219 protein-coding genes, 6 pseudogenes, 3 riboswitches and 2 other annotated features (2 of these 230 running past the window's edge) are annotated in these 230,686 nt (G+C 46.1%); of the genes and pseudogenes, 156 read left to right on the top strand and 69 right to left on the bottom strand.

Going from position 1 to position 230,686, the window contains the following annotated elements; all coding sequences use genetic code 11:
- A pseudogene (locus VP98_RS19405) lies at nt 1–10 on the bottom strand (hypothetical protein); its annotated part reaches 44 nt to the left of the window's first position; the annotation flags it as partial.
- On the opposite strand from VP98_RS19405, the pseudogene VP98_RS01355 reads away from it, so the two are divergent.
- The 4 genes and pseudogenes from VP98_RS01355 to VP98_RS01340 all read left to right on the top strand — a co-directional run.
- Nucleotides 1–403: pseudogene (locus tag VP98_RS01355) on the top strand (GyrI-like domain-containing protein) (its annotated part extends 10 nt beyond the left edge of the window); the annotation flags it as partial. The pseudogenes VP98_RS19405 and VP98_RS01355 sit on opposite strands and share 20 nt — an antisense overlap.
- A 134-nt stretch (nt 404–537) precedes the next feature.
- Nucleotides 538–2,295 carry an S-layer homology domain-containing protein gene (locus tag VP98_RS01350; protein WP_046173514.1) on the top strand — a complete coding sequence of 586 codons (1,758 nt, stop codon included), beginning with the start codon at nt 538–540 and terminating at the stop codon, nt 2,293–2,295.
- Complete coding sequence (locus tag VP98_RS01345; RefSeq protein WP_156151282.1) at nt 2,292–2,546, top strand: DUF3006 family protein; 255 nt, start codon at nt 2,292–2,294, stop codon at nt 2,544–2,546. The genes VP98_RS01350 and VP98_RS01345 overlap by 4 nt, the downstream gene beginning before the upstream one ends.
- 376 nt (nt 2,547–2,922) lie before the next feature.
- Nucleotides 2,923–3,010, top strand: a riboswitch (cyclic di-GMP riboswitch).
- Between the two features lie 179 nt (nt 3,011–3,189).
- A complete protein-coding gene (locus tag VP98_RS01340; RefSeq protein WP_052712084.1) occupies nt 3,190–5,283 on the top strand; it encodes a sensor domain-containing protein in 2,094 nt (697 codons plus the stop codon).
- A 270-nt stretch (nt 5,284–5,553) separates the two neighbouring features.
- Here VP98_RS01340 and xylE read toward each other — a convergent pair whose 3' ends face one another.
- On the bottom strand, nt 5,554–6,960 hold the full coding sequence (gene xylE, locus VP98_RS01330; RefSeq protein WP_046174090.1) for a D-xylose transporter XylE: 1,407 nt from the start codon (nt 6,958–6,960) through the stop codon (nt 5,554–5,556).
- 421 nt (nt 6,961–7,381) lie between these two features.
- On the opposite strand from xylE, the gene VP98_RS01325 reads away from it, so the two are divergent.
- Entirely contained in the window at nt 7,382–9,256 is a 1,875-nt protein-coding gene (locus tag VP98_RS01325; protein ID WP_052712083.1) for a putative bifunctional diguanylate cyclase/phosphodiesterase, read from the top strand.
- Nucleotides 9,257–9,381: 125 nt separating this feature from the next.
- On the opposite strand, the gene VP98_RS01320 is transcribed toward VP98_RS01325, so the two are convergent.
- Complete coding sequence (locus VP98_RS01320) at nt 9,382–9,861, bottom strand: hypothetical protein (RefSeq protein WP_156151281.1); 480 nt, start codon at nt 9,859–9,861, stop codon at nt 9,382–9,384.
- Nucleotides 9,862–10,010: 149 nt separating this feature from the next.
- Here VP98_RS01320 and trpB (VP98_RS01315) point away from each other — a divergent pair, with 149 nt between their 5' ends.
- A complete protein-coding gene (trpB, locus tag VP98_RS01315) occupies nt 10,011–11,162 on the top strand; it encodes a tryptophan synthase subunit beta (protein ID WP_156151280.1) in 1,152 nt (383 codons plus the stop codon).
- Between the two features lie 62 nt (nt 11,163–11,224).
- On the opposite strand, the gene VP98_RS01310 is transcribed toward trpB (VP98_RS01315), so the two are convergent.
- Nucleotides 11,225–11,704 carry a hypothetical protein gene (locus VP98_RS01310; RefSeq protein WP_052712082.1) on the bottom strand — a complete coding sequence of 160 codons (480 nt, stop codon included), beginning with the start codon at nt 11,702–11,704 and terminating at the stop codon, nt 11,225–11,227.
- Nucleotides 11,705–11,855: 151 nt separating this feature from the next.
- Between VP98_RS01310 and VP98_RS18715 the strand changes: the two genes are divergently transcribed.
- Nucleotides 11,856–11,993 (top strand): hypothetical protein, encoded by a 138-nt coding sequence (locus tag VP98_RS18715; RefSeq protein WP_156151279.1) that lies wholly within the window; start codon nt 11,856–11,858, stop codon nt 11,991–11,993.
- A 315-nt stretch (nt 11,994–12,308) separates the two neighbouring features.
- On the opposite strand, the gene VP98_RS01305 is transcribed toward VP98_RS18715, so the two are convergent.
- The gene (locus VP98_RS01305) at nt 12,309–12,875 is read right to left on the bottom strand and encodes a DUF4256 domain-containing protein (protein WP_046173509.1); all 567 of its coding nucleotides are present in this window, start codon (nt 12,873–12,875) and stop codon (nt 12,309–12,311) included.
- A gap of 203 nt (nt 12,876–13,078) precedes the next feature.
- On the bottom strand, nt 13,079–15,241 hold the full coding sequence (locus VP98_RS01300) for a bifunctional diguanylate cyclase/phosphodiesterase (protein WP_052712081.1): 2,163 nt from the start codon (nt 15,239–15,241) through the stop codon (nt 13,079–13,081).
- Between the two features lie 221 nt (nt 15,242–15,462).
- Between VP98_RS01300 and VP98_RS01295 the strand changes: the two genes are divergently transcribed.
- The 5 genes from VP98_RS01295 to VP98_RS01275 all read left to right on the top strand — a co-directional run bounded on the left by VP98_RS01295 (nt 15,463) and on the right by VP98_RS01275 (nt 20,415).
- Nucleotides 15,463–15,861 carry a hypothetical protein gene (locus VP98_RS01295; RefSeq protein ID WP_046173508.1) on the top strand — a complete coding sequence of 133 codons (399 nt, stop codon included), beginning with the start codon at nt 15,463–15,465 and terminating at the stop codon, nt 15,859–15,861.
- 620 nt (nt 15,862–16,481) lie between these two features.
- Nucleotides 16,482–17,234 (top strand): MerR family transcriptional regulator, encoded by a 753-nt coding sequence (locus VP98_RS01290; protein ID WP_046173507.1) that lies wholly within the window; start codon nt 16,482–16,484, stop codon nt 17,232–17,234.
- Nucleotides 17,227–17,832 carry a GNAT family N-acetyltransferase gene (locus VP98_RS18180; RefSeq protein ID WP_052712080.1) on the top strand — a complete coding sequence of 202 codons (606 nt, stop codon included), beginning with the start codon at nt 17,227–17,229 and terminating at the stop codon, nt 17,830–17,832. Before VP98_RS01290 ends, VP98_RS18180 begins: the two co-directional genes overlap by 8 nt.
- Entirely contained in the window at nt 17,816–18,823 is a 1,008-nt protein-coding gene (locus VP98_RS01280) for an alpha/beta hydrolase family protein (RefSeq protein WP_046173506.1), read from the top strand. Before VP98_RS18180 ends, VP98_RS01280 begins: the two co-directional genes overlap by 17 nt.
- 182 nt (nt 18,824–19,005) lie before the next feature.
- Nucleotides 19,006–20,415, top strand: coding sequence for an S-layer homology domain-containing protein (locus tag VP98_RS01275; protein ID WP_082087787.1), 1,410 nt, complete (start codon nt 19,006–19,008; stop codon nt 20,413–20,415).
- Nucleotides 20,416–20,642: 227 nt separating this feature from the next.
- Here the strand turns inward: VP98_RS01275 and VP98_RS01270 are convergent, their stop codons facing one another.
- Nucleotides 20,643–21,212, bottom strand: a complete 570-nt coding sequence (locus VP98_RS01270) for a GNAT family N-acetyltransferase (RefSeq protein ID WP_046173505.1) — start codon at nt 21,210–21,212, stop codon at nt 20,643–20,645.
- 351 nt (nt 21,213–21,563) lie between these two features.
- On the opposite strand from VP98_RS01270, the gene VP98_RS01260 reads away from it, so the two are divergent.
- Both VP98_RS01260 and VP98_RS01255 read left to right on the top strand, forming a co-directional pair.
- On the top strand, nt 21,564–22,292 hold the full coding sequence (locus VP98_RS01260) for a ZIP family metal transporter (RefSeq protein ID WP_046173503.1): 729 nt from the start codon (nt 21,564–21,566) through the stop codon (nt 22,290–22,292).
- Nucleotides 22,293–22,478: 186 nt separating this feature from the next.
- On the top strand, nt 22,479–23,057 hold the full coding sequence (locus VP98_RS01255) for a TVP38/TMEM64 family protein (RefSeq protein ID WP_046173502.1): 579 nt from the start codon (nt 22,479–22,481) through the stop codon (nt 23,055–23,057).
- 204 nt (nt 23,058–23,261) lie between these two features.
- On the opposite strand, the gene VP98_RS01250 is transcribed toward VP98_RS01255, so the two are convergent.
- Nucleotides 23,262–23,645 carry a VOC family protein gene (locus tag VP98_RS01250; protein ID WP_046174084.1) on the bottom strand — a complete coding sequence of 128 codons (384 nt, stop codon included), beginning with the start codon at nt 23,643–23,645 and terminating at the stop codon, nt 23,262–23,264.
- 97 nt (nt 23,646–23,742) lie between these two features.
- Between VP98_RS01250 and VP98_RS01245 the strand changes: the two genes are divergently transcribed.
- The 3 genes from VP98_RS01245 to VP98_RS01235 all read left to right on the top strand — a co-directional run bounded on the left by VP98_RS01245 (nt 23,743) and on the right by VP98_RS01235 (nt 26,755).
- Entirely contained in the window at nt 23,743–24,621 is an 879-nt protein-coding gene (locus VP98_RS01245) for an SDR family oxidoreductase (RefSeq protein ID WP_197076533.1), read from the top strand.
- A gap of 129 nt (nt 24,622–24,750) precedes the next feature.
- Nucleotides 24,751–26,226, top strand: a complete 1,476-nt coding sequence (locus VP98_RS01240) for an alanine/glycine:cation symporter family protein (RefSeq protein WP_046173501.1) — start codon at nt 24,751–24,753, stop codon at nt 26,224–26,226.
- Between the two features lie 82 nt (nt 26,227–26,308).
- Nucleotides 26,309–26,755 (top strand): DUF4362 domain-containing protein, encoded by a 447-nt coding sequence (locus VP98_RS01235; protein WP_231584107.1) that lies wholly within the window; start codon nt 26,309–26,311, stop codon nt 26,753–26,755.
- Between the two features lie 50 nt (nt 26,756–26,805).
- Here VP98_RS01235 and VP98_RS01230 read toward each other — a convergent pair whose 3' ends face one another.
- Together VP98_RS01230 and VP98_RS01225 are read right to left on the bottom strand one after the other, a co-directional pair.
- Nucleotides 26,806–28,155, bottom strand: coding sequence for an MATE family efflux transporter (locus tag VP98_RS01230; protein ID WP_046173500.1), 1,350 nt, complete (start codon nt 28,153–28,155; stop codon nt 26,806–26,808).
- A gap of 90 nt (nt 28,156–28,245) precedes the next feature.
- Nucleotides 28,246–28,800, bottom strand: a complete 555-nt coding sequence (locus VP98_RS01225) for a TetR/AcrR family transcriptional regulator (protein ID WP_046173499.1) — start codon at nt 28,798–28,800, stop codon at nt 28,246–28,248.
- 161 nt (nt 28,801–28,961) lie between these two features.
- On the opposite strand from VP98_RS01225, the gene VP98_RS01220 reads away from it, so the two are divergent.
- The 5 genes from VP98_RS01220 (at nt 28,962) to VP98_RS01200 (ending at nt 32,442) form a co-directional block, all read left to right on the top strand.
- Nucleotides 28,962–30,155: an MFS transporter gene (locus VP98_RS01220; RefSeq protein WP_046173498.1), complete on the top strand. Its 1,194-nt coding sequence runs from the start codon at nt 28,962–28,964 to the stop codon at nt 30,153–30,155.
- Between the two features lie 142 nt (nt 30,156–30,297).
- Nucleotides 30,298–30,726, top strand: a complete 429-nt coding sequence (locus VP98_RS01215) for an Rrf2 family transcriptional regulator (RefSeq protein WP_046173497.1) — start codon at nt 30,298–30,300, stop codon at nt 30,724–30,726.
- 21 nt (nt 30,727–30,747) lie between these two features.
- The gene (locus VP98_RS01210; RefSeq protein WP_046173496.1) at nt 30,748–31,065 is read left to right on the top strand and encodes a hypothetical protein; all 318 of its coding nucleotides are present in this window, start codon (nt 30,748–30,750) and stop codon (nt 31,063–31,065) included.
- Between the two features lie 60 nt (nt 31,066–31,125).
- Nucleotides 31,126–32,229 (top strand): NADH-dependent flavin oxidoreductase, encoded by a 1,104-nt coding sequence (locus VP98_RS01205; protein ID WP_046173495.1) that lies wholly within the window; start codon nt 31,126–31,128, stop codon nt 32,227–32,229.
- Between the two features lie 18 nt (nt 32,230–32,247).
- The gene (locus VP98_RS01200; RefSeq protein WP_046173494.1) at nt 32,248–32,442 is read left to right on the top strand and encodes a 2-hydroxymuconate tautomerase; all 195 of its coding nucleotides are present in this window, start codon (nt 32,248–32,250) and stop codon (nt 32,440–32,442) included.
- 84 nt (nt 32,443–32,526) lie between these two features.
- Here the strand turns inward: VP98_RS01200 and VP98_RS18405 are convergent, their stop codons facing one another.
- Complete coding sequence (locus VP98_RS18405) at nt 32,527–32,697, bottom strand: small, acid-soluble spore protein, alpha/beta type (RefSeq protein ID WP_082087786.1); 171 nt, start codon at nt 32,695–32,697, stop codon at nt 32,527–32,529.
- A 194-nt stretch (nt 32,698–32,891) separates the two neighbouring features.
- Between VP98_RS18405 and VP98_RS01195 the strand changes: the two genes are divergently transcribed.
- From VP98_RS01195 to VP98_RS01180, 4 genes are all read left to right on the top strand, one after another.
- On the top strand, nt 32,892–33,404 hold the full coding sequence (locus tag VP98_RS01195) for an SRPBCC domain-containing protein (protein WP_046173493.1): 513 nt from the start codon (nt 32,892–32,894) through the stop codon (nt 33,402–33,404).
- Nucleotides 33,405–33,748: 344 nt separating this feature from the next.
- The gene (locus VP98_RS01190; RefSeq protein WP_046173492.1) at nt 33,749–35,188 is read left to right on the top strand and encodes a DEAD/DEAH box helicase; all 1,440 of its coding nucleotides are present in this window, start codon (nt 33,749–33,751) and stop codon (nt 35,186–35,188) included.
- A gap of 530 nt (nt 35,189–35,718) precedes the next feature.
- Complete coding sequence (locus VP98_RS01185; protein WP_046174081.1) at nt 35,719–36,195, top strand: hypothetical protein; 477 nt, start codon at nt 35,719–35,721, stop codon at nt 36,193–36,195.
- A 172-nt stretch (nt 36,196–36,367) separates the two neighbouring features.
- Nucleotides 36,368–37,981, top strand: a complete 1,614-nt coding sequence (locus tag VP98_RS01180; RefSeq protein WP_046173491.1) for a methyl-accepting chemotaxis protein — start codon at nt 36,368–36,370, stop codon at nt 37,979–37,981.
- A 169-nt stretch (nt 37,982–38,150) separates the two neighbouring features.
- On the opposite strand, the gene VP98_RS01175 is transcribed toward VP98_RS01180, so the two are convergent.
- The 3 genes from VP98_RS01175 to VP98_RS01165 form a co-directional block, all read right to left on the bottom strand.
- Complete coding sequence (locus VP98_RS01175; protein ID WP_046173490.1) at nt 38,151–39,143, bottom strand: HAAS signaling domain-containing protein; 993 nt, start codon at nt 39,141–39,143, stop codon at nt 38,151–38,153.
- A complete protein-coding gene (locus VP98_RS01170) occupies nt 39,140–39,478 on the bottom strand; it encodes a PadR family transcriptional regulator (RefSeq protein ID WP_046173489.1) in 339 nt (112 codons plus the stop codon). The genes VP98_RS01175 and VP98_RS01170 overlap by 4 nt, the downstream gene beginning before the upstream one ends.
- A 415-nt stretch (nt 39,479–39,893) precedes the next feature.
- Complete coding sequence (locus VP98_RS01165) at nt 39,894–41,849, bottom strand: methyl-accepting chemotaxis protein (RefSeq protein ID WP_046173488.1); 1,956 nt, start codon at nt 41,847–41,849, stop codon at nt 39,894–39,896.
- A gap of 154 nt (nt 41,850–42,003) precedes the next feature.
- Here VP98_RS01165 and VP98_RS01160 point away from each other — a divergent pair, with 154 nt between their 5' ends.
- The gene (locus VP98_RS01160; RefSeq protein WP_046173487.1) at nt 42,004–42,516 is read left to right on the top strand and encodes a GNAT family N-acetyltransferase; all 513 of its coding nucleotides are present in this window, start codon (nt 42,004–42,006) and stop codon (nt 42,514–42,516) included.
- Between the two features lie 38 nt (nt 42,517–42,554).
- Here VP98_RS01160 and VP98_RS01155 read toward each other — a convergent pair whose 3' ends face one another.
- The 3 genes from VP98_RS01155 to VP98_RS19170 form a co-directional block, all read right to left on the bottom strand.
- On the bottom strand, nt 42,555–43,133 hold the full coding sequence (locus tag VP98_RS01155) for an HAD hydrolase-like protein (protein WP_046173486.1): 579 nt from the start codon (nt 43,131–43,133) through the stop codon (nt 42,555–42,557).
- On the bottom strand, nt 43,134–44,993 hold the full coding sequence (locus VP98_RS01150) for a diguanylate cyclase domain-containing protein (protein WP_052712078.1): 1,860 nt from the start codon (nt 44,991–44,993) through the stop codon (nt 43,134–43,136).
- A gap of 80 nt (nt 44,994–45,073) precedes the next feature.
- Nucleotides 45,074–46,372: a globin-coupled sensor protein gene (locus tag VP98_RS19170; RefSeq protein ID WP_046173485.1), complete on the bottom strand. Its 1,299-nt coding sequence runs from the start codon at nt 46,370–46,372 to the stop codon at nt 45,074–45,076.
- 276 nt (nt 46,373–46,648) lie between these two features.
- On the opposite strand from VP98_RS19170, the gene VP98_RS01140 reads away from it, so the two are divergent.
- From VP98_RS01140 to VP98_RS01110, 7 genes are all read left to right on the top strand, one after another.
- Nucleotides 46,649–47,842 (top strand): acetate kinase, encoded by a 1,194-nt coding sequence (locus tag VP98_RS01140; RefSeq protein WP_046173484.1) that lies wholly within the window; start codon nt 46,649–46,651, stop codon nt 47,840–47,842.
- Nucleotides 47,843–48,199: 357 nt separating this feature from the next.
- Nucleotides 48,200–49,033, top strand: coding sequence for an exonuclease domain-containing protein (locus VP98_RS01135; RefSeq protein WP_046173483.1), 834 nt, complete (start codon nt 48,200–48,202; stop codon nt 49,031–49,033).
- Nucleotides 49,034–49,422: 389 nt separating this feature from the next.
- Nucleotides 49,423–49,599, top strand: coding sequence for a hypothetical protein (locus VP98_RS18710; protein WP_156151276.1), 177 nt, complete (start codon nt 49,423–49,425; stop codon nt 49,597–49,599).
- A gap of 419 nt (nt 49,600–50,018) precedes the next feature.
- Nucleotides 50,019–50,738 carry an SH3 domain-containing protein gene (locus tag VP98_RS01125; RefSeq protein WP_046173481.1) on the top strand — a complete coding sequence of 240 codons (720 nt, stop codon included), beginning with the start codon at nt 50,019–50,021 and terminating at the stop codon, nt 50,736–50,738.
- Between the two features lie 449 nt (nt 50,739–51,187).
- The gene (locus VP98_RS19030) at nt 51,188–51,382 is read left to right on the top strand and encodes an RsiV family protein (protein WP_197076531.1); all 195 of its coding nucleotides are present in this window, start codon (nt 51,188–51,190) and stop codon (nt 51,380–51,382) included.
- Nucleotides 51,383–51,533: 151 nt separating this feature from the next.
- Nucleotides 51,534–52,895 (top strand): cytochrome ubiquinol oxidase subunit I, encoded by a 1,362-nt coding sequence (locus VP98_RS01115; protein WP_046174079.1) that lies wholly within the window; start codon nt 51,534–51,536, stop codon nt 52,893–52,895.
- A gap of 12 nt (nt 52,896–52,907) precedes the next feature.
- On the top strand, nt 52,908–53,942 hold the full coding sequence (locus VP98_RS01110; protein ID WP_046173479.1) for a cytochrome d ubiquinol oxidase subunit II: 1,035 nt from the start codon (nt 52,908–52,910) through the stop codon (nt 53,940–53,942).
- 489 nt (nt 53,943–54,431) lie between these two features.
- Here VP98_RS01110 and VP98_RS01105 read toward each other — a convergent pair whose 3' ends face one another.
- Nucleotides 54,432–54,869, bottom strand: a complete 438-nt coding sequence (locus VP98_RS01105) for a cell wall hydrolase (RefSeq protein WP_046174078.1) — start codon at nt 54,867–54,869, stop codon at nt 54,432–54,434.
- A 361-nt stretch (nt 54,870–55,230) separates the two neighbouring features.
- Between VP98_RS01105 and VP98_RS01100 the strand changes: the two genes are divergently transcribed.
- Both VP98_RS01100 and VP98_RS18705 read left to right on the top strand, forming a co-directional pair.
- A complete protein-coding gene (locus VP98_RS01100; RefSeq protein WP_046173478.1) occupies nt 55,231–55,581 on the top strand; it encodes a hypothetical protein in 351 nt (116 codons plus the stop codon).
- A gap of 78 nt (nt 55,582–55,659) precedes the next feature.
- Nucleotides 55,660–55,830: a hypothetical protein gene (locus tag VP98_RS18705; RefSeq protein WP_156151275.1), complete on the top strand. Its 171-nt coding sequence runs from the start codon at nt 55,660–55,662 to the stop codon at nt 55,828–55,830.
- Nucleotides 55,831–55,892: 62 nt separating this feature from the next.
- Here the strand turns inward: VP98_RS18705 and VP98_RS01095 are convergent, their stop codons facing one another.
- Nucleotides 55,893–57,074 carry a macrolide family glycosyltransferase gene (locus VP98_RS01095; RefSeq protein ID WP_046173477.1) on the bottom strand — a complete coding sequence of 394 codons (1,182 nt, stop codon included), beginning with the start codon at nt 57,072–57,074 and terminating at the stop codon, nt 55,893–55,895.
- On the bottom strand, nt 57,071–57,511 hold the full coding sequence (locus tag VP98_RS01090) for a helix-turn-helix domain-containing protein (RefSeq protein WP_046173476.1): 441 nt from the start codon (nt 57,509–57,511) through the stop codon (nt 57,071–57,073). Before VP98_RS01090 ends, VP98_RS01095 begins: the two co-directional genes overlap by 4 nt.
- 203 nt (nt 57,512–57,714) lie before the next feature.
- Between VP98_RS01090 and VP98_RS01085 the strand changes: the two are divergent.
- The 4 genes and pseudogenes from VP98_RS01085 (at nt 57,715) to gerD (ending at nt 61,173) form a co-directional block, all read left to right on the top strand.
- A pseudogene (locus VP98_RS01085) lies at nt 57,715–58,743 on the top strand (alpha/beta fold hydrolase).
- A gap of 232 nt (nt 58,744–58,975) precedes the next feature.
- Entirely contained in the window at nt 58,976–60,031 is a 1,056-nt protein-coding gene (locus VP98_RS01080; protein ID WP_046173475.1) for an SH3 domain-containing protein, read from the top strand.
- A 99-nt stretch (nt 60,032–60,130) separates the two neighbouring features.
- Nucleotides 60,131–60,487, top strand: coding sequence for a hypothetical protein (locus VP98_RS01075; protein WP_046173474.1), 357 nt, complete (start codon nt 60,131–60,133; stop codon nt 60,485–60,487).
- A gap of 98 nt (nt 60,488–60,585) precedes the next feature.
- The gene (gene gerD, locus VP98_RS01070; protein ID WP_046173473.1) at nt 60,586–61,173 is read left to right on the top strand and encodes a spore germination lipoprotein GerD; all 588 of its coding nucleotides are present in this window, start codon (nt 60,586–60,588) and stop codon (nt 61,171–61,173) included.
- Nucleotides 61,174–61,279: 106 nt separating this feature from the next.
- Here gerD and VP98_RS19025 read toward each other — a convergent pair whose 3' ends face one another.
- Nucleotides 61,280–61,675, bottom strand: a complete 396-nt coding sequence (locus VP98_RS19025; protein ID WP_197076530.1) for a VOC family protein — start codon at nt 61,673–61,675, stop codon at nt 61,280–61,282.
- Between the two features lie 259 nt (nt 61,676–61,934).
- Here VP98_RS19025 and VP98_RS19305 point away from each other — a divergent pair.
- The 11 genes and pseudogenes from VP98_RS19305 to sstT all read left to right on the top strand — a co-directional run.
- A pseudogene (locus tag VP98_RS19305) lies at nt 61,935–62,933 on the top strand (PAS domain-containing protein); the annotation flags it as partial.
- Nucleotides 62,934–62,957: 24 nt separating this feature from the next.
- Nucleotides 62,958–63,446, top strand: coding sequence for a methyl-accepting chemotaxis protein (locus VP98_RS19500; protein WP_456236253.1), 489 nt, complete (start codon nt 62,958–62,960; stop codon nt 63,444–63,446).
- Nucleotides 63,447–63,693: 247 nt separating this feature from the next.
- A complete protein-coding gene (locus VP98_RS01055) occupies nt 63,694–65,196 on the top strand; it encodes a sugar porter family MFS transporter (RefSeq protein WP_269431491.1) in 1,503 nt (500 codons plus the stop codon).
- A gap of 159 nt (nt 65,197–65,355) precedes the next feature.
- The gene (locus tag VP98_RS18170; protein WP_052712077.1) at nt 65,356–66,327 is read left to right on the top strand and encodes a DUF4352 domain-containing protein; all 972 of its coding nucleotides are present in this window, start codon (nt 65,356–65,358) and stop codon (nt 66,325–66,327) included.
- Between the two features lie 135 nt (nt 66,328–66,462).
- Nucleotides 66,463–66,972: a hypothetical protein gene (locus tag VP98_RS01045; RefSeq protein WP_197076549.1), complete on the top strand. Its 510-nt coding sequence runs from the start codon at nt 66,463–66,465 to the stop codon at nt 66,970–66,972.
- Between the two features lie 14 nt (nt 66,973–66,986).
- Complete coding sequence (locus tag VP98_RS01040; RefSeq protein WP_046173469.1) at nt 66,987–67,379, top strand: hypothetical protein; 393 nt, start codon at nt 66,987–66,989, stop codon at nt 67,377–67,379.
- A gap of 20 nt (nt 67,380–67,399) precedes the next feature.
- On the top strand, nt 67,400–67,894 hold the full coding sequence (locus VP98_RS01035; protein ID WP_046173468.1) for a hypothetical protein: 495 nt from the start codon (nt 67,400–67,402) through the stop codon (nt 67,892–67,894).
- 25 nt (nt 67,895–67,919) lie between these two features.
- Complete coding sequence (locus tag VP98_RS01030; protein WP_046173467.1) at nt 67,920–68,501, top strand: hypothetical protein; 582 nt, start codon at nt 67,920–67,922, stop codon at nt 68,499–68,501.
- Nucleotides 68,498–68,860 carry a DUF3221 domain-containing protein gene (locus VP98_RS01025; RefSeq protein WP_046173466.1) on the top strand — a complete coding sequence of 121 codons (363 nt, stop codon included), beginning with the start codon at nt 68,498–68,500 and terminating at the stop codon, nt 68,858–68,860. The genes VP98_RS01030 and VP98_RS01025 overlap by 4 nt, the downstream gene beginning before the upstream one ends.
- Nucleotides 68,861–68,906: 46 nt before the next feature.
- On the top strand, nt 68,907–69,224 hold the full coding sequence (locus VP98_RS01020; protein WP_046173465.1) for a DUF3784 domain-containing protein: 318 nt from the start codon (nt 68,907–68,909) through the stop codon (nt 69,222–69,224).
- A 494-nt stretch (nt 69,225–69,718) separates the two neighbouring features.
- The gene (gene sstT / locus VP98_RS01015) at nt 69,719–70,957 is read left to right on the top strand and encodes a serine/threonine transporter SstT (protein WP_046173464.1); all 1,239 of its coding nucleotides are present in this window, start codon (nt 69,719–69,721) and stop codon (nt 70,955–70,957) included.
- A gap of 96 nt (nt 70,958–71,053) precedes the next feature.
- Here the strand turns inward: sstT and VP98_RS19300 are convergent, their stop codons facing one another.
- Complete coding sequence (locus VP98_RS19300; RefSeq protein ID WP_269431490.1) at nt 71,054–71,185, bottom strand: hypothetical protein; 132 nt, start codon at nt 71,183–71,185, stop codon at nt 71,054–71,056.
- A gap of 35 nt (nt 71,186–71,220) precedes the next feature.
- Nucleotides 71,221–71,622: a hypothetical protein gene (locus VP98_RS19020; RefSeq protein ID WP_052712076.1), complete on the bottom strand. Its 402-nt coding sequence runs from the start codon at nt 71,620–71,622 to the stop codon at nt 71,221–71,223.
- A gap of 387 nt (nt 71,623–72,009) precedes the next feature.
- Between VP98_RS19020 and VP98_RS18400 the strand changes: the two genes are divergently transcribed.
- From VP98_RS18400 to VP98_RS00985, 5 genes are all read left to right on the top strand, one after another.
- The gene (locus tag VP98_RS18400; RefSeq protein WP_082087782.1) at nt 72,010–72,132 is read left to right on the top strand and encodes a YjcZ family sporulation protein; all 123 of its coding nucleotides are present in this window, start codon (nt 72,010–72,012) and stop codon (nt 72,130–72,132) included.
- Nucleotides 72,133–72,358: 226 nt separating this feature from the next.
- Nucleotides 72,359–72,820 carry a hypothetical protein gene (locus VP98_RS01005; RefSeq protein WP_046173462.1) on the top strand — a complete coding sequence of 154 codons (462 nt, stop codon included), beginning with the start codon at nt 72,359–72,361 and terminating at the stop codon, nt 72,818–72,820.
- A 482-nt stretch (nt 72,821–73,302) separates the two neighbouring features.
- Nucleotides 73,303–73,743, top strand: coding sequence for an Hsp20/alpha crystallin family protein (locus tag VP98_RS01000; RefSeq protein ID WP_052712075.1), 441 nt, complete (start codon nt 73,303–73,305; stop codon nt 73,741–73,743).
- A 1,007-nt stretch (nt 73,744–74,750) separates the two neighbouring features.
- Complete coding sequence (locus VP98_RS00990; protein WP_046173460.1) at nt 74,751–75,092, top strand: PadR family transcriptional regulator; 342 nt, start codon at nt 74,751–74,753, stop codon at nt 75,090–75,092.
- The gene (locus tag VP98_RS00985; protein WP_046173459.1) at nt 75,092–75,433 is read left to right on the top strand and encodes a DUF1048 domain-containing protein; all 342 of its coding nucleotides are present in this window, start codon (nt 75,092–75,094) and stop codon (nt 75,431–75,433) included. Before VP98_RS00990 ends, VP98_RS00985 begins: the two co-directional genes overlap by 1 nt.
- Before the next feature lie 274 nt (nt 75,434–75,707).
- Here VP98_RS00985 and VP98_RS18695 read toward each other — a convergent pair whose 3' ends face one another.
- Both VP98_RS18695 and VP98_RS00980 read right to left on the bottom strand, forming a co-directional pair.
- A complete protein-coding gene (locus VP98_RS18695; RefSeq protein WP_156151274.1) occupies nt 75,708–75,881 on the bottom strand; it encodes a hypothetical protein in 174 nt (57 codons plus the stop codon).
- Between the two features lie 178 nt (nt 75,882–76,059).
- Nucleotides 76,060–76,755, bottom strand: coding sequence for a Na-translocating system protein MpsC family protein (locus VP98_RS00980; protein WP_046173458.1), 696 nt, complete (start codon nt 76,753–76,755; stop codon nt 76,060–76,062).
- Nucleotides 76,756–77,072: 317 nt separating this feature from the next.
- On the opposite strand from VP98_RS00980, the gene VP98_RS00975 reads away from it, so the two are divergent.
- From VP98_RS00975 to VP98_RS00945, 7 genes are all read left to right on the top strand, one after another.
- Nucleotides 77,073–77,771 carry a Na-translocating system protein MpsC family protein gene (locus VP98_RS00975; protein ID WP_046173457.1) on the top strand — a complete coding sequence of 233 codons (699 nt, stop codon included), beginning with the start codon at nt 77,073–77,075 and terminating at the stop codon, nt 77,769–77,771.
- A gap of 151 nt (nt 77,772–77,922) precedes the next feature.
- Nucleotides 77,923–78,327 carry an anti-sigma regulatory factor gene (locus tag VP98_RS00970; RefSeq protein ID WP_046173456.1) on the top strand — a complete coding sequence of 135 codons (405 nt, stop codon included), beginning with the start codon at nt 77,923–77,925 and terminating at the stop codon, nt 78,325–78,327.
- 478 nt (nt 78,328–78,805) lie between these two features.
- Nucleotides 78,806–82,561: an alpha-L-arabinofuranosidase C-terminal domain-containing protein gene (locus VP98_RS00965; RefSeq protein ID WP_046173455.1), complete on the top strand. Its 3,756-nt coding sequence runs from the start codon at nt 78,806–78,808 to the stop codon at nt 82,559–82,561.
- Nucleotides 82,562–82,940: 379 nt separating this feature from the next.
- Nucleotides 82,941–83,927, top strand: coding sequence for an autoinducer 2 ABC transporter substrate-binding protein (locus tag VP98_RS00960; RefSeq protein ID WP_231584091.1), 987 nt, complete (start codon nt 82,941–82,943; stop codon nt 83,925–83,927).
- Nucleotides 83,917–85,758: a cache domain-containing sensor histidine kinase gene (locus VP98_RS00955; RefSeq protein ID WP_046173453.1), complete on the top strand. Its 1,842-nt coding sequence runs from the start codon at nt 83,917–83,919 to the stop codon at nt 85,756–85,758. Before VP98_RS00960 ends, VP98_RS00955 begins: the two co-directional genes overlap by 11 nt.
- Complete coding sequence (locus VP98_RS00950; protein WP_046173452.1) at nt 85,755–87,398, top strand: response regulator transcription factor; 1,644 nt, start codon at nt 85,755–85,757, stop codon at nt 87,396–87,398. The genes VP98_RS00955 and VP98_RS00950 overlap by 4 nt, the downstream gene beginning before the upstream one ends.
- Before the next feature lie 316 nt (nt 87,399–87,714).
- Nucleotides 87,715–89,022 (top strand): MFS transporter, encoded by a 1,308-nt coding sequence (locus tag VP98_RS00945; protein ID WP_046173451.1) that lies wholly within the window; start codon nt 87,715–87,717, stop codon nt 89,020–89,022.
- A 165-nt stretch (nt 89,023–89,187) separates the two neighbouring features.
- On the opposite strand, the pseudogene VP98_RS00940 reads toward VP98_RS00945, so the two are convergent.
- The 3 genes and pseudogenes from VP98_RS00940 to VP98_RS00930 form a co-directional block, all read right to left on the bottom strand.
- Nucleotides 89,188–89,478: pseudogene (locus VP98_RS00940) on the bottom strand (VOC family protein); the annotation flags it as partial.
- A gap of 93 nt (nt 89,479–89,571) precedes the next feature.
- Nucleotides 89,572–90,486 carry a class I SAM-dependent methyltransferase gene (locus tag VP98_RS00935; RefSeq protein ID WP_046173450.1) on the bottom strand — a complete coding sequence of 305 codons (915 nt, stop codon included), beginning with the start codon at nt 90,484–90,486 and terminating at the stop codon, nt 89,572–89,574.
- A gap of 366 nt (nt 90,487–90,852) precedes the next feature.
- Nucleotides 90,853–91,032 (bottom strand): hypothetical protein, encoded by a 180-nt coding sequence (locus tag VP98_RS00930; protein WP_046173449.1) that lies wholly within the window; start codon nt 91,030–91,032, stop codon nt 90,853–90,855.
- 179 nt (nt 91,033–91,211) lie between these two features.
- Here VP98_RS00930 and VP98_RS00925 point away from each other — a divergent pair, with 179 nt between their 5' ends.
- From VP98_RS00925 to VP98_RS00895, 7 genes are all read left to right on the top strand, one after another.
- Nucleotides 91,212–92,027, top strand: a complete 816-nt coding sequence (locus VP98_RS00925) for a protein-glutamine gamma-glutamyltransferase (RefSeq protein ID WP_046173448.1) — start codon at nt 91,212–91,214, stop codon at nt 92,025–92,027.
- Nucleotides 92,028–92,429: 402 nt separating this feature from the next.
- Nucleotides 92,430–92,642: riboswitch (cobalamin riboswitch) on the top strand.
- 181 nt (nt 92,643–92,823) lie between these two features.
- Nucleotides 92,824–94,371, top strand: a complete 1,548-nt coding sequence (locus VP98_RS00920) for an ABC transporter substrate-binding protein (protein ID WP_046174073.1) — start codon at nt 92,824–92,826, stop codon at nt 94,369–94,371.
- A gap of 8 nt (nt 94,372–94,379) precedes the next feature.
- Nucleotides 94,380–95,309: a nickel ABC transporter permease gene (gene nikB / locus VP98_RS00915; RefSeq protein WP_046173447.1), complete on the top strand. Its 930-nt coding sequence runs from the start codon at nt 94,380–94,382 to the stop codon at nt 95,307–95,309.
- Between the two features lie 12 nt (nt 95,310–95,321).
- A complete protein-coding gene (locus VP98_RS00910; protein ID WP_046173446.1) occupies nt 95,322–96,149 on the top strand; it encodes an ABC transporter permease in 828 nt (275 codons plus the stop codon).
- Between the two features lies 1 nt (nt 96,150).
- The gene (locus VP98_RS00905; protein ID WP_046173445.1) at nt 96,151–96,870 is read left to right on the top strand and encodes an ATP-binding cassette domain-containing protein; all 720 of its coding nucleotides are present in this window, start codon (nt 96,151–96,153) and stop codon (nt 96,868–96,870) included.
- Nucleotides 96,870–97,655: an ABC transporter ATP-binding protein gene (locus tag VP98_RS00900; protein WP_046173444.1), complete on the top strand. Its 786-nt coding sequence runs from the start codon at nt 96,870–96,872 to the stop codon at nt 97,653–97,655. The genes VP98_RS00905 and VP98_RS00900 overlap by 1 nt, the downstream gene beginning before the upstream one ends.
- Before the next feature lie 49 nt (nt 97,656–97,704).
- Nucleotides 97,705–98,556, top strand: coding sequence for a class I SAM-dependent methyltransferase (locus tag VP98_RS00895; protein WP_046173443.1), 852 nt, complete (start codon nt 97,705–97,707; stop codon nt 98,554–98,556).
- Between the two features lie 205 nt (nt 98,557–98,761).
- On the opposite strand, the gene mntR is transcribed toward VP98_RS00895, so the two are convergent.
- Genes mntR through VP98_RS00870 form a run of 5 tightly spaced genes read right to left on the bottom strand, consistent with a single transcriptional unit; the run spans nt 98,762 to nt 103,053 of the window.
- A complete protein-coding gene (mntR, locus tag VP98_RS00890) occupies nt 98,762–99,157 on the bottom strand; it encodes a transcriptional regulator MntR (protein ID WP_046173442.1) in 396 nt (131 codons plus the stop codon).
- A gap of 16 nt (nt 99,158–99,173) precedes the next feature.
- On the bottom strand, nt 99,174–100,058 hold the full coding sequence (locus VP98_RS00885; protein ID WP_046173441.1) for a metal ABC transporter permease: 885 nt from the start codon (nt 100,056–100,058) through the stop codon (nt 99,174–99,176).
- Nucleotides 100,055–101,338, bottom strand: a complete 1,284-nt coding sequence (locus VP98_RS00880) for a metal ABC transporter permease (RefSeq protein ID WP_046173440.1) — start codon at nt 101,336–101,338, stop codon at nt 100,055–100,057. The genes VP98_RS00885 and VP98_RS00880 overlap by 4 nt, the downstream gene beginning before the upstream one ends.
- 13 nt (nt 101,339–101,351) lie before the next feature.
- A complete protein-coding gene (locus VP98_RS00875) occupies nt 101,352–102,098 on the bottom strand; it encodes a metal ABC transporter ATP-binding protein (protein WP_046173439.1) in 747 nt (248 codons plus the stop codon).
- A gap of 13 nt (nt 102,099–102,111) precedes the next feature.
- On the bottom strand, nt 102,112–103,053 hold the full coding sequence (locus VP98_RS00870; RefSeq protein WP_046173438.1) for a metal ABC transporter solute-binding protein, Zn/Mn family: 942 nt from the start codon (nt 103,051–103,053) through the stop codon (nt 102,112–102,114).
- Between the two features lie 343 nt (nt 103,054–103,396).
- Between VP98_RS00870 and VP98_RS00865 the strand changes: the two genes are divergently transcribed.
- The 3 genes from VP98_RS00865 to VP98_RS00855 all read left to right on the top strand — a co-directional run bounded on the left by VP98_RS00865 (nt 103,397) and on the right by VP98_RS00855 (nt 105,537).
- On the top strand, nt 103,397–103,783 hold the full coding sequence (locus tag VP98_RS00865) for a hypothetical protein (protein WP_052712074.1): 387 nt from the start codon (nt 103,397–103,399) through the stop codon (nt 103,781–103,783).
- Between the two features lie 285 nt (nt 103,784–104,068).
- Nucleotides 104,069–105,076 (top strand): L,D-transpeptidase, encoded by a 1,008-nt coding sequence (locus tag VP98_RS00860; RefSeq protein WP_046173437.1) that lies wholly within the window; start codon nt 104,069–104,071, stop codon nt 105,074–105,076.
- 137 nt (nt 105,077–105,213) lie between these two features.
- Nucleotides 105,214–105,537: a 2Fe-2S iron-sulfur cluster-binding protein gene (locus VP98_RS00855; protein ID WP_046173436.1), complete on the top strand. Its 324-nt coding sequence runs from the start codon at nt 105,214–105,216 to the stop codon at nt 105,535–105,537.
- A gap of 86 nt (nt 105,538–105,623) precedes the next feature.
- Here the strand turns inward: VP98_RS00855 and VP98_RS00850 are convergent, their stop codons facing one another.
- The gene (locus VP98_RS00850; RefSeq protein WP_197076529.1) at nt 105,624–106,172 is read right to left on the bottom strand and encodes an MEDS domain-containing protein; all 549 of its coding nucleotides are present in this window, start codon (nt 106,170–106,172) and stop codon (nt 105,624–105,626) included.
- Nucleotides 106,173–106,430: 258 nt separating this feature from the next.
- Here VP98_RS00850 and VP98_RS00845 point away from each other — a divergent pair, with 258 nt between their 5' ends.
- From VP98_RS00845 to VP98_RS00805, 8 genes are all read left to right on the top strand, one after another.
- Nucleotides 106,431–107,333 carry an SDR family NAD(P)-dependent oxidoreductase gene (locus tag VP98_RS00845; protein ID WP_046173435.1) on the top strand — a complete coding sequence of 301 codons (903 nt, stop codon included), beginning with the start codon at nt 106,431–106,433 and terminating at the stop codon, nt 107,331–107,333.
- 213 nt (nt 107,334–107,546) lie between these two features.
- Nucleotides 107,547–108,383 (top strand): rhamnogalacturonan acetylesterase, encoded by an 837-nt coding sequence (locus VP98_RS00840; protein ID WP_269431489.1) that lies wholly within the window; start codon nt 107,547–107,549, stop codon nt 108,381–108,383.
- A gap of 457 nt (nt 108,384–108,840) precedes the next feature.
- Nucleotides 108,841–109,344: a DinB family protein gene (locus VP98_RS00830; protein ID WP_046173432.1), complete on the top strand. Its 504-nt coding sequence runs from the start codon at nt 108,841–108,843 to the stop codon at nt 109,342–109,344.
- Nucleotides 109,345–109,499: 155 nt separating this feature from the next.
- Complete coding sequence (locus tag VP98_RS00825; RefSeq protein ID WP_046173431.1) at nt 109,500–109,703, top strand: hypothetical protein; 204 nt, start codon at nt 109,500–109,502, stop codon at nt 109,701–109,703.
- A gap of 154 nt (nt 109,704–109,857) precedes the next feature.
- On the top strand, nt 109,858–110,409 hold the full coding sequence (locus tag VP98_RS00820; protein ID WP_052712072.1) for an SMI1/KNR4 family protein: 552 nt from the start codon (nt 109,858–109,860) through the stop codon (nt 110,407–110,409).
- 184 nt (nt 110,410–110,593) lie between these two features.
- Nucleotides 110,594–110,851 carry an HPr family phosphocarrier protein gene (locus tag VP98_RS00815; RefSeq protein ID WP_046173430.1) on the top strand — a complete coding sequence of 86 codons (258 nt, stop codon included), beginning with the start codon at nt 110,594–110,596 and terminating at the stop codon, nt 110,849–110,851.
- Between the two features lie 325 nt (nt 110,852–111,176).
- Nucleotides 111,177–112,649 (top strand): protein adenylyltransferase SelO, encoded by a 1,473-nt coding sequence (locus VP98_RS00810; RefSeq protein ID WP_046173429.1) that lies wholly within the window; start codon nt 111,177–111,179, stop codon nt 112,647–112,649.
- A 165-nt stretch (nt 112,650–112,814) separates the two neighbouring features.
- A complete protein-coding gene (locus tag VP98_RS00805) occupies nt 112,815–113,510 on the top strand; it encodes a class I SAM-dependent methyltransferase (RefSeq protein WP_052712071.1) in 696 nt (231 codons plus the stop codon).
- Nucleotides 113,511–113,594: 84 nt separating this feature from the next.
- On the opposite strand, the gene VP98_RS00800 is transcribed toward VP98_RS00805, so the two are convergent.
- The 3 genes from VP98_RS00800 to VP98_RS00790 all read right to left on the bottom strand — a co-directional run bounded on the left by VP98_RS00800 (nt 113,595) and on the right by VP98_RS00790 (nt 116,063).
- Entirely contained in the window at nt 113,595–113,984 is a 390-nt protein-coding gene (locus VP98_RS00800; protein WP_046173428.1) for a DoxX family membrane protein, read from the bottom strand.
- 164 nt (nt 113,985–114,148) lie between these two features.
- Complete coding sequence (locus tag VP98_RS00795; protein WP_046173427.1) at nt 114,149–115,150, bottom strand: LLM class flavin-dependent oxidoreductase; 1,002 nt, start codon at nt 115,148–115,150, stop codon at nt 114,149–114,151.
- A 142-nt stretch (nt 115,151–115,292) separates the two neighbouring features.
- The gene (locus tag VP98_RS00790; RefSeq protein WP_046173426.1) at nt 115,293–116,063 is read right to left on the bottom strand and encodes a hypothetical protein; all 771 of its coding nucleotides are present in this window, start codon (nt 116,061–116,063) and stop codon (nt 115,293–115,295) included.
- Nucleotides 116,064–116,244: 181 nt separating this feature from the next.
- Here VP98_RS00790 and VP98_RS19015 point away from each other — a divergent pair, with 181 nt between their 5' ends.
- The 4 genes from VP98_RS19015 to VP98_RS00775 all read left to right on the top strand — a co-directional run bounded on the left by VP98_RS19015 (nt 116,245) and on the right by VP98_RS00775 (nt 118,173).
- Nucleotides 116,245–116,409, top strand: coding sequence for a hypothetical protein (locus tag VP98_RS19015; RefSeq protein WP_197076528.1), 165 nt, complete (start codon nt 116,245–116,247; stop codon nt 116,407–116,409).
- 24 nt (nt 116,410–116,433) lie between these two features.
- The gene (locus VP98_RS00785) at nt 116,434–116,613 is read left to right on the top strand and encodes a YjzC family protein (protein ID WP_046173425.1); all 180 of its coding nucleotides are present in this window, start codon (nt 116,434–116,436) and stop codon (nt 116,611–116,613) included.
- 167 nt (nt 116,614–116,780) lie between these two features.
- Nucleotides 116,781–117,020: a hypothetical protein gene (locus VP98_RS00780; RefSeq protein ID WP_046173424.1), complete on the top strand. Its 240-nt coding sequence runs from the start codon at nt 116,781–116,783 to the stop codon at nt 117,018–117,020.
- Nucleotides 117,021–117,168: 148 nt separating this feature from the next.
- Nucleotides 117,169–118,173 (top strand): Gfo/Idh/MocA family protein, encoded by a 1,005-nt coding sequence (locus tag VP98_RS00775; protein WP_046173423.1) that lies wholly within the window; start codon nt 117,169–117,171, stop codon nt 118,171–118,173.
- A gap of 206 nt (nt 118,174–118,379) precedes the next feature.
- On the opposite strand, the gene VP98_RS00770 is transcribed toward VP98_RS00775, so the two are convergent.
- Nucleotides 118,380–119,180 carry an NAD kinase gene (locus tag VP98_RS00770; RefSeq protein WP_046173422.1) on the bottom strand — a complete coding sequence of 267 codons (801 nt, stop codon included), beginning with the start codon at nt 119,178–119,180 and terminating at the stop codon, nt 118,380–118,382.
- A 77-nt stretch (nt 119,181–119,257) separates the two neighbouring features.
- Between VP98_RS00770 and VP98_RS18690 the strand changes: the two genes are divergently transcribed.
- The 4 genes from VP98_RS18690 to VP98_RS00755 all read left to right on the top strand — a co-directional run bounded on the left by VP98_RS18690 (nt 119,258) and on the right by VP98_RS00755 (nt 122,608).
- Entirely contained in the window at nt 119,258–119,413 is a 156-nt protein-coding gene (locus VP98_RS18690; protein ID WP_156151273.1) for a hypothetical protein, read from the top strand.
- A gap of 41 nt (nt 119,414–119,454) precedes the next feature.
- Entirely contained in the window at nt 119,455–119,874 is a 420-nt protein-coding gene (locus tag VP98_RS00765) for a MarR family winged helix-turn-helix transcriptional regulator (RefSeq protein ID WP_046173421.1), read from the top strand.
- Between the two features lie 150 nt (nt 119,875–120,024).
- Entirely contained in the window at nt 120,025–120,843 is an 819-nt protein-coding gene (locus VP98_RS00760; RefSeq protein WP_046173420.1) for a DUF4097 family beta strand repeat-containing protein, read from the top strand.
- A gap of 85 nt (nt 120,844–120,928) precedes the next feature.
- Nucleotides 120,929–122,608, top strand: a complete 1,680-nt coding sequence (locus VP98_RS00755; RefSeq protein ID WP_046173419.1) for an alpha-glucosidase — start codon at nt 120,929–120,931, stop codon at nt 122,606–122,608.
- A gap of 136 nt (nt 122,609–122,744) precedes the next feature.
- On the opposite strand, the gene VP98_RS00750 is transcribed toward VP98_RS00755, so the two are convergent.
- Nucleotides 122,745–123,296, bottom strand: coding sequence for a GNAT family N-acetyltransferase (locus VP98_RS00750; RefSeq protein WP_046173418.1), 552 nt, complete (start codon nt 123,294–123,296; stop codon nt 122,745–122,747).
- Between the two features lie 664 nt (nt 123,297–123,960).
- Nucleotides 123,961–124,098: riboswitch (FMN riboswitch) on the top strand.
- A 132-nt stretch (nt 124,099–124,230) separates the two neighbouring features.
- On the opposite strand from VP98_RS00750, the gene ribD reads away from it, so the two are divergent.
- The 11 genes from ribD to VP98_RS00690 all read left to right on the top strand — a co-directional run bounded on the left by ribD (nt 124,231) and on the right by VP98_RS00690 (nt 135,720).
- Nucleotides 124,231–125,307 (top strand): bifunctional diaminohydroxyphosphoribosylaminopyrimidine deaminase/5-amino-6-(5-phosphoribosylamino)uracil reductase RibD, encoded by a 1,077-nt coding sequence (ribD, locus tag VP98_RS00745; protein ID WP_046173417.1) that lies wholly within the window; start codon nt 124,231–124,233, stop codon nt 125,305–125,307.
- A gap of 4 nt (nt 125,308–125,311) precedes the next feature.
- Entirely contained in the window at nt 125,312–125,956 is a 645-nt protein-coding gene (gene ribE / locus VP98_RS00740; protein ID WP_046173416.1) for a riboflavin synthase, read from the top strand.
- A 12-nt stretch (nt 125,957–125,968) separates the two neighbouring features.
- The gene (locus VP98_RS00735; RefSeq protein ID WP_046173415.1) at nt 125,969–127,177 is read left to right on the top strand and encodes a bifunctional 3,4-dihydroxy-2-butanone-4-phosphate synthase/GTP cyclohydrolase II; all 1,209 of its coding nucleotides are present in this window, start codon (nt 125,969–125,971) and stop codon (nt 127,175–127,177) included.
- Nucleotides 127,177–127,647 carry a 6,7-dimethyl-8-ribityllumazine synthase gene (gene ribH / locus VP98_RS00730; protein WP_046173414.1) on the top strand — a complete coding sequence of 157 codons (471 nt, stop codon included), beginning with the start codon at nt 127,177–127,179 and terminating at the stop codon, nt 127,645–127,647. Before VP98_RS00735 ends, ribH begins: the two co-directional genes overlap by 1 nt.
- Before the next feature lie 137 nt (nt 127,648–127,784).
- Nucleotides 127,785–129,002 (top strand): NCS2 family permease, encoded by a 1,218-nt coding sequence (locus VP98_RS00725; RefSeq protein ID WP_046173413.1) that lies wholly within the window; start codon nt 127,785–127,787, stop codon nt 129,000–129,002.
- A gap of 662 nt (nt 129,003–129,664) precedes the next feature.
- Nucleotides 129,665–130,216, top strand: a complete 552-nt coding sequence (locus VP98_RS00715; protein WP_046173411.1) for a dihydrofolate reductase family protein — start codon at nt 129,665–129,667, stop codon at nt 130,214–130,216.
- A gap of 508 nt (nt 130,217–130,724) precedes the next feature.
- Nucleotides 130,725–131,711 carry a diaminopimelate epimerase gene (gene dapF / locus VP98_RS00710; RefSeq protein ID WP_046173410.1) on the top strand — a complete coding sequence of 329 codons (987 nt, stop codon included), beginning with the start codon at nt 130,725–130,727 and terminating at the stop codon, nt 131,709–131,711.
- 77 nt (nt 131,712–131,788) lie between these two features.
- Nucleotides 131,789–132,457: a phosphatase PAP2 family protein gene (locus VP98_RS00705; RefSeq protein ID WP_231584090.1), complete on the top strand. Its 669-nt coding sequence runs from the start codon at nt 131,789–131,791 to the stop codon at nt 132,455–132,457.
- Between the two features lie 222 nt (nt 132,458–132,679).
- A complete protein-coding gene (adhP, locus tag VP98_RS00700; RefSeq protein WP_046174067.1) occupies nt 132,680–133,690 on the top strand; it encodes an alcohol dehydrogenase AdhP in 1,011 nt (336 codons plus the stop codon).
- 96 nt (nt 133,691–133,786) lie between these two features.
- Nucleotides 133,787–135,304: an aldehyde dehydrogenase gene (adh, locus tag VP98_RS00695; RefSeq protein ID WP_046173409.1), complete on the top strand. Its 1,518-nt coding sequence runs from the start codon at nt 133,787–133,789 to the stop codon at nt 135,302–135,304.
- Between the two features lie 59 nt (nt 135,305–135,363).
- A complete protein-coding gene (locus VP98_RS00690) occupies nt 135,364–135,720 on the top strand; it encodes a DUF779 domain-containing protein (RefSeq protein WP_046173408.1) in 357 nt (118 codons plus the stop codon).
- A gap of 32 nt (nt 135,721–135,752) precedes the next feature.
- Here VP98_RS00690 and VP98_RS00685 read toward each other — a convergent pair whose 3' ends face one another.
- The 3 genes from VP98_RS00685 to VP98_RS00675 are packed head-to-tail and all read right to left on the bottom strand — an operon-like array spanning nt 135,753 to nt 139,904.
- The gene (locus tag VP98_RS00685) at nt 135,753–137,162 is read right to left on the bottom strand and encodes a sigma-54-dependent transcriptional regulator (RefSeq protein ID WP_046173407.1); all 1,410 of its coding nucleotides are present in this window, start codon (nt 137,160–137,162) and stop codon (nt 135,753–135,755) included.
- A 4-nt stretch (nt 137,163–137,166) separates the two neighbouring features.
- Nucleotides 137,167–138,762 carry a GAF domain-containing sensor histidine kinase gene (locus tag VP98_RS00680; RefSeq protein ID WP_046173406.1) on the bottom strand — a complete coding sequence of 532 codons (1,596 nt, stop codon included), beginning with the start codon at nt 138,760–138,762 and terminating at the stop codon, nt 137,167–137,169.
- Nucleotides 138,759–139,904 (bottom strand): iron-containing alcohol dehydrogenase, encoded by a 1,146-nt coding sequence (locus VP98_RS00675; protein WP_082087818.1) that lies wholly within the window; start codon nt 139,902–139,904, stop codon nt 138,759–138,761. Before VP98_RS00675 ends, VP98_RS00680 begins: the two co-directional genes overlap by 4 nt.
- An 85-nt stretch (nt 139,905–139,989) precedes the next feature.
- Between VP98_RS00675 and VP98_RS00670 the strand changes: the two genes are divergently transcribed.
- The 7 genes from VP98_RS00670 to VP98_RS00640 all read left to right on the top strand — a co-directional run bounded on the left by VP98_RS00670 (nt 139,990) and on the right by VP98_RS00640 (nt 147,558).
- A complete protein-coding gene (locus tag VP98_RS00670) occupies nt 139,990–140,739 on the top strand; it encodes an NRDE family protein (protein ID WP_046173404.1) in 750 nt (249 codons plus the stop codon).
- Between the two features lie 36 nt (nt 140,740–140,775).
- A complete protein-coding gene (locus VP98_RS00665; RefSeq protein ID WP_046173403.1) occupies nt 140,776–142,266 on the top strand; it encodes a glycosyl hydrolase family 28-related protein in 1,491 nt (496 codons plus the stop codon).
- A gap of 178 nt (nt 142,267–142,444) precedes the next feature.
- Nucleotides 142,445–143,743: a homoserine dehydrogenase gene (locus tag VP98_RS00660; protein ID WP_046173402.1), complete on the top strand. Its 1,299-nt coding sequence runs from the start codon at nt 142,445–142,447 to the stop codon at nt 143,741–143,743.
- Nucleotides 143,744–143,745: 2 nt separating this feature from the next.
- Nucleotides 143,746–144,810, top strand: coding sequence for a threonine synthase (thrC, locus tag VP98_RS00655; RefSeq protein ID WP_046173401.1), 1,065 nt, complete (start codon nt 143,746–143,748; stop codon nt 144,808–144,810).
- Nucleotides 144,807–145,697 (top strand): homoserine kinase, encoded by an 891-nt coding sequence (thrB, locus tag VP98_RS00650; protein WP_082087779.1) that lies wholly within the window; start codon nt 144,807–144,809, stop codon nt 145,695–145,697. Before thrC ends, thrB begins: the two co-directional genes overlap by 4 nt.
- A 320-nt stretch (nt 145,698–146,017) precedes the next feature.
- Nucleotides 146,018–146,887, top strand: a complete 870-nt coding sequence (locus VP98_RS00645; protein WP_046173400.1) for a carbon-nitrogen hydrolase family protein — start codon at nt 146,018–146,020, stop codon at nt 146,885–146,887.
- Nucleotides 146,884–147,558 carry a GNAT family N-acetyltransferase gene (locus VP98_RS00640; RefSeq protein ID WP_046173399.1) on the top strand — a complete coding sequence of 225 codons (675 nt, stop codon included), beginning with the start codon at nt 146,884–146,886 and terminating at the stop codon, nt 147,556–147,558. Before VP98_RS00645 ends, VP98_RS00640 begins: the two co-directional genes overlap by 4 nt.
- 499 nt (nt 147,559–148,057) lie before the next feature.
- Here VP98_RS00640 and VP98_RS00635 read toward each other — a convergent pair whose 3' ends face one another.
- Nucleotides 148,058–148,639: a YhcN/YlaJ family sporulation lipoprotein gene (locus tag VP98_RS00635; RefSeq protein ID WP_052712070.1), complete on the bottom strand. Its 582-nt coding sequence runs from the start codon at nt 148,637–148,639 to the stop codon at nt 148,058–148,060.
- Between the two features lie 254 nt (nt 148,640–148,893).
- Nucleotides 148,894–149,126, top strand: a binding site (T-box leader).
- 26 nt (nt 149,127–149,152) lie between these two features.
- Nucleotides 149,153–149,357: a binding site (T-box leader), on the top strand.
- Between the two features lie 50 nt (nt 149,358–149,407).
- Between VP98_RS00635 and trpE the strand changes: the two genes are divergently transcribed.
- Genes trpE through trpA form a run of 6 tightly spaced genes read left to right on the top strand, consistent with a single transcriptional unit; the run spans nt 149,408 to nt 155,769 of the window.
- Nucleotides 149,408–150,802: an anthranilate synthase component I gene (gene trpE / locus VP98_RS00630; RefSeq protein WP_046174064.1), complete on the top strand. Its 1,395-nt coding sequence runs from the start codon at nt 149,408–149,410 to the stop codon at nt 150,800–150,802.
- A complete protein-coding gene (locus VP98_RS18395) occupies nt 150,802–152,418 on the top strand; it encodes a bifunctional anthranilate synthase component II/anthranilate phosphoribosyltransferase (protein ID WP_046173398.1) in 1,617 nt (538 codons plus the stop codon). The genes trpE and VP98_RS18395 overlap by 1 nt, the downstream gene beginning before the upstream one ends.
- A complete protein-coding gene (trpC, locus tag VP98_RS19155) occupies nt 152,415–153,185 on the top strand; it encodes an indole-3-glycerol phosphate synthase TrpC (RefSeq protein ID WP_046173397.1) in 771 nt (256 codons plus the stop codon). The genes VP98_RS18395 and trpC overlap by 4 nt, the downstream gene beginning before the upstream one ends.
- Nucleotides 153,186–153,800, top strand: coding sequence for a phosphoribosylanthranilate isomerase (locus tag VP98_RS19150; protein WP_046173396.1), 615 nt, complete (start codon nt 153,186–153,188; stop codon nt 153,798–153,800). It begins immediately after the preceding gene.
- The gene (gene trpB / locus VP98_RS00610; protein ID WP_046173395.1) at nt 153,797–155,008 is read left to right on the top strand and encodes a tryptophan synthase subunit beta; all 1,212 of its coding nucleotides are present in this window, start codon (nt 153,797–153,799) and stop codon (nt 155,006–155,008) included. Before VP98_RS19150 ends, trpB (VP98_RS00610) begins: the two co-directional genes overlap by 4 nt.
- Nucleotides 155,005–155,769 carry a tryptophan synthase subunit alpha gene (gene trpA / locus VP98_RS00605; protein ID WP_046173394.1) on the top strand — a complete coding sequence of 255 codons (765 nt, stop codon included), beginning with the start codon at nt 155,005–155,007 and terminating at the stop codon, nt 155,767–155,769. The genes trpB (VP98_RS00610) and trpA overlap by 4 nt, the downstream gene beginning before the upstream one ends.
- 206 nt (nt 155,770–155,975) lie before the next feature.
- Here the strand turns inward: trpA and VP98_RS00595 are convergent, their stop codons facing one another.
- Nucleotides 155,976–156,764 carry an ABC transporter ATP-binding protein gene (locus tag VP98_RS00595; protein WP_046173392.1) on the bottom strand — a complete coding sequence of 263 codons (789 nt, stop codon included), beginning with the start codon at nt 156,762–156,764 and terminating at the stop codon, nt 155,976–155,978.
- A 539-nt stretch (nt 156,765–157,303) separates the two neighbouring features.
- Between VP98_RS00595 and VP98_RS00590 the strand changes: the two genes are divergently transcribed.
- Both VP98_RS00590 and odhB read left to right on the top strand, forming a co-directional pair.
- The gene (locus tag VP98_RS00590; RefSeq protein ID WP_046173391.1) at nt 157,304–160,123 is read left to right on the top strand and encodes a 2-oxoglutarate dehydrogenase E1 component; all 2,820 of its coding nucleotides are present in this window, start codon (nt 157,304–157,306) and stop codon (nt 160,121–160,123) included.
- A gap of 84 nt (nt 160,124–160,207) precedes the next feature.
- Nucleotides 160,208–161,458: a 2-oxoglutarate dehydrogenase complex dihydrolipoyllysine-residue succinyltransferase gene (gene odhB / locus VP98_RS00585; protein WP_046173390.1), complete on the top strand. Its 1,251-nt coding sequence runs from the start codon at nt 160,208–160,210 to the stop codon at nt 161,456–161,458.
- Between the two features lie 598 nt (nt 161,459–162,056).
- On the opposite strand, the gene sda is transcribed toward odhB, so the two are convergent.
- On the bottom strand, nt 162,057–162,194 hold the full coding sequence (gene sda / locus VP98_RS00580; RefSeq protein WP_046173389.1) for a sporulation histidine kinase inhibitor Sda: 138 nt from the start codon (nt 162,192–162,194) through the stop codon (nt 162,057–162,059).
- Between the two features lie 187 nt (nt 162,195–162,381).
- Between sda and VP98_RS00575 the strand changes: the two genes are divergently transcribed.
- The 6 genes from VP98_RS00575 to brnQ all read left to right on the top strand — a co-directional run bounded on the left by VP98_RS00575 (nt 162,382) and on the right by brnQ (nt 168,635).
- Entirely contained in the window at nt 162,382–163,827 is a 1,446-nt protein-coding gene (locus VP98_RS00575) for a bifunctional ADP-dependent NAD(P)H-hydrate dehydratase/NAD(P)H-hydrate epimerase (RefSeq protein ID WP_046173388.1), read from the top strand.
- Nucleotides 163,824–164,033 (top strand): DUF6501 family protein, encoded by a 210-nt coding sequence (locus tag VP98_RS00570; protein ID WP_046173387.1) that lies wholly within the window; start codon nt 163,824–163,826, stop codon nt 164,031–164,033. Before VP98_RS00575 ends, VP98_RS00570 begins: the two co-directional genes overlap by 4 nt.
- Nucleotides 164,034–164,480 (top strand): Rok-like winged helix domain-containing protein, encoded by a 447-nt coding sequence (locus VP98_RS00565; RefSeq protein WP_197076527.1) that lies wholly within the window; start codon nt 164,034–164,036, stop codon nt 164,478–164,480. It begins immediately after the preceding gene.
- Nucleotides 164,481–164,608: 128 nt separating this feature from the next.
- Nucleotides 164,609–165,448 (top strand): ATP-binding protein, encoded by an 840-nt coding sequence (locus VP98_RS00560; protein ID WP_046174062.1) that lies wholly within the window; start codon nt 164,609–164,611, stop codon nt 165,446–165,448.
- Between the two features lies 1 nt (nt 165,449).
- Nucleotides 165,450–167,336, top strand: coding sequence for a vWA domain-containing protein (locus tag VP98_RS00555; RefSeq protein ID WP_046173386.1), 1,887 nt, complete (start codon nt 165,450–165,452; stop codon nt 167,334–167,336).
- Between the two features lie 15 nt (nt 167,337–167,351).
- Nucleotides 167,352–168,635 carry a branched-chain amino acid transport system II carrier protein gene (gene brnQ / locus VP98_RS00550; RefSeq protein ID WP_046173385.1) on the top strand — a complete coding sequence of 428 codons (1,284 nt, stop codon included), beginning with the start codon at nt 167,352–167,354 and terminating at the stop codon, nt 168,633–168,635.
- 37 nt (nt 168,636–168,672) lie between these two features.
- Here the strand turns inward: brnQ and VP98_RS00545 are convergent, their stop codons facing one another.
- The 3 genes from VP98_RS00545 to yidC all read right to left on the bottom strand — a co-directional run bounded on the left by VP98_RS00545 (nt 168,673) and on the right by yidC (nt 171,409).
- On the bottom strand, nt 168,673–169,854 hold the full coding sequence (locus VP98_RS00545) for a toxic anion resistance protein (RefSeq protein WP_046173384.1): 1,182 nt from the start codon (nt 169,852–169,854) through the stop codon (nt 168,673–168,675).
- Nucleotides 169,802–170,497, bottom strand: a complete 696-nt coding sequence (locus VP98_RS00540; RefSeq protein WP_052712068.1) for a 5-bromo-4-chloroindolyl phosphate hydrolysis family protein — start codon at nt 170,495–170,497, stop codon at nt 169,802–169,804. The genes VP98_RS00545 and VP98_RS00540 overlap by 53 nt, the downstream gene beginning before the upstream one ends.
- A gap of 147 nt (nt 170,498–170,644) precedes the next feature.
- The gene (gene yidC / locus VP98_RS00535; protein ID WP_046173383.1) at nt 170,645–171,409 is read right to left on the bottom strand and encodes a membrane protein insertase YidC; all 765 of its coding nucleotides are present in this window, start codon (nt 171,407–171,409) and stop codon (nt 170,645–170,647) included.
- A 170-nt stretch (nt 171,410–171,579) separates the two neighbouring features.
- Here yidC and bioB point away from each other — a divergent pair, with 170 nt between their 5' ends.
- The 6 genes from bioB to VP98_RS00505 all read left to right on the top strand — a co-directional run bounded on the left by bioB (nt 171,580) and on the right by VP98_RS00505 (nt 175,441).
- Entirely contained in the window at nt 171,580–172,575 is a 996-nt protein-coding gene (gene bioB / locus VP98_RS00530; protein WP_046173382.1) for a biotin synthase BioB, read from the top strand.
- Between the two features lie 70 nt (nt 172,576–172,645).
- Nucleotides 172,646–173,041 (top strand): FAS1-like dehydratase domain-containing protein, encoded by a 396-nt coding sequence (locus VP98_RS00525; protein WP_052712067.1) that lies wholly within the window; start codon nt 172,646–172,648, stop codon nt 173,039–173,041.
- Nucleotides 173,034–173,396, top strand: a complete 363-nt coding sequence (locus VP98_RS00520) for a MaoC family dehydratase (protein ID WP_046173381.1) — start codon at nt 173,034–173,036, stop codon at nt 173,394–173,396. Before VP98_RS00525 ends, VP98_RS00520 begins: the two co-directional genes overlap by 8 nt.
- Nucleotides 173,393–173,761, top strand: a complete 369-nt coding sequence (locus tag VP98_RS00515) for a CidA/LrgA family protein (protein ID WP_046173380.1) — start codon at nt 173,393–173,395, stop codon at nt 173,759–173,761. Before VP98_RS00520 ends, VP98_RS00515 begins: the two co-directional genes overlap by 4 nt.
- The gene (locus VP98_RS00510) at nt 173,758–174,429 is read left to right on the top strand and encodes an LrgB family protein (protein ID WP_046173379.1); all 672 of its coding nucleotides are present in this window, start codon (nt 173,758–173,760) and stop codon (nt 174,427–174,429) included. The genes VP98_RS00515 and VP98_RS00510 overlap by 4 nt, the downstream gene beginning before the upstream one ends.
- A gap of 172 nt (nt 174,430–174,601) precedes the next feature.
- Nucleotides 174,602–175,441 carry a formate/nitrite transporter family protein gene (locus tag VP98_RS00505; protein WP_046173378.1) on the top strand — a complete coding sequence of 280 codons (840 nt, stop codon included), beginning with the start codon at nt 174,602–174,604 and terminating at the stop codon, nt 175,439–175,441.
- A 12-nt stretch (nt 175,442–175,453) separates the two neighbouring features.
- On the opposite strand, the gene VP98_RS00500 is transcribed toward VP98_RS00505, so the two are convergent.
- Together VP98_RS00500 and VP98_RS00495 are read right to left on the bottom strand one after the other, a co-directional pair.
- Nucleotides 175,454–176,812 carry a TrkH family potassium uptake protein gene (locus tag VP98_RS00500; RefSeq protein ID WP_197076526.1) on the bottom strand — a complete coding sequence of 453 codons (1,359 nt, stop codon included), beginning with the start codon at nt 176,810–176,812 and terminating at the stop codon, nt 175,454–175,456.
- A 22-nt stretch (nt 176,813–176,834) separates the two neighbouring features.
- Nucleotides 176,835–177,998: an aminotransferase class I/II-fold pyridoxal phosphate-dependent enzyme gene (locus VP98_RS00495; RefSeq protein WP_046174058.1), complete on the bottom strand. Its 1,164-nt coding sequence runs from the start codon at nt 177,996–177,998 to the stop codon at nt 176,835–176,837.
- Nucleotides 177,999–178,158: 160 nt separating this feature from the next.
- Between VP98_RS00495 and VP98_RS00490 the strand changes: the two genes are divergently transcribed.
- The 5 genes from VP98_RS00490 (at nt 178,159) to VP98_RS00470 (ending at nt 183,181) form a co-directional block, all read left to right on the top strand.
- On the top strand, nt 178,159–178,713 hold the full coding sequence (locus VP98_RS00490) for a biotin transporter BioY (RefSeq protein ID WP_046173377.1): 555 nt from the start codon (nt 178,159–178,161) through the stop codon (nt 178,711–178,713).
- A gap of 31 nt (nt 178,714–178,744) precedes the next feature.
- Complete coding sequence (locus VP98_RS00485) at nt 178,745–180,148, top strand: AMP-binding protein (RefSeq protein WP_052712066.1); 1,404 nt, start codon at nt 178,745–178,747, stop codon at nt 180,146–180,148.
- Nucleotides 180,145–181,209, top strand: coding sequence for an acetyl-CoA C-acyltransferase (locus VP98_RS00480; protein WP_046173376.1), 1,065 nt, complete (start codon nt 180,145–180,147; stop codon nt 181,207–181,209). Before VP98_RS00485 ends, VP98_RS00480 begins: the two co-directional genes overlap by 4 nt.
- A 69-nt stretch (nt 181,210–181,278) precedes the next feature.
- On the top strand, nt 181,279–182,718 hold the full coding sequence (locus VP98_RS00475) for a phospholipase D family protein (protein WP_046173375.1): 1,440 nt from the start codon (nt 181,279–181,281) through the stop codon (nt 182,716–182,718).
- 103 nt (nt 182,719–182,821) lie between these two features.
- Nucleotides 182,822–183,181, top strand: coding sequence for a helix-turn-helix transcriptional regulator (locus VP98_RS00470; protein WP_046173374.1), 360 nt, complete (start codon nt 182,822–182,824; stop codon nt 183,179–183,181).
- A gap of 83 nt (nt 183,182–183,264) precedes the next feature.
- On the opposite strand, the gene VP98_RS00465 is transcribed toward VP98_RS00470, so the two are convergent.
- Nucleotides 183,265–183,537, bottom strand: a complete 273-nt coding sequence (locus VP98_RS00465; protein ID WP_046173373.1) for a hypothetical protein — start codon at nt 183,535–183,537, stop codon at nt 183,265–183,267.
- Between the two features lie 271 nt (nt 183,538–183,808).
- Here VP98_RS00465 and VP98_RS00460 point away from each other — a divergent pair, with 271 nt between their 5' ends.
- From VP98_RS00460 to VP98_RS00445, 4 genes are all read left to right on the top strand, one after another.
- Nucleotides 183,809–185,134 (top strand): CitMHS family transporter, encoded by a 1,326-nt coding sequence (locus VP98_RS00460; RefSeq protein WP_046174056.1) that lies wholly within the window; start codon nt 183,809–183,811, stop codon nt 185,132–185,134.
- A gap of 98 nt (nt 185,135–185,232) precedes the next feature.
- The gene (locus VP98_RS00455) at nt 185,233–186,498 is read left to right on the top strand and encodes a sensor histidine kinase (RefSeq protein WP_197076525.1); all 1,266 of its coding nucleotides are present in this window, start codon (nt 185,233–185,235) and stop codon (nt 186,496–186,498) included.
- Between the two features lie 15 nt (nt 186,499–186,513).
- Entirely contained in the window at nt 186,514–187,197 is a 684-nt protein-coding gene (locus VP98_RS00450) for a response regulator (RefSeq protein WP_046173371.1), read from the top strand.
- Nucleotides 187,194–188,144 (top strand): tripartite tricarboxylate transporter substrate-binding protein, encoded by a 951-nt coding sequence (locus VP98_RS00445; protein WP_046173370.1) that lies wholly within the window; start codon nt 187,194–187,196, stop codon nt 188,142–188,144. The genes VP98_RS00450 and VP98_RS00445 overlap by 4 nt, the downstream gene beginning before the upstream one ends.
- 62 nt (nt 188,145–188,206) lie before the next feature.
- Here VP98_RS00445 and trhA read toward each other — a convergent pair whose 3' ends face one another.
- Nucleotides 188,207–188,899: a PAQR family membrane homeostasis protein TrhA gene (gene trhA, locus VP98_RS00440; RefSeq protein ID WP_046173369.1), complete on the bottom strand. Its 693-nt coding sequence runs from the start codon at nt 188,897–188,899 to the stop codon at nt 188,207–188,209.
- Nucleotides 188,900–188,915: 16 nt separating this feature from the next.
- Here trhA and VP98_RS00435 point away from each other — a divergent pair, with 16 nt between their 5' ends.
- The 3 genes from VP98_RS00435 to VP98_RS00425 are packed head-to-tail and all read left to right on the top strand — an operon-like array spanning nt 188,916 to nt 191,048.
- Nucleotides 188,916–189,293: a GNAT family N-acetyltransferase gene (locus VP98_RS00435; protein WP_082087777.1), complete on the top strand. Its 378-nt coding sequence runs from the start codon at nt 188,916–188,918 to the stop codon at nt 189,291–189,293.
- Nucleotides 189,290–190,612: an FAD-dependent oxidoreductase gene (locus VP98_RS00430; protein ID WP_046173367.1), complete on the top strand. Its 1,323-nt coding sequence runs from the start codon at nt 189,290–189,292 to the stop codon at nt 190,610–190,612. The genes VP98_RS00435 and VP98_RS00430 overlap by 4 nt, the downstream gene beginning before the upstream one ends.
- A gap of 16 nt (nt 190,613–190,628) precedes the next feature.
- The gene (locus VP98_RS00425) at nt 190,629–191,048 is read left to right on the top strand and encodes a universal stress protein (protein WP_046173366.1); all 420 of its coding nucleotides are present in this window, start codon (nt 190,629–190,631) and stop codon (nt 191,046–191,048) included.
- 37 nt (nt 191,049–191,085) lie between these two features.
- Here VP98_RS00425 and VP98_RS00420 read toward each other — a convergent pair whose 3' ends face one another.
- Complete coding sequence (locus tag VP98_RS00420) at nt 191,086–192,708, bottom strand: ABC-F family ATP-binding cassette domain-containing protein (protein ID WP_046173365.1); 1,623 nt, start codon at nt 192,706–192,708, stop codon at nt 191,086–191,088.
- Between the two features lie 193 nt (nt 192,709–192,901).
- On the opposite strand from VP98_RS00420, the gene VP98_RS00415 reads away from it, so the two are divergent.
- The 9 genes from VP98_RS00415 to VP98_RS00375 all read left to right on the top strand — a co-directional run bounded on the left by VP98_RS00415 (nt 192,902) and on the right by VP98_RS00375 (nt 200,584).
- Nucleotides 192,902–193,621 (top strand): phosphoadenylyl-sulfate reductase, encoded by a 720-nt coding sequence (locus tag VP98_RS00415; RefSeq protein WP_046173364.1) that lies wholly within the window; start codon nt 192,902–192,904, stop codon nt 193,619–193,621.
- 64 nt (nt 193,622–193,685) lie between these two features.
- Nucleotides 193,686–194,825, top strand: a complete 1,140-nt coding sequence (gene sat, locus VP98_RS00410) for a sulfate adenylyltransferase (RefSeq protein WP_046173363.1) — start codon at nt 193,686–193,688, stop codon at nt 194,823–194,825.
- A gap of 16 nt (nt 194,826–194,841) precedes the next feature.
- The gene (gene cysC, locus VP98_RS00405) at nt 194,842–195,441 is read left to right on the top strand and encodes an adenylyl-sulfate kinase (protein ID WP_046173362.1); all 600 of its coding nucleotides are present in this window, start codon (nt 194,842–194,844) and stop codon (nt 195,439–195,441) included.
- 31 nt (nt 195,442–195,472) lie between these two features.
- The gene (gene cobA / locus VP98_RS00400; protein ID WP_046173361.1) at nt 195,473–196,246 is read left to right on the top strand and encodes a uroporphyrinogen-III C-methyltransferase; all 774 of its coding nucleotides are present in this window, start codon (nt 195,473–195,475) and stop codon (nt 196,244–196,246) included.
- Complete coding sequence (locus VP98_RS00395; protein ID WP_046173360.1) at nt 196,243–196,992, top strand: sirohydrochlorin chelatase; 750 nt, start codon at nt 196,243–196,245, stop codon at nt 196,990–196,992. The genes cobA and VP98_RS00395 overlap by 4 nt, the downstream gene beginning before the upstream one ends.
- On the top strand, nt 196,977–197,597 hold the full coding sequence (locus VP98_RS00390; protein WP_046173359.1) for a precorrin-2 dehydrogenase/sirohydrochlorin ferrochelatase family protein: 621 nt from the start codon (nt 196,977–196,979) through the stop codon (nt 197,595–197,597). The genes VP98_RS00395 and VP98_RS00390 overlap by 16 nt, the downstream gene beginning before the upstream one ends.
- 18 nt (nt 197,598–197,615) lie before the next feature.
- On the top strand, nt 197,616–198,521 hold the full coding sequence (locus VP98_RS00385; RefSeq protein WP_046173358.1) for a sulfite exporter TauE/SafE family protein: 906 nt from the start codon (nt 197,616–197,618) through the stop codon (nt 198,519–198,521).
- A 99-nt stretch (nt 198,522–198,620) separates the two neighbouring features.
- On the top strand, nt 198,621–198,854 hold the full coding sequence (locus VP98_RS00380) for a hypothetical protein (RefSeq protein WP_046173357.1): 234 nt from the start codon (nt 198,621–198,623) through the stop codon (nt 198,852–198,854).
- Between the two features lie 827 nt (nt 198,855–199,681).
- Nucleotides 199,682–200,584, top strand: coding sequence for a tyrosine-type recombinase/integrase (locus VP98_RS00375; protein WP_046173356.1), 903 nt, complete (start codon nt 199,682–199,684; stop codon nt 200,582–200,584).
- A 79-nt stretch (nt 200,585–200,663) separates the two neighbouring features.
- On the opposite strand, the gene VP98_RS00370 is transcribed toward VP98_RS00375, so the two are convergent.
- On the bottom strand, nt 200,664–202,493 hold the full coding sequence (locus VP98_RS00370) for a DUF927 domain-containing protein (protein ID WP_046173355.1): 1,830 nt from the start codon (nt 202,491–202,493) through the stop codon (nt 200,664–200,666).
- Between the two features lie 29 nt (nt 202,494–202,522).
- Nucleotides 202,523–203,764, bottom strand: a complete 1,242-nt coding sequence (locus VP98_RS00365) for a tyrosine-type recombinase/integrase (RefSeq protein ID WP_046173354.1) — start codon at nt 203,762–203,764, stop codon at nt 202,523–202,525.
- Between the two features lie 342 nt (nt 203,765–204,106).
- Between VP98_RS00365 and VP98_RS00360 the strand changes: the two genes are divergently transcribed.
- Nucleotides 204,107–204,832, top strand: a complete 726-nt coding sequence (locus tag VP98_RS00360) for a M48 family metallopeptidase (RefSeq protein ID WP_046173353.1) — start codon at nt 204,107–204,109, stop codon at nt 204,830–204,832.
- A gap of 46 nt (nt 204,833–204,878) precedes the next feature.
- On the opposite strand, the gene VP98_RS00355 is transcribed toward VP98_RS00360, so the two are convergent.
- The 7 genes from VP98_RS00355 to VP98_RS00325 form a co-directional block, all read right to left on the bottom strand.
- On the bottom strand, nt 204,879–207,815 hold the full coding sequence (locus VP98_RS00355) for a type I restriction endonuclease subunit R (protein WP_231584088.1): 2,937 nt from the start codon (nt 207,813–207,815) through the stop codon (nt 204,879–204,881).
- Nucleotides 207,816–207,853: 38 nt separating this feature from the next.
- The gene (locus VP98_RS19010) at nt 207,854–209,098 is read right to left on the bottom strand and encodes a restriction endonuclease subunit S (protein WP_052712065.1); all 1,245 of its coding nucleotides are present in this window, start codon (nt 209,096–209,098) and stop codon (nt 207,854–207,856) included.
- Nucleotides 209,098–210,591, bottom strand: a complete 1,494-nt coding sequence (locus VP98_RS00345; protein ID WP_046173352.1) for a type I restriction-modification system subunit M — start codon at nt 210,589–210,591, stop codon at nt 209,098–209,100. Before VP98_RS00345 ends, VP98_RS19010 begins: the two co-directional genes overlap by 1 nt.
- A gap of 159 nt (nt 210,592–210,750) precedes the next feature.
- Complete coding sequence (locus VP98_RS00340) at nt 210,751–211,779, bottom strand: site-specific integrase (RefSeq protein ID WP_046173351.1); 1,029 nt, start codon at nt 211,777–211,779, stop codon at nt 210,751–210,753.
- Nucleotides 211,780–211,969: 190 nt separating this feature from the next.
- Nucleotides 211,970–213,895: an N-6 DNA methylase gene (locus VP98_RS00335; protein WP_046173350.1), complete on the bottom strand. Its 1,926-nt coding sequence runs from the start codon at nt 213,893–213,895 to the stop codon at nt 211,970–211,972.
- Nucleotides 213,896–213,916: 21 nt separating this feature from the next.
- On the bottom strand, nt 213,917–214,264 hold the full coding sequence (locus VP98_RS00330; protein WP_046173349.1) for a DUF2325 domain-containing protein: 348 nt from the start codon (nt 214,262–214,264) through the stop codon (nt 213,917–213,919).
- Between the two features lie 160 nt (nt 214,265–214,424).
- The gene (locus VP98_RS00325) at nt 214,425–215,222 is read right to left on the bottom strand and encodes a hypothetical protein (protein ID WP_046173348.1); all 798 of its coding nucleotides are present in this window, start codon (nt 215,220–215,222) and stop codon (nt 214,425–214,427) included.
- Nucleotides 215,223–217,294: 2,072 nt separating this feature from the next.
- On the opposite strand from VP98_RS00325, the gene VP98_RS00320 reads away from it, so the two are divergent.
- Together VP98_RS00320 and VP98_RS00315 are read left to right on the top strand one after the other, a co-directional pair.
- Nucleotides 217,295–218,602: a hypothetical protein gene (locus VP98_RS00320; protein ID WP_156151272.1), complete on the top strand. Its 1,308-nt coding sequence runs from the start codon at nt 217,295–217,297 to the stop codon at nt 218,600–218,602.
- A gap of 155 nt (nt 218,603–218,757) precedes the next feature.
- Nucleotides 218,758–219,078 (top strand): hypothetical protein, encoded by a 321-nt coding sequence (locus VP98_RS00315; protein WP_046173346.1) that lies wholly within the window; start codon nt 218,758–218,760, stop codon nt 219,076–219,078.
- A gap of 178 nt (nt 219,079–219,256) precedes the next feature.
- Here VP98_RS00315 and VP98_RS00310 read toward each other — a convergent pair whose 3' ends face one another.
- Complete coding sequence (locus VP98_RS00310; protein ID WP_046173345.1) at nt 219,257–220,432, bottom strand: endonuclease NucS domain-containing protein; 1,176 nt, start codon at nt 220,430–220,432, stop codon at nt 219,257–219,259.
- A 110-nt stretch (nt 220,433–220,542) separates the two neighbouring features.
- The gene (locus VP98_RS00305; RefSeq protein WP_046173344.1) at nt 220,543–220,725 is read right to left on the bottom strand and encodes a hypothetical protein; all 183 of its coding nucleotides are present in this window, start codon (nt 220,723–220,725) and stop codon (nt 220,543–220,545) included.
- Between the two features lie 377 nt (nt 220,726–221,102).
- Here VP98_RS00305 and VP98_RS00300 point away from each other — a divergent pair, with 377 nt between their 5' ends.
- From VP98_RS00300 to VP98_RS19400, 5 genes and pseudogenes are all read left to right on the top strand, one after another.
- Nucleotides 221,103–221,972, top strand: coding sequence for a hypothetical protein (locus VP98_RS00300; RefSeq protein WP_046173343.1), 870 nt, complete (start codon nt 221,103–221,105; stop codon nt 221,970–221,972).
- A 9-nt stretch (nt 221,973–221,981) separates the two neighbouring features.
- Nucleotides 221,982–223,163 (top strand): hypothetical protein, encoded by a 1,182-nt coding sequence (locus tag VP98_RS00295; RefSeq protein WP_046173342.1) that lies wholly within the window; start codon nt 221,982–221,984, stop codon nt 223,161–223,163.
- Nucleotides 223,164–223,477: 314 nt separating this feature from the next.
- Nucleotides 223,478–224,245, top strand: a complete 768-nt coding sequence (locus VP98_RS00290) for a hypothetical protein (protein WP_046173341.1) — start codon at nt 223,478–223,480, stop codon at nt 224,243–224,245.
- Nucleotides 224,246–224,440: 195 nt separating this feature from the next.
- Nucleotides 224,441–224,932, top strand: coding sequence for an IS3 family transposase (locus VP98_RS00285; RefSeq protein ID WP_331427826.1), 492 nt, complete (start codon nt 224,441–224,443; stop codon nt 224,930–224,932).
- A gap of 18 nt (nt 224,933–224,950) precedes the next feature.
- Nucleotides 224,951–225,070, top strand: a pseudogene (locus VP98_RS19400) (IS3 family transposase); the annotation flags it as partial.
- A gap of 69 nt (nt 225,071–225,139) precedes the next feature.
- Here the strand turns inward: VP98_RS19400 and VP98_RS00280 are convergent.
- The 5 genes from VP98_RS00280 to VP98_RS00265 form a co-directional block, all read right to left on the bottom strand.
- The gene (locus VP98_RS00280; RefSeq protein WP_046173340.1) at nt 225,140–225,547 is read right to left on the bottom strand and encodes a hypothetical protein; all 408 of its coding nucleotides are present in this window, start codon (nt 225,545–225,547) and stop codon (nt 225,140–225,142) included.
- 48 nt (nt 225,548–225,595) lie between these two features.
- Nucleotides 225,596–225,742: a DUF6241 domain-containing protein gene (locus VP98_RS19005; protein ID WP_197076524.1), complete on the bottom strand. Its 147-nt coding sequence runs from the start codon at nt 225,740–225,742 to the stop codon at nt 225,596–225,598.
- Between the two features lie 102 nt (nt 225,743–225,844).
- On the bottom strand, nt 225,845–226,801 hold the full coding sequence (locus tag VP98_RS00275) for a hypothetical protein (RefSeq protein WP_046173339.1): 957 nt from the start codon (nt 226,799–226,801) through the stop codon (nt 225,845–225,847).
- 93 nt (nt 226,802–226,894) lie between these two features.
- Entirely contained in the window at nt 226,895–228,664 is a 1,770-nt protein-coding gene (locus VP98_RS00270; RefSeq protein WP_046173338.1) for a DUF262 domain-containing protein, read from the bottom strand.
- 485 nt (nt 228,665–229,149) lie between these two features.
- Nucleotides 229,150–230,259: a WG repeat-containing protein gene (locus VP98_RS00265; RefSeq protein ID WP_046173337.1), complete on the bottom strand. Its 1,110-nt coding sequence runs from the start codon at nt 230,257–230,259 to the stop codon at nt 229,150–229,152.
- Nucleotides 230,260–230,686: the final 427 nt, after the last annotated feature.

Here is a 230,686-nt window from a genome sequence, read left to right as displayed (position 1 = left end):
CTTCCCAGCCGTTTACTGCTGTCCAGCCAGAATCTCCTTCCTCTGTGGGAATGAAGAAAAGAATCCCAATTCAATTTAACGGTGTCCATCCTGAAATCGAGGCGATGTGGAAACGGCTGGACGCAGACATGATTCAAACGCTAAAAGCCCTTTCCAATGAAGAGGCGTACGGGCTTATCAGCGCATCCATGAACTTTTCAGCAGGACGGATGGAGGAAAAAGGAGAACTCGATCATTATATTGGCGCGGAGACGACAAAAACGAGTCCGGGCGGCTTTATGCAGAGTGGTTCGAGGTGCGGGAAGGGCCGGAATTGTTGTGGAATGAAGGGAAAGATGTGACTCTGCCTCTTTTCCGAAGTGAAATATGGATACCTGTTTTAAAAAAGACGAAACAGGAGTAAAAAGAAAACGGCAGCCGCTGTTTTCTTTTTTGGTCTGTAATGGAAAAATATTGATTTTTATATTTTTTATAAAATTCCCTTTAAAATCCGTTCTGGTAAAAGTTATAATAAAATAACAATAAGGAGGGGGATTTATGAAAAAACCATTTGCTTTTCTGGCCGGTGCGGCGCTTGCGCTGGGTGTGGCCGCACCTTTTGCACAGGCCGCTTCATTTGACGATGTGCCGGATACATACGGTTTCTACCGGGAAATTCAATACTTATCCAACCAGGGCTCTATTTCCGGCTACGCGGACGGAACGTTTCATCCAGATGAGCGGGTGACGCGGGCAGCGGCGGCCGCCATTATCGGCCGGGCTCTTGAGCTCGATGGAACGAAAACAACCACGGTCTTTAGCGATGTCGGAAAATCCAGCTTTGCGTCCGGCTACATCCAGTCGGCGGTAAAAGCGGGCGTTATCTCGGGCTATTCGGACGGCACCTTCAAGCCGGATGAAACGGTTACGCGCGGCCAGCTGGCAATCTTTCTGGCCCGGGCTTTTAAACTGACCGAGTCCGCGCCGGTGGCGTTTAAAGATGTATCGCCGTCCTCGGCTGCGTACCCGTTTATCGGCAAAATTCTCTCCGCCCGGATTACGTCCGGCTACGGAGACGATACATACCGTCCGGACCAGGCGGTTACGCGTGCCCAGTTTGCGGCGTTTATGTCGCGGGCGCTGCATCCGTCTTTTGCGACCGGAAAGAAACTGCCGGCGTTTGACTTGGACTTTCTGGATGTCGGGCAGGGAGATGCCATTTTATTGAGCTTTCCAAACGGCAAAAACATGCTTGTCGATGCGTCCAGAAGCGACACGGAAGTAAAAGAAGCGCTTGCGGGCCTTGAGGCGGCGTCGATTGATACGTTTGTCGCCACGCATCCGGATGCGGACCATATTGGCGGCGCGGATTACGTAATTAAAAACTATCATGTAAAAACGGTGATCGACTCCGGCCAGGATCACACCACCCAGACTTATCTGGACTATTTAACGGCTGTTCAAACGGAAGGAGCTGTGTTTAAAGAAGCACAGGAAGGACAGAATATTTCGCCTGATCCGTCAGTGACGGTCCGCGTGCTTCATGCCGGTTCGGATGCGGCGGATTTAAACGACGGCTCAATCGTTCTTTTCGTGAGCTATGGCGAAGCGGATTATCTGCTGACGGGGGATGCGGGAGAAGAGGTCGAAGCGGAACTGGCAGCGAAATACGACCTTGACGCGGAAGTGCTCAAAGTGTCGCACCACGGCTCGGACACCGGCTCCTCCCAGGCTTTTATTGATGAAGTGTCGCCGGCGTACGGCATGCTTTCCTACGGGGAAGGAAATCCGTACGGGCACCCGTCCGCCTCCGTGGCCAGCCGCCTGCAAAAAGCCGGCGCTGAAATGTATGCAACGCCGGACGGAACGATTGAAACCTGGAGCGACGGCATCTTTGTTTACGTGAAGCAGGGAGAAGACCCGGTGCCGGCACCAGCTCCAGCTCCAGCACCAGCGCCGAAGCCTGCCCCGGCCCCGGCTCCGGCCCCGGCTCCGTCCGTGCCGGCGGATAACGGCAAAGTGGCGCTTTCAAGCAAGAACCTGCAAACAGAAGTGATCGGCATTAAAAACAGCGGATCGACCAGCGTAAACATGGGCGGCTGGAAGCTTGTCAGCGTGGAAGGAAACCAAAAGTACACATTCCCGGCCGGCTTTATTTTGGGAGCCGGCAGGACGGTTTATGTGACTTCCGGACCGAACGCGAAGGAGCAGCGCCCGACATACTTAAAATGGACGAACGCCAATATCTGGCTGAACAGCGGGGATGCGGCGAAGCTGTATAACTCGGCCGGCCAGCATGTGAGCGGGTTAAAATGATGAAGCAGGGCATCTATACCATCGATTCCCTTGAAAACGGCACAGCGAAGCTTCTGTGGCGGGATGATGAATCGGTTGAAGAGCTGATTGAAGCTGACGCGCTCGGATACCCGGCCAAAGCGGGGGATCTGGTTGAGGCCATCCTGAAAAACGGTGAATGGACCTTCCGTTTCCAGGAGAACCGGACGGAAAGCATCCGCAGCCAGGCCCGCAAACTAAGGGAAGAATTATTGAAGCGGAACAAGTCATAAACGATAGAAGCCCGTACCGGTAAAAGGCCGGTGCGGGTTTTTTGTTTGGAAAAAGGGGATCTTTTTCTGTGAATAAACAAATAGGACAGGAACTGTGCCCGGCTATTTTATCAATAAAATCCACTGAAATCCGCTTTACTTCGATGCAGACAGGCCTTATTATCATGCCGGCTCATTTTTGAAAAAACGGCCAAAAAAGTCCGGGCTGAAATTCAGCGCTAAATTCTGGATCGATTTGGATAATAAATCCAAAGAAGATAAAATCCTCTTTGAATTTCTATTTTCGTCACAAGTCGACTTTTTTTGAAATTTATCTTGTTCCTTCCGTAAAAAGTGGATATAATTAGGTCATATGATCTATAAAAAGAAATCAAATTCATGAAAATAGCAAACTTATTGAAAAATAAGGACGCAAAGCTACGGGTCTAATGTTCAAAAAAAGCGATGATCGCCGGGCTGCCAAAAGAAACAGATGAAACATACGTTTTTCTGCGCTTTTCTTTAAAGGCCGCCCGCTATTTCTTTTGGCGGGTTTTTTCTGTTTTCGAAACGGGAATAGTAAAAAAGCAGTGGGAAGATTTTGGAAAGTAAAACCATACATAGTAGAAACACAATAAAGCAGGTTACTGCCGGGGGTGACAGCATGAGCAGGGAAAAAAACGAAGAACATGCATTTCAAAACGGGAAGCAGGAGTGTTTTGTTCCGCTTCCACAGGTAGGTGATGCCATTTTACTCACTGATCCAGCAGGAAACGTGATTCAGGTGAATCAGGGCTTTACGGACTTGTTTGGCTGGAAGGAAGAAGAGGTTCTGGGACGGTCCATACATAGCTTACCTTTTATTCCTTCTGAGCTGCGGGAGGAATTTGCGCAGGATATCAAACGCCTGTCTGCCGGCGACTGGCTTCTGCCGAAACAAACGAAACGGGAGAGAAAAGACGGGCAGCTGACCGATGTTCTGCTCGGCTTAATGCCGGTGCGGGACGCCCATGAGGAAATTAAAGCGCTTGCTTCTGTTTTTGTTGAAGTGGACGGGCATCTTCAGACGAAAAAGCGGCTGAAAGAAAGCGAGCAGCGCTATAAATCGCTGTTTGATTACAATCCGCATGCCGTGTTTACCTTTGATTTAGAAGGGAAATTCACAAGCATCAACCAGGCCTGCGCCCGGCTGATCGGCTATACGACTGAAGAAATGATGCAGCGCCATTTTTCTTTTTTAATCGTTCCAAAAGACCGAAACAGGGTGATCAGGCATTTTTATATGGCTTTAAAAGGAACGGCCCAGGAATATGAAGCGGATATTATCGACCGCTCCGGGCAGCGGAAAAACCTGCATATCGTAAATTCCCCCATTGTGGTGGGCAAGGAAATTGTCGGGGTATACGGCATTGCCACCGATATTACCAAGCGGAAAAAAGATGAAGTAAAGCTGGAGCGGCTGGCGTTTTATGATCAAACAACCGGAACGGCGAACCGTCATTTGTTCAAGAGGGACATAAGAAAAATCCTGGCTGAAGCCGAAAAAAAGAGGGCGGGCTTTGCTCTTCTTCATTTGAATGGAGACCGGTTTAAGTATATAAATGATGCGCTCGGCATGGAAGCGGGAGATCTGGTGCTGAAAAGCATGGCAGAACGGATCTGCCCGCTTATTTCGGGGCGCGGCAGGCTGTACCGGCTTGACGGGGATGATTTTTATTTGATCCTGCAGCCGCTGTCCGGGCCTGCAGAAGCCGAAGTGCTGGCAGGAAGCATTGTAAAGGCGTTCCGGCGGCCGTGGCAGGTAAACAGCCACGAATTAACTGTTACCGCAAGCATCGGCATCGCTCTTTATCCCGAACACGGCGAAACGGAAAAGCTGCTGATCAAGCGGAGCGGCCAGGCGCTCGATTATGCGAAGCGCGAAGGGAAAAACATGTACCGGTTTTTTGACCCGGCGATCGGATGCAGCGCCGATACAATGGTAGAGCTTGAAATGGATATCGTCCACGCGATTGAGCGAAAGGAATTTCAATTGTTTTATCAGCCGAAAATGGATATCGAGACCAGCCGGGTGATTGGAGCCGAGGCGCTAATCCGGTGGAATCATCCCGAAAAAGGACTAATCAGCCCGGACCGCTTTATTCCGCTCGCGGAGCAGAACGGGCTAATTTACGAACTGACCAGATGGGTGTTGCACGAAGCGTGCCGCCAGAGCAGGGAATGGACAGACCAGAACCGGCCGGGATATGTATCGGTAAATATTTCTCCTCATCATCTGTACCGGAAGGATCTCACCAGCACAATCTTAGAGGCCATTCAGCAGTCGGGCATCCAGCCGGACCAGCTTGAACTGGAAATTACCGAAAGCGGAATTGTTCAGGACGTGGAAATGGCGATTCAAACAATCAAGCAGCTGAAAAGCATCGGGGTGCGTATTTCCATTGACGATTTTGGGACCGGTTTTTCCTCGCTGTCCCATTTAAAGGAGCTGCCGGTCGATATCCTGAAAATCGACCGTTCATTTATCCAGGACCTGCCGGAAAGCGAAAAAGACCAGATGATCGTCCGCTCAATTATCCAGCTCGCTTCTGCCATGGGGCTTCATGTGGTGGCGGAAGGTGTCGAGGAAGAAAAGCATCTGACGATTTTAAAGGAAATGGGCTGTCAGACTGCCCAGGGCTATTACATCAGCCGCCCCGTGCCAAACGAAGCATACATAAACTGGCTCGCTCATCCCCCCCTGCTGTTTAAAAGCTGAGACCGCCAAAAAAACCCCCCTCGCTTTTCATAGAAAGCGGGGGGTTTGCATTATGGAAAAATAAAGCCGGCAGGAAGATATTCTGTTTTCGGGGTGAAACGGCCTTTTTGAAAGAACGGTTTTCTTCTAAAAGCAGTGTCAGGGACTGCGGCCTGCCGGTTCCGCTTTCCTTTGGGGCGAATGCTAAACCAGCCATCGCAAGAGACAAGCATCTCTCATTCAACAGAATGAACAACCCCGCTTTTCGTAGAAAGCGGGGTTCTCTCCTTTTTAAGCAGGCTTCTTTTTTCGTTTCAGCCAGACGTTTTCCATTTGTTCGAGTGTTTTGCCCTTTGTTTCCGGAACGTATTTCCAGACAAAGAGGGCGGAAAGAACGCTCATCAGGCCGTAGAAGCCGTAGGTTAAGCCGCCGCTGAACTCCATCATCATCGGATAAGTGGCAGAGATAAAGTAGTTGGCGGCCCATTGGGCGGCAACGGCAATCGCAACGGCCTGGCCGCGGATTTTGTTCGGGAAAATTTCCGAAATCAATACCCAGCAGATCGGCCCCCACGACATCATAAAGGAAGCCGTGTAAATAATGATAAACACGAGTGTGCTGATGCCGATCACACCTGCAAAAGCAAGACCCGCGACGCCGAACATGCCCACTGCCATGCCGATCGAGCCGACAATCAGCAGCGGCTTGCGTCCCCATTTATCAACGGTGAAAATGGCGATAAGGGTAAAGGCAACATTCACAAGCCCCATCACAATTGTCTGCAGCATAGAAGCGTCCTTGGCAGCGCCCATGCTTTCAAAAATCCGCGGCGCATAATACAGGGCCACGTTAATGCCGACAAACTGCTGGAAAACCGACAGCATAATGCCGACTGTAATCACAAGCTTTCCGTAGGCAAACAGCTTTTCCGAAGCGGCACGAGCCGTCAGCGTTTGTTTAATATCGGCCATAATGGCATTGGCTTCTTTGGAGCCATTGATTTTCGTTAACACTGCAAGCGCTTTTTCATCCTCGTTTTTCAAAGCGAGATAGCGAGGTGTTTCCGGCACCAGGAACAGCAAGATACCAAACAGCAGGGCAGGGACCGCTTCAGAGGCAAACATATACCGCCAGCCGATGTCGTTGATCCATTCAACGGTCTGACCGCTGGCAATGCCCCAGTTAATAAAATAAACGACCAGCATACCGAAAATAATCATAAACTGGTTAAAGGAAACAAGCCGGCCGCGGATATCCGCAGGGACAATTTCCCCGATGTACATCGGCACAACCGCCGAAGCGAGGCCGACCCCGATTCCGCCGATAATCCGGTACACATTAAACATCATTAATAAAGCAAAAGACGGTTCTCCTTTTGTAAAAAACAAAAACTCTGGATAAGCAGAGCCGAGCGCGGAAATCAAAAACAGCACAGCGGCGATAATCAGTGAATATTTGCGGCCGAACTTGGATGCAAAGTAGCCGGAAATGAGACCTCCGATGATGCAGCCGATCAGGGCGCTTGAAATCGTCGCGCCGTGGGCGAGAGAGCCAAGGCCGAGCGGCTTCACCAGATACGCTTCAATCGACTTATCCGCCCCTGAAATAACAGCGGTATCATAGCCGAACAGCAGGCCGCCAATAGCCGCGACGAGCGTTAAGGAGAAAATATAAAATAAGTTGCGTTTTTGTTCCATTTTGGATAAAGACAAATTCAGCCGCCAAAACGGAAAGCAAGAGAAAAGGACGGGTCCCGTTTCCTGCCTGTTTAAAAGCTGAGAGCGATTTCAATTCCTTCGTTGATTCGCAAAGGAACCGGAAGGAGGGAGACATCCTGTTTTCACAATGATGGCGGGCAATTTGTCTTTTCCTCCTTTCTATGTATAATTCATAATAGGTTTGAAAAGCGAGTTGAGATCGTTTTCAATTTGCAAGTAAAGTGTAACAAATTTTTAAATAGTTTGTCTACCAAATAAACTAAGTTTTCAAAAACGGGAAAAAAGCACCGAACAGGAATAATCCTGAATTTGCAGTGCAATTTGCGAGTTCATCTGTTACTATATATTTATAGGTCGAAAGTTTTATTTATGATGTACTTTAGTATAAAGGAGCAAACCAATGAACTATACGGGAAGAATAGGAGTGGCGTTATTTGCCGTTTTATCTTATATTCAATGGACAATAGGCTTTGAGTATAATCAGCTTTTCCATATCAGGCATGTGCTGTCACTGCTGTTTTTTTTCGTTGTTGCCTGGCAGGTGGGCAAATATTTTGATCATAGTCGATATTTAGGAAAAGCATTAAAAGAAAATAAGGATGAGCTGCAAAGTATTTTAGACAATGCCGATGCGTTTATTTGGTCCGTAGACCGCGAATATAAAAACTTTTCCATGTCAAAGGGAAGTGAAAAAACGCTGGGCATCCCACTCAAAGAGCTTAACGAAAACCCGCTGCTTTTTGCGGAACGAATTCATGAAGAGGATCGGGAAAAAGCGTATCATTTTTTCGGGAACCTTCATCAGGAAACGGTCCGGGAAGCGGAATTTCGCATCATGGACAAAGAGCAGAGCAGATGGGTTGAAATTAAATTATCGCCAATTAAAAATGAGAAAGGCGAGATTGTCAAAACAATCGGGGTCACATCTGATATTACCGAACGGAAAAAAAACGAACAGCAGATCAAACGGCTTGCTTTCACCGATTCCCTGACAGGGCTGCCAAACCGTGCTTCCCTGTTTGCCGATTTAAAAAAATGCATCGAGGCCGGGCGGGAAACATCTCTTTTTATTCTGGATCTGGACCGTTTTAAGGCGGTAAATGATTCGTTTGGCCACCAGGCCGGCGATGTGCTGCTTCGCCAGGTGGCAGACCGGCTGAACGCTGCTGTTGCGGGGCCCGATTGCCGGGTGTACCGGTACGGGGGAGACGAATTTCTGGTCGGATACCGACATTCAAATGGAGAGGAAGTCATTCAAATGGCGCAGTCTGTTATCCAGGCATTCGCGGACCCATTTGATGTGAACGGCCACGAAGTATCGATTACCCCATCGATCGGCATCAGCATGTACCCGAACGACTCGGAGGAAATGGATACCCTGTTTTCTTATGCAGATTCGGCTTTGTATACCGCCAAGGAAGCAGGCCGCAACAACTACCAGTTTTTTAATTCGGGCTTATTTGATAAAATTCAGCGCAGGGCGGCGATGGAAAAAGAACTGCGGCGCGCTATTGAGAAAAACGAGCTTTTCCTGCAATACCAGCCCCAGGTGGATCTTTACAGCCGGCAGATTGATGGGTTTGAAGCACTGGTCAGATGGAAAAGCGGGAAGTTTGGGCTCGTGTCTCCGGCCGAGTTTATCCCCCTTGCCGAAGAGACCGGCCTGATTTCAAAAATCGGCGAGTGGGTGCTGAAGGAAGCCTGCCTGCAGACAAAAGTCTGGCAGAACCAGGGCCTTGGAAGCTTGAAAATGAGCGTCAACATCTCGGTAAGGCAGTTTCAGAAAAAGGATTTTGTTGAATCCTTCCACGCTCTTATTCAGGAAACAAAAATGGAGCCGCATTTGCTGCAGATCGAAATTACCGAAAGCATTATGCAAAACACGTATGAAACAAACCAGATTCTGGCGCACGTAAAGCAGATCGGGGTGCAGGTGGCGATTGATGATTTTGGCACCGGCTATTCCTCCCTGAGTGTCATCAAAGATCTGCCGCTAGACTGCTTGAAAATTGACCAGTCGTTTATCCGTGGTGTAACGTCATCGAAAAAAGAAGCGGCGATCGTCAAAAATATTATTGATCTGGCCCGCAATCTCGAATTAGATATCGTAGCAGAAGGAGTGGAGCATACCGGCCAGTTGAAGATGCTTAAGCAGATGGGCTGCCGCGTCGGGCAGGGTTACTTGTTCAGTAAGCCCCTGCATAAGGACGAAGCCGGGCGGCTGCTGGCAGAAGAGCAGAAAAAATATGAAAACGCTTACCGGGCTGATGCGTAACTGACAGGCTGGAAAGCGCCGCATACCAGTTTATTTGGGAGCAAGCAGTCTGACCAGGGCTGGCGACAGAGTCGCCAGCCTCTTTTTTTTTGAAAACCTTTATTGCCGCGTTGGGCAGATCGCATTTAATAATTGCCGCCTGTTTGCGGAAGGTCCACCCAGATAACGGAAGCTTTATTTGGAGGAACTTCTTGTTCTATCATCTGGCCGTTTACATCCACCTGTGTCACCGTGGTTTTATTTTCACCGCTGGAAACATACATCAGTTTGGGCCGTATGCTGTCCGGCAGAATAGGAAAGAAAGTACTTACTGTTTCACCCTGCCTGACTTCGATGCTTTGCCACTTATAATTGCCTGTACTGTTTTTATAAAATGTAATTTGAGCGGGCCAGTCATTATATAGAAACCCCACAATTCTTACATCCTTAAAATCAGTAATCCTTAAAATTTCAATTGGCTTATCTTCGTAGCCTTCAATGGATTGAATGACTCTGACAATGGACTCTTGATCATTTCCGTATAAAGTGTGGCTTCCAAGATACATTGAAAAACCAGCAGCCACCAGGATGATCATGACAACTAATGCTGCTTTTCTCTTATTCAAGAATGTAATCCGCTCCCTGGTATTCATTTTATTTCATCATCTTTTAAAGCAAACGGCTGTCTTTAGTCAGGCTGTTTTTCTGGTTGAAAAAGCAAAGGAATATAGTACACTTATTTTATCAGAAAAATCAAAGAATGGATGTGTGGGAAATGGCAGAAGCGGGTTTTTTCGGCCAGTTTGGCGGAAGTTTTGTTCCACCTGAATTAAAAGAAGCGCTGGATTATTTGGGCAGCCAGTTTGAACAATTTAAAGATGACAAAGCATTTAATGAGGAATACCGGTATTACTTAAAAGAATACATCGGGCGTGAAAATCCTCTTACTTATGCAGAGCGCCTGACGGAAAAGCTCGGCGGCGCGAAAATTTATTTAAAACGGGAGGATTTAAATCACACCGGCTCTCATAAAATCAACAACGTGCTCGGGCAGATTTTGCTTGCCAAGCGTATGAACGCGCACCGGGTGATCGCGGAAACCGGAGCGGGGCAGCACGGCGTCGCGACTGCAACAGCCTGTGCGATGTTTGGCATGGAATGCATTATTTACATGGGCGCCGAAGACATGCGGCGCCAGTCACTGAATGTGTTCCGGATGGAGCTTTTGGGAGCGAAGGTCATCGGCGTGGAGGACGGCCAAGGGCGCCTGAAGGATGCGGTTGATGCGGCGCTGAATGATTACGTAGCGAATTACAAAGAAACCTTTTACCTGCTTGGCTCAGCGGTGGGCCCGCATCCTTATCCAACGATGGTCAAGCATTTTCATTCGATTATCAGTGAAGAATCAAAGCGGCAGATTGTTGAAAAAGAAGGCCGGCTGCCGGATGCGGTCATGGCGTGTGTGGGCGGCGGGAGCAATGCGATCGGGGCGTTTGCCCATTATATCGACGAGCCGTCCGTACGGCTGATCGGCGCCGAGCCGGCGGAAGCGGCCTCGCTTACAAAAGGCGTGCCCGCTGTGCTTCACGGCTTTAAATGCTATGTTCTCCTGGATGAAGAAGGCAATCCGCAGCCGACTTACTCCATTGCGGCCGGACTTGACTACCCGGGCATCGGGCCGGAGCACAGCTACCTGAAAGAAAGCGGCCGGGCCGAGTATTACACAGTGACGAATGAAGAAGTGCTTCAGGCATTCAAAGAGCTGTCGCGGATTGAAGGAATCATTCCGGCGCTTGAAAGTGCCCACGCGGTTGCGCTTGCAATGAAAATGGCGCCTGAAATGGCCAGGGAGCAGATTATCATTGTGAATTTGTCGGGGCGCGGCGATAAGGACGTGCAGCAGGTGTTTGAAATGGAGCAGGGCTGATCCGGGCCAGATTCCGTTGTACAAAAAAGCAGTCCCGGCCAATCGGCCGCGGACTGCTTTTTTTATCCTTTCATAAAGGCGATGATCATTAAAGCGAACCAGACCGTAAGCGGCAGCAGCAGGCTGGTGAGCGCATGCTTATACGTATAGCGCTCCCGCCATTTTTGCAGGATACGGTCAATCACGAAAAACAGCAGCATCGCCAGAACCGTCAGCCAGAGCAGAATCATGCCGAAAAGCAAGTGGAAGACGAGTGCGTAAATGCCTTCAAACTGCCCGTTTTGCTTTCGCGCCAGAAAGCGCGCGATGGAATCGCTGATCATGGATGCGAGTACAAAATAAGCGAGCATCACCGGCATAATATACATCATATAAACCGGCAGCGCATTGGCGACCCGCTGAAGAAACGCCGGCCATGCATCCGCCGGAGCACTAAGCGGAAGCTGCTGCAAAAAAGCGGCTGCCACAAAAAACAGCGTGCCGGCCAGGGCGCCGGCGATCACCTTCCGTTCAATATAACCTGGTCTTTTTCCAGTGGGCATAGTCGATCTCCTTTCCTTTACCTGCTTTCCGATTGTCAAGGACATCCACATACCGGTATGTACTTATGCGCAAAACAATAAAACGAAAAAACAGGATATGCACTCAAAACCTCTTTATCTATTTATCCGTAAGAAACAGGGGGCTAAACATGTGAACGAACTCGAATGTGCCGAAAACCGCAAAGGGTCCGGGAAAAAGCGCGATTATTTAGGTAACGGAGCAGAAGGGAGGAAAAGCCATGCTCGGTCTGTTTGGAGGGAAATGCTCAATGTGCAGGCGGAAAATTAAGCCGCTCCGCCAGTATAAGGACCGGGATGGAAAAAAAGCAAGGCTGTGCCCGGCCTGCTCGGAATATGCGGAGCGCCGGGGGTTTCGGAAAGAGAAATAGCGGCAGTCTTCAGGTAAGCCAGTCCGTTCCGTTAACGAAGAGAAAGTTCGAAAAAAACAGTCGGAATAATAGTAGAAAAGCAGGATGATTCGCACGAAAATAAACAGTACAAATAGAAAAAAACGCCTCGAATTTAATTTCAGGCGTTTTTTCCCTGTTAGACGAAAGCCTCACTCGTTGAAGAAGAAAGGAAAAGCCTTTTCTCCGGGTGCGAATTAAACCCGCAGCAAGCCGCGAAACCCTCTGGCAGCATAATAAGAGGAGGCACCATTGTGATACACAAAGACGCGGCCGAAGCGAAAATCGCCAAAAAGAGCGCCGCCGAGTTCTCTTATATCAGCAGGTGTCTGCACCCAGCTCGACGTTTTCCTGTCGAAATGTTCAAGCTGCTGCAGCGCCCGGTACTGGCCTTCCGTTAACAGCTCAATGCCCATCGCAGCTGCCATATCAATAGCGTTGTTTTCCGGTTTATGGTTTTTCCTTGACTCCAGCCCTTCACGGTCGTAACAAACACTTCTGCGGCCTTTGGGACTTTCCGCTGAACAGTCATAAAAAATATATTCGTTCTTCGTCTCATCATAACCAGCAACATCCGGTTCACCGCCGGTGATTTCCATCTCGTTGAGCGGCCAGAGCTTTTCCGGATTTGCTTCCAGCTTCGCCTGAACGTCAGCCCATTCCAGACTTTTATGGCGGTGCATGTTTTTCTCGAAACGGACTTTCAAGGCTCCTAGTAATTCCTCACGCCGTTCAGCTGCCAGCTCCTTATTTTGCTTTGTCATCTTCATTTCCTCCCTTTGTTCATGATTTCCTGACTAAACTATTCTATTAGTTTAGTTCCATGCAAAGGAGAAATTACCTTCTTAAAGCTCCCACTATGGACAGGACATGAATTCAAAAAGACCAAATCGCATCGGATTTGGTCTGCTTTTTCATATGCTTTTCTATCAAAACGGAACTGCTGGCGTGTAAGCAGGGCTGCTTTTTATGCTCCGGCGGAGAATTCCTCCGGCGGCACGGGCCTGCCGAGCAGGTAGCCCTGTGTCGCGTCACACCGGTACGCTTTTAAAATCGCAAGCTGGTCGGGCGTTTCCACTCCTTCCGCTACTACATGCAGGCCGAGATGGTGCGCCATTAAAATAATCGTGGTGGCGATTTTTTCGGCGTTTTCATTGACTGCGATATCCCGGACAAAGGACTGGTCGATTTTTAATGTATCAAGCGGCAGCTTTCGCAAATAGCTGAGCGAGCTGTAGCCGGTCCCAAAGTCGTCAACTGAGAGGCCGATGCCAAGGTCCTTCAGCTGCATTAACACAGCGGCGGCCGTCTCTGTGTTCATCGTGGTGCTTTCGGTGATTTCACACGTTAAATGAGAAGGCTCCATGCCGGTTTCCGTGAGAATGGAGCGGATCATGCCGGGCAGGTCGGGCTGATAAAACTGAAAAATCGACAGGTTGACCGACATGCAGGTCAGCGGCATTCTCTGTGCCCGCCATGTTTGAAACTGCCCGCAGGCTGTGCGGAGCACCCATTCGCCGATCGGGATAATCAGCCCGGTTTCTTCGGCAAGCGGAATAAATTCAGCAGGGGAGACAAAGCCGAATTCGCGGCTGTTCCAGCGGATCAGCGCCTCCGCGCCGTACACCTTCCCCGTTTCTAAATGCTGAATGGGCTGATAAACAAGCGATAATTCATTCCGCGACAGGGCGGAACGCAGCTCGCTCTCCATTTTTAATTTTTTCAATGACTGGTCATCCAGAATGTCTGTGTAAAATTGAAACATATTCCGGCCCTGCTTTTTGGCTTCGTACATCGCAATGTCTGCTTTCCGGAGCAGCTCCTGCTCCTGAAGTCCGTCATCAGGGTACAGGCTGATGCCGAGGCTTGCAGTCATGAATAATTCCGTTTCTTTCAACAGAAAAGGCTCCTGAAACGTCTCAAGTATGGCCGCGGCCGTATCCGCCGCTTCCTGCCTGTTCGTGTGCTCAAGCCAGATGGTAAATTCATCGCCGCCTTCGCGGGAAAAAAGCGCATTTTCACCCAGGCATGATCCAACCCGGTCTACGATCATAGTCAGGAGGTCATCGCCTGTTTTGTGGCCGAACGAATCATTAATAAACTTAAAGCGGTCCAGATCAAGAAAGAAAAGCGTATGTGGGTGCTCCGGATGGTACTTGATCGTTTGCTCGAGCTTCTGGCGGAACTGCCGGCGGTTCGGCAGTCCGGTCAGCTGGTCATGATAGGCAAGCATTTGAATTTGCTCTTTGGCTTTATAATGCTGAATGGCCAGGCTCGTCAAATCGGTTGCTTCTTGAATAAGCCGTATGTCCGCCTCGGACGGTGCCGCAACGTGACCGGAGTACATGGCAAATGTGCCGATAACCTGCTCATCATCGTCAAAAATCGGGGTAGACCAGCAGGCTTTCAGTCCGTGCGCCAGCGCAAGCTCTTTATTACGGTCGGCCCAGGAAGGGTCGTTTTGAATATCGGCGGCCACAACGGGCTTTCGCAAAAAAGCGGCTGCTGCGCATGATCCCTGGGCGGGGCCGATGGAAATTCCATTGATGGCTGAAACGTATTCAGCCGGCAGATGCGGTGCCGCTCCGTGGGAAAGATGCTTTTTTTCCTCGTCACACAGCAAAATCGAGCATGGATGGCCGGGAGAAATACGTTCCATCGTTACGGCAATTTGATGCAGCACATCACCGAACGGCTCTCCTCTGGCAATCATCTGCAGAATATAATTTTGCCCGTTTAACAGCTCTCTTGTGTACTGCTCCTCTGTCCGCACCCGGCCGATGCCGATGGCTCCCTTTACGTGGCCCTCCTCGAAAATCGGCACTGTGTTGACGGACAGGTGAATAATTTTGCCCTCTTTTGACTTGACCGTCATCCGGAACGAAGCCTTGTTTCCTTGTAAAACCGAATGGAAACGGTCCGTTACCGCTTCGAGCTGGTCCCCGGAAATGATTTTTGAGTAATCAACACGGGAAAATTCAGCGCGCGTATAGCCTAAAATCTGCACGGCGGCTTTGTTTAAAAGCTGAATGTTCCCTTTTGTATCCATCGCAAATGAAATTTCATCATCCTGTTCAAAGAGCGTTTGATAAACTTCTGGCAGTGATGAAGACCAAACGATATTTTGCATGCCCCTTACTCCCCTTAGTGTCTTCTTTCATACCATTTTACTAGAAACCAGACGAATGATCTATTAAAAGCTTCGAAAAAAATGGACTTTAAGCATGAGATATCAGAGCAGGGGTTTCGAAGAAGGGCAATTCTTGCGGTTACAAACAATGGTTTTCTTCCCAGTAAAAGTGTTCTATACTATAAATTGAGAATATTCTAAAAATAAAAGGAGCCGATCGAATGACATTTCAAGAGCAATTAGTGAGCCAGTTCGATGTCCGATTTAAAGATGAATTGTTTTTAACAGATTTATTTTTAAACTTATACAGCAAACTTGAGGCATTTGACAACGAGCTGGAAAAGTATGCGTCCGTCGGCCTCGATGCAGTGTTTGAAGCAGCGGAAAATGCAGCCGCGCTCCGGATTGAAGACCGGTTTCTCCGATTCGATGTGGTGTTTGACGAAACAGAGCCGTTTATCCAGGTATCGGGTGGAAAGACGATTGAGGAAGAACCGGATATTATTGACAACATTTTCGCGGACAGGTCTTCCTATCCGGAAAGCCTCTACTGGCGGGATGGCGAAGAAAAAGCATTTGATTCTTACTTAAAATCAGCGTTTGGGCGCTTTCTTTCGTAAACAGGAAGAAGGGGGGCAGGACGGGGAACTTTCTCTGAAGGGGTTCCCTGTCCTGCTTTTTTAAAAGGTTGTTCGGTAAGAATTCCTTTTAAAAAGCAGCGGCCGTAAATAAACAATGACACTCTATTCTATTTAATAAGAAGACTTTATTGAGTGCTGTAACTCCGTTTACAAATAATGCATTACCCTGATGTTTTTGTATTCGTTTATATAGTACATTTTTTAGGGAATTGCATACCCATAATTCTGTAGGAAATCCAGACCGCCAAACACAGTGGCTTTTTTTGTTTCGTTAAAGGGCAGCTTAGCCTGCGTGCATTCCTTAACAAACCTAAAAAACAGATAGATGAGCAACCTAAATACCCTCCAGTAAAATTTTAGAAAAAATAAGAATTCCTTACTTGTTATCCCATTAAAAGTGGATACATTTTTTGAATAAACACAGTTGCCATAGGCAGCTGTTTTTTTTGTGTTGTATTAGGTTAGTACAATTGATGATGAATTTCTCCGAGATATGAGTATTAATAAATTCATTGCTATAAATTTTTAAATTTAATTAGTCTATTTACTGTGTGGTAACCACATAGTTTATGCTATTGATATCAAGGGAGGAGAGAAGGATGCAGTATTTAACAAGTGGGGAATTAGCTAAATTACTTCATATAACTAAATATTTGCTTCGGCATTATGAAGAACAACAATTAATACAGCCTGCGTTTATTGATGAAAATGGTTATCATATGTATGGCGAATCAGAAGTATATACTATGTCACATATTTTGTTGCTAAGAGAATTAGGTTTTTCTTTAAAAGAAATAAAAAGAATTTTGGATAAGGAAACGAATTATACGGAAGCTTTATCTGATGTTCTTATAAAGGTGGAAAATGACATTAAACACCTTAATAAACTTAGAGAAAATGTTCAAACAGTCTTAAAACTTAAACAAAAAGAAACATATAAGTTAAACATAGAAGTAAAAGAAGAACGGTATTTTATCTTTCTAGATGATGCGTTTGTAGATGATTCATACAATATTAAATTGAAAAAGTTAGCAAACCGGAAAGAGGGTGCTATAAATATTTTGGATGAAATCTCTTATTTAATTCTGGCGGATGGGAGCAAGGTCAAGGTAATGTACGGATCAAGCAAGCCAGAAGGGGATTATTTCTTCTCCGCAGGAACCTATTACTGTAAGAGGATATGTATAGAAAATGAGCAGGAGTTGCTTCAAGAAATCGAGCATTTTTATGAAGAACTTGTTCAGATAGATGCTAAATACGAAGATCCATTGTTAATAACGGAAGAAGCTCAGTTATCTGCTTTCTATATGAAAGAAATGGTATATAGCTTAGAGGTAAGGCGAAATGCATAGGACAATAATAAATCTAAATAAAGATATACAGGATATAGCGGTTCTGTTAATGGAAGGATTCGCGGGCAAATTTCAAACATTAAAATTACCAAAAAGAGAACATGAGTATTTATTGCATTGTCTCGCAGAACATATTTTAAAAAAACATAGAGAAAACTTGCTGGTAATAAGGGATAAAAGCATCCAAGGCATTTTATTGATAAAACCAAAGAAATGGTATCTCAGAGAATTTTCAAATCTTTTGTTAAAACAGCTGAGTTTTAAATCATTTGTCAAAGCACTACTCTTTTTCGGTGCACTCCATCACGACAAGAAAGAGAATGAAATTCATATAGACTTTATAACCGTATCTGAAGCAAGTCGAGGGGCAGGAGTGGGAACGAAACTTATTGAATTAGTTAAAAACTCAGCAGGTCAAGGTCAGTTTATAACATTGTATGTTTCTAAAACTAACACTGCTGCTAGAAAGCTTTATGAAAGACTTGGATTTCGAATAAAGAAAGAAGGAGCAAGTAAAGTAGGAAGGCATTTACATGGAATAAACCAATGGTATTTTATGGAGTGGAAAGGGTCCAATACTAATGAAAAAGAGAGGTAAATTACTTATTGGCATTGCGTTGACTCTATTGGCGTTCACTGGATGTTTCCTTTATGAAAATAATTACGAAATGTTGGAAAAAGAGGTGACTATCAAAACGGAGCAAGGAAAGTTAGCTGGTTATCTTGCTCTTCCCAAAACAGATAACAAGGGCGTTGTTATATTTGTTCATGGAGATGGTGCACAAAATGCAACTCAGGATGGCGGTTACAAGCCATTAATGGAACGTTTTGCGAAACAAGGTTTTGCTTCTATTTCTTGGAATAAACTCGGTGTAGGGGGATCATCTGGAGATTGGTTAAACCAATCGATGGACGACCGAGCGAGAGAAGTAGAAGAAGTAATTGAATGGGCAAAAGGGCAGAATAATTTTAATACAGATAAAATTATTATTTGGGGAGCCAGCCAGGCTGGCTGGGTAATTCCTAAAATACAGCAGAACCGAGAAGATATTTCTGCTTCTATACTGGTAGGTCCTGCCATTAATTGGATTAGGCAAGGGCAATATTATACTATGATGAAAATGAAACGAGAGAACAAAACAAATCAGGAAATAAGCAGTGAACTAAATAGGTACAATGAGGAGTCTGAAATGATTAAAACGGGTATCCCTTATGAGGAATACAAGCAAAAGACTGGAGATAGCAGTATGTCAGAAGAAAGATATTTGTTTGTACAAAAGAATATTTCATCAGATGCAGCAGAAGATCTTAAAAACATAAAGTCTCCAATATTTTTAATATTAGCTGAGAAGGATGAAAATGTTGATTCTGAAGAAACAGAGAAGGTTTACAAGCAGTTATTGCCAGAAAAGCAATTAAAGATTAAAACTATATCTGGGGTGGGACATTCTATGCTAAATCCATCCTTGTATAATTCAGAACTTCTGATTTACCTGAGTGCCATAATAGCTCCCAAAGATACGCTGATTAGCACAGAGTATCTTGATTACTGTGAGAAAATTGCCCGTCACATATCAAATTTGAATTAAGCTGCAGGTCTATATTTAAGTGATGTAAAAGAAATATACTATAAAATCAATGTTATTGTTTAAAAAAGCCAATAAGGAAAGGAATTTTTTTATTTATATAGATTATCTTTTTCAAAAATGAGGATTAATCGTTTTTATTACCCTTATATGGTAAAATAATCTATAAAGGAAGGGAGGAGAATATGAAAAAAATTGTTCAAGCCGCAGGGCTTTTCTTTTTAATCTCAGGATTTGCAGCCAGTGGACAGGCTTCCGCTGCTTCATCCGCCTGCTCCGCATATGGAAGCGTGCAGCCGGGTGTGAACCCGTCGTATCAGCATTTGAATTGTCTGGTGACAGCAGAAGCCCTTGAAAAAAACATTCCGCCGGAAGTCGCCAAAGCCGTTATGACACAGGAAAGCCAGACGTGGAAGCAGTTTGATGCCAGCGGGAACGCCATCATTTCGCCAGACGGGGGGATCGGGCTTATGCAGCTGACGAATCAGCCGCAGTTTGACGAGGAGCGGCTGAAAACAGATCTTCTTTATAATATTGAATCAGGCATTACGGTTCTTGATCAGATGTACAGCCGGAGTGTGCCGAAGATTGCCGGCGCCGGCCGTGACGTCATTGAAAACTGGTATTTTCCTGTGATGGCGTATAACGGGATCAAGCCGGTCAACAGCCCGGTCCAGAAAGAAACCGGACTGAGAAACAGAGCGGCCTACCAGGAGCAGGTTTTTGCGAAGCTCGAGCAGTTCAGTTATGTAAATGACACGGAGCTTGCTGAATTTCCTTTTCAGTCAAGTGATTTTCAGTATGATCCGGCTAGCAGCGAAAACATTGTGTTTACCAGAATGAGCTATTCCTTAACAGATCAAACACACCGGACGGTTTATCAATGGAAAGCGGGAGACCGGGCCGTTACAACCGGAAGCCCGAACCTGCGCAAAACGCCGGGGGGAGAGAAAATGGTGGTTATCCCAGAAAACACCGTCCTGACGATAACGGGGCCGTTTCAGTTTAACGAGAATAACGCCGCCATTGAACAGTTTGTCTGGTACCCGGTCAAATCCGCCTCCGGCCAGGCCGGCTTTGTTTCGTCCGCTTATCTTGAAAAAACGGACAAGCCTGCCGTTCAGTTTACGGATGTGCCGCCGCGCTACGGCTTTTACCAGGATATTATGGCGCTGACCAGCCAGGGAATTATTAACGGATACAAGGACGGCTCCTTCCGTCCGGACGCGCAGGTAACCCGGGGGCAGGCAGCGGCAATGATGGTCCGCGCACTCGCGCTGCCGCTGAATGGAATGAGTGAAATCAAAGCCGCCCAGCACTATGGGGTAATGTCCGGCTATACAAACGGGGAGTTTTACCAGGAACGGCCGGTAACAAGAGGGCAGATGGCCATTATTATGACCAATGCCTTTAAGCTGACGGAATCGGCGCCGATTTCGTTTCGGGATGTCGGCAGAAGCATGAGCGCCTATGAGTCGATTCAGCGGGTGACCGCAGCCGGCATCGCCTACGGGTACAGCGACAACACCTTCAGGCCTGACCAGCCGGTAAAGCGCGGCGAATTTTCCGCCTTTTTAAATCGGGCGCTTCAATAAAAACAGGTTTTATTCCCTGTGGCGGTAAAGATTTTCATAAAAAAAGGGAACTCTCTAATAAAGGTAAGCAGTTCCAGTAACATGGAGAAATCCAAAATCACAGGGTAAACAACATACGAATTAGCAATACAACTAACAGTGTAAATAGCACACAAAAAAGCTTGAGGGAATTTTTAAAACCTCAAGCTTTTTGGCTTCATAATATAACATTCACTATACTTGTGCGTCTAACTATTTTTCGTTTTATCAAAGTCCTGCTTCAGCAAAGAATACATATATAGATCATCAAATTTACCACGTGTAAACTCGTAATTTCTCAGTAACCCTTCTCTGATAAAACCCAGCTTTTCTACTGTCTTTTGTGAAGACAGATTAGGCGGCTCGATTAATGCTTCTATGCGCTGGAAGTTCATATGTTCAAATCCGTAACTTATTATGGCCTCCACTGCCTCAACTGCTATACCTTTTCCCCACTGCTCTTTATTCAATTCAAAGCCGATTTCAGTACGGAAATGCTGTGAAACAATGTGATGAAAACCGCAGCTGCCAATCACAGCTCCTTGCTCTTTTAACGTAATCCCCCATCTAATCCCCGTTTTGTTGTTTTGAATTGATTGATACCACGAAATCTCCTCAAAGGCATCACTCAATGATTTAAAGGGTTCTAATCCGTAATATTTCACTACTTCTTCATCAGACAGGTAATTCAAAATACTGTTCGCATCTTCTTTCGTAACTTTTCTTAATACTAATCTTTTAGTCTCAAGTAAGGGAAATGAATTAACATGCAGGGCCATAGCAGCCTCTCCTCATTTTATATTATCTTTTCGGTACAGAAAGCAGAACGGAAAGTGCCATTATTTTCTTGAATTCTTCATTCTCCTTTGATCGATGCCCTTCCATCAAAATACATATTCTTATTTTAACGCATTTTACCGGTCAGCCGGCCGGCGAAAGAAAAACTTATGAGATCTCGATTAAACCCGGCCGTACTGCCAATCCTTATATGGAGAATAAGCAGCCGTATGAAAGGCAAATAACGGCAAGCCGATTCAGCAGCTGTTTTTTATTTAACATTGTGCAAAATTCAAAATAAAAGTTTTATTGCTTAAAACAAGGGAAAAGCAAGGAAAAAAGGAGGCCTGCTTATGTGGCATGCATTAATATGGGGCGGCGTGTCAGGCTCGGCTGTGCTTTTAGGCGCGCTTGCGGCTCTGTTTTTCCCTATTCAAAAGAAAATCATCGGGTATATTATGGCTTTTGGAACAGGTGTCCTGATCGGTGCCGCTTCCTACGAGCTGCTCGGGGAATCGGTCGAAAACGGCGGTTTTTTGGCTACAGGGGCCGGCTTTTTAGCGGGTGCGCTTGTGTTTACGCTGCTTGATATGGCGATTTCCAAAAATGGAGCCAAAAAGCGGAAGCGGTCCCATGCCCAGGGCTCGGATCAGGGGTCGGGACTTGCGATTTTCATTGGAACGGTGATGGACGCCATTCCCGAGTCGATTATGATTGGTGCGAGCCTGCTTGCCGGACAGGGCGTCAGCTTGCTTCTCGTAATCGCGATTTTTATCAGTAACGTGCCGGAGGGGCTGTCGAGCACAACCGGCCTTTTAAAAAGCGGCTACACGAAAAAGAAAATTTTTATTTTATGGATAACTGTACTTATCATTTCAGCCGCCAGCGCCGGTGCCGGCTATGCTTTCCTGGGCGGGGCGAGTGCAGCGGTAATGGCGGCCATTGCAGCGTTTGCCGGAGGCGGCATTATCGCCATGGCCGGCTCTACTATGATGCCCGAAGCGTTTGAAGAGGGAGGGCCGGTCGTCGGCTTTATGGCGGCGCTTGGCCTGTTCGTCTCGCTTCTATTAAATGAACTTTAAGAAATTGCCAGAGTTGTTTTTTGTATAAAGCCAGTTTTGATAAGGGCCTTCCTGCTTGGAGCCGGAAAAGCGTTTGCTTAAAGGGAAGGGAGTCCGAAAAAATTTTTCCTTCTCTGGCCGCCCGTCCCTGTTTCATCTCACCTCTTGGATGAAATCTGCTACACTAATAGAAAGAGGTGGAACAAAATGATAGAAGCAGAACAATGGATTGAAGGAATGATCAAACAGGCGGGATGGCTTGGCCCTGTTTTTTTTATTTTGCTGCATCTGGTGCGGCCGCTGTTATTTTTGCCGGTCGTGGTTGTCTGCATCGCGGGCGGGTATTTGTTCGGGTTTGTGCAGGGAACGCTGTATTCAATTATCGGGCTTTCGCTGATGGGAGCCGTTTTTTATAAAATCGTTAATTGGTTTCCGTCTGTACGGGAGCGGATGATGAAGGTGAAGCGGAAAGTGGCCGGCGACCGGAAAATGACCGTGGGCCAGGTCATGATTCTGCGGGTCATGCCGTTTGTCCACTTTCATCTGCTGTCCATTTACTTAATGGATATGACGAAATCCTGCCGTGAGTATATGAAATACTCAGTGCTTGGCGTTATTGCGCCGGCGCTTTTATACACCGCATTCGGGGAAGCCATTGAACAAATGCCGTGGTATGTGTCACTGACCTTCTTGTCCGTCCTGCTTTTTTTATATGCCCTGCTTGAGCGCCGCAGAAAAAAGCGGCAGCCGGAAGGAGCGGAAGCACGTGAAGCGGACTCTGTTTAGTTTTTATTTCATTATGTGCAAAATTCATAATAAAAAAACAGTTTTAGAGCATAGACAAAGTTAGAAAGCAGGCGGATTGAAAACGTTTGGCTTTCCAGGAACGCCGCCGGCTGGGAAGCGGAGTGACCTTTCAGAGGGTCATGAGCATTCCCAGCCGGCAAGTGACGCCGAAAGCGAGCGTTTGCGGACAGCCTGAAGCAGCCCTTAAGGCCGCTCTACATGAAGCTCAATTAAATTTCCATCCGGATCTGCCAAAAAAATCTGGGCAAAGCCGCTGACGCTGTTTGGCTTTTCTAATACGTCAACATTATGTTTTTTCAGCCAGTCAAGGGTTTCCTGATAGCTTTTCACCCGGAGTGCCAGATGGCCTTCCCGGCTTGAGAGCGACGGATCGCGGCGGATGGTCTGTGATTCCGGCAGCACAAGCAGGTGGATCTGCTGGCTTCCCGCCGCATACCACGCTCCTTCAAAGTCAAAAGGCGGGCGTGCGATCTCCGGAAGGCACAGCACCTTTTCATAAAATTCTTTTGCTTTTGCAAGGTCGGTTACATTAAGGCCGACATGGTGAAGCTGTTCATATTGAATCATGGGCGCCATTCCTTTTTCCTCCATTGTAGCATGTTTAGCTTTTTTTTCGGCGGGGAATACTCTTCTTGTAAAAATAAAACGGATGGAGTTGGACAGAATGGCGCAAGATAACAAATTCGAACGCATGGATGATCAGACACCACCACAAACGCAGGATCAGCAGCCGGGCATTGAGTCGGAAATGACACCTGAGCCGCTTTACGACGATCCCAATTACCAGGGGTCCGGCAAGCTGGCCGGCAAAACGGCGCTCATTACAGGCGGCGATTCCGGTATCGGCCGTGCGGTAGCGGTTGCATTTGCGAAAGAAGGCGCAAACGTGGCGATCGCCTACTTAAATGAACACAGCGATGCCGAAGAAACGGTAAAAGTCGTGAAATCGTACGGAGTGAAGGCGCTGAGTGTCGCGACCGATGTGAGCGATGTGAATAACTGCAGACAGCTTGTCGAACAGGTTGTTTCGGAGTTTGGCAGTTTAAATGTTCTGGTCAACAACGCGGCCAAGCAGTTCCCGACCAAAGACTTTCTGGAGATTTCACCCGAACAGCTGCAGGAAACCTTCCAGAACAATATTTTCTCCATGTTTTATATGGCGCAGGCGGCCCTTCCGCATATGCAAAAAGGAGACACCATTGTCAATACGTCGTCCGTCACGGCTTACCGCGGTTCGCCGGAGCTCATTGACTATTCTGCCACAAAAGGCGCAATTACAACATTCACTCGTTCTTTATCGGCCAATCTGGCGGAAAAAGGCATCCGGGTGAATTCAGTGGCGCCGGGACCGATCTGGACACCGCTCATTCCGGCTACGTTTGACGAGGAAAAAGTGGAAAAGCACGGCTCCACAACGCCGATGAAGCGGCGCGGCCAGCCGTCAGAAAACGCGCCGGCTTACGTTTATTTAGCATCAAATGATTCAACCTATGTCACCGGCCAGACGATTCATGTGAATGGCGGAGACTTTATTACTTCATAATCTGACAGCCCCCGCCTGCGCAGGGGGCTTTTTATGTAAGAAAAGTTCACATTCCTATTGTAATTTTTTGCATTTGCCTTTATTCTAAAAAAGTAATCTACCTTTGGAGACAGAAATGGAGAGATGCTAATGGAGGCATTTGTATCGGCGTTAAACAGTGTTTTATGGAGTACCCCGGTTATTTATATTTTACTAGGTGTTGGTCTTGTTTTTTCTATCTTAACCCGCTTTTTGCAGGTGCGTCATTTAAAAGAAATGGTCAAGCTTATGTTCCAGGGGAAAAGCTCAGAGGCAGGTGTCTCGTCCTTTCAGGCACTGGCAATCGCGCTTAGCGGCCGTGTTGGAACAGGTAACATTGCCGGTGTTGCTTCAGCCATTTTTTACGGGGGCCCGGGTGCTGTATTCTGGATGTGGGCCATCGCCTTTATCGGCGCATCCAGTGCGTATGTGGAATCAACGCTCGCCCAGATTTATAAAACAAAAGAAGGCGGACAGTATCGCGGGGGTCCGGCTTACTATATTGAAAAAGGAATGGGCGTAAAATGGTTTGCGGTGCTGTTTGCGATTGCTGCGCTCATTGCGATGGCCGTGCTTATGCCTGGCGTCCAGTCGAATTCGATTGCAGCAGGGATTGATAATGCTTTTGGCATCAGCCCAATTGTAACTGGAATCATTGTTGTACTATTAATCGGCTTTATTATTTTTGGCGGCGTGAAGCGGATTGCCAACGCTGCACAGGTGATTGTTCCGTTTATGGCTCTTGGTTATATTCTGATTTCTCTGATTATTGTGTTAATGAACATTACGGAACTTCCGGGTGTAATCGCTCTTATTTTCCGCAGCGCCTTTGGTGCAGACCAGGTATTCGGAGGCCTGCTTGGAATGGCGATTGCATGGGGCGTTAAACGCGGTGTTTATTCCAATGAAGCAGGCCAGGGGACAGGTCCCCATCCGGCAGCGGCAGCGGAAGTATCGCACCCGGCGAAGCAGGGTCTTGTGCAAGCGTTCTCCGTTTACATCGATACGCTGTTTGTCTGCTCGGCCACGGCTTTTATGATTTTGTTTACCGGCATGTATAATACGACCTCGGGAGGCGATGACGGCCCGATGCTTGTGGAAAATCTGGCAGGGGTGGAAGTGGGGCCTGGCTTTACGCAGGCAGCGATCGACAGTGTTCTTCCGGGATTTGGCGCCGGCTTTGTCGCGATTGCATTGTTCTTTTTTGCTTTTACGACGATTATGGCGTACTACTATATTGCCGAAACAAACGTTTCTTATTTAATGCGCGGCCGTACAAGCCCGATTGCGATTAATGCGCTCCGCATTGTTTTGCTTCTTACAACGTTTTACGGTGCGACGAATGAAGCGGCACTTGCCTGGGCGCTCGGCGACACCGGTCTTGGAATCATGGTCTGGCTCAATATTATTGCGATTGTGATTCTGGCCAAACCGGCACTGGTTGCTTTAAAAGATTACGAGGCGCAGAAAAAGCTGGGCAAAGATCCGGTTTTCGACCCGAAACCGCTTGGCATTAAAAATGCGGATTTCTGGGAAAAAGACTACAAACCTGTTTCTCAGGAATTGAATCAAACGGTGAACAAATAAAAGTATTTTTTACAAACGAGCTGTCCGAAGGGGCGGCTCGTTTTTGATGAGCCGGAAAACCTTTTTGGAGGGACAAAGCGTGATGAAAATTATGGGATTTGTGTTTTCTCTTGCGGCCGTTTTGGCCGGCTGCTCGGACGGGGAAGCGTATTCGTCAGAAGAAGCGGTGAAGCGGGGCGATGTGGCAGTAGTGCTGGAGGAAGTAAAAAATGCGGACAGATGGGCGGTGTTTCTGGAAAACATGTCTGAGAAAAAAGCCGATAACGTGCGAATTACGGGATACACCCTGGAAGGAGACCCGATTTTTCAGGATCTGGAGTTCGATGGAAAGGTAATTGCATACCGTTATGACAATTCGAACGATGAATTTGCGGGGGAAGGGAAAGGAGTGGAGACTGACGTCTGTAAAACGATTATCGAAACAAAGAAGGCAGAAGGGAAAATGGCCTTTACGGCTGCCGGCTGTTCAAGCGGCATAGACCACGATCTTATTCAGATACAAAAGGACGAGCTGAAGGAAGGAGAATAAAAAGAAAGCCCGCCTTATTCAGGCGGGTGTTCATCTGCAGGGCGGCTTTGTTAGAAATCGGCCTGCTCGCGGTGCCGCTCCGCCCGTTTAAAGCGGAGGTTCCGCTCATACTGGAGAATGGTTAAAAGCACGATCAATTCAGATACCGGAATGGTCAGCCAGACGCCGGCCAGCCCGAACACCTGCGGCAGCACCGCAAGCAAAACAAGCATCACGGCGATTTCCCGCGCCGCTGTAATCCAGACGGCCATCCGGACGCGGCCGATCGACTGGTAATAAGTCATCATCACAAGGTTAATGCCCATAAATAAGTAGGCGATGAAAAACCACCGGATGGCTTCTGCCGCCAGAGAAGTGACAGAAGGAGAAAAGTCGCCGAAAATCGAGACGATGGGGCCGGCAGCGAGCTGGCCGGCGATGAAGAAAACAACCCCTGCACCCACCGACACAAGCAAAGCGAGGCGGAGTGTTTCTTTTTTCCGCTTTGTTTCCTGGGCCCCGTGGTAATAGCTGATCAGCGGCTGAATAGCAGATCCCATGCCAATAAACAGCATCAGCATCACGCTGTGCACATAATTTAGGATGGAAAAAGCGGCAACGCCGTCCGTTCCGGAAAGTTTTTCTAAAAGCACGTTATGGGAAACCGTAAACACCGACATGCCGATTTCCGCCAGAAAGCTCGGGAAGCCGATCGTGATAATCAGCCAGATAACCCGCTTTTGAAAAGAAAAGCGGACGAGCTTTAAATTGCTCTGCGGCCGGAAAAAATGAAATGATAAAATCAGGATGGCGAGTGTGCAGGCAATAACAGTTGCCACCGCGGCTCCTGCCACACCCCAGTCCAGCACAAATAAAAACAAATAGTTAAAGCCGATATTGGCGGCTGCAGCGGTAACAAGGGCCGCCATGGCGAGATTGGGAGCTCCGTCATTCCGCACAAACACACTGAAGACACTTTCAATTGTAAACACAAAGCCGAACAGCAGCAGCACCGTCATATAACTTGAGGCATGGGGATACGTATCGGCATTCGCGCCAAGCGCGTAAATAAGCGGCTCGCGAAGCAGATAAGCTGCGAGGGCGATAACGAGCGTAACCGAAAAAATAAGCACAAGCGCCTGCGTAAAAATTTCGCGGGCTTTTTCTTTTTCGCCTGCACCCATGGCCATCGAATAACGGGTAGCGGCTCCGGCGCCGATCCAGAGCGAAACGGCAATAAACAGCGTGTACACCGGACCGGCGATGCCCACGCCGGCAAGCGCTTCAGCCCCAAGTCGGCTGCCGACCATCACGCCGTCAATGACAATATTCACGGCCATCAGCATCATGCCGATCATCGACGGAATCAAGTAGCGGAGAAACAGCTTCAAAACAGGCAGTCTGGTGAGTGAATCACTCATAAAAATAAAACGCTCCTTTTGAGAATAAAAAAACTATTTTTGTTTTATTAGTTTTCAAAGGCAAAAGAAAGAGAACAGCGCGGGCTGCTGCTAGTTCTTTTTCACAAGGCCATAAAGCAGAATGTCAACGATTGAATCAAGCGCTTCTTGAACGGTAATCCGGTTATCCTGGAAAAACCGGCGGTCAAGCGTTGTATTGGTGGCATCAATGATCAGCTTCATAATAAGCGGGACGCTCGTTTCCTTGATCAGGCCTTTTGCCATTGCCTGCTCGATCAGCATCCGCAAATCCTCCCACTGATTCAGCGCCGTATTCATTCTTTCCCACTGCGCCGGATAATGGCGCTTCATTTGTTCCAGAATGCGCAGATCATAAAACTCGGTGAATGTCGGCGCGACGGTAATCGTTTTTTTGATTTTCTCCAGCAGCGTTAAATCCGGATCTGCGAGAATCGCGTCTGTCCGTTCATCAAACGCGGCGAGCGACGAGTCAATGATCGCGTCCAATATGGCCACTTTAGACGGGAAATGCTCATAAAGCGTGCGCTTGCTGATGCCAAGCCTTCGTGCAAGATCGTCCATCGTGAACTTCATGCTCTTGTCGAGAATCTCTTCGATGAAGGCGTTCATGATGCGGTCTTTCATATATCAATCCCCCTTGAAACTGAAAAAACAAAAATAGTTTTATTCGTACTATACTTATCATAAGGGCTTTAAAAAAATTCGTCAAATTCGAAGAAAAAAGATTTCCATCTTCACACCAATTTGCTAAAATGAGCAGGCACATAAGAAAAGGAGGTTTTATCATGACCGGTGATCAGCGGAAAAAGTTGATTATTTTAATGATCAACATGTTTATTGCCATTGGCAGCTTCGGCATTATCATTCCGATTTTGCCGGCGTATTTGGAGTCCATCAATCAGGGAGGAATGGCCGCGGGGCTCATGATTGCTATTTTTGCGGGCGCTCAGCTTGTTTTTTCACCGATTGCCGGGAAGTGGGCGGATGATTACGGCCGCCGCAGCATGATTATTTATGGATTATTCGGCCTCACGGTTTCGAGCTTTGTGTTTTATTTTTTCGACTCGATCTGGATGCTGTACCTGTCCCGCGTAATCGGCGGCATCGGGGCGGCTTTATTAATCCCGGCGATTTTTGCGTACGTGGCAGACATCACCTCATTTGAACAGAGGGCCAGAGGAAACAGCTTTATTTCGGCGGCCATGTCGTTTGGAATTGTGGTTGGCCCTGGCATCGGCGGATTTTTAGCGGATTTCGGCTTGAAAGCACCGTTTTTAATTTCAGCGGTTGTCTCCCTGTTTGCGGTGTTTTTCTCGGTTGCTCTTTTAAAAGAACCGGAACGTGCGAAGCAGCCGGCGGGGACAGAGCGTCCGGCGGAGGAATCGATGATGAAAAAGCTGGCCCGTTCCGTGACCATGCCGTACTTTATTCCCCTTGTTATTACGCTTGTGATGAGCTTTGGGTTAATGGCGTATGAATCGGTACTCGGCCTGTTTGTGGATAATGAATTCGGCGCCTCGCCGCAGGACATCGCGTTAATGGTGACGTCCACGGGTGTTGTCAGTGTTATTGTTCAGCTGTTTGTCGTGGACCGGATCGTCACGAAATACGGGGAAGGCAAGGTGCTCAATGCATTTCTGGCGGTGGCGGCACTTGGCTTTTTCATTTCATTGTTTGCCGGAAACTACTGGGTCTTTTTTGGCATCTCACTGATGATTTTCTGCGCAACGTCGATTTTGCGCCCGGTATTAAATACACTGATCTCGAAAATGGCGGGCAACGAGCAGGGCTTTGCGATGGGGATGAACAATATGTATATGTCCATCGGCAATGTGCTCGGACCTACCTGCGCGGGGCTGCTTTATGACGTAAACATTTTCTATCCATTTATGCTTGGCCTCGTTCTGCTCGCTGTAACGCTGGGGATTACCATCGTCTGGCAGAAGCGGAGCGTTAAGCAGAAGGTGCTGTCTTCCTAATAGGAAGGCAGTTTTTTGTCGCGAATTGTCGATTGAAAAGCGCATTGACAGGTCGCAAATTGTCGGATAAAATCAATTTTATTGACTTTTTAAACTGTACAAAATAAAATTACAGTACGGTTTCAGAAAGGGGAACGCACGGTTGACTAGTGACTTCACGATTGCGGTTCACAGCCTGGTATACCTGGCTTATTTGCCGGGGAACAGAGCCTCCAGTGAAGCGATTGCACATAACGTGGCGACAAACCCCGCGCGTATCCGCAAAGTGATGGGCGCGCTCCGTAATGAGGGATTTGTGAAAACGAGAGAAGGGATTCATGGCGGTTATATGCTGGCTGTCAATCCCGAACTGGTAACAATTGGCCAGGTGTATGAGACGATTTCCCGCGGGGCCCTGCAGCCAAAGTGGCAGACAGGTGATCCCGATCACGGCTGTCCTGTCTCATCCAACACACAAAATGTCATGGATTGTATTTTTCAAGAAGCGGAAAGTTCATATGCCGCTTTTTTACATCAATATACGGTCGCGGATGTTCTGGAAAAAATAGAGAACAGGCACCAGACCGTTTGAAACAGGGAAGTGGAGAGAAAAATGGGGAACAAAGCACAATTTCAAGTTGGTGACTGGGTGCAGGGCGAAACGTGGGATAAACAGAGAATCTACGGATACGTCATAAAAATAGAGAACCCGGAAGACATCACAAAAGTGTACATTGTGGATTCCGTCAATAAAGAACTGAAGGGCCGGATGATCCGTGTCCTGTCCAAGGCGCTTCAAAAAGTGGCGGAAGAAACGCCGGCTGAAGCGGCCGTTGAGCAGCTCATTGACATCGCTCTTTTAACAAAAGACGAAGAATGGTTTGGACAGCTGCTGAAGCAGCTGAATGAATTGCGGACACAGCTTTTATAAATGGATCGGCCCCCTGCTGCTTTATGCGGCAGGGGGCCGGCTTGACAAAGGAGTTTTTTAATGAAATCAACGTATTCACCCCTATTCGATCAAATCGCTTTGCGAAGCGGACTTGAGCTGAAAAACCGAATTGTAATGGCGCCGATGACGAATTTTTCATCCAATGATGATGGCACGGTAACACAGGACGAGCTTGCTTATTACGCGCGCCGCTCAAAAGGCGTATCGGCTGTTATTACGGCCTGTACTTATGTGACGCCGAATGGAAAAGGCTTTCCGGGAGAGTTTGCGGGCGACCGTGACGAGATGATTCCGAGCCTTGCCAGCCTGGCAAAAGCGATTCGGGATGAAGGCGCGAAAGCAATTTTGCAAATTTTCCATAGCGGCCGTATGGTGCCTCCGAATCTGGTGAACGGTGATGTGGTCAGTGCGAGCAGCGTGCCGGCTGAGGCGGAAGGAAGCCCGGTGCCGCGCGAGCTGTCTGCCGGGGAAATCGAAGAAATCATCGCTGCTTTTGGCGAAACAACGCGCCGCGCGATTGAAGCAGGCTATGATGGTGTGGAAATTCACGGGGCTAACGGCTATTTAATCCAGCAGTTTTTCTCGCCGCACTCAAACCGCCGCACCGATCAGTGGGGTGACCGCCTTGCGTTTCCGCTTGCGGTAGTAGATGAGGTGAAAAAGGCCGCTGCCAGAGCCGGACGCCCGTTTGCGGTCGGCTACCGCTTTTCGCCGGAGGAGCCGGAAACACCAGGGATTACCATGGCGGATACGCTTGATTTGATTGATGCGCTGAAGGAAAAAGAACTCGATTATCTGCATGTATCGCTGAATGAATTCTGGGCGAAGCCGAGACGCGGCGTGAATGATCTGCGCTCCCGCCTGGAAATTATCAAAGAGCGTGCGGGCGATAAGGTGCCGGTTATCGGCGTCGGCTCTATTTACACAGCGGACGATGCAATGAAAGCACTTGGTACGGGCGTTGACATGGTTGCGGTCGGCCGCGGGCTCATTATTGAGCCGGACTGGGTGCAGAAGGTGGAAAGCGGCAGGGAAGAGACCATTGCGGTGAAAATTGATAAAGAAGCGCAGGAAAAGCTCGTTGTGCCGGACCCGCTCTGGCAGGCGATTATCAACACACCTGGATGGTTCCCGGGCGTTTAAGAAGAAAGGGTGGGCTGTATGCCATTTATTACGGTCAAAGTACTCGAAGGAAAAACACCTGAACAAAAACGGGATTTAGTCAAGCGCATGACCGCTGCTGTGAAGGAATCGTTCGACGTGGACGCGGAAAACGTCTTTGTCTTTTTTGAAGACATGAAGCCGGACGATTACGGCAAGCAGGGAGAATTGTATTCATTTAAAGAAAAAAAATAAAAAAGCAGCCTGGGGAAATTCAGGCAGCTCCTATACGACAAAAAGCAGAGGACTCCATGCAGTTTGGTCCTCTGCTTTTTTCTTTTACCGTGCTTCTCTGCGGCGGGACAATTGCTGCTCTGCCAGCTGTACAAGGCGTTTCGTGATTTCGCCGTTAATGCGTGCCGGGGCATCCGCTCCGGGTTCAATACCAGATTCAAACATGATCCCCTGCTTTACTTGATCGATTGCCTGCCGTGCTTCATTTCTCGGCATGATCGCATCCTCCCTCTCCTTTTTATTCGGCCTGCTTTATCAGTATGGCTGCTTTCGTTTCTCTCATCCTCGCGGGTTCGCTGAGGAAGGAAATAGAAATGTTTTCAAGAATATATAGTAAAAGTGCAGCCCATTAACCACCTCGAGGAACACACGGAAGCTGTCAAAAAATCAGAAATATGCGGAGGGATTTTATGTCAACTCAAATGAACTCTAAGGTAGAAGGAAACGTACTTGTATTAGAACGTGAATTTGATGCTCCAAAAGCTCTTTTGTTCAAGGCTTTTTCAGAAGAGGAGCATCTAAAGAAATGGTGGGGGCCCCGTGGCTGGATTTTAACAGTATGTGATATTGATTTTCGAGTAAATGGTATCTGGCATTATTGTATGAAGTGCATGGACGAGAATCAGGGTGACTTTTTTGGCTTTGAATCCTGGGGAAAGGGAGTATACCAGGAAATTCTTCAGGATGAAAAAATAGTTTATATTGATTATTTTTCAGATGCAGAAGGTAATGAAGCGGAAGGAATGCCTGCAACTCAAAGCACTTTATTATTTGAAGAGATGGAAGGGAAAACAAAGCTCATTAATCGCGCAGAATACGCTTCTCAAGAAGCACTGCAGTCTGTCCTGGATATGGGAATAGAACAAGGAATTAACGAAACATGGGATCGTTTAGAAGAGCATCTTGACTCGATGAAAAAATAAGAGTAAAGCAATACTAAACGGCTGTCTGTATCTTTTCCAGCTTATATCCAGCACATCTATGAACGTTCAGGTCTCCAGCGCGACGAATGAACCGCCGTGCCTGGAAACGGCGGCATCTGCGGGGCTCTGCTTTTCGCGGGGCAGGCGGGGAACCCGGTTCATGTTCTTCTCTTTCTTCTCAGGAGAAGGAAATCACCAGAGGGTTACCGGCTGATTTTTCCTCCCGGCCAAAAGCGCCGCCTCTTCTATTCTCTGATAAAGAGAGGCAGTCCATTCAATTGGAGTAAACCGTCTGTTTTTCCTGTATAATAAACAGAATGACAAACAAAGAAGAGGGACCATTTATGAACAGTTCATTTCAATCATTTTCACTGAGCAGTGACATTCTCCGCGCGCTTGAGACACTGGAGTACCGCGAGCCGACGCCGGTTCAGCGCGCTGTCATTCCCGCAGCGCTGGAACAAAAAGATATGATCGTCCAGTCCCAAACGGGCAGCGGGAAAACCGCTTCATTTGCGATTCCGCTTGTTCAGCTGGCGGACTGGGAGGAAAACAAGGCGCAAGCACTGGTACTGACGCCAACGCGGGAGCTTGCCGCGCAGGTGAAGGAAGACATCACCAATATCGGACGGTTTAAACGGATTAAAGCCACGGCCATTTACGGGAAATCCCCGTTTGACCGCCAAAAGCTTGAATTAAAACAAAAAAATCATATTGTGGTCGGCACGCCGGGGCGGTTGCTGGATCATCTGGAAAAGCAGACACTGGATGCCGGCAAAATCCGTTTTCTCGTGATTGATGAAGCCGACGAAATGCTGAATATGGGCTTTATCGACCAGGTATCGGCCATTATTGAGCGCCTTCCCGCCGAGCGGGTGACCATGCTGTTTTCGGCAACCTTCCCGAATGATATCGCCCGGCTGGCCGATACATATATGAAGGAGCCAAAGCAAATAAACGTGTCAGCGAAAACGGCCGCACCGGCCATTTCCCATCAGGTTATCGCGGTGCCGGAAGCGGAAAAAACAGAGGTATTAAAACGGGTTCTGGCCATTGAAAGCCCGGACAGCGCTATTTTGTTCTGCCGCACCCAGGAACGGGTAGAAGGGCTGTTTGACACACTGGATGCAGCCGGCATTTCGTCCGGTATGCTGCATGGCGGAATGGTGCAGGAAGACCGCTTTCAGATTATGAACAAATTCAAGCGGGGCGATTTCCGCTATTTATGCGCTACGGATGTGGCCGCGCGCGGCATTGATGTTGAAAACATCCCGCTCGTTATTCATTACGATGTTCCGCTTGAAAAAGAAAGCTACGTTCACCGCACCGGCCGGACCGGGCGCGCCGGCCAGAGCGGAAAAGCCATTGCCCTGATGGAGCCGTTTGAAGAAAAGTTCATTACTGAAATTGAAGAATTCACGGGGCTGGTGCTCAGCCGGATCGAACCGCCATCAGCACGTGAAGCCGCCGCGGCACAGCCGGCCTTTGAAGCAAAAATGGCAGCCCGTCCGCAGCGCAGGGAGGACAAAGGAGCCCGCTTAAACAGGGACATTATGAAGCTGTACTTTAACGGGGGCAAAAAGAAAAAGCTGCGGGCGGTTGACTTTGTCGGAACGATCTCCAGACTGCCCGGCATTGAAGCGGCCGATATCGGCATTATCACGATTCAGGACAACGTAACGTATGTTGAAATACTGAATGGCAAAGGCCCGGCGGTATTAAAAGCAATGAAAACCACCACTGTAAAAGGCAAGCAGCTTAAAGTGCAAAAAGCGAGAAGCTGACCCGGCCTGCCCCGAACCATTTTGAAAACCACGCCTGAAACCAGGCGTGGTTTCAGCTTGCAGATAATGTCATTTACTTTATAGTTGAACAAATGACTTTACATATTGCCCTCTAAAAAAGCGCTTGAGAACAGCGCTTAGCTCGTTTCCGCCTGCCGGCTCCACCGATCTCTGCTGCCCTGCTTTTCCCATAGGAGTCTGCGTCCCGCGCCTGCCGCCTTTGTGGGAGGAAAAACCAGCAAAGTTTATTTTTTTTCTTTTGTCAAAGGAAACAAAGCGCCATTGTTAATTTGCAGCTGTTTTTCCTGAAAAAGAATGGGCGAAGCCGCAAGCCCGCAGCCCACTATGCCGCTTTTTAAAAAATAATAATTTATCTTCAGTCTACCTTTTGGCTTGCTCAAAAATTAACATCCTTGTTTACGAGAGTTTTCAAAAAAATATCACGCTAAAAAGTTCACAAAATGGTCACTTATGAAAAAAATGGCGAGTGTATATAATTACATCTATCTCAAGAAGGAAGGATGTTTTTTTTGCCTGGTAATAAGAAAGAAGGTATTATTTTTGGACTGTTTATGTGTTTTGGAATGGTTCTGATTATGTCGGCTTATAACACAGCTTTACATGGATTTATCTCAATCGGAAACTCAATCGTTCAGTTTGTGATAACGTTTATAGCCGCCTTTATCATCGAGTCACTCGTTGAACCAAAAGCGCGGAAACTGGCTTTCGCCCTGCCATATGACAAGTCAAAGGAAGTGAACCGCATCCTGGCGATTGCTTTATGCATGGTCCCTGCCATGGTTTTGATTATGTCGGTATACGGGCTTGTGTTAACGGCGTTCACGGCGGGAATAGAAGGCTCCCTGCTCACGGCATACCTTAAAACAGCCGGCTTGAATGTGATCGTGGCACTTCCGGCGCAATTGCTGATTGTGGGGCCCGTTTCACGCTGGCTTTTAACGAAATATATTAAACCGTCCACTCCAAAAGCAAAATTAAGTGCGTGAAAACAGGCAGGCTTCCTTTTGGGAGCCTGCTTTTATAACGGCTAAGCTCCAGGGCTCGTATGCTTTCTTTGCTTATAAGAAAGAAGGCCTCTACTATTTTAGCGAATTTTTCAAAAAATAGTCAAAATGTCAGGGGTCTTCCTGTATAATAAACATATGGGGGTGGGTGAATATGAGCCGCAAGCTAGAACGCCGTCTTCTGCAGGATGTGCAGGGGATTGCCGAAAAAATTCAGCCGTATTTAAAAAATAAGCAAGCGCTTTCCAAGGAATATGAAGCGCTGCATCAGCTATTAGATGAAGAACTGGACGAAAATGAGTATTTGCTTATTGTGGATGAAACAGGGACAGCCCTGATTCACACGAACCGCCTGCGGGAAGGGGTTCATTTTTCGGATGAAACCGGACAGCGGGCTGCACGGACGTCCGAGCCGATCATTCAGCAGTATGCGCGGGATACAGGAGAAATGATTCTCGATGCCTCGGCGCCGATTGTTTCTTTTGCCGACGGCAGCCGCTTTAATCTGCGGCTTGGCCGGATTGCCCAGCAGCCATTTCTTCGTCCGGCTTTTCTTGCCTTCAGCATGCTGCCGGTGCTGGCGGCCTTTATTCTTCTCCTCGCAGCGGGCCATTTAACGAAAACGACCGCTGCCGGGCTTGCTGTTATTTTTGTGATGACAATGGTATGCGGCCATTTTTTCTATCAATCCATTGTTTCACAGACAAGAGCCTGGTACCGCCTGACCCGGAAAATATCGGCGGGGGATTTAACAGACGAAGTGAAAAGCGGGCGCCGCACAGAATTTCATCAAATCGGCTTTGAATTAAACAAAGTCGTACTCGGAATGCGCAATATACTGAATGAGCTGCAAAAATCTGCCCAGTCGGTCCAGGTCGTTTCCGGCTCTCAGGCAGAGCAGTCGGCGAGGCTGCTCGAAACCTTTGAGCAGCTGTCAGAAACGATGGAGGAATTTCAGGCGGGGTCCGACATGCAGATGTCGTCCCTTCAGTCCGCCCACGCGGTCGTGCAGGAAATGATGGCCGCCATCCGCGGCATGGAAGGAGATATGCAGTCAACCGTCGCTTTTTCCGGGCAGACAGCTGCTTCCGCCGATATTGGGTCGCAGACGATGCAGAAAATCGAAGCCGATATGACCCGGCTGCAGGAGCGGGTGGGCCAGGCGGCGGAAAAAATGCGCACCGTTTCAGAAGACACTGATTCAACAATGTCTATTGTCGGCTCGATTACCGCCATCGCCGCGCAGACAAACCTGCTGGCCCTGAACGCTTCCATTGAAGCCGCAAGGGCAGGCGACGCCGGAAGAGGGTTTGCGATTGTAGCCGAGGAAGTGCGCAAGCTGGCCGAGGAAACCAACACCTTTTCCGCTGATATTTTAGAAGCGCTCCAGAAAATGCGCGATGACATTTACCGCGTCGCGGACGAAGTGGAAAGCAGCCGTGGAGAGCTCGAGGAAGGGGTCCGCCACGTCCGGGAAGCGGGCGGCGCGATTACGTCGCTGACGTCTGCTGCCTCCGAGACGCTTTCTGCGGTTGAAGGAAACCGGGCCAGTGCTGCGCAGCTTTTATCCGAAGGCGAGCAGCTTGAAGCCGTTATCCATGACGTAAACAAAATCGCCGAGCAGTTTACCGAGCAGGTGGCCCGGACCGTGGCGGTCATGGACCAGAACAAGCACGACCTTCATGAAATATCGGATCATGCTCAGCGTTTATCCGAAGATACAGACGGGCTCAACCGGATTGTCAAACGGTTTAAGCTTGCCAAATAAAAAGAAGTACTCAAATCAGCGCAGGTAGTTCCGTTTCCGTGAAGAAACATATGAAACAGCATACTAATGGAGAGACCAAATCGTATATGATTTGGTCTCTTTTTCTTATAATGGGTCAATGGTATTGGACAGTAACATTTGAATTAGCATACAAAGCCGCAGCCCATCATTATGACTTTACAGTGGATCTGGCTTTGCGGAAACCGTCAATTCCATTACTCACTGCAAAAACAGCAAAGATAATGATTACCATGGGAATAAGCCATGTATCTAAATGTTCAAAGCCTGTTTTGTAGTCTGCAAATTCTGGAGTCAGGATGTTGGGGGTCAGTAAAATAATTGAGAGAATTACAGTTGCGGTTAATTCATATATTGCGTTTACGATGGCCAGCCTTTTCGTCCATTGGCCTTTAATGAATTTATATAGGGTTAGTGCAAGTTCAAATGCCAGTAAAGCTGCAGCCAGCGGCCAGTATTGAAGCAATATTTCCTGGTTGAATACCGGTGCAACGAGTGTTAACCCGTCTTCTCCGCCTTCATATATACCGATTAGCTGGTTGGCATAGAAGTAAAGTGCAGCCCATATTGAAGTCCACAATAGTCCGAAAAAAACTTCGAATTTTGATATCGCTTTTTTCTTTGGAATATACGTGATGTTTTTTAAATCGTCAGGTGTCCATTTTGTTAAGGCTGTAGATAATGGCTGATTATCTTTGTCTTTATCCACTCGTTCAAGAATGGCGAAAACGACTGTAAGCCAGAAAAATGTCTGAATCGCTACCTCAAGGATTCTCCAAATTCCAAATCCTATTATATCTAGAATTACATTAATAATCGCTTCTTCACCGTTAACCCCGCTTATATATTCGGCAATCACCGAAATGAAAGCAACGACAGCTGCAATCGGTAAAATCATTTTTAATAATGAAACATATACATCAAAATAACGCGGGCCAATTAAATGCATTGGCTGATCCCGATAGCCGCTGGCAAGTGAAACAGGGTTCCCCATTTTTTGAAGAACTGATTGTACGTCTTGTTCACTATAACGATCAGGCAGCATATCCTCAATAGTTGATCTTAATTCAAGAGCAATATCTTCGCGGTTTTTTTCAGGGAGTCTTCGAGTGACTTCCTGAATATAAACATCAATCAGGTTCATTCATCTTCCTCTCCTTTTAACAACTCATAGAGTTCTCTTGAATTTTTTAGCCATTCTTCTTTTAGCTGTGTAAAAATCTCTAATCCAAATTCACTTAAAACATAATACTTTCGCGGCCTTCCCTCGGATGTGTCCCAGCTGCTCGTAACGAGTCCTTGCTTTTCCAAGCGGCGCAGAAGAGGATATAAGGTGCTTTGATCAATTGTAATACTTGAATTTTCCAGCAGCTGCACAAGTGAATATCCATATTGCGGTGTGCGTAATTGACTTAGCACGGCCAGGGTCAATGTTCCCCTTCGAAGCTCTGTTGTTAAAGAATTCAATAAAGTACCCATCATACACCTCGTTTCACACATTACTGTATATAATACACTATATGATTTATACTATGTGTCATACACTATTGTGGTTACAGCAACAATATACATTTTTATCTTACAAATCAAAATTGAAAAAGGATTTTAAGGAGTCGAATAAAACAAGTGGGTATTTATTCGAAAAAAAGCCTGGTTATATTTCAATTTGTCATTAGTTTATAAAGAAATATATGTAAGCTAACGGGAACTTTCGCATAACAATACAGTATAAAAACAAAAACGCCTGGAAAGTATCCTCCAGGCGTTTTTGTTTGCTATTGGTACAGTTATTTATGGTGCTGTACACACTGTGTTTCAGCGTGTTATTTTATCTGCTCCTTTATAACTGTCCAATGTTATCGGAACTGCTTGGGACGAGAGGGACTTCTTTTTGTTACACCGAAAATTTGCGGACAACCTGCTGCAGCTCTTCAGCCATGACCGAAAGCGATCTTGCGGCGGTATTTACTTCTTCAAGGGAAGCAAGCTGTTCTTCAGTCGCAGCTGCGACCTGTTCAGCGCTTGATGAATTGTCCTGGGCAATGCCGGCAACACCCTCAAGGGATACGGAAAGCTGCTGCACCCGGCCGGACACCTGCTCGGCAATAAACGCCACATCCTGGATTTGCGGGGCAATCTGCTGCATGCCGCTTAAAATGCCGCCAAATTTCTCGGAGATGTCATCGGACAAGGAAATGCCGGTCTCCACACTTCTGGCTGCCTGGCTCATTAACCGGACGGAATGCTCGGTGTCCTGCTGGATAGCCGCAATTAAGCCGGCAATCTGCCCGGCGGATGCCTGTGACTGTTCAGCAAGCTTCCGGACTTCTCCGGCAACCACGGAAAAGCCTTTGCCGTGTTCGCCGGCACGGGCCGCTTCAATGGCCGCATTGAGCGCAAGAAGGTTGGTCTGGTCGGCAATCGAGCTGATCACATCGACGATAGATGTGATTTCGGCCGAGCGCCCGCTTAACGATTGAATCATTTGATCCGATGCATGGACATGCTCTTGAATTTCATTCATCTGGGCAACAGTCCGGCGCACCGATTCTGCTCCTTCTGATGCATGTGAAATCGTTTCATTGGCGGATTTGGAAACATCAACCGTGCGGTCGACAATCGTGCCGGCACCTGTACGCAGCTCGTCCATCTCATGAAGCACGGAAGAAAGAGCGCTTGTCTGCTCGTCAGCACCGGCGGCGACTTTCTGGATCGAATCCGCCACATGGCCGGTAGCAGCTGTTGTTTCATCAGAGGAAGCCGTCAATTCCTCGGAAGCAGCGGCCACCTGTTCCGTGTTATGATCCACCTGCAGGATCAATTCCCGCAAATTGTGCGCCATGTTTGCAAAAGCACGCGACAAATCGCCAATCTCATCGCGGCGCTCCACCTCGATTGGCTTTGTTAAATCTCCCTGGCTCAGCGTCTCGGCGCTTTGCTGCAGGGACAAAATCGGACGGGTAATCGAGCGGACCATTGTCCAGGCAAGCAGAAGGCCTGCCAGCAGTGAGATCAGAACCGTTGCAACGGTTTTCAGCAAAATCGGACGCACCGCATCGGTAATTTCTTTCGCATACATCGTACCGCCAATTTTCCAGCCGGTTGCTTCATTTGTAGAATAAGCCATAATCTTGCTTTCATTTTTGAGCGTATAATCAAAAATGCCTTTTTCTTTTTTATACATTTCTTCATAAAGAGGGTCTTCGGCCTCAGTTCCAAATTCTTCTGTCGGATGCACGATAAATTTTTTCTGGCCATCGAGCAGAATCGGATAGCCTTCCCGGCCGATTTTCACAAGGCCAGCCATTTCCAGCAGGGCATCCATTTTTAAATTAATCCCGATCACGCCGGCTTTATCTGCTGTCTGCCGGGCAATTGTGACAACTTCCGAGCCAGAAGAAGAGATGTAGGGCTCGGTAATAATCGTTTCACCGCCGGCATCAACAGCTTCCTGGTACCACGGCCGGTCGCGCGGATCGTAACCGGGTTCAAGCTCCTGCCGGGGCTCCTGGATCATCACTCCGTCCGTTGTGCCAACATAAATACTGATCACATCCGGATGAAGCTTTGCGTACTGGTCAAGACGGCGGCGCAAAGCGGGGCTTTCTTCCCCGGCAATGTCTTTTTTCGATACCAGCTCGGAATAAACCCCGGCATCATGGGTTTTCATGTTAACATTATCGGTAATCAGCCGATCCAGTGTCATCACGCTTTCATCTGCAGAATCAATAAGCTGCTTTTCCATTTCGTTTTTGGCGCTTTGATAGGATAAGTAACCAATCAGGCCGGATGGAATCAGCAGCAGCGCTAAAAAAGAAAGAATTAACTTTTTTCGGATTGTCCATCTCATGGTGTTTATGCTCCTTTTGTCGTAGTACTTTTATTTTAGCTTGAAAAGGAAAGAAAGTAATGGTTTTTTTATTAACAAAATTATATTTTTCCATTTATTTTAAAAACCGCACTGTTATGGAAGTTAATTATAATAAAAGGGGGTCGAAAAGAACGTGGAGATCGAGAACATTACCGAATCGGATATTGAAGAAATTGTATCGCTGTTTTACGAAACCGTTCATTCCGTTAATGCGAAGGATTATTCCAGGGCGCAGTTAAATGCCTGGGCACCAGAAGAGGAAAGGGAGGCCGTCATGAAATCATGGAAGGAATCATTAAGCCGGAATATAGCAGTGGCTGCTAAAGTAAATGGCACAATTGCCGGGTTCAGTGATTTAACTCGAAATGGGCGGCTCGACAGGCTGTTTGTTCATAAAGAACATCAGAGGCAGGGAATTGCTTCTGCCCTGGTTGATGTGCTTGAAGCGGAGGCGAAAAAACAGGGAGTGACGGAAATACAAACAGAAGCAAGCGTTACTGCCCGGCCCTTTTTTGAACGCCGGGGCTACAAAGTGATTTGCCCGCAGACCGTAGAACGAAAAGGAGTCAAACTGGTGAATTTTAAGATGAAAAAGAACCTGGCGCCTTCTGATGAAAAGCAGCTGGAAGCGGAATATGAAAAGTAGAAAAACCGGACTTTCCAGAAGCCCGGTTTTTTATGCGCTTATTTTACTTTTTGGTAAAATGTCTCATCGTATACATCGAGGTGCACATCCGCTTCAATATCGGGATTTTGAAACGCGGCTGTTTTCAGGCCGGCTTCACGCGCCGGAATTAAATCGAGCGAACGGTCGCCGACAGCCCAGTCAAGGCCGTACTTTTCATGCAGGTACAAATACGCGGCAGCGTCCGGCTTGCGCGGGAAGCCGTCATCCTCGGGACTGACAATTTCATCGAAAAAGTCGACTAATCCCCATTTGGTTAAAAGCTCAATCGTCGATTGCTTTTTGCGGTGGGTGACAATGACGTTTACCTCCGCGGCAGCGAGAACGTCTTTTATGCCGTCAAACGGCCGGCAGCTCACTTCCGCTTCTTTATGGTCGAGCTCGGCAAACATCGGGCGGTAGTCATCCGAAATGCCATAATGCGCAAATGCGAGCTTTGAGTTTTTCTTCAGCCATCTCAGCGCCTCTGCCGGGTCAACCGTTGTTCCTTTTGCGGCTTCATGAACCGTCACAAAGCTGTTGACAATTGCCGGATACGTATCAAAAATTGTGCCATCTAAATCCCAAAGTAACTTCATTTATTCGTTCTCCTCTTTGTGTTCTGAATAAAAGCGGAAAGCGCCTTTTCCATTTTGCTTGACGCTGTACATCGCCAGATCCGCTTTTTTTAACAGCTGCTCGGGGGTGCCGCCGTCCTGCGGATACAGCGAAAGCCCGATGCTTGGTGTAACCGACAGCAGCTCGCCGGCAATGTGATACCGCTCGCTGATCGACAGCAGCAGCCGGCTGGCGATATTCTCGACTTCCTCGCGTGAAGAAATCCCGCTGATCACTGCCGTAAATTCATCGCCTCCCTGGCGTGCAGCCATATCTGATGTGCGAAGCGCTGCGGACAGCCGCCTGCTGACCGTGATAAGCAGCTCGTCACCCGCATCATGTCCGAGCGTATCGTTAATCGATTTAAAGCCGTCCAGGTCCATGTAAACAACGGCAAACGGATTTTTATTATCCTGAATCAGCTTCATTAGCTTATTGTGGAAAGTCAGCCGGTTCGGCAGCCCGGTCAGTGTGTCGTGATACGCCAGTTGCGTCATTTTCTGCTGCTTGTTTTTCTGTTCGGTCACATCTTTGCCAATTCCGTATATGCCGGTTACCTGGCCGTCAACGACAATCGGAATATTAGTCATATTCATTATAAACGGCCGGCCGGTCCGGCTGTGAAGGGTGATCTCATACTCACGCCCGATCCCTTTTAACAGATAATAATAATGAGCTTTCACCTTCTGTTTATCCTCCTCCGATAAAAAGGAGCGGCAGGGCTGACCGATTAATTCCGTTTCGTCCGCATAGCCAAGCATTCTTGCGGCTGCCTGGTTAATGGATTGAAAGCAGCCGTCAAGCCCGATTGAAAACGCGGCTTCCGGATAATAATCAAACAGGGAGCGGTAGCGCTGCTCGTTGACAGACAGATCGTTCGAGCGCTGAAGCAGCTGGCTGTAGAGCCGCTGGTTTTCTAGCAGCGTCAGAGCCTGCCGGGCCATAAGCAGGACAATAGCAAGCAGGGAGCCGATTGTCAAGGCATTCAATCCACAGTAAATGATCATGCAGATAAACAAAATCAGGATGCCGGCATACGGCAGCATAAAACGCAAAACACTGGTCCGTTTTGACGGAAGGGAGCGGTCCGCCGGCGCACTGCCGTACAAACGGCCGGCCAGGGCCAGTAAAAGAGGAGCTGTTATGTACAGCGGATCTGTTAGATTGCCAGATTCATAGACTCCATTGAGCGTCATGGCTGTGTACGTGGAATCCACCGCAATTTGAATGGCAAGGCCAAACAAAATCAGACTGATTTCATTCCTGGCATGGGACTTGCTGAAGCCAAAGAAAAACGTGCAGGCCGCCACCAGCAAAGCAAGATCCGTCGCAGGATAACTGAGATTAATCAGTACGTCAAGCATAGACAATTCTTTGTCCCCGATAATGGTTCCGATGATAAACTGCCAGCTGAAGCTGACCGCAACCGTCATCGTAATCAGCATATCGAACAGGATCCGGACGGTCCGCACGGTTTTTTGTTCCTGCTTGATCCGGACCGCAAACGCAAGAAGGTAACAGAAATAATTGGCCAGATACAAGTAATCCAGGAAGCCGGAAATCGGCACTTCCACGCGCCAGACGCTTTCATACCAGAACCAGATGCATTCTGATACAAAATAAAAGCCAAGGCCCGCGAAAATCCATTTCCAGAATAACGGCTGTCTGACGCCAGGAGAAAGCACAGCCCGGGCGGTCCAGTAAAGGGCGGTGCCGAGCCCGAAAATCGACAATACATTACCGCCGAGCGTCCGGATCCATTCGTCATGCTGGAATATAAAAAGCCACGCATAATAAAAAACTGTAAACAACAAAATAAGAGCAGGATACCGCTTGTCCAAAAAACTCCTCCTCATCTGAAACAATCCATCCCGTATTTTACCACACAAAAAGGCCGCTCCGGAGAACGGCCGCCGGAAAATTAAAACGATTCCGTAACATGGCTCAGTGAAGCAGCAGAGCTGGCCACCTGGCCGGACGCTTTTTCGATTTCCTGAATAACTGAAACAAAATGCTGCATTTTCTGATCGATTTCCCGATTGCGGTTTTTCGTCTGGCTGATCTGCGACAAAAGCGCCGTAAAGTCTTCACCGGTCTGGTTCATCCCGGAGATGCCCGCTTTCACAAGTTCATTCACCGTTTCAACCGAGCTGCTCATCTGCTTGATTAAATCATTTGTTTTGGTAATATGGGCCGATACGTTACCCGTCGATTCTTTTGTTTGATCCGACAGCTTGCGTATTTCCTCCGCTACAACCGCAAAGCCTTTTCCATGCTCGCCGGCACGCGCCGCTTCAATGGACGCATTCAGGGCAAGCAGATTTGTCTGCCCGGCGATATTGCCAACGAGAGTAATTACCTGGACAATCTGCTGGGAAATATTGTTCAGCTCACTTGAAAACAGCTGAATATCCGCAACCGCCGCCTGGATCGATTCGAGCTTGCTGCTTTGAACCTGAAGCTGCTTCTGGCCTTCAAGAGAGCGGGCTTCCGACTGATCTGCCTCTGTTAAGCCCTGTTTCGTAGAGGAGGCAATGAAATCAGACTGCTGGGCAAGCTCCGTGACCGAAGCGCTGGCTTCCTCAGAAATCGCCGCCAGCTCCTGTGAAATGGCAGTCATCCGCTCGTTTACTTTTGCTTTTTCGGCAGCATGCTCCTGGCGGATGCGCTCATTTTCCTGCTCATACGCTTCAAGAACAATCTGCTGCTCCAAATTCAACACTTTTGTAACAGCCTGCATGGCAGCTGACTGGTCTTCCGGAATCCACGGCTGTTCAATGATCAAGGCATTCAGTGAATTGATCAAATTTTGAAAAGCCGACATATACCATTTTGTTTGAAGCCCGATCCGCACATGCACATGCGCAATTCGGTAGCGCTTATGAAGAAACTCTTCGTCAATCTGTCCGTTAAACAGCTCGGCAATATGGGTGCGGAGCGTTCCTTTCAGGCGGTCCACCGTGCTGTGGCTTTCAATAATTTCCACTAAGCCCGGCTGCTTCATGATATTTGCATAAAATACATCGATAATCCCTTCAATGTGGCTGTCCACAACCGGTTTCAGCTCCTTAATATAAGCGAGGTCTTTTTCGGTTAAGCCGATCATGGCGATTTGTTCACGAAGCTCTGAGCCGGCAGGGATCGATATATGGGCCTTCGGAACTGCTCCGGCAGGAAACAGGGACGAAGGTTTTTTTTCAATTCGAGAAAATAGTGGCAAAAGAACCACTCCTTTTTTAACAGTTTTCGTATAAACTCAGTGTAAATGTTTTTAATTGGATTGACTACATTTATTTTGAAAATTATTTGTACATCTTTTAAGAATAAAGAAGAGAAATTCTGGGAAAGAAAAAAGTGGATAGAGGAAACCGATTTGTCGGAAAATATTTATTATTTCGTGTAAACGGTTTACAGAGAAAGGAACGCTTGCTATTTTATCCGGAACACGTTATCTCTATATAGAGAGAAAAAAGGTTCGCCCACTAAGGAGGATATAATGTCTAAAATAATTGCGATTAACGCAGGTAGTTCATCATTAAAATTCCAGCTGTTTGAAATGCCCCAGGAAACGGTGCTGACAAAAGGGCTGGTAGAAAGAATCGGCCTTTCGGATTCCGTCTTCTCGATCACAAAGCCAGACGGCACAACCGATACAGAAACCACAGATATCCCCGATCACGCCGTGGCGGTTCAAATGCTGCTTTCCAAGCTTGTTTCAAACGGCATCGTCGCCTCGCTTGATGAAATTAACGGCATCGGCCACCGCGTCGTTCACGGCGGAGAAAAATTCAACGATTCTGCTGTAATTACAGACGCTACTCTGGCGGAAATCGAAGAGCTGTCGGAGCTTGCGCCGCTTCACAATCCGGCCAACGTAACCGGCATCCGGGCTTTCCGATCCGTTTTGCCAAACGTGCCGGCTGTGGCGGTATTTGACACGGCATTCCACCAGACAATGCCGGAGAAATCTTTCCTGTACAGCCTGCCGTACGAGTACTATAAAGAATACGGCATCCGGAAATACGGCTTCCACGGCACATCGCATAAATACGTATCCGAGCGTGCAGCAGCACTGCTTGGCCGTCCGATCGAGCAGCTGCGCTTAATTTCCTGCCACCTGGGCAACGGTGCCAGCATCGCGGCAATCGAAGGCGGAAAATCGATCGATACATCCATGGGCTTTACGCCGCTTGCCGGTGTGGCAATGGGAACACGCTCCGGAAACATTGACCCGGCGCTGATTCCATTTATTATGGAGAAAACAGGCCAGACAGCGGACGAAGTGCTGGATACCTTGAACAAAAAAAGCGGCATGCTCGGCGTATCCGGCGTATCAAGTGACCTGCGCGACATCGCCAAAGCAGCGGAAGAAGGAAGCGAACGGGCGATCACAGCGCTTGAAGTATTCGCAAGCCGCATTCACAAATACATCGGCTCTTATGCAGCCCGCATGTCCGGCGTCGATGCGATCATCTTTACAGCCGGCATTGGCGAAAACGACATTAACACACGCGCCCGCATCATGAACGGCCTTGAATTTATGGGCGTTTACTGGGACCCGGCACTGAACAACACGCGCGGCCAGGAGCAGTTTATCAGCTACCCGCACTCGCCGGTTAAAGTCATCGTCATCCCGACAAACGAAGAAGTTATGATTGCGCGTGACGTTGTCCGTTTAGCTGGAGCATAAGGCATTAAGTCAACATTTAGCGTAAATGCCCGGTTATGGCTGCAGTTCAGGAAATGGGCTTTATAGAACATTTGGTGAAATAAAACCATGGCCGGAATTCTACCTTTGAACCCTCTTATGTGTTGAAAACCATCACACAATAAGGGGGTTTTTTCCTTGGCAAAAAAGAGAAGAAAAACGCAGGCGCAGGAATCTGAGTCCAATTCTATCCTTTTAACCAGCACGGAAAACCACGGATAAATACACGCTGCCACGAGACCAGATATGAGACGCTTCATTCCGTTCACTTAATTTTCCCTGTTTCTTTTTTCAAATGGCTGTATAATGAGAAACAGATAACGAGAAAGGCAGGATACTGTGAATTACATTGTATTTGATATTGAATGGAATGCGTCTAAATGGAACCCGCATCACCTGGAGGAAATTATTGAAATCTCCGCTCTGAAAGTGTCGCCCGCTGCATTGGACGTGGTTGATGTTTTTTCATCTCTGGTGAAGCCGGCAGAACGGTTAACACCGTTTACGAAAAAACTAACAGGCATCACGCAGCGGGATGTGTCTTCGGCTCCGTCTTTTCCAGATGTAGTAAAGGAATTTAAAGCGTTTCTCGGCACGGAGGAATCTTGTTTTGTCGCATGGGGAAAGGAAGACTTTCGGTTCCTGGAAAAGGAGTGCGAACGTTACAACCTTCCTTCTCTGAACCTGTCCAGCTATATTGATATATTGCCGATTCTTCAGTTTGGTCTGTACGATACCTTCAAAGGAAACACTCCAAGCCTGACCAAAACGATGGAGGTGCTCCAAATCGAGGCAGACGGGCAGGCGCACAACAGCTTAGACGATTCGATGAATACGTTAAAAGTGTTTCGCTATCTTCACGGAAAACTGGATGTTCATGCGACGTACAAATCAAACAAAACGCCTGAAGAACGGTTCTTATATGAAGATACACTGAAAGCCAGCGGTAAAAAGCAATTAATGAAATGCATTTTTGCGTATATGAAGAAGCACGACACAGCGGATGTGGCATTCGATGCTTTCTTTACGAGCCCCATCTGGCTGGACCGGGCCGCTGCACTTGATCTGAATGAACACGTAACAGCTGTTTTTAAAGCTGAGTTTAATGCGCAAAAACAAAAAGCATCCGAGAAGTATGTATCACAAAAAGCATTGCTGCTTGCCAAAAGCTGAACGATAGGTTGTTTGAAAAAAAGATGTCCTAATTAGGTATCTCTTTTATTGGTCAATTATTTGCCCCTGCTCCTGCTGTACAGAGGATTACCTGGTCTCATATGAAAAAGATTAGATGCTCAAAAAAGAACACGTAGTTATGGGCAGACAACTTTTACCCTGACCTTCTTTTATGCTTATTTGATTAAGTAGGAGAGAAGGTTTTTTGTTTTTTAAAATAAAACGGAAAATTGCCGGAAACGTAAGAATTGAAAAGGCGGGAGAAGGAATGGGATGGCGAACGGGCGGATTAGTATCAAAAATAAATATTGCATTTTTTCAAATATTCAATAAACTTAATATGTCAAAACAGAATATCGCGCCGTTTATGAGAAAGGGGGTGATTTGAGGTGATGAGCAATAAAAAAAATTCAAACAAAATGATGACAAACGGAATCGCTATAGGAGTAGCATTGGGCCCATCTTTTGGTTTTATGTTTGATAACTTTGCCCTTGGAATGGCAATTAGTATTGCAATAGGAGCCGCACTTGGCACATCGGTGCCGTGCAAAAAGATATTGAAATAATAGGTACGATACTGAAAATGAACCGCCCAATGTCTGGGTGGTTTTTTGCTCAGAAATAAACAATATAAATAAGAAAAAGAAGAGCTTATTATTTCTTATGGCTGAACGCACAGCAAATTAAAGAGATTATTGTGTACAAAGAGCAGCACGAATAAGTACGGTGTAATTCAAGTGAACCGCATGATAATAAGTTACTGGCCTGGAGATTTCACAGATGACTTATCTCACTTTTCCATCCAAAAAAGCGAATTTATATAAAATGGAAAGTTCCTATCCTTATTTAACAAATATAAAGCTTCTCAAAATTTTACCATGATAGAAAGGAGTATAATCTTAAAAAAATTCAAAAAAAAGTTAATTATTGATTATATGGTTTTAGTATAATAGGAATTAAGGTGAAAATACATAGGAGGTAAGTTATGAAAAAAATTATTGGCTTCATTGCTGCTTTGGTTTTAATGATTACGCTGCTGCCTTTCCAGCAGGGAGAAGCATCGGCCGCAAATAAAAACTATACGGTTAATGTGTCAAAGCTGGATGTGCGTGAAAAGCCAAGTCCCCGGGCAAAAGCAGTGGGCTCTCTGAAAAAAGGAACGGCTGTGATTGTCTACGGCACTGAGCCGGGCGGCTGGTCGAAGATTAAGTACAATAACAAAGCAGGGTATGTAGCGGCCAGCGGCTTAAAAGCCCAGACTCCGGCTTTGAGCTATGACAAAGCCGCTGCAGCAAAGGCTCTTTCCGCAAAATCTTCGCCGGGCGATTCGTATAAAACAGTGGGACACATCAAAGCTGGCCAGGCCGTGCAAGTATACGGCGGCGTACCTGTTGGTGCAGACCAGGGTGACTGGGCCAGTGCTGACCAATACGGCTGGTCGAAAATCAAATATAAAACCAAATATGTTTATGTGAAAACACATGAGCTGAAGTTTGCGGACCCCTATAATTGGGCTCCTGGTGTAAAAGCAGAATTTGAAGCGGATCTCGTACGCCAGGGATACGCAGATTCTATTGATACAATTCGATATGAAAAGTCCGGTGTGTTCGCCAACCAGGGATTTCTGGCCGTTTACACGAAAGTGGACGGGGTTGAAGGGTACATGGTTACTGTCAATGTAAAAACAGGATGGTATCACGGATAACGAAAACATCTCAGCTTTAAATATGAAAAGAGCCGCTTGTTGAAGCGGTTCTTTTTTTATGATAGTAAACAATTTACAACAAAACACCTTCAAAAATGTAAAAAGAGATTTGGTATTGGCCTAATAAATTGAAACTAATTTTGCAGGAGAAATAAATGTAAAAAAACACTAATGATAGTACTTTTATTCGTACTTTTGTTTGGGATTGCGCTGCTTCTTAAGAGGCGGTTTCGGAATGGGGCTATACGCCTGAACGGGCTGCTTCTCTGTATTACGGCACGAGATATGAAGCAGCTTACAATAAAAACGGGCTTCTCAGCCTGATCGTTTACGAAAGTTCTTATGAAGGCGGTGCCCATGGCGCTGAATACGTTTCGGCTTTCAATTTTCAGGTGAAGAAAGGAAATCAAGCTTCATTAAAAGATGTGCTGAAAACGCGCAGTCATTTTGTGAAGGTGCAAAATTACGTGTACAAAGCAAGAGAAAAACAATACGGCAAAGAGATAAATACGTTTGGAAGCATCTACATTGATTCAAAAACGCCGTTTGTTTATGCGGATGGAGGGATATTCCAGGAGTATGAAATCGGCCCTTACGCAATCGGCCATCCGATCATTCACATTCCATTCAGTGTTTATAAATAAATGCTGAATAAAATAAAACCGTCCATCGGGGCGGTTTTTTTATTTTATTGTGCCGGTCAAAAAGGAACCCGGCAAATGGGTCCCGTGTATATTGTTTACTGAATAGGGGACAAATATTGGAGAATATTAACCCCGAGAGGACGAATTGATTGTGGATGATCTTCTGATAGCCCGTTCTTTATTTGGTACGACGATGGCATTTCACATTATCTTTGCGACGATAGGAGTAGGGCTGCCACTGATGATTTTGGTGGCTGAACTGCTGTACCAGAAAACAAAAGACCAGGATTATGTAGTGATGGCCAAGCGTTGGACAAAGACATTTGCGATTTTGCTCGGCGTCGGCATACCGACCGGCACGATAGCGGCAGTCCAGCTGTCGCTGCTCTGGCCCGGTTTTATGCAGGTGATCGGCCGGATCATGCCGCTTCCGTTTCAAATTGAAATATACGCATTTTTTGTAGAGGCGCTTTTTATGTCGATCTATGTGTACGCGGCGGAACGGCTCGCTCCCTGGATGAGGATTGCAAGCCTGGTGCTTGTGGCTCTGGGTGCCCTGGCTTCCGCCGTATTAATTACCAATGTCCATGCGTTTCAGGGCACGCCGGCAGGCTTCCGGTACGAAAACGGGGAGTTTCTGGATATTGACCCCTGGGCTGCGTTTTTTAACCCGAGCTTTCTGGTAACGGCCGGGCACGTCGCCCTGTCTGCCTACGTGGTGGGGGCGTTTGTGGTTGGCTCTGTTGCCGCTTTTAAAATGAGAAAGCATGCGCGCGGGTCGAGGGTGTACTTGTTTCACCAGAAAGCACTGATGCTGAGCCTGGTAGTAGGCGGTATTTTTGCTTTCTTCACAGCCCTGAACGGACACGCTTCCGCGCAGTATTTGCACGAATACCAGCCGGAAAAGCTGGCTGCCGCAGAAGGCTTATTTGAAACACAGTCTCATGCTCCCCTTGCGATCGGCGGCTTCACCGACCCGGAAACGCATGAAATAAAATGGGCAATTGAAGTTCCCTGGGCGCTGAGCTTTCTTGCGGGAAACAGCTTTGATACAGTTGTTGTCGGCTTAAATGATTTTCCAGAGGAGCAGTGGCCCCCGTTATTTGTTCATACTCTCTTTAATGCAATGGTGGGGATCGGTTCTATCCTGATCCTGATCCCGATTCTTGTGTTTATTTGGAAAAAAATATTAAAAAAGAAGCACTATCCAAAATTTATGCTCTGGATCTTTGTGGCAACCGGACCGCTGGCCGTGCTTGCCATGGAGTTTGGCTGGATTTTTGCCTGTACAGGCCGCCAGCCATGGGTCATCTACCGGATTCTGTCAACAGCGGAGTCCGCCACCACTGCCACGAACTTGGGCATATTGTTTATCCTATTCATTACGGTCTACATTATTTTAGGAATTGCGGTTGTGCTGGTCCTGCTGTACTTCTTCAGAAAAAACACAGAAATGGATGATATCCGGCGTGCAGAGAAAAAAGGCACCCCGTTATTCAGTTCGAATTCATAGGAGGATAAACAGATGGCTGATGCTCTGATTGCGATTACGGTACTCTGGGGATTTGTATTTATTTATGCGGTTATGGCCACGATGGATTTCGGTGCGGGCTTCTGGTCAATGGTTTACTTTAACAAAGAAAAAACAAAAGCAACGAATGTGGCCAACAGGTATTTATCTCCTACCTGGGAAGTGACCAATACGTTTATTGTGGCGCTGGTTGTCGCTCTTTACAGCCTTTTTCCCGGGGCAGCTTTCACGCTCGGGACGATCCTGATTATCCCCGGCAGCGCCATCCTGCTTTTGCTTGCACTGCGAAGCGCTTTTTTGGTTTTTTCCAATAACGCCAAAGAATATCGAAAGCCGCTGACCTACATTTCAGGAATTACCGGGATTATAATTCCCGGCCTGTTAATCAGCGTTCTGCCGATTACCCAGGGGGCGTTTGTGGATTATGAAAATGGCGGGGCCAATTTAAATTTAGTCGGGCTGTTTACAAGCCCCAATGTATATGCCTTTATCGGTTTTGCGATCAGCAGCACTCTTTTTCTTTCGTCGCTGCTGCTGGCGGATTTTTCAAAAGCCTCTCAGGAAATGGATGCTTATAAAGTGTATCTGCGCAACGGAAAAATACTGGGTCCGGTCACGTTAGTAATGGCTTTACTGATCATGCTCACGCTGGAAAATGAAGCCGGATGGCTGTATGACCGCATGATGGAGGATTTTCTGCTTCTGGGTATTTCCGTCGCTTTCTTTTTCCTCGTCGGAATCGGGCTGTACGGCTCATCACCGTTTCAAAAAGGGGTCCAGGGCATGCCAAGGCTTTCTGTCGTTGCCGCGACCATTCAATATCTCCTTGCCGGCTATGTTTACGGGAAAGCTCATCTGCCTTATATCGTTTATCCGGATATAACGATTCAGTCGGCTTTTACAGACCCTAATTCCTTCAGGGCGGTGTTTATTACGTATATCGTCGGCTTTGCGATTCTGTTTCCGGGCTTCTTTTACTTCTGGAGCTTGTTTATGAATGATAAACGGTATTTGCGCCAAAAAGGGTAACGGCCAGAAAGCTTTACTGGAATGCCATAAGAAAAGGAGCGGGTTTTCCGGCTCCTTTCAGACTGCTGACAAATGATTATCAACGCTGCGCACATGATCAGACCGGCCAGCGGCGTCCGGGCAGCTCCGCTTTCCATGGGGCAGGCGCCGGGCCCGCTAGTCCCATAGGAGTCTGCGCTGCCCTCCCGCCGCCAGGGGGCTTGCAACAAGTGTGCAGAGAGTTAATGCAGACTCATTTTTAAAAGAAAACAGCCACTGTGCCTCTCCTTATTGCTCTTTAAAATCATCAATACTCCTGCGGGAAGAACAGTGAGCATCCTCTACCGTTCTATAGTGCGTGAAGCACATCCGGCGGACCGGAGCCCGCTATGCTGCTTTTTGAAAAAGAATTCTTATTATGCTTTTTTGGCATTTTTTGAATGGACAATTCTTTTCCTGTGCTTTCTTTCTATACAGGCCCCTCAGCGTAGGGGCCATGCCTTTTGTTGTTCAGCTGTAAACATTGTCACAGGTTCCGGCTTTTGGCTCGTAAAAACAGTGATTTTTGTATTGGCCGGCGAGAGGCTGGTCGTACCAGGTTGGAGGGCATGGAGCATACGGATTAAAATACCAGAGTGCGTATTTTGCCGGGTGCTGCCGCCAATAATCCAGAGCTTGCTTTGCCAGTCTTTTTTCGGCTGTTCTCGCCCGGTGATAAAACAAATTCCCTTTTTGAACCGCTTCAAAGGCGTAATTGCTTCCCTGTATTTGATAAATAACATGGGGAATGGTACGTATATTTTGAAAGTCCAGGCAATTGGCTTTCAGGCGGTTCACAATCACATTTCCTACATACAGCATTCCCTGTTTTCCTTCGCCTTCCGCTTCTGCTCTCATCATCCTTGCCACCAGGTCAACGTCTGAGCTTCGGTAATTTACTCTTGGCATTTTTTCACCCCCAAAAATATAGTATAAAAAAAAGCCTGCAGGGGTGTAGGCTTTTCGGATGTAAGCAGAGTCTTTCCTTTTTACATAATGCTGTCCGGACTTCACCGGGTGGTTTAGAAAACCAATAAGCAAGGGTAAATTAGTTCTTTAGACGATGCCGATCCAGGCTCGCTTTTAATATAAGTTCATCCTTCTGCATCTGACAATACGATAAGCAGGCGAAGAATGATTCTGCAAGATTCAGCGGGAGACAGGACTCTGAAAAACGACAGTTCCTTGCATTTTTCTGAAAAATGCAGAATGAAAACGAGAATGGTAGCATACATTGAAGTATACGAGTTTGGCAGAGAGGACGATAGATGTGATTATCCAAAAACGAAATGGCTGGTACCAGGCAGGCCATCATTTTGCAAAAGGTGTGGAACCATCTGTTTATACCGTCATACACGTCGGCACCGCAAAAGGAAAGCCTTATGTTCAATGGTATGACAGCGTGAATATAGCAGACGCAGTCCCTGATTTTTTTCGCCAAAAAGGAAGTTATGAAGAATATATAAAACAGCAATCCGATATCGAGAAAGCGATTTATCTGACCGTCCACTCACTCGATTTTGACTCATGCGTCACATGCCGCAGCCATAACGAAGTCAGGGAGATCCTGATTGAAGAAAGCGTTTTAAGCGAAGAAGATGTTTTCGATTTTGTTTCCTAATATGCTATCAGGAATTACATAATGGAAGGTTTCGAAGGATTTGGCGGTGGCAATAGTACTAGAAAGGGAGTGAGAAGCATGCCGACCTACAGCGTTCAATACTACGAAACGAAACCCTTGGATTTAAAAACGATTGAAATTACAGAAGAATCCGCAGTGAAAGCGAAGGATGCAGCCATGGACAGGCTGGACAGGCGGCTGGATGTAGGCCACTATACAATCGCCAAAATTATTGAAACAAAGAGCTGACTCCTTAAGGAGCCGGCTCTTTGTTTATGGAAATACAAGAAAGCTTTTATATAAACGGGCTGTCAGGATGTTTTCTCCGCTTTCTTCAAAATCACATCTGCGGCTTTCGCGGCGCCTCCTGCATGCTGAAAGGTCTCTGACAGCTTTCGAGCCTGTTCACGGTACCCTGAATCGGCCAGTAATCGGGCTGCCGCTTTTTGAATATGCTTCGGCTTGTTTCCTTCGAGCTTGATGCCGGCTCCAAGCTCAGCCACCCGGCTGGCCGCCAGCCCCTGTTCGCTGTGCAGCGGATACAAAACCATGGGAACTCCGTAATACAGGCTTTCATTCACGCTGTTCATCCCGCAGTGGGTAATAAACACATCTGCTTTTTGCAAAACGGAAACCTGGTCCACATGGGGTTTTACCGTGAAATTATCCGGTATCCGGCCAAGAGTGGTTATCTCTGTTTTGCCGCCAATCGACATGACAATTTCAGCGTCAGCGTCCTTAAATGCCTCGATGCAGTTCCGGTAAAAATCCTTATTTTGATTGAGGACCGTTCCGAGAGAGATGTAAATGACGCTTTGGCGCTTTGAGCCGGCCGGCGCATCAAAAGGCTGCCGGATGGAAGGGCCGACAAACGTGTACCTGTCAGAAAATGTTTCCGCCAGCGGCTGGAATTCTTTCGTCGTATACACAATAGTATCCGTTTCATTATCATTTTCAATCAACGATACAAAGCTGTCCACCTGGTACCCATGCTCCTTTAAGAGCTGCATTTTCTTATGTATCCGCGGCATGCCGGTGATCATTCGAAGCACTTCTTTTGGGCCGCGTTTGATCAGTTTTGCTGTATGCCGGTTAAACGCAAAGGTGGTGGTGGAGCAGACATAGGGGATTCCGAGCTTACCGGCAAATAATTTCCCCCAGAAGCACAGGGAATCCGACACAATGCAATCCGGCTGGAATTCTTTTAATTCTTTGCACACCTTTTCATCGAGTGCAATGGTGGTATCGGCAGCCATTTCAATCAGTGCCGCAAAGTCTTTACCGGCCCGGCGGTTTACTTCTTTCTCTGATATCGAGGGCAGGAAGGCATCGCAGGAAATAAATTGGGCTCCGGCTTCCTCAATTTTTTTCTGAAATTCAAAAAACGAGTAGTACCAGACTTCATGACCCCTGTTTACAAGCTCGGCTGCAACCGGAAGCGTCGGATTGGTATGTCCGTGTGCGGGAATCGAAAAAAAGACCACTTTTTTCATTCTGATTCGTCTCCGGCCGATTCGGCTTTTCGGATCATATCCGCAAACGCTAAAAACTGTTCACTTTTCAAAAGAGCAAGTCCCTTTGTCGCATCTTCTCCCAGCACAACAAGCCTGTCGCCCGGGCGAATCCCGTACAGCTCCCGCGCTTCTTTTGGAATGACAATCTGGCCCCGCTCGCCAGCCTTGACCACTCCAAAGAACTGCTTTCCTTTAGGCGCAAGCCGCTCGACATCATCCGCACTCATGTCGCCGGATAATTGATCCAGCGTGATCTCAAAAAGCTCAGCCAGCAGTTTGCTTTTATATATATCAGGGACCGCTTCGTCGTTTTCCCATTTCGCCACCGTCTGGCGGGAGACCTGTACCCGTTCCGCCAGCAGCTCCTGGCTCATTTTGTGCTTTTTGCGCAAAATACGAATGTTCATGCCAATCATATCGTCAGCTCCTTTTATCATTAACTATAAAGAAGAAACTGGCTCAATTCTATCGATATTCCATAACATTTTATGTTAAAAATTGTGGCAGGAATATAGATTGCGTCATCGCCGGCAGATTTTAGCAAAAGTCCGCATGAAAAAAAGAAATTTTTGGTATAATTGGAATCGATTAAATTACTATTGCAGAAAAAAGGAGCCCTATGAAAAGAAAAAGAAAAGCAGCTAACGTTTTCGGAGTCATACTGGTCTTAGTAGGAATAGCTCTTTTTTCTCCTGCCTGGACTTCCCGCATAAAAGGCGAAGACAGTATTCATGTACTGGAGCAGGTAAAGATAAATGGAAGCGGCCATGAAATAATGATACGCGGCAGGGACAAAGATAATCCTGTTCTCCTTGTGGTGCATGGAGGGCCCGGCACGCCGGAAATTCCGTATGCGGCTAAATACCAGGACGTATTGGAAGCCCATTTCACGGTTGTACATTACGACCAGAGAGCAAGCGGGAAATCCTATCATTTTTTTGAGGATTATTCGAGTCTTTCAACGGATTTATTAGTAGAAGATTTGCTGGCTATGACGGATTACATAGCAGAACGCCTTGGGAAAGAAAAAGTGATCCTGATGGGGCATTCTTTTGGTACATATATTGGAATGCAGGCTGCTTACCGGGCTCCTGAAAAATATGAAGCTTATATTGGCGCCGGGCAGATGAGCGATACAGGAGAAAGTGAAATGGACAGCCTGCACTATGTGATGAGCCAGGCTCAAAAAGCTGGCAATGCGGAGGATGTTGCCGATTTACAGGAAGTCGCGGAATAAATTAAAAATGGCGAAACGGTGACCCCGCGGAATTACATTATGAAATATGGCGGGTCGGCCAGGCTCATTGACAATCCCGATGGAGACAGCCTGGGTGTTTTACTCAGCAGTGAGTACAGCTTACTGGATTTACTTCGCTACAACCGAGGGCTGGTTTACTCTCAGCAGAAGCTGCTTGCAGATATATTGAAAAACCCGCTCCCTGGTATCGTCACAAAACTGGAAATCCCCGTTTATTTCGTAATGGGCAGGTATGACTATGACACTTCTTATCAGGCAGCAAAAAACTATTTTGATGGAATTGAAGCGGATCAAAAAGAATTTATTACGTTTGAAAAATCAGCTCATTACCCGCAATTTGAAGAGAAGGAAACATTTTCTAAATGGATGGCTGATACATTTATCCATTAACCTGCGATTCATCCTTGCAAACCCATTGAAAAAAGCTGTCGAGCATATTCAGGCTTTTGACTTTTTAAAAGCTGGTAAAAGAAGCTATACAGTGTCTAGAGCAGAATGTAAATCACGTTTTCTATCGAATATTGTGGAAATAATAGAATTTAATAGAATTAATTGAAGGTATTAGAAGAATGGAGGTCGAAAGTAATAGGGTAAGTATACTAAAGGCAAGGGAGATGCTTAATTGAGAAGTACATTGTTATTCAAACGTGCAGTAACAGGTTTTTTAGCATTCATGCTTTTGTTTCATTTGAATGCGGCTTCATCATTTGCGGCTGAAAGTCCACAGAAAGCAACTGTTACGGCAAGCACCGCAAACATTTATGAAAAGCCAAGCCCGAAAGCAAAAGTACTGGGCTCCTGGAAAAAAGGGACGGTTATTTCTGTTTATGCCAGCAAGCCAGGCGGCTGGTCAGAAGTGCATTACAATAATAAAGTAGCGTATATCGCGGCTGCGAGTATTACACTTACTAGGCCTGCGAAGGGAACACAGGCAACCGTAAAGGTTTCATCATTATCTGTTAAAGCTACGCCAAGCCCTAAAGGGGAAGAACTAGGTAAGCTGAAAAAAGGAGCATCAACGGTCGTTTATGCCAGCAAGCCAGGCGGCTGGTCAGAAATCCATTTTAAAAACCAGGTGGGATATGTTGCTTCCGCCTCACTGAAAATGGGAAAAGCGGTATCGGCACCCAAACCCGCACCTGCCAAAAAAACAACACCGGTATTAATGAAAGATATTACGTTTGGCATGACCTATCAACAGGTCAAAAACAGGGAAACAAGAAAAATCACTCATGAACATTATGCTCCGTCAGGTATGTCTTATCTTGGTTATTACGCAAAGAAGTATGAAGTCGAAACTGAATTAGTCTACAGCTTCACGAAAAACAAGCTGGATATGGCCTGGTACAATTTTAATCCTGGCCAGTATTACTACACGACGAATGAATTATGGAATATTTATTATGGACTGCAGGAAGAAATGATGACGGAATTTGGGGAAGATTTCTTCTACAGTGAGCCGGAGTACACAAGCCTTATTGATTCATCAAGCGTATGGATGCTGGGCAATTATCAGGTGATGTTATATGTAAGAAATATGAATGGTGAGAGCAATATCAGTATTTCCTACCATCCGGCAAACTATTCAAGTGCAAGCAGCTCAGAAGATGCAAAACAAAGAGTGATCGATCATTTGATTAAACAGGTTGAAAAACACGAACAAAACCGTCAAGAGTAAAAAAATGAGACCGTCCATCCGGGCGGTTTTTTGTTTACAGGAATGGGAATGGTAAAACAAATGAGCTGTTTAAGCTGATTTACAAGGAGGCTGCGGTACATGACCGAGTGTGTGCTACAGATAAACAAACGGGCGAAACGGCCTGAAGACCATCTTGCGTTTGCGGCGGCTGAGCCGCTGGAGCCGCCTATCGATATCGGCGGAGGAATGTGTTATTACCGGTTTATTGAGCATTTTGAAAAGCTGCCCTCAGAAGAAGACCGAAAAACAGGCTTAACCAATATTGACAGCACTGATGAAACCGAAGAAAACATTTATTTTACGATTGATCAGAGCAGGCTTCCTATCGTGAAGGAAACCGCCCTTTCGGTTGCCGGTGAATTTCCCGGGGATTATTCGCGCCAGTATGAGGAATTTCTGCACCGCCTGCAGGACCAGCAGGTTATTTCTGAATAAAAACGAACAAAGCCTTGCAAAAATTTACCCGGTATAAATTCTCTCCGCTCATTCAAAATACAAGTAGTGAATGGTATTGAGAAAGGGGCTGGAGAAACATGAAGCGAAATGCGATCTTTGTGATGGTGATGGGATTATTCATGAGTCTCCTGGCCGCAGGCTGCGGAAATGTCGGGCAGGCGGGACAGGCGCAGGGACAGACGGATTATGATGAAACGAAGAAAATGGTTATTGATATATTAAAAACGGATGATGGGAAAAAAGCGCTCCGGGAAGTGATGCAGGACCCCGAGATTAAAAAAGAGCTGGTAATGGACCAGCAGGCAGCCAGGGAAACGATCCAGCAGACGCTGACATCAGAAAAAGCAAAGGACTTTTGGAAAACGGCCTTTGAAGATCCGAAATTTGCTGAAAGCTACGCGAAAAGCATGAAAAGCGAGCACGAAAAGCTGATGAAGGACTTAATGAAAGACCCGGACTACCAGAAAATGCTGATCGGCGTTATGCAGGACCCTGAAATGCAGAAAACAATGCAGGAAGCGATGAAGAGCCAGGAATTCAGGAAGCATCTGCAGACTGTTATTGACGAAACGTTATCCAGCCCGATCTATAAAGCCAAAATGGAAGAAACTTTATTAAAAGCCGCGGAAGAAGCGGGGAAAGAAAAAGAAAAGGGCGGCAGTTAACGCCCGAGAACCGATCTGCGGCAAATGGCCGTTTTGAACAGCCGGGCTTTCCGCTGCTTCAAGGCGGCTTTTTCTTTTTGCGGTTTGTTCATTTCCGGACCAGTGCTCAGCTGAAACAGCTGCATACCATGATGATGTTGCCGTCGGGATCTTTAACCGAAAATTCCGCCAGGTCAGGATGTGTCACAATCTCTGTGACGATTTCCGCCCCCATTTCCGACAGATGCCGAAACGCTTCGTGAATATCGGCTGTACTCAGGTTGAAAAGCGGCTGGTTCGATGGGATAAATGTATAGTTTTCCTCGAAGCAATGATTATCAAGTGTAATCCCGGGACGACCCGCTCCCATATCAAGGGTGTAGACAGGCCCCGCAGGATTCTCCTCTTTCGTTTCTACTCCAAGCAGATCACTGTACCACTTTACAGAACGCTGCAGATCCGTCACATGAACAAAAATCGTATCCACTCTATTTTCTACTGGCTTCGCTGCCGGTCTGGCCAAATGAGTGCACCTCCAAAAAATGTATAACCATTACTTCCACCTAATATCCAAAACTCCTGTTTCCATACAAAAATCAATTCCGTTTGCCCCCTCATCATGCCTATTCAGCATTATAATAGAGGTAGGGACTAAAGAATCAAAATATTTTTAAAATCAAGTCATTTTGATTGGATAAAATAAAGAGAGAAAGTAAAATGGACTACATAACGTTTGTTTATTATATTTTTTTAAACTAAAAGTCATAGGTAGAAATATTCATATGCTATTTAAAACCGTACAAGGCACAAAGTTTGATCAATTGGCAGAGGAAAGCCTCAAATTACGCAGGCTGGCAAAGGAAGGAAACTTGTCCGTCCGTTTTGACGCTTCTTTATACGGCCAGGAGGCAGGGGAGCTGGCCCAAAACATGAATGCAGTGCTGGAGGTTATGCAGGCGCAATATGAGGATCTTTCCCTCCGCCATTCGCTGGTAACAGAAGCCATCGAAGTAGGGCTGTGGGATATGACGGTTGTGGCGGGCGACCCGGTTAATCCTGACAACGCGTTTGTCTGGTCAGATGAATTCCGCCGTATGCTGGGCTTCCGGGATGAACAGGACTTCCCGAATGTGACGAGCAGCTGGAGCAGCCGTATTCATCCGGAGGACGCTGGTTTCTCGCTTCAGGCTTTTGCCGATCATTTACATGACCACAGTGGTCAGACGCCGTATGATATCCACTACCGCCTTTTATTAAAAAACGGCGAGTACCGGTGGTTCCGGGCGACCGGGGCGACCGTCAGGGATAAAAACGGGATGCCGCTGCGGGTAGTCGGGGCGCTCGTGGATATCCATGAGGAAAAAGTGAAAGCAAAAGAAAAAGAAGCACTGGCGGCCCGGTTTGCTTTAATTAACGAGGTAATGGCGGAAGCGCCCTGGGAGATCACCGTCACAGACGGCAATGCTGTGGATGAAGACAACTTTGTCTGGTGGTCACCGCAAATTAGAGGAATGCTTGGCTTCACAGATGAAGCGGAGTTTCCAAACCGGCTGGGCAGCTGGAGCACACGGATTCATCCTGAAGACGCCGACCGTGTTCTGCAAACTTTTTTCAAGCATTTAAATGACCAGACAGGCCAGACGCCGTTTATTGTCGACTACCGGCTTCAGCTGAAAAATGGGGAATATCGCTGGTACCGCAACAGCGGCGCGACACTGCGCGGCAAAGACGGCACGCCGCTGCGTGTGGCGGGAACCACGCGGGATATTCAGTTTGAGAAAGAAAAGGAACAAATTGTTCAAACGATGACATCCAAAATCGGGCAGCTTTCCGAAGCCATCGGAGATATGACAAAAGGCATCCACTCGATCACAAGCCAGGCGCAGGAACTGGCAACGGCGCAGGAGAATTCAACAGAAGCAGCCAATCAAGCGAAAAGCAGCGCGGATGAGACAAAAGTGATTTCGGACTTTATTAAAGAAATTGCCGGGCAGACCAACCTGCTGGGGCTCAATGCGGCAATTGAAGCAGCACGGGCCGGTGAACACGGCCGCGGCTTCGGGGTTGTGGCGGATGAAGTAAGAAAGCTGGCTATTAACAGCGCCAGCGCCACTGAAAATATCGAAAACAGCCTGGGAAGCATGAAGAAATTAATTGACACCATTATTGAGCAGATGCAAAGCATCAGCAGTCTCACGCAAAACCAGGCGGCACTGACCGAAGAGCTGAACGCCGCCATTGAAGAAATCAACGACATGTCAAGCTCTCTCGTTGAATTTTCGAAAACCATCTAACGTATCGTTTGAGCAATTTATTTGTCTACAGCATGGCATACCTGGAAAAAGGTATGCTTTTTATTTTGCGAAAATAATGGTAAGCCCCAAAACCTAATATTCTCCTTTTATTCCTTTGTTTTATAAGTTTAGCGGCCCGGTTTTTACTATTTTTAAATTATTTACATTGACAGCGTTACCATTATGTTTACCCGTTTTTCAAGAGAGGTACTTGTAGTTCTAACCCTATCCTCATAGGCTTACATACTTGCACGAAAGGGAGAAAAACAGAATGAAAAACACCGATGAATCCAGCTTGATGAAGTATACCCATGCCTCTCAAACGGGGAAAGAATCAAAGGGACAGGAGAAAACGTCTCTTTCTCATAGAATGTATTTGCGGCTGATTACGCTGATCTCCACATTTGGCGGCCTTCTGTACGGCTATGACACCGGGGTGGTTAATGGAGCGCTTCCGTTTATGTCCAGGGCAGACCAGCTGAATTTAACGCCCTTTACCCAGGGGCTTGTGACAAGCTCGCTGCTGCTCGGAGCCGCATTTGGCGCCGTATTTGGCGGAAGGCTGTCAGATCGGAGGGGAAGAAGGAAAACAATTTTAAGCGTAGCCGCTGTGTTCCTTTTCGCCACAATCGGCTGCTCGGTTGCGCCGAATGTTGAAATTATGGTGCTGTGCCGGATTGTGCTCGGTCTTGCCGTCGGGGCAACGTCCGTAATCGTGCCCGCTTTCCTGGCGGAAATGGCACCGGCTGAACGAAGAGGGAGACTTGTTACCCAAAATGAATTGATGATTGTAACCGGCCAGCTGCTGGCGTATACGTTTAACGCGGTACTGGCGAATACGTTTGGCGATATGGGCCACATCTGGAGATACATGCTTGTCATTGCCACGCTTCCGGCTGTTGTTCTGTGGCTGGGGATGCTGATTGTGCCGGAAAGCCCGCGCTGGCTTGCTTCGAAGGGAAAAGCGGCCGAGGCGCTGCGCGTTCTTCAAAAAATCCGCGCGGAACAAAGAGCAAAAGCAGAATTCAATGAAATTGAGACGGCGATTCAGGAAGAAGGCAAAATCAAAAAAGCGACCGCCCGCGACTTAAAGCTGCCGCATGTGCGCCGGCTCGTTTTAATCGGGATCGGAATCGCGATGGTCCAGCAGTTGACTGGTGTCAACTCCATTATGTATTACGGAACCCAGATTTTAAAAGACGCCGGCTTTTCAACAGAAGCGGCACTGGTCGGCAACATCGCCAACGGTGTTATTTCTGTACTGGCTACCTTTGTCGGAATTGCCCTGCTTGATAAAGTCGGACGCCGGCCCATGCTGTTTGCCGGAATGGCGGGAACCACAGTGGCTCTTTTGCTGATCGGCATTTTCTCGATTGTATTAAAAGACAGTGCCGCCCTGCCGTTTATTATTCTCGGACTGACGGTTCTCTTTTTAGCTTTCCAGCAGGGGGCGGTGTCGCCGGTTACCTGGCTTATGCAGTCGGAAATTTTTCCGCTTCATCTAAGGGGACTGGCCATGGGAATCACAGTGTTCTGCCTGTTTATGATGAACTTCCTTGTCGGCCTGCTGTTCCCGATTTTATTTGACGCTTTCGGCCTGTCGAACACGTTTTTTATATTTGTGGCTCTCGGCCTTATTTCGCTGCTGTTTATTAAAAAGTTTGTACCCGAGACAAAAGGCCGGACGCTGGAGGAAATCGAGCATTCCTTCCGGGAATCGGAGAAGCGTTACCTGGCCAAACAAAAATAAAATAAAAGCGCGCCTCTTATCGTCTTTCCACAAGACGCGTAAGGGGCTTTTTCTGTTGTTTCCAGAACCGGTCAATATTGCTATTTTTGTTTTGTAGATATGTAAATTTGTTGATGGTACGATGGACAGGTATGTTTTGTTTAGAGGGGGAGTTTTTATATGAAAAAAGCAGGGAAATGGCTTCTGGCCGGGGTTCTTTCGCTGGGACTGGCGGCGTGTGGAGAAGCAGAAGTGAAACAGAAAGGAGATTCCGGTGAATCGGAGCAGGCTGCAGAAACGTACGAGGCCAAAAAGAAGCTAACGGAAGATGAAAAGCTGGCCCTTGCGTTTTATAAGATTTACATGAAAGGAACCGATGCGGAGGCGAAGGAGAAATTTGTCAGCGAAAACGTGCCTGAGGAAGCAGCTCTGTTATTTTCCTTTGGAGCCGATGAGGAAGGCTCGGATGATTATAACGATTTGAAAGTGATTGAATCGATACATAAGAAAGAAGACGGTGAAGAAGGCACAATTGTTCTTCTTCATTCCACAACGGCAGAAGGCGGCCTGGAAGAATCCATTGCGGCCATTATGAACGGAAAATTCGTAATGACATACAGCCCGTATGCAGAAGACGCGGAATTCCGGTCGGCGTTTGAAGAATTGAGAAGTGAATTTAAAGCGCCGGTGCCGGATGAAACAAAAGAAGCGTTAGCCGGAGCCGAGTCGGCGGAAAAGAAAGCAGCCGCCGTTTTTGAAAAAACATATAAAATCGGCGACACGGTCAGCATTGACGGCACCGAAATCACTATTCAATCGGCCAAATTTACCGAGCCGGATGAATACGGCGAGCCGCAAAAAGGAAAAGTGATTACCTTAGAAGTATCCGTGAAAAACAACGGGGAAGAAAACGTGTATGTCGATAACACAGAGTTCACGATTGCCGACGCAGAAGGCAATATGCATGAGCAGTACTACAGCTACGATGACACCAGCTTCAGCAACGAAGTGAAAGTCGGCAAGCAGTACGCCGGCAAAATCGCCTTTGACGTGCCGGAATCCGCGTCATATGAAATCTACTACGAGCCATCCTTCTCCATGAATGAAGGAGAAATCAAGTTTGTGGTCACAAAAGAAGAATTGCAGCCATAAAGATTGACCAAAAAAACCCTCCTGCGCGCACTGCGCAGGAGGGTTTTTGGTTTCGGTCATTTTCAGGAAAAGGTATAATTTGGAGAAGGGCCAAGAAAAAAAGCAGAAACAGGAGAATGGAGAATGAAATTTTGCATGGAGTATGGCGATACGAATTTTATCGGTCTCGTCAACGCGGAGCGCTATGAATCTTTTGTGGATGAAGACTGGGAGCTTGACGGCCTGCTCGGGCATTTTGCGGCTGAAATGAAAAAAGGCACCATTCTTGCAGGCCAGATGACCGAAGAAGGAATCGAGCATTCCTGGAGGATTGAAGTGAGGCTGGGCATGGAGCTGTTTATTCCCGACTTTGTTAAAAAAGCGGAAGGTTACATACGAGTGACAAACGAGCGCTTATACCTTGTCGATTACGGCTGCCTGACGATGGCGGCGCAGTTTGAAGATGAAAACGTGCCGGACGAAAATGGCGCACAGAACGAAATCAAGCTCGAAAACGGCGTGTACCGGGTGGAGATCACCCAGTTTTATGATGCCGACCGGGATGAATACAGGGGAACGGATGAAACAGACCTGCTTGTGAATTTGGTTAAAGTTCCAGCTTTCCGCCAAAACCCGGACGGCGTTTTCTGGTGTATATATAAATGAAAGGAGTGAATGGGATGGCTGTGTACAGGGATCTTCTGGAGAAAATCCAGTATGACCCGGACGGGTACCGGTTTTCCCGTCTGAAAAAGCCCCCGGGCAAGAGGCCCGGCATGCCGCAGGACTACCTGGATTTTCTGGAGGAAGTCGGCTATGGAAGTGTCGGTGATGGCTGCTTTATGTTTTACGGCGGGCTGCTGGAAGCGGAAGAGCTGTTTGATACCGAAGAAAATCCGGAGCTGGACGGGGTGCTGCTTTTGGGCGACAACTTTTCCGGCGACGCGGTCGGGTTTCTGGCCGAAGGGGAATGGCCTCTTGTAGAGGTATGGCATGAAGACCTGACCATTTTTCCGAGAGAAGAAAAAACATTCGCCGAATTTGCGAGAAATGTTTTTGCGAAAAAACTGTAAAGAAAGAAGGCATAAAAGAATTGATTACAATAGAAGCTTATACAGAAGCGGTAAGGGATCATTTAAAGAAGCATTCAGAATGTCTGATAGACGAAATTAAAAAAACACTGCAGTTTCCATTCGATGAAAAAGTCGAGTTAGTGGATTTCACTGCTTTTGTGCAGCCGTATGAACTGTCCATTACGATGTTTTCCATGGAGCGGAGTGGCAACGAAGTGTTTCCGGAAGAAGGAAGCGGCCTGTTTGCCGGCAGCTGTGAAGTCCTTGAAGACGCCGAGTATTACTGTGTACCTGATGAAGACCGGGATGAATTCGAGGCCTTTTCGGAACAAAACAGCGAAGCTTTATCGAAAATCGAAACGGAAGAGGTTACCGCCTGGTTTGCTTCCTGCTGGAACGAAGCAGGCGGAAGCCGCACCCGCCTGCCGGCTTACTTCAGCTTCCACGACTGCGACCCGTGCTTTGATCTTCATAAAGGGAAATGGATTTCAGACGGAGACAAGTGGTATTCCTGATAATTTGAAAGAAAGAGGGGATTCCGTGAAGAAAAAGTGGCTGCTTGCTGTTTTGGTTATACTGATTGCAGGAGCCTCCCTTTTTTATCTCCCCAGGCGTTATCCGACTCTGGAGGGAGCTCTTAACGAGTTAAAAGCAAGGGAGGAGGGAGACGTTATTCTTCCGCTGAACGATAGCCGCAAGGCGCTGCAGATTGATAAAGACGGGCGGGTGTCCATTGCCTACAGCAGGGCAGTCCGCCCGCTGGACGTGTATGAGAAGTTTGACATCCTGCCAACGGGCCTGACGATTTATGACATCCAGCAGCCCGGCGATCTCCCCTACACAGTATCACCCATCGGAGACTCGATCCGCATTGGGTTAGTTCAAAGCAGGGACGCCGTCTACACGATAAGCGGCTTAAAATCCAATCTGGATAACAGGGAAGACGCTGTTCGCGTGTTTACTCTTCAGGATTACCGAAAAGGAGAGGCTGCCCTGCAGGACATAAAATTATGGTGGACTCCACATCCGCTGGACACTGAAAGCATTCAGGACCATTTCTTTTTCCTGGATTCAAACAAAAAGATAGTGGACGTAGACAAAAGCAGGGCGGTGGAAAAGTGAAGAGGCGGCTTATTCTTTCTCTGTCCCTTTTTTTATGGCTGCTTGCGGGGTGCGCGGAAAAAAAGGAATTCACCGGGAAAGCAGCTCTCTTAGAAGAAGATATACATGGCCGACGGGTTCTCGTTGTTCAGGAAATCAGTGATAAAGTCCTTCAGGAAGGACCGATAGAAAAAATTCTTGAGATTGCTTCCAGAACAGGGGAAAATGGGAACAGCAATGGAATGTTCTTTTATATTGATGAAGATACTTTCCAAAAGCTTAAAACTGGACAAACGGTAACCGCCACCTACAGGGGCCCGGCCCAGGAAGCGTTGCCGCCAAAAGTGGGGGCGGATAAAGTAGAGGTGACGGCGGAATAAGCTGTCAGCGGCAGAAAGCTATTAAATAGAAAAGGGGGCAACGGGTATGGAAGCGGCTCTTCTTATTTTGATCATTCCTTTTCTCATTTTTGCAGCTGTCCTTTCAAAAGGGAAAGGAGCCTTCCTGCTTTCAGGTTATAATACACTGCCTGACAGTGAAAAGGCTCAATACAATGAAGCAGCGCTGTGCAAATTTATAGGGAAAATCATGTATGGCATTAGTTTTAGCCTCCTATTATTGGCACTTGGTGAAATAGTAGAAAAGCCCATTTTGTTTTTAATTGGCCTAGTTTTCTTTTTAACGGTTGTTATGTTTGCGCTGGTGTATGTGAACACGGGAAACCGATTTAAAAAAACAGGTTAATGACAAAGAAAAAGCAGCAAAGGTCATCTTGCTTAAGGTGATCTTTTTTTGTTGAAGAAGAAAAGGGAAGCAGCCTGTCATTTTTTGTCCCGGCAGCCGTTTAGTCTGTTAGAAAGCAATCGTCTTAGAAAGAATTTTCGCAGCATAATGGTTCAGTTTTGTTTTACGGAAATATTCGGATAATTACAACATTTTTAAATAATATAAACAATATTGTAATATAGCGAAAAACGATTATAATACTATGTATGAGAAAGACAGTTGTCTTTTTCGGGTGGAATATGCTGGGGATGAATCATCCCGGAATTTATTTCGTTTATAATGGTTTCGAACGGCCGGTCTTTGGACAACGCTAAAGAAGCGTGGAAGGGCAGCGTATTTGTTTTTACAAAAGCCGCACCGGTTTGCCATTGAACCCATTTTATCACAGGGTTATGGACATAAATAACCCAATAGGAACGTATAAATTTATTTTTAGTAACGGAGGAACATGTATGAGAAGTATTCTGCACAGGTGGAATCAGGTGAGCCTGGTTAAACAGATCATCATCGGCTTGATCGTCGGGATCATTCTGGCTGTCACCATTCCAGACGCAGCAAAACCAGCGGCCATTTTAGGCACATTATTTGTCGGTGCGTTAAAAGCCATCGCACCGGTTCTGGTCCTTTTCCTGGTTATGTCGGCCATTGCGCAGCACAAAAGCGGCCAAAAAACCAATATGAAAGCGATCATTGGCCTGTATCTGTCGGGAACATTTTTGGCGGGATTGACCGCTGTTATCGCCAGCTTTCTTTTTCCTGTCAGCCTGACACTTGCGGAGGGTGCTGATGATTTAACGCCGCCCGGCGGTGTAACAGAGGTTTTAAAAACATTGCTGCTGAATGTGGTGGACAATCCGGTCAATGCCATTGTTAATGCAAACTATATTGGGATTCTGGCGTGGGCGATCCTTGTCGGGCTGGCGCTTAGAAACGCCGCCGACACAACGAAAACACTTGTATCGAATGTTTCCGACGCCGTATCGAAAATTGTGGGCTGGGTGATTAAGCTTGCTCCGTTTGGTATTCTTGGCCTCGTCTTTGAATCGATTACAGCAAACGGGCTTGGCTCGCTGCTCGACTACGGAAAGCTGCTGGCGGTGCTGCTTGGCTGCATGGCGTTTGTCGCGCTTGTGGTAAATCCAATTATGGTGTATGCCATGATCCGCCAGAACCCGTATCCGCTTGTATTTAAATGCTTAAGGGAAAGCGGCATTACTGCATTTTTTACACGCAGCTCAGCTGCCAATATTCCGGTGAATATGAAGCTGTGTGAAGACCTGGGACTCGATAAAGACAACTATTCCGTATCGATTCCGCTTGGCGCCACAATCAATATGGCGGGCGCCGCTGTGACGATTTCTGTTTTAACTCTTGCGGCGGTCCACACACTCGGCATCGAGGTGGACATTCCGACAGCGATTATCCTGAGCGTGCTGTCAGCCGTATCTGCCTGCGGCGCTTCGGGTGTCGCAGGAGGCTCGCTGCTCCTTATTCCGCTTGCCTGCAGTCTTTTTGGCATTTCGAATGAGGTGGCGATGCAGGTCGTAGGAGTCGGCTTTATCATTGGCGTGCTTCAGGACTCATTTGAAACCGCCTTGAACTCTTCCACAGATGCCCTGTTCACCGCTTCGGCCGAATTTAAAGAATGGCGCAAGGAAGGAAAGAAAATAGATATTCATCGGGCAGGATAAAGAAAGCCCGGTTTGTCCGGAACAAAACAGCTCCTCTGACTGTCAGTTTACCAGCAGGGGGCTGTTTTTTTGCTTTTATGGGAAAACCGGCAGTCTTTAAATAATTGTGCTTTCTTCGCCCTCTGTTTTAAATTGTGTAAAAAAGAAGATAAACAGAACGATCGGAAGCGCCACCAGAAATATAGTGTTTGTCGATGGCCGAATCGCCGGAAGATCTGTCAATGCCATGCTTATCACCTCTTTTCATTTCACCGGGCCGGCGGTTAAAATATTGTATCGAGCTCATTGAAAATCCGGCTTGTATGAAGCCGGGTTGGCTGGATTTTATCACCGCCGAAAGGCGGTCCGCCAACACTCAGGGAAAATCCTTCCGGAGCAATACCAAGGCCATTGACATTGATTTTATCCATGAGCAGCAATAGGGCAGTAAGAATATCAATCGCATCGATCGCCGCGTTTATTGCTTTGTCTTTATATTTGCCTTCGAGCCGGGCAACACCGGTAATAGGCCCGCCTGCTGACAAAGAAAAACTTCCTGGGGCAATAAAGATTCCAAGCACTGTAAATTGCCCCGTCAGCAGCAGCGCGGCTGTCACAATGTCAATTTCCCGCTGAATAACATACAGTACTGTACCGTCTTGTTTTGATAACTTTTTTTCCTTCACTACAGCTGCCTCCTTGCCCCTCAAAATAGTTTATTCAAAAGGCACGCAAAGCGTATAAGCCGTTTAAACAAATCCTGCTTGTTTTTTTATAAGCCTGTCCGCTTTTGGAAAGCTTCTTAACGGTGCCCGCTGCCATACACATGGAACAGCTCAGCCGCCGATTTCATATATTGGCCGTAGAAGGGCCTGCATGAACTCTTTTCGTTATTTATCTTTCGTTTTTTGATTAAAGAGAATTCTTTTTAAAAAAGACACTCAGCCGTGGCAAACGCTTAAACCAATATGGATAGCTATTCATATCTTATAGCATATAGATCAATAAACAAAAATGGACTGGCATTGATCTATATAAGTGCTTTACTGCCTTTTTGGAAGGGGGTGAAACATATGAGTCAATATGGTGGAGGTTCTGGCTACGGCAGCGGATTTGCGCTGATTGTTGTGCTGTTCATTCTATTAATCATCGTTGGTGCTGCATATCTTGGCGGCGGTTACGGCGGTGGCTACTAATTGAATCAATTTTAGTGCCATTTCAGCGATTTTTTCCGGGAATTCCCGGCCGCTTAGAAATGGCGCTTTTTTTGTGCTGCTTCATGATTTTCCTAATTATTGTGATTTTGCCACAGTCACGCGATTCTTTTTTTCATATGATAGTAAAAAGCAGGAGCGTAAGAGTCTGAATATTTTTATGCTCTCTCTTTGCGAGAAGAAAATGAGAAAGAAGGAAGGGAAAAACATGCCGTTTTATCCTCCGAATCGCGGGCGGGAGCCATTTCGTCCCTATCCGGGCCCGAAACCGTTTGATCCGTTTTTTGGACCGTTTCCACCGAACCCGGGACCGCCTTATCAAAATTCCCGTCCCGTCTATCAGAACCGGGGACCTGTTTCGTGGGGTCCGGCTCAGCAGCCTCCGCAGAAACCGGGGGTACTGGCTAGATTTTTACAAAATATGGCCCAACAGCCTCCTCAAGGAGCTGCCATTCCTCCGCAGGCACCCGCTGCAGGGGAAAACACAGGCCAGCTGCCGTCTCAAGAAAAAGCTGCGGTGCCTCCGCAGGGGGGAGCCGCAAACCCGCTGCCGACTCAAGAGGCTGCCGGCACATGGGGAAATATAAGCCAGATGCTTGCGCACGCAGAAGAATTATCAAGAGGAATTCATACCCTGAAACAAATAGGCTCCGTTTTCATGAAAAAATAAACCAAAAAGAGACTGCCGACAAAGTCGTTGGTCTCTTCAGGCTTTAGATAAACAATTATTAACCCGCATTACTCATAAATTCAATAACATTCTTTGAAAAAGCTTCATATAAAGCAAGGTATACACAGTATAAGAGGAAGCAATACAAGGAAAACAACGTGTTCCGGTCAGTTTTTAAGCACTCAGGAAAACGCCTTAAATAGAGATTTGGACCCTGTTCTGTTAAACGCTTGAAGCAGTTTGGCTGCCTTAAAAGTATATAATTAGCGGGCAGGTGGAAACAAGGGGGAGAGCGAGCGTCATTATTCATTTGTAATATATGTTTTTTCAAAAAAAGTGTACTTGGCCCGCTCCGTTACCGGGTGCGGATTGAAACATAGACTATAAAGCTATCGATTATGTGAGAAGGACTTCCTATCTGTCACGCTTTTATTCTGTCCGCATATTTTAGTTACGTAATCAAAACAAGGAGGAAGAGAACAATGGAGCCTGGTGAAAAGAAACCATCAAAAACGGCTGGCCAGCCTTTGAATCAGTTTATGGGGCCATTCGATTTGTTTTTCAGTGAACCGTTCAGGCATTTTGGCGATTTTCTTAACCGGGGTTCTTTTTCAGTGGATCTGCACGAAACAGCAGCAGAACTGGTCGTTGAAGCAAGGCTTCCCGGCTTTAAAAAGGAACAGATTCAAGTGGAATTGTTACGGGGCGACCGGTTGAGAATTTCAGCAGAGCATTCCGAAACAAGCGAAGCAAAAAAGGAAGAAAGTGTCCCGTACTACACGAGAAGAACGTTTGGAAAAATGGAAAGAATCATTCCGCTGCCAGTCCCCGTTGTGGCAGATACTCCAAAAGCGACGTATCAGGATGGATTAGTAAAGGTATTTCTCAAAAAAGAAAAAAGACGGTTTATTAAAATCGATTAAATTTGCCGGTAAGCCAAATCGCTTTGCAGGCGCAGGAAGCTGGGATTCGCCGGCCTCTTTTTTATTTCAAAAAATTCGTTTCCCGTCTTATAGATTTAGCAGAAAGCAAGAACTGTGAGGGCTGCTTTCTGCAGCAGTTTTAAGCCGGAAATAGAGCCGCATACGGCTTTTCTTTTTTCGTTTTATAGTGAATCTACCTTAATCCAGCTTTTGATATTTTCATATAATAAATAAAACGAAAACGTCATACTGCTTTATGCATATGGACTGCTGAAAAGATTAAACCAAAACGTCCCAGAAAATTTAAAAGAGAAATGAGGTGAGCGACAATGCCATTTTACCCTCCGGGTCCCGGGCCAGGACCGTTCAATCCATATCCGGGCCCATTTGGACGGCCTTCATATCCCCGCGCATTCCGTCCTTATCCAGTCCCGGTCAGGCGGCCCCGCAATCCCGGCGCGTTTCGCCCTTACTCAGCACCGCCCGGAACTTTTGCCGGCAGAGGAGCTGGACCGGGCATGCAAAGCCCTTTTACATGGGGCAATTTAAATCAAATGATGATCCATGCGGGGAATGTATCCAGCGGGCTTAATTCATTAAGGCAAATGGGGTCTCTTTTTAATATCATAAATTAAAGACATTCCAGCATAAGGGACTTTTTTACAAACTCCGCTTCAAGGATGGCGTCACAAGAGCCGGTGGAAAAAGGACAAAACAAGCTTAGAGAAAAAGGACGCGTCCGGGCGTCCTTTTCGTGTGCAGAAAAATGATAAGCTTTTTTGGAATGAAAGGCAGCCAGTGCTGAGAACAGGAACGATAACAATCAGACTTGAAACGATTTTCTTTTCTTATTGAGCTAACGGACGAAATTTTCAATGAAAAAATAGCTTTTTCATTCTTGACAGGCTGCGCTACTTTGTATTACTATATACTAGTAATAAGTATTACTGAATACCAGTGATGCAAAGTACCGGAAACATAAGTGAAATACAAATGGAGGAAAATATTTGGAAAACATTACGGAAATGCTCAAAGGGGTGCTTGAAGGCTGTGTGCTTGAAATCATTAGCCGTGGCGAAACGTACGGCTATGAAATCACACAGCAGCTGCGAGAACTCGGTTTCACGGATGTGGTTGAAGGTACCGTTTATACCATTACTATGCGGCTCGAGAAAAACAATTTGGTAATCATAGAGAAAAAGCCATCCGCTGTGGGACCGCCGAGAAAATTTTACACACTCAACGCAGAGGGACAAGAGAAGCTCGAAATTTTTTGGGAAAAATGGGTTTTTGTCTCAAGCAAAATCAATGAGCTCAAAACGAAAAAGCTCAAAGGAGAGAAGGCGTAATGAGTATGATCGAAAAAATGATCGGAAGTCTGGATGACAAGCGTGAATGGAAGGCGATGGAGACGCGTGCGAAGGAGCTTCCGGGTGAGTACCGCAATGCTTACAAAGCTATCCAAAAATATATGTGGACTGCTGGCGGAGGCCCCGCCGACTGGAAGGACAGCAGCCGTATCTTTCAAGGCATTCTCGACCTCTTCGAGCAAGGAGCAGCGGAAGGCAGGAAAGTCACTGACCTTACGGGCGAGGACGTGGCTGCTTTCTGCGACGACCTGGTGAAGGATGAGAAAACCTGGAAGGATAAGTATCGCAAGAAGCTGAACGATACGATTGGCCGCGGCTAACGATAAAGTCCCGGTGTTTGCTTCAAGAAGCATGCAAAAAAGACCGATTTTTTTTTCGGTCTTTTTTATTTGTTTTTATTGGGCTGAAAACCAATGTTTAAGAAAACGGGCAGCAGAGCTAAAGAAGTGAGAAGAGGGATTAAACCGGTATCTCACTAAGCCGGATACATCAAAAAAAAGAAAAATAACAGGATGAACAGGCCATCTCTTTTCAGAAGTCTGCTTTTGCTGGAAATATGCTGCCTTATACGTCGGTAAAAGGGACGGCTGGTTATTAAAGGGACTTTGACTTTCCAAGCGTGCTGCCGCTCTCATTGATAGCAGACAAAAGCAGCTGGATATCAGCCTTGATTTCCTTTTTAAGAAAGGTATTTCCGCAATTTTTATACTCCTGCTCTAACCGGTGAATCTCCCTCTTAAATAACGCCAGTTCGGTTTTCGTTTTCATATTCAAAACCCTTTCGCTTAGTATGTGCCCGTTCGTTTTCTCCTGATGCTGCATTCTCATTAATATGGTGTTTACTCGAATCTAATGCCCCAAAAAAAGAAAAAGCCGAAAAGAACAGGATCTCCTGCTCTTTTCGGCTTATGTCCGGCACAGTTTGTCCGGTTCATTACGGCCCTGCCTATGATTTTGGTTTTAAAATAAATGAAATGACGCTGTTATCAAGCTCAAAATTCCAGTCAACGAAAACATCCTGTATGTCGGCATTAAAAATTGAAGTAAAATGAGTGCTTTTGCTGAGCATACCGCCTTCAAGCTGCCTTTTGGCAATCCGAAGCGTTTCATCAAAGCCAAGAGAAATAAGCTGTTTTTCAATTGGCACCAGTATTCCCTCGCGGATGACGATCAATGCGCGGGGACTGATCATGTAAGAGGCCACAAAGTCCGGCGCTTTTTCAGCCTGCTCGCTTATGCTGATGATTTCCTTGTGTACTTCTTCTTTTCCTTCATACTCGGATTTGGCATCTTTGCCCTTATCCGGCATAGCCGGGCTGACGCCGACGAAAACCCCCGTTTGATGAGCCAGGTTCCAATCATAATAAACATGCTCAATATCCATATCGGTTATTGCTTTGATTTGTCCCCGGATTTCGGGGTCGAGTGATTTCATCAGGTATTCCCGTGTTGTCAGTACTGTCATATCCTGGTCCTGGTCAAGAAGCACCTTTTCCATTGCTGAAATAAAGCCGCTCATATAAACAAGTATATACGGCTGGGCTATGGTCACATGTATTGCTTCCGGGCCTTTGCCAAATTTATCCCGCAGCAGCTTGCCGAAATTGTTCGCCATCTTTGTCTGCTGCGCTCTAATATCCATATAACGAGATTCCTTTTTTTAAAGAAAGAAGCATCTTATCCTCTCTCCTTTGATCATTTTAGCATTTTGCTTGAGAAAGTGAAACAGGCAAGGTGCTGATATTTTCAATTCCCCCTTTTTCTCCTGTAAAAAAGTTTATGTAAAAAAGAAAGCCGGCAAAATAAAAAGAATATTTCATCTTTTTTTCAAAATAGATAGGTAAACCTTTACTTTTCCGTTATAATATAAATACTTATACATTTAGTTGTGAAATTCTTAACATCACTCGGACCGGGGATTCGGGATTTGACGCCTGTGTCTCAAAAAGGATGGCTGGAATGGATATTAAAAGAAAAGAAAAGGAATTGGGATCTTTTATCGGAAAAATTTTGAGAGACCATTTCGGCAAAGGGCCGGGGGCGGTGTTTGCCACCATTTCCCCTCCTTATATCACCGTATATATTAAAAACTTTCTGTCCCCGATGGAAAATAAATTGTTGAATACCGAGCAAAGCAAATATGTTGAAAAAATCAGGGACATGCTTATGCCTGCCCTTATTGAGGAAATCAAAGCCTACGTTAAAATAAACGTAGAGTTTGACATTATAGAATTCTACTACGACTGGAATCTGGACAGCCATTCAGGAATGTTCGTCGGCATTGCATCCCATAACCATCAAGAGCGCGCCTCCTATCAGAATCAGGAAGAGGTGCATAACGAAATTATCAAACTGAGTATGGAAGCGGAAAAGCCTCCCGGAGAGGTATACTCCTGCCTTGTTAATCCAAGGACGCTCGTAATCGTCCGGCACAAAATTTTAGTACCCGTTGAAAAAGAAATGATCCAGCTGGGGTACCCGGAGATTCTTACCCTGGTCAAACGCAACCTCGAAAGAAGACTGGCCCTGCAGCACAAACATCAGCTTCAGTCCTACCTGGATGCTGAACTGGAAAATACGTTTGTTTCATGGGATTTTGACCTCGACAAAAGTGTGTTCTTATTTATCTTAAAACCGAATAGCAGAAGGCAGCAATGAGCCAGGCGACAGAACTGGACATAAGCCAAAAGAAGGGGAAGCTTCCCTTCTTTTGGCTTTTTCATTTTCTGGAATTATAAAAGTCATCTTCACGGTTGAAATGAACATACAATTGCCTGCATGAAAATGGCAGGAAGAGGGGTTACGAGGAATGGATAAATCGGCAGTAATTCACATTCAAAAAGAAGATGACATCATCATGGCCCGCAAAATGGTCCGGGAATTCGGACGGATACTAAATATGCATTCGCTCACTCAAGCCAGAATTCTGACTGCCGTTTCCGAGCTTGCCAGAAACATTTATCGTTATGCCAGAACGGGGCATATCACATTTGAAGCGATTGAAAAAGCAGACCAGGCGGGTCTCAGGATCACAGCGATGGATAATGGTCCGGGAATTGAGGATATCCGAAAAGCATTGGAGCAGGGATATTCGACTTCGGGCGGCCTCGGGGCAGGTCTGCCCGGCGTGAAAATTTTAATGGATGAATTCTCAATTGAGTCCAGCAGGCATGCGGGTACAAAAGTGACCGTTACAAAATGGCAGCTAAAATAAAAAAAATGCTGCGTCGCTCCTTTAGATTGTAAATAGCAATTTTTAATCCTTTAATGGCCCGGCAGCCGGTAATCCAGCCTGTTTGTGTGCACGGCAATTATTTAACAATTTGTCTGCCAGATTGAGAAAAAGCAGGAATGCTGCGAAATAAGCATTCCTGCTTTTTCTTTTTTTCTTAATAATATATAGAAAGTGGAGAAGCAATGCCGGAATCACCCGTCTGTTTAGGTGCTGCCATTGGAAATGTCCGTACAAGAAGAGGGATTTCATGAAGAGGAAAGAAAAACTGTCTATGAGTGAAGGGAGAGACAGAGAGATAGTAATGAAAATTCTTTGGAAAATAAAGCGGACAAGGATTATAATAAGTTATAAGTACATGTTTGGTTTGTATTCAAGTTTTCGTACGAGCTTGTAAGACTTCATTCGCAGTTACGAAAAATTTGTACTTACATAATGGTGTTGGCAAAGGAGAGTTCTTATGAAACAAAACGATGGGAACATTTCATTTACGGACCGCATGGCTGCCCGTTATTCGTTTGATGATCCCGGCTATGTCGGAAAAGACAGCTCGGGAAACGGCCGTGATGCAGCAGCAGAAGGCAGCAAAAAACCGGTAATCAAAACAGTAGGCGGCAGAGCGGCTGTGACGCTTGCTGGCGGGAAAAACGGCACTTCCTATGTAACGCTTCCTGCCGGGCTGCTTGCGGATATTAACGATCATACTGGAATGACGGTCAGTTCATGGGTGTACCTGCGAAAAGGCACAAATGTATGGGAAAGAATTTTCGATTTTGGCAAAGGGCCCGGGGGACCGTATGTATTTTTAACGCGGAATTTACGCGGCGTCTGCTTTATGGATTCGGATCTTACTGCCGATGCCGGGAGGACGTTTTCTTCTGGAGAATGGATTCATGTAGCCATGTCGGTGGCAGGAACAAAAGGCGGCACGCTGAGCAGCGCCGGACCGGTTATTTACGTAAACGGTGAAGTGGCGGGGGACGGCTCGATCAGCCAGACGTCGAGCGGTACATACAAACGGCTTCGCAGCTGGTTTGATACATTTTCCGATTCAGCCAATTACAGCCGGAATTATATCGGAAAATCCCAGCATGAAGCGGATGATGACTTTAACGGCTCCCTGTCCGACTTCCGCGTTTACAAAGCGGCCCTTACACAGGATGAAGTGATCGAGGTAATGTGCGAATCGCTGACTGACGCCGAGATTATCGGGCTTGCGAAAGATAAATACTTATCATCCCCGACCACGATTGTATCAAAGGCTCTGTCACTGCCTTCTTCGCTTATGGGCGGAAAAGTGGCGGTTTCCTGGAAATCCAGTGAACCTTCCGTCCTGTCCGATACGGGAGCAGTGGGGGGAGTGGACGGACCTAAAGGAGTTACCCTGACGGCTGTTTTAAGGAGGGGAACAGAAGCGGATGAAAAGCACTTTACCGTAACCGTTCTTCCGGAGGGCGTTCCTTCCCATTTCGTGACGGTTGATGGAAGCGGGAACAAAGCTGATATCAGCGAAACGATGTACGGCCTGTTTTATGAAGACATTAACAACGCGGCGGATGGCGGCATCTATGCGGAGCTTGTGCAAAACCGTTCCTTCGAATCATTCGCCTTTGACACGTATTCCCATGCTTCCGGCGAGTGCGGCTGCTCGACAGGCAGAAACCATGAACCGCTTCATGCCTGGTTTGGGAACGTGGAAAACGTAACCGTCCATAATACGGGAGGGTTAAATGAATTCTTCGGTATTTCTGATCAGGATGTGAATTCCCATTTTATTACGGCACCGGACGGCAGCACGATCATCAACAAAGGCTTTACCGATTCAAACGGCCATTGCGCCATGTTTATCAAAGAGGGCGCTTCGTATGATTTTACCGTATGGGCCAGAGCGGAAACCGCGGGAAGCATCACTCTTGAGCTTCAGGACGGGGACGGCGGGCCGTCCAGCGGCGCTGTTACGGTGCAGGTGGAAGGCGGCAGCACATGGAAAAAGTACGGAGTCGATTCGAAGGTGGTACTGACCGGAACCAAAACCGGACTCGGCCAGCTTGCGTTAACGTTTACCGGCGATGTTTCCATCGACATGGTTTCGCTAATGCCGCGGGATGTCTGGGGCGCGGAGGAAGAAGAACGGTCGAAAACCGCTCATGCCAACTACAGAGGGAACCCGAACTACCGCCTGCGGAAGGATCTCGTGAATGCGCTCGTTGACCTGCATCCGACCTTCCTGCGTTTCCCGGGCGGCTGTATTTCAGAAGGCTCCTACATCTGGGAAAACGTATACGAATGGAAAGACTCGGTAGGGACGGTTGAACGGCGGAAGGAAAACTTTAATGTATGGGGCTACATGATGACGATGGGTCTGGGCTACATGGAGTATTTCCAATTGGCCGAGGATTTGAATGCGGCGCCTCTTCCTGTTATGGCATGCGGTGTGCTCTGCCAGGCCCGTTCGAATTATGTTCACCCGGCGGGCGGAGATTTGCGGGACCAGTTTGTTAAAAGCTTTACCGATTTAATTGATTTTGCGATCAGCACCGACTTTGAAGGCAATGAATGGGCTGCCCTGCGCAGGGAAATGGGCCATGAAGCGCCGTTCGATCTCCATTACCTCGGGGTAGGAAACGAAAACTGGGGCGAGGAATTTTTCACGAATTTTGAATACTTTAAAGCTGCCATTGATGAATACATGGGCCGCCATTATCCGGGCCATGAGCTGCACATTATTTCAACGGTCGGGGCGCAGGCGGATGATGACGCGTACCAGGAAGGCTGGAAGTTTTTAAGCGGGAATTTATCTGAAGGCGCGGCGGTGAGCTTTACGGATGGCAAAACGGTGATCGAGGAAAATGTGACCTGGTACGAAAAACAGCCGAACTACATGGACACCATTGCCGATGAGCATTATTACCGCTCCAATGACTACCTCTTACACAACGCGGACCGGTACAACTATTATTACCGGGCGTACCAGCCGGACGGCAGCTTGAATGAAGCGGAAACCTCCAAGGTATTCGTTGGCGAATTTGCGTCTACGGACAAAAACACACTGGCCGGCGCTATTGCGGAAGCGGCGCTTATGACCGGCTTTGAAAACAATGCCGACGTGGTGCGGCTGGCTGCCTACGCGCCATTATTTAACAAGGTGCTGACGGATGGAACGTACCGGTGGACACCGGATTTAATCTGGTTTGACGATGAAGCAGTCTGGTTTACGCCGAATTACTATGTTCAGCAGCTGTTTGGAAAATACCTGGGCACAAAGCTGCTCGGCACGTCCTTTTCAACATACCGGAATGGAAAGCTGGCCGAGCTCGCGCCAAAAGGCGGAATTGAGATTGCGACAGGCCAGGCCGAAATCCAGGTGAAGCATGTGAAGGTAACCGATAATGTAACAGGCGAAGTGCTGCTCGACCAGGATTTCACGAAAGGGCTGGATGCGGCCTGGAAGCCGATCCCGGGCTCGGTCGGGTACACGGCTGATCCCGAAAAAGGCCTTGTCCTGCATGCGCAGAACAGCGGGTTAAACGGCTTATATATGATGAATGACAGCTGGACCAGCTATAAGGTTGAAGTGCAGGCGTCAAAAGCAGCGGGCAGCGACGGCTTTTACGTCGGGGCAGGCCTGACCGATATTTCGCCGGAGAAAAAAGACGTGCTTGAGTATGCCATCGGCTATAACGGAAATGCGACCGGCGTGAAGGTGTACAAGCAGGGCATCGAGGCGTACACGCTGGGCGACTATTCCTCCAGCACAGCTGCCGGCAACCTGCGGGCGAGCTGCTATGAAGAGCTGGCGGAAGAAACACTGTATACGATTACTGTAAATTACGGCGGCGAAACAGGAGACCGCCTCATCTGCTCTTACACAGACGGCGCATTTGCCAGCAAGGTGCTGGACTACAAGCTGGAAGCGTACAACCGCGACCTGTTCCACTCGGTAACAAAAGACGAAAACCGGGTGTATGTGAAGCTCGTCAACGCCGATCCGTTTGAAAAAACAACGAGTCTCGCGCTGAACGGTCTCGATGTTCAGGAAGCGGGCCGGATGATCACCGTTACCGGAGATGAATCACTCCTTCATACACCGAACGTCAACAAAAGAAACGCCGAGCAGATCACTCCATCCGAAACGGAAATTGGGCTCGATCACAATGGTACGGTTGTCACACTGCCTGCCAGCTCCGTAACGGTTCTTGTACTAAACAGAAAATGATAAAGCAGGAATGCGGATATAGCCGCATTCCTGTTTTTGCTTACTGTTTAAGGGAATAAAAGCCTATGGCTCTTGAGGCGGAATTGTCAAATTTGGGGCGGTATTTCCTCGCGTTGGGCCGGTAAAAACAAATACCGCCCGCAGCTCATAGGAAACCGCCCCGAAATACAAAATACCGGCCATTACAGCGGGCAAACCAGCTCCCAGAAGTGCCGGAGCGTTAAAAACCGATATGCTATAATAATAGTAAAGCAGCTGGAGAGGACGGTTTCTCCACTAGCTTTCTTAAAGACGTTTTTTTCGCGAGGTGTTGAACATAAAGAGATTATTAAGAGCGGCCGCCTGTTTTTTTCTGCTGATGCTTGTAAGCGGATGCACGTTGGATTCTGCCAATACAGGAAAATACCGGGTGATTTATAACGGCGAACAGACGAAAAAGCAGGAAAGCGGGCAGATAAGCGGTGAAATGTATACGATTGCAGTCATTCCGAAAGTTGAAGGGATTTCTTATTTTGAGGCGGCAGAAGAGGGAGCCCGTGAAGCAGGAGAAGATTTGAATGTAAACGTTCTCTTTGAAGGGCCGCCTGCTGCGGATTGGAAGCAGCAAAGTACGATCATCGAGAGTTTTATTCAAAAAGAAGTTGATCTTATTGCTGTTTCTGCCAACGATCCAGAGAAACTGGGGCCGGTGCTGCAAAAAGCAGAGGAAAAAGGGATTAAAGTGATGACGTGGGATTCCGATACGAACGCTGGCTATAGAGAGCTCTTTATCAATATGGTTGACCCTGAAAACCTGGGCCGGCATGTAATGGACAATCTGGCTTCCGAAATGGGGGAGGAAGGGGAGTATGCCATCATGACCGGTTCTCATGAAGCGGCCAATGTATCTGAATGGATGGATTACATCGTGAAGCAGCAGAAAAAAGCGTATCCGGGCATGAAGCTCGTTGAAGCAGTGGAGACAGAGGACAATCCTCAAAAATCATACCTGGCTGCGAAAAAGCTGCTGCGGGACCATCCCCGTTTAAAAGGCATACTGGGCAGTTCATCGGTCGGGCCGCCGGCGGCTGTCGAAGCAGCACGTGATGCGGGCAAAGCCGGCGCTGTTGCCGTCACCGGGCTTTCTACCCCTAATTTAATGAGGGAGTATATAAAAGAAGGCTCGGCCAGGGTGGTTACATTATGGAGCCCTAAAAAACTCGGCTATTTAACGGTCAGCCTGGCGGAACAATTGCTTGATGGCAGCACACTGAAGGACGGGCAGCATGTCGGGAAAGTCGGCAATATCAAAGTAAAAGGTGATACAGTCATCATGGGCCTGCCCATTGATTTTACAAGGGAGAATATCAATCAATATGATTTCTAAGCTTCTCGAAAACATAACCTTAAAAAACTCCCGGCTGTCAACGAAGCTGATTGTCACCTATATCCTGTTAACCGTTATTCCGATGGGATTATTGGGGATGCTCGCCTATTATGAATATACTAAATCGATGGAGGAAAAAGTGGGGGAGTACATTCCGAAGCTGTTAAAGCAGGCGAACAGCAACATTGAAAACAACCTGAGTGAATTGGAAAAGCTGCCGGACTCCATTTACGGCTCCAGTGACGTTATGTCCATCCTGCGGGACAGCAGCCTTAAAACCCAATCTCAATCCTATCAGGAACAGTTTGTCGTAGAAAGCTTTTTAACAAACATGTATCTGGATAACAGCTCGGAAATTTTAGGAGCGTTTTTGGTAACTGAAGACCGTGCTTTTATCAGTACACGCATTCCTTACGAGGGCTTCAAGCCGGAAAATTGGCTTCTGCCGCCTTCGGAAAAACCGGCACCGGGCGAGAAAGTTGAATTTATGTTTCCCGGACAGACAGGCCTGGAGTTTGAAGGCGGTCCTCCATATTTGCTGCTGAAGAAGCAGGTCACAGACGTTGACAACCGGAAGACGCTCGGCACAATTTTTTTAGCTGTTAATTTAGCTTTTATTGAAGAAGTATTATACGACGTAGAGGAAAACGAAAATGCGGCTATGTGGGTGATGGACAAAGGCGGGCAGGTGATTTTTCATACGGATGCCGGAGAAATCGGCACCCTTTCCAGCGAAATAAGAGAGTACCCGCTGCTGAACGGAAGCTTCCAGGCAAGAGAAGATGGGGGAAGAACGCTGATCAGTGTGAATCAATCCGCCCGCCATAACTGGATTCTGGTTCACCGGATTCCTTTAAAAGACCTGACAGTGGGGACGGATGTTGTCCGAAATGCCACCATTTTCACTTTTTTGACGCTTGTCGCCATTACAACGCTGATTTCGGTATTTCTTGCCTGGTCGGTCACCAAGCCGATCAAACGGCTTGGCCGGGCCATGCAGGAGGTGGAGGAGGGCAATTGGAATGTCTCCATCCCGATACAGGCACAGGATGAGGTGGGTGCCCTGGCTCAGAGCTTTGATTCCATGCTTGCGGAAATCAGAGAATTGATTGAAAAAAATTATACGACCGAGCTCCGCCAGAAAAACGCTGAACTGTATGCTCTGCAGTCGCAAATCAATCCGCATTTTATGTACAATACACTGCAGACGATTAATATGGCAGTGGAAGACGGCGAATCAGATACGGTCATCGAAATGGTCACGCTTCTTGGGCGGATGCTGCGGTACTCGCTGAGCAATAAAGACCGGCTGGTGCCGATCTCGCAGGAAACCGCTCATATCGAAGACTATTTAAAAATTCAAAAATACCGGTTTGAAGAAAGGCTGACGTACCTGGTTCAAACAGAAGCAGATGCCGATGTGTATGCTGTGCCCAAATTTATTTTGCAGCCGATTGTCGAGAACTCGATTAAATACGGGCTGGAAAAGCGAAAAGGGCTGCATATTGAAATCTGGGTGGAAGAAATGCTCAATGCCCGGGGGGAAAAAGATATTGTATTTACAATCCGCGATAACGGCCCGGGCATAGAGGAGGAAACGCTGGAAGAGCTGAAGGCGAAATTGCAGTCCGACCCGATGGGAAAAAGAGATTCGGGTTTCGGTATTTTAAATGTTCATGCCCGGGTGATGCTCATGTTTGGAAGCCGGTATGAATTACAAGTGGAAAGCTTTGCGGAAAAAGGGACGGAGATTACGATCCAAATTCCGGCCATTTCAAAAAATGAAGCAGCAGGCTATTCGGATACACAGGAGGATGGTGAAGGAAAATGACACAAATCAAAACGGTTATTGTGGATGATGAAGGCAGAATCCGCCGGGGAATTGAGCGGATGGTCCGGGCGCTCGGAGAGGAATGGGAAATCGCCGGCACCTTTTCTGACGGTTTAGAGGTATACGAAGCGGTATTGAATGAATCCCTTTCTTTTGATCTGTTGATTTCAGATATCCGGATGCCGGAGATGGACGGCCTGTCGTTAAATAAAAAGCTGAAAAGCCATTTGTCGTTTTTAACGATATTCATCAGCGGCTATGATGATTTTGAGTACCTGCAGGCCGCTATCCGGGACGGTGCGGCCAATTATCTTTTAAAGCCGGTTGACAAGGAACAGTTCGCGGTGCAGATGAATGAGGTAAAGCAGAAGATTGAAAAGATCCATGAAGAAAAACAGGAATGGCAGGCCGTACAGGAAAAAGCATCGCAGCTTGAGCATACAAAGCAGCTTCAGCTGTTGAGTGAAATCACCTGGAATGAAGAACGGGACATTGCGTATCTTGACTGGACCCGGCAGTTTCCGGGCGGCTGCTATCAATTGCTTCATGTCAGCATCGACCAGGTTTTTTCAAAAACGAAAGAGTTTTTGACCGAGGACTGGCATAAATGGTCTCAGGCTGTCGAGGTTCTTTTAGAAGAAGCTGCCGGGGATCATCTTCATGCCCAAAAGATAACGGGCTGGCAGTGGCGGGGCAGCCGGCTGAATTACTGGATGCTGCTGAATGCAGCTGATCCCGGGTCTCTGGCGGAAACCGGGAAATTCGCGGAGAAATTGAGAGTATCCATTCAAAAACGCACTCCTTTTACGGCTTCGATTGCCGCGGGGCGTGAATTTTATGATCTTGCTTCGTTTGGCAGCAGGAAAAACGAGCTGCTGGCGCTGCTCCAGTTCCGGATGATTCAGGGAGGAAACCGGGTGTTTCAGGCTGATCTGGCTGAAGGCATGAAGGCACAGGAATCCAAAGGAATTTCGCCTGCCATCTTAAAACATACAGAGCAGGCTGTTTATTCGTTTGAACAGGGGAAGGAAGAAGAGCTGCTGTCTGCATTAAACGGATTTTTTCGCGAAGTCGAAACCCTTTCCTCACCGCTTATGGTAAATGAGGCGGTGTATTATATGCTGGTCGGAATCGTCAACTGCTGGATTGAAAACAACGGGTACCGCGAAGACCCCGATTTGCTCACAGGTGCCCTGCAGATTACAAAGCAGGTCGCAAACTTCACTCAGCTGAAGGAGGAGGTAAAGCGATGGATTTTGCAGGTTATGGAGAAAATGGAGTATGCAGGCGGGCAGCCGAACCCTGTTCAAATTGCAAAAGAGTGGATCAAGCAGCATCTGAGTGAGAACATTACCATTAAAAAAATTGCCCGGCAGGTGTATATGAATCCGAACTACTTCTGCGATTATTTTAAAAATCAGACCGGCGAAACCATTTTAGACTATGTAACGGCGGCAAGGCTTGAAAAAGCGAAGGAGCTGTTGGAAACAACAGATGAAAAAGTGTATGACATTGCTTCGGCCGTCGGCTACCAGGATACCAAATACTTCAGCCGGCTGTTTAAACAGTGGGCCGGGCAGACGCCTTCCCAGTTCCGTGAACAGCATTTTAAACCGGCCGGTGAAAAAAGCGGGCGTTAAAAAAAGCAGCTGGAGCGGTTTGTTCTTTTTACAACATCCGTCCGCCGTTTTACCGGCTTGCCTGAAGGAGCTGCTTTTGTAATTGACGGTTTTGATTGTATGCCCTTTCATTCTCTGAATATTATCACCCCTATCTGAATTTTGTCTCCTGTAAGTAAGCGTTTCACTGCGCTATAGTTTAGCTATCAGGAAGTTCATTGCAGCGTGAAGCGGCCAGGATGCGCCGGCTGTCTGCAACTGAATTTTCGCGCAAATGAAAACGCTTGCCGGTGAACCCGAAAAGTTCTTCAGGCAAAATCATGTAGGAGGTTTTGAAATGGCTAAGATCGGTTCTAAAAAAACGACTGGCTGGAAAGCGACCATTTCGGTTGCGATGGCGAACTATATTGAAGCAGGCTCCATTATCGCCGCAGCAAGCAGCCTGAGCATGTGGGAAGCTTACCTGCATTTAGACAGCATTATGGTCGGCCTGCTCAGCGCGTTAAGCGCCAATGCTTTTGGGGCGGCAGTCGGGGCTTTGTTCGGCGGCTATTTGTGTGACAAATATGGCCGGAAATTTATTTACACCTATGACCTGCTCCTTTATATGGCCGGGGTTTTATTGATTGCTCTTTCCGTCAACTTCCCAATGCTTTTAATCGGGACGATCATTACAGGGATTGCCGTGGGCGCCGGCGTACCGGCATCCTGGACATACATCGCTGAAGAAGCGCCTGCCGATAAACGGGCAGCCCATGTCGGGATGGCACAGCTGGCCTGGTCAACCGGACCGGCTATTACCTTTTTGCTGGCCGTTCTGCTTGCGCCGCTGGGCTTGTTAGGAAGCCGGATTATTTTCCTTCACCTGCTGGTCATCGCCTTTATTACGTGGTACATCCGCCAGGGCTTGTCAGAATCCGCTATTTGGAAAGAAGGAAAAGAGCGGGAGGCGAAGGAAGGAGCCCTCAATACGAAAAATAAAGGGGTACTCAAAGAGCTGTTCAGCTTAAAGCCGAACCGCGAAGCATTGTTTCTGTTAATTGGCATTTATTTGTTCTGGAATTTAACTGCCGGGGCGATGGGTTACTTTATGCCGTACATTTATCAAAATGTCGGCGGTTTAACGGGCACACAGGCCAACCTGCTTCAGGTTCTTCTCTGGAGCTTAACCGTGGCCACAACGTATTTTGTTTTTATGAAGCTCGGTGACAAATTCAGCCGGCGCTCCTTGTTTGGAATTGGTGCTGTCATGGGAATCGCAGCCTGGCTGATTCTTACCTTTACAGGAATGAACTGGTTCTCGCTTTTCGCTTTCGTTATCCTGTGGGGAAGTGCAGCGGGCTTTGGTGCCCAGGCATTTTACGGCTTATGGGCAAGTGAGCTGTTCCCGACAAGATACCGCGCCGGTGCGCAGGGAATTATGTTCTTCCTTGTACGGTTCGGCATCGCCATCTGGTCTTTTGTTCTGCCGACGGTGATGAATACGCTGGGCTTTAAAGCGGCGGGCATCGTGATGCTTATCTTCCTGGCTGTCCACTGCGTAATCGGCCTGCTTCTTGCTCCAAACACAAACGGAAAAACACTGGAGCAAATTGAAGAAGAACGCTTTGGTACATCAAAAGCAGTGCAGGGAAAACTTGGATAAAAAAACAACATTCAGCTGCTGCGGCAGCTGAATTTTTTGTGTGAGTAAAGCTGATACGGACCCGGGCAGTCTGGCGGAAGCAAAAATAAAAATGCAGGTTCGTAAGTTTTTAGAACCTGCAAAACAGATTTATTGTTTTAATAAAAACTCATTTCCGTCTTCATCTTAAAACTGAACAAACGTACCCCGCTGCATTTCCTGTGGTTCTCCGGGGAATTCAACACCGTTGGCTTTCAGTTTTTCATATGTACTCCTGACATCATCGCCCTGGAAAACGATAGATGCTTTCATATTTTCCGAGCCTTTTAGCATTGCTTTGGGGTAAATGACTAAATGGCTTTGCGCTCCCTTTGGCGCTGCTTCAAGCCAGAAGGAACAGGGCCCCATTGGACGGTCAGCAACCACCTCAAACCCTGCTTTTTCTGACCAAAACGTTCTTGCTTTTTGATGGTCCTTCCTATCATAGGAAGGATTTTTTTAGTAAGGAATGTTTTTTGGTGAAAAACCGCTCAATTGCGCTGTGAATTGAGCGGCAGGACGGGCAGAAGCTTATTTTTTGACGGCATGTACATAATGAATGGTTTCAAAAGCCATTAAATGATCTGTCCGGCTGGAAAAGAAACGGTCCTGAATCGCGGCGGGCGGCAGATGTTCATAGATCAGGAGACCCGCTTCTTCCAGCATTGTTTCGAGCTCAGCATAAGAAAAGCAGGATTTCATCGGTTCTCCGCCGGCTTCGGCAAGCTTCACCATGTTTTCCACCCGGCTGAACAGCCCTTTTTCGTCAAAAAGGCGCTCGTCTGCATAATCAAAAACAATTGAGCTGCCGGACGGGACGTTTACGAATAAATGGCGGATGAGGCTCGCGGTTTCCTCTTTCGTTAAGTAATACAAAACACCGAGCAGGCTGAAAAACGTTTTTGTATCCGCAAACCCTTCCGCCTGAAGCGGCTCATAAGAAAACGTTCTGGTAAAATCCATCGGTACAAAGTGAAGGCAGTCTGGAATCTCAAGCCCGGCATGCGCAAGCTTTTCTTTTTTGAATTCCTGTGTTGCCGGGTAATCGATTTCAAAGATTTCTAAGCGGCCCGCTAAGTCGGGATGCCGCCAGCAAAACGTGTCCAGGCCGGCCCCAAGAATAACATACTGGGCTGCCCCGAGCGTTATTTCATGCAGCAGGACATCTTCAGAGTAGGCGGCGCGTGCCAGGGGTGTGGGGGACAGCTGAATTTGTGTGATCCATTTTACCAGCTCTTCCGGCTGATCGTGAAGACGCTGTGCCGCTTCTTTGTTGAAAAACGCCGCTCCCTGAATCAGGTTTTCACGGATATCCGAAAACTCTTTTGGAGACATCAGTTCTTCTGCCAGAAAATCATCGAACACAACAGGTGTGTCGTACCGGCTGTGATGGGCCCGTCCAAAAGCGGACAGTAAGGAAGTCACACTCGCTTTATTTTGCTTCATCATCGTCCTCCGTAATAAAAAAGATTCCCCTGGCCAGGAGAATCTTATTGTATACGAAAATATTTTAATTGTAAATTATAGCATAAATAAATTTTTTTGTCAAAAATAAATACTTAATTACCTGGTTTTTTTGCATTCCTGTAAGAAAAGCCCTCTTTTGCAAAAAGAGGGAGGAAGAGTGTAAACAAAGTTAGAACTCAGGCTCATTGAAAGCGTCTGTTTTTCAAGGAACGCGGCCGGTTGGGAAGCGGAGTGACCTTTTGGGGGTCATGAGCATTCACAGCAGGCAAGTGACGCCGAAAGCGGGCGTTTGTCAACAGCCTGAAGCCCTCTTTTGCAAAAAGAGGACTGAAATGTGATTCAGAATCAATCTGCCATTTTGATTGAAAAATGAACGGCAAACAGCGTTGCCGAGATAACAAACACCAAATCCCGCACCTCTGTAAAATTTTCAAACACGAGCTTGCTGCCGACGACCGAGACAGTGACCGCCATCGCGTACAGGCAGAAGGGAGCGGGTTTTTTCTTTTTTCTTCTTTTTTTCATCATACTCTCCTGCTTTTTCCACATTCATTTTTAGTATACCAAACATAATTTCGTTTGTCTGCCAGAAACAAAACGCAGGTTCCCCTTATTTTTTGCAAAGCGCACCCTTCCCCGGTGCTTGAATATGCTGGATACTAATGTGAATGACAACCTGATGAACCGGGAAAGAGGGACAGCGTATGATCCAGATTTCAGGAAGGCCTTTTCAGCAGGGGGATGTGCGGCCGTCTGACCGTGTGGAAAGCATCATTTTGCAGCAGATGAATGACAGCCCGGCCATTTATCCGTATCAGTCTGTTGATGAAGCAGCATTTGAGGTGGCACTGCGAAAACATATTGTAGGAAGCGCAAGAGCCATGAACGCAGGCAATGCCCGGTTCGCCATATTTGAAAACTCGCGGTGCAATCCCCGGTACTGGGACCTGACAGAAAGCGGCGGCTTCCGCCTGGAACGCGATGCAAAGCCGGCGGATGCAATTGAAGATATCTACCTGAACAGTTCGCTGTATGCATTTGAGTGTGCAACGGCCATGATCATTGTTTATTACTATGCTGTTTTAAATCTTATGGGTGAAACCTTTTTTAATCAGTTTTTTCAAAATCTTTACCTGTACAGCTGGCATGCGGACCGGGATCTTGGAATTAAGAAAGAGTACACACGGCATTCCTTGCCCGGTGATGTGGTGTATTTTCATAATCCTGACGTTGATCCGGAAACCCCGCACTGGAGAGGAGAAAATGCCGTCGTACTGGAAGACGGCACGTATTTTGGCCACGGAATCGGAATCAAAACGGCTGAGCAAATGATTGAGATACTGAATCAGGTGAGGGCGGCGGAAGCCGTTCAGTCAGCATACCTGTCCAATTTCGTCACGAGGCCGTCGTTTAGCCGCCTGGCGAAGCTTCCGGCGGCGTATACTGCTTATTCGGGGCGTGCAGCTGTATTGCATGGCAGAAATTCCATTTCATTTGATCAGTATTTATCGTATTTGTAATCGCAAGCTCAGAAAGTGTATACGAGATATAAAACAATGTCGTCCTTTCTCGAAGCAGGGCGGCATTGTTTTTTTAAAAAATGTTTGAGAAAACAGCTCCGGCACCTTGATCGATGGATAGAGTAAATAGAAAGAGTGCCGCTTGCCGGATATAAGAAAAAGTGGAAAACCTTCATACTAGGTGTTTCGCTCTTTTTTTTGTGAAGGTTCCAGAAATCCCTGTTTACAGGTTTATGTATGATCTGGCTTGCCTATTTTTCTCGGTTAGCCAGGTGGGAAATTGATCGTTTTTCCAAACATTTATTGACAATCCGTTCCATTCACTCTACCATTAGGGTGAATGTTTGTTTACATAACCATCAGCTTGTACAGCCAGCGAAAAAGCAGATTCATATAAAAATTTCATATTGTTCGGAAATAGGTGCGAAATAAAGTTTTGTGAAGCTTTATCCGCTGAAAAGGGAAGCCGGTTCAATTCCGGCACGGACCCGCCACTGTATGGGGTATCAGCAGCAAGACATGCTGACCGCTTTCAAAAAAACCACTGGTCGACAGCCGGGAAGGATTGAAAGTGCTGCCCCGAGTCAGGAGACCTGCCTGTTTTAACATCACTGGTAGACCTACGGGATTTAGGGAGGTGGTTAGGATGCTGATCGCCTATTTTCTGAATTCATCGATATGTGAGATATTCCGATGTTCAGTCGTTTTCTTATTTATCCAAAAAAGCATTTCTGACCTCTTAAACGGGCCGGAAATGCTTTTTTTATTTTTTTACATAACGAATGGAGGCTTTCTCATGAAAAAAAACACGCATCGCGAATTCACCGTCGTTTTATGGGCGGTTATAGCCGGTTTTCTTCTTCTAACCGGGTGCACCGGGGAAAGCGAAGAAGGAAGTGCCCATACGGCAGCTGATAAAAAAGCAGTCCTGGCTTTTCCATGGAGTCCGGCAAGTCTTGATCCGCACGGCAGCGACAGCTGGGAAATGATGCGCTCCGGAACGGCGGAAACGCTGGTAAAGTTGAATGAAGAATTAACGCCCGTCCCCTGGCTGGCGAAGGAATGGAAGCAGGAAAATGAAAACACGTGGATATTCCAGCTCGAGGAGGGTGTAACCTTTCATAACGGAAACGCAATGGACGCAGCCAGTGTGAAGAAATCCCTGCTCAGGTCTTTGAAGCAGGGGCAAACCGCGAAGGATTTACTGCAGATTGAATCAATTGAAGTACTGTCAGAGAATGAATTGAAAATCGTTACAGCGAAGCCAAATGCCGCCCTGATCGCCCATCTGGCAGATCCATCAACGATCATTGCTGATGTGGCATCTCTTGAAGGTGAGGCTGGATATCCGGCTTTTACCGGGGCCTTTCAAATAAAGCAGTTTACGAGGGATGAATCGCTTGTGGCAGAACGATACAAAGATTATTGGGGAACACCGGCGTTATTATCCGAAATAACCATTAAATTTATACCCGAAGGAACAACACGATTAATGGCCCTGCAATCCGGGGATGTGGATGCCGCAACGGATATTCCTATTGATAATATCGCCGTACTGGAGAAAGATGAGAGATTTCGTGTCCTGACGGCTCCATCGCTTCGCACGCATATGATGCTTTTTAATTTGAATTCACCTCTAGTCAACAATCAAAATCTTCGAAAGGCCATTGATCTGTCCATACCGCGCGCAGAGATTGTTGATTCCATTATGGCGGGGTATGGGACGGAAGCCGGAGGGCCGTTTCCTGAAGTGCTGCCGTTTGGCAAAGTGGAAAAGAAAAACCAGGCGGAATCAGTAGGAAAATGGATGGAGGAGGAAGGGTGGCAGCTCAACGCAGATGGAATATGGGAAAAGCAGGGGAGGCTTTTTGAAGTGACGATGTTAACTTTTCCGCAGCGGCCGGAATTAACCGTCATGGCAGAAATCATTCAAAACGAGCTGCTGGAAAAAGGAATCAAAGCGGAGATCCGCCAGGTGGAAAACATTGATGAAGCACTGGCGAATGATGAATGGGATTTGTCTATGTACAGTATGTTAACAGCCCATACGGGGGATCCCCAGTACTTTCTAAATATTTTCTATCAATCGGACAGTGCATCGAACGTGAGCCACTATGCTTCATCTTCCCTGGATCGTCTGATTGACCAGTTAAATCAAACAGTGGATTCGGCGAAGCGGAACCAGTTGGCGCTCCAAATACAGGAAGTCATCAATACAGATCTGCCGCAGTCGTTCATCGTTTATCCGGAAACGGTATTCGCTGCTCGAAAAGCAGTCAAAGGATTTACTCCGCATCCTATTGAGTATTATTACATTCATTCCCAAATTGATGTAAATGAGTGAGGGGAAAAATGATTCGTTTTTGTCTGGAGCGTTTTGCTCAGTTGGTTATGGTTATTTTTTTCGTCTCAACTCTTACTTTTTTGCTTTTGCGGGCAGCCCCGGGAGATCCGGCTTATCTATTGCTGGCCGCTCATGATGTTCCTCCCTCGGAAGAAGCGCTTGTTGCTTTGCGGGAGGAGCTTGGTCTGACAGAAAATGTATGGAAGCAGTATGGACAGTGGATAACCGATGCGTTTACCGGGCAGTGGGGAACCTCGTATGTTTCGAAAAAGCCTGTCGCCGAAGAATTAGCGGGCAGAATCCCTGCGACCTTTGAGCTCGCAGCGGCAGGCTTGATTGTGATGGTGATGGTTACCTTTGCTTTGGGGATTTCAACCTCGATTTACTCAAAGGGCTGGCTGAACCGGATTGGAAAAATAATGGCTCTTTTCGGTTCCTCTATCCCTTCTTTCTGGCTGGGCTTTTTATTGATTTATTTTTTTTCGGTCCGATATGGCTGGCTTCCTTCTATGGGCCGGGGCACTTTGCAGCATCTCGTTTTGCCGGCCGTTACACTCGGACTGGGGCTGGGAACGGTTTATGCCCGCGTGCTGCGCACCAGTATGCTCGGCATATTGAACCAGCAGTTTGTCACAGCGGCGAAAGCGAGAGGTTTTTCGGGCAGGAGGATTTTAGTGTTCCAGGTTTTTAAGCATGCGCTGCTGCCGATTGTGACGATGCTCGGAACCAGCTTTGCGTTTATGCTGTGCGGCAGCATTATTGTGGAATCGATTTTTTCCTGGCCGGGACTGGGAAGGTATATTGTCGAAGCGATTCATATGCGCGATTATCCTGTTATTCAGGGCTATGTTATCCTGACTTCCTTTCTGTTTGTTTTCGTTCATTTTGCCGTTGATGTGATCTATGCACTTTTTGACCCGAGGCTAAGAGTTCGTTAGGAGGATTATGCAGTGAAAAAAGTTCCGTATTCAGTAGACGCCGGCTTGATTGGAGGGGCCGGCCTGCTTATCTTTATTTGTTTGGCCGGTGTTTTGGCCCCGTGGCTTGCTCCCCACGATCCCCTGGCGATGGATCTTTCAAACAGGCTGTCGTCTCCCGGCTGGACATACCCGTTTGGAACCGATCATCTCGGGCGCTGCATCCTGTCCCGAATCATCTATGGAATCAGAATAAGTGCCGTCTTTGCGGTTCTTGTAATGATATGCACATTTTTGATCAGTCTTCCTGTCGGCCTTCTGACAGGGTATCTACGCGGGCGGACGGATCATCTTTTTATGCGTTTCATTGACGGGATGCTTGCCATTCCGGATATTGTGCTGACCATTGCCATTGTGGGGTTATTGGGGCCGGGCTTTGTCAACATGGCGATTGCCATCATTCTGGTCCGGTGGGCGAATTATGTGCGGTTTATTCGCAGCCTGGTCTTAAAGGTTCGTAAAGAAGATTATATTCTGTCAGCCAGGATGTCCGGAAATTCTCATCTCCGTATCATGAGGCGTTACATTCTTCCGGAAATTTTTTCGCCTCTTGCTGTGTTTGGAGCACTCGATACGGGAAAAATCGTTCTGGCAATGGCAGGGCTTTCGTTTTTAGGGCTGGGCACTCAGCCGCCAACACCGGAATGGGGGATTATGCTGCATGATGCAGCCGGCTATTTTCAAATTGCTCCTCATGTGATGGTGTTTCCCGGCCTGGCCATTATGTTTTTTGTTTTCGGCTGCCAGCTGGTGAGCGGCCGGTTTAGCAGGCGGCATACTGCTGCCGTAAAAGAGGTGTAGCATGAGTACAGCGACAAAGCCTTTATTGACTGTTGAGCATCTGGAAATTTCGTGCCGGGATTCAGAAAAAACAAATCCGATTGTACAGGATGTATCGTTTCAACTGTATAAGGGGGAGATGGCGGCCTTGACAGGTCCAAGCGGCTGCGGAAAAAGCGTAACGGCTCATGCCGTTGTCGGGATGCTGGAAAAAGAATGGATCGTGACAAAAGGACACATTTGCTATAAGAATCAAAATATTACCACTTACAGCGAAAAGGAATGGCAGCGTCTGCGGCGCGAGGAAATCGCCCTGCTGATCCAGCACTCCTTAAATGGCTTAAATCCGATCCGGACGGTGAAAAAGCAAATGATGGAAACGCTGAATCAAAGAAGAAAGCTGCCGCGAAAAGAAGCGGTCAGCTATTTGCATTCTCTATTGCACCAGGTCGGTTTTGCCGATCCGGCATTTATTTTATCCTCTTATCCGTTTGAACTGAGCGGAGGCATGTGCCAGCGGATTTTGCTGGCGATGATGCTGAGCGCAAAACCGAAGATATTGATTGCGGATGAACCAACGACCGCCCTTGATGTGATCAATAAAGAAAAGGTAATGGCTTTATTAAAAAAGCTGCAGGCCGACTTTGATCTGGCGGTTTTGCTTATTTCGCATGATCAGGAAAGTGTAAACCGGTTTGCGGACCGGGTCATTTTTATGGAGCAGGGAGGTGTGACGGGCTGATGCTGCTTGAACTGCGTGATGTGTCAAAAGAATATCCTTCAAGAACAAGAAGAATGTCATTATTTAAGCCAAATTCCGGCCTGAAAGCCGTTAACGGGGTGAATCTGGCCATAAGAAAAGGAGAATGTGTGGGGCTGGTTGGTGAAAGCGGCAGCGGAAAAAGCACACTGGCAAAATTAATGATGAATATGGAGCCTGTAACATCGGGGCAGGTACTGCTGAAGGGACAGCCGATTCATGAAAGAAAAAGAAATAACCGAAAGACATATAAACAGATGCAGCTGGTGCTGCAGGATTCATCTTCGTCCTTGTATCCGAAAATGCGTGTAAAAGAAATCCTGGAAGAACCGCTTCGCAACTATTTCCCGCAAGAAAAAGCGATGTGGGACGCAAGATGTGCAGGCTTGCTCGAGCTGGTGGACCTGGACCCTTCGTTATTATCCAGGTATCCCCATCAGTTAAGCGGCGGGCAGAAGCAGCGGGTATGCCTCGCGAAAGCCCTGGCTGTCCGGCCGGAAATCATCATCCTTGATGAATCCGTTGCCAGCCTCGACGAGCCGTCTCAAAGGGCTGTCCTGGCGATGCTGAAGCGTATCCAGAAAGAGCAGCAGCTGTCTCTGCTGTTTATTACTCATGACGTAAAATCAACCCGGCAGCTCTGTGACCGGGTGGCTATTATGTATCAGGGAAAGCTGGTGGAAACCTTCAGCGGCCGGGACTGCCGGCAGCTGCAGCACCCTTATTCGCGCTTGCTGTTTCAAGCAATGCCCGACGAAAGCTTTTAAATGCCGCTTCACCCGGTCAAAACAGGAGAGAGAAGAAAGGGAGATAAAGATGAATATTTCGGGTGTATCGCTGGGCTGCGATTATATTGAGTTATGGAAAGAAAGGAGGAAGGAATGGGATGGCACCCTTTCGAGCCGAATGACGAATGATAAAGAGGAAGAGGATTTCTGGGCTTCTTTTATAGAAAAAAAGAAACGAACAGGCGGGGACCCGGTAAATTCTTATGCTCATAGGATTCAAGAAGCACTTTTCGAGCTGCTGCAGCCTCATGACCGTGTACTTGAAATCGGTCCGGGGTGGGGAAACTATACATTCCGCACAGCTGCACATGTTGAACAGCTTACATGCGTGGACAGCTCCGAGAGTGTAATTGATTTTCTCAGGAAGGAAACGGAAAACCGCCAGCTGCACAATATAAGCTTTTTGTGTGAAAAATGGGAACAGCTGACGGTGAAGCAGCACTATGACGCTGTATTCGGGATAAACTGCTTTTACCGGATCAGCGATATAGGAGAAGCGGTTATGAAAATGAACCGGGCTGCATCCCGTATAGCGATTGCCGGAATGACAAGCGGGCCGGAAAAGCCTCATTATCTGGATTTGTACCGGGAGCAGGGGTATTCGATTAAATTCAGGCGAAGAGATTACATTCACCTGCAAAATATTTTGTATCAGCTTGGCATAATGGCGAATTGCAAAATCATTGAGTTACCCCGCGTGGCTGCTTATCCGTCATATGAAGCGCTTATCCAGGACAATGTCAGCAAAATTCTCACCAGAGACTATAACAGGCAGAAAGTCGAGCAGGCCCTGAACCGGTATGTAATTGAAAAAGACGGACAATACGAATACCCGTACACCTTTCATGCCGCACTTCTTTATTGGAAGCCGGTGAAATAGCTAATCCCGGAACATAGAAAAGCAGTTGGAGCATATTCTCTTTTTACAAGAACGAACTTTCTATTAAACGGATAGAGGCTTATTTTATAAAATTACCTCTGGAGCAGGCAGATTCAAAAAAGCGCCGGAAAGAGAAATTTCTCTTTTCGGCGCTTTTCATAGTAAGAGAAGAGAGAACAAACCAGAAGTCAGCGCAACTTTTCAGTCAGGAAAAAAGCGGGTTCTGCTTTTTTTCCTGCTCCAGAAATTCAACAAGCAGCTCCATTTTTTCGATGGTGCCCGGGCTTAATGTCTGCTTCATGCCTTTAATTTCGCTGGCAATGGCATGGTTTTCCACACCTATTAAATGAAGAAGCTTTTTCAGCACTCTGTCCTTCCGATAAAGGTTTTTTCCTGCTTCTTCTCCACGGCTCGTTAACTGAATGCCCCGGTATTTTTCATACACCAGGTAGTTTTCACGCGATAATTTTTTAGCCATTCTGGTTACAGAGGAAGGATGGACGCTTAATGCTTCCGCAATCTCACATGCCTTCGCATATCCTCTGGTCATTGTTAACACGTATATTTGCTCAATATAATCCTCCATGCCGGAAGTGGGCATCGGCCTTTCCCCATTTCTACCGTTGTAGTTTATGCACAGCATGCCTGCTGAAGAGTCTTGAGAGCAGCCCGTACCTGGGCGACAGGATCCAGGCCAGGGTAAATATAATTCCTGCCGCGACAGCCATGGAGCCGGAGATGGATACATCAAAGGCTTTAGCGATAAAGTAGCCGGCCGTACTGTCGAGCACACCGATCCCGCCGCTTAAAAGGAGCATCGCCGAATACCGGTCTGTGAGCAAATAAGCGGTGGCGCCGGGGGCAATCAGCATGGCCACGACCAAAATAGCCCCCACGCTGTCAAAAGCGGCAACCGATGTGACCGAAACCATTACCATTAACACATAATGAATCAGCAGGACCGGAATGCCGAGTGCCGCTGCCATCCCCGGATCAAAGGAAGTGATTTTAAATTCCTTGTAAAAAAGCGTAATCAGGAGAAGATCCAGCAAAAAGATCGATCCGAGCATTACAAATGCTTTCGGCAGCTCGCCGAAAGAAAGCAGCGAAACGGTTTCCCACGGAACAAAGGCGATTTCCCCCATCAGCACATGCTCCACATCCAGATGGACATCTTTGGCATAAAGGGAGATCAGGATGACGCCCAGGGCGAAAAGGGACGTAAACACCACTCCGATCGACGCATCCTCCTGAATTCCGCCCGAATTCAGCAGTTGAACAGCAAAAGCAGTAAAAAGTCCGACCAGAACAGCGCCGGCCAGCATAAACGCTCCGTTCATGCTGTGGCTGACGAGAAAAGCCAGCACAATGCCGAGCAGGACGGTATGGCTGATCGCATCGGCCAGCATAGCGATCTTCCGCAAAATCAAAAATGCGCCGATCACCCCGCAGGAAGCACCTACTAAAGCGCCGGTGACAATGATCCACATTTCATAACTCATGATTTGTTTCCTCCTTCATAAGCAGACGTGAAAGAAGGAAGAACAAATTGATCATGGAAAGCGGTAATTTTTTCATCGATTTCAACCAGCTGTTCTCTGGATATCTGTTCTGCCTGGCCATATTCGAGCCATTCCAGATGATCAAACGCCATGTCATTCGGGTACATATCCTTCAGCTCCAGAATTTCATCCACCAGCTTGTATTGATATGCTTTTTCTTTTCCCGCAACCGTTAACTCGATCCGTTCTTTTTCCTGTATATACCCTTTTTCCAGCAAGTCCTTAAGCACGGCTTTGCACTGTCCATTTGAAAAATGTGACTGAAGAAAAAGGTTATTTCTTGACAGGGGCTCTGGCTGATTGTACAGCTCTTTCATGATCCATTTAAACGCCAGCCGCCGGTCGTTTTGCTTTCTGCGGAGGAGCGTCGAAACGATTCCGCGGTGCGGAGAAAATAATACGGAAACGGCAAAGAAAAATGTAGCCGAGAGAACAATAAAAGGGCCGGTCGACAGCCCTTTTCCGAGCGTGCTGATTAAGGTTCCGATCATGCCGGACATTCCACCGAAAAAGCTTGAAATAATAACCATTTTCGTTAACGAATCCGTCCAGTAACGGGCCGAGACAGCAGGGGTAATTAAAAGGGCGGCCATTAAAATAACCCCGACAGCCTGGATACCGATCACAATGGTCAGAACGAGCAGCGACATAAATAAAAAGTTTAACCCTTTTACCGGAAGGCCGATTCCTCTGGCAAAATCGGCGTCAAAGGTGCTGATTTTCAATTCTTTAAACAGCAGCAGCACAACCAGAATAACGGCGGCCGCTGTTATTGCCATCATCTGCACGTCGCGCCCGACGAGTGAAGCAGCCTGCCCGAAAATAAAATCATTTAAGCCGCTTTGATTTCCGCTGGGCATCTGGGCAACTTTCGTCAGCAAAACAATGCCTGCCCCGAAGAAAACAGACAGCACCAGTCCAATCGACGTATCTTTTTTTATGCGTGTCGTTCCTGAAATAAGCTGGATGGTGTAAGCGGCGAGCAGCCCGGTAGCCGCTGCTCCCACCAGTAGAAGAAAGAAATTTTTCTCGCCAATGACCATAAACGCCAGGCAAATGCCGGGGAGGGAGGCATGTGCCACCGCATCCCCCACAAGGCTTTGTTTTTTTAACAGGGCAAAGCTTCCGAGTATGCCGCTCGCAATGCCAAGAAGCAGTGTACTCCATAATACCCACTGCGTATTGCCGTCAGATGCAATGGACTGCCAGATTTGATTCACTTCTCTCACTCCTTTACTGTTTAATCAGCATTTGTTCTTTTTCCAAAAATGCCAGCTTTCCGCCATAGGTCCGCTGTAAATGAGAGATGGTAAACACATCTTTGGTCGGTCCGCATTGAATCAGTTTTCGATTCAGCAGCATTGTCCAGTCAAAGTATTCTCCGACTGTCTGTAAATCGTGATGGACCACCAGCACTGTTTTTCCCCGGCGCTTTAACTCGTTCAGCAGGGAAATGATCGCTTTTTCCGTAGCCGCGTCCACCCCGGCAAATGGTTCATCCATAAAATAAACGTCCGCTTCCTGGATAAGGGCACGGGCCAAAAAAACACGCTGCTGCTGCCCGCCTGAAAGCTGGCTGATCTGGCGGCCGGCAAATTGAAGCATGCCCACTTTCTGCAGGCATTCTTTTGCGGCTTCCACGTCTTTTTTAGACGGCCGCCGAACCCATCCCAAGCATCCGTATCTGCCCATTAGTACGACATCAAGTGCATTGGTCGGAAAATCCCAGTCCACAGAGCCACGCTGGGGAACATACCCGACATCTTTGTTTTTAGGAGAGTATTTTTGGCCAAATATGCGGACGGCTCCTGATGAACGGGGGATTAGTCCGAGTATCGCTTTAATCAGCGTTGACTTTCCCGCTCCATTCGGTCCTACAATGCCGATTAATTTTCCTTTCGGCACGGAAAAATGCACGTCCGTTAAAACCGGCTTCCGGTCATACGCCACCGTTAATCCGCTTACCTCTACCGCTTTCATGTAAGACTCCTCCTTATTTCAACGCATTGACAATTGTATCGACGTTATGTTTATACATCCCGGTATACGTTCCTTCTTCGGTTCCTGCTTTCCCCATTGCGTCTGAAAACAGCTCACCGCCAATTTTTACATCATGATTTTGATTTTTGGCTCCTTCAATGACGGCATTGATTGATTTTTCAGAAATACTTGATTCCACAAAGACCGCTTTAATATTCCGTTCCACCAGTGTTTTCACAAGCGATTGAACATCCGCAAGCCCGTATTCAGCGTCGGTGCTTAATCCCTGCAGTCCCATGACCTCCATATCATGCTTTGCCCCGAAGTAATTAAAAGCATCGTGAGCGGTAACAAGCACCCGCTGTTTCTTTGGAATGCCCGCTAATTCCTCCGCTGCATATTCTTTCAGCTCATCCAGCTCGGCAAAGTAATCTTCGGCATTTTGCTCATAGTCGTCTTTATTCTCCGGGTCCGCCTCAATGAGTGTGTCCTTCACTTCCGTAAGGGAGGTTTTCCATAAATCAATATCAAACCAGACATGGGGGTCAATCACCGTTTCGTCCGCTGCATCCTTGCGAAGATCGTCTTTCGGAATGCTGTCGGCGATTGCGACTGCCGGCTTCGATTCGCTCATCTGTTCAAAAATTTCGAGCATTTTTCCTTCCAGATGCAGCCCATTGTAAAAAACAACATCCGCATCCTGCAGCAGCTCAATATCCGACTGCTTTGCTTTATAAAGGTGCGGATCGACACCAGGACCCATCAGGCTGTGCACCTCTACGTGCTCTCCACCGATATTTTCAACAGCATCGGCAATTTGCCCGATTGTCGTTGTGACCATAATCGGCCCGTAATCATTCGAGCCTGTTTCACTTTCCCCTTTTTCCGTTTGCCCGCACCCGGCGGCAGACAGAGCCAGAATCAATACAAGAGACAGGAACCATACTTTTTTCATCATAAGCCCCCTCCAATTGTTTTTGCTCACAGCACATTTTATGCCTAAGGAATAAAAAGTTTCCTCAGGGAAAATATTATTACCGAAGGAAAGATAAGTCAACCCATTTTTAGTCATTTTTCAAAGAGATGGAAATAGCGGGCGGCGTTTTTTCATTAAACGGAAAAAAGGAAAAAGGGTATTTTCTAAAGAGTCCATTCATATTATTTATATAAGGTGAACGGCGTTTTTGGCTTTCGCCGAAAAAGCTTCATTGCTTTTATTCTGATATGTATAAATCCTTTTCATTGCCAGGTGCATAATAAGTATGAATTTGAACAAATACATGGTTAGGGGAATCTGTATGGCAAACCCTCTGTTACCCGAAAAGAAGCTGCAGCTCAACCAGCGGGTTCAGGTGTACCGAAATGTCCGCAAGGAGGTTTTTTCCGTGCTGGATGGAAAAACCCGCCGCCTTATCGCCCACAGCGAAGCGCTCGTTTTGGCCAATGTCGAATTTAAAGTAAGCAGGGCTGGACAGGCACAGGTAAGAAGAGAAAAACAAAAAAATGTTCATGCTTATGTGATCGGGGATTACGCAGGGCAGGAAGGAGGCAGCCTCGAGCATTATGAGCTGGTGTATTATAACCCCTATACAACTGAAACCTTTGTAACGCTGGAGAACCATCTTCCTGTTCTGAAAGCAGAAAGGTGTTATCTGGTGAATGGGAAATGCTATATAAAGAGCTAGTGTCACCTTTATGCGAAAGGCAGGCACTGTTTTCCTGCGCTTTTTCTGAGAAGCCATATGCAAAATCATTTGTTCATTTATACAGCAAACAACTTTGTCTGCAAGCTGGAATCGTCTTTTTATAAGACGGTTTTTTTATTTAAGATTCCGTTTCTCCGGTAAAAAAGAAACTACTTGTTCTTTATTGAGAACTAATGTTATAATTTTGTTCAATATAAAGAATAAAACTTGTGCAATATGAGTGTATAAAGAACAGGGAAGAAAAAGCAGCGGGAGGCGGGAAAGGTGAAAAAAACTCAGAATCTCCAAATGCGTGTGAATCATACAAAAGCAAAGCAGGGGCCGTCCAGCCGCACGCTGCTCGCCTTGCTGGTCTTTTTCTCCTGCCTGCTGCTTTTGTATACCGCTTTTGTGTTAGACCGGTATGTTTTTCATTTTACGGAAACGCCTGTGGAAGAAAACAGGAAGAACGGAGAAAGCAGGCAAAGCAGTGCGCCGGGCGGTGAAGGGGCTGAGCGGCTGCTGCCTGCAGAAAGCGGCCAGGAACTCGATTTTGTTTCCGGCTACGGGAAAAAAGCGGCTGCAAAGCAGGAGGAAACAAGGGGACAAAAAAGCAGGGCCGCGCTGCTTCCGGCTGATCCAGCCAACCTGAAGCATATCGAATGGCTGGCCGTGAACAGTGCCATCGTACATTTTTACAAAGCAAACAACCGCTACCCCGCTTCGCTCAAAGAACTGGCAGGGCCGTATCCGGATAACTGGATTTCTTATGTGCCTGAAGGGATCGCGTACAAGCGGACAGGCCGAAGCTATACTCTTTTATCGGCGGGTACACCGCTTGATGCCCGGAATGAGCTGGTGGAAATTACAGTGTATCCCGATGTTCACAGGCTGGCTCTGTCTTTTCAGGACCGTCCGATTGCGGTTTACCCGGCGGCGGTTGGAAAAAACGGAATGCCGTTTTTCTCTTCGCATGTAACAGAAAGAGTCATCGAGCCGAACGGGCCGGGCTCTCCATTCGGCACCCGGGGGCTTGTACTGGAACAAAACACAGCCATACATGGAACAAACAGGCCGTCTTCGGTCGGAAAAAGTGTGACAGCCGGCTGTTTTCGTCTGCTAAATGCCCACATGGAGGAGCTGTACCCTTTTGTGCCAAAAGGAACACGGCTTAACGTATCCAGCGGTGCTCCGCCTGCTCCGTTCCTGCCGGAAGGCCTTCCGGCTGCAGCGGCGGGAACATCACTTGAAGATGAAAAAAATCCAGGCATCCTGTATAACTGGCGGCAATAAACAGCCTGCGCCCCGGGATGCGCTTTGCATATTTTTTTAGATTCAGCGAATTTTATAAACAGCAATGTATTTCCTCTGCCTGGAGACAATAATACGGCTATTTTTCTTGAAAATAACCGAATGGGAGAAGTGATCGCATGCCGCAGCTAACGGTGTTAGGAATGAATGCTTTTGAAGTGGAAGCAGGAAAAAAGCTGGTGCTGGCACTGGAAGACAACGGTGTCGGCATTTTGCACCGGTGCGGAGGCAAAGCCAGATGCACCACCTGCCGGATCGAAATACTGGAAGGAGACTTTGAGGATGTAACTGCCGCTGAGAAAAAAGCATTTGATGAAAAAGGGCTGGTGGAAGACAACATACGGCTGTCCTGCCAGGTCCGGATTACTGGAGATATGACAGTCCGGCCGATTATGACCGTGCAGACGAGCGGCATGGAGCCGGGACCGAGGCCGGCTGAATAGAAGTGAGGCTTGTTTATCGGCAATAGAAAATGACGAAAAAAGACCCTGGACGGTGTTTTTTCGGCCGGCCGGGGTCCTGAACATATTTATAAACGAATAAATTCATTATCGGTCATAAAAAACTCATGGGTCCGCATTAATGCTGCTTTCAGCGATTCCGGAACCCGTTCGGCATCATAAGCACAAACCGACAGCATCCTCGCGGCCGAAACGGCATGACCGGCTACCTGCTCAAACTCCTCCAGTTTTTTGTGGATTTGTTTGTCGTCGTTCCATTCAACGTGGCCCCGCGTACGGATCGGCTGATTATTCTGCGTAAGAGAACGCAATTTATTTGAAAAAACAGAGATCACCGTGGTCGGATGAAAATCTCCATGCTGCCAGTAAAAATCAAAATTATTGATAAAGTGAAGATTTTGGAGCTGTTTACTATTTAAACACTGTTTTACTTTCTCCAGGATAAGCGCCTGTCTTCTGTCATTTTCCACAAAAAGAACCTGTTCTCCCCGCTCGATGCCAGAAACGATATACACCGCAGCATTTTGAATATAATTCTCCAGATCACTGGAAAAGTATAAGGTGTGGCCGCCGGATTGCTGGAATGCCTGGGCCATTTTTAGTGTTGCATTCTCCAAGTTCGTTTTCTCCTTTTTACATAAAATCAGATTTTGTTTTTCGCTGTGTATCGTTTTTATACCAGGAGGTTTAAACGCTTCTGATCCGGCTCTTTCCTGTGTGAATTCTTTCAAAGCCCGTAGAGCGACCATAACATAATTTTCTGCTCAGCAGGCTGATGCAGTAAAATATTTATTCACTGGCGCAGGGTGTTAGGAGAAATGGCAAACGGGTAACCAAAACTATGGGACGTCCCATTAAGAAGAGGAGGAGAGAAAATGGCGGAATCAAAATCATATGACCAGCTGACTGTAGTGATCGCCGGCGCATCAAGCGGAATTGGAAAAGGAACTGCCCGGAGGCTTGCGGGAGAAGGAGCAAATCTCGTGCTTGGCGCCCGCCGCCTGAATTTGATTGAAGAACTGGCGGCAGAATGCGGCTCGAATGCCGTGGCGGTGGGGATGGATATCAGCAAGGAAGAAGATGTAAAGCGTCTGTATGAGGCGGCCATGGAGAAATTCGGCCGGATTGATGTCTGGATAAACATGGCGGGCGTCGGATTGATCGGTCCGTATACGGAGCTCCCGGCCGCGGATTTGCAGCGTGTAGTGGAAATCAACATACTTGGCACAATGTACGGCAGCCAATTCGCACTGCGCCAGTTCAAGGAGCAAAAATCAGGTACATTAATTAATATGGGGTCTATCGCCAGCAAAGTGGCTTTTCCGTATTATACCGCTTACGCGGCAACAAAACACGCGGTCGCCGGGCTCAGTGCGGGCCTTTATCAGGAAATGGAGCTGGAGAATTTCGATAATATTCATGTATGTACCGTGCATCCGTGGGCAACGGACACGCCCTGGTTTGACCATGCCGGAAACTATTCAGGGCATGCGGCGGAGATGAAGCCGATGGACGACCCGGAAATCGTAATCGAGTCGATTATTGATATGCTGGACAACCCGCAGGAAAGCGTGGAAGTGGGAGTGAAAACAAAGGGGTCGGCTATTTCCAAAAATATCATGCCGGGTGTAACGGAAAGCTTGAACGCCAGGCATGTAAGCAGCGTGATTCAGGACGCGCCGCCCGCACCGCCGACTTCCGGAGCCCTGCATGAGCCGGCAGCTGGAGGAACAGAAGTATCAGCCGGTCTGCGCGAACGTATGAAAAAAGAAAACTAAGGGAACAAGCGAGAGCTGAATGTGCCTGTACTCTATAGACTATAGACAAACGATTGGTAACGCCTGCGGCTTGATCGGCAGCGTCCGCGCGCAGCCCCTTTTCATGGGGCAGACGGCTATGAGGCGCATTTAGCCGTATTTAACTCTTCTGCCCCCGCTTATTGATCTTCAAAATGTAAAGTATGATATAGTTAAAAACGATCGGAGGACATTTTGAGACGCATTATTGTAAGCGTTTTAACAATAGAGCAGGAGGGGTTTATTATACGTACTTTTACTGGAATGGAAAAAATGCTCCCGGCTGGTTCAGGAAAGCCCGGGCCAGGCAGTATAAAAGAGAGTCATAAACAGGGAAGCATGACGGTTTATCTGGCAGGAGATTCTACGGTTTCTGATTATGACCCATCCGTATTTCCGCGGGCAGGGTGGGGGCAGGTTTTTCAGGAATACATCGGCGGAAAAGTAACAGTCGCCAACCACGCCGCCTCCGGAAGAAGCTCAAAAAGCTTTATCGAGGAAGGCAGGCTGGCTGTAATTCTGGAACGGATTCAGCCGGGAGATTATTTGTTTATTCAATTTGGCCATAACGACCAGAAAAACGAAGACCCCGCCCGTTACACAGACCCGTTCGGCGCTTACAAAGCCTGCCTTATGCAGTATATTGAAGGAGCGAGGAGGAAGAAGGCATATCCGGTTTTCATTACACCGGTTGAGCGAAGAAGATTTTCAGGAAAAACGGCCCTGGATACTCATGGACATTATCCCCAGGCCATGAAGGAAGCCGGGCAGGAGTGCGGCGTGCCCGTTATTGACCTTTCCGCGAAAAGCAAAAAGCTGTTCGAAATGCTCGGACCGGAAAAAACGAAGCAGGTGTTTCTCTGGCTAAAGGAAGGGGAAAGCTCTTGTTATCCTTCAGGCGCCGAAGACAATACCCACTTTCAAAGCCATGGCGCACATCTGATAGCGAAGCTTGTGGCGGAGGAAGTACATGCTTTAAAGCTTCCAGGCCTGCACAGCGAAAATGGGAGTATTACTAATTCATTGGAATAACAACGTTGTTATTAATGGGATATAACTGCCGTAATAAATTTCGGAATAGGAAAACGGGACCGTCCATGCAAAAACATTTTCATGCCCGCTGCTTGAGGAAACACGGAAGCAGCGGGTCTGTTGAAAGTCTGCTTTAAAAAATAAAGCGAAAAGAAGGCATTTGCCCCTGAGCCCAAGCATATATATTGATTTAAGCCATACGATTGAAAATGGCCTTGTGATATATAATGGCTTTTCTGCTGCCCCAATCATATGTGATTATCTCGGCCGTGAAGGATCAAGGGCGCTTCGTGAAGAAGAAACCGAATTTCAAATGAGCAAAATTGAACAGGGCGCTCTCTATCCGGGCGTTTGCCGAAATAACCGAACATACATAAAAATGGTCAGTTAGACTCAAAGGGAATTGAGCGGAGAAGCAGAAATCATTAAGGGAGAATAAAAAATGGGGAGGCTAAAAATGTTCCATACGGTAGATGAATTTTTGCAGGCATGGGAATTTGAAGCAGCTGCCACTCAGAAAATCCTTAATCAGCTTACAGATGAATCACTGCACCAGGAAGTAACACCGCAAAACTGGACACTGGGGCGGATTGCCTGGCATGTCGTCACGGCAATTGGCAATATCACTTCTAAAGCAGGCCTGTCTTTGGATGTGCCGGCTGAAGATTATCCGGTTCCTTCTTCCGCCAGCTTTATATCGAACAGCTACTGGAAAGCAAGCAGCGCGATGGAGGAGGCTGTTAAAAATCAATGGACGGATGAAAGCCTTGAAGAAACGCAGGATTTTTACGGGCAGAAAATAACCAAAAGCACACTTTTGCTGATTTTGGTTCAGCACCAGGTTCATCATCGGGGCCAGATGACCGTCCTTATGCGCCAGGCCGGCTTAGCCGTTCCGGGTCTTTATGGACCGGCAAAAGAAGAGTGGGAAAGCATCGGGATGGAAGCACCCCGGATGTAAGAAAAGGCGTTTTCCTAAAAAGGAGCGCCCCTTTAGTAGTTTCATCGAGTATTTTGACGAAAAACTAGTTTTATATAAAAAATTAAAAATATTTATTTTTTTAGTTTATATCCTGGCAAGCGGGGTAAACAGACCGAAAAGGGAGGGGCTTAATTATGATGAATTCAGTATATGGTTATCTGCAGCTGCATAAAGAATTTTTGCTCGGTATCAGCGAAGAAAACAGGCCAGGCGGGATTACTCAGTCTGAAGTGCAGCTTCTTGATTTGTATAACTGGCTCCGGAAAGAACAGGGACTGACAAGTGTACAAGCGTTAGCAGTAATGGAAGACTTTTATATTAAAGAAGAAGCCGTGTAAGCCTCGGGTTCTTTTTTTTTGTTTTTTTCTTCCCGGCATTTCAGCGACTCTTTTTTTAAAAACTTCTTCTATTAGTTTTCTATACCCATTTTTCATTCTACTAAACAATTTTTTCTCCATAGAAGCGTTTATGAGGGTGGAAAATCCCGTTATAATGAAACCAATCTATGAAACAAGCGGGGCTGATCAGTCAATGGCAAAACAGTATGTAGAGCAAATGATCCGTGATTATGAAGAGTTAAGTTTGTTTACAGGCGGTGTCGGAGAACAGGAAGTAATAGAAATCGAAAGCGAACTGGCGGTGGCACTCCCTGAAAGCTACAAATGGTTTCTGTTGAACTTCGGCAGCGGCGGAGTGAATGGCAGCGACATTTTAGGCGCGGCTTCAAATGGGGAGTACACGGTTGTAGAGGCAACGGGCAAATACCGAAAATACGGGCTTCCCGAAAAGCTGATCGTGATAGAAGATTTGGGAGAGTATGTATATTGCCTGGACGTATCCCGGCTTAAAGACGGCGACTGTCCTGTGGTGAATTGGTCCATGCACGACAGCGATGGTGCGATCATAACCACTTCTTCTTTTTATGATTATCTTTTATACAGCTACTATGATGAAGAAGAAATGGAAGAAGAAAAGCTGTTTGAACAATGGCGAAAAGTCTTTGAACGAATTGGTGAGCTGCGGAAACAAAATAGAAGCAGATGAAAAGAATAAAATGAATTTTATGATTAAAATGAGCTCAATGCCTGGAAGGGCAGACAAGCTTCTGTGGCTGTGATATATATTAAATGTAAATAGTATACTATATTCTCATTGGAGCGTTTAAAGCGGTCAGTCATTAAGCAAAGCAGCATGAGGCCAGGAGGAAGAGTGCTGTATTTTTGAAGGGATGATTTATGTGTTACTCGACAAAGCAAGAGCACAAGTAGTGATAGAGATTAATCAAACAGCCAGCAAATTTAAATCAAGCATTGTCATTACGACCGATAACCAATCGATTGACGCCAAAAGCATTCTGGGATTGACATACAGTATTTTAAATTCTAAATCATTTAAGCTCGAAATCCACGGACCGGACGAAAAAGAAGCAAAAATCGCGATGTCCAGCGTGTTCTGGAAACACAGCCTGCCAGTGGAAGTCGTTTAAAAATAAGGTGATCCTTGTGCAGGCCTGGAAAACAGGCCTGCACATTTGTTTAGAAAAGCTGGCATTTCGAAATCCCAGCTTTTGTAATAAGCAAAAACGAAAGCAGCAGGCATCCTCACAAAATACTTATTTTTAATTCATTATGTGCAAAATTCAAATATTAATTTCTTTATAGAAAAGAAGTTCAAAAGAGTCATCCTCCGGGAAAAGGGTATAATGACTTAGAGAAAGCAGACATTAAGAAAAGCCTATCCGGGTTGAAACAGCATGCTGCGGTGAAAAAAGGACTTGAATACAAACGACAAAAAAAAGAAAAGGGGATACGATGACACAGGATAAAGAAACAATCAATACAAGCTGGAATTTCGACAATAGCTATGCCCGACTGCCGGAAGCTTTTTTCAGCCGGCAGGAGGTAAATCCGGTACGTTCGCCGGAGCTTGTGAAGCTGAACGAAACGCTGGCCGCCTCACTTGGGCTTAATCCCAAACAGCTGAAAGAGGAATCGGGCACAGCGGTGTTTGCCGGCAATGAGGTTCCGAGTGGCGCTTTGCCGCTTGCCCAGGCATATGCGGGCCACCAGTTTGGCCACTTTACTATGCTGGGCGACGGCCGGGCCCTGCTGCTTGGCGAGCAAGTTACGCCTGATGGAAAGCGGTATGATATTCAGCTGAAAGGATCAGGACGGACGCCGTATTCCCGCGGCGGCGACGGCCGGGCGGCACTCGGGCCGATGCTTCGTGAATATATAATCAGTGAAGCCATGCATGCGCTGCGCATTCCGACCACTCGCAGTCTTGCCGTGGTGTCAACAGGGGAGACCGTCAGCCGTGAAACAAGCCTTCCGGGTGCTGTTTTAACCCGTGTGGCGGCCAGTCATCTCCGTGTCGGCACCTTTCAATATGCAGCTGGCACAGGAGATGAGAAGAACCTCCGCGCTCTGGCGGATTACACAATCAAGCGCCACTATCCAGAAGTGGAAGCAGATAAAAATCCGTATCTTTCCCTGCTTCGGGAAGTCATGAAGCGCCAGGCGGAGCTTGTGGCCAAATGGCAGCTTGCCGGCTTTATCCATGGCGTTATGAACACTGATAACATGGCCATCAGCGGAGAAACGATTGACTACGGGCCGTGCGCGTTTATGGATACGTACAATCCGGAAACGGTGTTCAGTTCCATTGATGTCCAGGGACGCTATGCGTATGAAAATCAGCCGCTGATTGCCGGCTGGAATCTTGCGCGGTTTGCGGAAGCGCTCCTGCCCCTGATTCACAAGGACCAGGAGCAGGCAGTAAAAACGGCCCAGGAAGAACTTTCTGGTTTTTCAAATCTGTACGAAGGCCACTGGCTTGCAGGCATGAGAGCGAAGCTGGGTCTGTTAACGGAAGAGCCGGAGGACAAAGCGCTTGCGGAAGAGCTGCTCAGCCTGATGGAAAAGCACAGGGCGGATTACACAAATACATTCCGTGCTTTGACGTTTGATCAATACGACGATACGATTTTGTTTGGAACAAAGGAATTTACCGAATGGCACGAGCGGTGGGAAGCAAGACGCGGCAGGCAGGAAGAAACAAAAGAAGCCTCCCGCGAGCTGATGCGCAGCAGCAATCCGGCCGTCATCCCGCGGAACCACCGGGTGGAAGAAGCGCTGGATGCCGCAGGAAAAGGCGATTTCACTGTTATGGACCGGCTGCTCGAAGCTCTTTCTGATCCATTTGCCCATTCTCCGGAGCAGGCAGAATACGCTGCACTTCCCGAGCCGTCGCTCCGGCCATACCGGACGTTCTGCGGAACATGATTTTTTCAGGCTGCCAAAACCACCCTGCACATTTCGCAGGGTGGTTTTGTTTTGGCTGCTATTCGTTTTTCCTCCTTTACTTTTATGAGAAAACAGGGCGTACGACTAACACCCGGCTGCCAATTTTCACATAAAATGCTCATGATAAAAAAAGGAGGGAAAACGTTGAAGAAAAGCTATCTTGATTTTTTAGCGGAGTTTGGGATAGGCGGAGCGCATCCGGGCGGTTTTTCTTTAACGAAAGAAATCTTTTCGTCTATTGATCTTCCAGAAGGGGCAAAGGTTCTGGAAGTCGGGTGCGGAACAGGGCAGTCAGCTGAATATTTAGCCACAGTGTTTCATTGTACGGTCACCGCCATTGACAGCCATCCGACGATGCTCGAGAAAGCGGCGGAGCGGCTGAGTCCGCTGAATGTGGAAGTCAAATATGGAGAAGCCGAGCAGCTTGAATTTCCGGACGGCACGTTTGATTTTATTCTTGCGGAATCGGTTATCGCCTTTACTTCCCCGCTTCAGCAAACGATTGCGGAAATGGCCCGGGTGTTAAAGAAAGAAGGAACGCTGCTCGTCATTGAAATGACAGCGGAAAAGCCGCTGAGCGGGGAGCAGGAACAGGAAGTAAAGGATTTGTATGGGGTGACGGAAGTATTAACAGAAGATGAGTGGATAACGTCCTTTCAACGGGCGGGCTTTCGCTCCTGCCGTCTTTTAGACAATATGGTTTTTGAAGAAGCCCTGACAGAGTTGCGCCTTTCAGAAAACATCAGCGAGGAGCTGTACGACATTTGGGATGCCCATGAAGCATTTATGAGCCGTCCGGATACACCTTTAAGCTACCGGGTGTTTTACTGCCGGAAATAAGCAAGCCCGGCAATAAAAAAGAACAGAGCATGATAGAAGGCATGCTCTGTTCTGCCAGCTGGTGGAGTCCTTCAAAAAATATGGTCAGGAAGGACTCGGCTTTTTCTCAAGTAAGCGCTTAAAGCTGCGCCGGCTGTAGTACAGGAGATAGCCATAGGCAGCAAGAAGGACCGTTGCGAGTAAGAGCATCGACTGGTCCAGGAAAAGATGCAGCAAAAAAATATTCGCCACAATCGGTGCCAGGACAGCAAGGGCCAGCGGAAGAAACCGGTTGGCCAAAAGCAGAAGGCCGCAGAGAATCTCCAGAGACTTTTCCACAATTAATAAATAATCAAATTCGAATAAGGCCATGGCTTCGGGGCTGGTTTCGATAAAAGGCTCAAAGCCAAAAATGAAAAAATACCCATTCACTCCCGCCGCTAAAAACACAAGTCCTACAAACAGCCTGGTAACATGCATCAGTCGTTTCGCCAACTTTTTCACCTCCTACTAAACGATATTCAACAAAATGACGGCTATACCATCAATTGAGAAAGAAGGCATAGAAAAAGGTGGATTTTACAATTTACTCAAAACCAAACTCTCCAGTCTTTTTTACAATATAAAAAGAAGCCCTCCCTGCGCGGGAAGGCTTCTTTTTATTTTCCATCAACCACTTCTTTTAAAATTTCGTATGACCGTTTTTGCTTTTCGGGATCAAATATATAAGAAACGGCCATAATTTCGTCCACATTGTTTCTTTCCTGGAACGCTGTCAGCTGTTCCCGTATCGACTGCTTGCTTCCAAGCAGCGTAACGCTGGACATCGAGGAAGCCATTGCTTTTTCCGGCCCGCTCCACAGGCGGTCCATGTCTTCCACAGGCGGGCTCATCGGCGTTTGCGAGCCGCGGACGACATTCAAGAAAAACTGCTGCATCGTCGTGGATTCAAACCGGGCTTCCTCATCGCTTTCTGCCGCAATCACATTTAAGCAGACGATCATATAAGGAGCATCGAGATACTGGGACGGCTTAAACCGGCTGCGGTAAATCGCGATCGCTTCCTCCATATATCTTGGGGCAAAATGGGACGCAAATACATATGGAAGCCCCAGCTCCGCTGCCAGATACGCCGAATCAGTTGAAGAGCCGAGAATGTAAATAGGAATATTCGTACCAACGCCCGGGTACGCTTTAACAGAGCCCTGTACTTCTTTCGGGCCAAAATACGTTAAAAGCGAGTTTACATCATCCGGAAAGGTGTAAACCGTATCGTGCTGTGCTCTGCGCAGGGCACCGGCTGTTTTCATATCTGTTCCCGGCGCACGGCCAAGCCCCAGATCAAGGCGGTCCGGATAGATCGCTGCCATGGTTCCAAATTGCTCGGCAACAACCAGAGGAGAATGGTTCGGCAGCATAATACCGCCGGAACCAACACGGATGCGCTCAGTATGCTCCAGTGTATGCTTTATTAAAATGGATGTCGCTGAGCTGACAAGAGTGGGCGTATTGTGATGCTCCGCAATCCAGTAGCGGGTATAGCCCATTTTTTCTGCTGCCTGTGCCAGGTCTGTCATCGAATCGATGGCGTCCTTTGCGTTCTGTCCCTGACGGAGAGGGGCAAGGTTTAAAACCGATACAGGGATATGGATATTGGTCATGTTGTTGGTCCTTTCCTGGTGAAGTCTCCCCTCTATGGTACCAGCAGAAAAGATCAAAACAAACTGAAATGCTTACAGAGGCCGGACCCGGTAAATAGAAAAAAGAACGCTCGTTCAGCAAGCGTTCTGTTCAGGTGAGTCATCAGTTGTGTTTGGCATTGTAGGCCTTCATTTGCTCATCATACTCGTACTTGACCATTGAATAGTCATCGCCCCATTTATCTTCGGCGAGCTCCATCTGCTTTTTCTTTACCTTTGTGTCAAGCTCATAATTTTGCAGGGCTTCGTAGGCGGCTATTTGCTTATCATACTCGTACTTGACCATTTTATAGTCCTTGTTCCATTTGTTTTCAGCCCGCTCCATTTGTTTCTTTTTCACATCAGTATCCAGATTGTAGCCCTGCAGCGCATCGTACGCAGCCATCTGTTCGTCGTATTCATACTGTACCGCGGAAAAGTCCTTGCCGTATTTGTTGATGGCATTTTCTATTTGCTTTTGTTTTAAATCAGAGTCAATTTTGTAGTTTTTTAAATTTTCGTAGGCTTTCGTTTGTTGCTCGATTACAAATTCCTGCATCACGTAATCGTCTTTATAGTCGGCTTCCGCTTTTTCTTGGATCGCTTTTGCAGCTTCGTCCGCGCTTATCGAAAGAATCGGATTGGCGAAGGTCCCTTTTTCGGAGGATGGTTTTTCTCTCTGGCTGTCTTCGGCTGATTGGGCCGGCGCTTCCACTGCGGCTGCTGTTTCGACCGGTTCTTCGACAGCCGGCGCTTTTTCCGCAGGCACCGCTTTTTCACTGCCGGAGCCGCTGTTATATCCCTTATTCACAACCGTTACAATAATGACAGTGGCAAGCAGCCAGAACCACCATTTTTCATAAAAAGGCCTGGCTGGTTTGTTTTCTCTTGTCATAGGAAATCTCTCCATTTTGTCAGTTTTATAATAATTTGGCACTATTATAACATTGAACTGTCAACAAAAACGAGATTCTGTCGAATTAGTAGAAAGAGCCTAGAAAACGCGCCATGCATACAGCGGGAAGAGCAGGGAAAACTGGTGGAGAGGAATGAGAATGTAAAAGGAGGAGCAGAGGATGAAGCGAAAAGCAACGCGAAATGCAGTGGAAAAGTATACAAAAACCCCAAAGAAAAACACGGACGAGCTTGATTATACGGCCGAATTTGCAGATGGCGAAGATCCCATGAAAGGAGCCAACCGTAATTCAAAACTGGGCCGTAAAGGGCGGGGCCAGGAATAAGTATGAGTCAAAGGAGGAAGCAGCTTGGGACAAAACCATCAATTTAAGCCCGGACAAAAAGCGCCAAACAATGGAGTGTACATGGAAATAGGCGAAAAAGGAACGAGTGTGGAGAATCCGCTGAAAATCAAGCTCGAAGCAGGCGATCATTTTCCTGAAACAACCAATCAAAACCGCATCTGGACGTATCAGCCGAAACCATGATCACGGTTTTTCTTTTTGCACCCTCTTGGATGTGCTCATTTCGGCGCAGAAAAGAGGGTGTTTTAGTGAAGAAAGAAGCGTTCCGGATTTAGCGGTATATTTGGACAAGAAAGCGCATAAACTGGATGATTAGAAACATATTTTTTTCGTGGGAGAGGAGAATGAGAATGGAAGTGAAAGAAGATATTGAATTTATTCGAGATATTATGATGGACAAGCTCGATGAATTAAATGATATGATTGAAATAGGCGGGAAGCTCAGCCCAAAAGTGGAAATGGCTTTTGCGATGGGGATTCAAAGCCTGTTAAACCAGTCCATTCAAAAAATAGAAAAAGAGCGGCGCCAGAACCCGCCTGTCGCAAAAAAGTCAGAATATGAATCTCTTTCATCCATTGCCAACAAGTAGCCCGATAAACAAAATACACCTAATAAGCTGCCCGGTTACCGATCGGAGGCAGCTTTTTTGCTTTTTGATATGCCGGGACACTCTTTGCGGAAACGCTGTCTTTTTATATATAATAAGAATAGTAAATAGGAGAAAAGGAGAGAAAAAGATGACGAACATTCGCTGGGGTATTCTCGGCTGTGCCGCGATTGCAAAGCAGGCGGTTATACCGGGCATCCAAAAATCGGCAACGGGTATTGTGAAAGCGATTGCGAGCCGCACGATTGAGAAAGCTGAGGAGGCGGCGGCAGAATTGGGAATTGAAACAGCATATGGAAGCTACGAGGAGCTGCTTGCCGACCCGAATATAGATGCCGTTTACATTCCGCTGCCGAATCATTTGCATAGGGAATGGACCATCCGGGCAGCGGAAGCAGGCAAGCATGTGTTATGCGAAAAGCCGGCGGCCCTGAATGCCGGGGAGGCAGAAGAGATGAAGGAAGCCTGTGAAAAAGCAAAGGTGCTTTTTGCGGAAGCGTTTATGTACCGCTATCATCCCCGCTATCAAACGATCCGGGAAATCATTCAATCCGGCGAAATTGGAGAAGTGCGCAGCCTGCATGGAACCTTTATGTTTAATAATGCAGAAGATAAGCAGAATGTCCGCTTTAAAAAGGACTGGGGCGGCGGATCATTATATGATATCGGCGTGTACCCGCTCAGTGCAGCCCGCCTGCTGCTGGAGGAGGAGCCATCGGCCGTGTCGGTGCATGCTCAGTTTTCCCCAGAGCATGACCATGTCGATATGATGGCGTCCGGGGTAGTAGAATTTCCAGGTGGGACGGCTCTTACGTTCCAGTGCGGCATGTGGGCCCATTTTCAAAATGAGCTGTCAATTGCCGGCACAAAAGGACGGATTGACATTCCATCCGCCTTTATAACCCATCAAAACAGAGAAGATTTCTTTTTTGTTTCCACTGAAAGCGGGCGGCGGGAGGTAGAAGTGCCAATTGTCAACCAGTATACACTGCAGGCGGATGTAATGGGCCGCTGCATCGAGAAAGGAGAGCCGCTGCCGTTCAATGCCTCGGATGCCGTTTTAAATATGCGTGTACTGGATGCCTGTTTAACGTCCGCCAGGGAAAAGAGGCGGGTGGAACTAGAGGAGAGCTGATGGTGCATACGAAAAAGCGGACTTTTCACAAGTCCGCTTCAGGCTGCCAGCAAACGCTCGCTTTCGGTGTCATTTGCCGGCTGTGAATGCTTATGACTCCCTGAAAGGTCACTCCGCTTCCCGGCCGGCGGCGTTCCTGGAAAGCCAAACGTTTTCAATCAGCCTGCTTTCTACCTTTATCTGCACTTTGGAGAAGCCCGCTTTTTTTATAAAAAGGTCCGCTGTACTTTATGCCAGAATGAATTGTTTTTTAATTTAACGGTTTTAATGATTTTCCCTGACATTTCAACTTCAATGTTTTTCGTATTGCGGACGCTCAGCGCTTCGTTGTCGAGCCCGATAATCGGGTAATCGTTGCCATCCTGCACGATGCTTAAGGTCAGCTTGCGGCTGTCGCCTAAAATAAACGGCGAGCCGAGCGTGCGGAACTGGTTGTTGTTCAGTGAAGCAATTTCGCTTACCTGCATGCAAGGGATGCGCGGATCTACCACTGCCCCGTTCAGCGAGCGGTTGTAGGCTGTGCTGCCCGTTGGAGTGGATACAACAATACCGTCCCCGCGGAATGTTTCAAAATGCAGATCATCGATATGAACGTCAATAACAAATGTTTTAATGATAGAAGAGCGGATGGACAGTTCATTTAAACATTGAAAATGCGTCTCTCCATCTAAATGAACATCAATAACAGGATAGCGGCGCACTTCAACGCCGGCCGTTTGAACCGCTTCGATCATCGCCTGTGTGTCATGGATATGAAAATCGCAGTACAGGCTTGCTTCTTCTTCATCCGTAATGCCCACATACAGGCAGTCATCACGGAAGCCGGATTTCCGGACAGCCTGCAAAAACGCCCCGTCTCCGCCGACTCCGACAATAATGTTCGCATCCGCCGAGTGGTCAACAACGGTGAAGCCCTGTTTTTTTGCAAGCGCAATCAAATTTTCGATATCTTCTAGTTTAGCCGGGTCTTTTTTATAGGAAAAAAACATATTTTTTCTTGTTTCCATTGGCATAAAACTCCTTTATCGTTCAAGATATATCCATTCTAATGTATAATGGCGGCAATAGTAAAGGAGGACGACAGGTGAAAAAAGCAATTGTGATAGGCGCGGCTACGATGCATTCGAAAGAAGTCCGGGTAACGATATTTGACGGAAACCCGCATGCCGGCAGTACTGCCCATCCAGGCGGCGGAAGCCTGATGGTCACGCTGAGCGGGCTGAATGTTCCCTTTTCCTGAACAAGCCGGCAGGAGGAAAGAAAGAAAAAAGGATGATAGCAATGGATAATAAGAAAGACCAGTCGGTACGGCAATTAACAGAAGAAATGTTTCAAATTCAGCTGAAAGCAAATCAATTTATGAAGTCCCTTACCCGGGAGGAAGAACTGTCGGATAACTTAGTGTTTTTACTTCTGAAGCTGAAATGGTCCGAATTTTTAAAAGTGACGGAAATCGCGGAGTTTTTTTTGCTGACACCGGGTGCCGCCACTAACATGTGTGACAAGCTTGAACGCCTTGGCCTTGTCGAACGGATCAGGCTGAAGGAAGACCGCAGAGTGGTTCGGGTTGCATTAACGAAAAAAGGGGAAGAGCGGGTTCACGACATTTTTGCCAAGTTCTCGGCCGAGCAGCTCGAAACCGTTATCAGCTCACTGACTCAAATTCGTCTGCTGTTTGAAAAAATAGAAGATACCCTTTAATGGATTGGGTCTACTGACCAATCCTGCTTTTTCCGCACGTTGAACAGATCGATATCGATCTGTTTTTTTTATTGACATAATTAAAGACCTTCTTTTATATTTTAATTAATAAATATTTTAATTATTAAAATATTTAAGAGGAGAGGAAACATGAACCGAAAAAAGTGGAAAGCGGGGGCAATAATGATGATGCTTTTACTCGTACTGGGAGCAGCACAGGGAGCCGGGAAACATTTCGAATACAAGTCAAGCTTGAAAAAAGTAACAAAAGTGATGGTGAATGCGGAGCTTGCCAGCCTGTATGTGACAAACCGGGAGGGGGATTTTTATGTGGAATATGAGGGACATAAGCCCCTTTTTGGAAAGCCGGATATGAAAGTCGAGTACAGGGACGATGAAGTGATGATTACGGAAAAGCCCTTTCCAAACACATGGTCGAAGCTTGCGTCCATTCAGAAAAAAAGGAGCAGGCTGACGGTAAATATTCCGCCTGGTTCTGCAGAAGCAATGGAGCTGAAAACGAAAAACGGAAACATTACGGCGGACAAAATTCCCGGCCTTCAGCATCTGTCTCTTTTCTCTGATGCAGGAAATATCAGCTTAAACGGCTTTCAGGGAAAATCGCTCCTGGTACGGTCCAAAAACGGCTCTCTCCATCTCGGTGAGGTAGAAGCAGAAGTTGATATTGAAAACAAAGTCGGGAGTTTAAAAAGCTTACATTTAAAGAAAATAAGCGGCGAAAACAAAATTACGCTTTCCAACGGACATGCAGCAGTGAGGCTGCCCGATGGCCTGGACCCGGAAAAAATTAACGTAAGCCTGAAAACGAGAAACGGAAAAATCAAATGGAAAAATGCTCCGTTTACGGCTGTTCAAAAAGGGCCAGGCAGGGAAATCAGCCATGATCCAGCCGGCAGCCAGGCACAGCTGGCCATTTCTGTATCCGTAGGAAATATAGAAGTGCAGTAACACCTTCCTTATAGGGACTTGTGTTTACAAAAAAGCCAAAAGGGAACGTTTGGTAGTAAACGCAACAAAGAAGGAGGGAAATCGTTTGGCAAACGATTGGTGGAAAAACGCAGTGATTTATCAAATTTATCCCCGCAGCTTCCGGGACAGCAACGGGGATGGAATCGGCGATTTGCAGGGCATTATTTCAAGGCTTGATTATTTACAAACATTAGGGGTGGATGCCATCTGGCTGTCTCCAGTTTACGAGTCGCCCAACGTCGATTATGGATACGATGTATCAGACCACCGGGCCATTTCAAAAGACTACGGGACGATGACGGATATGGAAGAGCTTATTTTTGAAGCAAACCGGTATGGCATAAAAGTCATTTTAGACATTGTCTACAACCACACTTCCGATCAGCATCGGTGGTTTCTTGAGGCAAGGCGGTCGAAAAAAAGCCGGTACCGCGATTATTACCACTGGCGGCCGGGTACATCAGACGGGCCGCCGACAGACTGGGTGTCAGCGTACAATACCTCTGCCTGGGAGCTGGATGAACAGACCGGAGAGTACTATCTGCATATGAACAGCCGGCGGCAGATTGACTTAAACTGGGAAAACCCTGATGTGATCCGGGAAGTGGAGGACATGATGACCTACTGGGTGCGCAAAGGCGTTTCCGGCTTCCGTATTGACCAGCTCGGCCATATTAACAAAAAGAAATCGCTTCCTTCCTACGAAGAATTTGCGAACAAGCATGCAGACCCCCACTTCAAAATCATTAAGGATGAAGGCGCTCATCCCTATATACGCCAGTTAAACGAAGCAATTTTTTCAAAATACGGCATGATGACGGTCGGCGAAAGCACCTCTTCTACACCGGAGGAAGCCCTTCTGTACACGGACCCTGACAGAAAAGAAGTAAATATGATTTTTTCGTCTGAACATCTCCAGGCAAAGGAGAAAGAGAAAAAGCAAACCGATGCTTCCGATGTGATTAAGTTAAAAAAAGTAATGGAAAAATGGCAGAAAACACTTGAAAACAAAGGCTGGAATACGCTTTTTTGGTGCAATCACGATGAACCGCGCATCGTTTCCCGTTACGGAAATGACCGGGAATACCGCGCAGAATCTGCCAAAATGCTGGCGGCCACTTTACATATGATGAAGGGCACTCCTTATATTTACCAGGGAGAAGAACTCGGCATGACCAATCCCGTTTTTGACAGCATCGATGAGTTCCGCGACAGCAAGTCCCTGACGGAATTTCAGCAGCGGTATTTTGAGGGAAATGAAGAAAAAAGCAAGATACTAGAGGGATTAAACGAAACAACCCGGGATAATGCCAGAACACCGATGCAATGGAGCGATGCGGAAAATGGAGGCTTCACCGATGGAACGCCGTGGATCAAACTGAACGGCAATTATTCGCACGTTAATGCGGAGCAGGCAGTAATGGACCCCGACTCGGTTTTTTGGTTTTATCAGAAGCTGATTCAAATCAGGAAAACACACCCGATTGTAACGGAAGGAACCTTCGATCTTTTAGAACGCGAGCATCCTTCTCTTTTTGTATACACGCGGCGTTTTGAAAACAAGCTGCTTCTGGTGATCAGCCAGTTTGGAGAAGGCGAGGCGATTTTCGATCTGCGCCAGCAGAATCTCTCCATAAAGTCCGGCGAGCTGCTTCTCGCCAATTATCCAGCGGACCAGACATTGCCGGAAGAATCCATCCGGCTGCGCCCGTATGAAACAAGAATTTATCTATGCGGGCAGTAAATAAATCGCGGAATGAAAAAACCGGCTGCACCTGCAGCCGGTTTTTTTGGGATTTATTCTTATTGAATGAGCATCAGGAAGAACCCTGGTGCTTTACGAGTGAAAGAGTATGGGCGGGGATAGTTGGAATTGTTTGTTACGCTTCCATTGCCTGTTCGTTCTCCTGGTCTTTGCGCATTAAATAAAGAGTGAAGAGGTCTCTTGGCACTTCATATAAATCAAAGACAGCCTCATTCTGGTTTAATTTCGCATATACATCCGGACGGGTTTCATTGGCCGGCACAACATAAGGCAGTTTTTCGGCAGCTTTACGCGAGCGGATGTTCACCTTGCGGATAGACATGTAAATGGATTCAATGCCTGCTTCATAAAAAAGCTCTTTAAAAAATTCTTCTTTGGCCGGTGCATTGTAGCCTTTGCCGTGGAATGGCTTGCCGAGCCAGGTGCCGAGAAAGCCGGCGCCATTTTCAATGTCATACAAGTTAATTGTGCCGATCGGGCTGCCCCATTCGTCCAAAATCGTCCGTGAAATCAATTCGCCCCGTTCCTCTGCTTCAATGGTTTGTTTTGTCACAAACACAAACTCCTCATAAGACTGGGCTTTATGGCGCACAAAAGGGAAGACTTCGGGGTGCGTCATCAACTCAAACAAAGCATGACTTTCATGAACATCGCGCTTCTTCAACATGGTAATTCCCTCCTTTTTACATAGTGAGGGTATAACGGTTCAGTAGTGTCCCGATCCACCCTCGAAATTTTTTAACAATCAAACAAGACCGTCACTTCCGCAGCCTGTCCACAAAAAATTTCGGGATGGGAATCGAACCCATTAGAACCGGCTGAAGAAACCGGTGGCGCACCATTTGCCTTCCCATTACAACTAGCATTCACATGTCGTTACTTTCATAATATAAAATTTTTACCCATTTGAAAATAGGTTTTAACCGCAAATTAAAAATATTTTCGACAGTTTTTGAAGCGCTCCAAGCATGATAGATAATAAAAGATGGAATAAGTCTGCGAAGGAAAGAAAGATTCGATTTATAAAGGTAAAATCGGCAGCGGTATAAAGCATGTGGGCAACGCACAAGATTGCCTGGCAGAAGCCCGGCAAAAGGGCAGGCGGCTGTTCGTGAAAAAGAAGGGGAAGCTTAATTGATTGTGTACTGGTTTAAAAAACATGATGCTAAGTAATAAGCCGGCGGTTGTTTGGTTTATTGTATGCTGTGCGGGTCTTCAAAGTGAAGGGGGCAGACATTTTATTTTTACAGGCCGCTGTATTGCTGAGAAAACGAGAATCACTTGCTTGACAGACGATTTAAACAAAGTCCATAATAAAAACACATTCGAATAAACCTTTCCGGGGCAGGGTGAAACTCCCGACCGGCGGTGATAGGCGATCAAGCCTTTAGTCCGTGACCCGCATGCGTGCGGTGGATCCGGTGCAATTCCGGAGCCGACAGTAACAGTCTGGATGGGAGGAAAGGACAGTGCGCGTTTTCTGAATTTTTTCAGATAGGAAACGTTTATTTATTAATGAGTAAAAAAGCCCCGTATGAAATGACAATACGGGGCTTTTCTTGTGTACAGGCGGTATTTTTTAATAAAGGGGGTTCCCTTCTATGAATGAAGAGTATTATATGAAGCTGGCATTGTCGCTTGCTGAAAGTGCCGCCTATCAGACTTCACCCAACCCGCCGGTTGGAGCCGTTGTAGTTAAGAATGGCCGGATTCTCGGTATGGGCGCTCATTTAAAAGCAGGCGAAGCCCACGCGGAAGTCAGCGCGCTGAAGCAGGCAGGCGCCGGAGCAGAAGGTGCGGACATTTACGTGACGCTGGAGCCGTGCGCCCACTTTGGGAAAACACCGCCCTGCGCCGACCTGATTATTGAAAAAGGGCTGCGCCGCGTATTTATTGCTGCCGTTGATCCGAATCCGCTTGTAGGCGGAAAAGGCATCCAGAGGCTGGAGGCAGCCGGCATCGAAGTTGAAACCGGCATCTGCGAGCAGGAAGCAGCAGAACTATTGACGCCATTTTTTCATTTTATCCAGACGAAGCGTCCTTATGTGACGATTAAAACAGCCGTTACCGCTGACGGCAAAACAGCCGCCCATACCGGGCACAGCCGCTGGATTACAAGCAGTGAGGCCAGAGAAGATGTACACCTTCTCAGAAGCCGCCATGATGCCATTTTAACCGGCATTGGTACGGTGCTGCTGGATAATCCGCTCCTCACTTCCCGATTGCCCCAGGGAGGAAAAAACCCAATTCGAATTTTACTGGACACCCATTTGCGTGTTCCGCTCGATTTTCATATCGTGCAAAACAAAGAAGCTAAAACGATTATTTTCTGCGCCTCTGATGCCCAGACGAAAAAACAGCGTGCCTTAGAAGACGAAGGCGTGACCGTTATCCGGCTCCCGTATATGTCGATTGATGCTGTGCTCGATGAGCTCGGGAAAAGGAATATCATGACCCTGCTCGTTGAAGCCGGCGCTGAAATGAATGCGTCTTTTTTAGATATTGGTGCATTTAACCGGCTGATTATGTATATGGCGCCAAAGCTGATTGGCGGCAAATCCGCTCCCTCTTCCTTTGGCGGACTCGGCGGCTCTTCCATGGATGAAGCGCTCGACCTTGAGTTTGTTTCCATCGGCCCGGTCGGCCCGGATTTAAAAATCGTTATGAAAAAAAGGTGATGGAATGTTTACAGGAATAATAGAAGAAATCGGCACGGTAGAACGCATTGTGCGCGGCGGGAAATCACTTCAGCTGACGATCGGCGCCAAAAAGGTACTGCAGGATGCCGGGCTCGGTGACAGCATTTCCGTAAGCGGCGTCTGCTTAACGATCACCGCGTTTACCAAAACGCATTTTACGGCAGATGTTATGCCTGAAACGTTTACCTCAACGGCGCTTGCGGCGCTGACGGCCGGCTCGCGTGTGAATTTAGAGCGGGCCATGGCAGCAAACGGCCGGTTTGGGGGGCATTTTGTTTCCGGGCATGTAGACGGCGTTGGGCATATTATCTCAAAAAAGCAGGAAGAAAATGCGCTTTATGTGACCATCTCCTATCCGAGGGAACTGGGCCGCTACTTTTTATATAAGGGATCGATTGCGCTTGACGGCACATCGCTTACCCTGTTCGGTGTAACGGATGAAGCCGTTACGGTTTCGCTTATTCCGCATACAAGGGATGAAACCATTCTGGCCGCGAAAAGCGTCGGTGATCCGGTTAATATCGAGTGCGACATGCTGGCGAAATACGTTGGCAGCATGCTTGAGAAAAAAGAAGCGCCCAAGCGCGGCGTTACGATGGATCTGTTAAAAGAGAACGGCTATTTGTAAGGAGGAACCTCTATGTTTTCAACAATTGACGAAGCCATTCAGGATTTAAAGCAGGGCAAAGTCATCATCGTGGTCGATGACGAGGACCGCGAAAACGAAGGCGACCTGCTCGGTATTGCAGAGCTCGCAGACGGAGCCATGATCAATTTTATGGCCAGGGAAGGGCGCGGCCTGATCTGTGTTCCGGTGGAGGAGCAGCTTGCCAGCCGGCTTCAGCTTCATTCGATGGTGGAGCATAACACCGACAGCCACGGCACGGCGTTTACGGTCAGTGTCGACCATATTTCCACGACAACCGGCATCAGCGCATTTGAACGGGCTGATACGGTAAAAGCATTGGTGGATGACGCGTCAGCGCCGTCCGATTTTAAACGGCCGGGGCATATTTTTCCGCTGGTCGCAAAAGCCGGCGGTGTTCTGCGCAGAACCGGCCATACGGAAGCGGCCGTGGATTTTGCCAAGCTGGCCGGATTCAAGCCGGCTGGTGTGATTTGTGAAGTTATGAACGACGATGGCACGATGGCACGCCTGCCGGAGCTGGAAAAAATGGCGGAAAAATTCGACTTGAAAATCGTCACGATTGAACAGCTCGTTGCCTACCGCCGCAGCCGTGAAACGTTAATCCGCCGGGAAGCAGACATTCAGCTGCCGACCGACTTCGGCCATTTTCGCGCCGTCGGCTATGAAGAGGACTTAACCGGCAAAGACCATGTGGCTCTCGTAAAAGGCGATATCTCCGGTGATGAGCCGGTGCTTGTCCGCGTTCATTCGGAATGCCTCACAGGTGACATTTTTGGCTCGCACCGCTGCGACTGCGGCCCGCAGCTTCATGCGGCGCTCGCGCAAATTGAAGAAGAAGGCCGCGGGGTGCTTTTATATATGCGCCAGGAAGGCCGCGGCATCGGGCTGATCAACAAGCTGAAAGCCTACGAGCTTCAGGAGCAGGGCTATGATACCGTGGAAGCCAACTTAAAGCTTGGCTTTAAAGACGACCTGCGGGACTATGGTATTGGCGCCCAGATTTTACGTGACCTCGGCATTTCCAAAATGCGGCTTTTAACCAATAATCCGCGTAAAATTACCGGCTTAAACGGCTACGGGCTTGATATTGTCGAGCGGGTGCCGATTGAAATGCCGGCGAAAGATGCCAACCGCAGCTATTTGAAAACAAAAATTTCCAAGCTTGGCCACTTATTACACGTAGAAGAGGAGAATAACTGATGGGAAAAACATTTGAAGGACATTTAATTGGAACAGGACTAAAAGTAGGGATTGTTGCCGGGCGGTTTAACGAATTTATTACCGGCAAGCTTGTGTCAGGAGCGGAAGACGGATTTATCCGCCACGGCGTGGACGCAGAAAACATTGATATCGCCTGGGTGCCGGGCGCATTTGAACTGCCGCTTGTAGCGAAAAAAATGGCGGAAAGCGGAAAATACGATGCAGTCATTACGCTGGGTGCAGTCATCCGCGGAGCAACAGCCCATTTTGACTACGTGTGCAACGAAGCAGCCAAAGGCATTGCCCAGGCAGGAATGCAGACGGGCGTACCAGTTGTGTTCGGCCTGCTTACAACCGATACGATCGAGCAGGCGATTGAGCGCGCCGGCACAAAAGCGGGCAACAAAGGCTGGGAATCCGCTGTTTCCGCGATCGAAATGGCAAACTTGCTTCGCTCTTTTGACGCGTGATATAATGTCGCTTGTGGCTGAAGCCCCTGGCGGCCAGCTCACAAAGACGCTGCGATTTGGTCTTTAGTGAACTGTCCCGGGATAGCGGGCTTTCAGCGGGTAGGGAGAGGGCGTTTTACAGTAAGCAGGTTTTTATAATGAATGGAGGAATTTTCAAGCTTCGCGAACACGGAACAACTTTCGTAAAGGAACTGTCCGCAGGAATGACCGGCTTTTTAACGGTTATTTACATTATCGCCGTAAACGGAATGATTTTGTCGGAAGCAGGCATGCCCTTTGAAGCAGCGGCTGCGGCTACAATAGTTTCAGCGGCTGCCGGCTGCCTTATCATGGCTTTCTGGGCGAATGCACCGATTATTGTCGTGCCGGGCATGGGCATTAACGCCATGTTTACGTACACCTTCGTGAATGAAATGGGTATGACCTGGCAGCAGGCGCTTGGCGTCACGGTCATCGCCGGCTTTTTGTTTATGGCAGTGGCTCTGACGCCGCTGGCTGGAAAATTGAATGAGATTGTGCCGGCAGCGCTGAAAGAAGCCATTACGATCGGGCTTGGCTTGTTTCTGATTGTAATCGGGGTCCAAAAAGCGGGATTTTCACTGGCAGCATTCATGACGCTGGCGCTGGCTGTTTTTTTGTTCTGGCGGAAAGTGCCGGGTACCTTTATCTGGGTTATTCTCGCCGGCACCGTCATCGCCTGGCTGTTTGGGACACTCCCGGCTCCAGCGTCCGGTGTCAGCCTGGAAAGCTACCTGGCTGTTTTTGGCGCCTGGACCTTCCAGGGCGTGTCACCATTTGTGATGATTCCCGCTGTTTTTTCACTGACAATGGTGCTGCTGTTTGAAAACATCGGCCTTGTCCACGGCCATTTGGAGCTGGCCGGGCAGCCGGAGAAATTTAAGCGGTCTGTTCAAGCAAATGCGGCGGCCGTTGTGGCAAGCGGTATTGCCGGTTCAAGCGCAAACGTGTCAGCCGTTGAAAGTGCAGCCCCGATTGCCTCTGGCGGCCGGACGGGTCTTGTGCCGCTTACGGCAGGCCTTTTGTTTCCGGCAGCATTTATCGCGGCGCCATACTTAAACATGGTGCCCGGCTCTGCAATCGCACCAATCTTAATCATTATCGGCTCCTTGATGGCGTTAAACATCCGCCGGCTGTCTTTCTCTGATTGGTCTGAAACAGTTCCCGCTCTTGCCATTATCGCGATTATACCGCTCACCTCGAGCATCGCCGATGGCATCGCGGCCGGATTTATTTTGTATCCGATCTTAAAAGCAACCCGCGGACGATTCCGCGAAGTACCCGTTCCGATGTACATCATCGCGGTGCTGTTCCTGATGAATACAATGATTCACTAAAAAATCCGCCTTTTTTGAGGCGGATTTTTTTACAGTATGGAAAAACAAGTTTGTCCAGAGCCGTTTCATTCGTTTTTAAAGGATTTCTATCTGGAAAATTCACAACCGGGCCATTTATATAAGCAGAACAAGCAGTGTTATCTGCTCTTTTTTAAAAAAGCGAAAAAGAATTACACTTGGTCCAGGCCAGAAGCCTTTGTTGGGAGGAAAAACAGCCGGATTTGATTCTCTTCTCCTGTCAAAAGGTATCGAGCACTGCTGCTCATTTATGCCTCTTTTTTTAAAGACTATGTTAAACTTTGTTGTTGATATATGAACAAACGTTCTTTAACGAGGGTAATATCACTGTTCGGAGATGATTTATCTATGGATTTAAAGGAACTGAAATTGCTTGCTGGTACGTTGGATGATAATGACAAGCGAAAGTTTATCTACTTTTTGCAGTATGTTGATTAAATCGTGCCTGTTTCCTGTGACCGACACGAACACCAAATTTCGGCTTTCTGCTCATTCTTGTTAAGCTAACGGGCAGAATTGTTTAACCTGCCATCTTCCGTTAAACTAAACTTGTATTCGATAGGGCCCTGACTGTGCACATTAGCAATCCATGAGAAACCGGTCCTGCTTTTGGATGATAAAATGTAGACATAAGGAGGCTGCATATGGGACTTGTAATACTGATGATGAATGTGACACTGGACGGTTGCTGTGACCACACGCAGGTGATTGCGGATGAGGAGCTTCATCAGTATACGGCGGACCTGATGGACCAGTCCAATGGTTTGCTTTTTGGACGTAAAATCTACCAGCTGATGGAAAGTGCCTGGCCAGCCATTGCCAGCAGCGGCGACGGACCTCAATTCATGGTCGACTTCGCACGCAAGCTCGATCGGAAACCCAAGTACGTCTTCTCGCGGACGCTGGATCACGTGTCGTGGCAGAACTCTTTCTTGTTGAAGGGGCCTGTTTCAGAGGAGGTGCCACAGCTTACGGCAGAAGGGAAGAACCTAGTCGTTAACGGAGGTCCCGGCCTCGGTTCCACCCTGGCACAACTAGGCTTGGTGGATGAGTATCACTTCCTGGTACAGCCAATCGTTGCTGGACATGGCCCCCAATTATTGGGAGGAGTTCGTGATCGACTGAATCTGAAGCTGAGCGAGACCAAATCCTTCGGCTCCGGCGTCGTGCTGCTCCGATATACGCCAGTTCGTTGACTGCTTGGCTGATCACTGCGGCTTGGCACTGCCAGACGAATATGTGCGAGTACAAGATGAAGCCGGCAAACATTTGTCGGCTGCTAACGGGAAACGATAGCTCAATAAACCGCCTTTTTATCAAGGCGGTTTTCTTATCGTCAAAAATCAACATTTGCATTTAACATAGCCTTTTTAAAAAGGAGCGGGCGGAGGGCTGGCAGCGAAGACTCCCGCAGGACGAGCGGACGTGCTGGTTCAGTGTTCGCCCCGGCTGTGAGCGAAGCCGCCAGTCCGCAGCCCCTGGCACTGCATTTTAAAAAAATAGCGCGTTACTGACTGCTAAGAAGCAAACGATTTTAGCCGAAAAACGAAATGTCTTCTTAAGATGATCTATTTTTCAATATCGTTAAATACAAACTCGTTAAGAGCCATTTCATCCATTCTTTCCTTCTTATAAACTCACACCAATCCGCACAAATCTGCTATACTAAACAAAAACAAATTTGTTTTGAAAGAGGGATTCAGGTTGGAGATTCAATTTATTAAAGGGCATGGCTCAGGGAATGATTTTATTTTAATCGATGAATGGACACACCGATATACATTCACTGAGGACAACCGCCGCGATCTGGCGGCGGCTCTTTGCAGCCGGGAAACGGGGATCGGTGCAGACGGCATTGTATTTGTAATGGAAAGCGTGCATGCCGATGCGAAAATGCGTATTTTTAACAGCGACGGATCCGAAGCCTCTATGTGCGGGAACGGACTCCGCCTCCACGGTCGTTACGTATTAGACAAACTTGGAAAAAATGAGATTGTTGTAGAAACCAATAAAGCGGACCTCTACGTGAAACGGGACGGCGATATTTATGAAGGAGTGCCAGCGTACCGTGTGGAAATTTCACCTGTTTTATTTGACCTTGCGGCTCTGCCTATGACAATCGGAAAAGAACGTTTGTTTAACGAAGTCGTTCCGGCTTTATCAGATTCGATTTCGTTTTCAGCGGTGGCCGTACCGAATCCCCATTTAATTGCAGTTGGCGGCCGGGAGCTGATTGCGTCCGGTGAACAAAAGCGGATTGCGGAGCTGTTAAATGGCGTGAATGATATTACGCCCGATGGCGTGAATGTCAGCTTCGTTCACCCGATTGAAAGGGGAACGCTTTATGTGCGGACATTTGAGCGGGGAGTCGGCTTTACCAATGCGTGCGGCACTGCCATGTCAGCTTCCACGCTAACCACATGCCAGCTTGGCTTAAACGATTTTGAAACGCCGATCGAAGTGTATAACAATGGCGGAAAAGTCCGCTGCGAGGTGCACCAGCATGAAGCAGGGCGCTATTCCATTGACCTGATCGGCAACGGAACCTATATGTTTGAAGGCACAATACACATGGATCTTGACACACCAAGTCATTTTACGGTTCACAACCAGCGGGCGCTGTCCGAACAAAATGCATATGAGCGCCTCCGTGAAGAAGCGGAATCCTACTTAGCTGCCCGCGTTTTTTAAATCCAGGAGCATTCCTGGATTTTTTTTTGCATATAAAGGGTATAAAAAAAGACGATAAGATGAAAGGAAGACCGGATTTGAATCAAAAAAACTGGCGTCCTTATGCGTATTACGGGGCACTTGCCTTATTCCTTGTTTTGTTTACATGGGGCTTTTTTGAAGTAGTAGACGCACTTGAGGAAAATGAAGTAGCCGCTTTTGACAAAATGATCATTCAGGAGGTACAGTCCTGGATCAATGAAGGGCGCACCGCACGCATGGTGTTTATTACGGACCTTGCCTCGGTGAAATTTTTAACGGCTGCGACCGGGCTGATCGCCCTGTTCCTGCTTTTTCGGAAAAGATACGGGTGGGCGCTTTTTTTCGTGCTCGTGAACGGGCTTGGCGGTGTATTCAACGGCTTTTTAAAAGAACTGTTTCAGCGCCAGCGTCCGGATATTCTGCCCCTGATTGAGCAGGGAGGCTACAGCTTTCCGAGCGGGCATTCGATGGGTTCCTTTATTTTTTATGGAGCACTGTCTTTTATGCTGTTTCAGCTTGTGAAAGGAAAATGGAAAAAGATCACGGCCGCCGTGCTTGCCGGCTGTATGATCCTGCTGGTTGGTTTAACGCGGATTTATCTCGGAGTTCATTATCCAAGTGACGTGATCGGAGGCTTTTCCATCGGTGCCGCCTGGCTGTTTTTTTGCATTATGCTGTTTCATTTTACCGAATACTGGATGCGCCGGCGGCTTTCTCGAAGATGAGAAAGCCGTTTTTTCGTTTCAGCAGACCGGCTTTACGGCTGAAGAAGCCGAAAATTCGGCCCGCCTTTACAAAAGATCCTTAAAAGCAGGTGTGTTTCAATTGGCACGGTAGTTGCATTAAAAAACGTGAAGGGCTACTAAAAAAAGGAGGAATGAGAAATGGAAACATCAACTATCAACGAATTTAATAGGGAGCAGGAAGGAAAAACAGCAGGTACGAATATGAAGGCGGCTGTTGTCAACGAGTTTCACCAGCAGCTGGAAGTAAAGGATATGCCAAAGCCAGCAGCGGGACGCGGTGAGGTGCTTGTTAAAATCGAAGCGTGCGGTGTATGCCATACTGACCTGCATGCCGCGCATGGCGACTGGCCGGTCAAGCCGAAGCTGCCGCTTATTCCCGGACATGAAGGAGTCGGTATTATCGAGGAAATAGGCGAAGGAGTTACCTCATTAAAAGCGGGCGACCGCGTGGGAATCCCATGGCTTTATTCCGCTTGCGGAGAATGTGAATACTGCCTGCAGGGACAGGAGACGCTTTGTCCGCACCAGGAAAACGGCGGGTACTCGGTCGATGGCGGGTACGCTGAATATTGTGTGGCACCGGCTGACTATGTGGCAAGAATTCCGGACGGACTCGATCCGGTTGAAGTAGCACCGATCCTGTGTGCAGGAGTCACAACCTACAAAGCATTAAAGGTTTCCGGAGCCAGGCCGGGCGATTGGGTGGCGATTTACGGGATTGGCGGCCTGGGCCATATTGCGCTTCAATACGCGAAAGCGATGGGCTTTAACGTCGTCGCGGTCGATATTGCCGACGAAAAATTAGAGCTTGCTAGAAGCCTCGGTGCCGATGAAACGGTAAATGGATTAAACGAAGACCCGGCAGAAGCGATTCAGGAAAAAGTAGGCGGCGTACAGGCAGCCATCAGCGTGGCTGTCACAAGAAAAGCGTTTGAGCAGGCGTATCAATCGGTGAAAAGAGGCGGGACGCTTGTGGTTGTCGGACTGCCGAACGATGAGCTGCCAATCCCCATTTTCAATACGGTTTTAAATGGTGTATCCGTCAAAGGCTCGATTGTCGGGACAAGGCTTGATATGAAAGAAGCACTTGATTTTGCGGCCCGCGGCAAAGTGAGAGCACAGGTTGAAACTGCTCCGCTTGATAACATTAATGAAGTATTCGACAAAATGGAAAAGGGAAAAATTAACGGCCGTATCGTCCTGACAATGTAAGTCAAATGAGTTGACATTCAGTTTAGAAGGCGTTATTTTGGAAATGTAAGCGTTTTATATAGCAGATTTCCAACATTCAAAGGGGGAACCGGGTATATGATTTACGCAAATCCAGGGCAAGAAGGGTCAAAGGTATCATTCAAGCAGAGGTACGACAACTTTATTAACGGGGAATGGACGGCGCCGGTCGGCGGCCAGTATTTTGAAAACGTTACGCCGGTGACGGGCGAAGTGTTTTGTGAAGTCGCCCGCTCGCAGGCGGAAGATATTGAGCTGGCCCTTGATGCGGCACACGCGGCAAAGGATGCCTGGGGCAAAACCTCGGCTGCGGAGCGTGCGGTTATTTTAAACAAAATTGCAGACCGCCTGGAAGAAAACTTGGAAATGCTCGCCGTTGCGGAAACCTGGGACAACGGAAAAGCGGTCCGGGAAACATTAAATGCCGATCTGCCGCTTGCCATTGACCACTTCCGTTATTTCGCCGGAGCGATCCGGGCGCAGGAAGGCTCGCTGTCGCAGATTGATGACGACACCGTTGCCTATCATTTCCATGAGCCGCTCGGCGTGGTCGGGCAGATTATTCCATGGAACTTTCCGCTTTTAATGGGCGTATGGAAGCTCGCACCGGCTCTTGCAGCAGGCAACTGCGTTGTGCTGAAGCCGGCCGAGCAGACACCGGCTTCGATTATGGTCTTTATGGAGCTGATCGAGGATCTTCTGCCGCCGGGTGTGGTCAACATTGTGAATGGCTTCGGGCTTGAAGCAGGAAAGCCGCTTGCGTCCAACAAACGCATTGCCAAAATTGCGTTTACCGGTGAAACAACAACAGGCCGCCTGATTATGCAGTATGCCTCACAAAACCTGATTCCGGTTACGCTTGAACTGGGCGGCAAGTCACCGAATATTTTCTTTGAAGATATTATGGAACAGGACGATGCATTTTTAAACAAAGCGGTGGAAGGCTTCGTGATGTTCGCCCTTAATCAGGGAGAAGTTTGTACATGCCCATCCCGTGCGCTCATTCATGAAAGCATTTACGATCAGTTTATGGAACGAGTCATCAAACGGGTAAATGAAATTAAAACAGGCAACCCGCTTGATACAGATACCATGATGGGGGCACAGGCATCAAACGAGCAAATGGAAAAAATTCTTTCCTACCTTGATATCGGCAAGCAGGAAGGCGCCGAATGCTTAACCGGGGGAGAACGCAACACTGTAGAAGGCTTTGAAAACGGCTACTACATAAAGCCGACCGTATTTAAAGGAAACAACAAAATGCGAATTTTCCAGGAAGAAATTTTCGGGCCGGTTGTCTCCGTTACTACGTTTAAAGATGAAGCAGAGGCGCTTGAAATGGCCAATGATACCCTTTATGGCCTTGGTGCCGGTGTCTGGTCACGCCACCAAAACAGGGCATACCGCTTTGGCCGCAATATCCAGGCGGGCCGCGTCTGGACAAACTGTTACCACCAGTACCCGGCTCATGCGGCATTTGGCGGCTACAAAATGTCCGGCATCGGCCGTGAAAATCACCTGATGATGCTGAATCATTATCAGCAGACGAAAAACCTGCTTGTCAGCTATTCAGAAGACGCCCTTGGATTCTTTTAATAGAAAAAAGCGCTGTCCGCACGATGCGGCGGCGCTGTTTTCATAAGGAGGCTCAGACAATGACAGAACGGGTAACCGCAACGCCCGCCGCTCTGGAGCTGATTGAAACGCTAAAAGCCAGGCATGGCCCGCTTATGTTTCACCAGTCAGGCGGCTGCTGCGACGGAAGCTCGCCCATGTGCTACCCCGACGGCGAATTTTTAACCGGGGACGCGGACAGGCTGCTCGGAGAAATTGGCGGTGCGAAGTTTTATATCAGTGATGCCCAGTATGAATACTGGAAGCATACACAGCTTATTATTGATGTAGTGGATGGGCGGGGCGGCATGTTTTCCCTTGAAGGCCCGGAAGGAAAGCGGTTTTTAACAAGGTCACGCGTATTCACCGAGGAAGAGAGACAGGAATTAAACCAGTAGAAAACAAGCTTCCGCCATCCGGGAAGCTTGTTTTACGTTTCATTTAAGTAATACCGTATTTTTCGTTTGGAGATACCCAGCTTTTTCGCCGCCTGCTCCCGGCAGCCCGCTGTTTCTTTTAATGTTTTTCGAATAAACGCTTCAGCGGCCCGCTTTTCCATCCGCTTCATGGTGTGCAGCAGCCGGTCCAGTTCCAGCGGTTCATCACTGTTATACAGCTCTATCAGTTCATCTGAAAAACAGCTCCATTCAGCATGAAAAGAACCGGTGGAATTCGACTGTCCTATTTTCGGCGCGGCACCCGGCCGAAGCATTTTTTCCGGCAGCATTGATGGAGTAATGACCGGTTCATCGGCATATAAAACACCAAGCCGCTGCAGCGTGTTGACAAGCTCGCGCATATTGCCCGGCCAGCGGTACTGTTTAAAAGCATTCATCGCTTCCGGAGAAAATGAAAAGGTAAGACCATACTGCCTGGCGTGTCGATCAATAAACGCGGGGATATCCTGCTGCCGCTCACGAAGCGGCGGGATTCTCAGCTTTACAATATCGAGCCGGTACAGTAAATCTTCACGGAAGGAGCCTTCTCGGACTGATTCTTCTAAATTGGCATGGCTTGCGGCAATAATGCGTGCGCCGGTCCGCTTCGGTGCGGAATCGCCGATTTTAAAAAACTCGCCCGTTTCGAGAACACGCAGCAGCTTCACCTGAGTGGAAGGCGAGGCTTCTGCGATTTCATCGAGAAACAGAGTGCCCGATGAGGCCGCTTCAAAATAGCCGGCGCGGTCAAAAGCGGCGCCGGTGAACGCTCCTTTTGCGTGGCCAAACAATTCACTCTCCAGGAGGGATTCCGAGAGCGCCCCGCAGTTAAGGCCGATAAACGGTTTTTCAGCCCGGCTGCCGGCACGGTGCAGAAATTCTGCGAGCCGTTCTTTCCCGGTGCCCGTTTCTCCTTCAATTAAGATCGTCACCTGCTTTGACGCCAGTTTATGCGCCAGACGGTACAGCTCATGCATTGCGGGGCTGGTTCCTAAAAAAATTCCTTCTCCACCGGCGGCCAGCAAGTATTCTTCTTTATCTGCCTGTTCGGTCAGCCGGCTCGCTAATTCCTCAATCAGCTGGATATCTTCAAATGGTTTTTCCAGGAAATCCTCCGCTCCCAGCTGGATGGCCTCCACTGCCATTTTCACCGTGCTGTAGCCGGTCATCACCACCGCCTTGCAAAGCGGCGCCTGCTTTTTCAGCTTCTTTAAAAGGTCAAGCCCATTCCGGTCCGGAAGCCGTACATCTAAAAAAGCGGCATCAAACTGTTCAAGCCGTTTAAGCCGGTCAAAAGCACGGCCGCTGTCAATATAGGTAACGTTCATGTTTCGGAGCTGAAAAAGACGAGTTAAAAAGCGGCCGATTTCCTGTTCATCGTCAACAATTAATATGTTTGCCATCCGTTCACATCCTTTTTAAGATGGGAAGCGCCAGTTGAAAGGTGCTTCCTTTTCCAGGTTCGCTTGCGACCGAAAGCGTTCCGCCATGCGATTCCGCGATGCCAAAGCTTACAGAAAGCCCGAGGCCAGTCCCGTTATGCGCCGCTTTTGTTGTGAAAAACGGGTGGAAAATATCGTCCAGCAGCTCCTGCTTCATTCCACAGCCATTATCCGACACAAAAAGAGACACCCTGTTTTCATCAGCTTTTGTCCAAACGGCCACGTGCCTGTCCCCGTCGTTTTCCAGACAGGCATCTTTCGCATTTATAAGCAGGTTGACCGCAATCTGGCTGAGCTGCTGCACATTTCCCTCAATCATCGGCAGCCGGGGGTCCATTGTAACAGCCAGCTCGATCTGCTGCTTTTCAAGCTGCCGTCCAGTCAGGCGCAGCGCTTCAGATACGGCTTCATTAAGCGAGCAGGGAGCATACGCAGAAGGCTCCTGGCGTGAAAAGGCGAGCAGGCTGCGGATAATGGCCCGGCAGCGCTTGCCGCATTCGTCAATATCGTCGAGTAAGGGCTTTGTTTCTTCAGTGGACAGCCTCAGCAAAAGCTGGGTATTGCCGATAATCGCAGTGAGCGGATTATTAAGCTCATGCGCCACTCCGGCAGCCATTTCCCCGATCGCGGCAAGCTGCCCCGAATGAATCAGCTGGGCCTGCATCAGCTGTTTTTCGGTAATGTTTTTCAAGTAAACAATGATGCCGTTCAATTGATTCTGATCAAGAAGCGGGTAATACGCGCACTCATATATCTCGTTTTGTATTGAAATTTCTTCTGTATGCGGAATTGCTTTTTGAAGCGTTTGAAAAAAAGAGCGGGACGGCAAAAAATCAAGAACAGCTTTTGCATCCGGCCATCTGGCCGCTGCGCTGTCATTTCTCGTTAAAATGGTTCCGTCAAGATCCGCCACGAAGATCGAATCCGCCACGGCGCGAAACGTCGATTCCCATCTTGATTCACTGAGCAGGACTTCCTGGTAAAGCCGGGCATTTTCAATACAAACGGCTGCCTGCTCCGATAAATGCTGAAAAAAAGACCGGTCTTCTGCTGAAAACCAAATTGCCTCATGAGAAGCAAGGCCGAGCACGCCGATCACAGCCCCGCGGCTTCGAAGCGGAAACAGCCAGACAGTGCAGAGCCCGAGTGCTTCAAAGGCATCCGATTCAAAAAAAGCATCCGTTTGTTGAACGGAATGCAAAAGATCCCGTCCCGCTGAAAAAACGCGGAAATAAAGAGAAGACCGAACGGGAAAAGCAGTGCCTTCTGGTAAAAACGCCGTGTTTTCAGGATAAACATCCGCCATTTTCAGCGCTCCATCCTCCCACATAGCCAGGCTCAGCCGGTCAATTTTCCAGGCTGCCTGCAGCGCTTCCTGGGTTTGCTTCAGCATATCCTGGATGGACATATTTACATTAAAGCTGTGCATCATTTTATTCATGATGTTCAGCTGCTCGTTTTTTCTCTGCAGTTCATCGACAGTCCGTTTTAATTCTGTGTAATAGTTTCGCTTCGATGACTGCACGCCGGTCAGCAAATGAATCATTTCCGGCCGGTTCATGACAGCGCCCTCGTTAACAGAACGGCTACTTCTTCAGCGGAAATATCGCGCGGATTGGTAATCATGCAGGCATCTGTCAGGGCGATTTCACTGATTTCCGCAATCGCTTCGGCCTCAAAGCCCATTTCCGAAAGCGTCAGCGGCGCCCCGATATCAACGGCCAGCTTCCGGACCGATTGAATCGCTTTTTCACCGGCGGCGATGTCTGAAAGTCCGGTTACATCCTCGCCCATTAAAACGGCCATTTCCCGAAATTTATCCGGGCAGGCAATAAAGTTAAACTCCATTACATGAGGCAGCAGGACGGCATTAATATCGCCATGCAAAAAAGGATACCGGCCGCCGATTGTATGGCTCATCGCGTGAGCAGCTCCTAAAATGGCGTTTGAAAAAGCGAGACCCGCCTGCAGGCTGGCCATGGCCATTTTTTCCTTGGCTTCCCTGTTATATTTTGACGCGACGGACGGGCGCAGATAACGGGACGCAAGCATTAACGCATTTTTTGCCTGCACATCCGTCATCGGAGTGGCCGCCACGCTCACAAATGATTCAATCGCATGGGTAATCACATCCAGCCCGGTCGTGGCGGTCAGGCGGGCACTTTTTGTTGCCAGCACATCCGGGTCAATGACAGCAATATCCGGAACAAGTGATTTTGACACGATGGTCATTTTTTTCCGGCGGGAGCTGTCCACAATAACAGAAAACTGGGATACCTCCGACCCGGAGCCGGCCGTTGTCGGCACCATAACAAGAGGGGGGAGAGGGTGCAAAATCCGATCCACTCCTTCATAATCGCGAATATGCCCTCCGTTTGCTGCCAGCACAGCCGCTGCTTTTCCGATGTCGATGGCACTGCCGCCGCCAACAGCCATGATGGCATCACAGCCGTTTTCCTGATAAACGCGGGTACAGATATCCGCTTCATCATCTGTCGGGTTAACGGAAACACCGCAAAACAAAGTGGCCGCCAGCCCCGCAACCCGGCAGCTTTTTAAAACCTGCTCCGTCCAGCCGGCATCCATGATTCCCTGATCTGTGACAACCAGGACATGACGTGCACCGAGACGTGCACAGCATTCGCCTGTCTGCGAGATGGAGCCGCTTCCAAAAATCACTTCCGGCATTACGAATTTGTACATATTCTCCACCATCCTCTTATTCTGCTGTTTGTTCTATTGTACCATTCACTTATATAATTGAAGAAAAAGAAAGCAGGAGAAATAAATGTGTTTAATTGCCATTGCCATTCGGCAGCATCCCGAAAAGCCGCTGATTGTCGCAGCAAACCGGGATGAATTTTACAGGCGTCCGACAGAGCCGTCCAACTGGTGGAAAGAATCTCCCATTCTAGCAGGACGGGATATCGAAAAAGGCGGGACATGGATGGGGATTTCGAAAAGCGGCCGGTTTTGCGCACTGACGAATTACCGGGACCCGGGTGAACAGTCAGCAGGCAGGAAATCACGCGGCCATATTGTCCGGGCTTTTTTAGAAAGCCATCTGGATGCCCCGGCGTTTTTGGAAGAATTGGACAGGGAAAAGAACCGTTATCCGGGCTTTAATCTTGTCGCCGGCACACAGGATGAATTGTATGCTTACGGAAGCCGTTCAGGGGAAAAAGCGTATTTGCTGCCGGCGGGCATACACGCTGTCAGCAATGCTTTTATGAATACACCATGGCCCAAAACAGCCAGGGTCAAGAAGAAAATGGCCGGTGCCTTAAACAGCAGGGAGGAGCTGTTTCATATGCTCGGCGACCGCTCTGCCGCTGCTGACCAGGCACTTCCCCATACAGGGGTGCCGATTGAATGGGAACGCCTGCTGTCGCCTGTTTTTATTGAAAGCGAGACATATGGGACGCGCAGCTCGACTATATTGGAAATAAACGAGGGCCGTTCAGCTGTTTGGACAGAACGAATTTTTAAACCGGGAAAACCGGCAAAAGAACACACTTTTTCATTTCAAATAAACTAAAAACATTTTATGCAAAATTCAAAAAAGGAGGAAAACATGCAGTTCAACAAAAAATACAAACCTGACCAAAACGCCGCTTTAATCGATTCTTATTTCGCTGACAGCAAGCCGCTCGAGGAAGCCGTTGCCGAAACAAATGAGCTTTTTTTTGCTTCTGCCGCCAGCTGGCAGCCTGTGAAAACACGAAAAAGCCTTTTTGACAGGCTGAAATCGCTCTGGACAAAAAAAGAAGAGCCGATCAAGCTTCACCGCACGCTTGTCAGGAAAGGGACTGCTTATCCTGACTGGCAGCCGGTGCTGGACCGGGAGTTTGATGAGCTTCAAAAAAAAGCCGCCGCTGTTGTTCATGTAAAGCCGGGGGATAACCTACAAAAAGCGCTGTCCGGCGGCAGAAAAACAGTGCAGCTGGCAGAGGGAGAATATATTGTCGATGAGCTGCATATTCCCTCCAATACAATTTTCAGGGGAGCCGGACCGGGCAAAACCATCCTGAAATTGCGAGATACCGCGCCAAAGAGAAGCTTTGTTGTCACAAATGAAAACCATGTAAAAGGCAATCATCATATATTAATAGAAGGAATGACACTCGACTGGGCGCTTGAGCGGCTTCGGCCGGAAGAAAAATCAGCAAGCGGCAATAACCGTTCAAGCTGCTTAACGCTTGCTAATGTAACCTACGGCTGGGTAAAAAATTGCGATGCGGTCAATCCGGGTCTGCACTGCTACGATGTTTCCTCTACCCTGTATGATTACTCGGGCGACGGGCACCGGGCAAGAGGAGGAAGCCGGTTTGTCTGGATTGACGGCTGTACCGGCTCGGGCTTTGGGGATGACGGGGTAACGACTCATCACAGTGATTATATTTTGATCTCAAATTGCTTTATGCGTGATCCGTCCGGCCGGAGCCATAAAACGGGGGTTTCCAATTCGAACGGGTTTGAAGTCGATGACGGCTCCAGATCCGTCTGGCTTGTGAATAACGTCTCGGCCCGCTGTTTTGGCGGTGTTGAAGCAAAAGCGCACGCGACGAGCTCTGCTGCCGCCAATGTTCATATTATCGGGCATCTGTCCCAAAATGATAACCGGTCTTATAATTTCCGTCACATTGGCCACCATTCGGCGGAGGACCCGGAGTCAAAAACGGCCCGCTTCCTGACGGCCACCCGAATTGTGTCCATTCAGCCCGTTTATACGAATTTATACACGGCTTCAAAACCGCGCGCGCTGACTGTATCAGCTTATCGCCACGTCGTGATCAACGGGCTTCGTGCCATTGCCGATCCGGCTTATGATTATAAAGGACTCCCGGCAGCCGGTATCCAGTACAAAGCGAGATATGTACACGTGCAGGATATTGTGATGCGCGATTTTGTCACAGCAGGAGCCGGATTAAAAGTGTTTGGCGGCACCAACCGGGCAGAGTACGTGACGATAAAAAACGCCCATTTTGCCAACTGCGGCAAAAAACCGATTTTTATCGCGAAAGAGATTACCGGAGCTGTCCTCGAAAACGTGACAACCGCTTGAAAGAAGCGGTTGTTTTCTATAATATAAGAATTGTATGAAAATATTGTTTTTGTAAAAAAGCAATTCAACACAATTTTACAAAAGATATGGTTGTATTCTCAAGCAAAGACCGATATAATGTCTACTATACAAAAACAAATGTGCATCAGAAGAATACATAATTGGGGTGACGTTTAGAATGAAGGACAACGTAAAAGTAGGATTACTCGGTCTTGGCACAGTTGGAACAGGTGTTGTGAAGATGATCCAGGATCATCAGGAACAGCTTGCCCACCGCGTCGGCTGCTCGGTGCAGGTAACGAAGGTGCTTGTAAAAAACGTAGAGAAAAAACGGGATGTGGAGCTGCCGAAAGAGGCGCTTACCCTTGATCCATATGATGTCATTAACGATCCGGACGTAGATGTGATCGTTGAAGTAATGGGCGGCATTGATGAAACAAAAAAACTGCTGCTTGATGCGCTTCATCAAAAAAAGCATGTGGTTACGGCCAACAAAGATCTTGTTGCCCTGTACGGCTCTGAGCTGTTAAAAGCAGCGTCCGAAAACGGCTGCGATTTTTATTATGAAGCGAGTGTTGCCGGCGGTATTCCGATTATCCGCGGTCTTGCAGACGGCCTTGCCTCAGATAAAATCAGAACAATGATGGGGATTGTCAACGGTACGACAAACTTTATTCTTACGAAAATGAATAAAGAAGGCATGTCGTATGATGTAGCGCTCAAAGAAGCGCAGGAGCTTGGCTTTGCGGAGGCAGACCCGACGTCAGATGTTGAAGGGCTTGATGCGGCACGCAAAATGGCTATTCTGGCACGCCTTGCTTTTTCAATGGACATTGAACTTGAAGACGTGGATGTAAACGGAATTTCCAAAGTATCTGACAGTGACTTAAAGCACGGCCAGACGCTTGGCTATACGATGAAGCTAATCGGCTACGCTGATCAGCAAAACGGCGGGGCGGAAGTGAGCGTTCAGCCGACATTCCTATCTAACAACCATCCGCTTGCTGCTGTGAATGACGAGTACAATGCGGTTTATGTATATGGAGAAGCCGTGGGCGAAACGATGTTTTACGGACCGGGTGCCGGCAGCCTGCCGACTGCAACCTCCATTGTGAGTGACCTCGTCGCGGTTATTACCAATATGCGCCTTGGCGTAAACGGCAAAAGCATTTTTGCGCCGCAATTTGAAAAGCAGCTGAAAGCACCGCAAGAAAAATTTGCGAAATACTTTATCCGCCTTCATGTGCGGGATGAAGTGGGCGCATTTTCTGAGCTTACGAAGCTGTTTTCCTCAAACGGCATCAGCTTTGAAAAAATTCTTCAGCTGCCGCTTGAAGAAGAAGGCGTTGCCGAAATCGTCATTGTAACACACCAGGCATCAGAAGAAAGCTATCAACAAATGCAGGAACAAATTAAAGATTTGGCGGTTGTACGTTCAATTGAAAGTTTCTACCGCGTTGAAGGAGAAGGAGCATAATCATGGCTAAATGGGAAGGTTTATTACATCAATACAAAGAGTTTTTACCGGTTAACGAAAACACACCGGCGCTTTCATTAATGGAAGGAAACACACCGCTGATTCCGCTTGTCAACATTTCAAAAAAGCTCGGTGTCAACATTCATGTAAAAGTGGAAGGCGCCAATCCAACAGGATCCTTTAAAGACCGCGGCATGGTAATGGCTGTTGCCAAAGCAAAAGAAGAAGGCAGCAATACGGTGATCTGCGCTTCAACAGGAAATACGTCAGCAGCAGCGGCAGCGTATGCGTCACGCGCCGGCATGAAAACGATCGTCGTTATTCCGGACGGGAAAATTGCGCTTGGCAAGCTTGCCCAGGCAATGATGTACGGAGCCGAAATCGTGGCTATCGAAGGAAACTTTGACGAAGCCCTAACAATGGTGCGCAACATCAGCGAAAAATCACCGATCACACTTGTAAACTCGGTAAACCCGTATCGGATTGAAGGACAGAAAACAGCGGCGTTTGAAGTGTGCGACCAGCTTGGACAAGCACCGGACGTTCTGGCGATTCCGGTTGGAAATGCCGGAAACATTACGGCATACTGGAAAGGCTTTAAAGAATATAACGAAAAATTTGGCACAGGCCTGCCGCGTATGCATGGCTTTGAAGCGGAAGGAGCGGCAGCGATCGTACAGGGCGCGCCAATCGCACAGCCGGAAACAGTCGCAACCGCGATCCGTATCGGCAACCCGGCCAGCTGGAAGTTTGCCGAAGCTGCCCGTGACGAGTCCGGCGGGAAAATTGATTTTGTAACCGATGCGGAAATTTTAGAAGCATATGAAATGATGACACGGGAAGAAGGTATCTTCGCGGAACCTGCTTCGAATGCCTCAATCGCGGGTATTATCAAGCATGTGAAATCAGGCGAAATCGAGCAGGGTGCGAATATCGTGGCCGTGCTGACTGGAAATGGGCTGAAAGATCCACAGACAGCCATTGCGCAAATCGAGAAAAAGCCAACTGTCCTGCCGAACAATGAAGAAGCGGTATTTGACTTTATCCGTGGAGTGGTTGAGGCATGATGTCTTCCGGCTCTTTGAAAGTGCCGGCATCAACGGCCAATTTAGGGCCGGGTTTTGACTCTATCGGCCTGGCTTTCAGTCTTTATTTAACGGTGGACGTCAAGCGGGCGGAAAAATGGGCTTTTTCTCATGAATCCGAGCTGCTTGCCGGCCTTCCGGAAGATGACCGTCATTTAATTGCGGTTGTCGCGAAAAAAACAGCTGAGCTGCGGGGCGTAGAAATGCCGCCAGTTGAAGCGGTGCTGAAAAGCGATATTCCGCTTGCCCGCGGGCTCGGCAGCAGTGCTGCGGCAATTGCGGCCGGCATTGAGATTGCAGACCGGTTTGCTGATCTTCAATTAACCGATGCCGAAAAATTAAACATTGGCGACCAGTTTGAAGGGCATCCCGATAACATCGGGGCTTCCCTGTTTGGCGGGATGGTGTGCGGCGTGTCATTGGGCAGCACAGCCGAGCTTCTGGCACTGCCGGCGCCGGATCTAGACCTGGTTGCCCTTGTCCCGCCATACGAGCTGAAAACAGAAGATGCCCGCAGCGTGCTGCCGGATTCCTTTGACCGGAAAGACGCAGTGCTTGCGAGCGCTGTATCCAATATGCTTGTCGCTGCGTTTATGCAGCACGACTATGAGACGGCCGGGCGCATGATGGGCCGGGATGTATTTCATGAGCCATACCGTGCCGCGCTTATTAAAGAATTTGCACCGGCGCGCGAGCGTGCCCGTGAACTGGGCGCTTATGCAACAGTGATCAGCGGGGCCGGCCCGACCGTTTTAACTCTTGCGCCAAAGGGCAAAGGAGAGGAAATAGCTTCGGCATTCCGCACGCAGTTTCCTGACTGTGACGTACTAAACGTAAAAGTAGAATCAAACGGCCCAGTGTGGCTTTGAAAAAACCAGCGGAATTCCTCCGCTGGTTTTTTGGTTTTGTTGAAATAGGAGACTGTCTATCTCTTTTCCCTGTTTTTGAAAGAAAATAGCCATATGTTTTAAGCTATAAAAAAGTATAGATAAAGCAGTTGACATTTCTGGTAATTCCATTATAATTGAAATTGAGATTCATTCTCATTACCCCCTCTTATGAGCATGAATTGATTGATCAGCCCTGATCTTGCGGGCATCCAACTTTGGACGGCAGCGACTGCCGTCTTTTTTTCTTGCAAAAAGAACTCGTTTCCTCTACTTTAGAGAAAGTGAAAGGAGCGATTACGTTGAAAATGAGAGTATCAGCCGTGCAGTATCATCTGCACACAATCAGTTCATTCGATGAGTTCGCAAAGCAATGCGAGCATTATATAAAAACAGCGATGGAATTTGAAGCGGAGTTTATTCTGTTTCCGGAATTTTTTACGACCCAGCTTTTATCCATCGGCGATGAAAAAACCGGAGAAGCATTAAAAATAACAGACCTGCCGCTGTTTACAGAGCGGTATGAACGGCTGTTTTCCAATTTCGCCAAAGAATATAACGTTCATATTATCGGAGGCACGCATGTAACCGAATGGAAAGACGGCATTCAAAACACAGCGTATTTGTTTTACCCGGACGGCTCGTACCAGATGCAGTCCAAGCTGCATATTACTCCGGCGGAAATAGAGGGGTGGAACATGCAGCAGGGAGAAACATTCCGCATTTTTGAAACAGAAAAAGGCACGATTGCCATTTTAACCTGCTATGACATTGAATTTCCGGAAGTGGTCCGCATGGCAAAGGCAAAAGGCGCAGACGTTGTTTTCTGCCCGTCCTGCACCGATGACCGCCATGGCTTTCACCGTGTCCGCTATACGAGCCATGCCCGCGCAGTGGAAAATCAAATTTATGTTGTCGGGGCAGGGACGGTCGGCTCGCTGCCAACCGTTGATTTAATGCGTTCCAACGTGGGGCAGGCGGTTGTCATTTCCCCTAATGACATTCCATTTCCACCGGGCGGCATTGTCGCCGAAGGCATTATGAATGATGACATGATCATTACAGCGGATTTAGATTTATCACTTTTATATGAAGTGCGCAAGAAAGGCTCTGTTACAACATGGCGCGACCGGCGGACAGATTTGTATCCTGACTGGTGGGAAAATGAATGACCTATTATCAGGAGTATTTTGCCTTCCAGGGCAGCAAGCCGGTCAAAGCGATTGTGCGTAATTACGGGGAACGTGATTTTGGCGGATTGATTGAGGTGCAAAAGGAGGCTTTTCCTCTGCCTTTTCCGCAGGAGCTGCTCTGGAATAAAGAGCAGCTTCTGCAGCACGTAAAGCTTTTTCCTCAGGGGGCTCTCTGTGTGGAAATCAACGGGGAAATTGCTGGATCGATGACAGCGCTCATTGTGCAGTATAAGCCGGGGGATTCTCATTCATGGGAAGAGATCACCGACAACGGCTCGATTGGAAATCATAATCCCGATGGCAACACGCTTTATGTAGTGGACATTTGTGTAAAGCCGGCTTTCCGAAAGCTCGGCCTGGCCAAAAAAATGATGCAGTCGATGTATGAAACGGTTGTTCACTTTAACCTTGACCGGCTGCTTGGCGGCGGCCGGATGCCCGGCTATCACGTATTCTCGGCGGCCATGACTCCTGAAGAATATCTTGAAAAAGTAGCGGCAGGAGAAATAAATGATCCGGTTATTACCTTTTTAATGAGGGCCGGCAGGGTTCCGGCAGGGGTCATGCGCGATTATCTCGATGACGAAGAGTCCAAAAACTGCGCGGCCCTGATGGAATGGAAAAACCCTTTTAAAGCTGCCACTACATAAAATCAGGCCGAATTCAGCCTGTTCATACATGCAGTGGCCAATAATCAATCGTCTGTATATCGTTTTGAAGCTCCCTGAAAGGGTAACAGACGCCCGTTTGCCGGCATAAAAAAGCGGACCTTGGGGCGGTATTTATTCTTTTTGGGCCGGGTAAACACAAATACCGGCCGAAGCAAGCGGAAAACCGCCCTAAGCTAAAAAATACCGGCCATGACAGATGAAAAACGAACCCATATGTCTCGCATAACAAGAAAAAGCATGGCATCGACCGCTTTTTACCAGTCTGTTGGACCCCCTTGAAAAAAGGGGCTTTTATTTTTATAAAGAAAAATAAACACAGAAAAAAAAGCCGGGGAAATTTCCCCGGCAAACAAGGGTTACTATAGGAGTTAGAAGGATGGGTTCCTTACACTTTCCAGCATTCCCATTCCAGCGGAAAATATACAAAAAAGCCGGAAAAGAATTCCCGGCTGCAAAAAAAGGGTTCGTTTTGGAAGGATTAAGAGTTAGGAAACACTCTGCGGACCGATTCACCAAATTCATCAAAGAAGCCCTGCACTGGCTCGCCGTTATCAATTCGGTCAGCGTAGTTTCTCATTCTGTTGCTGAAATCCGGATCGGCGGATACATACACCGTTTCCACAGAATTATCTGCTTCTTTTACTCTCTGTTCAATTTTCTGTTTCAGGTCATCAGAAAGCTCCTGCTGGTTTTTTAAATTAACGGCCACATAAGCAGTCTGGCCGGTCACCATGACAGTTGTATCCTCGACTTCCTTCATATCACCGACACGATTTGCGGCTTCTTCATTGACGCCTAAATCGTTCTGATTGTCTCCGCCGTTGCCAGTATTATTGTCAGGTCCATTTGCGCCGTTTGTTCCGTTATTTGTACCGCCGCCCATTCCGCCTGTACCGTCACCAGAACCGTTCGTGTCAAGGTCGCCTCCCTGCTGATCATATGAAACATTCTGGGGCTGGTTGTTTTGCCGGTTGTTATCGGCGGCGTTATCATTATTCATACAAGCGCCAAGCAAAAACGTCGTCATAAGAGCTGCTGCATAAATAGCTGTTTTTTTCATTGATAGGCCTCCTTTATACGTGTTAACAATGGATAGACTCTCCAATCAGCTGATTTCTATTCTGTAGGGCTGATCAAAGAAACAGCCAGTGTCAGAACAATGGCTGTTTCCAAGTGAAAGGGTCGGTGACTATTGTGCCCGCGCCAGCAGAAGCTATGCATAAAGAAATTTGGAGATCGAAAAAAGCTGAAGAAAATCATGAAAAAATCATTGAAATTTTAAATTGATTGTATTATGATAATAATCAGTCAAATACAAATGCATTGAAGAAGAAAAGTAACTCTGTGAAATGCTGAAGAGAGCCGGCGGTAGGTGCAAGCCGGTGCAGGAAACAGTGTGAATGGGCTTCTGAGCACCGGACCGAACGTTTAGCAGTAGGCTCCGGCGTATGTCTTACGTTATCAAAGACAGGCAGATCATTCTGCTGTTAAAGTGGGCTGCAATTTCGCGGCCAATAAAGGTGGTACCACGGCTCCCCGTCCTTTTGTTGATGAGGGGGCCTTTTTGTATATAAAAAATACGTTGATCGGAAAAAGTAGGGCTGAAAAGCACGTAACAGAGAGCCGGAATGGTGGAAACCGGTACGCAGCGACAGCCTGAATGGGTCCGTGAGTGGCAGCTTGAAAGAAGTAGAGCGCCCGGCAGCCGGCCGTTAACCGGGTTTAAGTGGAAGCGCAGGCTTCAACGAGAGGTGGCACCGCGGGAAACCGTCCTCCATAGATGATCATCATCTATGGATTTTTTTATGCACTGAAAGGGGAATGTAAAATGAACTTACAAAAAAACATTTTGTACAAATTAAAAGAAATGGAAGGGGATATGATTACGCCGATTTCCATTTACCATTTGCTTTCAGGTTCAAAAAAAATGCTGTTCGAATCATCCGCCAAACATGAAGAAAGCGGCCGGTATTCGTTTATTGCCATTGATCCAGTAGCGGAGTTTACAGCGAATGCAGGCGGCTATACACTAACCAAAAAAGACGGAACAGCGGAAAATGGCTCGGGCAAATTTATGGACAAGCTAAAAGATCTCATGCCTGCCCATCATCATCAGGAATACCCGTTTCCGTTTTTCGGCGGAGCAGCCGGCTACATTGGCTACGATACGGTTTTTTTTGAAGAAAAAATTGGCGAGCCGCTTACAGATGAGCTTGGCATGCCGGATGTGCACCTTATGTTTTACGATACTTTTGTCGTATACGACCATTTAACACAGCGCGTTACCATTGCGGCCGTTGACCTGTTTGGAGGCCGGCCCGAGGCGGAAATGCAGAAAGCCATTGAAAGAATATACGATGACATTCATGCGGAGCAAAAGCCGCATACCGATAATGAAACGAACGTGCTCGCGTTCAGCTCGAAGCTGGAACGGAACACATTTTGCCGGATGGTTGAAAAAGCGAAAGAGCACATTGTGCGGGGAGACATTTTTCAGGTCGTGCTGTCGCAGCGCCTTTCTTCACCGTTTGAAGGCGATCCCTTTACACTGTACCGCCGGCTGCGGACGTCCAATCCGTCCCCTTATATGTTTTATATCGACTTTGGCGGCTATACCGTTCTTGGAACGTCGCCGGAAAGCCTGGTGAAGGTAAGCGGCCGGACGGTGACAACAAATCCAATCGCGGGAACGCGCCCCCGCGGAAAGTCGCCCGAGGAAGATACACGCTTGTCTGAAGAACTGCTGGCAGACGAAAAAGAAATTGCGGAACACCGTATGCTGGTGGATCTTGGCCGCAACGATGTCGGCAAAATTTCCGAAATCGGCTCGGTCACACTCGATAAATACATGAAAATTGAAAAATACAAACACGTAATGCATATTGTCTCAGAAGTATCCGGCGAATTAAAAGAAGACTACCATCCGCTTGATGCCCTGACCGCCTGCCTGCCGGCGGGAACCGTATCCGGAGCGCCAAAAATCCGAGCCATGCAGATCATCAATAACCTTGAGCCGGTAAAACGCGGTGTGTATTCGGGAGCCGTTGGATATCTGTCCGCAACCGGCAGCATGGATTTTGCCCTGGCCATCCGCACGATGGTTGTAAAAGACAGCACAGCCCATGTGCAGGCCGGTGCCGGTATTGTATACGACTCAGTTCCGGAAATGGAATATGAAGAAACGATGCATAAAGCTAAAGCATTACTGGAGGTGCAAAAATAATGATTTTACTTATCGATAATTACGATTCATTCACCTATAATCTGTATCAGCAAATCAGCCGGATCGGCAAAAATGTCCGTGTTGTCCGTAATGATGAAATTACCATTGATGAAATTGAAGCGCTGGAGCCGGAAGCCATCGTCATTTCACCGGGGCCGGGCACCCCGGAAGAAGCGGGAATTTCGGTTGATGTGGTGCATGCTTTTTACCACCGTATTCCGATTTTAGGGATCTGCCTTGGCCACCAGGCCATCGCAGCGGCTTTTGGCACCGATATTATCCAGGCCAAAACCATTAAACACGGCAAGCTGTCGATGGTCCGCCATGAAGGGAAAGGGTTATTTGCGCCTGTACAGGGACCGGTGCCGGTTATGCGGTACCACTCGCTTGTAGCTGACCGCCAGACGCTCAGCCCGAAGCTTGAAGTGATCGCAGAAGCGATAGACGACAATGAAATTATGGCTATCCGCCATAAAGAATATCCGGTATTTGGCCTTCAGTTTCATCCCGAGTCCATTGGCACTCAAATTGGCGACGAATTAATTGCTGAATTTTTCCGTTCCTACCGGAAAGAGAAAAACATGAAAAAATACCTGGTAAAGCTTTCAGAAGGACAGCCGCTTTCTTTTGAGGAAATGACGGACGCGGTTGAAGAAATTTTGCAGGAGGATGTTTCCGACAGCGAAATTGCTGCTTTTTTAATGGCGCTTAAAGCAAAAGGAGAAACAGTTGATGAAATTGCGGCGCTCGTTCACGTACTCCGCCAGAATGCCGTTTCTACCCGGACGCCATGGAAAAATGTAATGGATAACTGCGGAACCGGCGGCGACGGCTCGCAAAGCTTTAATATTTCCACAACGTCTGCTTTTGTACTTGCAGGAGCCGGCGTTAAAGTGGCCAAGCACGGCAACCGGAGTGTCTCAAGCAAAACGGGCAGCGCCGATGTACTGGAGCATCTCGGTGTCTCGCTTGACTTTGTTGGAGGAGAAACGGACAGGCTGCTTGAGGAAAACGGGATTACCTTCCTGTTCGCTCCGCATGTGCACCCGAAAATGAAGCGGATTATGAAAGTTCGTCGTGACTTGAAAATTCCGACCATTTTCAACCTGATTGGACCGCTTACCAATCCTGTGCAGCTGGATACACAGCTGCTTGGCATTTACCGCCGCGATATGCTTGAGATGATGGCCGATGTATTAAACCGGCTTGGACGCAAGCGTGCCGTTGTCCTGAACGGAGCGGGCTATATGGATGAAGCGTCACTGGCCGGTGAAAACCATCTCGTTGTGCTGGAGAACGGCCAGGTGGAAAAGATGATCATCACGCCAGAATCAGTCGGCCTGCCGGAATACTCTCTTGAAGAAATTAAAGGCGGAGAAGCCATTGAAAACGCTGAAATTTTAAAACGAATCTTAGAAGGCGAAGAACAGGGAGCCTGCCGAGACACAGTCCTGTTAAATGCAGGCATTGGCCTGTTTGCCAACGGCAAGGCGGCTACCGTAAAAGAAGGCGTGGAGATGGCGCGGGAAAGCATCGATTCAGGTGCAGCGCTGTCGAAGCTGAATTATCTTGTTGATTACTCGAAATCCAGACAAAAAGAGGCGGTGCTCGGATGACGACCATTTTAGATAAAATCATTGATAAGAAAAAAGAAGAAGTGGCTCTGCTGAAAACATCGGGCCTGTCCTACGCGGCAGACCGCAGCCCGGTTTCTTTTTATAACCGGATTGCGGCATCAAAGACGATGGCTCTCATTGCAGAGGTAAAACGGGCTTCCCCCTCCAAAGGGAACATCAATATTGGGGTCAATCCAATTGAGCAGGCCTCTATCTACGCGGACAATGGAGCAGATGCGGTATCCGTTTTAACAGATACTCCTTTTTTCAAAGGGACCATGGACGATTTAAAAGCGGTCAAAGAAAATATCGGTATTCCGGTGCTGAATAAAGACTTTATTATTGATCCGGTGCAAATTGACCGGGCTTATGCAGCCGGCGGGGATATTATTTTATTAATTGCAGCCGCCTTAACCGATGAGGAAATGAAGGGGCTGTATGCCCATGCCAGAGAAAAAGCACTGGATGTGCTCGTTGAGGTGCATGACGAAGCAGAAATGGAACGGGCGCTGAAGCTTGAAGCAAATATTATTGGGATTAATAACCGGAATTTAAAAACGTTTGAAATCGATTTAGCGGTAACCGAACGTCTGCTTCGTTTGTACGGCAGGGAAAACGCCTTTTTTGTTTCGGAAAGCGGCATTACCTCACGGGAGGACGCCCTGCGAATGAAGGAAGCGGGTGCGCGGGCGCTGCTTGTCGGCGAAACATTAATGAAAGCCGGCGATGTGGCACAGGCCGTCCGTTCACTAAAGGTGGATTTGTAAATGAAAGTAAAAATTTGCGGTATTACCTCATTTGAAGCAGCCAGCTGGGCACGGGAAGCCGGCGCCGATATGATCGGATTTGTTTTTGCAGAGAGCAGCCGGAAAATCCCTGCCGAATTTGCCCGCCAGCTTGCCGAAGCGGTTGGTCCGGACGTGAAGAAAGTGGGCGTTTTTGTTAACGAACCCGAAGAATCTATTCGTTCCATTGCCGAAGAGGTCGGGCTCGATTATATTCAGCTGCATGGAGACGAAACGGCGCAATTTGCCCAAAAAATGCCGGTTCCCGTCATTAAGGCTTTTTCTGTGAAGCAGGGTTTGTCCTTTAAAGAAATGTTTGCATTCCCTGCTGATTACATTTTAATCGACAGCCCGCCTGCCAAGTACCGCGGCGGCAGCGGCCATGCGTTTGACTGGTCGGTTCTTGAAAATGCGGATGTAGACAAAAGCCGGCTAATTTTGGCAGGCGGCTTGAATCCTGATAATATAAAAGAGGCTGTTCAGTCCGTGGGCCCGTTTGCAGTCGATATTTCAAGCGGCGTTGAAAGAGACGGACGAAAAGATGAAGAGAAAATTTTTCAATTTGTGCAGCGTGCGAAAGGAGCCAGAAAAGGATGAGTAATATATACAGTCAGCCGGATGAAAAAGGCCATTTCGGCCCGTACGGCGGCCGCTACGTCCCGGAATCATTAATGCGTGCGGTTAAAGAGCTAGAGGAAGCATATCAATCGGCAATGAAGGATGAGGCGTTCCTTTCCGAATTAAATCATTATTTAACCGATTATGTCGGCCGTGAAAATCCGCTTTACTTTGCGGAAAACTTAACAAAAGCGGCAGGCGGCGCAAAAATATACCTGAAGAGGGAAGATCTCAACCATACAGGCGCCCACAAAATCAACAACACGATTGGACAGGCCCTCCTGGCGGTACGGATGGGCAAAAAGAAAGTGGTCGCAGAAACAGGGGCCGGCCAGCACGGCGTCGCAACCGCAACCGTCTGCGCTCTTTTAAATTTAGAATGCGTTATTTTTATGGGGGAAGAAGATATCCGCCGTCAGGAATTGAACGTGTTCCGGATGGAGCTTCTTGGCGCGCGTGTTGAAAGTGTTTCCCAGGGCAGCGGCACGCTGAAGGATGCCGTAAATGAAGCGCTTCGCTACTGGGTGACAAACGTGGAAGACACTCATTATATTATGGGATCGGTTCTCGGGCCTCATCCATTTCCGCAGATTGTCCGCGATTTCCAGGCAGTCATCGGCCAAGAAACAAAAAAACAGCTGCAGGAAAAAGAAGGGCGCCTGCCGGATGCAGTAGTAGCCTGCATTGGCGGCGGCAGCAATGCAATGGGCATGTTTTATCCCTTTATTGAAGATGAGTCGGTAAAAATGTACGGTGTGGAAGCGTCAGGCAGCGGCATTGATACAGACAAGCACGCAGCGTCCATGACCATGGGCAGTGTCGGCGTCCTGCACGGCAGCAAAATGTATCTGCTTCAGGATGAAGCCGGGCAAATTCAGGAAGCTCATTCGATTTCAGCAGGCCTCGATTATCCGGGTGTTGGGCCGGAGCACAGCTTTTTAAAAGATTCCGGGCGTGTTATTTATGAACATATTACGGATGAAGAAGCACTGGAAGGCTTTAAAGCCCTGACCAGAACAGAAGGCATTATCCCGGCGCTGGAAAGCTCCCATGCGATCGCTTATGCGCTGAAGCTTGCGCCGAAAATGAAAAAAGACGAAATCATTGCCATCTGCTTATCCGGCCGCGGCGACAAAGACGTGGCGCAAATAAAAGATCGGTTTGAAAGAGAGGGCAAGCAGGCATGACGAAGTTTAAAATGGCGGAAGCATTTCAAAAAGCAGCACAGGAAGGAAAAAAAGCGTTCACGGCTTATATTATGGCAGGAGACGGCGGTCTTCATACGTTAAAAGAGACCATTCTGCTTTTGGAAGAAGCAGGTGTAACGGTCGTTGAACTCGGCATCCCGTTTTCAGATCCGGTCGCAGATGGCCCGGTTATTCAGGAAGCCGGCCAGCGGGCCTTGAAGGAAAAGGTGACGCTGACCCAGATTTTAAAGGAACTTGCTTCTTTTAAAGACGAAATCAGCGTACCGGTCGTTATTATGACCTATGCGAACCCGGTGTTCAAAATCGGCGCAGACCGTTTTGCCCAGTTATGTGAAGCGGCTGGAGTGTCCGGCGTGATTATACCGGACGTTCCGATGGAGGAAGAAGCCGAATTTAAGGAGCCGCTTGCAAAACGTGACATCGCCATGATCCGCTTTGTTACGCTGACAAGTTCAGAGGAACGGATTGCGGAAACGGTGAAAGACGCAGAAGGCTTTATTTATGCTGTAACCGTAAACGGAATCACCGGAGCACGGGCCGGCTTTTCAGGCGACCTTAATGCCCACCTGTCACGCATTGCCGAAAAAAGCCCGGTTCCTGTACTGGCGGGATTTGGCGTTTCCTCGAAAGAGCAGGCGGAAGCACTTGGTTCAGCCTGCGGCGGCGTGATTGTCGGCAGCAAAATCGTCCAGCTGCTGCATGAAGGAAAAGGCCGTGAAATTAAGCAGCTCATTCCATAAAACGAAAAAAGCAGAAAGGTTCAGGCATGAACCTTTCTGCTTTTTTATGAAAACAACGAGCCGATTTGCCTTTATGGCCGGTATTGATCATCCAGGGGCGGTTTCCTGTGTGCCAGGGCCGATATATTTTTTTGCCGCCCCGGGAAATGGAAATACCGCCTGAAATTTCGTGATACCGCCCCAAAAGCCGATGCATTCGGTATTAATTATTCAGGCATGACTTTCAGCCAGCCCCGTCCGTTCTGCCACTCAATTTGAACCGGCAGACCAAACGCCTCTGATAAAACCTCGTTCGTTAATACACTTCTTTTCTCTCCGGCAGCCATGAATTTTCCTTCTTTCAGCACTGCCGCATGCGTAACAGCCGGAAAAATCTCTTCAATATGATGCGTTACGTACAAAAGAGATGTGCGGCGTGTTGCAGCCTGAACCTCGAGCGTTTCCAGCAGTTCCTCCCGCGCACGCACATCAAGTCCTGAACAGGGCTCATCCAGAATCATGGCATCGGGCTCCGCCATAAACGCCCGCGCGATCAGCACCCGCCGCTGCTCTCCCTGCGACATGAGACGGTATGGCTTGTCCGCCAGGTAAGACAGGCGGAACGAAGCAAGCAGTTCATCTGCTTTTTTCCAGTCCGAGGCTTCTGTCTGCTCATAAAGCCCAATGGAATTAAACCGCCCGCTGACCACAATTTCCCGTGCCGTTTCCATATTAAGTGTCTCTAAAAACCGGTTAAGGGTATTGCCGACAAAGCCAAGCCGCTTTTTCACGTATTCCCAGTTATAACGCCCGTATTCGTGGCCAAATACGCGGATAGTGCCGCTTGAAGGAAATTCATAGCCGCCCATCATATTCAGCATAGTCGATTTCCCGGAGCCGTTCAAACCAAGAATAGCCCAGTGCTCGCCCGGATTAACCGACCAGTTTATGTTTTCTAAAATGACATTTTTGTCCCGGACAAACCGAACGTGCTCATATGAAATTAACTGACTCATTTCTTATCACTCCCTTCCTCATTTTAGCAGAAAAAGAAAAACGAAAGAAAAGAAAAAAGCGGGGTGCTGAAAAAGAAAGAAATTTATTTCCTAAAAAAGCAGCTTTTAATCTCGCCAGGGCATTTCATTGATAGAAAATAATATCTTATTGGCATTAATATAATGCCGTAAATGACGTGGAAACAGTATAATATTTCACTAATGAAAGAGGGTGGTTCTATAACGCTTTTTTATCAATTTAATCTAAAAAAAACCGCATAACGGCGCCGTTTGGAGCGTTTTCAGGAAAAGTTAAAAATTATTCAATAATTTTGCAAAAAAGCATTGGTTTTTCCAAAGAACAGTAGTAAGATTGTACATGAAAAAGGCAGCAGCAAAACGGCTGAACATTTACAGTCGGAAATTGCCTTTTTGTTTAATTCGCAATCAGAGTGGTAAAGATGATCTGAAAGCGTTTTTAAACTTATTAGTACATATTTTGTAAACAGCGAACGTATACAGAAAAATCAAATGGGCAAAACAGGTGGAGGTTTTTCAGAATGAACATGCAAACTGGCCAGGGGAACCCGTGGAAAAATTTTTCGGGACCGAACCTTGGGTATGTAATGGAAGTGTACGAACAGTACTTGACTGACCCGGATGGAGTCGATCAGGAACTGCGCCAGCTATTTGATCAGTGGGGACCGCCCGAATCATTAACTGGCAATGCATCTCAGCACGGCGCATCAGCGGGTGATCTTGACAAGCTCTTCCGTGCGGTAAAGCTTGCGGACAGCATCCGTATTTACGGCCATCTGGCGGCGGATATTGACCCGCTTGATGACAGCAAAAAAGATACGCGCCGGATTGATCTTGAAACTTATGAGTTATCAGAAGCAGATTTGCGCCAGATACCGGTCGAGTATATTTGTCCGGGAGCTCCGTCACATGTGCGGGATGGCTACGATGCAATTATGCACCTGAAAAAAGTGTACACGGATAAAGTAGCCTTCGAGTTTGCGCAGGTACATGACCTGGAAGAAAAACAATGGCTTCGCCAGCAAATCGAATCAACCGATTACTATCCGACTTTCTCAGATGATGATAAGAAAAAACTATTAAAACGTCTTACACAGGTAGAAGGCTTTGAGAAGTTTATCCACAAAACCTTCGTCGGCCAGAAGCGTTTCTCAATTGAAGGACTCGACGCAATGGTGCCGCTTTTGGATGAGCTCGTTCACCATTCAGCTGTAAAAGGCTCGCAGACCATTAATATCGGGATGGCCCACCGCGGCCGGCTGAATGTGCTTGCCCATATTCTTGGCAAGCCGTATGAAATGATTTTTGCAGAGTTTGCGCATGCCCCGAATAAAAAAATGCTGCCGCTCGGCTCAATGAAAATGAACTATTACGGCTGGACGGGTGACGTAAAATACCACCTTGGCGCTGACCGCAGCTATAAGGAAGAAGATACACAGACAGCGCGCATTACGCTCGCGAACAACCCGAGCCACCTTGAAGTGGTCAGCCCGGTTGTTGCCGGCTATACACGTGCTGCCCAGGAAAACCGGACAAGTAAAGGAAAACCGGAGCTTGATGTATCAAAAGCGATGTCCATCATTATTCACGGTGACGCGGCTTTTCCAGGCCAGGGCATTGTTGGTGAAACATTTAACATGAGCCAGATTAACGGTTATAAAACAGGCGGCTCGATTCACATTATCGCAAACAACATGATCGGTTTTACAACCGAAACATATGATTCTCGTTCCACCCGCTATGCATCCGATGTGGCAAAAGGATTTGAAGTGCCGATTGTCCATGTAAATGCGGATGATCCAGAAGCCTGTGTGGCGGCTGCTTTTATCGCAGTAAATTACCGGATGCGGTTTGGCAAAGACTTTGTAATTGACTTGATCGGTTACCGCCGGTTTGGCCATAACGAAATGGATGAGCCGATGACGACGAATCCAAATATGTACAATATTATTCATAAGCATAAAACAGTTCGCGAGCTTTACGCCGACAAGCTGGCAGACCGCGGTGTGATTGAAGCGGGCTTTGCGGACGAGGTTTACAAAGAAAACGAACAAAAACTTAAAGAACTCTTTGAAACTGTGCCGAAAAAAGATGAAAATCCGGATATCGTTATGAATCCGCCGGAAGTGGTAGAGCAGGATCTTCCAAGCAATAAAACAGGTGTAAGCGAAGAAGACTTAAAAGTTATCAACCGCGAGCTTCTTCAGTGGCCGGAAGACTTCCAGCCATTTAAAAAGCTGGAGCGTATTTTAAAGCGCCGCGAGCAGGTTTTTGAAGAAGACGGCCAGATTGACTGGGGACATGCTGAAACACTGGCATTTGCTTCTATTTTAAAAGAAGGCACCCCAATCCGACTAACGGGTCAGGATTCACAGCGCGGCACGTTCGCACACCGCAATCTTGTGCTGCATGATGAAAAAAATGGCCAGGAATACAATCAGCTCTACGGCCTGAGCAATGTATCCGCTTCGTTTGATGTAATTAACTCACCGCTTACAGAAACAGCGGTTGTCGGATTCGAATATGGCTATAACGTTTTCGCACCGGAAACGCTCGTTTTATGGGAAGCCCAGTTCGGTGATTTTGCCAACATGGCGCAGGTTATGTTTGACCAGTTTGTTTCTTCTGGACGGGCAAAATGGGGCCAAAAATCAGGGCTTGTTATCCTGCTGCCTCATGGCTACGAAGGACAGGGGCCTGAGCACTCAAGCGGACGCATGGAGCGCTTTCTGCAGATGGCGGCTGAAAACAACTGGACGGTTGCCAATCTGTCGTCAACGTCGCAGTATTTCCATATCCTTCGCCGCCAGGCATCCATCTTGAAAAAAGAAGAAGTACGCCCGCTTGTTATCATGACGCCGAAAAGCCTGCTGCGCCATCCGCTGGCAGCTTCAAAAGCGTCTGATTTCTCAGATGGCAACTTCAATATTATTGTTGAGGAGCCGAGAACAGGCAGCAAGCCGAAGCAGGTGAAACGCCTTGTTCTTTGCAGCGGAAAAGTATCAATTGATCTGGCCGAACAAATTGATAAATCAGAAGAAAACCTGGATTGGCTTCATGTATTGCGGGTAGAAGAATTATATCCATTCCCGAAAGAAGAAATCACGGCTCTTTTAGACCGCTTCCCGAATGTAGAGGAAGTGATCTGGCTTCAGGAAGAACCGCAGAACATGGGGGCATGGACATACATGGACCCGAGACTGCGTGATACAGTTCCTGAAGGTGTGACAGTCCGTTATGTCGGACGCCGCCGCCGTTCAAGTCCGTCTGAAGGGGATGCAATTGTTCATAAAAAAGAACAAGCACGTATTCTTCGCACGGTTTTAACAAAAGGCCAGTAAGGCCACGTGACGGCTCCAGATCGAACTGGAGCCGGAAATGTACATATAAAAACAGAGATGCAAACTATTGAGGAGGATTTTACAGTGGCTGAAATTAGAGTTCCTGAACTAGCAGAATCAATTACAGAGGGCACAATCGCACAATGGCTGAAACAGCCGGGTGACTATGTGGAGAAGGGCGAATATATCGTCGAGCTTGAAACAGATAAAGTCAATGTAGAAGTGATTTCAGAAGAAGCAGGAACCATTACGGAATTGCAGGCAGCAGAAGGCGATACAGTTGAAGTTGGACAGGTTATTGCAGTGGTGGAAACATCAGGCTCTCCATCTGCTTCGGCTCCGAAGGAAGAAGCACCGGTTCAGGCTGAAGCAAAATCAAAAGAAGACATCGTGAAAGAAGAGCCCGCGCAGCCGAAGGAAGAAGCGGCCGGAAGCCGGACAATCGCGTCACCGGCGGCCCGCAAGCATGCCCGTGAAAAAGGCATTGACCTGAATGCTGTCAAGACTGCTGACCCGCTTGGCCGTGTTCGTGTACAGGATATAGATGCTCATCAAAACGCACCAGCTGCACCACGAAAATCACCACAGCAGGCAGCACCGCAAAAAGCAGCCGCACCAAAAGCACAGGACGGCGGCAAGCCGGTTGAGCGCGAGCGTATGAGCCGCCGCCGTCAGACAATCGCTAAGCGCCTTGTGGAAGTACAGCAGACGGCTGCGATGCTGACAACGTTTAATGAAATTGATATGACGAATATTATGGATCTGCGCAAGCGCAAAAAAGACAAATTCTTTGACGATCATGATGTCCGTCTCGGCTTTATGTCATTTTTCACAAAAGCTGTTGTCGCCGCTTTGAAAAAATATCCGTATGTGAACGCAGAAATCGACGGTGATGAAGTTGTACTGAAAAAGTTTTATGACATCGGTGTCGCTGTATCGACAGAAGAAGGACTGGTTGTTCCAGTGGTACGTGACTGTGACCGCAAAAACTTTGCCGAAATCGAAGGCTCCATCATGGACATGGCAGTGAAAGCCCGTGATAACAAGCTTGCACTTGCCGATTTGCAGGGCGGCTCGTTTACCATCACAAACGGCGGCGTATTTGGATCACTTCTATCTACACCAATCCTAAATGGCTCACAGGTTGGTATTCTCGGTATGCATACCATTCAAAGACGCCCGATTGCTGTCGGAGACGCAGTTGAGATTCGCCCGATGATGTACGTGGCCCTTTCGTATGACCACCGCATTATCGATGGAAAAGAAGCGGTTGGATTCTTGAAAATGGTCAAAGAACTGATTGAAAACCCAGAAGATCTTCTTCTAGAAGGCTAATAAAAAACTCCGCAGCAGGCGCTGCGGGGTTTTTTAGCACGGATTTAAAAAATAAATTTATCAAGAGTCCTTTCATTCGTTTTTGAAAAATGTCTCTCCAGAAATTTTATAAAACGGTCATTTAGACAAGTGGAACAGACGAGGTTACACGCTTTTAAAAAGTGGGAAAACCAGGTAAAAAAAGCGGTATTCATGGGCTTCACGTTCCATGAAGCAGGAAATAAGCCCGCTTATCTTATCGAAGTCTACGCCTCCCGCCTTTGTGGGGAGGAAAAGGAGCAAAATTTGTTTTTCTTCTTTTATTAAAAAAACGAAGCACTATTGTTCATTTATAGCTGTTTACCCTGAAACGGAACGGCAGAGGGGTGGCCTCACAGACTCCCGCAGGAGGAGCGGACAAGCTGAAACGGCTGGTTCAGTATTAGCCCTGCAGGAAAGCGAAGCCGCCAGCCCGCAGCCATTACGCTGCTTGCAATAAAAATGGATGCATTCAGAAACGGCAGTGTTTTCAGGCCTTTTATTAGGTTTTTTAAGATCGACAAATTCTTTTTTAAGCGGCAAGAAACCCCCGCAGCAGGCGCTGCGGGGGTGCTTTTATTTACTCTTTTTCAAGTTTTGGGGAAAGACCCCGTTTATGCACTTCTGTTTTTAATGTTTCAATCTCAGCTTTATTCCGGTCCTGCTTCAATGCGTCCCTGTAAGCCGCCACCAGCATCTCGTCACTCATAATTTTCATTTTATGACCTCCTTTGATTTGGTGTTCAAATAAAGAGATAATTCTCTTTATTTTCTGCTTATTATACTAGCTATCTGATAAAAGGCAATCAATAACAGCCGCATATAGAAAAATGTTATAATATTCCCAGAACTTTAAATATTTTTTAGAAATATTTACATAAAATCATGAAAAAGGAGGCATTATGTTGTATATTTATAAGGGTAGTGAAATAAAGCAAATGGATCAGAATGCTGAAGAAAAAGGCCTGCCTGCTTTTACTTTGATGGAAGCTGCCGGTGCTGGTTTGTTTAAGAACATTTCCGCTTCTTATAATATAAAGAAGCATTCTTTTTTAATCGTGGCCGGAAAAGGCAATAATGGCGGTGATGGGATTGTGCTGGCGCGCCATTTAAAGCAGGCGGGTGCAGACTGCAGCCTTTATTTTCCGCTTGGCCTTCCGGAAACAGGTCCTTCAATCAGCCATTTACAGTATTACGAAGCGCTTGGCTATTCATATGGAACCGATCAGAAGGAAAAAACGGCGACTGTTATTGTAGATGCCCTTTTGGGGGCCGGGACAAGGCTTCCGTTGTCTGCTCAGGTAAAGCAATGTACGGATTGGATCAACGCGCAAAAAGCGCACCGCCTTTCAATTGATTTGCCAACCGGTTCAGCCTCTGATTCGGGAGATTGTGATAATTCTGCTGTTCAGGCGGATAAAACTTACATACTGCATGGATATAAGCCGTCACGATTTTTATACCCGGCTGCCGCCTGCTACGGGGAATCCATATTAGTAGATATTGGGCTTCCCCATGAGTCTAATTGGAGTGTATATGAACCATCGCGGACAACAGCGTCTTTTTCCTACAGCGGCCATAATGCTCATAAAGGAACATTTGGCCATGGGCTTTTGATTGCTGGAACGGGCACAATGCCGGGAAGTGCCGCTCTGGCAGCACTGGGAGCGGTATCATGCGGAGCTGGCAAAATAACGGTCCAGACCGATAAAGAAGCAGTTCCTGTCATCGCGTCCCATGTTCCGGAAGCCATGTATGATTTGGGAACAGGCATCGAAGCGGATCACTCTTTTGATGCGCTTGCTGCTGGATGCGGAAGAGCAGCAGATGGTAAGATGGATACCATCGTCAGGCTTCTCCTGCAGCAAACAAAGCCGGCTGTTTTCGATGCAGGAGCGCTTGGAGAAAGAAGCTGGAAGAAAGCATCCTGTCCCGTCATTTTAACGCCGCATCCGGGGGAATTCTCCCGGATGACCGGAAAATCAGTCGGTCATATTCAGAAAAACCGCCTGGAGGAAGCATCCGCTTATGCGGTAGAGCATGGGGTCACGGTGGTGTTAAAAGGGGAATACACGGTTACAGCGTTTGCAGATGGCAGCGGCTATATTAACGCAACGGGCAATGAAGGCCTTTCAAAAGGCGGCAGCGGCGATACATTAACCGGCATTCTTCTGGCGCTTATTATGCGCAATCCCGATGTAAAAACGGCTGTTGCGGATGCTGTTTATTTGCATGGAAAGTGCGCGGATATTTGGAAGCGCACATACCCGGCTCAGGCAATGCGCCCGCTTGGCATTCATCAGCTGATCCCGGATGCAATAAATGAACTAATAAAGGAGGCAAACGAATGATCCATTTAAACTGGAATGAAAGAAAAACACGGAAACAAGTCACATGCGTTCATACCAATGCCGAGAAATATGTGGTGGAAAACGTTTTGACAAAAGGCCAGGTATACGATGTGAAAAATGAAACAGAGGAATTTTACTTTGTTGTTGACAACAAAGGCCGTGTGTCCGGCTTCTATAAAGATTATTTCGAAGAAGCGAACGGATAAATGAACGTACGGCTACAGGGGGCGAAAATATTGTTTGATGAAAGAATGGCATTAAAAATCAGGCTTGACCAGTTAGCAGATGCGGAAATACGCGTAATGCAGGAATTTAAAAAAGAACGGGAAGCCATTTTCACGAGGCTGCAAGAGCTGGACGAAGGGGAAGAAGACCACATTGAAGTGGCGGCTATCACTACAGTGGGAGCCGCGCCGCCGAAAGCAAGGCGCGGCCGCCGGAGTGAAGGGCTGACAGAGCTTCGGGATACCACAATCCGCATTTTAAAAGAACAAAACACGCCGATTCGCGGTATTGAACTGCAGCGGTACGTGGAGGAGCAGGCCGGCAGAAAAATTGCCAATATGACAACGTTTATGAACAGCCTGGAGCGTGAAAATGCACACGTTCGCAAGCTTGGACGGGGTCTTTACATTTACGAATATGATGTATAAGCAAAAAAGCGGGCGGATTGGCCCGCTTTTTTTGCGTTATATGCCTCTATGGGTGTATGATATGAAGCGTGCAAAGCGATTGGAAAGGAAGATTTTTTTTGAACATTTCAACACTGCCAGAACAAATAATGAATGTAATAGAAAAAAGAAAAGAGCAATTTGGGCAGGAAGCACCGGCGCTTTCTGCAGCATATATTGCCCAGGACGAGGATCTGGTAACGGATACGGTGGTTTCTCTCGCGCTCGGTAAAAATATTTTATTAAAAGGGCCGACCGGCTCCGGAAAAACAAAGCTGTCTGAGTCACTGGCCGCTTATTTCGGACAGCCTGTTCACAGCATTAACTGCTCCGTCGACCTGGATGCAGAAGCAATGCTTGGCTTTAAAACCATTGTGGAGAAAGATGGAAAAACGCAGATTGATTTTGTTGAAGGTCCTGTGATTCAAGCAATGAAAAAGGGGCACTTATTATACATTGATGAAATTAATATGGCCAAGCCCGAAACACTGCCCATTTTAAATGGCGTTCTTGATTACCGCCGCCAGATTACGAACCCGTTTACAGGAGAGGTTGTGCAGGCGCAGCCGACGTTCAGTGTTATTGCTGCTGTGAACGAAGGATATGCCGGTACCGCACCGATGAATGAAGCCCTTAAAAACCGGTTTATCGTCTTTGATGTTCCATACATTTCAGGAGATATCCTGCTTCAGGTGCTGAAGCAGCAGTCCATCCTGCAGGATGAGCCTCTCCTTCGCCAGTTTGTTTCATTATCCCGTGATTTAACAACGCTTGTCGAAAGCGGCCGTCTGCCTGAGGAAGCCTCTTCTATCCGTGCGCTTGTCGACGCATGCGACCTTGCCCTGTATATTCCGCCGCTCCGGGCAATTGAAAGTGCGATTGCGGGCAAGCTTGATGATGAACGTGAAAAAGCCGCCGTCATGAACGCGGCAGAAACGTGGTTTGTGTGACGTGGAACGATTTATCCAGTTTAACGATGAAACAGTGAATTCCGCTTTTTGGATGGAGCTGTCTGATCTCGCGGCCGCTTTATCCGAAAACCCTGATTTAAAAGTAGAATACGGCCCGCTTGCGTACTTTCAAAAGGAGCCGGCTGTTTTGTTCGTCAGCCACTTCTGGAATCACCGCTCCCGCGAGGAAGAAACGGCAGGAATGAAAACAGACATTTATCTGCGTGCGCTTGGAACGCGCAAGTGGACAGACGAGGCAGCCGTTAAGGCCTTTACAAAGCGGTATCCGGACGGATTTGCCAGACAGCTGCTTGCAGCCGCGGAAGATATCCGGCTGGAGTCTCTTTGTATTCAGGAGCGCCCGGGAACGAAGAAAGCGTTTGGCCTCCGGAAACAGGTAATGAGGCGTTATCATGAGGGGCAGCTGTCGGTTAACCGCTCAAAAGGTTTTTTTTCTGATGCCGTTTATAATGCTTTGTTCGTTCTATGGCAGGCAGATACGCCATTTGAGTGGCCGGACATTTATCCAGGAATTGACGGCGCCCTGCCCTTTATTGACCGGACGGCACGGATGCTGTTTGATGCGCGCTCTACAAAAGATGTGATCAAAATGGTAGAAGATATAGCGGAAGTGCTTGAAGAGCTGGAAGTCCGGGATATGGTGAATACGTATAGCCACCTTCCGGATTATCGGGAGACTCCGGCCGAAGAAAAAGCAGCAGACCCGGGCAGGCGGCAGGACCCGCTCGCCAATGACGATGAGCAGGAAGAAGACGAGCATGAACGGTTTGAGGAGCAGTTTTCCACCTGGCACCGGGAATCGGAAGAAACGCGCGGAACCTTTATGCAGTTTGATCTTGATCAGGGAACCAAAACGCCCATGATAGGCAATACAGCCCGGGAAGGGGAGGAAGGGGACGCTGCGCTTGCTTCCGTGCAGGGGAAATCAAAGAAATCCTCACGCGAGCAGTACAGCCGCCTGCTTGCCGAACGGCGGGATGCGGAATCAAAAGCAGATGATACCCGCTACGGGAAAGAAAATATCGGTGCCAGAGCCATTTACGAAAAGCCCCGCCCTGCTTCCGATGCAGAGCGGGAGCAGTACCGGCAGATGAAAGAAGAAACCGCGCCGGTTGTGCAAACATTAAAACGAATGATTCAAAAATCAATTGAAAAGAAAAAAACAAGTCCTCGGACCGATTTGCTGACAGGGCGGCTTGGACGGAAGCTGACACGGTTTTATACCGACGATAATCCGCGCCTTTTCTTTAAAAAACAGGAGCCTTCCCGAGAAATTAATGCTTCTTTTTATTTATTAATTGATAGTTCGGCGTCTATGTATGATAAAATGGACGACGTGAAAAAAAGTGCGGTCCTGTTTCATGAAACGCTGGCGGCGCTTCGAGTGCCGCATGAAATTACCGGTTTTTGGGAAGATACTTCATCTCTGTCAAAAGAAGTTAAGCCGAACTACTTTTTGACTGCTGTGCCATTTCACTCATCCTATCAGGCGGAAACCGGATACGCGATTATGCAGCTTCGTCCAGAAGAAGACAATCGTGATGGTTTTGCGCTGCGCCTGGCGATTGAAAAAATGGAGCGCCGCAGTGAAGAGCGGAAGTTTTTGATTGTGTTTTCTGATGGGGAGCCTTCTGCCGCTGATTATGATAAAAACGGCGTGCTCGATACACACGAGGCTGTCATGGCAGCGCGCAAAAAAGGCATGACGGTGTTTAATTTATTTATCGGGGATGAAGCACTTGATGAAGCGCGCCGGGAGACAATGAAGACGATCTATGGACATGGATCGATTATGGCGCCGGATGTTTCCGAACTTCCGCACGTTTTGGCACCAATTTTAAAAAAATTACTGTTCGACAGCATTTAGAAAGGACGTTTCATCTTGAAAAAAACCGATATTGTTCTCATCGGGCTTATGTTATTTGCTCTTTTTTTCGGTGCCGGAAATTTAATTTTCCCGCCGTATCTTGGTATGGAGGCAGGGTCATCGTTTCTGCCTGCCATTACCGGGTTTATCATAACCGGCGTCAGCCTTCCGTTTTTAGCTGTGCTGGCTATTGCGCTGTCAAAAGACGGCATTACGTCAATTGGCAGCCGTGTACACCCGCTGTTTGGTTTGATGTTCGCCGTGCTTATTTATCTTGCAATCGGCCCGTTTTTTGGCATCCCGCGCGGAGCGAGTGTCGCCTTTGAAATGGGGGCGGCTCCCTTTTTTGATGGCGAATCACGGCTTGTTTTATTTGTGTTTACCGCTTTCTTTTTTGCGCTTGTATACGTGCTGAGCTTAAATCCCTCCAGGCTTGTAGATATGATCGGCCAGTTTTTAACACCGGTTTTGCTGCTCGCCATTGCCGCTCTTTGTGTGGCGGCATTTTTCCAGTTTGACCACCCGGCAGGAGACACGGCCGAAAAGTATGCGGAAGCTCCATTTACAGCCGGGTTTATTGAAGGCTATTTAACAATGGATACAATTGCGGCGCTGGCTTTTGGCATCGTGGTAATCAATTCGCTGCGCAGCAAAGGCATTACCGGCCAGAAGGAGATCCTCCGCTATACCGGCATAGCCGGCCTGATTGCGGCGGCAGGGCTTGCCGTTGTATACGGATCAATTGGATGGATTGGTGTTCATATGCCGGGTGCGGAGCAGTTTAACAATGGCGCTGCTATTTTAACGGCGGCTTCTTCCGCTTTATTCGGTTCATTTGGCAAGCTGCTGCTGGGCATTATTGTGGCGCTGGCCTGCTTGACGACATGTATTGGCTTAACATCGGCCTGCGCACAGTTTTTTGAGGAAAAGCAGCCGGCCCTTTCTTATAAAACATACGTGGGGCTTTTTACAGTAATCAGCTTTTTGATTGCCAACCTGGGATTAAGCACGATTATCTCTGTCTCGGTGCCCATCCTGGTAATGCTGTATCCTTTTGCTATTGTTCTGATTATTTTGTCACTGCTTCAGCCGCTGATTGGCCAGTCGCGCTTTATGTATGCAGGAGCCATGATATTAACAGCTGTATACAGCCTCTATGATGGTGCCGCTGCATTTGGATTAAACACAGGCCCGCTTGCACAGTGGATTGGCTGGGTGCCGTTCTTCGAGAGCGGGCTCGGCTGGGTGTTTCCGGCTGCTGCAGGAGCATTAGCTGGAAAACTTATAAAGCCTAAATAAAAAAGCTGTCCTGCTTCAGGACAGCTTTTTGCCATTATTATTGTTTTAAACGGAGAAGACGCTGTTTTAAATCATCTTCCATTACGAGTAATTCGTCCTCAGCCGCTTTCCGTTTTGCCCGGCCATCCTGCTGGATGCGGATTGTTTCTTCAAGAGTTGTAATTAAGTTATCCTGCGTTTTCTTCAGTGTTTCAATATCAACAAGGCCGCGTTCATTTTCGCGGGCTGTTTCAATTGAGTTGACCTTCAGCATTTCTGAATTTTTCAGAAGAAGGTCGTTGGTTGTCCGCGACACTTCTTTTTGGGCCTGTACCGCTTTTTGCTGGCGAACAAGTGTCAGGGCAATCGCAATCTGGTTTTTCCAGAGCGGAACTGCCGTTAAGATGGAGGACTGGATTTTTTCCGCCAGCGCCTGGTTTGTATTTTGGATTAAGCGGATTTGCGGCGCACTCTGGATGGTAATCTGGCGGCTCAGCTTTAAGTCGTGCAGGCGTTTTTCAAGCCGGTCTGCAAACGCAATCATATCGTTTACATCCTGAAAATCCATTTGGTCGCCGGTCCGCTCCGCTTTTTGGCGCAGCTCTGGAATCGTTTTTGTTTCAATTTCCTCCAGCTTTAATTCACCGGCCGCGATGTAAATATTCAGCGCCTGAAAATATTCCTTATTTTTTTCGTATAACTGTTCAAGCATCCGGATGTCTTCAACCAGTCCCCGTTTGGAATGCTCAAGCTTTACGCCGATCCGGTCTATTTGGGCGCCGACTTTCTGGTAGCGCGTCATAACCTCCTGTACGGAGTCGGTTACTTTTCCAAACATACGGGAGAAAACATTGCGTTTTTCATCGCGCAGCTCGTCCGGGTCCACGTTTTTCAAGCTTTTCATTAAATCATTTAAAATATCCCCAATTGGCCCGATATCCTTTCGCTGCACGTGATCAAGCATATGATGGGAAAACTCAGACAGCTTGGTCTGCGCGGCAGTTCCGAATGAGAAAACGGCCTGCTGGTTGCCGGCATCAATCTGGGAAGCAAGCTGCTGGGCTTTTTGCCGGTGCTCATCCGGCAAAAGATCCACGAGCCGTTTTGATTGCTGGGAAGGGGCAGACGCATTTGGTGCTGCCGGCATATCCCCGAATGGATTGGAAAGCAGGTCATCTAGTAAATCATCATTTTTTGCGCCCGTAACGGGTGCCGGTTGTGGTTGTAATTCGTTGTTCATCTTCTTTTTCTCCTTCCTTAACTGTCTCAGTATCAATCAGCTGCCTGGTCCGGCTCGTCTGCTGTCTGGCAACATCGAGCTCAATGGTTAAATGCTCAATATCTCGGGCAAGGACCTGGCGGAGATCCGCTTCAAGTGTTTTAGACAGGTCGCCGAGTGTTTCAGTTGTTTCAAGCAATGATTTTTTCATTTCCGGATCTTTTATTTTTTTGCTTGTGAGAAGAGATGATTTTTCAGCAAGCGCCACAACAGAGTCAAGGTGCGAGTAGAAAAATGGCTCAATCTCATAAAAACGCTTTGGCTCTTTTTTTACAACAGAATAAATTCGCTTGACAAGGCTGTTCAGCTCAATCATCTGTTTTAATGAGCGCAGGCTCCGTACTTTTAAAAACAAGTGCTGCAGCCGCGACAGCTTTTCTTTTGCTTCTTTCAACTGATCCAATATATAGTAATATTCTCCCCGGTTCAGCCCGTACTTTTTTTGGATCCGTCTATTGCTAAAATTGGTGTACAGCATAAATGCCACAGCAAAGCCGGCTGCAAATGCTCCATACGCCAACAATCCGTCAAACAACGCCGCTAAAAGAAGGGCCGCTCCGAGTGAAACGGCAGCACGACGAAGCCAGTAAAGAGAATATCGCATCGTTCATCCACTCCATTTTATCATTTCGCCCAGCATTGTGAGCGTATTTTATTTCTTTATACGGACAGGCCGGTGAAAAAGTTTCATATTTTACAGTGTTTACGTTTTTTCTATTAAAAAAACCCCTTTTTTAAAAAGGGGCATTCATCACTTCGCGCTTTCTTCGGCCGGCGGGTGATTTTGAAAGTATTTGCGTCCGAGCCAGGACTGGAAAATCAGGATAAGGCCGCTGACACTCCAGTAAATCGGCAAAGCAGCTGGAGCATTAAAAGAGAAAATTAAAATCATGACAGGCGACAGCAGGCCGATGAGCTTCATTTGCTGCTGCTGTTCAGCCGGCATGGTCTGCATGGACAGCCTGAATTGAATATAGTACATTATTCCGGCGATCACAGCCATCGCGATATCCGGCTGGCCAAGCTGGAACCATAAAAATTCATGCGTTTGAATGTCCTCGGAAATGGTGATGGCATAATAAAGACCCGTCCACACCGGCAGCTGCAGCAGCATGGGAAGGCAGCCCATCGCCATTGGGTTAATGTTATTTTCTTTATAAAGATTCATCATTTCCATTTGAATCTTCCGCTGCTCATCCTGGTCTTTCGCCGCTTTTAAGCGGGTTTGAATGTCCATCATCTGCGGCTTGACTATATCCATCTTCCTGCGCATAACCGCCTGCTTTTTCATGGAATTAAGCATAAGAGGCATGAGAATAAGCCGGACAGCAACCGTGATCACAATGATGGCAAGACCGTAGCTTCCGAGCATTTCTCCAAGCCAGTGAATCAGCTCTACAAACGGATTCACTAAATAATCGTGAAAAAAATGGCCTTCTGTCTGTGCACTCTGGCAGCCTGACAATAATAAAGCGGATAAGACCGTAAGTGCACCTATTAATGGTTTTTTCAACATTCGTTCCTCCTGCGCCTGCTAGCAGGCTAGTTCCTTTAGACACAAAAAGTATACTCCTTTTTCTCTATGAAAACAACGAATGAGTAAAAGGTTTATTGTTAACTTTAAATTAAAAAAGGTTGACAAATTAAATATTTATCCTTTAATCTGGAAAAAAAGGAGAGATGCTTATGTCAACATGGACTCAACTAGCCGGCCAGGTTTTAAATGGCTGCAAGCTTTCACAGGCGGAAGCCATGCAAATACTAGAAAGCCCGGAAGAAGAACTGCTGCAGCTGCTTGATGGGGCGTTCCAGATCCGCCGCCATTATTACGGCAAAAAAGTAAAACTAAATATGATCATTAATACAAAATCCGGCCTCTGCCCGGAAGACTGCGGCTATTGTTCTCAATCAGCCAAATCAACGGCTCCCATTCAAAAGTACCGGATGATGGAGCATGAGCAGATTGTCGCAGGTGCAGAAAAAGCGTATTCCCTTGGCGCCAATACATATTGCATTGTAGCGAGCGGAAGAGGCCCGTCCAGGAAAGAGCTTGATACAGTAACAGGAGCGGTGAAAGAAATAAAAAAGAAATACCCGATGCGTATTTGCGCGTGCCTTGGCATCCTCAAGCCCGGACAGGCCGCCCAGCTCAAAGAAGCGGGCGTAGACCGCTATAACCATAATATTAATACATCCAAAAATCATCACAGCGCCATTACCACCACTCACACCTATGACGACCGGACGGAAACTGTCGGACAGGTAAAAGAAAGCGGCATGTCTCCATGCTCTGGTGTAATTATCGGCATGGGCGAAACCAATGAGGATATTGTGAACATGGCTTTTAGCCTGCGCGAGCTGGATGCTGATTCAATCCCGGTTAATTTTTTGCATGCCATTCCAGGCACAAAGCTGGAAAATGCAAAGCCGCTCACGCCTTCTTTTTGTTTAAAAGTGCTTGCCCTGTTCCGGTTTGTCAATCCTTCAAAAGAAATCCGCATTTCCGGCGGCCGGGAAGTGAACCTGCGGTCGATTCAGCCGCTCGGCTTATATGCGGCCAATTCGATTTTTCTCGGCAGCTATTTAACCACGGCCGGCCAGGAAATAACAGCGGATCATAAAATGATTGAAGACATGGGGTTCATTGTGGAGCACGCACACGAGCAGGAACCTGTCTGTTAACGAAAAGCCCTTTCTCAGGGGCTTTTTTTGCTTTTAGTATGGTAGAATCAAGAAAAGAAAGGGTGAGAGCATGAAGGAAAAAACAGAATTGTATCGATATTCGTACACGATTGATCCGAACCGGGTGCGGGCGTTTCAGCAGGCGGTTTTTGAAGAAAATTCGAATGAACAGTTTCCGCCGACATTTCCAACAGCCATGGACTTTCACGGAGGCCTGCCGTTTCAAAAGCTGACGGAGCTGCTTCAATTTGATCCGGCCTGCGTGCTTCACGGCAGCCAGTCGTATGAATACATATCTCCGCTTTTACCGGGCGACCAGATCGAAGCAGTCGTCTATATGGCGGGAAGAACAGCCAAAAGAGGAATGACGTTTGCCAGGCTGGAAACAGTTTACACAAAGGAAAATAAGCCAGCGGTTATTTCGCGCTCGACATTAATTGAGCAGAAAGGAGACACTCATGTTTAATCCTATTCCCTGGATCATTACAGCGGATGATATCCGCGCTTACGCGGAGGCGTCCGGCGATAATAATCCAATACATACCGATCCTGCCTATGCAAAAAAAGCTGGCCTGCCAGGCTGTATTGCACACGGAATGCTGGTCATGGCTCTTGGCAGCCGGGCTTTAAAAGAGTGGGGAGCGGTCCCGCTTGCTTCCTATGATGTCCGTTTTCAAGGAATGACATTTCCGGATGAGCCGCTTGTGGTAAAAGGAAGCTGGATCAATGAAGCAGAAGGAAAGGGCAGCATCATCATTGAAAGCGAAACGGGCGAAGTGAAAATGAAAGGCACGTTTGCGGTTAACCGGAACGAACAATGAAAAATGCGGCTTTTTTCATTGCGCAGCTTTTGTTTTTAACGGCCCTTTACCAGCTGTCGGCCCGGGCAGTTTCTTTCCTGCATATTCCAATCCCGGCAAGTGTGTTTGGCATGGTCACGCTTTTGCTTCTGCTGCTGTCAGGAGCGGTGCCGGACCGCTTTATCCGTTCAGGCGCCGGTTTTTTAAATAAGCATCTGGGCTTCTTTTTTATTCCGATTGCCGTTGGGCTTATGGCATACGGAGAGTTAATCCGCTCGGATGGGCTCGTGCTGTTTTTTATGATTGCAGGCAGCTCCGTTATCGGCTTGTTTATAACGGCCGGGCTTTCGCACTTTTTAACAGTGAAAAGGAAGCCTAAACAGTGACAGTGGTATATATTGTATTGACGATTGCTGTTTACCTGGGCGCACGGCTTCTGTCCATCCGGTTTTCCTCTCCTTTGACAACACCTGTTTTTACTTCAACAGCGGCAATCATTATTGTTTTTCTGGCAGGGGATGTTTCTTATGAAGAATACATACCGGCCAAAAATATCATGACGTTTTTGCTGGGCCCGGCAACCGTGGCACTTGCTGTTCCGCTTTACCATAATCGCGCGGTTTTAATGGAGCGGTTTTTGCCGGCTTTTATCGGTATAACAGTGGGCACGATGGCGACGATTGCTTCTGCTGTATGGCTGTCAGCAGCTTTTGGCTTGTCTGAAACGATTCAGGCAGCTGCTGCGGTAAAAGCAGTAACAACACCTGTGGCAATTGAAGCAGCCGCAATCATCGGCGGCGATCCGGCCCTTGCCGCCGCATTTGTTATGACAGCCGGCATTTTTGGCGCTGTATTTGGCCCGCCCCTTTTAACAATTTTCCGGATGAAAGATCCGTTTTCACGCGGCCTGGCGGTTGGAACTGTTTCACACGGGATTGGTACAAGCCAGGCGGTACTTGAAGGCCCAGTGCAGGGAGCTGTTTCCAGCGCTGCGATGGGGTTTGCCTCGATCATAACAGCACTTATCCTGCCATGGTTTTTTCCTCTTCTTTAAAGGTGGCTTTTTCAAGCCATCTTTTTTTAATCCCAAAAATGATACCGCTTTAAAAACAGTCAAAAAGTTGTGACAACTTTTTTATAGACATTCGGAGGAAGGGGCGTATAATAAAAGTATAAATTAATTGTGAAATATTTCACAAACAAAACAAGAATGGTGAGTGAAGGACATGAACAAAGAAGCGTATGAAGAAATTAATGCGTGGGCGCAGAAAAAAACAGCGATTTTAAAACATAATCCTATACAATACGTTATAAAAGCAATGCTGGCCAGCTTTTTTATCGGCTTTGCAGTCATGCTCTCCTTTAAACTGGCTGAACCGTTTTATGACACAGGTTCTCCGGCTGTGCCGCTTATGCTCGGCGCTTTCTTCGGTATTGCTCTTGTTCTGATTATATATGGAGGTGCAGAGCTGTTTACCGGCAATACAATGTATTTTACTATGAGCACCATCAGCGGCAAAACAACCTGGAAGGATGCGCTGGCCGTTCTTGCAGCCTGCTATGTCGGAAACCTGCTTGGCGCTGTTTCTTTCAGTCTGTTTATCAGCGGAGCGGGCATTTACAATGACCCGGCTAATTCCCAGTACTTAATGGATGTTGTTGCCCATAAAATGCACTATCCGGTGTCCGAACTGTTTTTTAAAGCGATTTTATGTAATTGGATTGTCTGCCTTGCGGTGTGGATTCCGATGCAGATGAAAGGGGACATGGCCAAAATTGTTACAATGCTTCTGTTTGTGATGACCTTCGTTGTAGCCGGCTTTGAGCACAGCGTGGCCAACATGGTATTGTTCAGCCTGGCGCTTGCCGTACCGCATCCGGAAACCATTTCGGCTGCCAGCGCTCTTTATAATTTACTCCCTGTGACAGCAGGAAACATCATCGGCGGCAGTGTGTTTGTCGGCATGGTCTATATGTATTTAGCAAAACCGATTGAAAAAAAAGAAGCAGCAGCCAAAGAGCATATTTCTTTAAAGCTGCTGCAAGCAAGCAAAAGCCGCCGATAATGGCGGCTTTTTTTATCCAATCAAAATCCGTTCTTTTGGATAATGATAGGAATCTTTTATTTCTCTGCCGCGGATCAGGAATAAAAGTGAAAACAGCCCGACGCGGCCGATAAACATCAGGATAATTAAAATGATTTTAGCCGGCGTTCCAACCACTCCGGTAATGCCAAGGGATGACCCGGTTGTTCCAAAAGCGGAAGATACCTCATACACAATCGGCAAAAGCGCTACCTCGGGCTCTAAATACGAAAGTACCATAATTGACATGCACCAAATAAAGGTTCCAGCTGCGATTACCACAAAGGAGCGGTGGACATCAATCGGATGGACTTCCCGGTTAAATACTTTAATCGTATTTTTGCCGCGGGCAAAGGTAAAAATGCTTAAAGCCGCGATGGCCACGGTGGTTGTCCTCAAGCCGCCTCCCACACTTGACGGGGAAGCTCCGATAAACATCAGCAGCGACAGCAGAAGCAGGGAAGGTGACGAAAAATCATTTAAATCCATCGTGGTCAGCCCGCCGCTTCTTGAAGCAATCGACTGAAAAAAAGCATAGAAAAACGATTCATGCCATGTTTTGCCGAGTAAAAAGTTTTTTTGTTCAAATACAATCAGGCCGGCCGTTCCGGCAAGAGCCAGAAAAACGTACATGGTTACGGTTAACTTTGTAAACAAGCTGAATGTAAATTTGCGCGGCCCGCGGTATGTTAAAAAGTCCTTTACCTCAATTAAAACAGGAAACCCAATTGCGCCAAGAATAATTAAGATAATGTTCACAAACTGGACGAAATAATCATTTGCATATGGAATCAGAGAAGCGCCGGTTATGTCAAACCCGCCATTGGTTGTCGCACTGACAGAAGCAAACAGGCCATGTAAAAAAGCTTCGCTGATTGTCGGATAATACTGGGTAAAATAAATGCCAAGAATAACAGCGCCAACCGCTTCAATCACCAGAATCAGCAAAAAGATTTCACGCATTAATTTAACAAGCCCGCTTAAATCCGTCCGGTTCTGGTCCGCCATAATCAGCTGGCGCTCCCGCATGCCGATTCGTTTGCCGAACAGCAGCCAGACCATCGAGCTGAAGGTCATAATACCGACGCCGCCGACCTGCAGAATGAGCAGAATAAAAAAATAGCCGGTTGTGCTGAACGTGTCAATGGTACTGACCGGAGTCAGTCCGGTGACGCTGAGGGCACTCACAGCAACAAAAACAGCGTCAATAAAAGCAATGTCCACACCCGGTTTATGGGCGACCGGCAAAAGCAGTAAAATGCTTGAAAAAAAAGCGCCGCTCAAATAAAGAAGCACAATAACCTGAAAGGGAGACAGCCGCAGGGTGCGTCTTAATTTCAGTTTTGTCATCATGGCCATACCCCGTCCACCTCATTCATACAATCACCTTTTTCAGCCGGTCTGCTGCCTGCTTGAGCACCGGAACCGGCTGGACAAGAGCAATCCGTACGTATCCTTTCCCCTCTGTTCCAAAGGCACTGCCAGGGACCATGACAACCCCCGATTGATCAACGGCTTGAAACACAAAAGCCCGGTCGTCTTCTCCGCGCGGAATTTTGGCCCATAAAAACATGCCGCCTTCTGGCCGCTCAACAGGCCAGCCGTTTTCCTGCAGGCCGGCGGAGAGTGCAGCAGCCCGAGCGCGAAATTCGGCCCGAAGCCTGCCGGTAATTTCTTCCGCCCGGTCAAGGGCAAAGGAGGCCGCCGCTTGAACCGGATTGAATACGCCATAATCAAGGTTTGATTTTAACTGCTTTAGGACCGCAATCATGCCCGCATTTCCAGCAATATACGCAACACGTGCTCCTGCGAGGCTGAAGCTTTTCGATAACGAATTAATCTCCATTCCAACGTCCATCGCCCCAGGAATGGCCAGAAAACTAAACGGCCTGTCGCCGGTAAAATAAAATTCCGAATAAGCAGCATCATGCAGCACAATAATTTGATGCTTTTTAGCAAATGCAATGACCTTCTCAAAAAAAGCATCGTCCGGCATGGCCGGCACCGGGTTGCCCGGCAGGTTTAAAATCATCAGCTTTGCTTTTTTCGCTACGGCGTCCGGAATCAGGGATAAATCCGGCAAAAAGCGATTTTCCGGGCGAAGCGGCATGTAATAAGGAACCGCTCCTGCAAGAGTAATACCCGCTTCATAAGCGACATAAGCCGGATTCGTCGTCAAAACGACATCACCTGGATTGCAAAAAGCAAGCGGGAGGTGAACAAGGCCTTCCTGGGAACCCATCGTCTGAACAATATCGGTTCCTGGCTGAAGTGTTACTCCGGAGCGTCTTTTATAATAATTGGCTACCGCTTCATAAAACTGCCCGGTTCCTTCCAGCGTATAACCGTAGGCTTCCGGCTTCCGGCTTTCATCAGCGAGAATAGTCCGTATCCGGTCGTCCGGCGGCAGATCCGGGCTGCCAAGGCTTAAATCAATCAGTACATTTCCTTTTTGTTTTTGTGCAGTCGCATAAGCTTTTAAATCACTAAAAATAGATGGCCCGAATGAAGCCATTTTTACAGAAGGTTCAATCGTCAAAACAAGCACCTCATTGCCTCGAAATATATGTACGGCACTTATTTTAACATATCAGCCCGCAAAAGGCTGTCGGGTTATTTGTCAACCTTAATAAAATAAGGTTGACAATAGTGAGGAGCCGCTTTACAATGAGAAAAACAATTTATTGGGGGAGTACATAATGAAAACAATACACTGGATGCAGGCTGCCATGTTCGCAGCGGTTATGGCTATTCTCGGCTTCCTGCCGCCGATTCCGCTTTCTTTTACGCCGGTGCCTATCTCATTTCAAACAATCGGGGTGATGATTGCAGGAGGAGTGCTGGGTGCACGTCTTGGAGCTCTCAGCCAGATCATTTTTCTGCTTACCGTTGCCGCAGGAGCACCGATTTTAGCCGGGGGGCGCGGCGGCCTGGCTGTTTTTGCAGGACCGAGCGCAGGCTTTATCGTGTCCTGGATTGCCGGCGCTTTTGTTGTCGGCCTTCTCACAGAGCGCGCAGCAAAGCTGACAGCGCGCCGGACATTTGCTGCTAACCTTCTCGGCGGTGTCGTCGTTTTATATGCAATCGGTATACCGGTTCAAGCGCTTGTTACAGGAGTTGGACTAAAAGAAGTTGCCATTTCCAGCATGGCGTTTATCCCGGGAGACATATTAAAATCAATAGCGGCGGCTGCCCTCGTTCCGAAATTGCGGACCGCTTTGCAGGCTGTGCCGTCCTTTCGCCGCGCTGCGTAAAAACTGATATAGTAGAGCAGGGGGATCGAAGATGAATATCACATCTGTACAATCGCTCCGGGCACAAACGTGTCCGGAGTTCATTTGTTTACAAACGCCGGATCAATCTTTTACATGCAGGGAGTGGGAGAACGTAACAAAACGGGCTGCCGCCTGGCTTTTGCTCCACGGCCAGCCGGGTGATACGGTGGCGGTAACGGCAAGAAATCAGTGGGAAACGATCGCTTTGTTTTGCGGAGCTGTCCGGGCCGGGTTTATTTTTATGCCGCTTGACCCGCGAATGACCGCTGCGGAACGGGATGAACGGCTTCGGCTGGCAAATCCGGCGCTCTTCCTGGATACCGGGGATCTTCAGCAGGCTGGCAGCTCTATTCAAAAAACAGAACCTTCTTCTTATTGCCATCCGGATTCCGGGGCACTGTTTTACTCGGGTTTTACATCCGGCTCAAGCGGCACGCCAAAACAGTTTGTGCGCAGCCAGCATTCCTGGCTGAAAAGCTTTGAAGCGGGCCTGGCTGATTTTCCGCTGACCGGACGGGAAACAGCCGTGATCGCCGGGCCTGTCCATCATTCCCTTTTTCTATACGGCGTCGCTTTTGCTCTTTTTAGCGGGCAGCCGATTGTCCTGATGGACAAGTTTTTGCCCCGCAGCACCATTGATACACTGAATTCGTTACGCTCCTTTGTTTTCTATGCAGTCCCAACAATGCTTGAAGGCATAAAATCAGAAGGGGTCTTCACATCAAACGGGATTGTGTTTTTATCCGGAGCCGGATGGACTGCGGAACGAAAGCAGGAATGGACTTCTTTGTATCCGTTTGTGCCGCTTTATGAGTTTTACGGGGCTTCTGAGCTGAGCTTTGTATCTTATATGACGCCGGACGATTACAAAAAACGGCCTGCTTCATCCGGAAAACCAAGCACGGGAGTAACGATTAACATCCGTGCGCAGGGAAAAAACCTTCCTGCCCATCAAATCGGCACCGTTTTTGTGAAAAGTCCGATGCTGTTCAGCGGGTATATAAAGGAAGGAGACTGCATGCTCAATCTTGAAGAAGATGGTTTTTACACGGTCGGTGACGCGGGATATGTAGACGAAGACGGCTACTTATACATTGTCGGCAGAAACGAGTTTATGATCATTACCGGCGGTGTCAATGTTTATCCGGAAGAAATTGAGCGGGTCATTGCCAGATGCCCGGGTGTGGACATGGCTGCTGTTACCTCTGTGCCGGATTCCCATCTTGGCGAACGAATTGTCTGCTTTTATACAGGAGAGGCGGCCCGGGAGTCGGTCAGGGCATTTGCTAGAGAAGCCTTGTCCACTGAAAAGCTGCCAAGACGCTGGATTCAGGCAGATTCGATCCCGCTGACAACCAATGGGAAAATCGCCCGGCAGGACCTGCAGCAAAAAGCGAGGGAGATGCTTCTATGAATGTTTACATAACGGATGCCCGCCGGACACCGGTCGGCATCCAAAACGGAATTTTTGCCCATACAGGCGCAGCCGAATTAGCAGCTCCTGTTTTAAAAGAGCTGGCGGAGTCATCAGGCACACTGCCCGATGAAATCATTTTGGGCAATGTGACAGGACCGGGCGGGAATATTGCCCGCCTTGCTTCATTAACAGCCGGTCTTCCTGATACAGTGCCCGGCTTGACGATTGACCGGCAGTGTTCCTCCGGTTTGGAAGCGGTCCGGCTTGGCGCGGCGCTTATTCGATCTGGAGAAGCACAATGCATTATTGCAGGCGGCTGTGAAAGCTCAAGCACGTCCCCACGTCCGGAAAAAGCCATTTTCTCTTCTGAATGGATAGGTGATCCCGAGATGGGAATGGCGGCAGAATGGCTGGCCGAGCGGGAGCGTATTACCCGGGCAGAACAGGATCATTATGCCGTCCTGAGCTACAAACGGTATACAGAGTCAGTAAAAAAACAGCGGTTTCAAAAAGAAATCGTTTCGATTCATGGATATATACAGGATGAAGCAGCCATGAAAGAGCGCCCGATTGAGAAAATGGCTCTCCGCGCGAAAGCGGCTTTTAAAGCGGGCGGCACGATTACGGCGCTGAATGCGTCTGCTTTTAATGATGCAGCCTGCGCGGTCACCCTGACCTCTGACAGGGCAGCTGGTTTAAAAGTAGAAGCAAGTGCCACAGCCGGCGCAGATCCGAACTTTCCTGCGGCGACGCCGGTTCCGGCGATTAAAAAACTGCTCCAGAAAACAGGACTGCGGGCTTCTGATATTGATGTCTGGGAAATAAACGAAGCCTTTGCGGTGAAAATTATTTATGCCGCCCGCAGGCTGGACATTCCTTTTGAGAAAATCAATCCAAACGGCGGCGGGCTGGCACTTGGCCATCCGTACGGGGCATCAGGCGCCATGCTGGTTCTGCGGCTTTTTTATGGCATGCAGGAGCGCCGGGAAACCTATGGAATTGCCGCGGTCGGAAGTGCGGGAGGGATTGGGGCAGCCATGCTTTTTAAACGTGTTTAGCCGCTTTCTGACCGGTTTTTGCCTCTACGCGCATGGGTATATTACCCGTAAAGAGAACGGAGGCCGGTTATGAAAAAAACACTCGATAAATGGGGAAAACGGCGGCTTTTTACAATTATCTTTCTTGCTTTCTATGTAACAGTCATGCTTTTCAATGTATACCGGCCTCTGCCGGAGAACATTTCCTATGAAAGCAGGGAATATACCGTAGAGGAAAAAGACATTGGGTTTTTCTATAACCTGTCTGGCCAAAAAGATAGCCGGACCTTTTATGAAGAAGAAATTTTCACAAGGATGCTTGCTATAATAGAAGAAGCAGAACAATTTATTATTCTCGATTATTTTTTGTTTAACTCCTATCATGAAAAAGAGAAAGAGTACCCGGGTATTGCCGCAAAAATTACAGAAGCCCTGCTTGCCAAAAAAGAAGCAAATCCCCGTATGCCCATTCTCTTCATAACAGACGAAGTAAACTCATCCTATCAATCCCACGCTGTGCCGGAATTTGAAAAAATGAAAAAAGCCGGCATTGAAGTAGTTGAAACGAATATGGATGCGTTCCGGGACCCGACGCCTGTTTACAGCGGCCTGTACCGGATGCTGTTTACTTGGTGGGGAAACAGCCAGGACGGCTGGCTGCCGAATGCACTTTCGGAAACAGCGCCGGATATGACGATTCGCTCTTATTTAAAGCTTTTTAATATTAAAGCCAACCACCGCAAAACCATGACTACAGAGAAAACAACGCTGATCAGTTCAGCCAACCCGCATGATGCAAGCTTTTATTTTGCCAATGTGGCATTTGAAGTAAAAGGGGCGCTGGTCAATGATATGCTGAAAAGTGAGAAAGCGGCCGCGGATACCAGCAGGAAAATAACATTTCCAGAAGAGATTGCTCCTCATAAAAACCAGGGAACGATTCATGTGCAGCTGCTGACAGAAGCAAAAATACAGGATGCTGTCCATGAAGAAATCAGCAAAGCAGAAAAAGGCGACGAAATCTGGATGGCGATGTTTTATTTAGCTGACCGGACCGTTGTTGAAGGCTTGACGGATGCGGCCGAGCGGGGAGCAGAGGTGAGGCTGGTTCTTGATACAAATAAAAACTCATTCGGCCGTAAAAAAACAGGACTGCCCAATATTCCAATGGCCGCTGAACTGCGGGAGGATACAGATAACGAAGTGGAAATACGCTGGTTCGCACAGGAGCCGGAGCAGTTTCATCCCAAAATGATTTACGTGAAGCATAAAAAAGAAACAGTTATCATCAGCGGGTCGGCAAACCACACATCACGGAACTTAAACAACTACAATCCGGAAACAGATATAAAAATAAGGGCGCCCCACGACAGTGAACTAATCAGGGAAGTGGACCGTTATTTTCATATGATTTGGGAAAACAGGGGAGCTGTTTACACAGATCCATACGAAAAACACAGTGAAAAAATCTCTCTCTGGAAGCGGATGATTTACTCGTTCCAAAAAACCACCCATTTCACCACCTTTTAAAAACGCGGCTGAAGCCGCTTTCACTAAAACCATTATGTGCAAAATTCAATTTTGACAAACAAAACATATTTCATTAAAATGAAAAGAAAAGGAGTGATTACCAATGCCCAGAGGTGAAGGGAAATTTTTAATCAAACAGCGCGCATTTTTAAAGCTTTATATGATTCGGTTTGTTGAAGAGCATAAAATGTATGGAATGCAGGCGATGGACGAGTTAAAAGCATCTTTCAAGGCTTTTGGTTATGAACCAAACCATTCGGAAATATACCGGTCACTCCACGAATTAATTGACGATGGAATACTAAAACGCCAGAAAAAAATACAGGAAGGCGCTAAATACAAAGAAATTGTTATCTATCAGTTTGCTGATTATGAAAAAGCAAAGCTGTATAAAAAACAAGTGAAAACCGATCTTGACCGCAGCATGTCGCTTTTGCGAAAAGCCCTGGAAGACGTGTATTAATCATATAAAACCACAAACAAAGAAGCTTCTGAACAAATCAGAAGCTTCTTTGTATTTATGAAAAGCCAGGAGCATAAAAGGAGCTATTGGCTTTCTTCTTCGTCGAGCTGATCATCTTTTTCGCCGTCCTGCATATCAACGCCGTCATTGATCGTATCATCCTGTTCAATTTGATCATCCAGCTGGTCGTTTTGATCCTCGTTGTCATGATCCGGCTCGTTTTCTTCGTCCAGCTGGCCTTCCTGTTCTTCTGCAGGCTCTTCATCTTCACTGCCGCCGCAGCCGGCCAGGCCGCCCAGCGCGAGAAACGCTGCCATTCCTCCGGCGAGCCATTTCTTTTTTAAAAGCGAATCCACTGCAAACCCTCCTTTATGCTGAAGCTGTTATTTAGTAAATTTCTACCCCGCCCGTTAGGAAATAAACAGACCGGAGAGAAACAGGGGTTTCTTTCTTCCTTTCATTCGAAAAACAAACACAGCAAAAAAAAAATTTTTATGAACAAAAAAGCTTTTATTGTTAATAATTTTTTAATTTTCGTTTTATATACGTTTCCGCTTAAATTAATTAAATTATTCAATAATAAAGCGTTTTCAAAGAATGTGAAAAAGGAGTGTGGGTACGATGACAATGCTCGCCATTTTAGGTTTTTCTATGGTAGCTGTTTTCATGTATTTAATTATGAGCGGAAAATTGTCCGCGTTAATTGCCCTGATGATTGTGCCGGCTGCGTTTGCTGTCTTTGCCGGATTTGGTTCAAATCTTGGTGAAATGGCCCTTACAGGGATTACAGAACTTGCGCCGACCGGCGTTATGCTGATGTTTGCTATTTTGTATTTTGGTGTTATGATCGATGCCGGGCTTTTTGATCCAGTGGTTGGCAAAATCTTAAAAGCCGTAAAAGGCGATCCGATGAAAATTGTTGTCGGTACTGCTATACTGGCCATGACGGTTTCACTTGACGGTGACGGAACAACAACGTATATGATTACCATTTCAGCAATGCTGCCGCTTTATCAGCGCCTGAAAATGAACCCGCTTATTCTGCCGGCCGTTGCGCTTATGGCTTGCGGAGTTACCAACTTAACACCATGGGGCGGACCGACTGCCCGTGCAGCAAGCGCCCTGAGCCTTGATATGCAGGAGCTGTTTAACCCTTTAATTCCAGTTATGCTGGCGGGGGCTGCCTGGGTGATTTTATCCGCTTACTGGATGGGAAAAAGGGAACGGAAACGCCTTGGCGTTCTTTCAATGGAAGAACTTCACCAGCCGGCGGAAGGCAAAAGCTACTTAACGTTTTTCGGGACGGCCGCTGTTTCAGAAGAAGAAGCCAAATGGAAGCGTCCCAAGCTTCTCTGGGTTAACTTTATCCTGACAGCTGCTCTTATGACATTGCTTATTTTAGGCGTTATGCCGCTTCCAATTTTGTTTATGCTAGCATTTGCCATTGCGATTACGATTAACTATCCGAATGTTGCTCATCAAAAAGAGCGGATCGCTGCCCATGCAGGAAATGTACTTGCCGTTGTCTCACTTGTTTTTGCTGCAGGTGTTTTCACAGGCATTTTATCTGGAACGGAAATGGTCGATGCGATGGCCAACAGCCTTGTCGCCATTATTCCAGATGCAATGGGACCGCATCTTCCGGTTATTACAGCGATTACAAGCATGCCGCTGACATTCTTCATGTCTAATGATGCCTATTACTTCGGGGTGCTGCCGATTCTTGCAGAAGCCGCTTCGAATTACGGCATTAGCGCTGTTGAGCTTGGCCGGGCTTCGCTGCTTGGACAGCCTGTTCACTTGCTCAGCCCGCTTGTTGCTTCAACCTACCTGCTTGTGGGGATGGCGAAGGTTGATTTTGGCCAGTATCAGCGGTTTACGGTTCTTTGGACAATTGGTACATCCCTTGTTATGACCATTGCCGCTGTGCTATTTGGTGTTATTTCCTTGTAATGGTAATCCCGGTCCGGAATTTTTCGGAATCCGGGATTTTTTCTTTTCTTCTATTCAAATGTTTCGTACAATTTGATCAAAAGCAGATTGGAGTCTTCATGAAAACAAGAACGGTTTCACTCCGGACCAAAATTTTTACACTGGTTTTTGCCCTGCTCTTTTTCATTATAGCCGGCATGTCGGCTGTTTTTTACGCCATTCAGTCAGGAGAGACGGCTGAGCAGGTCCATCAGCTGTCTCTTCAAACCGCACAGACGATTTCTCTTATGCCGGAAACGACCGCTTTTTTATCAGAAAACCATGATCGCGAAGCGCTTCTGCCTGTACTTGAGCATATCCAGGAGCGGACGGAGGCCCGGTCCATTTCAATAGCGGGACGAAACGGCACCGTTTTATCCACCGGCGGTGAGGCGAAGCCGCTTCGCGAGTCTGACAGCCGTTCTCTTATTTACGGCGGAACCTATACAGTAGAGGAAGCCGGCACGGATGGACAAGCTATTATCGGCAAAGCGCCGATTATGAAAACAACCAATCGTTACACCGAAGTAATTGGCACCGTTTCCGTCGAGTTTTCCAAAAAATCGATTGCACAAAAAACAGCCGCGCAAACCGGAGATATTTTACTGGCAGCCGCTTTCGCCCTTCTGGCAGGCGTTCTGGGCGGTTTATGGCTGACCAGGAGCATTCTGGCTGATACGCTTGGCTTTGAGCCTTCGAAAATTGCGGCGATGTATAAAAAGACCATTGACGAGATGCGTCTGTATTCGGATGAGCTGCGCGCACAAACGCACGAATTTAAAAATAAGCTGTATGTACTGTCGGGGCTTTTGCAGCTTGGGCGAAACGAGGCAGCGATTGATTTTATCCAAAAAGAAGCGGACAATGTGTCCCTTCAAAACCAGATTGTCTTTAACCAAATTCAGGATGACCTGGTTCAAGCTGTTTTATTAGGCAAAACCGCTAAAGCATCCGAGCGGAAGATATCCTTTGCGATTGAACAGGAAAGCGTTCTATCGGCTCTTCCTGCCCACGTAGACGGACATTCACTGCTGACCGTGATCAGCAACTTGATTGATAACGCCTTTGAAGCCGTAAAGCAGGAAAAGGAGCCGCGTGTTACCTTCCTGATTACCGACGCCAGCCCGACGCTTATTATTGAAGTGACGGATAACGGAACGGGCATTGACGAAGAAGCCCTCCAGCTTTTGTTTGAGAAAGGCTACTCAACGAAAGGAGAAGGGCGGGGATTTGGCCTTCATAATGTGAAAGAAGCGGTTGAATCCTTTCAAGGGATGATCGAAGTTATACCCAATGAATCTGCCGGCACTATTTTCACCATTTACATACCAAAAGAGACTAGATAAAAAGGATGGATAACTATGATTCGTGTTGCAATTGCAGAAGACGATTTTCGCATTGCCAATATACAGGAGCAATTTCTTCAGCAGTTAAACGGCTTTACGGTTACCGGCAAAGCACTGAACGCAGCGGAGACACTGGCATTGCTCGAGGAAAAAGAAGCGGATTTGCTTTTGCTTGATATTTACATGCCGGATATGCTGGGCACGGAGCTTCTGCCGGTCATAAAGGAACGGTTCCCGAAAACAGATATTATCATGGTAACCGCTGCTTCAGAAAAGCATATGCTGCAGGAGGCGCTTCGCTACGGTGTTTTTCATTACCTGGTTAAGCCGGTATCACTAGAAAAATTCACGGCCGTAATGGAACGGTACCAAAAGAAAAAACATCTTTTAGCCACAACAGACCATGTTACACAGGATGTAGTGGATGCTTATTTTGCCGGAACCACGCAGCAGGCTCCTGTGCAGGCGGCCCAGCTTCCGACCGGCATCGACAGTGTCACGCTAAACCGGGTATCCAGCGTTCTCCAGGAGCTAAAAGACGGCATTTCCATTGAAGAGATGGGTGCAAAAATCGGGGCTTCCCGTACCACAGCCCGCCGGTACCTGGAATATTTAGTAACGGTCGGCGAGTGCCGCGTTGAACATGAGTACGGGATCGTCGGCCGGCCGGAACGCCGATACTTCAACGTGGCAAAATGAAAAAATACACACCTGTACTGCTTATACTCCTCACGCTTTCCGGCTGTATACAGCCGGAACCGGAGCTTACAGAGCAAAAGCTGACCTTTATCGTACCGGGTTCCCCGGACGGCGGATGGGATGCCCTTGCTAAATCCATTAAAACGGTGATGGAAAAAGAAAAGCTGGCGGATCGGAATATACAGATTCTCTATGAAGAAGGAGATGGGGGAGACGACGGATGGGCACGTCTGCAGGAGTCAGGCCCCGGTACCGCTGCGATGATCTCAAGCCTTCTTTTAACCAATAATCTTCTTGGCCACAGCCCGCGCAGCTATCAGGATTTTACGCCGCTTGCTGTGATGGCGAGTGAATGGCAGGCTGTGATTGTTAGGGAAGGATCATCCGCTCAGTCGATCAAGGATCTTATGAAGCAGTTGAAAAAACAGCCGGAGCGTTATCCGATTGGAATAGAGCCCCAATTTGGAAATGATGATCAAATTGCTTTTATCGAAGCAGCCCGGGCGGAAGGATTGTCTGCTGCATCCCTGCGTTTTTACCGCTATTCAAATGGCGATGAGCTGTTGGCTGCTCTTCAGTCAGGCGAAATTGCGGCCGCCTCTCTTTCTTCCTCCCAGTCGGAAGCATTTGCGGCGAAGGAAAAGGTGCGGATTATTGCCATTTCGTCGCCGGAGCGGCTCAGCCATCTTCCCGGCGTGCCAACCTGGAAAGAGCAGGGGATAGATGTTGTTTTTCCTCACTGGCGCGGCGTCATGGGCCCGGGCAATATGAGCGGGCAGGAAAAGGAGCAGTGGTCTTCTTTATTAGCGGAGGTTCAGTCGTCTCCTTACTGGAGGGAAGAGCTGAAAAAAAATCACTGGACTTCTTTTTACCGCAACAGTGAGGACACTGCCGCACTGCTTGAAGCAGATACGAAAAAGTACCGGTATATCATGAACCAGAAATAATCTCATTCGCTGCCTTTGCTTTTTCCGCCAAAAAGGCTGTCTCAGAAAATAGAGACAGCCTTTTATGCATCCGGGAGAAGCCCGAGCACCGCAAAAAAGTGAAACACACTTCCCGCCAGAACAAACAAATGCCAGATCATATGATGATACGGAAATCCCCGCCAGACATAGAAAACCGCTCCTGCCGTATACAACACGCCCCCCGTTACGAGAAAAGACAGCGTCAGAGGGGACAGAGCCGCTGTCAAAGGCCCCCAGGCAAATACAATCAGCCAGCCCATAACGACATACAAAAGGGTCGATAAGCCAACAAACCGTTTCACAAAAAAACACTTAAAGACGGTTCCAGCAATGGCCATTCCCCATATCAGCCCAAACAGCGTCCAGCCGAGCGCTCCCTGTACGGCAACAAACAGAAAGGGAGTGTAGGTGCCGGCAATAAACAAATAAATCGAGGCATGGTCAAAAATCTCAAATAAATCCTTGACTTTCCCATGCGGAAAACTGTGCACAAGCGTGGAAGACATATAAAGCAGCACCATTGTAATCCCAAAGACCATAAACCCTGCCAGGTGCCAGCCGTTTCCGTAAAGAGCAGAAAAAACAATTAGCAAAACAAGCCCGGCGATACTGAGCAGGGCGCCAATTCCGTGAGTGATGGAATTCGCAATTTCCTCACCTCTGGAAAATATATGTGTTGTCGAAGGCTTCTTCACAGCCGACAACTCCTTTCGTTCAATCACTCGTTTCCTCATATTGTAGCATATTCAGATGCAGCTTTTCTTGCGCCGAATCTCAAAAGAGGTTAATGAGTCCACTAGTAAAGGGTATACTGTTAAAGAAGAACAAAGAAAGGGGTTTTTGTCAATGGAACCAATTAAACAGGCAGAAGGAATCTTTTATATGGAGAAAGACGGCCGGCGCGTGGCGGAAATTACGTATGTGCCTGCAGGTGATAAAACGATCAATGCCAACCATACGTATGTGGCAAACGAACTTCGCGGCGGCGGTGTAGCGGAACAGCTGCTTGATGCGCTTGCAGATTACGCAAGAGAGGAAAACCTGAAAATCATTCCGTCCTGTTCCTATGTTGTGGCCAAATTTTCAAGAGGCGGAAAATATGATGATGTAAATGCGCTGGCAAAATGAAATACGTCATCATCGGCGGTGACGCAGCCGGCATGAGTGCGGCCATGCAAATTGTCCGCAATGACCCGGGCGCGGATATTACCGTTTTTGAAAAAGGCTCTGTTTATTCATACGGCCAATGCGGCCTGCCTTACGTGGCAGGCCGCCTGATTGATTCAACAGATGATTTAATTGCCAGAAGCGTGGAGACATTCCGGTCAAAGTATGGAATAGATGCACGTATTCTCCATGAAGTGACTTCCATCAGCCCCTCAGAGCGCACTGTTTCTGGGAAAAACCACCAGTCGGGAGAAGAGTTTACGCAGCCCTACGACCGCCTGCTGATCGCAACAGGAGCGAGTCCTGTCGTGCCGGGCTGGAAGGGTGCTTCTCAGCAGACGATTCATGTAATGAAGACCATTCCTGACACGAAGCGTCTTTTGGAGGATCTGGATCATGAGCAGGTAAACGATGTTGTGATTATTGGAGCAGGGTATATCGGACTCGAGGCAGCGGAAAACATTCACAGGCTTGGCAAACGAATTCGGGTAATCCAGCGCGGCAGCCATATCGCTTCGATGCTTGATCCGGATATGGCGGAGCTTCTTCATCAGGAAGCAGAACAGCACGGTATTATTTTGACATTAAATGAAACTGTGGAGTCCATCGAAAAGGGGCGTGTGGTGACAGACCGAAACCAGTACAGGGCTGATCTTATAATGGCTTCTGTCGGCGTCCGACCGAATACCGCCTTTTTAAAGAAAACAGGCATCCATATGCTGCCAAACGGCGCCATTACGGTGAATGACCGGCTTGAAACCTCGGTTCCCGGCATTTACGCTGCCGGAGACTGCGCTTCCCATTTTCATCTTGTCAAACAAAAGCCCGATTATATTCCGCTTGGCACAACAGCCAATAAACAGGGACGGATTGCCGGGTTAAACATGGCGGGAGCCCGCCGTTCTTTTAAAGGCATCACAGGCACATCCGTCTTCAAATTCTTTAATCTGATTGCCGCTTCGACAGGATTAACCGAAAAAGAAGCGCAGCAGGAAGGCCGTTTCTTTCGAACATCTACGATCGAGACGAAAGACAGGGCCGGCTATTATCCGGGTGCTGTGCCTTTGCGTGTAAAAATTCTCTATGATCCAAAAAGCCGCCGGCTGCTTGGCGGCCAGGCAATTGGACAGCATGGAGCTGAAAAACGAATTGATGTGCTCGCAGCTGCTTTGTTTAATCAAATGACAGTAGAAGAACTGGAGGATTTGGATTTAAGTTATTGTCCCCCGGTCAATGGTGTCTGGGATCCGGTTCAGCAAGCGGCACGCCGAGCTACATAAACAAGGGGAACCGCTTATGTATAAACACATTGTTCTGGCAGCGGACGGCTCTGACCATTCTTTCCGCGCAGCCTGGCACGCCGCAACGCTTGCCGCCCTTTCGAGGGGCTGCCGGGTAACCCTTTTGTTTATCCCCAGGCCGGATGAGCAAAGAGGGGAAGGCCTTCAAAAAGACCGGCTGGCTGCAGTGCAAATGGAGCGAAGAGAAAAACTAAGCCGCCATGAAGCGCTGTTTAGCGAGAAAGAAATCCCGTACACTGTGGCAGTAAAAGATGGAAATCCAGGTCCGGTCATTATCAAATTCGCGAATGAACAACAGGCGGATCTGGTGATTCTCGGAAGCCGGGGGCTGAATAAACTGCAGCAGCTGGTCCTGGGCAGTGTCAGCCATAAAGTGATGAAGCGGGCGAACTGTCCGGTCATGATTGTAAAATAAAAGAAAAAGCACCCGGATCGGGTGCTTTTTTAATGCTTTACGATGCGTACATCGCTTTTACTTTTTTCTGAAGCTCAGCATCATCCAGATACTCATCATACGTGACCGCTTTATCGACGATGCCGTTTGGCGTAAGGTCGATGATCCGGTTTGCTGTTGACTGAACAAACTGGTGGTCATGCGAAGCAAAAATCATCGAGCCTTTAAAATTGATCAATCCGTTGTTCAGCGCGGTGATCGATTCCAAATCCAAATGGTTGGTAGGCTCATCGAGCAGAAGAACATTGGAGCCTGAAAGCATCATTTTTGACAGCATGCAGCGGACTTTTTCTCCTCCTGAGAGCACGCTTGCTTTTTTCAATGCTTCTTCACCGGAAAACAGCATCCGTCCAAGGAAGCCGCGCAGGAAGCTTTCGCTTTCATCTGCCGGTGAAAACTGGCGCAGCCACTCAACAAGGGTCTGGTCAGAGCCGTCAAAATACTCCGAGTTATCTTTCGGGAAATACGCCTGGGAGGTTGTCACACCCCATTTGTAAGAACCCTCATCCGGCTCCATTTCACCGGCCAAAATTTTAAACAGCGCTGTTTTTGCCGCTTCATTTGTGCCAACAAGAGCAATTTTATCATCTTTATTCATAATAAAGCTGACATTATCAAGCACTTTTACGCCATCAATGGTTTTAGACAGGCCGTCAACTCGAAGAACATCGTTCCCAATTTCCCGTTCCGGCGTAAACTGGACATATGGGTAACGGCGGGAAGATGGCTTGATGTCGTCGAGTGTAATTTTATCAAGTGATTTTTTACGGGACGTCGCCTGCTTTGATTTTGAAGCATTCGCACTGAAGCGGGCAATAAAGGCCTGAAGCTCTTTGATTTTTTCTTCTTTTTTCTTGTTGGCATCCGCCTGAAGCTTCTGGGCAAGCTGGCTTGATTCATACCAGAAATCATAGTTTCCGGCATAGATCTGAATTTTCCCAAAGTCAAGATCCGCTGTATGTGTGCATACTTTATTTAAAAAGTGGCGGTCATGGGAAACAACAATAACGGTATTTTCAAAGTTAATTAAAAACTCTTCCAGCCAGCGGATCGCTTCGATATCCAGGTGGTTGGTCGGCTCATCAAGAAGCAAAACATCCGGCTTCCCAAACAAAGCCTGTGCTAAAAGCACTTTTACTTTTTCCGATCCATCCAGGTCTGACATCTGCTTATTATGAAAAGCTTCTGAAATACCAAGGCCTGACAGCAAAATGGCTGCTTCCGATTCTGCTTCCCAGCCATTCATTTCGGCAAATTCGCCTTCAAGCTCGGCAGCACGCATTCCATCTTCATCGGTGAAGTCGGCTTTCATATAAATGGCATCTTTTTCTTTCATCACTTCATACAGGCGGGCATAGCCCATAATGACAGTTTCCATTACGCTGTACTCTTCATATTCAAAGTGATTCTGCTTTAAAACGGCAAGGCGGGCGTCTTTTGGCATCGACACATGGCCTGTCTGCGGCTCCAGGTCACCTGCAAGAATTTTAACAAACGTTGATTTTCCTGCTCCGTTTGCACCGATCAATCCGTAGCAGTTTCCCGGTGTGAATTTCAGGTTAATATCTTCAAACAATTTCTTGTCGCCAAAGCGCAGGCTGACATCTTGTACTGTAATCAAATGTGGTTTCCTCCCAATATGAATTCATCGCATCTGATTATATCACTCTCGCGCTAAAAAAAGAACAGACAGCCCGCTGAAAGCGACACCAAATCTTTTTTTAATTCCGAGTAAGCGAATAGGATTGACTTTGCGTTATTTTCTGGTAAACTAAATTCATTCATTAGAATACCGACAAGAGAGGTGGGCATTAATGGTTACATTTGAATCATGGAACGAGCTTCAGGATCAAATTCCTGATTTTCCAGCGGATTCAGAAACAAAAGGTGCACTTGAAACATTGCAATGGGCATATGACACGTATGGAGAGAAATTAGTGTATGCCTGCAGTTTCGGAATCGAGGGGATTGTCTTAATTGACTTAATCGCAAAAGTGAAGCCGGATGCGGAAATCGTTTTTCTTGATACGCATTATCATTTTAAAGAAACATATGAAACGATTGATAAAGTAAAAGCGCGTTATCCGCAGCTGAACATCCGGCTGCAGCAGCCGGAAATGACGATAGAAGAACAGGCCGGAAAATTTGGACCGGACCTGTTTGCGACCAATCCGAATAAATGCTGCGAGATCCGAAAAATTGTACCGCTTGAGAAAGCTCTCTCGCCGTCGACAGCCTGGATTTCAGGTCTGCGCCGCGAGCAGTCCGAATCAAGAGCGAACACAAATTATCTAAACCTGGATAACCGGTTCCACAAAATTAAAGTGTGCCCGCTGATCCACTGGACCTGGAAAGATGTATGGCGTTATGTATCGAAGCACGAGCTTGATTATAACGTGCTGCATGACCAGGGATATCCAAGCATCGGCTGCGAACCGTGCACAAAGCCTGCATTTACAATGGAGGACCTGCGTTCCGGCCGCTGGAGCGGTTCCGGCAAAACAGAGTGCGGCCTGCATACAACCAACCCTTAATTTTATTTTAAAGAAGCAAGCATTATTTATAATGTGATTTAAATATAATCGGAGGTAATTTTACATGACGAACATTGCTGCCCATGGAGGCCAACTTATTAACCAGTACAATCCGGAACTTGACCTGTCCGGCATTTCAAAAGAAGTGGAGCTTGATGCAACTGCTCTCAGCGACCTTGAACTGATCGCTACAGGCGCATTCAGCCCGCTTACCGGCTTTTTAACACAAAAAGACTATGACAGTGTCGTAAAAAATATGCGCCTGGCAGATGGCACAGTGTGGAGCATCCCGATTACTCTTCCGGTACAAGATGCATCAGGTTACGAAAAAGGCGATACGGTTCTTTTAAAACAAAACGGCACTGTTTACGGCGTCTTATCAATTGAAGATATTTATGAGCCTGATCAAAAGCTCGAAGCGCAAAATGTGTATAAAACAACAGAAGAAGCACATCCAGGCGTGAAAAAAGTTTATGACCGCGGTTCTGTTTATCTTGGCGGTCCGATTACGCTTGTGAAACGCATTGAACGCGAGCAGTTCGCAGAATTTTACTTTGACCCGGCCGAAACACGCCGCATTTTCCAAGAAAACGGCTGGAATAAAATTGTCGGCTTCCAAACACGGAACCCGGTTCACCGTGCGCATGAGTACATTCAAAAATCAGCGCTTGAAATTGTCGACGCGCTTCTTTTAAATCCGCTGGTAGGCGAAACGAAATCAGATGATATTCCGGCTGATATCCGCATGGAAAGCTATCAGGTGCTTCTCCGTGACTACTATCCGGCTGACCGAGTAAAGCTTGCTGTGTTCCCGGCGGCGATGCGCTATGCAGGCCCGCGCGAAGCGATTTTCCACGCGCTTGTTCGCAAAAACTACGGCTGCACGCACTTCATTGTCGGCCGTGACCATGCAGGTGTAGGCGACTACTACGGCACGTATGAAGCGCAGGAAATCTTCTCTAACTTCACAGCGGAAGAAATCGGCATTACCCTGCTATTCTTTGAACACAGCTTTTTCTGCAAAAAATGCGGCAACATGGCATCATCAAAAACATGCCCGCATTCAAAAGAAGACCATGTTATTCTTTCTGGCACAAAAGTGCGTGAAATGCTCCGTGCCGGTGAAATCCCGCCAGCAGAATTCAGCCGTAAAGAAGTGGTTGAAGTACTAATCCGCGGCATGAAGCAGCCGACGAACGCCTAATTGGAGGAGAATAAACATGACAAACAACAATATCGTATGGCATGAACAGTCATTAACAAAAGAAGAACGTCGTGAGAAAAACGGACATCACAGCGCGGTTTTATGGTTTACCGGGCTGTCCGGCTCAGGCAAGTCAACGGTCGCAAATGCAGCGGCCCGCCGCTTGTTTGACCTTGGCGTAAGCACATATGTACTTGACGGGGACAATGTCCGTCATGGCCTGAATAAAGACCTTGGCTTTTCCGATGAAGCACGGAAAGAAAACATCCGCCGCATCGGCGAAGTAGCAAAGCTGTTTGTTGATGGCGGCCAGCTTGTGTTTACTGCTTTTATTTCGCCATTCCGCGAAGACCGGGATACTGTCCGCGCTCTTCTTAACGAGGATGAGTTTATTGAAGTATACGTAGAGTGCCCGATTGAAAAATGTGAAGCGCGCGATCCAAAAGGATTGTATAAAAAAGCAAGAGCGGGAGAAATCCCTGAATTCACGGGCATTTCATCTCCATATGAAGCACCGGAAAAGCCCGAGCTTGTTGTAAACACAGATCAGTACTCCGTTGAAGAGTGTGTGGATCAAATTATCGGCTATTTAAAAGAAAAAAACATGCTACAATAAAAAGAAAAGCACGATGAACGGAGGTGGCACGATGGGCAAAATTTGGCTTGTCGGTGCAGGTCCGGGAGATCCGGATTTAATTACGGTGAAAGGATTAAAAGCCATACAGGAAGCGGATGTTATTTTGTATGACCGCCTGATCAGCATGGAACTGCTCAAGCATGCGAAAGAAGGAGCCGAGCTTCTTTTTTGCGGGAAACTGCCGGACCGCCATTTTGTCCAGCAGGAAAATATAAATGAACTTCTTGTAGAGCATGCCAGACAGGGGAAGCAGGTGGTCCGCTTAAAAGGCGGCGATCCCTATGTGTTTGGACGCGGCGGCGAGGAAGCGGCGTTTGCGGTCCAAAACGGAGTGGAGTTTGAAGTTGTGCCGGGCATTACGTCCGGTATCGCCGCACCCGCTTATGCCGGCATTCCTGTTACACACCGTGATCACGGAGCTTCTTTTGCCATCGTAACCGGCCACCGCAAAGAAGGTGCCGATGAAGAACTGAAATGGGCGTCCCTGGCAAAAGGCATTGATACAATTGCCGTTTATATGGGCGTAAAAAATCTACCGTATATTCAGGAAAAACTGATGAAATACGGAAAATCTCCCGAAACACCTGCAGCTCTCATTCACTGGGGAACAACGGATAAGCAGCAGACGGTAACGGGCACGCTTCTGGATATTCATGATGTGGCCCAAAAGAAAGGCATTACCAACCCGAGCATGATTATTATCGGCGACGTTGTAAAGATGCGGAGCGAGCTACAATGGTTTGAAGAAAATGCAGGAACCGTAACGGGAGGTGCCAAAGGGTGAAAGCTGTTCTTTATATTTGCCATGGAACCCGTGTAAAAGAAGGTGCACGGCAGGCGGCAGACTTTATTAAAGAAACCATGCCGCTTGTTGATATACCCATCCAGGAAATTTGCTATCTTGAGCTCTCAGAGCCTTCTATTGAAGAAGGGCTCCGTGCCTGCGTGGAAAAAGGAGCAACGGATATCACGGCGATTCCGTTTCTTCTTTTAACAGCCGGCCATGCGAAAGAAGATATTCCGCAGGAGCTTGCCAGTGCCGCAGAAAAGTTCCCTGATGCTGTGATCCGTTACGGCAGGCCTCTCGGGGTAAACGAACAAATTATTGATGTATTGATTGACCGAATGAAAGAAGCCGCACCGATATCACCGGATGCAGCTGTCCTTCTTGTTGGCCGCGGCAGCAGTGATCCGGCAACAAAGAAAGATTTCAGCCGCATTCGGTCTCTCTTTCAAGAAAAAACCAAGTTAACTGATGTGTATATTGGATATATGGCTGCCTGTGAGCCTGCTTTTGAGGATTCTCTCCAGGAGGCGGCTTCTCAACATCCAAAGCAGCTGTTTATCGTTCCTTATATTTTGTTTACCGGCGTATTAACCAAAACGATGGACCGCGCTGTGAAAAAGCTTGAAATGGACGGAGACGTTTACCTGTGCCGGCACCTTGGCTACGATCCCGTAATCAGCCGCCTGTTAGCAGAGCGCGTCAATGAGGCCGCCCAGTCGGAGCCCGTATGTTTCCCATTATGATTGACCTGCGCGGCCAAAAAGTCGTCATTGCCGGCGGCGGACCGGTCGCTCTTCATAAAATCGAAAACCTGCTTCGCTTCGGCATAAAGCCGCATGTAGTCAGTCCGGAATGCCATCCGTCTATTGAACGGCTCGCCGCTGCAGAAAAAGTGGTGATCCATCGCAAAAAAGTAGAATGGTGCGATCTTGAGAATGCCTTTTTAATTATGCTTGTGACTGATGACAGGGAAGCCAATGCCCGGATGGCAGAGCTTGCGGTCCAGCATGGCAAACTGGTTGTTCATGCGGAGCATAACGACCTTGGCAATGCGCAAATCCCTGCTGTGCTGATCCGCGGCAGGCTGATGATCAGCGTTTCGACAGGCGGGGCAAGCCCAACCCTGTCAACTCAAATACGAAACCGGCTTGAAGACGAATTTGATGAGCGGTATGAAGACTATTTAGATTTTTTGTTTGAGGCACGACAGTATATTAAAAACAATATTGATGCTCGGCCGGAACGGAGAATGTGGCTGAAAAAAGCAGCGGAATCCCGGTATCTTGACCACCCGGAAGAACGGGAACAATATATGGCGGATCTTCTTTCACGCTATCCCGGTTTGTAGATCACAGGAGGAACCAATATGGAACGTTTTATTATCTTTGCGCTTGTCGGGCTTGCTGCCCAGCTTGTTGATGGTTCACTTGGAATGGGTTACGGCCTGACCTCCACTACATTGCTTTTAACCGCAGGCATTGCCCCCGCTGTCGCTTCCGCTTCCGTTCATATGGCAGAGGTAGTGACTACAGCGGCATCGGGCATCAGCCACCGCCAGTTCGGCAATGTAGACAAAGCTATGCTGAGAAAACTGATTGTACCCGGTGCTATCGGCGCTTTTGCCGGCGCAACGTTTTTAAGCAGCCTGACAGGAGAGTACGTGCGTCTTTACGTTTCTGGGTTCCTGCTTTGCCTTGGACTGTTTATACTCGGTCGTTTTCTTTTGTTAAAAGATGCGCGCAGCCAGGCACCAAAGGCGCCAACAAACCGGTTTTTCATACCACTGGGCCTGATTGGGGGATTTTTTGATGCGAGCGGAGGCGGTGGATGGGGACCCATCGCTACGCCGGCCCTGCTTTCCCAAAAAGGAATGGAGCCGCGGAAAGTAATCGGTACTGTTGCAGCCAGCGAATTTGCTATTGCTGTATCAGCTACAATTGGATTTATGATTTCGCTTGGTCCCGATAAAATCAACTGGCTCTGGGCGGGTGCTATTATGCTTGGCGGCATTATTGCAGCGCCGTTTGCAGCATGGATTGTCAAAAGCCTGCCGACCCGTGTGCTGGCTGTTATCGTAAGCGGCATGCTCATCATGACCAATTTAAATGCGATATTAGCGTACACAGCGATCTCAGGATCTGCAAAGTCAGCAATCTTCATCGCACTGCTTGTTATCTGGATCCCGCTCACCATTTTCATGATTCAAAAAGAACGAAACATTTCTAAAAGAGAAAAGCAGACACTGCTTGCAGCAGAAGAAACTTCTTATTAATTTATGTGAAGCACGGCTCCAGTAAAGGAGTTGTGCTTTTTTCGTACCCAGCTGTTTAAAATCGGATATACTAGTAATAAAACGAAAGAAGGGGCTTTTATGAAAATTCAATTTTCTGCTTTGGAATCATCGGTAAACAAAAAACGCCCTTCTGTCAATGCCCAGCTTTATTCCGCCAAAAGCGGCCGGGCATCCATTAAGCGGTCCAGAATCCGCTCAAAAGGGGAATCTGACGCACTGACAGCACTTGTTCTGGCAAAAAAAAAGCGGGCGGTGCAGGAAGGGACATTTGTGTTTAAAGAGGCGGGGAAAATTTACTTTGATGCATATTGATGGATTGAAAAAAAAAAGTTCTTTTGCTGCGGCGCCTGCCGATTCGCGAGCGGATGTTTGAGTTTGCCGGACTTCTCACAGAATATATGGCAGGCCAGGGCATTAAGCCGGTTGTAGTGGGCGGCCTGGCTGTTGAGCTGATACGCTCAATCACTATACGACACACGATGTTGATTTTATTACCAGTGGATGGGAACAATTTGAGATCTGCTGACAAAAGAGCTTGGATTCAGCAAAACCTCACGTGAGTGGTACCATGAGAAGCTTGAAATTGCGATTGAAATACCTTCAAGCCAGCTCGAAGGAAACGAAGAAAAAGTCGTTGAAATTGAATGAAAAAGCGGCCAGCATTTTTGTTATTTCAGTTGAAGACATCATTATCCACCGGCTCCTGAAAATCATGAAGATTATTAATGGACTTACCGGATGTTTTTGCTTCATAAAGATGATTTAATTGATCATGATCACTTAACAAAAGAATCAGTTAAAACCGGCACGTACAGGTGGTTTCAAATCTGGCAGCAGTGATGAAACAAAAATCGCCTTTTAAATTTCTCTTTTTTCTCAATATTACAAGTTTACTTCTAAAATGAGAAAAAAGATATATAACTTTCTATAATAAATATTATGTTAACTTTAAAAGAATTTTGTTCACTCAACGTCCATTCTTCCAAGTTGCGATAATAATCGTTATTGTCACCTTCTTTTTCGCAAGTTGATCATAATAATTAGGTTATTGTCTCTTTACATAACAGCCGCTTTTGTTTCGATAACGCACTTCTTTTTTACATTAACAGATGATCATTTTCTCACTAGGAGGTTTCCATATGAATTTCCATCATGCTGCCGATGAATTCATGTTATATTTGCAGGTCGAAAAAAACTATTCGGTCCATACGTTAACCGCATATGCATATGATTTAAAATCCTTTGAACACTTTTTAGTCAGCCACAACCGGCCGCTTGACCTTACACAGATTCAATCATCGACTGTACGTCGTTTTATCCAGGACCAAGTATTAAACCACCAAATACAGCCCAAAACAATTCACAGGCGCATTTCCTGTCTGCATTCCTTTGCTCATTTTTGTTTACGGGAAAAGTATATGACCATTGACTTTATGGGTGGAATTGAACCACCTAAAGCAGATAAGAAATTGCCAGTGTATATGTCATTAAGTGAACTTCAGCAGCTTTTCCGTTTTTTTGAAAAGAATGATTCTCGTTTTTCTTTGCGTAATCACTTGATGATCAAACTTCTGGCTACTACAGGTATGAGACGCCAGGAACTTTTGGATTTAACATGGCAGCAGGTTGACCTTAGCAATCAAACCATTTTGGTGCTGGGAAAAGGAAAAAAAGAGCGCCTTCTTCCTATTCATCCGACCGTTACCCCACTTTTTTGTGCCTATAAGAAAGGGTTGCTTCCGTATCAGATACATGGCACCGAATCAGTATTTTTAAGCAAAAATAAGACAAAGATGACCCCTCAAGCTCTTCATAAGATTTTCAAAGAGGGACTCGTCAAAGCAGGACTCCCGCCTAAGCGGTTTACGCTCCATCACCTTCGGCATACTTTTGCGACCTTACTGCTACAGGAAAACAAAGAGAATGTTGATTTACGAACGATTCAAGAGCTGTTAGGACATGAGAGCCTGGCTACAACCTCAATCTACACGCATGTTGATTTTGAGCAAAAAAAACGAGCTATCAATACCTTTAAACTGTGAATGCACATGGTTCCTACTAAACTAAGTAAGAACAATAGGAACACGTCTTTAAAAAAGAAAACTCCCATACCACAGAATATTATTCACTGTGGTATGGGAGTTTTTCATCGATGGCATTACGAGGAATCGAAATCATATATACATTGCTATTGATTTGTTTGATACGGACTTTTTTGGTGAATCCATTCCCCTGATCCTCAATCCAGCCTCTAGTGTGCCACTCTGAGAGAACCTTTCGAGAATTATAACCGAGTTGTGTTAATCTTTCTTTTAGTTTCTCGGGGAAAAACGCGATAAATTGCCAATTAGGATCGTGATCCCAACGCCCTGTCATCTCTGGACAAGGTTCTAGCCCTTCACGTCCGTAAAAGGAAGACTCATAAGCATACGCCCAATTCAGGATGGCTTTAAACGCTTTTTCAGCAATATCAAGGTCTTCTTCTACCTTTCTCATCTTTTGCCAGAGATCACTCAGCACATCATGGTATGCAAATGGAAAAGGAGTCTCATTCTCCAGAAAAGCATCGTGTACAAGAGAAGCGACATACTGAATAGCGGCCACATAATCTGCGATCCGGCCCAATACGGCATTTTCTTCACTCGATATAAGCTCGTACACTGTTTGCCGGTATTCTTCCTTCCAGGCTTCCCATTTAGATTGATGTTTCATGACATATTGAATAAAAATTGGATAAGCATGTCCATAATGACTGATCAACGTGTGATTAATGTTATCTATATCTTTTTTTATCTCCATATCCCGTTTGTCGAATGGAGACCCTTCGATGGTTAAAGTGCGCGCTTTGGTGCCTCCATCATTTGTAAACGAGACAACCGGCTTCTCGCCACTTGAGATGAGAACAGTTTTCCAGGATGAAACAGAATAAAAACCAGTTGCATGACCTCTCCCTTTGCCTCTCCCATTGGCTACACTGTATAAAACACTTGCGATATCTCTTGGTGATGATGCAAGCTGCGATTCGTCCAGAATTAGCGGAAGATGGTTGATAAAAGAAGCATATTTTTCAACCCAAGCTTTGGTCGAATGCCAGCTATAGATAATAGAATCTTGCGACTGTTCTCCAGGGTTTCCACAAGTACTTGCTGCTATGCGCAGGGCCGTTGTTTTGCCTCCTGAAGTTAGGCCACAGTAGTCCAAAACAAAATTAGGGCAATTGATAATGTCTAAAATAACCGGGAGAAAGGAAGCGTAAAAGCCAATCATCGCTTTTGGATAACGGGCAGCAACCGCTATTCCCTCTATCCATTTTTCTAACAGCCCATTTGTCTTAAAACCCTCCGCGGCTGCTTCTTCATCCGCATGATGCTTAAATGTTATATGAGCCATTGTATCATCAGATACATGACCGTTAACGGACACATAATTTCTGCCCCAGAGAAAGCCATTTCGTTCTTTTTGCCAGCCTAGTTTACTAGAGATTTTCTGGAAGGGCAGTCTCTGTAAGTTAGCCGCTTCCAAGTCAGCTAAAAATTCAACTATGGCAGATGCATTTGTTGTATTAATGGGAAACCCATATTTTGAAGCTTGAACAATCATCCTAGAAGTGGAGATGTCTTCCCTGCTGACAAACCATTCCCGTTCTTGACCTGCTCGTTTGCATGCTAATTTTACATATTCATTTTCACTGACAATATCCAAAAACAGAGATTTAATATAAATGGGTGCCAGAGAAATACGGCTCCATCTTGGTTCCAGGGTTGTTTCAGGAGAGATATCTCGCCATATCTCTCCTGATTTATCTAACTTGTATTTATCAGGCAGTAAGAGGCCATTTAATAGTTGTCCTAAATCGTTTTTATCCTTCTCCGTATCAATATCGTCTTTTAAACCAGTTGGAAGGTACTGATCCAGGTCACTTGTATAAGGGTAAAAAGCCTGCTGTCTCATTGGTTATCTTCTCCTTTCTTGCGCTAAAATTAAAAACGGCTCCCATTTAAATAATGAACAAAATTCGAATTGTTGCTGAATGCAGGAGATGTATTAGACAAATGCAGCAGGCCGGGATTTGCTTTTATTAAATCAATCGCTTGGCTAAGAGCTTGAATATTTACATCTTTTTGCATACTCTCCTGAAAGAGAGCCTGTTCTTCTAATATCCCCGCCAACTGCTTAACGGTTGACACTCCCTTTAACAATGGCCGGTTCCGCGAAGCGAACTCTTCAAATTCAGCGTCAAAATCATGTATATAAAGCCTTAGTTCTTCCAGTGTTTTTGACTTATTATGAATATATCGCTTTGTTGTCTGCATGTTACCTTTGCTGCTGTGTGATAGGCTCAGTTGGATTACATGGTCACTAGCACCCTTGCTGTCAAGATGGGTAGCCAAAGTGTATCTAAACCCATGAGGAGAAAATACTTTTTCCCCTTCCCACCCTAATTTCTGACATAAACGCTTAATCATATAGTTGAATTGTTTATTTTGAAGGGGTTCTCCCTTTAAATTACGCAATAGGTGGTCTTCCGCTTTTAAATTATGTGTGTCGATATGCTTTTGAATTAACTTAACCATCGTAGGACTAAGAGGCATTTCAAGGCTGTTTTTACGGCTTTGCCGCAGCTTTACGGTTTTGTTTTCAAAATTTATGTGCTGTACTTTAACAGCATTTAATGTGTTGACTCGTGCCGCAGTTACTAATGCAAATTTGACATTAAATTCAATGTCAAACCCCTCCTGCTTTAGCTTTTCAACAGCTAGGTAAACAAGTTTTTGTTCAAACACAGTCAAATGACGTGAATGTGCATCCTGGCTCTCTATCGTTATTTTTATTAACTCAAAAGGATTTTGTGCAAGTATACCGATTTGATGATAAAAGCGAAGGATTGATCTTAACGCCCGAAATGCATTATCAATAGTAGTATCTTTCTTACCTAGTCGCCCTTTTAAATTTTTTTGCCAAGCTTTACAAATTGGAAGATCAACGTTTTTCAACAGAGGGTCTACTTTATTTAAGACGAGAAAGCTAACAAAGTTCTGCATATGATATTCGTAATTTTTTTTGGTATTTGCCGACCATGCATGATACTTGCAAGCAATAAAAAATGCTTCAAGAAGCGGTGTTTCTCCATTTACAACCTTTCTTAAAGCCTCAATATTTAAAACTAAATCTTCGTTTGCCTCGAATCCAACTTGAGTCTCTTTGTTATCCATATTTTCCATTTGTATGCCTCCTGTTATACTCTAGAAATACAAAAAACCCCAAACTTAACAAATGCATCCCTCTTGGACAGAAAATACCTGCACAAGAGCATTGTTTTAAAGTTTGGGGTTTTCCCTTATAAAGTATTTAATTTTTAAGAAATTTAGAAATTGCTATGTAGAATAATTTACACACACTATCAAAAAAAGTCAATAACAAATAGTTGATTTTTTATTAATAAAGTTGAAAACTAAGTTTATATTAATAAGAATCCCTATATCCGCTCTGCTAATGCCTTCATTTAAGGACATGATCATGCTAAAATAAATTGTTACTTTTCATATAGGAAGTATGTGATACCATTGCAACAAACCATTCAATTTGGCAAAAGATCTATCCCTTACATTCTTCATGAATCGGGCTCCCGAAAAACCCTTGGTATTGCCGTAGAAGATGGCCAAGTCATTGTTACCATTCCCGCTGGAACAAACACAAGAAAATACGAACAGATTTTACTCCAAAAAGCTCCCTGGATACTGAAACAGCTTGCTCACTTTGAAGAAATGCGTGTAACCAGCAGGTCTCTTCAATTTCGCTCAGGAGAAAAGCTTCCCTATCTTGGCCGTTATTATCGATTAAAAGTACGGTCGGAAGCAGTCTCTGTTCCCACTTTTCGTTTTTTTAAAGGTCAGTTTGAGGCCGTGGTTCCGTTAGAGGCATCAACCGAAGATTACCGGAATCATTTGTATCCTTTGTATAAAGAATGGATCATTCAAAAGGGAAAACGATTTGCTGAAAAGCGAATTAACCGCTTCACACAACGGTTAGGAAAGACTCCTAGTGATCTTTCTGTACGAAGCATGGAGAAACGATGGGGTAGTTGTACGCCACAGGGACGAATCCTTCTGAACTGGCGGATTTTTTTAGCGCCTGTTTCTATGGTCGATTATGTACTAGCTCATGAATTGGCTCACTTGAAAGAAATGAACCATACGCAGGCTTATTGGGATACACTTCGGATGCTTTTGCCTGACTATGAAGAAAGAAAAGAGTGGCTGAGACTAAACGGCAGCCAGCTTTACGTATAAACGCAAAAAAGAAGAGCGTAGCGGCTCTTCTTTTTCACAAAGCTTATTAAAATTGTGTTTCGGCTAAAGCAGAGAAATAACCACACAGCATGTTTGCTTCATCTAGATCCTTTGTTTTTTTCAGCAAAAGAATCTTCAAGTCCGCATTTAGCTTACGCCGGAAGTCCATCTTGGCTTTCCAGTCTGGAATCACGGTCACACGCTCTTCAAAGTAACGGTGGACATCTGCAGACCACTCTTTCAACTCTGCTTCATCACGAACTCCTTCATAGACTTCTCGAAACTTATTGAAATATGGTTCCTGCTCTTTTGTCAGACCACTCTGTGTTTTCCCCGCCTCTTTTTCAACTAACTCATCACGTAATCGCCGATATTCTTCAATCAGTTCATCAATGGTGAGCTGACGCTCTTTAAATCGTTCCAGCAGCTGTTTAAGACGCTCAGATACTTTAGTGTAGTATACTTCATCCGCTTCAATCTTCACGCTGATTTCTTTTCTTATAGCATGTTCCATCTGGGCAGCTTTTGATTCAGGCAGCACATTCTTTTCAACTTCCTCATTAAATGTTCCGTCTAACAGCTGAACAGGATCTCGCACTTCAATGCCTTCGATATTCAAATATTTATGGACAAGCTGTCGTACTTTTTCTCCACAGTCAGCAATATCCAATCCATCCTCTACTGTATAGCGAGACTTGGCCAGCTGGCGGATCAGGCCGGCGAATTTGAGATCGGCAATATACGGCTCTGCTTTTGGACTTGGCATGACTTTATCCATGCTTTCTGCAAATCGTTTATACGCCTGGTCAAAATCAGCACGGTCATCTTCATCTTTTAGCCGGAGTACTGCTGCTTCACGCTGTTCTTTAGACAAGCCATCGAAAAATCGCATAACCGTCCGATTTCGTTGCTCCAGGCGTGGCAGTTCCTCGTTAATGGATTCTAGAGCCCCTCGCACATCACTAGAGCTGAAAACAGCCAGCGCTTGATCTAAGAAGCGTGATACTCCAAAGTAATCCACAATCAAGCCATAATGTTTATTTTCATCGTATCTCCGGTTTGTCCGGGCAATCGCTTGAAGCAAATTATGTTCACGAAGCGGCCGATCTAAATACATAACCTGCTCAATTGGAGCATCAAAGCCTGTCAGCAGTTTATCGCACACAATGAGCATCGAGAGTTTGTCCACTTCGAATGGCTTTTTGAACCGCTCAATTAGCTCTTTTTCTTCCTCTTTAGAAATATGATAGTCTCTCAGCTCTTCAATATCATTGTGCCTTGCTGAGAAAACAACGGCCGATTCAAATTTGCCAGCGGCGTATGTTTGAATCAATTTCTGATATTCGACGGCTGCACGCCGCGATACCGCAACAACCTGTGCTTTATAACCATTGACCAAGATATGACTTTCAAAATGCTTTACGATGTCAATCGCAATTTGTTCCATTCGATCCGGTGCTGTCAGAATCAGTTCTTCATTTACATGCTTTTGCTTAATTTTTTCGCGTCCATCTTCATCGTATTCATAAAAGACACGCTCAAATAATTCATCCAGCGTTTCTCCTTTTACTTGAAGTTGCGGAAGGCGGGATTCATACAAAATCGGCACCGTTGCGCCATCCTCTACGGCCTGCTCAATCGTGTATTTGTCGATATACGCGCCGAACTTCCCTGTTGTGGACCGTTTCTTTTTATCAATCGGTGTACCGGTAAACGCAATAAACGTTGCATTTGGCAGTGCCTTACGCATGTTAAGCGCCAGCCCTTTGTACTGTGACCGGTGCGATTCATCGGTCATGACAATGATGTTTTCAGCCTGTGTTAAGACAGGGAATCCTGTTCCGTCTTCTTCAACACCTTGAAACTTTTGAATAAGGGTCATGACGGTGGCCCCCGGTCCCCTTGTGAGCTGCTGTTTCAAGTCCGCAACAGATTCAGCCTGCGTAGGATTAGGGAAATTACAGTTTCGGAACGTCTTCGTGATCTGGTCATCGAGATCTTGGCGGTCAGTGACAATGACAATCATCGGATTTTCGAGTGATGCTACGCGGCGCAGTTTCATCGCCAAATACACCATCGTCAGGGACTTACCTGAACCTTGTGTATGCCAGACAACACCGCCACGGTCATCTGGACGCTCGCCACGTACAATCCGATCTAATGCTTTATTCACAGCACGGTATTGCTGGTAGCGTGCGAGTTTCTTCACTTTGCCATCATAGACAATAAAATTGCGCATCAAATCTAGTACAGCTTCGCGCCGTAATACTCCCGCCGCTAACACGTCCTGTGGCCGGTCACTGGCCACATCATCTAATGTTAGGGGATAAGGGTCTTTCCAGAGACCATAGTGTTGTGGACGTGCCCCAACCGTTCCAATGCGTGCACGATCACGGCTGGTCACAATCAGCATTTGGTTGTACCAGAACAATTTTGGGTGCGTTTCCTGATATCGATCAAATTGCCGGACCCCTTCTGGCAGCTGTGCATCCCATTTTAATTTTGGGCTTTTGCATTCTACGACAACAAGAGGCAGTCCATTTATGTAAATAACTACATCCGGCCGGATCGTTCCACTCGCATTTTCATAGCTGATCTGATTGATGACAAGGAAATCGTTATTGTCGATATTCTCAAAATCAAACAATGTCACGGTCTGATTCTTCTTACCAGTCCCGCGGTCTTGTTGGACAGCCATGCCCCGGCCAAACAGTTTATCATACACAGTTTGATTCGCCGTCATGCTGTCTGCTTCCGCTATTGTCGTAAGTTCAGCGATAACTTTATCAATATTGGCATCGATTATCCAAGGGTTTAGATCTTTCAACACCTTGTGCAGCCGTTTTTCCAAAACAATGCTTGTCCTTGCCCGTCGGTCTTTCCTTATATCCAGCTCTTCCCCGGTTAAATACGTATAGCCATAGCCTTGTAATTGCCGTACTAAAGGCATCTCTACTTCCGTCATTTCTAATTGATCTCGCACCTGCTTCACCTCCTGGTGTATACAAAGAAAGGGACGGTTTACACCGTCACCCGCACTTTTCCTGTAAGTAATTGCTGCATTAAGCCTTTTTTTAACTCAATTTGCTTCTCTTTCTCCTGCTCATAAGTCTCAATTTGCTCGTCAATCGTTGAGAGGATATCAGCAATTTTTTGTTGTTCTCTTAAAGGAGGAATAGCCAACCTAATAAGCTCAATATGTTTATTATTTATTTGCGGCACAGAAGACGTATCAGCAAATTCTACTAATCCTCTAAAAGAAAGTAAATAGAAGAGATACTCGTGATACAAGTTCGAGCTATTGTTTATTTCTAAAGCCATCAAATTCGTGTCCATATATCCGCTTCTAGATACGAGAGCTATCTTATTAGTAAATATTGAAGCACCCCTTTTAGGAAATATAATAGAATTTTCTTTAATTTCCTCAAAGCTTAGATTTTCGAAATTGAATATGGATTTATTTAAATATTTTTTAGTGAAATTTAAATCATTCACCTTATAAAATGGATATTTTCCAATCGAGCTAAGTACTCCCATTTTCGATGGAGATGCACCACCTCTAATACGTATTAGGTCTCTAAGTGTATATACATTCCACAATTCTGGTATTTCACCAAGCTCTGACTGTTTAAATTCTGTGTGTCCTATTCCTTTTGTTAAAAGTTGTTGCATTAAACCTTTTTTCAATTCTTTTGTTTTTTGAATGAGCTGCTCTGTGTTATCAATTTGCTCATCTGTTGTTGAAAGGATTTCAGCAATTCTCTGTTGTTCCTCTAACGGTGGAAGTGGAAGTGGATAATTTTTCAAAGCATCCATATCCACTCCTGTTTGACCAGAAGACCTTTGAGAAAGATGATCGATTAATTTGAAAAGTTCTTCCTTGCATAAGAAATAATAAGCATATTCCTTTAGTAATTTTTTTTCATTAGGTATAGCCTTTATCAATGCAACATTGTAAGATCCAGCTAACCCTCTAAGAATCTGAAATACAGGTGGACCATATCTGCCAATCATGATATCTGTTTCATCACAAAAACGCTTTGCCATTTCTTTTGGTATATAGGTAAGATATTTATCAGTTTTGTAATCACGAATCTGTATTAAGCGAATATAACCTTCTTTTTTCTCGGATGAAAAGTACTTTCTCGGAGGTTGTTGTCCACCTTGAAAAGTGAAAAGCTCTCCCACCGTTTTCGTTTCCCATTTAGATGGAATCGAATCCATTTCTGTCTGCTCCTTATAACCTTCTTTAAATTCCGTTTTCATTATACTTCACCTATTCCGAGTTCCTGTAAATAACCTGATAATTTTTGTTTGATCAATTGGTGTTTATTTTCGATCTCTTTCAAATCTGTCAGCAAAGTGTTTATATCAACTAGTTCTTCTTCCTCAGACTTATCAATGTAGCGGCTAATATTTAAATTATAACCGTTCTCTTCAATCTCTTCGATTGGCACACATTGTGCATACTTTTCAATATTTTTATAATCATTGAACGCATCAGTGATTTTTAGTATATCTATTTCACGTAATGTATTTTGATTTTTACCTTCTTGAAAATCTGATTCCGCAGAGATAAATAAGACGTTGCCTTTACGCTCTTCCGGTTTGTTTCGATTAAGAATTAAAATACATGCCGGTATACCTGTTCCGTAAAATAGCCCTGATGGCAGCCCAATAACCGCCTCAACCAAATCTGATTCAAGAAGATCCTGACGGATTTTCCCTTCCGCTCCTCCTCGAAATAACACACCATGAGGCATTACAACGCCAGCTATTCCGTCATGCTTGAGTGACGCAACCATATGTTGAACGAATGCATAATCTCCAGCATTTTTAGGAGGAATCCCAAAACGAAAACGGCCAAATGTGTCTGTTTCTGCTGCCTCACGTCCCCACTCTTTTAAGGAAAACGGTGGATTGGCAATTACACGATCGAACAGCATAAGTTCGCCGTCTTCTAACAATTTAGGGTCGCGAATCGTATCCCCTTTGCGAATATCATGATCGGGCAACCCATGAAGCAGCAAGTTCATTTTCGCGATACTCCATGTATTCAGGTTTTTCTCCTGGCCATATAATGATAGCGCTTGAGGATTGCCGCCTTTTGCACGTACGTAGTCAACGGATTGAATCAACATACCACCAGATCCACAAGTCGGATCGTACACGCGCATGCCTTCTTTTGGTTTAATAAGCTTAACAATAAGCTCTACCACTTTCGATGGTGTATAGAACTCGCCACCTTTTTTACCAGCATCATCCGCAAATTGTGAAATCAGATACTCATAAGCACGACCAAGCATATCCGGCTCTGATAAATTCTCGTTTGTTAAGCTCAAAATCGAAAAGTGTTGAATGAGGCGCTGAAGTACATCATCTGTTAAGACTTCCTTACGATTAAAATCAATTGGTGTCAGTACACCTTCTAATGTTTTGTTTTCATTTTCAAGCGCTTCAAAAGCCACATTGATGGTTGTTCCAATATCTTGTGCATTTTTGCGGATCTCATCCCAACGCGCTTCAACTGGCACAAAGAATTGATACTGTTCCGGATCTTCTGCTAAAATTAATCCGATTTCCTGGCCCTGTTCCATAATTAATTGAGCACGCCTTTCATAAAATACATCGCTCAACCGTTTAATAAAGAGCAATCCGAAGATATAGCTTTTATAGTCACTGGAATCAATCGAACCACGCAAAATGTCCGCTGATTTCCATAAGTGGGATTCAAGTTCTTGTAATGTGATTTTCGCCAAGTTGGTAGTCTCCTTTAGATGTAGTGTAACTCTCTCTATTTTAACAAAATTCTCGTTCTGTTTAATATAATATTTATTCTGATATAGAAACGTTTAACTCATTTACACGGCCCATAGATCCCTTCAAGGCATCTATGGGCCTTGCTCCATTCTAATTTGTTAAGCCAGCCTATTTCCTGGATAAACCTTACGAATATTCTCAATCGTTAAAAGGCCCTTCAAGTTGTGATAAGATTTTACATTAAATCTGTCAGCAACTATTTTTAAATCATGTAAAGTTAATTGATTATCCTCAATCAGTTTTTCGGCTTGATGAATCATACCGCTACGCTGAATAATTTTGGCGGTTAAATTTTCTATTCCAAAATACTCGCGAATTATTTCCACTCTCCTATATATTAAAAATTTGTCTACTTGGGAATTTAATCTTTCAGTGTTTGTAATAGAAGAACGGATTACATAATCACTATTTACCAGATCTGTATAGGGCCTAATATTATTATTAGCCGTTTGATTGATTTCACCATTTCGCTTGTGGTATATTCGATCTTGAAGTGCTCCTTTGATTAAATCAATGGTACGATCATCTACACTTAAATATCGCTCAGTGTATTTAACAGGATTTCCATTCTGATCAGCTTGCAGTGTGTTTATTAACCTCAAGCGGTTGTTTTCCCCATCAATATCTTGCTTTTTAAGATTCTTTATTTCAGACATTTCCTTTCCTGCAACCCCTGTAAACAGCAGGCGCAGGATGACAGCATCTTGGTAATTTACACAGCCATCCTCATAATACCTCAGGGTTTTTTCCGTAATATATTCTTCTTTGTTGACAATGTATTTTTCAAAGTCAACGGGTCTAAAACTAGATAACACATTTACGGAAGCCAGCCCCTTCTGTAAACTCCAATGTAAGTAACTTGAAATAATCCTTGCATAACTTTCAATTGTATTTCTAGACTTGGATTCAAACTGAAACAAAACAGCTTCTAATTCTTCTTTGTTAAACTTATTTAGATCCTTCCCCATCTTCTGTTCAATTTCTGAGGTTTTAATAAAAATTCTTTTGTAGCTATTGCTTGTTTCTACGGTAATTATATTTTTATTAATTTGCTCTTCTAAAAAGGCATTTTTGATTTCTTCGTTAAATAAAACATTATTTGGTTCTTCTTTGTTTAATTTTAGCATTGGCCTCTCTCCTTTTCCCTTTTATCCTTATCCCTCTTTTCATCTAAAGAAGCTCATACGTCATCCTTTATATTTTATATACATTCTATAGGCCGTATTTAGACCGTTCATAGCATTCCTGTCGTTGATTTCCGCAAGATTTACATTTATTAAAGGTTTTGTTCCTTATAACGGTTTTCGATATCAAGCATCACTTCTTTAATTTTTGAATAGCTGACCCAAAACCCAGACTTTCATATATAGAAAAATACTGCTTTTTGCGTTCTTCTTGTGCTTTTCGAATTAAATCGTCTGCTTCTTCCCACCGCTTAATCACTTCATATTGTTCTTTGAGAGAAATAAGAGGAATGCTAATGGACTTAATATCGTTCGGCGTTAATACAGTCATAACCGAACCGCTCTGATTAACTTCAAAGTAATACTGGCCTGCTGGGCTTTCCAGGAATCGTTGAATATATAAAGGGTTCACTTCTTCAGGAGATGCCACACGCACGATAATAAACATATTTGACACCAGTATGGTTCCTTCATATTCAGGTACGATGGCTATTTTTTGCTGTGTCCCTCTACTTGAAACAAGAATATCACCTGGTTTAGCGGTAACGCGTTCAATATCTCTCGTTTGGACGGGGAACTTCTCAATTGTTTCAAATTGAATTGTTCCGTTTTCAATATCACGCAGCTGAATAACCGGATAAATCTCACCAACCGGATTTTCCATTTGTCTTCGGCTTGGCAGGTTAACCCCTCGGATAACGTCTGCTATTTCTTCAATATTAATTAACGCTGGAGTTTCTGTTTCGTATTTCTTCTTGTTAAATACCAACTTTCCGAATTCTGTTTTCAGTTCAACATTTACAAAATACAAAGTGGGATTTAAATCAAAATTATTTTCTTCTATCTCTTGTATGGAAACAATTCGCGAATACTGCTCTTTAGTATCGAATGATTCTAAAGTGTCTGTAATTTTAACAATATGTTCTTGCTGCAAAAACCTTTGTGTTCTTGTGCGTTCATAATCTCCTTCCGCATTTACAAATTGTACTTTTCCTTTTTTTTCTGCCGGTTTGTTTTTATTCAATATAAGAAGAGCAACCTGAATACCTGTACCGCTGAATAAATTGGTCGGCAATGAAACAATGCTTTCAATTACATCGTCTTTTAAAAGGATAGATCTTATTTTCCTTTCTGCTGCTCCCCTGACCAGTATTCCAAAAGGTACCACAATAGCCGCTTTACCTGTATTATTCAAGGATGATAATGCGTGTAAGATAAACCCGTAATCTCCTTGTGACTTTGGAGGTATAGCATACATTTTAAAACGATCATAAGGATCCTTTTCTGCAAAATCATATCCCCAGTCTCTTAAACCAAATGGATAATTCATCAGAACATAATCAAATTGCTTGATCCGACTGTTTTCCACCCATTTTGGTTCGCGAATCGTATCGCCTAATTTTATATCGCCCTTCAATGGTAAGATATTGCTGATAAATAAGTTAAGTTTTCCAAGAATAAAAAGGTTTTCATTAATTTCTTGTCCATAAACTGTTACATCATTTCCATTACTTCGTGCATAGTCGTATGCAGCTACCGCAATATTCGCAATTCCAGCAGTAGCATCATAAACTGTTCCGCTACCTGGTTTTAATGACTGTACCATCAATTGAATTAATCCTTTAGGAGTAAAGTCAAATACTTTGGAAGCTGAAAACAATTCATCAATTAAAGCATTAAAAAATTCAACAACCATATTTTTATTTCGATATTCTTCCTTTGTTAATCCATAGCGGTCGAAAAGAACAACCATTTTATAAAAAACATCTTCTTCAATGTCCTTGAATGATTCTGTAAGAAATACATTTAGCAGGGCTGGTTCAAGAAGTTCCAACTTTTTATACATTTCCGTTAAGCTCTCTTTTACGGTGCCCAACTTATTTTTGAAGTCTTCCCTGGCAACGATTTCTGTCAACTTATTCGAATAACTTTTTTGTTCCATTGCGTAAAACAGGGCGTGCAGTTTTAGTATTTCGATTGTTACATTTTCCTTAGTTTCTTTTTGCTCGAATCGCCCTTCTAATTCATTTAAAAATTCTAATGCTTTTTCTCTAGACAAATTATTCCCTCCTCAATTTCTTTAAACGGTATTATTAATTCTCTTTTTATTATAGCTCAAAAAAAGGGAATTATTTTTCAATATCTCCAATGCAGAGTTAATTGCTCCTGTAATCCCTCTGCTTCTTGGATATGTTACTGGTACAGCATACTTCTTTGTCAGTGTTTTCACTTCCCACATGGTTTTATGGGAACAGGCCGCTTGTAAGAGAACTACACAATCAGCTTGTTTCACTAACTTTTCGAATACTGAAGTGCTTTGTCGTTTAATTATACCATTGTGAAACAATATATTGTACTCACCATTTTTCTTTCCAACTTCTTGGTAACCAGCTTTGTTAAATCCACCTACGATAAGGATCGTTTTCAATCACATTCCTCCTAACGAATTGGTGTGTTTCTTATTTTAAACATTCATTTATAATTTAATGGGATGCTGTTAGTGTTGCTCTGTCACTCTTAGTTTTAAAATCCATTTAAACACATTCTTCAGTTTGCCCACTTGTCTAAAGGAGAATTACTGAATAACTTTATTCCCTTTCCTTATTCACTTCTTCGCTCATCCATTCCAACAACTCATTGTACTTTTTCTCGTTTACCATCTTCTCAACATGCTGCTTCATTTCTTTATTTCGCTTAAAGCATGTTTTCTTCAATTCCCGAATTTCTTCGGCATGCTGTTGGAGGACGCACGCCATTTGCACCGTATCTTGATAAATAAAATCCATGTCCCATGATTCACCGACAGCTTTCTTAGCGACAATGGCAGCTCCCGTTTCTGTTGCAAAATAAGTATCCCATTTATAATGAAGGGATAGTTCATTAAAGTAGCGCTGCTGAATAACGGTGAACCACATACCTTGGTAGATACCAGACAGCTGTACTTTCGGTGAAAAACGATGATGACCGCTGCAGCCGGCCAGCGTAGTGACCCCAGCCAGATTTAGCGACTTTACAAACATGGCCATATTGGCATCAAGATCAAGCGCATTTACTTTGATACCAAAGCGGCGCTGTGCAAATGAGCGCCATTTGAAATGGTACCCTTCCATCCGAATCGGAAATGATTTTCCTTTTTCGTGCATAATCTTTTTCATTATAGAAATCGGCAGCTGATTGATCAGTACTTCAAATGAATAACTGCTTTTCCACAGTGTTGGAATGTTTAACTTTTCAAGAAGAAATCGGACCTTTTTAATGTCATTATCTGTATTTTCCTTAGTCAATGTAAGTACGCCGCCATGTGTCTTCACAAATAAGCCTCTTGTCTGAAGCGCTTCTCCTACACGATCTGTTGCATTCATCATTTCAAGTTTCATTAAGTTCATCGCCATCACTCCTCTTTTTTTGTCAGTTATAGTTCAACACCTGCCTATAGAAAAATAATTTCATTAAATCTTCGCTAAACAAATTGCTGTCTGTTTCCTCTGTTAGCGATCTGATGTTTATAATATACTATATTCATTAATTCCTGTAAAGAGTATTTTAAATTCCTTTTTATATTTAATTAAATTCTTTATTGAAAATCAGCCGTTTGATATGATTTTCTCTCTATAATATATGGGCGGTTACAAACAGTTTTCCATTTTAACTTGAATTTATCTTTTATAACCAGCAGAATCACTTAGTGGCTCAGTCAAACTGATTCTCAAATTTTCGTTTTGATCAACTTGGACCTTTCTGTTCCATTAAAAACCCAATAATTTTTGCTTTTTTTACGTTTTCACTGTGCTACGTCCTGTTCGGTATAAAAATTTTTTGTCAGATGGCAAGGCCAGTGTCTCAACAGTTCCATTAATAACCGTTCTCTTATATTACTTAAAAACTTTATCAGGGTTGACTCATTTCTTCGTTTTTTCCGTTTAGCCATATAGAGCATAATAAACCAATCCTGATTACCGCTTTTGTTTCAACTTATCAATTCATAAAAAATTAGGTTTTTCATTCATTCCTCTAGACCGAGTCTTCATAGAAGGTCGCGAAGATATATCTACCTTTCCAAGCATGTATGCCATGCTATATTAAAGCAATATATATTATCAGGGATCCCGAATTGGATTAAAACAAAAAAATATGTATATTTATAAAATGGCGAAACCACCCAAACACGGGACTTTAGAAAACTGCTGACTCCTACCAAATCGGATAGTATTTTCTATTATAGTCGGGATTTCCTGTGGCTTGTAAAACTGATCCGAACCCTTGCTACTCCTGCTTTTTTAACGAATAAGGTATGTTAATTGAAATAACATACCCCAATAACATACCTACCTATGTGATTGGGTCGTTCGGTTATTGCATTACTCACTTGCATAACTATACAAATAACAGTAACTTGATCCAGGTAGAGTTTACGACCTAAATGATACATGGAGCAGCTTCTTCCTGCCCTTATCTTAGATAGGATTTGCTGCCGTACCACTCCTAATTGCTAAGCACCACAAGTTCTATATTTTCTAAAATCTCCTCGATATCGACTTTTTTATTCCTGAACTTAGGATAGTTATTAACATCCTTTTTTGCTGTATTTACAATTAAATTCTCCATATAACATCAAAATGAATTATTGAGAGGTAATTCTGTTTTTTTATAGTAAAAATCATTAACGGTTTCTACTGAACATTTCGCATTGTATAAGCCTTCGTGACAGATATTCTCCACAAAGCAATCGATGGCAATTCCTTTATTTATAGAGATTTTCACGGTATCTATATGGTTCTTATATATAGGAACCATATATGGTTCCTATTAAACAGTTCGCGTTGTATAAGCCTTCGTGACGAACATTCCCCACAAAACAATCGATGGTAATCCCTTTATTTATAAAGATTTTCACGATATCTGCTAATGCTTTTTATATATAGGAACCATATATGGTTCCTATTAAACATTTTGCGTTGTATAAGCCTTCGTGACGAAGTATTCTTCACAAAGCAATCGATGAAAATCCCTTTATTTATAGGGATTTTCACGGTATCTATATGGTTCTTATATATAGGAACCATATATGGTTCCTATTAAACAGTTCGCGTTGTATAAGCCTTCGTGACGAAGTATTCTCCACAAAGCAACCGATAAAAATCCCTTTATTTATAGGGATTTTCACGGTATCTATATGGTTTTTATATATAGGAACCATATATGGTTCCTATTAACTCAGGTAAAAAAGCCGGATCATTTTTCCCTGAAATTTAGGAATTAATATATTGCATTTTGCTTTTTTATGCTTAGAATTCCATCTATTTTAAATCATGATTAAATAATCTAGATTTTGATTGATTAAATTTTTAGGAATAAAAGATTTTGAAGGTGAATAAAGATAGTTTATAAAATTTGGGAGGTGCTAGATTGCATGAAACTTTTCTCCTTGCCATCAGAATATCTCGAAGAGAGTTGGGAAGTGAAACACCAATATGTCAAAAAGTTTATCGAAGCTTATGTTGATTCATTAAAAACTAAAATCAATTACAAACATGGCACTAAACTATGGACAACTGAATATGTTCGAGAATTATTATCTCTTTTGAATTTAGAGCCCGTAAGCACCAGCTTTACTTATAACAAGGTATCTGAAAAATTTAATGTAACATGTAAGAATCATCCTCATTCCTTGAGTTTTACTACAAGTGTAGAAAAGTTGAGGAAGGGCCAAATATGCAAGTATTGTTTAAATACGTGCAGAAAACTCACGCAGGAAGAGGCCGAAGAGAAAGCTAGAAAAGTTGGATATATACTCCACAGCCAATACACAGATTATCATGGCTCCCATAAGTTCACATGCCCAGAAGGTCATCTTATAGATATGATATATTGGCAAATATTCAAAGGATGTTGCAATGTTTGCGGTCCTGATAAAAAACGAGATAAGTTGCGATTACCGTATGCACGACTAAAGGATTTATTTCAGTATTACAATAATATAAACAAAGACGTTGAGGTAAAGCTATTTTCAACCGAAACAGAATATAACATGTTTAAAGGCAAAAATAGTGAATTCGGAGTAAAACACACATGCAATTTTTGCGGTAAAGAAAAGACCAGTAAATTAAGGGAAGTTTTGCAAGGAAACTTGATGCATAAAGAATGTGGGAATAAATTCATTAATAGTCTAAGAACGTTGACGTACGAAGAGGTTGAGGAAAGGTTTGTAAAAAATAATCTAAAGATATTAATATCTAAAAAGCAGTTCCAAGATGAATACCAAAACAATAAATATCGAATAGAATTTCATTGTATGATATGCAATTTCTCAGGGATCAAATGTGTAGCTGATATTTTAACATCGAAATGTCCTATGTGCCGTCCAAACTTCTCTGGAAAATCAAAAGGTAAGCTGCAAATTTGGGCATATAAAGTGAAAGACCTTGGAAATAATGTTTGCTTTAATTGTGGACTAGATTCCTACTTAGAAGCTCATCATGTATACGATAAAAAAAGTTTTCCCCATTTAAAGCTGGATCCTAATAACGGTAAGGCACTTTGTTATTTATGCCATCGAATTGGGAGGCATTCATATCATAGGTATATAACATCACGTAACCTTACATCATCAACCCCCTATCTTTTTCAGGAATGGCTGGATGAATGCGGCGAAGCATGTAAGATAGACACTCATAACTACCTTTTGGGATACCATAATAAAGAGATAATTCCTTTAAAGGTTTTAACGCCATTTGAAAATTCAAGTGTTTTTACTTTGAAGGTGTAAATCATTCCTTGTTGTCTTTCGATCATTCTTTATAAATACTAAGTAATCCTTGGGATATTTTCTAGTTTCTATTTACAAAATTGAAATAATATTGCTATTATTTTGGTAATTGGTAATGTGTATTGCTATATATTATCTTACAATGAGGTGATAATATGTTATATTTATACGAAATCAAGAACCTACACAAAGACCTTTGTAATTTTGATATTAATCCTCACGAGTCTATCGAAAACCTCCATATCCGCAGCGAGATGCACGAAGTATGCCATTTATTGACCGAACAAGAAAAAATAGAACTTGAAAAATGCGACTATAAAATAATTGAAAATGCTGAAGCATTATTACATCATCTTCAGGAAGTATATGACTTTTCCAACACAAATCGACCAATCGAGGAATGGTGGTGGCACTTACATAAAGTATCTCGTGGTGAGTTAACAGTTGTTGCAAAAGTTAAAAGTTTTAGCAGTTAAAAAAACGCAAAGAGTGATTTAATGACGGCTAACAAAACTTGATAATAAAAAACACCTGCTATGCAAAAGTATTTTTATGTGATGCAGATCATCTTCAGTAACTCAAGGCAGAGGGATGATCTGCAGCCTACCTTTAATGCTAGCTGGTTTAAAAATCTAAGCAAGGATATGGTTAAGTTTACTCATTTAAGAATTCAAATAAAATACCTTTTCCTGCTTCTTTAAAATGTGATTTTACAATAGTCGTCGCAAATAGAGCTTCAATGAGATTTCCTAGGCTCTTTTCCACATTTGAATCGTTTAAATTAATATCCCCAATCCAAAGTAATTTTGACTTTCTATCTTCAGAGTCTCGAACATGGTAACCGTATCTGCTTAAAGATCGATAAATACTATCCCAAATAGACTTGGGCAACCCTCTTGCACTGAATTTTAATTCATAAAATGGAAAAAGCGCTTCTGCCTCAGTCCTTAAATATTTATGAAAACCATATTGAGTTGAAACTTTTTGTTTGCCTTTCCCAACATCTATAACAATAAAGCGGGATGTTTCATCTTCAAAGACAGGTTTGTTCCCTCTATATCCTATAGTGCCTAAATAGACTTCACATGAAATAGGTTGACTCTCCTGGTTTTTATAAATTAAGTAATTTAGGACATACCCTTGCCACGAACCATCTTTCGTTTTCACTACCCAGGTTGGTTGGGAATTCGGTTTTCGTATTACCCTTATATTTTGATGAAACATCATTCTGTCGAAATTTAAATGTAAAATAAGGTTTTTAAATTGATCCGCAATGACCTGATTTGCTTGTTTATCCTCGCTTAATGCTGGACTTGCATCAATTGGTTTGAAAAATTGATAGGATGTATAAGGTACTCCAAAAGGAGAGGTTTCATTTAAATATTCTTGGAAACTGATAGATTCTTTTTCTAAGGATTTCAAGTGTAATTTTCCACTATAAAAGTGTTGCTCTAGAATTTCTTTATCATTCTCAAGCAAATGGTTGTATATAACCTCAGTTTTAATTTCTTTCCATTCAATATTCTTTTGCTGGCATAGTACTCGGAGGGAATTAGGGATAAACTGTCCAATGATCATTCCGCGAATTACAGGCAAGTTTTGTTTGCTCAGTTTCTGTATATAATCCTCAATTTGTTCAATATGTCCAAGTGTAATTTCCCCTTTTTTTAGTTCAACTAGCAAGATTTGATTATTATTATCCTTGAACATTAAGTCTGTTCTTCGATTCTCTAGTTGTCCTTGTCTTTTTATTAGAGTGAGGCCTTCTTCAATTAACTCTGGGTATAGAACTAAAATATCTTCAATTTCCTTTTCAGAAAGTAGTTGCATCGCCCTTCTCCATTCAAATCGATTTCTTTTTCATATATTAAACCGCTTCTCGCTTTTAGTGTTACATACCTGCAAAAATCAGTTACGATAATACTTTTAGAGACAAGGTGTTATTTCTTTGTGTCTTTCTGGACAAATTTTTCTGCTATTTTTTTTACCCTTTCTATCTTTTCTAGAGGTAGTCCCATCTGTTTTGCTACGTCTTCAGCTGACTGCCCTTGTATTAGCAGCTCAAATACTTTGATCCCTTGTTCTCTGCCTTGTTCTATCAACTTTTCTTCATGTGAGTCCATAATAATTCCCCTCCCATTTTTTATTTTATTGTAGTATATAGTAAGTTACTCTGCCATTTCTTTGGAATAATTCAATTATTAGATCGAACGAAAAAACGGGAATAGACCATGGGAATAATTATTTTGCCGATTAATACTAAAAAAGTATATGCCGCTAATTGTAGCCTAGTGATGGAATTAGAAAAACAAATTTATAGCCATAAACAAACAAATCCATCATAACATTTGAGATTTTTATAAAAAATAGTGCAAAAGATTTTCGTTTATACAAATTATTACATGTAAATTGAAATTTTTATGGTACTATATAATCATTAGATAATACATAAAACACTATTTGGCTTTTTTATATTAAGCGATCAAAAGGTGGAATAAAGATGATGGAGCATGAAAAACGCCTTAGAAATATCCAACTCGGCCTGACTGGAAGTGGAAGAACACCAATTGCTTTTGATGTCGGATTGATTACAGGGAGTCATTCCCTAGCACAGTGGATGGCTCATGAATTCAATCATAATTTTGATGAGTACGACCGTGCTATTGATGCTGTTTATAATAGTACGCATGTTGGTGGATCCTCATATCATCATCTCCTTGATGGCCAGCATTCTATTTGGGGGGCATTTCAAGCAGTGAGGGACGTTAAAGCAGATGATTCATTTGCAACGGAAGTTTTGCAAGCGGGCGAACATTTATTACGCGATACCGCATCAGTTTCTGGCATCAATCCCTTTTTTTCATTAACGTCGCAACAATTTCAACAAGTTGCACATATCGTGCAACCATTTGGGCTATCCAAGCCTTTTCTAGCAGATGCTTTAACCATTAATGGACCGGAATTGCTGGGAGGAATGATTGCCCTATTATCAACTTTGCTAGTCGGGAAAAAATTAGACCCTTCTTGTGTTTCAAAGTTGTCAGGCGCTTATCTTATTTCCTCTATTGCCAGTGCCAATCCAATGCTCTTTCCAGTAGCAGCTGGAGGATTAGTATATTCACTGTCAAAATCTGAAAATAAAAAAGAAGCATTGATACAAGGCGGCAAGGGAGCAATTGTTTCAGGAAGCTCCTTATTAATTGGAGGGCTTGTTGGAGGTCCTATTTGGTTAGGGTGCATAGCAGCTATCGGTGCAGCACTAGCCATTAGTTATTCATTAGATCACCCAGAGAAAGCATTCATGAGAATAAAAGACATGATAAAGCCCACAGCTTCCATTCTTCGCAAAGTATCACTTTCATTAGGGTAGGTGACGGAATTGACAATAACAGTAGTATATAAAGATGAAATTTTGAATTTAAATGCCTTTCAAACTATCTTCGAAAAAATAAAAAAAGCGGATCCGAAAATGGGATTGAATATTGAGCAATCCTTAAAGGCTGCTGTTTCAGAGAGCCATGATCTTTTAGCGAAAGTTCGAACAAGCGATCAGGCGCAGTTGGCTTTAATGAAGGAGCAAATTTTTATCCAAGCACAAAGCAGCCAATATTTAAATATTACCGACGAGATTACCCAAAAGAAAAACAACCTTCTTGAATTTAATCCGAAAGCGTATCACGATTTTATGAATGAAGTTGAACGGGAACTCTTGACGTTTATCAACAACAAAAAGTGGATCATGTACAAGGAAATTGAAAAAGACGGAGCTTGGTACAGTGGTCTCAGAGATTCAGCGAAAAAAAGCGGAGGTTCCCTTCTGAATGCTGCCATGAAAGGAATTAATTCGATTTCTAAGGAGTTTAAGGGCAAGGAGGTATTTGACCAAACCGATATGGTTGATGCCAAGTCAATTGTTGAATCGTTGTTGGAGAAACATTTAAGTAATAAAATTGTGACGGATGCGATGGGGGATATTTTCAAAAATGCGTCAAAAAGGTATGAAGAAAAATGGATCGAGCAAATAGCATCAAATGTGCCAAACATCAAAAGACTGTCCGCTTTTTCGATCGCAAATTCAGCCCAGACGAATTTAAAAGTTGATTTTCAGTTTGGTACGGCAGAGCAAGTATTAGCAATGGGGCTAGGTTCAGCAGTTATCGGCGCAGTAGGGTTAGCTATTGGGTGGCATACGTTAACATATGCCATGCTGAACGTTTTCCCCCCTATTGCACTATTTACAGCCCTAATTACGGTTGCAACAGGTTTTATCACAAAAGACAAAGCTATAGAAAATCGAAAAAAGGATATCGATGAGGCCGTCAATCGCTATCATCAATTTTTTCTACAGCAACTGTATACATTAAAGTTAAAAGATATGAACAATAAAAGCATTTCGAATTACATGGAGGAACTCGGTACAGACATCATTCGGGAAGCCATTGCTCAGTGGGAAAAGAATTATTTCGGAAATTTAAAAATGGAGCATTTTCGCGAATTAAATCAAGCGTTTGTTAAACATTTGATGTATGTGAATGAAGCGATGGAAGAATTGACTACATAGTATTCGAAACGATATATCAACGATACAAAAAAGAGCAACCAACCTGTACGGTTGGTTGCTCTTTTAACCTAATTGCTGTTATGTATATAGGTCTCTCTCTTCCTTAATTTTGCCACTCTATCTTTAAATAATCTAAATAATTTTCTGTCAATACTTTTCATTTGAAAGAAAGCTATCAATCTACTAGTTTAGCTACATATTCAATAGTCTCTAGAAAATTATCAATCCGATAACATAGTTTCAAAATTTCAAATTGTATTTTAACTAAAATAATGGTACTCATTAATATTAATAAAAGAAAGAGAGGCAGTTAAATGCACATAAAAATAAAGTGTTCTATTCAAAATAGTAAAGATAATTACACAGGTGAAATTTATTTGAATGGTGTATCCTTATTAGAATATATCGCAGTTGATTTCTCAGGCATAGTATATAATTCTGAAAAGTTTTATAACTATGTTTCTTTCCTTCAATATTTTGAGCAGAAAGTCCTTCCGCTGCATTTACATCGGTTTGTAAATAAAGTCTTTGACCTTAAATATTCTCAAAACGATTTACAGGTTCTCCAACCAATCATAGACTCATTAGAACATTTAATACCTATTGAAAAAAAAAATTATTCGAATATAGAACAAAAGAAGCAAGATACAGACTCACTATTTTTTATTCATCTCTCAGGTGTTGAACTCTCTACTAATGACGCTAAAGAGAAATGCTTATACAATATTTCCTATGAGTTGACTCTAGATATTATGGAAAGGTTAAAGCTTGTCTCTAGAGATTCGAATGCACTTTATCGATTAGCAGAACGCGGAAAACTATTCTTGGTATCTTTAAAACAAAAAGAAAAACTTGAGGGTTTACATAAAAAAGATATCATGGCTCAAAATAAAATAACTGCGAGAAGCCTTCCATCTATTAAGCCTATGTATTGTATCAAGTGTAAAAAAGATTTAGGAATCTATTATGAGACCAGAGTTGATATCGATGAAAAAGGTTTCTCCTCCCTCCCATATCATGTTGCTGTAAATGCACCACGAAAATATTATATCTGTTTTTCATGTAAAAAGAAGCAAATTTAAAAAGCTGGATAAATTAGAAGCAAATTATCAAAAAATAGCTGAGAGTTAAGAGGAAACATTCCCTATCTTCAGCTATTAATGTAGAATTCAAATAGTTAACATTGTATTTGAAATCTTCTTAAACAAACTTCTCAAAAACAATACTAGCGTATATTTTTAATTAATTAATTCTTTTGTTTTTTGTATTCAGCATAAATAGTCGACCGGGGAAACCATAAAAGAATTTATAGACTGATGAAGGAGTTCGGCATTCAAGCCAGGATTCGTAAAAAACGCCTAGTTCATGGGAAGAGAGAAGTCTGTGTCGTGTCAAAAAACTACTTAAATCGAGGGTTTCAAGCTGCCCGGCCGAATGAAAAATGGGTAATGGATGTAACCAGCCTTCCTTTCAATAAACAACTCTTTTACTTATCTGTTATTTATGATTTGTATAATAATGAAGTTGTCTCCTACAAGATAAGCCAGGTAAATAATCTCCAGTTGGTGTTTGATACGCTTGAAGCAGCCTGTAAAAAGCGCCCTGTAAAGGACACTCTTCTGCATAGTAATCAAGGCGTACAATATACATCCCGCGCCTATCACCCTGCGCTGAAGACCTATGGCATGAAAGCAAGTATGTCTAGAAAAGGAAATTGTCTGGACAATGCTTGTATTGAAAGCTTTTTTGGACATTTAAAGGCTGAGTGATTTTATCTCCTAACGTTTAATAATATTTTTGAAATTGAACAAGCCATACATAAATACCTCGACTTTTATAACATCTCAAGGTGTCAAAAGAAACTACATAACCTTTCCCCTGTTGAATATTATGTGAAGGCTATGTAGCTCTTTATGAGTGTCTATTTGACGGGGGGCAAATCAGTTTGTTTAATCTTTAATCACTAATTGGTTGCTTTAGAGATTATAGGGAAATACGCTTGTTTCTGCTTCTAATGAAGCATAATTGAATACCATTTGTCTCGATTCTAGATCGCCAAAAAAATTAGTGCTGTAAACCGTTTGAATATTCACCCTTTCTGATTGTGAGCTCTCCATTTCAGTCCATGATACATGCCCATCCTCAAAGCTGCCTACCCTCCTTAATAAAGCATATGGCTTTTTCGCTATCACTTTATTTTCTTCAAGAAAAACAACTTGAACCGTCTTCCGATCTAATACGCCACTTCCATACTGAATGATTTCAATATAACGGTTTGTATGAGGGGATTGGCTTTTTAATACTACTTCTTTGTCTAAAAAGACGATATAAAAGATACAAAGGAGCATGACAACCCAACCTTTTATTAAAGTCCTCTTTTTCATTTCACCCTCCCTGTGATCAAATAAGAATTTCGCTGTTTTCTATAAATGTTACATCCCTTCTAATAAGCGTTTACTATCTTCACTAAAATTCATTTCAACAAACACTTTCTCTTCTGCCTTGCTAAAAACTCCATAAGCCTTACCATCTTCCCCGTTTTGGTAATCCCATAAATAATTGTGGTCTTCATTCTTCAACGACTATTTCAAATTTCCGCTCTACTATTATTTGTAATACGGTTCACCGTAAATCATCTATATGCGAAAAAATTTAAAAAAGGTATTATACTCTCTCGTTATTCATTCACCAATGACCATTTGTGCTAATCTTATAATCTGTAGCTCCTCTTTAACATCATTTATTGACGTAATACTGTCCTTGGATTGTTGATCTAATTCCTTGGGTAGATCTTGAATCTCCTCTTTAGAAGCTTCTAAATCCTTTTCTAAGTTCTCCTTTATATTTGCCCCCATTTCAGAATTCTCTTCATTGTCCTTCCAAAACTGAATTGCATCTAGCGTATTTTCCCCCGTTTCCCGTATTGAATTTAAAGAGGATTTAGCTGTATTTACTATCCCTAATACACTTGAAGATAGTTCAAAAACTTCATGAGCTTCCATAGTGATATTTCTTAAATCTTCAATCTGATAAATTAAGTTTGAGTTTAACTCTTGTTCAATAAGAAGTAACTTTTCAATGCTTTTTTCCTTTTGATATTCTTCGTATAATAACTTTAACTTGTGATGAGAATCACTCATCTCTTGTTTGATAACTGTTAAGTTCTCCATACGGAATAATATGCTATCAACTTCTTCAAGTTTAATCTGTGCAAAAGCTAAATTCGTACTCATTTTACTTGCAATTGGAACATTAACAAAAGTGCTGACTCCATTTACGACGGAAATTGCTGTGTCAAATTTACCTGTTGCATCTCTTATAGGAGCTAAATTTCCATCTAACCACTTAATATTTTCATCTATTAAATTTATATCCTGATTATATTTCTCTAAATCGCTAATTATTTTTGGTATTTCTGTTTCTATTACTTTTATTGAATCCTCCCTATTTTCAGTTAGTTGGTTCTTCATAGCATTTATCTCTGCGGAGTCACTAGAACTATTATTGATAGCTATCTGACTAGCTATGTATCCGACTGACCCTGAAATTAATATTGATGAAATTATCGTAATTGGAAACAAATATCTTTGAAGTGATTGTTTGGGGCTAGATTTAGCCCTCTTCTTTTCCGGCTCCATTTGCAGCTCTCTCCTCGTGTCCGATAGCAATATTTCAATAATTCTAATGAGTTCCTAGTTATTGACTCAAATACGTTTAGGCAACAAGTACTCTTAAATTAAACCTTTTCTTTTTAACTCTTCAATTATCTTAGATTCTTCAGGGGTTGGAACTGGAGATTGTTCTTCTTGAACAGGAAATTCAGATTGATTTAATCCCCAATCCATTAGTGTGATTAACACCTCATCAGAAATCCGAATGTCTCTTTCTCGAATTTCATTTAGCCCCCAGTCATTATGTTGATTAGAAAGATCAAGTAATGACTGTACTTTTGATTTCTTGTAACTTTCTTGTTTCTTTTTAAAGTATCCATTACTTGCAATAATGTTTAGCTTTTTCTCAAAAGGAATCTTATTCCCAATGTGTTCCACTAACTCTTTGACTTCTCCATCAGAATTGTTTGGGAAATAACTTGATTGCCATTTTTGAGGAAGGATATGCTCTATTTCCCATTTCTCAGGAAGTAATTCCTTCTGACTTCGATAAGCAAGAATCTTCAATATCATACGAACAGTATTACGGTGAGCCATTTTTATCTTCCCTTTTAATTCCTGTTCATCTACTGTAGCAAAATCAAATTTCGGCATAGAGGATCTAATAATTTCAGAGTTTAAATTCAAGATTCCTCGCTTTACAGCATTAATAGTTGGCGTAACTATATACCTTGCCGCCAACACTGCAAGTAGTTTCTTGAGGAATTTTAAGAATAGGACTTCAAAATCTTGCGAATCATGATATTTAAGGTAATAAATAACCACTGGGTACTTCCAAAATTCATTTGGATACGAAGTTAACCCATCAAGCACTTGTTTAATTTCAATATTTTTCGACCATTCTTCATTTTCGATTTCTACACGATTATTAACTACTATCCATAAATTAAGCACCGTATTAAGGTTCTTCATCACGTCGCTCTTATATAACTGCCCAAAGTTATTCCTTGAATAATATTTCCTTATTCCTGGTGTTGTTGTATTTCTATCGTTTTCTAATGCTCTCAAATAGAACATATAATAATAAAATAGTTTTTGAATACTTTCATTCGCATTTGTAGCTTCATCATCAAGTTGTTGCCACTGTTCAATAAACACGGCTTTCCCTTCAGCATCCAATTGATTATAAATCTTTGCTTTAAAAATATCTGCATCGGATAAAGCTAATCCTCTATCATTTAGAGTTGAGAAAATAGTTAAAGCCGTATCTTGTGAATCTGCCGTAATTGGTAATAAAATCGCTTTGTTCAAAACATTTCGGATGAACCAGAAAAACAATTCTGGCTCATTAGTAGCATATTTCTCAATTAGCCCTGTAAATAATTTATAGTTTAACGAATAGTTATCTTTCACATCGTCATTAATAGTGCCACTAGTAAGAATTTTAGCAAAAATTTTGTTTCCTTCATCTCTCATCACCCGGGATTCAATAAGCGTTTTTTCGAAATCAACCTCAGCAGTTAATTCATCCTGTTGCCACAATGCTGATTCAATTTGTCCCTTAAAATTTTTTACTTCTTTTGTTTCTGTCATTGAATTAAGTTTTGAGTAGAGTGCACGAAGCAATAAAAACAAAGATGTAATTCGCTGTTGACCATCTATAATTTCCTGTTCGTCATCCTCATTCTCGTAAGAAACAATTGTTCCAAGAAAATAAGTGCTTTCATTATCATTTTCTGTGTACTCTACTAAATCCTCAAAGAGCGTTTGAATTTGTTCGTCAGTCCACGCATATGGACGTTGATACTCAGGGATAATGAATTTATTAACTTTGCCTGTTTCTAATAATTGTTTCACACTCTGTTTGTTCACTTCGATTGTCGTAGCCATTGTCGATTCTCCATTCTGTACCTTGTCATTACACATCATCAATTGACTACAATAGAAATAGGCGATTACAAATCTTCTACACCGTTACATTATCAGTCATTGATAACTTTTTAAAAAATTACCGTAATTATCTTTTGAACTTTGTAGCCGCTTTTACTCCCTCTTTAAGCACTGTTGGATTTTTGGTTGCTGCAACTAACCCTAATCCTGATGCAACTACACCAGCTACCTTATATACTGCTTATACTTTTCATTTAAATTGGTTTTATAACTTGCCTTCTGCAGATCATCATAAACACCACCCACAAGATTATCAATATCGCTCTTTTCAAGGTGCTTTTCCGGCAAATAAATTTCGACCTTTATAGATCCTTTTTTTCTTCCGTGGTTTCTCATAATTTTTTTGTTTGGTTTTTCTTTTAAAGAACATTATAATTGTAGCTTATTCTCCTTATTTATACTGCGTTAGTAATTAAACTTTTTCATTAATGATTATCGTTGTACTCAAGTACATCAGTATAATCATCATATAAGCTAGACTTCTTGTCATAACTACTAGTAGCATAAGCTGCTCTTTTAGCTTTTAATACTGGATGGGGAACAAAATGCTTTAAGGCATTTGCATAAAAAGAATTCAATGTAGAAACTCCATAAACCACAAATGCTGCTATTTCTCTACTAATTCCTTTCAGAAACTCTTCTTGTGTGTGAGGGCTTAGCCTCTCTAATTTTCTCCAGTCTACATACAACCACAATAGACACTCATTGAGAATATCTTCAAAAAATCCTTCATTCTCTACAGTGTATTTTAATTTACCTTCATATTTTTCTTTCAATTTAAGATATTCTTCTGAGCCTAAGCCTTTTAAAAACACATGTGCCACAGCCTTTTCGCCATTCACTTGTGTCCAATTGAGGTCAACCATTGTATGACCAAATCCAGGTTTAGTTGAATATATCTTGTTCCAATGTCTAAATTCCTCTATTGGGGGAAGTGTACCTTTCACAATTGATTTATTATGAATTATAGGCATTAATTGGTACCGCATTCCATCAAAAGAAGATTTATCTACCATTTCATCCCATACTTCTCTAGAGAAAGGAGAATTATCAATTATTTCACCTTTTTTGTTGATCAGAACCCATTGGTCTTGTCCATCAATTAGCACCTCTGAAAAACCTTTTATAAATCCATGATTAACCCCTATATATTGAGGCTCAATGACCACTTTACCATCTTTATCACAAAATCCATATTTCCCATTTTCACTTTCAAATACTAATAGCCCTTCCATAAAAGAGCCAAAAAGTGTGTATTGGAAAGGGATTTTGAGATGTCCCTGTTGATCAAGAAATCCATATTTTTGGGATTCTAAATTTTGAATGAGAATAAGCCCCTCACTAAATTTAAATAGTTTATAACTATCAGCAGGAAATTTTGGTGGAATGGCAAACTCACCATCCATGTTAATAAGTCCCCATTTCCCATCTAATTGAACGGCTGCAAAACCGTTATGATAGCACTCAGCACGCTCAAATTTAGGTGGTATCTTCATTGATCCTTTTGAATCATAAAAACCATATTTTAATTCCATTTTATTAATTTCCCCCTTATATTTATGATTGGAAGTTCTGTACGAGTTACATTTGATCTAGTTTCTTTTATTCTGTATATCGTCCAAGCACCTTGTCTTTTTACTAGTGAATCACATGTTGTTTCCAACCAGTGGAGCGTCTACACTTATCTGGGCAGAAAAATTAAGGTCACGTACACTTCCTAACCTAAAACAGATGAGGAGCACCAACTATGACAAAGCGAGAACACCGTACATTTACGTTTGAGTTCAAAAAGCAAATGATACAGCTGTACTAGAATAAAAAATGAAGCGGGCCATTATTAATGAATATGATCTGACTCGGTCATCTCTTGATCGGTGGATTAATCGGAATGAAACCTCCGGTTCTTTTAAAGAGAAGGCTTTGTTAAACAATATTGTTGATTTTAAACAAAAGAAAGAGGAC

The organism is Domibacillus indicus (genome assembly GCF_000970685.1).
GTDB lineage: Bacteria > Bacillota > Bacilli > Bacillales > Domibacillaceae > Domibacillus > Domibacillus indicus.
The sequence above is the reverse complement of the archived record's forward strand: the minus strand, read 5'-3'. Positions and strand labels throughout refer to the sequence as shown.

Excerpts from the sequence above, each read along its gene's own strand:
- VP98_RS01350 (WP_046173514.1), top strand. The coding sequence starts at position 538 with ATGAAAAAACCATTTGCTTTTCTGGCCGGTGCGGCGCTTGCGCTGGGT.
- VP98_RS01345 (WP_156151282.1), top strand. The coding sequence starts at position 2,292 with ATGATGAAGCAGGGCATCTATACCATCGATTCCCTTGAAAACGGCACA.
- VP98_RS01340 (WP_052712084.1), top strand. The coding sequence starts at position 3,190 with ATGAGCAGGGAAAAAAACGAAGAACATGCATTTCAAAACGGGAAGCAG.
- xylE (WP_046174090.1), bottom strand. The coding sequence starts at position 6,960 with ATGGAACAAAAACGCAACTTATTTTATATTTTCTCCTTAACGCTCGTC.
- VP98_RS01325 (WP_052712083.1), top strand. The coding sequence starts at position 7,382 with ATGAACTATACGGGAAGAATAGGAGTGGCGTTATTTGCCGTTTTATCT.
- trpB (WP_156151280.1), top strand. The coding sequence starts at position 10,011 with ATGGCAGAAGCGGGTTTTTTCGGCCAGTTTGGCGGAAGTTTTGTTCCA.
- VP98_RS01310 (WP_052712082.1), bottom strand. The coding sequence starts at position 11,704 with ATGCCCACTGGAAAAAGACCAGGTTATATTGAACGGAAGGTGATCGCC.
- VP98_RS01305 (WP_046173509.1), bottom strand. The coding sequence starts at position 12,875 with ATGACAAAGCAAAATAAGGAGCTGGCAGCTGAACGGCGTGAGGAATTA.
- VP98_RS01300 (WP_052712081.1), bottom strand. The coding sequence starts at position 15,241 with ATGCAAAATATCGTTTGGTCTTCATCACTGCCAGAAGTTTATCAAACG.
- VP98_RS01295 (WP_046173508.1), top strand. The coding sequence starts at position 15,463 with ATGACATTTCAAGAGCAATTAGTGAGCCAGTTCGATGTCCGATTTAAA.
- VP98_RS01290 (WP_046173507.1), top strand. The coding sequence starts at position 16,482 with ATGCAGTATTTAACAAGTGGGGAATTAGCTAAATTACTTCATATAACT.
- VP98_RS18180 (WP_052712080.1), top strand. The coding sequence starts at position 17,227 with ATGCATAGGACAATAATAAATCTAAATAAAGATATACAGGATATAGCG.
- VP98_RS01280 (WP_046173506.1), top strand. The coding sequence starts at position 17,816 with ATGAAAAAGAGAGGTAAATTACTTATTGGCATTGCGTTGACTCTATTG.
- VP98_RS01275 (WP_082087787.1), top strand. The coding sequence starts at position 19,006 with ATGAAAAAAATTGTTCAAGCCGCAGGGCTTTTCTTTTTAATCTCAGGA.
- VP98_RS01270 (WP_046173505.1), bottom strand. The coding sequence starts at position 21,212 with ATGGCCCTGCATGTTAATTCATTTCCCTTACTTGAGACTAAAAGATTA.
- VP98_RS01260 (WP_046173503.1), top strand. The coding sequence starts at position 21,564 with ATGTGGCATGCATTAATATGGGGCGGCGTGTCAGGCTCGGCTGTGCTT.
- VP98_RS01255 (WP_046173502.1), top strand. The coding sequence starts at position 22,479 with ATGATAGAAGCAGAACAATGGATTGAAGGAATGATCAAACAGGCGGGA.
- VP98_RS01250 (WP_046174084.1), bottom strand. The coding sequence starts at position 23,645 with ATGATTCAATATGAACAGCTTCACCATGTCGGCCTTAATGTAACCGAC.
- VP98_RS01245 (WP_197076533.1), top strand. The coding sequence starts at position 23,743 with ATGGCGCAAGATAACAAATTCGAACGCATGGATGATCAGACACCACCA.
- VP98_RS01240 (WP_046173501.1), top strand. The coding sequence starts at position 24,751 with ATGGAGGCATTTGTATCGGCGTTAAACAGTGTTTTATGGAGTACCCCG.
- VP98_RS01235 (WP_231584107.1), top strand. The coding sequence starts at position 26,309 with ATGAAAATTATGGGATTTGTGTTTTCTCTTGCGGCCGTTTTGGCCGGC.
- VP98_RS01230 (WP_046173500.1), bottom strand. The coding sequence starts at position 28,155 with ATGAGTGATTCACTCACCAGACTGCCTGTTTTGAAGCTGTTTCTCCGC.
- VP98_RS01225 (WP_046173499.1), bottom strand. The coding sequence starts at position 28,800 with ATGAAAGACCGCATCATGAACGCCTTCATCGAAGAGATTCTCGACAAG.
- VP98_RS01220 (WP_046173498.1), top strand. The coding sequence starts at position 28,962 with ATGACCGGTGATCAGCGGAAAAAGTTGATTATTTTAATGATCAACATG.
- VP98_RS01210 (WP_046173496.1), top strand. The coding sequence starts at position 30,748 with ATGGGGAACAAAGCACAATTTCAAGTTGGTGACTGGGTGCAGGGCGAA.
- VP98_RS01205 (WP_046173495.1), top strand. The coding sequence starts at position 31,126 with ATGAAATCAACGTATTCACCCCTATTCGATCAAATCGCTTTGCGAAGC.
- VP98_RS01200 (WP_046173494.1), top strand. The coding sequence starts at position 32,248 with ATGCCATTTATTACGGTCAAAGTACTCGAAGGAAAAACACCTGAACAA.
- VP98_RS18405 (WP_082087786.1), bottom strand. The coding sequence starts at position 32,697 with ATGCCGAGAAATGAAGCACGGCAGGCAATCGATCAAGTAAAGCAGGGG.
- VP98_RS01195 (WP_046173493.1), top strand. The coding sequence starts at position 32,892 with ATGTCAACTCAAATGAACTCTAAGGTAGAAGGAAACGTACTTGTATTA.
- VP98_RS01190 (WP_046173492.1), top strand. The coding sequence starts at position 33,749 with ATGAACAGTTCATTTCAATCATTTTCACTGAGCAGTGACATTCTCCGC.
- VP98_RS01180 (WP_046173491.1), top strand. The coding sequence starts at position 36,368 with ATGAGCCGCAAGCTAGAACGCCGTCTTCTGCAGGATGTGCAGGGGATT.
- VP98_RS01175 (WP_046173490.1), bottom strand. The coding sequence starts at position 39,143 with ATGAACCTGATTGATGTTTATATTCAGGAAGTCACTCGAAGACTCCCT.
- VP98_RS01170 (WP_046173489.1), bottom strand. The coding sequence starts at position 39,478 with ATGGGTACTTTATTGAATTCTTTAACAACAGAGCTTCGAAGGGGAACA.
- VP98_RS01165 (WP_046173488.1), bottom strand. The coding sequence starts at position 41,849 with ATGAGATGGACAATCCGAAAAAAGTTAATTCTTTCTTTTTTAGCGCTG.
- VP98_RS01155 (WP_046173486.1), bottom strand. The coding sequence starts at position 43,133 with ATGAAGTTACTTTGGGATTTAGATGGCACAATTTTTGATACGTATCCG.
- VP98_RS01140 (WP_046173484.1), top strand. The coding sequence starts at position 46,649 with ATGTCTAAAATAATTGCGATTAACGCAGGTAGTTCATCATTAAAATTC.
- VP98_RS01125 (WP_046173481.1), top strand. The coding sequence starts at position 50,019 with ATGAAAAAAATTATTGGCTTCATTGCTGCTTTGGTTTTAATGATTACG.
- VP98_RS01110 (WP_046173479.1), top strand. The coding sequence starts at position 52,908 with ATGGCTGATGCTCTGATTGCGATTACGGTACTCTGGGGATTTGTATTT.
- VP98_RS01105 (WP_046174078.1), bottom strand. The coding sequence starts at position 54,869 with ATGCCAAGAGTAAATTACCGAAGCTCAGACGTTGACCTGGTGGCAAGG.
- VP98_RS18705 (WP_156151275.1), top strand. The coding sequence starts at position 55,660 with ATGCCGACCTACAGCGTTCAATACTACGAAACGAAACCCTTGGATTTA.
- VP98_RS01095 (WP_046173477.1), bottom strand. The coding sequence starts at position 57,074 with ATGAAAAAAGTGGTCTTTTTTTCGATTCCCGCACACGGACATACCAAT.
- VP98_RS01090 (WP_046173476.1), bottom strand. The coding sequence starts at position 57,511 with ATGATTGGCATGAACATTCGTATTTTGCGCAAAAAGCACAAAATGAGC.
- VP98_RS01075 (WP_046173474.1), top strand. The coding sequence starts at position 60,131 with ATGACCGAGTGTGTGCTACAGATAAACAAACGGGCGAAACGGCCTGAA.
- gerD (WP_046173473.1), top strand. The coding sequence starts at position 60,586 with ATGAAGCGAAATGCGATCTTTGTGATGGTGATGGGATTATTCATGAGT.
- VP98_RS19500 (WP_456236253.1), top strand. The coding sequence starts at position 62,958 with ATGACATCCAAAATCGGGCAGCTTTCCGAAGCCATCGGAGATATGACA.
- VP98_RS18170 (WP_052712077.1), top strand. The coding sequence starts at position 65,356 with ATGAAAAAAGCAGGGAAATGGCTTCTGGCCGGGGTTCTTTCGCTGGGA.
- VP98_RS01045 (WP_197076549.1), top strand. The coding sequence starts at position 66,463 with ATGGAGTATGGCGATACGAATTTTATCGGTCTCGTCAACGCGGAGCGC.
- VP98_RS01040 (WP_046173469.1), top strand. The coding sequence starts at position 66,987 with ATGGCTGTGTACAGGGATCTTCTGGAGAAAATCCAGTATGACCCGGAC.
- VP98_RS01020 (WP_046173465.1), top strand. The coding sequence starts at position 68,907 with ATGGAAGCGGCTCTTCTTATTTTGATCATTCCTTTTCTCATTTTTGCA.
- sstT (WP_046173464.1), top strand. The coding sequence starts at position 69,719 with ATGAGAAGTATTCTGCACAGGTGGAATCAGGTGAGCCTGGTTAAACAG.
- VP98_RS19300 (WP_269431490.1), bottom strand. The coding sequence starts at position 71,185 with ATGGCATTGACAGATCTTCCGGCGATTCGGCCATCGACAAACACTATA.
- VP98_RS18400 (WP_082087782.1), top strand. The coding sequence starts at position 72,010 with ATGAGTCAATATGGTGGAGGTTCTGGCTACGGCAGCGGATTTGCGCTG.
- VP98_RS01005 (WP_046173462.1), top strand. The coding sequence starts at position 72,359 with ATGCCGTTTTATCCTCCGAATCGCGGGCGGGAGCCATTTCGTCCCTAT.
- VP98_RS01000 (WP_052712075.1), top strand. The coding sequence starts at position 73,303 with ATGGAGCCTGGTGAAAAGAAACCATCAAAAACGGCTGGCCAGCCTTTG.
- VP98_RS00985 (WP_046173459.1), top strand. The coding sequence starts at position 75,092 with ATGAGTATGATCGAAAAAATGATCGGAAGTCTGGATGACAAGCGTGAA.
- VP98_RS18695 (WP_156151274.1), bottom strand. The coding sequence starts at position 75,881 with ATGAAAACGAAAACCGAACTGGCGTTATTTAAGAGGGAGATTCACCGG.
- VP98_RS00980 (WP_046173458.1), bottom strand. The coding sequence starts at position 76,755 with ATGGATATTAGAGCGCAGCAGACAAAGATGGCGAACAATTTCGGCAAG.
- VP98_RS00975 (WP_046173457.1), top strand. The coding sequence starts at position 77,073 with ATGGATATTAAAAGAAAAGAAAAGGAATTGGGATCTTTTATCGGAAAA.
- VP98_RS00970 (WP_046173456.1), top strand. The coding sequence starts at position 77,923 with ATGGATAAATCGGCAGTAATTCACATTCAAAAAGAAGATGACATCATC.
- VP98_RS00965 (WP_046173455.1), top strand. The coding sequence starts at position 78,806 with ATGAAACAAAACGATGGGAACATTTCATTTACGGACCGCATGGCTGCC.
- VP98_RS00955 (WP_046173453.1), top strand. The coding sequence starts at position 83,917 with ATGATTTCTAAGCTTCTCGAAAACATAACCTTAAAAAACTCCCGGCTG.
- VP98_RS00950 (WP_046173452.1), top strand. The coding sequence starts at position 85,755 with ATGACACAAATCAAAACGGTTATTGTGGATGATGAAGGCAGAATCCGC.
- VP98_RS00945 (WP_046173451.1), top strand. The coding sequence starts at position 87,715 with ATGGCTAAGATCGGTTCTAAAAAAACGACTGGCTGGAAAGCGACCATT.
- VP98_RS00935 (WP_046173450.1), bottom strand. The coding sequence starts at position 90,486 with ATGAAGCAAAATAAAGCGAGTGTGACTTCCTTACTGTCCGCTTTTGGA.
- VP98_RS00930 (WP_046173449.1), bottom strand. The coding sequence starts at position 91,032 with ATGAAAAAAAGAAGAAAAAAGAAAAAACCCGCTCCCTTCTGCCTGTAC.
- VP98_RS00925 (WP_046173448.1), top strand. The coding sequence starts at position 91,212 with ATGATCCAGATTTCAGGAAGGCCTTTTCAGCAGGGGGATGTGCGGCCG.
- VP98_RS00920 (WP_046174073.1), top strand. The coding sequence starts at position 92,824 with ATGAAAAAAAACACGCATCGCGAATTCACCGTCGTTTTATGGGCGGTT.
- nikB (WP_046173447.1), top strand. The coding sequence starts at position 94,380 with ATGATTCGTTTTTGTCTGGAGCGTTTTGCTCAGTTGGTTATGGTTATT.
- VP98_RS00905 (WP_046173445.1), top strand. The coding sequence starts at position 96,151 with ATGAGTACAGCGACAAAGCCTTTATTGACTGTTGAGCATCTGGAAATT.
- VP98_RS00900 (WP_046173444.1), top strand. The coding sequence starts at position 96,870 with ATGCTGCTTGAACTGCGTGATGTGTCAAAAGAATATCCTTCAAGAACA.
- VP98_RS00895 (WP_046173443.1), top strand. The coding sequence starts at position 97,705 with ATGAATATTTCGGGTGTATCGCTGGGCTGCGATTATATTGAGTTATGG.
- mntR (WP_046173442.1), bottom strand. The coding sequence starts at position 99,157 with ATGCCCACTTCCGGCATGGAGGATTATATTGAGCAAATATACGTGTTA.
- VP98_RS00885 (WP_046173441.1), bottom strand. The coding sequence starts at position 100,058 with ATGAGTTATGAAATGTGGATCATTGTCACCGGCGCTTTAGTAGGTGCT.
- VP98_RS00875 (WP_046173439.1), bottom strand. The coding sequence starts at position 102,098 with ATGAAAGCGGTAGAGGTAAGCGGATTAACGGTGGCGTATGACCGGAAG.
- VP98_RS00870 (WP_046173438.1), bottom strand. The coding sequence starts at position 103,053 with ATGAAAAAAGTATGGTTCCTGTCTCTTGTATTGATTCTGGCTCTGTCT.
- VP98_RS00865 (WP_052712074.1), top strand. The coding sequence starts at position 103,397 with ATGGCAAACCCTCTGTTACCCGAAAAGAAGCTGCAGCTCAACCAGCGG.
- VP98_RS00855 (WP_046173436.1), top strand. The coding sequence starts at position 105,214 with ATGCCGCAGCTAACGGTGTTAGGAATGAATGCTTTTGAAGTGGAAGCA.
- VP98_RS00845 (WP_046173435.1), top strand. The coding sequence starts at position 106,431 with ATGGCGGAATCAAAATCATATGACCAGCTGACTGTAGTGATCGCCGGC.
- VP98_RS00830 (WP_046173432.1), top strand. The coding sequence starts at position 108,841 with ATGTTCCATACGGTAGATGAATTTTTGCAGGCATGGGAATTTGAAGCA.
- VP98_RS00825 (WP_046173431.1), top strand. The coding sequence starts at position 109,500 with ATGATGAATTCAGTATATGGTTATCTGCAGCTGCATAAAGAATTTTTG.
- VP98_RS00820 (WP_052712072.1), top strand. The coding sequence starts at position 109,858 with ATGAAACCAATCTATGAAACAAGCGGGGCTGATCAGTCAATGGCAAAA.
- VP98_RS00815 (WP_046173430.1), top strand. The coding sequence starts at position 110,594 with ATGATTTATGTGTTACTCGACAAAGCAAGAGCACAAGTAGTGATAGAG.
- VP98_RS00810 (WP_046173429.1), top strand. The coding sequence starts at position 111,177 with ATGACACAGGATAAAGAAACAATCAATACAAGCTGGAATTTCGACAAT.
- VP98_RS00795 (WP_046173427.1), bottom strand. The coding sequence starts at position 115,150 with ATGACCAATATCCATATCCCTGTATCGGTTTTAAACCTTGCCCCTCTC.
- VP98_RS00790 (WP_046173426.1), bottom strand. The coding sequence starts at position 116,063 with ATGACAAGAGAAAACAAACCAGCCAGGCCTTTTTATGAAAAATGGTGG.
- VP98_RS19015 (WP_197076528.1), top strand. The coding sequence starts at position 116,245 with ATGAAGCGAAAAGCAACGCGAAATGCAGTGGAAAAGTATACAAAAACC.
- VP98_RS00780 (WP_046173424.1), top strand. The coding sequence starts at position 116,781 with ATGGAAGTGAAAGAAGATATTGAATTTATTCGAGATATTATGATGGAC.
- VP98_RS00775 (WP_046173423.1), top strand. The coding sequence starts at position 117,169 with ATGACGAACATTCGCTGGGGTATTCTCGGCTGTGCCGCGATTGCAAAG.
- VP98_RS00770 (WP_046173422.1), bottom strand. The coding sequence starts at position 119,180 with ATGGAAACAAGAAAAAATATGTTTTTTTCCTATAAAAAAGACCCGGCT.
- VP98_RS00765 (WP_046173421.1), top strand. The coding sequence starts at position 119,455 with ATGGATAATAAGAAAGACCAGTCGGTACGGCAATTAACAGAAGAAATG.
- VP98_RS00760 (WP_046173420.1), top strand. The coding sequence starts at position 120,025 with ATGAACCGAAAAAAGTGGAAAGCGGGGGCAATAATGATGATGCTTTTA.
- VP98_RS00750 (WP_046173418.1), bottom strand. The coding sequence starts at position 123,296 with ATGTTGAAGAAGCGCGATGTTCATGAAAGTCATGCTTTGTTTGAGTTG.
- ribD (WP_046173417.1), top strand. The coding sequence starts at position 124,231 with ATGAATGAAGAGTATTATATGAAGCTGGCATTGTCGCTTGCTGAAAGT.
- ribE (WP_046173416.1), top strand. The coding sequence starts at position 125,312 with ATGTTTACAGGAATAATAGAAGAAATCGGCACGGTAGAACGCATTGTG.
- VP98_RS00735 (WP_046173415.1), top strand. The coding sequence starts at position 125,969 with ATGTTTTCAACAATTGACGAAGCCATTCAGGATTTAAAGCAGGGCAAA.
- ribH (WP_046173414.1), top strand. The coding sequence starts at position 127,177 with ATGGGAAAAACATTTGAAGGACATTTAATTGGAACAGGACTAAAAGTA.
- VP98_RS00725 (WP_046173413.1), top strand. The coding sequence starts at position 127,785 with ATGAATGGAGGAATTTTCAAGCTTCGCGAACACGGAACAACTTTCGTA.
- VP98_RS00715 (WP_046173411.1), top strand. The coding sequence starts at position 129,665 with ATGGGACTTGTAATACTGATGATGAATGTGACACTGGACGGTTGCTGT.
- adhP (WP_046174067.1), top strand. The coding sequence starts at position 132,680 with ATGAAGGCGGCTGTTGTCAACGAGTTTCACCAGCAGCTGGAAGTAAAG.
- adh (WP_046173409.1), top strand. The coding sequence starts at position 133,787 with ATGATTTACGCAAATCCAGGGCAAGAAGGGTCAAAGGTATCATTCAAG.
- VP98_RS00690 (WP_046173408.1), top strand. The coding sequence starts at position 135,364 with ATGACAGAACGGGTAACCGCAACGCCCGCCGCTCTGGAGCTGATTGAA.
- VP98_RS00685 (WP_046173407.1), bottom strand. The coding sequence starts at position 137,162 with ATGGCAAACATATTAATTGTTGACGATGAACAGGAAATCGGCCGCTTT.
- VP98_RS00680 (WP_046173406.1), bottom strand. The coding sequence starts at position 138,762 with ATGAACCGGCCGGAAATGATTCATTTGCTGACCGGCGTGCAGTCATCG.
- VP98_RS00675 (WP_082087818.1), bottom strand. The coding sequence starts at position 139,904 with ATGTACAAATTCGTAATGCCGGAAGTGATTTTTGGAAGCGGCTCCATC.
- VP98_RS00670 (WP_046173404.1), top strand. The coding sequence starts at position 139,990 with ATGTGTTTAATTGCCATTGCCATTCGGCAGCATCCCGAAAAGCCGCTG.
- VP98_RS00665 (WP_046173403.1), top strand. The coding sequence starts at position 140,776 with ATGCAGTTCAACAAAAAATACAAACCTGACCAAAACGCCGCTTTAATC.
- VP98_RS00660 (WP_046173402.1), top strand. The coding sequence starts at position 142,445 with ATGAAGGACAACGTAAAAGTAGGATTACTCGGTCTTGGCACAGTTGGA.
- thrC (WP_046173401.1), top strand. The coding sequence starts at position 143,746 with ATGGCTAAATGGGAAGGTTTATTACATCAATACAAAGAGTTTTTACCG.
- thrB (WP_082087779.1), top strand. The coding sequence starts at position 144,807 with ATGATGTCTTCCGGCTCTTTGAAAGTGCCGGCATCAACGGCCAATTTA.
- VP98_RS00640 (WP_046173399.1), top strand. The coding sequence starts at position 146,884 with ATGACCTATTATCAGGAGTATTTTGCCTTCCAGGGCAGCAAGCCGGTC.
- VP98_RS00635 (WP_052712070.1), bottom strand. The coding sequence starts at position 148,639 with ATGAAAAAAACAGCTATTTATGCAGCAGCTCTTATGACGACGTTTTTG.
- trpE (WP_046174064.1), top strand. The coding sequence starts at position 149,408 with ATGAACTTACAAAAAAACATTTTGTACAAATTAAAAGAAATGGAAGGG.
- VP98_RS18395 (WP_046173398.1), top strand. The coding sequence starts at position 150,802 with ATGATTTTACTTATCGATAATTACGATTCATTCACCTATAATCTGTAT.
- trpC (WP_046173397.1), top strand. The coding sequence starts at position 152,415 with ATGACGACCATTTTAGATAAAATCATTGATAAGAAAAAAGAAGAAGTG.
- VP98_RS19150 (WP_046173396.1), top strand. The coding sequence starts at position 153,186 with ATGAAAGTAAAAATTTGCGGTATTACCTCATTTGAAGCAGCCAGCTGG.
- trpB (WP_046173395.1), top strand. The coding sequence starts at position 153,797 with ATGAGTAATATATACAGTCAGCCGGATGAAAAAGGCCATTTCGGCCCG.
- trpA (WP_046173394.1), top strand. The coding sequence starts at position 155,005 with ATGACGAAGTTTAAAATGGCGGAAGCATTTCAAAAAGCAGCACAGGAA.
- VP98_RS00595 (WP_046173392.1), bottom strand. The coding sequence starts at position 156,764 with ATGAGTCAGTTAATTTCATATGAGCACGTTCGGTTTGTCCGGGACAAA.
- VP98_RS00590 (WP_046173391.1), top strand. The coding sequence starts at position 157,304 with ATGAACATGCAAACTGGCCAGGGGAACCCGTGGAAAAATTTTTCGGGA.
- sda (WP_046173389.1), bottom strand. The coding sequence starts at position 162,194 with ATGAAAATTATGAGTGACGAGATGCTGGTGGCGGCTTACAGGGACGCA.
- VP98_RS00570 (WP_046173387.1), top strand. The coding sequence starts at position 163,824 with ATGATCCATTTAAACTGGAATGAAAGAAAAACACGGAAACAAGTCACA.
- VP98_RS00565 (WP_197076527.1), top strand. The coding sequence starts at position 164,034 with ATGAACGTACGGCTACAGGGGGCGAAAATATTGTTTGATGAAAGAATG.
- VP98_RS00560 (WP_046174062.1), top strand. The coding sequence starts at position 164,609 with ATGAATGTAATAGAAAAAAGAAAAGAGCAATTTGGGCAGGAAGCACCG.
- VP98_RS00545 (WP_046173384.1), bottom strand. The coding sequence starts at position 169,854 with ATGAACAACGAATTACAACCACAACCGGCACCCGTTACGGGCGCAAAA.
- VP98_RS00540 (WP_052712068.1), bottom strand. The coding sequence starts at position 170,497 with ATGCGATATTCTCTTTACTGGCTTCGTCGTGCTGCCGTTTCACTCGGA.
- yidC (WP_046173383.1), bottom strand. The coding sequence starts at position 171,409 with ATGTTGAAAAAACCATTAATAGGTGCACTTACGGTCTTATCCGCTTTA.
- bioB (WP_046173382.1), top strand. The coding sequence starts at position 171,580 with ATGTCAACATGGACTCAACTAGCCGGCCAGGTTTTAAATGGCTGCAAG.
- VP98_RS00525 (WP_052712067.1), top strand. The coding sequence starts at position 172,646 with ATGAAGGAAAAAACAGAATTGTATCGATATTCGTACACGATTGATCCG.
- VP98_RS00520 (WP_046173381.1), top strand. The coding sequence starts at position 173,034 with ATGTTTAATCCTATTCCCTGGATCATTACAGCGGATGATATCCGCGCT.
- VP98_RS00515 (WP_046173380.1), top strand. The coding sequence starts at position 173,393 with ATGAAAAATGCGGCTTTTTTCATTGCGCAGCTTTTGTTTTTAACGGCC.
- VP98_RS00505 (WP_046173378.1), top strand. The coding sequence starts at position 174,602 with ATGAACAAAGAAGCGTATGAAGAAATTAATGCGTGGGCGCAGAAAAAA.
- VP98_RS00500 (WP_197076526.1), bottom strand. The coding sequence starts at position 176,812 with ATGATGACAAAACTGAAATTAAGACGCACCCTGCGGCTGTCTCCCTTT.
- VP98_RS00490 (WP_046173377.1), top strand. The coding sequence starts at position 178,159 with ATGAAAACAATACACTGGATGCAGGCTGCCATGTTCGCAGCGGTTATG.
- VP98_RS00485 (WP_052712066.1), top strand. The coding sequence starts at position 178,745 with ATGAATATCACATCTGTACAATCGCTCCGGGCACAAACGTGTCCGGAG.
- VP98_RS00480 (WP_046173376.1), top strand. The coding sequence starts at position 180,145 with ATGAATGTTTACATAACGGATGCCCGCCGGACACCGGTCGGCATCCAA.
- VP98_RS00475 (WP_046173375.1), top strand. The coding sequence starts at position 181,279 with ATGAAAAAAACACTCGATAAATGGGGAAAACGGCGGCTTTTTACAATT.
- VP98_RS00470 (WP_046173374.1), top strand. The coding sequence starts at position 182,822 with ATGCCCAGAGGTGAAGGGAAATTTTTAATCAAACAGCGCGCATTTTTA.
- VP98_RS00460 (WP_046174056.1), top strand. The coding sequence starts at position 183,809 with ATGCTCGCCATTTTAGGTTTTTCTATGGTAGCTGTTTTCATGTATTTA.
- VP98_RS00455 (WP_197076525.1), top strand. The coding sequence starts at position 185,233 with ATGAAAACAAGAACGGTTTCACTCCGGACCAAAATTTTTACACTGGTT.
- VP98_RS00450 (WP_046173371.1), top strand. The coding sequence starts at position 186,514 with ATGATTCGTGTTGCAATTGCAGAAGACGATTTTCGCATTGCCAATATA.
- VP98_RS00445 (WP_046173370.1), top strand. The coding sequence starts at position 187,194 with ATGAAAAAATACACACCTGTACTGCTTATACTCCTCACGCTTTCCGGC.
- trhA (WP_046173369.1), bottom strand. The coding sequence starts at position 188,899 with ATGAGGAAACGAGTGATTGAACGAAAGGAGTTGTCGGCTGTGAAGAAG.
- VP98_RS00435 (WP_082087777.1), top strand. The coding sequence starts at position 188,916 with ATGCAGCTTTTCTTGCGCCGAATCTCAAAAGAGGTTAATGAGTCCACT.
- VP98_RS00430 (WP_046173367.1), top strand. The coding sequence starts at position 189,290 with ATGAAATACGTCATCATCGGCGGTGACGCAGCCGGCATGAGTGCGGCC.
- VP98_RS00425 (WP_046173366.1), top strand. The coding sequence starts at position 190,629 with ATGTATAAACACATTGTTCTGGCAGCGGACGGCTCTGACCATTCTTTC.
- VP98_RS00415 (WP_046173364.1), top strand. The coding sequence starts at position 192,902 with ATGGTTACATTTGAATCATGGAACGAGCTTCAGGATCAAATTCCTGAT.
- sat (WP_046173363.1), top strand. The coding sequence starts at position 193,686 with ATGACGAACATTGCTGCCCATGGAGGCCAACTTATTAACCAGTACAAT.
- cysC (WP_046173362.1), top strand. The coding sequence starts at position 194,842 with ATGACAAACAACAATATCGTATGGCATGAACAGTCATTAACAAAAGAA.
- cobA (WP_046173361.1), top strand. The coding sequence starts at position 195,473 with ATGGGCAAAATTTGGCTTGTCGGTGCAGGTCCGGGAGATCCGGATTTA.
- VP98_RS00390 (WP_046173359.1), top strand. The coding sequence starts at position 196,977 with ATGTTTCCCATTATGATTGACCTGCGCGGCCAAAAAGTCGTCATTGCC.
- VP98_RS00385 (WP_046173358.1), top strand. The coding sequence starts at position 197,616 with ATGGAACGTTTTATTATCTTTGCGCTTGTCGGGCTTGCTGCCCAGCTT.
- VP98_RS00380 (WP_046173357.1), top strand. The coding sequence starts at position 198,621 with ATGAAAATTCAATTTTCTGCTTTGGAATCATCGGTAAACAAAAAACGC.
- VP98_RS00375 (WP_046173356.1), top strand. The coding sequence starts at position 199,682 with ATGAATTTCCATCATGCTGCCGATGAATTCATGTTATATTTGCAGGTC.
- VP98_RS00370 (WP_046173355.1), bottom strand. The coding sequence starts at position 202,493 with ATGAGACAGCAGGCTTTTTACCCTTATACAAGTGACCTGGATCAGTAC.
- VP98_RS00365 (WP_046173354.1), bottom strand. The coding sequence starts at position 203,764 with ATGGAAAATATGGATAACAAAGAGACTCAAGTTGGATTCGAGGCAAAC.
- VP98_RS19010 (WP_052712065.1), bottom strand. The coding sequence starts at position 209,098 with ATGAAAACGGAATTTAAAGAAGGTTATAAGGAGCAGACAGAAATGGAT.
- VP98_RS00340 (WP_046173351.1), bottom strand. The coding sequence starts at position 211,779 with ATGCTAAAATTAAACAAAGAAGAACCAAATAATGTTTTATTTAACGAA.
- VP98_RS00325 (WP_046173348.1), bottom strand. The coding sequence starts at position 215,222 with ATGAACTTAATGAAACTTGAAATGATGAATGCAACAGATCGTGTAGGA.
- VP98_RS00315 (WP_046173346.1), top strand. The coding sequence starts at position 218,758 with ATGTTATATTTATACGAAATCAAGAACCTACACAAAGACCTTTGTAAT.
- VP98_RS00310 (WP_046173345.1), bottom strand. The coding sequence starts at position 220,432 with ATGCAACTACTTTCTGAAAAGGAAATTGAAGATATTTTAGTTCTATAC.
- VP98_RS00305 (WP_046173344.1), bottom strand. The coding sequence starts at position 220,725 with ATGGACTCACATGAAGAAAAGTTGATAGAACAAGGCAGAGAACAAGGG.
- VP98_RS00300 (WP_046173343.1), top strand. The coding sequence starts at position 221,103 with ATGATGGAGCATGAAAAACGCCTTAGAAATATCCAACTCGGCCTGACT.
- VP98_RS00290 (WP_046173341.1), top strand. The coding sequence starts at position 223,478 with ATGCACATAAAAATAAAGTGTTCTATTCAAAATAGTAAAGATAATTAC.
- VP98_RS00280 (WP_046173340.1), bottom strand. The coding sequence starts at position 225,547 with ATGAAAAAGAGGACTTTAATAAAAGGTTGGGTTGTCATGCTCCTTTGT.
- VP98_RS00275 (WP_046173339.1), bottom strand. The coding sequence starts at position 226,801 with ATGGAGCCGGAAAAGAAGAGGGCTAAATCTAGCCCCAAACAATCACTT.
- VP98_RS00270 (WP_046173338.1), bottom strand. The coding sequence starts at position 228,664 with ATGGCTACGACAATCGAAGTGAACAAACAGAGTGTGAAACAATTATTA.
- VP98_RS00265 (WP_046173337.1), bottom strand. The coding sequence starts at position 230,259 with ATGGAATTAAAATATGGTTTTTATGATTCAAAAGGATCAATGAAGATA.